Genomic DNA, 227,717 nt, shown 5'->3' with positions numbered 1-227,717 from the left:
TGGTCCAGCCCCAAGCCCAAGAGCAGAATGCTCAGTCCGGCAATGGTCTGCAAGAGTACGATACGGCCGATGTCTTCCGCAGGGAAGTACCATGAGATGAGCGGCAGGGAAAGCAGGCCGAAGGCGGCGCTTCCTACCGGGCCCAATGCGTAGCCGAGGATTTTTTTCGCGTTCATATTATTTGTTTTCAGACGGCCGGAAGTTCGAGCTGAGCGTTTTTCGTAAGAGATGCGTTGTTACCGTTGCCGGTTTCCCAAGGCCGTCTGAAAAACAAATGGCCTTGGGAAACCGGCCGCCGTCCCGGTCGGGGAAACCGGAGGCAGCCGGATGCGTCTGAAGCAAGATTATGCTTTGATGACTTTAGGATTTTTCACTGGGAATTTGCCGCGCGTATCGACAATCAGTTTGGCATGTTCGGTGATCATGTCATAGTCGAATTTGTCGTGATCGGTGGTCAGAACCACGCAGTCGTATTGGGCGACAGTTTCAGGGGTCAGCGCTTCACTCTTCAAGTCGAAGTAGTGGTGGCCTGGGATGTGTGGGAACTCTGGAACGTGCGGGTCGGAGTAGGAAACCACTGCGCCCAGTTTGTGCAGGCGGTCCATCACTTCCACAGACGGGCTTTCACGCATATCGTCCACGTTTTTCTTGTAGGCGATACCCAATACCAAGATTTTGCTGTCTTTGATAGAACGGTTGTGATCATTCAAAGCCAGGCCGACTTTTTCGATAACGTAGTCGGGCATGTGGGAGTTCACTTCACCTGCCAATTCGATGAAACGGGTGTTTACGCCGTATTCGCGTGCTTTCCAAGTCAGGTAGAACGGGTCGATAGGGATACAATGGCCGCCCAAGCCAGGGCCTGGGTAATAAGCAACGAAGCCGAACGGTTTGGTTGCAGCGGCATTGATGACTTCGTGAATGTCGATGCCCATTTTGTCGGCAACGATTTTCATCTCGTTCACCAAGCCGATGTTTACGGCGCGGTGGATGTTTTCCAAAAGTTTGGTCAGCTCTGCCGCTTTGGTGGAGCTTACTGGAACAACTTTATCGATGGCAGGTTGGTACAGCGCCAGGCCGACTTCCAAACAAGCAGGGGTATGGCCGCCGATGACTTTTGGAATGGTACGGGTTTCAAAGTTAGGGTTACCCGGGTCTTCACGCTCAGGAGAGTAAACCAAGAACACGTCTTGACCGACTTTCAAGCCGCCTTCTTCCATGCGCGGCAGCAATTCTTCTTCGGTAGTACCGGGGTAGGTAGTGGATTCCAAAGACAGCACTTGGCCGGCGCGCAGGTAAGGTTTTACCGCATCGGTAGTGTCGATCACAAAGCTCATGTCCGGCTCGCGGTATTTGTTCAGCGGAGTCGGTACGCACAAAATGACGGCTTCTACTTCGCCGATGCGGGAGAAGTCTGTCGTTGCTTCAAACAGGCTGTTGGAAGCAGCGGCAATTTTGTCGGAAGGGATATGCTCGATGTAGCTTTCGCCTTTGTTGAGCTTGTCGACTTTGTTGGTGTCAATGTCGAAACCCAAAACTTGGTAACCGATATCCACATAGCGCAACATCAGTGGTAAACCGACGTAGCCTAAGCCAACGATGCCGATTTTTGCGGTCTTATCGGCAAATTTTTGTATCGTAATGTTTTTCATGATGTCTTTCGTGTAATGAATGAGTAAATCGGGAGTGTTTGCCCGATGCCTGAGTTGTTTGCTGCAACCGCATAGCCATAGCCGGCTGCCGTATCGTGTGAAGCCTTAAAACCATACTTATAATTACATTAGACAAAATCATAAGCACTTATCTGATTCGTCTCAATCAAAAAAGTTTAACGGTCGTTCAGGCGGCCTCTATGGTATGGAAACGGTATTTTTGAATGCTTAATTTTTAGAAATTACATTCAACCACATGTTTTGATTTTAGATATTGTTTTGTCAAATGTATGATTCATGAAATGAAACTACCGTTTATGCCGTTTAAAACCCTTCTAGAATAAAAACTTTTAATAAATTTTCGTGGCTTAACTTATCTTAATAATCCATTATTTCGTGATGAAAAAAAGGAAAATTTGTCGACAATCGGCTTGAGGATAGTTAACTTAAGTCAAAGTTTTAAATTGGAATACGCTAAAGTCATTATAATATATTGACGAAAAAATTACATTTATTGCTATATAAATGATAGATATATTCTATTTACAATGGTTTAATTATTAAGTTGAGGCAATTAGACGGATTTTTTTTCGGAGAACCCATTTAATGTCCTGCCCGATGATTTCTACCGATTGACTTTGCCAAGGGCCGTCTGAAAGTAGGGCGGCCGGATTTTCAGGGAGGGAGAAAAGAGGTTTGCCTGCGCCTAACAGTTTCGGTGCTTGGTAGAGGACGATTTCATCCACCAAGTCATCCTTCAGGAAGGCTGAAGCAAGTGTTGAGCCGGCTTCTACCAGAACTTCGCCAAAGCCAAGTTCTGCCAGTTGCGGCATGAGTGAAAGAAGATTGATGCGGCCGTTGATGTGCTCAGACGGCCTGATGATGCGGATATGTTCAAATTTACCCAGCGCCTGCAAACGTTGTTCGTCTGAGGAAAGGGTAACGATAACGGTCGGGCTGTCGGTATCGGTCACGAGGTGGCAGTCCAAAGGGATTTGCAGTCGGCTGTCCAAGACGATACGCGCAGGTTGGCGCAGGGTGGGGAAGCTGCGAACGTTGAGTTTCGGGTTGTCGGCAAGTACGGTACCGATACCGGTCAAAACGGCGCAACTTTCGGCACGGAGAATTTGTACGTCTTCGCGTGCTGCTTCGCCGGTAATCCAAAAGCTGCGGCCGTCTGAAAGGGCGGTTTTGCCGTCCAAACTGGCGGCGCACTTGAGACGGACAAACGGTCTGCCGCGTTCGATACGCGACAGGAAACCGCGGTTGAGTTCGCGCGCCTGAGCTTCCAGCAAACCGCTTTCGGTACGGATTCCGGCGGCTTCCAGCATGGATAAGCCTTTGCCTGAGACCAACGGGTTAGGGTCGGTCATGGCGGCAACCACGCGCGTTACACCGGAATGAACCAGCGCTTCGGCGCATGGCGGTGTGCGGCCGTAATGGCTGCAAGGTTCCAGCGTGACATAGGCCGTTGCGCCTTTGGCCGCCGCTCCGGCCTGCCTCAACGCATGAACTTCAGCGTGCGGCTCGCCTGCTTTGACGTGGAAACCTTGTCCGACGATTTGTGCACCGTGTGCAATTACGCAACCGACGCGGGGATTGGGGGAAGTAGAAAACCGCCCAAGCTTGGCCAGCTCGAGGGCGGTTTGCATCATTTGGGTATCAAGTGCGGAAAACATGGTTTCAGACGGCCTTATTTGGCTTTACATTCGGCGATGACTTGGGTGAATTCGGAAACGTCTTTAAAGCTTTTATAGACGGACGCGAAGCGGACATAAGCAACTTGGTCGATTTTTGCCAGTTCCTCCATCGCCATTTCGCCGACGATGTGCGAAGCGACTTCTTTTTTGCCCAAACGGTAGAGGCGTTGCTCGATAAGGGCAACGGTTTCATCTATTTGTTCTTGTGTGACTGGGCGTTTGTGCAGCGCGCGCTCAAGGCTGGTCTGCAGTTTGTGCGCATTGAAGGGAACCCGTGTGCCGTTGGATTTGATGACTTGCGGCATCCGCATTTCAACGGTTTCAAAAGTGCTGAAGCGTTGTCCGCATTCCAAGCATTTGCGACGGCGGCGGATGCTGTTGGTGTCTTCCAGCCATCGCGAGTCGGTTACTTGGGTGTTGGGGTGTTGGCAAAACGGGCACTTCATCGGGTTTCCTTGTCATACGCTCGGCAAGGTCGCTAAGCAATTGAATTTATTGTTTGTGAACTATTATTGTAGCGGATTGCGTTATTTTCGTATAGTAAAGGCTTTTCGCTGGATTAAGTATAAAAAGGCCGTCTGAAAGGGCAACTTGAGCGAAGTTGAGCCTTTCAGACGGCCTTGTGTTTTTCAGTCGAGCAAACGTTAAACCGATACGCCGACGGCACGGGCGATTTCCAAACCTTCTTCTGCACTCATATAAACCGGATTTTCGGGGCGGTCACTGAGGACAATGTCGCCGTCTTGAAACATCACTAATTCATTGACTGCCAATTGCGACCAGGTTTCATCTCGTGTCAGGGGCAGGGTGGCGATGACGGAAACTTTATCGTTCGGGGTGGTCACTTCTGAAAAATCGACCATGACATCATCGTCCAGCAAACGCGCTTTGCCAAACGGGGCTTTGCGTACGATGTAGTGCAGCAAGGTGCTGGCGTGGGCAAACAGGCAGTCGCCGTTGGACATCACGAAATTAAACAAGCCATAGCGGCGGATTTCATGGGTCAGGCCGGCGATGGCATCAAACAAAACTTCAGGTTCGGGTTTGGTGGCAAAGCGGCTGCGCAGGCGGTTGAGAATAAAGCAGAACGCGCGTTCGGAATCGGTCGTGCCGACGGCATGGTAGTACTCGCCCTGCTCGGGGTAAAAATCAATCAAATGGCCGTTGTGGGCAAACAGCCAATATTCGCCCCACATCTCGCGCATGAAGGGATGAGTGTTCGCCAAGGAGGTCTGGCCTTGTGAGGCCTTGCGGATATGGGCGATAACGTTTTCAGATTTGATTTGGTAGGCGCGCACCAAGTCAGCAACGGGCGAGTTGGCGCTGGGTTTGTCGTCGTGAAACAAGCGCACGCCTTTGCCTTCGAAAAAGCCGATACCGAAGCCGTCGGCGTGATGGTCGGTAATGCCGCCGCGACGGCGGAAGCCTTCAAAAGAAAACATGATGTCTGTGGGCGTGTTGCAATTCATGCCGAGCAGTTGGCACATGGTGTTAACCTTTATTTTTGGGGTATTTATAGGGTTATTATGGTGTATCGGGCAGGTAGTTTCAATATGTAGAGTGTGATATGTTTATAACTGTCTCATACTTGGCGGGCCGTCTGAAAAATTGCTGTCAAAAATTCAGACAGCCTTAAAGTGTTCCCAGACAGGGCGGCATTGTTCGGGTAAGTCGGGGCAGGTGCCGAGTATGCCGCCGCTGAAGTCATTGGGGCGGTGGAAGTCGCTGCCTGCGCTGGCAAGAAAGTCGAAGCGGTCGGCAAGCAGGGCATAGTTGAGGCGGTCGTTTTTGCAGCAGTTGCCGCTATGTACTTCAATCCCTGCGCCGCCGAGATTTTTAAATTCTTGAAACAGGTTTCGTTTGGCGGTAGCGGATAATTCATAGCGCATCGGGTGGGCAATAATGGCCATGCCGCCTGCGTCTGTAATCGCGGCTACGCAGTCTTCCAGTGTGCCCCATTCATGTCTGACGGAACAGGATTTGCCGTCGCCTAAATATTTGGTAAATGCCTGCTGTTTGTTTTTAACATGACCTTCTCGGATGAGGAATTCGGCAATATGGGTGCGGCTGGCCATTTCTTTGTTGGCGGCCAATGCCAGCGCACCTTCATACGCGCCCGTTATGCCTTTTTTCTCCAGTTTGGCCGCGATGGCTTCCAATCGTTTCAGACGGCCTTTGCGGACTTCTGCAAGCAGGTTTTGCAGGGCTTCGTTGTGTTCGTCAAAGTCCAAACCGACAACGTGGATGGTGCGGCCGCGCCAAGTGACGGATATTTCTACGCCGTTGACGAAGGGGAGGCCGAGGGTATCGGCTTCGGCGCGAGCTTCGGCCAGTCCGCCGGTGTGGTCGTGGTCGGTCAGGGCGAGCAGGGTGCAACCGTTTTGATGAGCGAGTCGGACAACTTCTGTTGGGGACAGCATGCCGTCTGAAACGGTTGAATGGCAGTGTAAATCAATCATGGTTTTGCTTTGAATTTTCTCAAAAAAGGCCGTCTGAACGTTTCAGACGGCCTTGATTTGTTAGAACAGAGAGTCCAGTTGTTGTTTGTTATTGTTGCCGGTATTGCTTGGCAGAACTGGGGTTTCGTCTAATTCTTCACGGGCTGGCGCATTGCCGCTCTCGGTGCGGCGGCGGTTTTCATTCGGAACCGCGCGACGGGCAGGTTGAGCAGGGCGCGGTACAACGCCGCTGTTGTCCAAGGCCAGGTCGGAGCTGGTGGTCATGCGTTCGCGCATATACACTTCGCCGCCGTTCGAAACCACGCCCTCAGGGGCTTTCATCGGTTTGACGCTGGTGCCTTTCAGGGCAAAGCGCATGTATTCTACCCATACCGGTACGGCGATTGTACCACCGTAACCTGCACGACCCATGCTGCGCGGTTTGTCAAAGCCGATATAGACGGCAGTTACAACGCTAGGGTTGAAGCCGACAAACCATGCGTCTTTGTTGTCGTTGGTAGTACCGGTTTTACCGGCGATGTCGGCGCGGCCAAGTGCGGCTGCACCGCGTGCGGTACCAACACGGACAACGTCTTGCATGATTTTGTACATGATGTAGGCGTTGCGCGGGTCAATGGCCTGAGGTGCGTTTTCACCGGCTACCAAAGGTTGCATTTGCGCTCTCAGACGGCCTTGGCTATCGTAGATTTTGTCGATGACGTGGGCGGACACTTTGTAACCGCCGTTGGCAAAGACGCTGTAACCTTCTGCAATACGCAACGGCGTGGTTTCGCCTGTACCCAAAGCCATAGACAGGCTGGCAGGAATTTCAGATGGCTTGAAGCCGAAGCGTTGGATGTATTGTTGCGCGTAACCGATACCGATAGACATCAGGATGCGGATGGACACCATGTTTTTTGACGCGGTCAAAGCCTGGCGCAGCGTGATGTAACCGGAATAGCGGCCGTCTGAATTTTTCGGGTTCCACGCTTTACCGTTAGCACCTTTGCCCGGCAGGGAAATCGGCGCATCGTTAATCATGGTGGAAGCAGTCATGCCTTTTGCCAAAGCGGCGGAATAAACGAACGGTTTGAACGTCGAGCCGGGTTGGCGCATGGCTTGAGTTGCGCGGTTGAAGGTTTTGCTGTGGTAGTCATAGCCGCCGACCAATGCACGGACTGCACCGGTTTTCGCATCTAAAGACACCAATGCGCCTTGCAACAAAGGCTCTTGAACGACGGTAAAGGTATCGCCGCTGCCTTTAACGCGAATGACGGAGCCGCGACGGATGCGGTCATCACCCATTTTTTCGTTGTTGACGGCACGGGCGGCAAAGCCTAAAGCGTGGCTGTTCAGCGTGACTTTACGGCCGCTCGGCAATTGAATCTGTACACCTTTGCGGGAGGCTTCCAATACAACCGCCGGAATCATTTTATCGACGGTGTAAAGTGTAGAAAGGTATTGGCTGACGGTTTCTTCTACGTTGTCGCTTTTGCTCAGGTCGATGTAGTTTTCTGCACCGCGGTAGCTGCTGCCGCGGTCGAAATTGCGCAGGACTTTACGCAGGGCCTCGGTGGCCACGCGCTGGTGTGCGGTGTCGACGGTGGTATATACCTTGAAGCCTTGAGTGTAGGCATCTTCGCCGTATTTCTCAAACAGCTCTTGACGCACCATTTCGGCAACGTACAGGGCGCTTTGATCGATGTTTTGTACAAAACGCTCGTAATGCAACTCTTCTTTCAAAGCCTGATCGCGTTGCTGCAGGGTAATCATGCCTTCTTCCAGCATATTGTTCAGAATATAAGCCTGACGCAGTTTGGCGCGTTCAGGATTTACAATCGGATTGTAGGCGGAAGGGGCTTTGGGCAAGCCGGCCAACATGGCGGCTTCGGCCAATGTTAACTCGTTAACATTTTTGTTGAAATAAATTTGGGCTGCAGATGCAAAACCATAAGCGCGTTGACCCAAATAGATTTGGTTGAAGTACAGCTCCAAAATCTTGTCTTTGCTCAAAGACTGCTCGATTTTGTAGGCCAACAGGGCTTCGTTGAATTTACGGGTGAACGAACGCTCGCTGCTCAGGTAGAAGTTTTTAGCAACCTGTTGCGTAATCGTACTGGCACCGGATTGGACGCCGCCGGCCATGACGTTGCCGATCGCGGCGCGCGCCACACCCCAAACGTCCACGCCCCAGTGGTCGTAGAAGCGTTTGTCTTCGGCGGCAATCACGGCATTTTTCAAAACTTTGGGAAAGTCACCGATTTTGGTGAATTCACGCCGTTGCTCGCCGTAAACGCCAATCACTTGGCCGTCTGAAGAATAAATCGTCAGCGGCATTTTGGGTTTGTAGTGTTGTAAAGTGTCCAAAGACGGCAGTTTCGGATAGGTGACCAAAATTGCAATTGCAATCAGCCCCACGCCGAAAAGAGCCAGTCCCAATAAGAGACCCAGGCAGGTCGTTATAATCTTTTTAATCATGACTAAGTAATAATTTGCCATTAATGGCGATAAATAAAGTAAAATGGGAAACGATTTCTATCAGCCACAGTTAATACTGTGCAAAGAATAAGAAGTCCTTTACGGATAACGAAACAGTTACTCACTCCTAAATGATACAGGGAAGTCAAATCATGCGCTTATTTAAAAGCACGAAAGATACCAAAACAGGCAAGGCTTCTAGTGGATTGAACAACCGCTCTGCCATCGGTGTCGATATCAGCCAACATGCCATTAAGATGGTACAACTGACAGGCCGTAGTTTAAACCAAATTCAGCTGGAAAAATACGTTATTACCAAATTGCCTAAAAATATTGTCAAAGGCAACAAAATTCAAGACTACGATCAGCTTGCTACTTACATCCAACATACTTACACACAATTACGCAGTTCTTGCAAAAATATTGTTGCGGCCGTGCCACAAAATTTGGCGACAGTCGAGCAAATTATTTACAACCCGCGTGATACCGATTTGGACTTGGAAGAGTTTGTCGAAGCGGAAGTCGGCCAATTTGCGCCTATTGAAGAAATGAACTACGACTTTCAAGCCGAAGAAGTCGGTTCAGGCCAGCATGTTTTAGCTGTTGCCGCCAAAAAAGACGATGTCGAGCCACGCATTGAAATGTTTGAGAATGCGGGCTTGCCTTTGTCCGCTTTGGATTTAGACTTGCTGGCGCAACGCAATGCCTTTGTTCATTGGATGAATACGCATGCTCCCGAAATGGCAGATGAAAAAGTTGCCGTGTTTGGCATTCATGCGACGCAAATGTATGCCCTGATCCTGCAAAACGGCCGTATCCTCTACAAACAAGAAACGCCGGTCAGTACAGAGCAGCTCAATCAGCTGATTCAGCGTACTTATCAGGTAACTGAAGAAAAAGCCGCACAAATGATGGCTTCCCAAAACAAGCCTTCCGACTACCAGTCTCAGATTGCCGACCGTTTTAATGTGCAGGTTGCGCAGGAGGTTCAGCGTGTTTTGCAATTTTACTATACCACGCAGGCCACTGATTCTTTCTCCAATATCAAACACATCCTGCTGACCGGCTTTACCGCGCAGCAGGCAGGTTTGGCGGAAAGCATTTTCTCGCAAACCAATACGGCAACAGAATATCTGCATCCGATTTCATATGTGGAACGCAGTGCAAAAGTAGAATTGCCGCAGTTTCAAATTGATGCGCCGTCACTGACTTTGGCGTTCGGATTGGCATTAAGGGGGCTTTGAGAACATGATCGAATTAACCAGAATCAACCTTCTTCCGTATCGGGAAGAGATTAAACAGCGCAAGCAGCAGCAATTCAAAGTATTGATGCTTGGCGCTTTTGCAGTGGGTTTGGGCTTGGCGGCCGCTACCTATCTCGGTATTGACAGCGCCATCAGTAATCAAGAAGGGCGCAACAACTTCCTGCAAACCGAAATCGACAGACTTGATAGAGAATTGGGCGAAATCGATAAACTTCAGCAAGAAAAAGAAGCCTTCTTGGCCAAGAAACTGAAAGTGGAAGAGTTACAGGAAAAACGCTATCAAGCGGCCTATATCCTTGATTCTTTGAATGCGCTTACACCCGATAATACTTATTTGACTGCGTTGGAAGCGGAAAGCTCGACCAGCTATAAAATCAGCGGCCATGCCGTCAGCGACAATAAAATCGCCGTTATGATGCGCTCCCTGCCAAGTACAGGTATTTTCTTGCAGCCTGAATTGTTGAGCATTAAAAAAGTAGATAACTACCAAGAATTTACTTTGAAATCTTCAATCAACCAAGTGAATACGCCGGCTCCTGCACCGACTGCCCAAAGCAGCGGTGAAATGGCCGAACCTGTGGCAGAACCTGCTCCGGAGGCTCAATAATGGCATCTAAAAACCTGAAACAATTGGACGTACAAAACCTGTACCTGCTCAATATGCCTTCAAAACTTTTGCTGGCGGGTTTATTGATTGTCGGTGTGTTGGCTTTGGGCTATGTCGGCGTATTTAAAGATCAGATTGAGACCCTGAATACGCAGGAAGCTAAAGAGGAAGAGCTGAAGGAAACCTTTACGCGTAAAAGCATTCAGGCGGCAAGCTTGAATAATCTGAAGGCTGAATTGGCTTCGATCCGCTCTGCATTTGATGTTTTGTTGAAACAACTGCCGACCGACGCGGAAATTCCGAACCTGATTCAAGAGCTTCATCAGGCAGGTTCAACCAACGGGTTGCGTTTGGATAGCGTTGCACCGCTCCAACCTGAAAACGATGGTCCGATTCAAAAACTGCCGTATCAGATTTCCATCACAGGCAAATACTCACAGATCAGTCAATTTACCCGTGATGTAGGCGATTTGTCGCGCATTATTACTTTAGATTCTTTAAAACTCGTGAATGCAGGCGAGGACAAAGAAGGCAAAGGCAATAAAGGCGAGTTGACATTGAGCGCGATTGCGACGACTTATAAAGCACGTCCGGCCGAAGAGATTGCTGCCGAATTGGCTGCGCAACAGGCACAAGAAGAAGGCAAACCTGCCGAGAATGAGCAAAAATAAAAGAATAGGGAAATCATGAAAAAAATCATCTTACTCTTAAGTCTTCTTCCCTTGGCAGCCTGTACGCAAAGCTATGAAGATTTGACTCAATGGATGACGCAAACCCGTCAGGAAGCAAAATCCAAGATTATTCCGTTTGAAGAGCCGACGGTTACATTGCCTAAGCCGTATAACCCGCCGAACTTTAAAGGCATGAATGCGTTTGATTCACGCCGTTTGGACACTGCCCCTAAAGGCGGCAATGCGCCGGATGTGAACCGTCCGAAAGAAACATTGGAAGCCTTCAGTTTGGAAAATATGGCCTTTGTCGGAACGCTGCAAAGCGGCGGCAAAGTTTCCGGATTTATCAAGGTCAACGACCATGTTTATACCGTTTATCCCGGAAACTACATCGGTCAGAATTACGGCAGAATCCAAAGTATTACCGAAGATAAAATTATCTTGACCGAGCAAGTTGAAGACAGCTACGGCAACTGGGTGTACCGGAAGGCCGAATTGCCATTGAACAGTAAAGAGGCGGATTCTTCCAATAGCTCAGATAGTTCGAATTCAAATTAATTTAGGGGTCTCACTCGATTATGAAAACCAAGCACATGACAAAATTATTTGCCGGCTTCAGCGTTGCCCTCGCTGTTCAGACGGCCTTTGCAGGCAATATTACCGATATCAACGTTTCCACTTTGCCTGACAACCAAAAAATTATCAAAATCCGTTTCGACAAAGACGTCACTACACCTCATGGTTTTGTAACATCTACTCCGGCGCGTATCGCATTGGATTTTGCCAACACCAATATCCGTTTGCCTCAGCCTGTTTTGGAATATGCCGACCCATTGCTGAATCAAATTACTGCGGCACAAAACAATGACCGCGCACGCGTGGTTTTGGGTTTGAACAAAATCAGCCAATACAATACTGAGATTCGCGGCAACGAAGTTTGGGTGTTTGTAAACGAATCTACTGACCAAACCAATGCAGCCGTTGCAAATGAACGTGCGGCTACGCCGTCTACCGCGCGCGCTGCTCAGACTTATCAAGCCGTTTCAGCAGCCAATATTGATTTCCGCAAAGGCGCACGCAATTCCGGCATTATTGAATTGTCCGCCCCAGGTTTCAGCGGACAGCCGGACATTAAACAGCAGCGCGACCGCGTGGTTGTTACCTTGAAAAACCATACGCTGCCGACACAAGCGCAACGCAGTTTGGATGTGGCTGACTTCAATACGCCTGTACAAAACGTTACGCTCAAACGTATCGGCAATTCTACCCAGCTCATTATCCGCAACAGTAATGCGAATTGGGACATTAATACCAAAGCCTCTTCCGGCCGTTTTGTATTTGAAGTATCGCCTAAAGCCGCCAATACCGAATCCGGCGGCTTGAACCAAAATGCAAACAAATCGTTTAAAGGCCGTAAAATTTCCTTGGACTTCCAAGATGTAGAAGTCCGTACCATTTTGCAGATTTTGGCGAAAGAGTCCGGCGTGAATATTGTTGCCAGCGATACCGTCAAAGGCACCATGACCCTGTCCTTGAAAGATGTGCCTTGGGATCAGGCTTTAGACTTGGTCATGCAGGCGCGCAATTTGGATATGCGCCGTCAAGGCAACATCATCAATATCGCACCTCGCGATGAATTGTTGGCAAAAGACAAAGCCTTCTTGCAGGCGGAAAAAGAGATTGCCGAATTGGGCCCGCTGTATTCTCAAACCTTCCAGTTGAAATACAAAAACGTGGAAGAATTCCGCAAAATTCTGCGTTTGGAAGAATACGACAGCAATAATTCCAATACCCGCAACACTCTGTTGAGCAACCGAGGCAGCGCCTTAATCGATCCGGCCACCAATACGCTGATCGTGACCGACAACCGCGGCGTGATTGAGAAATTCCGCAAACTGATTGATGAATTGGACGTTCCAACCCGTCAAGTGATGGTGGAAGCGCGCATTGTGGAAGCAGAAGATACCTTCTTCCGCAACTTGGGCGTTAAATTCGGTTCCGGTGGTGCAAGTGGCCGTAACGCATGGGGTAGCAACTGGAGCAATGCACAAACCAACTACAATACCAATGCCTCATTTAACCGTGGCGACGTAGGCTACCGCACATGGACTTTGGATCCGAACGTCAGTCTGCCGACCGCAGCCGCAGTCAACAGCATTGCGCTGGTGCGTGCGTTCTCATCCGGTGCATTGGGTTTGGAAATCAGCGCGTCTGAAGAACAAGGTAAGAGCAAAACCATTTCCAATCCGCGCGTGCTGACACAAGACCGCAAAGAAGCCAAAATTGAATCCGGTACGGAAATTCCTTATCAAGAGGCTTCTTCCAGTGGTGCGACTTCGATTACCTTCAAGAAAGCCGTTTTGGGCTTGACCGTAACGCCGAATATTACGCCTGACGGTCAAATCATCATGACTGTGAAGATTAATCGAGATACCCCGATCGACTGTACCGTGGATTCTCTGACAACCAAGTGTATCAACACCAAACACTTGAATACCCAAGCCATGGTTGAAGATGGCGGTACGCTGATTGTCGGCGGTATTTATGAGGAAGAAAGCACCAATGCAGTGAACAAAGTCCCTGTTTTGGGCGATATTCCTGTTGTCGGCAATCTGTTCAAATCACGCGGCAAACGTGAAAACCGCCGTGAGCTGTTGATCTTCATCACGCCGCGCATTATGGATAATGTGGGTAACAATCTGCGTTATTGATTTTAGAATGACAAACAGGCATATCTGCAAAGGTATGCCTGTTTTCGTTTTCAGACGGCCTGAGATGAAAAGGCCGTCTGAAAAACGACGAACTTTTCCACGAAACCACCATATCGTATAAAATGACCCACATGGAAAAAATCAACGGCAATTTAATCTTAATCGGGCTGATGGGCGCGGGCAAAACCACTTTGGGCAAGCAGCTTGCCCAAATGTTTGAATGCCCGTTTTACGACAGCGACTACGAAATCTGCGCTTCTTCGGGCGTATCCATTCCGACCATTTTTGAGATGGAAGGGGAGGAAGGCTTCCGCAACCGTGAAACCAATATGCTGAAGAAGCTCGCTTCCCGGCGCAACATCGTTTTATCGACCGGTGGCGGCTCCGTATTACGCAGTGAAAACAGACAGATTTTGTGCCAAAACGGCACGGTTGTTTATTTGCATGCCAGCCCCGAAACCTTGCTGGAGCGTACCCGTTACGACAGCAACCGGCCGCTGTTGCAAGTTGCCAATCCTTTGGGCAAACTGCAAGAGCTGTATGACCAACGCGATATGCTGTACCGTCAAACCGCCCATCTCGTCATCGAATCCGACAGCTGTCACAAAACGCTCAAACGCCTGATACAGGCTTTAGGCGAATAAATACGCTTTGCAAAGGAATACTATGCGCACACTGACTGTCCAAACCCCGTCCCATCAATACCCCATCTTTATCGGGCATAAGCTGATTGAGCAGGCCGATATGCTGCTTCAGCCCTATCTAGGTAAAAAAGCAGCCATTATTACCAACGAAACCGTTGCGCCGCTTTATCTCAAACAGCTTCAGACGGCCTTAGACAGACTGGGCGTGCCGCATTTCAGCATTATCCTTCCCGACGGCGAAGAATATAAAAACTGGCAGACGCTCAACCTGATTTACGATGGCCTGATGCAAAACCGTGCCGAACGCAAAACCACTTTAATCGCTTTGGGCGGCGGCGTGATAGGCGATATGGTCGGTTTTGCCGCGGCGACTTATCAGCGTGGCGCACCTTTTATCCAAGTACCGACCACATTGCTCAGCCAGGTCGATTCCTCGGTCGGCGGTAAAACCGCCATCAACCATCCGCTCGGTAAAAACATGATTGGCGCGTTTTACCAGCCGCAAGCCGTTTTGGCCGATTTGACCGCCTTGCAAACGCTGCCGCAACGCGAACTTTCCGCAGGCATGGCCGAAGTCATCAAATACGGCGCATTGGGCGATGCCGAATTTTTTGCCTGGTTGGAAGAAAATATGGCCGACCTGATGGCGCAACATCAAGAAAAAATGGCGGAAGCCGTTTACCATTGCTGCAAAATGAAGGCCGATATTGTTGCCCAAGACGAAACCGAGCAGGGCATCCGCGCATGGCTTAATCTCGGCCACACTTTCGGCCATGCCATCGAAGCCGAAATGGGCTACGGCGTATGGCTGCACGGAGAAGCCGTTGCCGCCGGTTGCGTCCTCGCTTCCCGTTTGTCGCAAATCTTGGGCAAAACCCGACAGGCCGACACCGACCGCATTGCCGCTTTAATGGAAGCCGCTTCCCTCCCGTCTGCGCCGCCCGTTTTCTCCTTTGAAAAATGGATTGAACACATGAGCCACGACAAAAAAGTCAGCAGCGGCATCATGCGTTTTGTCGGTTTGGAATACTTGGGCAAAGCCAATATTACCGAAATTACCGATATGGAAATCCTCCGCCAAACCTTGCAACCGTATTTGTGAGGAATGAAGTAGGTTTGCTTCAAAATATAAAAAGGCCGTCTGAAAGTCATTTTCAGACGGCCTTTGGTTTTAAAACGTTTTCATTTATCGGATTAAAGCTAGATAAACCAATTTGGGCGGGTCAATTATTTAAAGCATCTTTTTATCCAACTCGGCAATAATCAACAAGCCGCTGTCAAAGCGTCGGCTGTCGGCCAGTTTCAGACGGCCTTGATGGCGTTTGACAATGGTGTCTGCGATGGACAGGCCAAGTCCGGTGCCTTGTTGTTCGGTGCCGAGAATACGGTAGAAAGGGTCGATAACGCGTTGGCGTTCGCTTGGGGGAATGCCGGGGCCGTTGTCTTCCACCCAGATGTTGAGGTATTCGGCGGTTTCGTCAAAGCCCAAATCGATGCGGCCGCCTTTGGGAGTATAGCGGATGGCGTTGTCGGTAAAGGTTTTGATGAGGGTGTAGATTTCGGTGTCATCGGCGTGGATTTGGCAGTCGTTTTCAACGGCGACGCCGATGTCTTGACCTTTGGCCAGCGCCAGCGGCATGAGTTCCTGCAAGACACGGCGGAACTGGTTTTGCAGGCTGATCAAGGTTTTAGGGCGTTGGGTTTCGGGCGCTTGGGCGCGTGCGAGGGAAAGGAGTTGCTCGAGCAGGTGGCGGTTGCGCTGTATGCTTTGTTGCAACAGGGCGGACTGCTCGCGCGCTTCGGCGGACAGCTGCATATTGTTGAGCCGCTCTGCCTGAAGGGAAAGGGCGGTCATGGGGCTGCGCAATTCGTGTGCGGCATCGGCGATAAAGCGTTGCTGTTGGCGGACGTTTTCGTCGGTACGTTGCAACAGGTTGTTGATGGCGACGACAAAGCCTTGGATTTCGCTGGGAATGTCTTGCGTGTCCATAGGCGAGAGGTCGTTGATTTTGCGCTGTTCCAAATCGTTGGACAGGGTTTTGACGGAACGCATGGCGCGGTGGGTAATCCAGACGGTGAGCAGGATAATCAGGGGTAGGGCGAGGAGCATGGGGAGGATGCTCTGTACGGCGGCCATTTCGGCCAGCTCTTCGCGGTAGTCGCTTTCCTGCATGACGGCGATGCGGCCTTGCTTGGTGTCGCGGGTATAAACGCGGTAGTAATCGTCATCGTCATCGGCCTGAATGGTGTGCAGGCCGTCTGAAATCTTTTCAGGCAGGCTGACAATGGGGTTGGGCGTATTGGGAAATTGAACGGAAATCTTGTTGTCGTTGTCGAGAGAGTGTTTCTCGTCATCGGCATCGCTCGGGTCGAGATAGTTCGCGACTTGGCGCAACAGATCGTCTTGAACCTCTTGGGTCTCGTGATAAGTATCGTAATATGAAAATATGCCTGCAAGAATGGAGAGGGGTAGGAGCATGCAGATCAGGGCGAGGCTGATCCGGACTTGCAGGGATTGTTTGATGGTGTGGATAAGGCGTTGCATGGTTTGTGTGTTGATATTGTTGTGGTTTTTCAGACGGCCTGGTTGTTTTGTGCAACCAGCCAGCCGACCCCGCGGACGTTTTGAATCGCTTCTTTGCCGAGTTTTTTGCGTAAGGCGTGAATTAGGAAGTCAACGGCGTTGCTTTCGACTTCTTCGCCCCAGCCGTAGATTTTGTCTTCTAAATCACTGCGCGACAGAATCATGCCCGGACGCAGCAGTAGGGCTTGGAGGACGGCAAATTCTTTGTTGCTGAGCATGATGGCCTGTTCCTGCCCGACCACTTCCGCCTGATGGGTGGAGGGGTTGAGTGTGATAATGCCGTTGCTCAGCAGCGTTTGCGCCTGTCCGCCGTGTCGGCGCAATACGGCGCGCATACGGGCTTGCAGCTCCGCCATGTCGAAGGGTTTGACGATGTAGTCGTCTGCGCCGCCGTCTAGGCCGTTGAGGCGGCTGTGCAAATCATCGCGCGCGGTCACGATTAAGACGGGAACGGTACAGCCGCCGTTGCGGATTTGCGCCAATACGTCCAAACCGTCTTTGCCGGGCAAACCCAAATCCAAAAGCAGCAAATCGTATGCCTGCGCCGCCACTGCTGCGGCAACTTCCGAACCGCGGCTGACCCAATCGACAGCGTAGCCGGTGTCTTTCAGGTTGGCACTGACGGCTTGGGCAATCATGGCATCGTCTTCAACCAATAATACGCGCATGGAAGTTCTCCGTGAGGATGGGTGGACAGTGATTATAACCGCACTCAATTAGTAAAAATTTAGGAGCTGTCTAAAAACTGATTTTTTGCAAAAGATGAGGCCGTCTGAAATTTCGTTTTTCAGACGGCCTGTATGCTTCAATCCCGATTATTTAGGGTTTTTCTCAATCAAGGCAACCAATTGGTCGATATAGCCTTGAACAAATCCGCGCGCGGATTCGATGAGCTGGCCGTTGTCGTCAAACAGGGTAGGCGAGTTGCCGAGAAACACTTCCGGTTGGCCGGTCAATGGCATATCGAAATACGAAAGGGCAAGGCGCAGATTTTTTTGCGCGCTATAACCGCCCATTTTACCGACAGAATGGCTGATGATGCCGGCCGGTGTTTTTTTCCAGGCAACATCGGCATTGGGTTTGGAGCCGATGTCGATGGCGTTTTTCAGGCAGGCGGGGACGGTACGGTTGTTTTCGGAAGTCACGAACAATACGCCGGCAGAGGCTTTGATGGTTTCACGGAACTCGGTATAGCTGGATGGAGTGGGGAAGTCGGTAACGGCAGGATCGTCGTAGTCGAAGTTGTATAAAGGCAAATGGCCGATTTCGACGATTTGCGCTTCGTAGCCTTCGGGGAACATGGGAATGACGTTTTGTGCGACTTTTCGTGCGAACGAGCCTTTACGCAGGCTGCCGACCAAGATGCTGACTTTCTTTGACATGTTTTTCTCCTGTTTAATAATGAAAATGAAAACAATTCTAAATTTTAGTGTTATCTGGGGAAGCGGTCAAGGTTTCAGACGGCCTGTCAAAATGGTTTATGCTAAAATAACGGTTTCGCTGATATTTCAAATTATTATGCACGCTTCTGATTCGCAAGAGGGTGAAACGGCACACGAATACTACGCCGACGATACCGACTTTCCTGCTAAAACCATTGTCGCCACCTTATTCATCGGCGCATTTTTCGGCTATCTCAACGACACGCTGTTGAATGTCGCGCTTACGCCGATTATGAAGGATTTTGGTGTCGATAAGACCACGGTTCAATGGCTGACAACGGGCTTTTTGCTGGTCATGGGGGCATTTACGCCGATTACGGCAGGCGTGATTCAATGGTTTGAAACGCGCAAAATGGTGCTGTTTACGCAGGCAACGTTTTTAGCAGGATCGCTGATTTGCGTGTTTGCACCGACGTTTGGCGTATTGGTGGTCGGTCGGATGGTGCAGGCAGTGTCTGCCGCGTTTTTTGTCCCGCTTCTGTTTAACGGTGTGTTGTCGATTTTCCCTCCCAACAGGCGCGGAACGGCGATGGGTGTGATTACCATGATGTTTACCGCCGCGCCTGCAATGGGGCCGACGCTGTCGGGCATCATCATCGACCATACGCATTGGCGCGTGCTGTTCGGTTTTACCGCGCCGTTTATGTTGGCGGCGATGGTGCTGGCGGGCAAATATTTAACGGTCAATTTGAGCAACATCAGCCGTCCGAAAATTGATATGTTGTCGGCTGTGCTGTCGATTGTGGGCTTCGGCGGGTTGGTTTATGCGAGCAGTAATTTTGCCCATATGCCGCTGCTGGAATTTATCCTGCTCTTTGCTGCTTCCGTTGTACTGGTGGGGTGGTTTGCGCGCCGGCAGTTCCGTTTGGCTACGCCGTTGTTGAACCTTCGTGCGTTTGAATACAAACAGTTCAGATATTGCGTTGTGATTTTGGCCGGTGCGATATTCCTGTTTTTGGGCTTGGAACTGATGGTGCCGATGTACACGCAGCAAGTGTTGATGCTGACCGGTACGGCAACTGGCCTGATCCTGATGCCTGCCAGTATTGCCCAAGCGGTTGCCGCGCCTTTGTTCGGCAAATTGTTGGACAAAAAGGGCGGACGCTTTGTCGTTTTGCCGGCAACAGTGATGCTGGTGGTGTCGTTGGCGGTATTGTGGCTGTTTTTGCGGATTGATACGCAAGTGGTGATGTTGACGGCGATGTTTACGCTGTTGGCGCTTTCCGTGTCTGCTTGTGTAACCGGCGAAACCCATGGTCTGAACGCGTTGCCGAAAATGCTCAATCCGCACGGTGCGGCGATTCTGACCACCATCAACCCGATTGCCGGTGCCATCGGCGCGGCGTTTTTTGTTGGTGCGACCAATATCGGCGAGAAACTTTCCAGCGCAGATATGCCGCAACAGGCAATGCTGGACGGTATCCATTTGGCGATGGGTTGCGCTTTGGTTGTCGGTGTTGTGGTCGTCATGTTTGCTTTACGTTTGAAAGCGCATCAGAAATAAAGAAAAAGGCCGTCTGAAACGTTCAGACGGCCTAAGCACCTCGTAAGAATTTATAAGATTTTGTAACACAATGAAGTTAAAATGTATTTTATCAATCGGCCTGATGATGGCGGTTTGTCCGTCATGGGCTTTGGATTTCGGGCGTATTCCTGAAAATGAGATTTCTGTTTATGTGCAGGAATTGGACAGCGGCAACGTGATTGCCGAACACCGTGCCAATGAATTGCGCAATCCTGCTTCGACCATGAAGCTGGTAACGGCGTTTACCGCGTTTCGTATGTTGGGCGGTGATTATCGTTGGAAAACTGAGTTTAAAACCAACGGCCCAATCAAAGGCGATACGTTGAAAGGCAATGTGTATTGGGTGGGGAGCGGCGATCCTGTGTTTGACCAGCATGATCTGGTGCAAATGCAGCAACAGATGCGCGATAAGGGCATACGCCATATTGACGGACATCTGATACTCGACCGCAGCCTGTGGGGCGATGTGAAGAATCCGGATGATTTTGCTTCCGATTCTGCCGAAAGCTTTATGACGCCGCCCGATCCTAATATGTTGGGGTATAAAACCGTTGAACTGCGTGCTGAAAAAGAAGAAGACGGAAGCTTGGTCATCCGTACCAATCCGCCGCTTCCGAATCTGAACATTCAAAACAAATTGACACTTGAGAATAAAGAAGGGAAGTGCAGTGTTTTAAAAAACCACATGAAGACTTCCTATAAAAACAATACGCTGACCGTATCGGGCAAGCTGCCGGAAAGCTGCTTGGGCAAAGAGCTGTATCTGAATATGTATAGCATGAAAGAATTTGTCGGCAAAAGTTTTGTCAACCAATGGCGCCAACAAGACGGCACGATTTCAGACGGCCTGACGACAGGTGCTGCGCCTCATGACGCGCATGTGTTGGCGAGTCATCAATCCAAACCGCTTGCCGATATCCTCACCGATATGAACAAGCATTCCAATAATCTGATTGCCCGTTCGGTTTTCCTTAAATTTGCCGGACATATATCTGATTACAAGCAGGCGCAGGCCAAGGCCGCGTCTATCGTAAAAAGTGAGCTGGCGGTTGCCGGTATCAATACGGAAGGGCTGGTGTTGGAAAACGGCTCAGGCCTGTCCCGCGTAGAACGGCTCAATGCGCGAATGATGGCGCAAATGTTGGAAAAAGCCTACTTCAGCCCGTTTAAAAACGAGTTTATCAGTACGCTGCCGATTGCCGGTAAAGACGGCACGCTTAAAACACGCTTGAAACAGCCCGGTGAAAACCTGCGCCTCAAAACCGGTACACTCAAAGATGTCCGCGCACTGGCTGGGTATTGGTTGGGCGAAAAGCCGTTGTTGGTTGTCGTCATTATCAACAGCCAAAAGTCAACCGATTATTTACGCGACTTGGATAAGCTGGTGTCTAAAATTGTTCAGCCCGGTGGCGAACATTGGATTGATGCTAAGGCTTCCTGCATGATTAGGTATCAGGCTTGATAAGCTAAAAAAGGCCGTCTGAAAATGTATTGACGTTTTCAGACGGCCTTTGTGTAAGAAGGACAAGTATTTATGTCTATTTTGAAGGATAATTTAGGGATTTAATGGATAAGCGTTTGGTGTAAATCCGCTTGAGATAGATGGTTTTATCTTCGGTATTTAAGACGTATGTTTTAAGTTTTATTCCCACCTTCTCTTGTCTAAATAATCGGACTTTTTACGAAAAGGCATAAGGTACAGACGAAAAAAATACCGGTAAAAACCGGTATTTTTTATTTTTAACTTGATGGCGCGGCGGACGGGGCTCGAACCCGCGACCCCCGGCGTGACAGGCCGGTACTCTAACCAACTGAGCTACCACCGCGCATCCATTGTCAGGGACAATGAAAAGTAAAGTGGTGGGTGATGACGGAGTCGAACCGCCGACATTCTGCTTGTAAGGCAGACGCTCTACCAACTGAGCTAATCACCCAAAAAAGGGAGATACTGAAGAATCAGTATTTTTAAATAATGGCGCGGCGGACGGGGCTCGAACCCGCGACCCCCGGCGTGACAGGCCGGTACTCTAACCAACTGAGCTACCACCGCGCATCCACTGTCAAAGACAATGAAAGGAAACTTGGTGGGTGATGACGGAGTCGAACCGCCGACATTCTGCTTGTAAGGCAGACGCTCTACCAACTGAGCTAATCACCCATGCGCAAAATTGCGAAGACGTTATTAAACCAAAAAATCCTGATGCGCGCAAGATTTATTTGCCGATAATTAGATGTCTCCCTGCAAGCACCAGTTTTCAAAGGAAATAATTTCTTCCTGTTTGCCTGCGACAACCAAAATGTCGCCGGTTTCCAGAACGAAATCAGGGTCAAGGTCTTGGATTTTTCCGGTATTGCGGCGGATAAACAATAGTTTCAGATGATGGGCGGTCAAGGGCAATTCACGGATGGTTTTACCGATGGCATGTGCCTCGCCTTGCAATGGGAAGGCATGGCGGCAGACGGCCTTGCTGTCTTCGTCGGAGAAGCTGTCATCATCACTGCCGACAAACAAGTCTTGCAAAGATGCATAGCGGCTGTGACGGATGTGGGTTATGGTTTGATAAACATGGTTGTAGGAAAGGCCGTGGCCCAACATGGCATAGCTTGCCAGCACCAGGCTGGTTTCTTTGGTATCGGAGACGGTTTCTTCAGCACCCATTTCGGTAAAGGTTTTAACGTAATCGTCATTGGTGGCGCGAACATAAACCGGCATGCTCGGATGCATGGACATGATGTTGCCGAGAACATGTTGGGTTTCATGCATATTGTTCAGCGTGATGACCACCATTTTGGCACGTCCCAAGCCGGCGGCTTCCAAGACTTCACGGCGTTTGGCATCGCCAAAGGAAACCGGTTCGCCTGCGTTGCGTGCCACTTGTACGCGGGCAATATCCAAGTCAAGGGCAAAGTAGGGGATGCCTTCTTGCGCCAATACACGGGCAACCGATTGACCGCCGCGTCCGAAACCGATAATTAGGACGTGTTCGGATTTGCTCATGGTTTCCACCAGCATGGAGTGCAAGTCCAAGGCTTTCATGTCCCAGTCGGATTTAACAAAGCGGCTGACGATGGCATCGCTGCTGCCCAAAATGAATGGTGCGGCAATCATGGAGAGCAAGACGGCTGCAGTGGCTGCTTGTTCCAATTCGGGCGAAACCATATTGATTTTGCTGGAAATAGCCAGCATCACGAAACCGAACTCGCCGCCTTGTGCCAAATAAAGCGCACTCTTGAGGCTGTCGCTCGTAGGGTTTTTCATGCGCAAAGCGATGATGAAGACGACCAGTGCTTTCAAGACCAACAGGATTGCCAACAAAATCAGGATTTGCTGCCAGTTGCCGATCAGCGCCTGAATATCCAGCTTCATACCGACGGTAATGAAGAAGAAGCCCAGCAGGATATCGCGGAATGGACGGATGTCGTCTTCCACCTGAATACGGTATTCGGTTTCGGAAAGCAGCATACCGGCAACGAATGCGCCCAATGCCATAGACAGGCCTTCAAGCTCCGTCAGATAGGCCACGCCCAAAGTAACCAGCAAAACGTTGATCATAAAGAGTTCGGACGATTTGCGTTTGGCAACCAGTCTGAACCAGCGCGACATCACACGGCTGCCGACAACAAACAAAATGCCCAAGGTCAGCAACATTTTCAAACCGGCCAAGCCCAGTTCTACCCACAAGTTGCCTTCGCTGCCGCCAGCAAGTGCCGGAATCAGAATCATCAGCGGTACCACGGCAATATCTTGCATCAGCAAAACACCCATGGCCATTTGTCCATGTGGCTGACCCAGCTCGGTTTTCTCCGACAGAATGCGGCTGACGATGGCGGTGGACGACATGGTCAGTGCGCCCGCAGTGGCAAACGCCCAGTTAAACGGCGTGCCCATTGCCATCAAAATGCCCATAATCGAGAGCATGGTAATGATGACTTGCAAACCGCCCAAGCCGAATACGAGACGGCGCATGGCTTTGAGTTTGGGCAGGGAGAATTCGAGACCGATGCTGAACATCAAGAATACAATGCCTATTTCGCCCAAATAGTCGGTGGCATGGCTTTGCGGAATCAGTTTGAACATACCCGGACCGGCAATAAAACCGACCAAAAGATAACCGAGCATGGAAGGAATGTTGAACTTGCGACAGCAGATAACTGTAATGACGGAAACCAACAAGACAATGACAATGGGTCCGAGGGAGAATTCGTGCATAGAGTGGGCGGCCTTTCGTTAAGAGTAGCTATTGTTATATAGGCCGTCTGAAACACGTCGAAAACCGACAGCAAACCCAAATAAAAACGCACAGAATGAACTTCATTTCTGCGATTTGATTTCCCGTATCATGCTTATTTGGACTTACTGTTTCGAGCGTTATCTAACGGATTATTAAGATTATATCAAGATAGAATGTAAAGTAGTGTTTTGATTGACAAAAAAGGCCGTCTGAAATATTCAGACGGCCTTTAAATAAATGGTTTAAGGCATCAACATGCCGCCGTTGACATGAAGTGTCTGACCGGTAATGTATTTTGCCTGATCAGAAGCCAAGAACAAGACTGCATCGGCAATATCTTGTGCTTCACCGAATTTGCCCAAAGAAGTTTGCGCTTCAAAGGTTTTGCGGGTTTCTTCCGGTAGGGCGCGGGTCATATCGGTGTCGATAAAGCCGGGGGCAACGCAGTTGACGGTAATGCCACGGCTGCCGACTTCACGCGCCATAGATTTGGAGAAGCCGATTAAGCCTGCTTTTGCGGCTGCATAGTTGGTTTGGCCGGCATTGCCCATCACGCCGACAACGGATGTGATGTTGATGATGCGGCCGGCACGCTGTTTCATCATGCCGCGCAATACGGCTTTAGAGGCGCGGAAGACAGATTTGAGGTTGACCTGCATGATGTCGTCCCACTCTTCCTCTTTCATGCGCATTAGGAGGTTGTCGCGGGTAATGCCGGCGTTGTTGACCAGAATATCCAGTTTGCCGAATTCTTTTTCGATGTCGGCAATTAGATTTTCGATGGTTTCAGGTTCGGCAGAATTTAATGCACGGCCTTCGCCACCCCATTGTGCCAAGCGTTCGCCGATTGCAACCGCGCCACTCTCACTAGTGGCAGTGCCGATAACTTTTGCACCGGCCGCAGCCAAAGTATCGGCAATTGCCGCACCAATACCGCGCGATGCGCCGGTTACCAAAGCGATTTTGCCGCTTAAATCTTGTGTACTCATGTTTTATTCCTTAATTGCGATTGGAAAAATGGTTTCAGACGGCCTTATTTACCTGGGGAGGGTGCTTGATACCGTCGTTTGTTGATTCTTCGTAATAAATATTCTCTGTAGTATGCCCATGCTTGCTTTTTTTGTCCTTGTTTCCAAAGCCGTTTGGCTGCTTGTCTAAATTTCCTTTTAGGATTTGGAAAGGGCAACCAAGTTGATAGAGGTTGTTCTAGATATCCGTTATTCCATGGGGAATTCTTAAAATATTGATCATATGCAGGGTGGAAGCCTAATTGATGCCACGGTTTGATATGACCAACAAAATGGACTAAGCGGATATTGTTGGGATTGTCGATTAATTCACTGTATTTTTGATGCCAATGTATCCAGTTAAAGTTTTCTGAAAGCCAGTGTACATGACCTATACAGGCTAAATTCAAAATATCTTGGTCTGGACAGGAGAGTTTAAAATTCTGTTTTTCTACGGCTTGCATTTTTTCAGACAAAATTTTATCTATTGCCATATCATTCCATTTGTCAATATTGAATAGAATGACCCCAGAGTTGAAATAAGGCTCAGTATCTGTAAAACCAAATTGATTGAGTTGTTTTATATATGCTCTGTATAAGATTGCATCAGGTACGGCAGCAATCAAAGAATTTGAAATGTCGATTTCAAATAAATCATCAATGTTGCCCAAGCACAGTACATCAGTATCTAAATAAAGCGCAGTATGAGCAATACCTTTTAATAAGCAAGGGATACTCATACGGTAATACATAGCGATAGTAAAATAATGGGTAGTCTGCAGGGTAGAAAAGTATTCTGTATTTAAATGGTAAACGCTTATTGCGTAGTTTTGATTTGATGTTTCAATTTGATCGAAAATATTAAAATCATAACCTTCTGAACCACTAACTAACAAATGAAAATGTATTGGATTGGTATTGTTTTGCAGCACAGAAAGTAACGCAGTGCCGATGTGTTTGATATAGTTTTGATCGGCTGCATAAACAATATGTCTCGGCTGTTCAACGAATTCTCGTTTGCGGATATGAGCAGTTTCTAATACTAATTTTTCTCTATCAAACATTTAAATTCTCCACAACGTCTCTATCGATTTCAGGCAATCCGATAGGGATATTCGGTTCAATATCAAATGCGCAGCTGATCCAGTTGCTGAAGCTGTATTTGTGCTTCAGGCCGGGGGCAAGCGGTACATACGGCAAGGTCAGGAAGGCTTTGAGTTCGTCAAGGTTGCTTCCATTCCAGTAGAACATATTGTTCGGGTGATAAAAATCGTAATGTACGATGGTCGGATTGGTCGTAATCAGTTTTTTGTCCAAACCAATCGCTTCGAAAATCCGCAAAGAGAGGCCGTAGTGCTTGCGGTTGAGGAAATCTACCAATACGGAGGATTTGGCCGCTTCTTCTAAGTTTTGACGATAGGAGAGGGCGTTTTCAAATGAGAAGAACTCGACCTCGGGAATGCCCAAAGCCGCTTTTTCTTCTTCAATTTTCTTACTGGCCAAGCGGAAATCTATTTCTAAACCGATTGAACGTGCAGCTTCGCAAAATGCACGGATGTCATTGTTGCGGTCGGCAGCGTACGAGCCGATAAACAAGATTTTGTTTTGCGGGTTTTCAGACGGCCTGAAGCTGTCAAAGTAGAAGCTGGTGGTTGGAAAGAGTTTTTCGGCGTATTCGGGGTGTTTGCCTTGGTCAAACGGATCGAAAAAGTAAAATTTGTCGAAAAATTCGATGTTGTCGAAGTCTTCTTTTAAGAAGGTCAGGGCTTCCCAGTTGTAGTACACCATCAATTTTGAATGCGCTCTGAGCTTGGCGATGAAGTCTTTCGGGTAGGCGCCTAGCCAAATCATGAAGCAATAATCCGCTTGTTCGGGATGTTCGCTTAACAGGGTATTGAGGCGTTCTTCTACGGCGCGGAACATGGTCCGTTTTTTGAAGTCTTTTTGTCCAAGAATATTTCGATACCAGATTTTTTTCAGCCGTTGAAATACATTTTTGTATTTGAACTCTTTTTCTTCATAGGTCAGGGACAGCACTTCAAATCCGCATTTCTCCAAGTTCTCAATAATGAGTTCGTGGATTTTGAAGAGTTCCGGCATGGCGAGAATGACTTTTTTCTTACTCATAATGTATTCGATGTAATATTTTGTCAGGCAGAAGTATCTGCCGTAGGCAATAGGGTTAATCAATGCCGAGCAGGCGGTTTAGCCATTGTGTAAACGAATAATAGGCTTTGATTTCAGGGTCAGGTTGCTGATACGGGCGCGCCAAGAATTCAGGCAATGCGTCTAAATTACCGCCGTCCCATACGAACACACGGTCCGGGTGGTATAGGTCGGTCTCCAAGATATGTTTGTTGGTGGTGATCAGTTTTTTATCGAAACGCAACGCATCGAAGATACGGAATGATAAGCCGTAATGTTCGAATTGTGCAAAATCGACAACCGCACCGCAACTTTGTACTTGGCTGAGGTTTTCTTCAAAGCTGAGGATGCTGCTGCGGTCAAGATAGCGGATGCCGTTGTGTCCGAAGGCTTTTTCAGCCCTATCGTCTTTACAGTAGATATGAAAATCCAAGGGTAGGTTGAGGCGTTCGGTTTCTTGGATAAAGCGTTTGGTTTGTTCTTCGCGTCTAAGTTCGTAGCCGCCTAAAAAGTAGAGTTTGTTGGTAGGTGCATATTCTGCCACGGGAAAGTCAAAGTAAAAATTGGTGGTGGCTTTGAAACGGCATTGTGGATATTTTTGAATATCGTCGGGATCGAAAACCCAGCATTGGTCAAAATAATCCAAATATTCAATAATATCTGGAAAACGACCTACGCCATCCCATTGATAATTCACACAAACATTGCTGTGTTCGCGGATGGTGGCGATGATTTCTTTGGGGTAAATATTGGCACGGATACAGAGCGCATAATCGGCTTTTTTACCATTTAACAAGGCCAGTTTTTGTTGAATGTCGTCGAGGTGGCGGCTGTATTTGAGGTATTTTTTATAGTTGCCGTCTTTGGTGATGTGTTTGTGGTAGAGATTTTTGAGTCTGCTGCCCAAGTTCGGATAATAGGAATCTCGGTCGTCATAGCACAGGTTAATGACATCAAAACCAAGAAAACGCAGATTTTTTTCGATACATTGATCCAGTCCGTACATGTAGGGAACGGCAAGAATAATGTTTTTTTTCATAATGTATTCGGATTGGAGTGAGCTGATTTTTCAGACGGCCTTGCCTGACAGGATAAGGCCGTCTGAAAACGTTTTAGTGGGCTTCGATAAATGCAGTCACTTGATCGGCATTGGTCAATGCGCTGCACGCGGCTTCTTTATTGATGCGTTTGGCGAGGCCTGCGAGGACTTTGCCGGGGCCGCATTCGGCGGATTCAGTGATGCCTTCGGAGACAAGTGCGTTGACGGTTTCTGTCCAGCGTACCGGGCTGTACAGTTGGCGTACCAAGGCATCTTTGATTTTGTCAGCATCATCATAAGAGGCAACATCGGCGTTATGAATGACGCGGATTTGCGGTTGTTTGATGGTGATGTCTTTCAGTGCTTCGGCAAGTTTTTCCGCTGCAGGCTTCATGAGGCTGCAATGTGAGGGAACGGAAACAGGCAGCGGCAGGGCGCGTTTGGCTCCGGCTTCTTTGGCGGCAGCCATGGCGCGTTCGACTGCGGCTGTATTGCCGGCAATCACGACTTGGCCTGGGGAGTTGAAGTTGACGGCTTCAACGACTTTGCCTTGTGCAGCTTCGGCACAAATGGCTTTTACTTGATCGTCTTCCAAACCCAAAATAGCGGCCATTGCGCCTACGCCTTGCGGTACGGCAGATTGCATAAGTTCGGCGCGCAGACGAACCAGTTTGACCGCGTCTGCGAAATCCAATGCGCCGGCAGCGACGAGGGCGGTGTATTCGCCGAGACTGTGGCCTGCAACGACGGAAGGGATTTTACCGCCGGCTTCCAAGTAGGCGCGGTAGGTGGCAACGCCGGCAGCCAGCATGATGGGCTGGGTGTTGACGGTTTGTCCGATTAATTCGGCATCTTCGCCGTTAATCATTGCCCACAGGTCTTGACCCAATACGGCGGAAGCTTCGTCAAATGTGGCTTTAACGATGGCTTGCTCGGCAAAGCCGTTCATCATGCCTAGGCTTTGTGAGCCTTGTCCGGGAAAGAAGAATGCGAAAGACATGGTAATTCCTTATTGGTTTGAATGTTTGAGGGTGTCCGCCAGCAGAAGGAGGGTGGCGACAGTATTGGTTGCGGCGGTCAGTCGGAAGGTGCGGACAAAACTGAGTTTGCTGGTTTTATGCCGGAATGCGAGGCTGCTGCAATAACCGCCCGGTCAGCCGCCAAGCAGATTGAGCAGGTGCAATTTTGCTTCGGGTATGCGTCTGCCGTGGTTGCGTGCGCGCTGTTTGTCTAGGTAGTAAAGCAGGAAAACGTATGCACTCAGTGCGAGATAGGCGATTGCCAGTTTGGGCAATATTATAGCCGTTATGCTTAAAAACAGGCTGCTGATGCAGAGTGCAAACGTTAGGGATTTCATGGGTTTTAGCAGAATAGGCTGTCTGAAAGGGATGTTCAGACGGCCCAACCGTTAGTATTTTACTAAGACCGCACCCCAGGCAAAACCGCCGCCGATGCCTTCGAGCAAGAGGTTTTGTCCGCGTTTGATTTGGCCGTTTTTAATACCGACATCCAGTGCCAGCGGAATAGAGGCAGCGGACGTGTTGCCGTGGTCTTCGACGGTCAGGATCACTTTGTCCATGCTCAAGCCCAAGTGTTTGGCGGTAGAGTCGATAATGCGCTTATTGGCTTGGTGCGGCACAAGCCAATCGATTTGATTGGTGGTATAACCGGCTTCTTCGATAACGTCATCTGCGATTTTGGACAGCATTTTGACGGCAAACTTGAATACGCCGGGGCCGTCCATGCTGATGTAGGGCGAACCGCAAATCTGGCCGTTGGCAATTTGTCCCGGGACGTTCAAAAGGTTGAGGTAGTTGCCGTCGGCTTTGAGTTTGCTATGGATAATGCCCGGTTCGTCAGATGCACTTAAGACAACCGCGCCCGCACCGTCACCAAAGAGGACGCAGGTGGTGCGGTCGTTCCAATCGACGATGCGGCTGAAGGTTTCAGCGCCGATAACCAAAGCGTTTTTCGCCATGCCACTTTTGATGTAGGCATTGGCAGTGGTCAGGGCATACATAAAACCGGCGCACACGGCTTGTACGTCAAAGGCAGGGCAGCCGTTGGCAATGCCCAATTTTTGCTGCACGATGGTTGCCGTAGAAGGGAACTGCATATCGGGGGTAGCTGTGGCGACGATAATCAGGTCGATATCGTCAGCCTGCAAACCGGCATCTGCCAAGGCGCGGCGCGCTGACTCGGCGGCCAAATCGCTGGTTTTTTCGCTGTCGTCTGCAATATGGCGAAATTTGATACCTGTACGCGTGGTAATCCACTCGTCGGAAGTGTCCACTTTTTTGGCAAGGTCGTCATTGCTGACGCGGTTGGCAGGAAGGTAGCTGCCTGTACCGGAAATTTTGGCATATTGCATGAGAACGGCCTTTTTAGAGAGTTGATTCAGATAGTCGGGTATTGTAAGCGAAAATGGGAAAATTCCCAATATTAAGAATGAAGTCGGTGATTAAAGATAAAAACAGGCCGTCTGAACTTTTTGGAGTTTCAGACGGCCTGTGTATATCAGCCTTAAGCTTCCGTTGCTGGAGTAGCGGTTTCTTCCAGTTCGGCTGCTGCTTTGGCGGCTTCCAAAGCAGCCAACTGGGTGGCTACGCCTTGTTCGATTTTAGCGAGGCCGGCGGATTTGGCTTCGTGGTAGGCTTCTTCCAAAGCATAACGGAAGCCGACTTCGTCGGTTCCACCGTGGCTCTTAATCACAATACCGCGTAACCCAAGCAGGATGGCGCCGTTAAATTTGCGCGGATCCAGTTTGCCTTTCAAACCTTTGAGTGCGGGCAGGGCGGCAATGGCGGCAAGTTTGTTGAACAGGGTGCTTTTGAATTCACGACGGATGGCGCCGCTCATGAATTTAACCGCGCCTTCGATGGTTTTGAGCATAACGTTGCCGACAAACCCGTCTGCGACAACGACATCGGCTTCGCCATACAAAACGCTGTTGCTTTCGATATTGCCGATAAAGTTGAGTTTGCTGCTGCTCAACAGTTTAAAGGTTTGTTTGACGGCATCCGTACCTTTGATGTCTTCTGTACCGACGTTCAAGAGGGCGACGCGCGGGCTACCTTTTTCGGGGTGTAGCGCGTGTACCAGCTCGCTGCCGATGATGGCAAATTGAACCAGTTGTTCGGGCGTACAGTCGACGTTAGCTCCCAAATCCAAAGCCAGAGTAACGTGTTCGCTGTCGGAAGGCAGGAATTTGGCGATAGCAGGGCGCTCAATGCCGGGAATGGTTTTGAGGACGAATCGGGCGGTCGCCATCAGTGCGCCGGTATTGCCTGCCGATACGGCAGCTTGCGCGTTGCCTTCTTTAACTTGGTTGATGGCGATGCGCATGGATGATTCTTTTTTATTTTTCAGCGCAGATTGCGGTGCTTCATCCATTTCGACGACTTGCGCTGCATGGCAGACAGTAATGCGGTCCATAGGTGCGCCTGCCGAGCTTAATGCTTGGCGGACTGCTGCTTCATCTCCGACCATAATCAGATGTACGTCGGATTGCTGTTTCAGGAAATCCACTGCACCGGGGACGGTAATCGCAAGGCCTGCATCTCCGCCCATGGCATCTACGGCCAGTGTAATCATGTTGTTCTCCGGTTTGTGTGTTTCAGACGGCATCAAACAATCGGAAAAGCACACTCATCCGATTTTCAGGAGATTAAATGGAAAATCAGATGAAAAGGCTTGTTGCGATGGTCGTACCAGATTTATTGGTTTTGCGCGGCCAATTTGTTGTGTTCGTCGATGTCCAGCGCGTCCCAAGGATAGTTGATCCACCAGTCTTCAACGGTGATGCCGCTGAAATAAGGGATGCCTTCGGGAATCTTGCCAACTTTGGCTTTGATTTTTTCATGCAATACTGCCACGCCGATAGTGCCGAAATCTTCTTTCAACAATTCGTTCAGGCAGAATTCCATGGTAACGCGGCTGTCGTCCACTTCGTCAACAACCAGTACGTTTTTGCCTTTCAGTACATCGGGAACGGGATCGAGCCATTGGACTTTTTTCACTTCCTCGGTCACTTGACCTTCGTGATCGTTGTCGTAGTAGGCTGTGGTGACGGCGTAAATCGGAATTTCCAAGAAGCAGCGCAACATGCGGGCAGGGATAAAACCGCCGCCGCCAATGGCAATCATGGCATCGTATTTGGTGCCGGAGTTTTGGATTTTTTCCGCCAATCCTTTGATTACGCGGTGGATGTCGTCGTAGGTGTACCAGATTTTACGTTTCATGGTGTGCTTCCGAAGAGGAAAATACAGGGTGCAATGCAAAAAAGCCAGTCATTGCATGGCAATATTCTGGCTTTTTCAGTCAGACGAACGGATTATTCGCCTTTAGCTTTTACCACTTTACGGCCACGGTACATACCGTTTGGAGAAATGTGGTGTGGACGATGCACTTCGCCGGTTGCGCTGTCAACAGACAGAGAAGGCGCAGTCAGAGCGTCGTGTGAACGGTGCATACCGCGTTTAGAAGGGGATTTTTTGTTTTGTTGAACGGCCATTTCAAGCTCCTAGATAAATAAACTGTGTCCTAATTAACTGCTTTTCAAACCTGCTAAAACAGCGAAGGGGTTTGGTTTGTCCCGATTGACTTCGTCCAGTGTTCCATTGTTGCCGCAGTCTTCGTGTCGAGGGGAGAAAGGGAGCGACATCAGGATTTGGTCTTCAACCAGAGTCCGCACGTCAAGCTCTTTTTCGAGCAGCATGCCTTCCAATTCTTCATCGGTAAGCATGGCTTCGTCCAAACTCTCTTCATCGGCAAACAGGACGATACGGCTGGTTTCATCGAGTAGAAACGGCATGGGCGTAATGCAACGCTGGCAAATCAGGGGCATGTCGGCTTTGACGTTTAAATCGAGAAACAGACGTTGCAGCCGGTCGCGACCGCCTTGCAGCGTAAACGACACGCGTGTCTGTTTGTCGGCCGGATAATCGTGCGAACTGACTCGTTCATCCAATTCTTCGAGCAGGAAGCTGCCTTGCAGATTCTGCCCTTCGGCGGCGAAAACTTCTGGGTCAATCAAATTAGGGTATGACATAAACGGAGTATGATATAATTTTGGCAGTCTAACGTCAATGTTTTTAAGTAAAAATATGGAAGTAAAACTGCCTTTGGTTTTAGGGTCGAGTTCGGTTTTCCGCTGCGGACAGCTTCGCCGTTTGGGTATCGATTTTCAGACGGCATCGCCTGATTTTGACGAAACGCCTATTGCGGGCGAACATGCAGGCGAAACGGCGCTGCGTTTGGCGGAAGGCAAAGCCCGTTCATTGGCGGCAGCTTTTCCTGCCGCGCTGATTATCGGTGCAGACCAAGTGGCATGGTGCGAAGGACGTCAATTGGGTAAGCCGATGAACGTCGCAAATGCACAACAGATGCTGGAAAACTTAAGCGGAAAACGGATTGAATTTTACAGCGCAATCGTGCTTTTGAATACTGCTACGGGCAAGGTTCAGCATCATGTCGATCATACGGTGGTTGCCATGCGCCAGTTGTCGCAGGAACAAATCAGCCGATATTTGGAACGCGAGCCGGATGCAGTTTATTGCGCCGGTGCGGCGAAAAGCGAGGGTTTGGGCGCCGCTTTGTTGGAGCGGATTGAAAGTACGGACCCGAATGCTTTGATCGGCCTTCCGATTTTCCGTCTGATTGATTTTTTGAAAAACGAAGGTGTGGAAGTTTTATAGTTTGAGGCCGTCTGAATGTGTTCAGACGGCCTGAGATTTTTTGGAGCTGCAAGAATGAAACCGATTTTGTATTTGATTCCTACCCCTTTGGGTGCGCCTGATACGCCATGCCTGTTGCCGCATGAGCAACAGGCGATTGTCGGGCTGACGGATTTTGTCGTGGAAGCGGAAAAAACAGCGCGCGCGCATTTGAAACATTTGGGCGTGACTACGCCTATCCGCGAGCTGAATCTGCAAACGCTGAATGAACACACGGATTTGAAGATTTTGCCGGAATTGCTGAAACCTTTGCAAGAAGGGCGCAGTATGGGTATTGTCAGCGAGGCGGGTTGTCCGGCTGTTGCCGATCCGGGAGCGAATTTGGTGGCGTTGGCGCATAAACACGGTTTTGAAGTACGGCCTTTGGTCGGCCCGTCCAGCTTGTTGCTGGCGCTGATGGCTTCGGGTGCGAATGGGCAAAACTTTGCATTTAAGGGTTATCTGCCGTCTGAAAAAAGTGAGCGCATTCAGAGTTTGAAGGCTTTGGAACAACGTTCGCGCCAGCAGAATGAAACGCAGCTGTTTATCGAAACGCCGTATCGTAACGATGCGTTGTTGGCTGATGCGGTGGAAAACCTGCATCCTGAAACGCGCTTGTGCGTGGCTACGGACTTGACCTTGCCGACACAGGAAATCATCAGTCAGACGATTGCGCAGTGGAGAAAAAGAAAAGAAATGCCGAATTTGAAAAAACGCCCGACGATTTTTGTGTTGCATGCTGCTTAAAACTGGATTGGATTCAATCTCAAACTGTATTTGTTTGGGGAAATAAAAAAAGGCCGTCTGAACAACAGACGGCCTTTGTGTTGCCTAAGCTTTTATCAAGAAACGACTTCGCCTTGAGCGCGTTGTTTTTCGATGCTGCGGTTGATGTGCCATTGTTGGGCGATGGTCAAGAGGTTGTTGACTACCCAGTACAGAACCAAACCGGCAGGGAAGAAGAAGAACATGATGGAGAAAACCAAAGGCATGATTTTCATCATTTTCGCCTGCATAGGGTCGGTTGACGGCGGATTCAGATAAGTCTGTGCAAACATGGTCGCCGCCATAATAAAAGGCAGGATGTAGAAAGGATCCGGACGGCTCAAGTCGGTAATCCAACCCAACCAAGGCGCTTGGCGCAATTCTACGGAGGCGAACAATGCCCAGTACAGACCGATGAAGACGGGGATTTGCAACAGCATAGGCAGACAGCCGCCCAGCGGATTGATTTTCTCGTCTTTGTAAAGCTGCATCATGGCTTGTTGTTGCGCCATGCGGTCATCGCCGTATTTCTCTTTGATGGCTTGCAATTTAGGTGCGGCGGCACGCATTTTTGCCATAGAGCGGTAAGAGGCGTTGGTCAATGGATACAGTACGGCTTTGACGATGATGGTCAAAACGATGATTGCCCAGCCCCAGTTGCCGATGATGTTGTGCAGTTGGTTCAAGAGCCAGAAGAGCGGGGAGGCGAACCAGTGTACTTTGCCATAGTCTTTGGCCAGTTGCAGTTTGTCGGCGATGTTGGCGATAACGGAAGTGGTTTGCGGACCGGCGTACAGGTTGATGGCGGTTTCTGCTTTTGCACCGGCTTGGATGGCGGCTAAAGGCACGCTGACGCTTGCGCTGTACAGGTTGTCGTTGCGACGTTTAATGTCGATACGGCAGTCGCCTGCAGAGCATACGCTTTGGCCGTCTTTAGGCTGCAAAATCCAAGTGGACATGAAGTGGTGTTCAATCATGCCGAGCCAGCCGGTCGGGGTTTTGCGGATGTATTCGGCTTCGGATTTGCCGGATTTGGCATCGTCGTCCAAATCGGAGAAGCTGACTTTTTGGAAGTCGCCTTCAGGGGTGTAAACCACCGGGCCGACATAAGAGCGGGTGAAGTAACCTTGGCCTTCAGGTTCGCTGTGGTCACGAACGATACGGTAGTCTGCGCTCAGGTTGACGGGTTGGCCTTTGCTGTTGGTAATGTCGAAACGGACGTTAACCAAGTAGCTGCCTTTGGTAAAAGTATAAACTTTGTCGATTTTCAGGCCGTTGGTTTCAGGTGCGCTCAGGCGGACTTCAACTTTGTCGCCTTCCAAACTGTATTGTTTTTGCGGAGCGGTAAAGCTGATGCCTTTTAGTACGTTGTTACCTTGTGCGTCCAAAAGCTCGGATTGGGCAACGTAGGTGTATTCCTTGCCGTCGTTAAACAGGACGAAAGGTTTGTGTTTGTCACCGGTTGCTTTGTATTGCAAGAGGGTCAGCTGGCGCAGATCGCCGCTTTTTTCATCGATGACGGCTTTGACCGTGTCTGTGGTAACGGTAATGGGGGTGGCTGGAGCAAGCGCGGCTTCGGCAGCGGCTTTTGCCGGAGCAGCGGCCGTTTGCTGTTGCGCGGCTTGTTGCGCCGGATTAGGTTTGGGGCTGGGGAAAAAATGTTCCCAGCCGGCAAAAATTGCCACTGAAATGGCAAAAAACGCCATTAGTCTTTTAAAATCCATAAGAGATTCCTGGAATTGACGGATAGGTAATCGAGATGAAAACTGCTTCAGACGGCATTATATAGAAACCGACGGGAAATTAAAGGAAATCGTGTTCTTTAAATGGTTGACAGCAGCATTATGGAACAGGGTCATGTCCGTGTCCGCCGAAAGGATGGCATCGTGCGATGCGTTTGATTGCCAGCCATCCGCCTTTGAATGCGCCGTATTTTTTGACGGCTTCGACTGCGTATTGTGAACAGGTCGGGGTATAGCGGCAGCGCGGCGGAATGAGGGGGCTGATGCAGTATTGGTAAAAGCGGATGAGTGCAAGGAGGAGCTTGGAAAGCAGGGTATTCATCGGCGTTTTTTCATCAGCTGGGCAAGTTGGTCTCGGGCTTCAGGGGCGGTTTCCCGATTAAACGCCTGACGCACGCGCACAACAAAATCATGCGGCGGCAGTTGGTGTTGATTCAGCCTGAACCAGTCGCGGATGACGCGCTTCATGTAATTGCGCTCATGGGCGCGTTTGGCGGTTTTTTTGCTGACGACCAAGCCAAGGCGCGGATGGCCGAGCGCGTTGTCTGCGGACTGTGAGACTTGCAGCAAATCGCGGCTGCGTCGGTTTTTCAACGCAAAAACGGATGAAAAATCATCCGTTTTTAATAAGCGATACTGCTTCGAGAAGCCGTAATTCAAAATTATACAGCCAGGCGTTTGCGGCCTTTGGCGCGACGGGCAGCCAATACTGCGCGACCACCGCGGGTTTTGGAGCGAACCAAGAAGCCGTGGGTGCGTTTGCGTTTGGTAACGGAAGGTTGATAAGTGCGTTTCATGATGTTTCCTAAAAATTGGTAGATAATTAAACCGTGAATTACACTCCAATTTGCCGCTTTTGTCAATCAATATAAAAACTTTTCGTTGGACAAAGTGTGACAACGGGTTTTATGCATTGATAGAATTTGTGGATAAAATTTTGCGGCGGTTGTGGATAAAAAAGAGCAGAATGGGTATAATCGCCCAACCTTGCTTTTCTCTGTGCGCAAGGCCGTCTGAAAGCAGCGGGAGTATCGTAAAAATTTGATTTTTATCGGATTGCCTGTCTGCTCTGCCTTCTTGTATTTCCCAAATCTTCCATTTTCCGAGCTTAATCTCATGACGTTAGCTGAATTTTGGCCGCTGTGCCTTTGCCGCCTTCACGAAATGTTGCCTGCCGGGCAGTTTGCGCAATGGATTGCGCCTTTGACCGTGGGCGAAGAAAACGGCGTATGGGTGGTGTATGGTAAAAACCAATTTGCCTGCAATATGCTCAAAAGCCAGTTTGCCGCCAAAATTGACGCCGTGCGTGCCGAATTGGTGCCTCAGCAGGCTGCTTTCGCGTTTAAGCCGGGCGTAGGTACGCATTATGAAATGGCGGCTCAGACTGTTGCGCCGGTGCAAGTGCAAGAAATCATTGAAGTTGAAGAATTTGTAGAGCCTGTTCAAATGCCTTTGCAAACTGTTGCGGTAGTGGAAGAAGACAGGCCGTCTGAAACGGTTTCCAAGCCTGCAGCTGCCATGACGGCTGCCGAGATTTTGGCGCAACGCATGAAAAACCTGCCGCATGAGCCTCAAGTGCAAACTGCCGCTCCGGCTGAGTCTAAAGCAGTTGCCAAAGCTAAAGCCGACGCGCAACACGATGCGGAAGAAGCGCGCTACGAACAGACCAATCTGTCGCGCGACTATACATTTGAAACCTTGGTGGAAGGTAAGGGCAACCGCCTTGCCGCCGCAGCCGCCCAGGCTATTGCTGAAAATCCGGGGCAGGGCTACAACCCGTTTTTCTTATACGGCAGTACCGGTTTGGGTAAAACCCACTTGGTGCAAGCCATTGGTAACGAATTGCTGAAAAACCGTCCTGATGCCAAAGTGCGCTATATGCACTCGGACGACTATATCCGCAGCTTTATGAAGGCTGTGCGCAACAACACTTATGATGTGTTCAAGCAACAATACAAACAATATGACCTGCTGATTATCGACGATATTCAGTTCATCAAAGGCAAAGACCGTACGATGGAAGAGTTCTTCTATCTGTACAACCATTTCCACAACGAGAAAAAACAACTGATCCTGACGTGCGACGTATTGCCTGCCAAAATCGAGGGTATGGACGACCGTCTCAAGTCCCGTTTCTCATGGGGCTTGACTTTGGAACTCGAACCGCCCGAATTGGAAATGCGCGTGGCGATTTTGCAGAAAAAGGCAGAAGCAGCCGGCATCAGTATCGAAGACGAAGCCGCTCTGTTTATCGCCAATCTGATCCGCTCCAATGTGCGTGAGCTGGAAGGCGCGTTCAACCGTGTCAGCGCCAGCAGCCGTTTTATGAACCGTCCTGTCATCGACATGGATTTGGCGCGTACGGCTTTGCAGGATATTATTGCCGAGAAACACAAAGTCATTACCGCTGACATCATCATCGATGCGACAGCCAAATACTATCGTATTAAAATCAGCGATATATTAGGCAAAAAACGCACGCGCAACATTGCCCGTCCGCGCCAAGTTGCCATGAGCCTGACCAAAGAGTTGACCACGCTCAGCCTGCCTTCTATCGGCGATGCCTTTGGCGGCCGCGACCACACGACTGTGATGCACGGCGTCAAAGCGGTGGCGAAACTGCGCGAAGAAGATCCCGAATTGGCGCAAGACTACGAAAAACTGCTGATTTTGATTCAGAACTGACTCAATGCAATTTCAGACGGCCTGATGTCAATATGAGGCCGTCTGAAAACAAAAAAATATTTTAAAATACCCAAATCAACCGATTTCAAATTCAAAGGAATGGAACATGCTGATTTTACAAGCCGATCGCGACAGTCTGCTCAAGCCGTTGCAAGCCGTTACCGGTATTGTCGAACGTCGCCATACTCTGCCGATTTTGTCCAATGTGTTGCTGGAAAGCAAAGACGGGCAAACCAAACTTTTGGCAACCGACTTGGAAATCCAAATCAATACCGCCGGCCCTGAGAGTCAGGCAGGCGATTTCCGCATTACGACCAATGCTAAAAAATTCCAAGACATCCTGCGCGCCCTGCCAGACAGTGCGTTGGTGTCCTTAGATTGGGCGGACAACCGTCTAACTCTGCGCGCGGGCAAATCCCGTTTTGCCCTGCAAACCCTGCCTGCTGAAGACTTTCCGTTGATGAACGTCGGCAGCGACGTCAGCGCGACTTTCTCGCTGACTCAAGAAACCTTCAAAACCATGCTTTCGCAAGTGCAATACAGCATGGCGGTTCAAGATATCCGCTATTACCTCAACGGCTTACTGATGCAGGTTGAGGGTAATCAACTGCGCCTTGTTGCAACCGACGGCCACCGCCTTGCTTATGCGGCCAGCCAAATTGAAGCAGAACTGCCGAAAACGGAAGTAATCCTGCCGCGCAAAACGGTATTGGAACTCTTTAAGCTGCTGAACAATCCGTCCGAGTCCATCACCGTTGAGCTTTTGGACAATCAAGTACGCTTCCAATGCAATGGTACAACCATCGTCAGCAAAGTCATCGACGGCAAGTTCCCTGACTTTAACCGCGTGATTCCTTTGGATAACGACAAGATTTTCCTCGTATCCCGTACCCAGCTTTTGGGTGCGCTCGAGCGTGCCGCCATTCTTGCCAATGAAAAATTCCGTGGCGCGCGACTGTTCCTGCAGCCTGGTTTGCTGAGTGTCGTATGTAGCAACAATGAGCAGGAAGAGGCGCGCGAAGAGCTGGAAATCGCTTATCAAGGCGGAGAACTCGAAGTCGGTTTCAACATCGGCTACCTGATGGATGTGTTGCGTAACATCCACTCCGACGATATGCAGCTTGCTTTTGGCGATGCCAACCGTTCAACGCTGTTTACCGTGCCGAACAATCCGAACTTCAAATACATCGTAATGCCGATGCGTATTTGATTTGGAAAACAAACAAAAAGAGCGTGTAGGGTACACGCTCTTTTTTATAGGCTCGAATCAAAAGGCCGTCTGAAAATTGTTTTTCAGACGGCCTTTCTATCAAACCGGAATGATTCGGTTAAATAGGAAAACTGGGATTAACGTGGACGTGGTTCGCAGTTTTTCACCAGGAATGAGCCGTTAGGGGCGTTTACGCCAACTACTTCAGAAGTAGTGTGGGTGTTTTTGTCGATGAAACCGGCAGACATTACATAGCCTTTACGGTTGGTGAAAGTAGTGCCAGTGCTGTCAGAACGTTTTTTGTCGACAACCAAAGAGGCTTTTTTGCCACCGGCGTTTACGTCGGCAGTAACTGCACGGCCGCTACGGTCAAAGCCGTACATCACGTTCAGTGATTTGCCACCGTCACAACGGTAAGAAACGAAGCCGGCAGGTGCAGCGGCAGCAGAGAAGGAAACAGTAGCCAATGCGGCTGCAGTGATAACAGAAAGTAATTTCATGATCTAAGCTCCATATGAGGGTTGTGTGTTATCTTGCAAAGTGAGAAAGGGTTTCCGTTTGCAGATGAAGCGTATTTTAGGCGTTTTGTCGGTAGTGGCAATTAGGTAAATTGCAAAACAGTGTTTACTTATGATTACCCGATTGTTTATTAATAGAAAGTTGTTTGTGATTTGGTGTTGCAAAGTAGTTATGTGGGTTGTTGCGGAATATATACATTAATGATTCTTTAAGAAATATAGCGAAAGAATACAAAAAAAGGCCGTCTGAATGTTCAGACGGCCTTTGATATGAAGCGGTTTACAAGAAGAAAATTGCAGCCACAGTCACGGCGATGATGCCGTAGATGGTCATTGGGATGACAGTTTTCTTGATGATCGCACCTTCGGCGTTGTTCACGTTCAACACGCTGCATACGGCGATGATGTTGTTGATGCAGACCATGTTACCCATTGCGCCGCCGACGGATTGCAGGGCGAGGATGAGGGTAACGGACAGGCCGGTATCAAGCGCGATTTGTTGTTGAATCGGACCAAAAGTCAGGTTGGATACAGTGTTGGAACCGGAGAAGAATGCACCGATTGCGCCAAGGTAAGGGGAGAAGTACACCCAGTGTTCGCCTGCCATCGCGGCAAACTCTTTACCGATGATTTTCACCATGGAGTCATCGCCGCCAACCATCATCAGCTGAACCATAATCAGCGCACCCATCAGGGCAAGCAGAGGTTTTTTGGTTTGGTTGAAGGTTGCCGCGTAGAAAGACCATGCATCTTTGAATTTGGTTTGGTACAGCAGGATGCAGATCCAAACGGTGAAGACAAACGGAATCCAAGCCGGAACGTAGAGGGTTTGGTAGGAAGCGTTCACGCCTTGGCCGAAGATGTTGCCGAAGGTAATGGTCAGGGAGTCGCTGACGGTAATTTTGGATAAGTCAAACGGCAGTTGGAAGCTGAACCATTCTTCTTTACTGGTCAGCAGGCCTTTGATGCCCAACTGTTTGATACGGGTTACCACCAGCATGCCGATCAGCATACCCAAAGGAGCCAGTGCTTTGGCAACTTGTGCGAAAGGTACTTTTTCTGCATTCGGGTCTTTGGCGTAATCTTTGCTCAAGCCCCAGCCGCGGTTTGCTGCGAATACGGACACCATCAGGCCGATTGCGCCGGCAACCAGAGATGGGAATTCTTCATTGACCATCGCCAATGCAACGTAAGGAAGGGTACAGGAGAATACGGCGATACCGATAAAGCCCAGGTTTTTACGGATTTCAGCCCAAGGTACGATGAAGCTCAAGCCGATGACGGGGATGATGAAACCAGCAAAGAAGTGCATGACGCCGGTTTGCATACCGATTTCCATAATGCTCTTTTGATCCAAGCCCAAAGGCGCAAAGCCGAACCAAGTCGGAGTACCTACTGCACCGAAGGAAACAGGTACGGAGTTCATCACCAAAGCGAAGATGGCTACTTTTAACGGGTTGAAGCCCAAGCTCATCAGGATTGGCGCGGCAATGGCGGCAGGCGTACCGAAACCGGACGCGCCTTCAATCATAAAGGCGAAAGACCAGCCGATGATCATCAATTGGGCAATCGGGTTCGGGCTGATGGTGGCCAGCCATTTGCGGATGACGTCGATACAGCCGGTGGTTTCCATCATGCGGTTGAACATAATGGCACCGAAAATCACGGTAATCGGGGTCAGGGTAGAGACGAGGCCGGACGCGGCTGTTGCGTTGAGCAACATGGCGTTGTCGCCGAAATAAAACAGTTTGATGGCATAAATCAGCGCGGCGGTAATCGGCAGCGCGACGTAGGACGGCATACTGTTTTTCTTAACCATCAGCCAGATCAGCAGCACGATGGGAAAAATACTGAGAAAGAGAGCCATGGGATTATCCTCGGGGCAACGGGCATCATAACCGTCAATCAATGGCGGTTTGATGCGATGTGTTGAGTAATAGATGTTTTTCGAATAAGGATTGCCACCTTTTTAGATGCAATCAGTTATCAGGTAAATTGGTTTTACCAATTTATGAAAACTGTTGCACACTTTACGTAATCTTATGTAATCGGTCAAGGGGTTTGTAATAAAAAAGGCCGTCTGAAATAGGGTTTTCAGACAGCCTGAGAGCATTGCCAGTAGTGCATTTGGTTGAATATGGAATGGTATTTACATTAAATATTTTGTAAAGGTTTTGTTTTTAATTGATTTCAAACGAATTATTCTATTCCTGCCCATTTATGCGTTTGTACGCTCAGTTGCCAATGGACGGGGGCGTCGGCTCGGCTGTTTAACACGCCGATTTGGCGGATGGTGTCGTAGATATTCATTGCGCCGTCTTGTTCGCAGGGGGAAAGATAGTAATGTCGGGCGCGGATTTTGCGTTCCATCTCTTGGCAAAACGAAATGACATCACCGTCGGCGACAATGCGCACTTCGTCTGCTTTCTCGATGCAACTTTTTTCGTATTTAGCGGCGTAACAGGCTTTGGGACTGGTGGCAACGTAGTCGATTTGCGGCGGCGCGGGGTTGAGGCCGTTGGTTTCGATACACAGAAAATAGCCTTCGGCTTTGAGTGCATTGAGCAGGGTATCCAAATGCGGTTGGATGGTAGGTTCGCCGCCGGTAATGATGATGTTGCGCGCCGTGTAGGTTTTCAGACGGCCTAAAATATCGGACAGGCTCATCATGCCGAATTTAAGGTAGTCGGTATCGCACCAGCTGCACGCGAGATTGCATTTGCCCAAACGGATGAAAACGGCGGGCATGCCTGTATTCCAGCCTTCGCCTTGCAGGCTTTCAAAGATTTCGACAATGCGGTATTGGGGATTGTTCGGCGTGATGTGAATGGTCATGAATGTCGGGTGTGTGGGATTGAATCGTTGTGGTGAAGCGTTTTGAGAAATCGGTTGAGGCAGCCATTCTTTCTGTCAGTTCAATAGGAAAGAATGGCTGGGTGTGCTTAAGCGGCAATGACGGCTGCTGCGGCCAAAAATGCCGGCAAGCCTTGTTTGAGCAAAATGCTTTTGTTGCCGGATGAAAACGCGCCCCATGCGGCGGCGATGAGGACGAAGCCGAGGAACAGGATGGTCGCGCCGTAAACCGCGTTGTCGGGTGCGGCAAAGCGCGCCCATACCAAGCCGATGGCGAGGAAGCCGTTGTACAGGCCTTGGTTGGAAAACAGGGTTTGTACGCGTTTTTGTTCCATAAATTCGTAAGGCATGTTGAACAGCTCTGACGCTTTTTCGCTTGGGATTTGCGTCATTTCGAGCCAGGCGATGTAGAAGTGTTCGACAGCGACGAAAAGGACGAGGAGGGTGGAGATGATTTTCATGAAGATTCCTTTTGATGTTTAGCGTATGGATATGTTGGGGGAACAGGCCGTCTGAAAAAATACAAAATGCCGGTTTATTCCCCTTCATATTCCGCATACGAGGTCGGCGTTTCCCATAGTTTCACGCTGCACACTTTGACACCGGCGTTTTTCAGACGGCCATACATTTCTACGCTCATGTTTTCGGCGGTGGTGCGGCAGGGCAGGCGCAGGGTTTTCATGTTCCAGCCTTCCAAAAGCGCGGCGATTTGGCTTTCGCGTTCGTTGTTGCCGTGATAGATGAAGGCATGGTCGAACGGGTCGTTGATGTGTTGTTTGACGATGGATTTCAGGTCGGTAAAGTCCATCACCATGCCGTCTTTTGCGCCGCCTTGGATAACGGGCGCGGAGACAGTGATTTCGAGTTTGTAGGTGTGGCCGTGCAGGTTTTGGCATTTGCCGTCATGCCCGTCGAGCATGTGCGAGGAATCGAAGGTAAAAATTTTGGTGATTTTCATGAGATGAGGGAAGCTGATGAGGCCGTCTGAACGGTGTAAAACCTGTTTCAGACGACCTTGGGATTATTGTTCGGAAGGGAGTTTGAGGAAATGCTCGCGATAATGGCGCATTTCTTCGATGCTTTCGAGGATGTCGTCCAATGCCTTGTGCGAACCGCGTTTGACCACGCTTTTGGCGACGGCCGGATTCCAGCGTTTGGCCAATTCTTTCAGCGTGGATACGTCCAAGTTGCGGTAGTGGAAATAGGCTTCTAAGCGCGGCATGTATTTAACCATGAAGCGGCGGTCTTGATGGATGGAGTTGCCACACATGGGCGTGGATTTTTCGGGTATCCATGCGGACATGAAGTCCAACAGGTTTTGCTCGACTTCGGCTTCGGTTAGACTGGATTCGCGCACGCGTTGGGTCAGGCCGGTACGGCCGTGGGTGGCGGTGTTCCACTCATCCATGCCGTCGAGCAACTCGTCGCTTTGATGGATAACGTAAACGTCCGATTGCGCCAGTACGTTCAAATCGGAATCGGTAATGATCATGGCGACTTCGATAATGCGGTCGTGTTCCGGGTTGAGGCCGGTCATTTCCATATCGAGCCAGCAGAGATTGTTTGCGTTTTGGGTCATTTCAGACGGCCTTGTGTTTTCAGTTGGCAGTATTATAAAGGATAAAGGTTCGGGCCGTCTGAAAGCATTTGTAACAAGTTGTGCAATCTCTTGATATAATCGTCCGTTACACAAAAAATCACCGCCAAAAATCATGAACCCAAGCCCTTTGCTCGACATTATCGATACGCCTCAGGATTTGCGCCGTCTGGAGAAAAAACAGCTGCCGCAAGTCGCCGCCGAATTGCGCGAATTTCTGTTGGATTCCGTCGGTAAGACGGGCGGCCATTTCGCCAGTAACTTGGGCGCGGTCGAGCTGACGGTGGCCCTGCATTATGTGTACGACACGCCCGAAGACCATTTGGTTTGGGATGTCGGTCATCAAAGCTATCCGCACAAAATCCTCACCGGCCGCAAAAATCAAATGCACACCATGCGCCAATACGGCGGTTTGGCCGGTTTTCCGAAACGCAGCGAGTCTGAATACGACGCCTTCGGCGTGGGGCATTCTTCCACATCCATCGGCGCGGCATTGGGTATGGCCGTTGCGGACAAACAGTTGGGCAACAACCGCCGCAGCGTTGCCATCATCGGCGACGGAGCCATGACGGCGGGTCAGGCGTTTGAAGCCTTGAACTGCGCAGGCGATATGGATGTCGATTTGCTGGTCATCCTCAACGACAACGAAATGTCGATTTCCCCCAATGTCGGCGCGTTGCCGAAATACCTCGCCAGCAACGTCGTGCGCGATATGCATGGACTGTTAAGTACCATCAAAGCCCAATCGAGCAAAGTGTTGGACAAATTGCCCGGCGCGATGGAGCTTGCCCAAAAAGTCGAAAATAAAATCAAAACCTTGGCAGGCGAAGCGGAACACGCCAAACAGTCGCTGTCTTTGTTTGAAAACTTCGGTTTCCGTTATACCGGCCCGGTGGACGGCCACAATGTTGAAAATTTGGTGGATGTATTGAAAGACTTGCGCGGCCGCAAAGGCCCTCAGTTGCTGCACGTCATCACCAAAAAAGGCAATGGCTACAAATTCGCCGAAAACGACCCTGTCAAATACCACGCTGTCGCCAAGCTGCCGAGCGAAGTGCCTGCCCCGGAAGTGAAACCTGCAGCGGCTAAACCGACTTATACGCAAGTGTTCGGCCAATGGCTGTGCGACCAAGCAGCGGCTGACGAGCGTTTGGTTGCCATCACGCCTGCCATGCGCGAGGGCAGTGGCTTGGTTGAGTTTGAACAGCAATTCCCCGACCGCTATTTCGACGTCGGCATCGCCGAGCAACACGCCGTTACCTTTGCCGGCGGTTTGGCATGCGAAGGCATCAAGCCCGTCGTGGCGATTTACTCCACTTTCCTGCAACGCGCTTACGACCAGTTGGTACATGACGTTGCTTTGCAAAACCTACCTGTTTTGTTCGCCATCGACCGTGCAGGTATTGTCGGTGCAGACGGCCCGACCCATGCCGGTTTGTACGACTTGAGCTTTTTGCGTTGCGTGCCGAATATGATTATTGCCGCACCAAGCGACGAAAACGAATGCCGCCTGCTGCTCTCAACCTGCTATCAGGCAAATTCGCCGTCTGCCGTCCGTTATCCGCGCGGTACAGGCACGGGCGCAACCGTTTCAGACGGCCTGGAAACCGTTGAAATCGGTAAAGGCATCATCCGTCGCGAAGGCGAGAAAATTGCCATTATCGCCTTTGGCAGCATGGTTGCCCCATCATTGACCGCCGCCGACAAGCTGAACGCGACCGTTGCCGACATGCGCTTTGTCAAACCGATAGATGAAGAACTGATCGTCCGTCTTGCCCGAAGCCATGACTACATCGTTACCGCTGAAGAGAATGCCGAACAAGGCGGCGCAGGCAGCGCGGTGTTGGAAGTGTTGGCGAAACACGGCATCTGCAAACCGGTGTTGCTGTTGGGTGTAGAAGACAAAGTTACCGAACACGGCGACCCGAAAAAACTGCTGGACGACTTGGGTTTGAGTGCCGAAGCGATTGAAAAACGCATTGCCGGCTGGATTAAGGCCGTCTGAAAAATGATTAAAACCTATCAATACATTGCATAATTTATGGGAAAAAAACTAATCAGCATCAGCATGGTGCGCAACGAAAACGACGTTATCGAATCGTTTGTCCGTCATAATCTCGAGCTGATGGATGAAATGCACATCATCGATCACGGCAGCAGCGATGGAACAAGGGAAATCCTGATTCAATTGAAAGAAGAAGGTTTGCCGATATTTATCTATCAATATCAAGCGCTCAAGTACAATCAAGAGCAATTGGTAAACCTGCTTATGAAGCAGCTTGTAGCAAAAGATGAAGCGATAGATTTCGTTTTTCCGCTGGATGCGGACGAATTTATTTCATGTCCTAGCCGTATCATGCTGGAACAACTTTTGGATGTCATCGGCGAAAACAGGATCGGCATGTACCTTTGGCGCGGCTATTTGCCGACATCGTTGCAATACAATCCCGATTTCACCACTCAATTTACCGAGCAACGCCTCGAAACGCTCTTTACCCCCAAAGTCATTATTCCTAGATGGGCTGCCGAATCTTGCAGCGTGATTATCGGCTGCCATTACATGTTGGATAAAGATGGCAACAAGGTTAAATCAACCCTGTTTCATTCGCCGGATTATCGAGGTTTACATTCCTGGTTTATCGAGCAGTTTTCCGCCCAATTTGCGGAGACCGATTTGTTGTGGCTGGGGCATTTCCCAATCCGCTCCTTGAACCAGCACATCAAAAAAATCCTCGAAAAGTCCATCTTGATTGCCATTAAAGACGGAAGCAACGATATTGCCTGGGAAAACCAGTTGCGCGAATTGCTGGACAACGGCATGAAGATGGACTTGAACGATTTACGGCTGTTGGCATACAGATACCGCGCCGGTTCTACAAGTTTGGAAGACCCGCATTGTAAAGTCAGCCATTACGAACCCTTGCGTAAAAAACCGCTGATGCTGAAATACACCTCGCCGGAAGCAGGTGATCCTTTGATGACTGTCGGACATTTGGTACTTGCATTGGCAAGCGGCGCACAAGATTCCTCTTTAGGCCTTAAGGCCGTCTGAAAAACACAGCCCGCACACACAATAATAGGAAAATTATGATCAGCATCTTTGATATTTTCAAAATCGGCATCGGCCCGTCCAGCTCGCACACCGTCGGCCCGATGAAGGCCGCGGCCGCTTTTGCTGATTTGCTGAATGCCGAAAACTTGGATACACAAGTGGCGCGCATTGTCATTGAAGTGTACGGTTCACTTGCTTTGACCGGTATCGGACACGGCACATTCGACGCATTATTGCTCGGTTTGGAAGGCAGCCTGCCGCACGATATCCCGCTTGCGGACATCCCTCAACGCTTGGAACGTATCCGCACGCAGCACGTTTTAAAACTCAACGGCCGTGAAATGGCCTTCAATCCTGAAAAAGATTTGGATATCCGCGGCGACAAAGTGTTGCCCAAACATCCGAACGGTTTGAACTTTATCGCCTACCATTCAGACGGCCTGAAGCTGAAAGAGCAGATCTATTATTCGGTCGGCGGCGGTTTTGTCGTTACAGACGAAGGGTTTGCACAAGAGGCGCAGGAAAATGCCGATGTGCCGTATCCATACAAAAACTGTGATGAGTTGCTGGCACAATGCCGTCTGAACCAGTTGAATATTTCCGAAGTCGTGTTGGCCAATGAAGCAGCGTTGGCAGGTTGCGATGAAGTGGAAGTGCGCCGCCGTGTGGCTGCCGTGGCCGATGTGATGGAAAACTGCATCAAGCGCGGCTTGGGTGCGGAAGGGCAATTGCCGGGCGGCTTGAATGTGCGCCGCCGCGCGCCGCAGTTGGCAGCTAAACTCAAAGTCCTACGCGAGAGCGAAATCGTCAATACCCAACTTTGGCCGATGGTGTACGCCATGGCGGTCAATGAAGAAAACGCCGCTGGCGGCCGCGTCGTAACCGCACCGACCAACGGCGCGGCAGGCATTATTCCTGCCGTCTTACACTATTTCCGCAAATTTAATCCGCACGCCAACCAATCGCGTGTAGAGGACTTCCTGCTGACTGCCGGCGCCATCGGTATTTTGTACAAAACCAATGCGTCGATTTCCGGTGCGGACGTTGGTTGCCAAGGCGAAGTCGGCGTGGCATGTTCTATGGCAGCAGGTGCATACGCCGAAGTTATCGGCGGTACCCCGAAACAAGTGGAAAACGCCGCCGAAATGGCGATGGAACACCACTTGGGCTTGACCTGCGACCCTGTCGGCGGCTTGGTGCAAATCCCCTGTATCGAGCGCAACGGCATCGCCGCCGAAAAAGCCCTCAAGCTCGCCACCCTCGCGCTTTTGGAAGATGGCATAGACAAAAAAGTCTCACTTGATGAAGTGATTCAAACCATGTTGCAAACCGGCCGCGATATGAAGGCAACCTATAAAGAAACCTCGCTCGCAGGCTTGGCCATTACCTTGCAGAAAAAAGCCATACCTGTATCCGTGCGCGTGGTGGAATGTTAGCAATAGGGTAGGGGATATGCCCGATAAAAAAAGGCCGTCTGAGAAACTTTCAGACGGCCTTTTTTTGTATGGATTGAATAACTAACCGTTTTTTTGATAAGGGTTTTCCAGCCCGGCCATTAAGTCGCGGAAGTATTCGCGCAACTGTTTTTCGGAGCAACCCATCAGCAGGGCGTCTTCAAAGGCGTCCTGCGCTATTTGGTACAGTTCGTTCAAGTTTTCGGTCATGACTTTGACTTTTTCGGTGCAGGAAACAATCTGACCGTCGTCGTCATACCATTTGGGCATTTGCGGCATCGCCATCGTGCACCTCAATTCAAGAAACGGGATGGGTCGTTTTTCTTCACGCGGCGGGCAAAGGCGTATTTTCCGTTCCAATATTTGTGGCCGAGGCTGGTAATTTCGATACGTTTGCCCGTTCTCGGCGCGTGAATGAAATTGTTGTTGCCGATGTAAAGGCCGACGTGGGAAATACGGCCGCGACCCATGGTGCGGAAAAAGACCATGTCGCCCGGCTGCAACTCGGAACGGTTCACGGCAACGCCCATTTGCGCCTGTTCGGCAGAGGTGCGCGGCAGGTTTACGCCCATGGCGCGTTTAAAGATGTGTTGCATGAAGCCGCTGCAGTCAAAGCCGGTAGAGGCTGATGTGCCGCCGTAGCGGTAGGCCACGCCGAGCAAGCCCATGGCGCTGCCGATTAACTCATCTGCATTGCCCGAAGGTGCGCGCGTATTGTTGCTTGCAGCAGGATAGGTATTGGTGGGATGGACAGGTGTTGCCTGACGCGTATTGCCGTAAACATTGGCATTGTCGTTGAACTGGTTTAAAACACGCTGACGGGTGGTAATCAGGTTTTCCAAATCATCAGCGTAAGAAAAATTGACGCTCGCGAGCATGGCGACCGAAGTCCAAACTGCTGCGAGCCGGAGTAAAAAATTCATTGTACAAACTTCCGTTTCAGAAGGCATTCCCTGCCGATTGCAGGCACATTGCCGGTTTCTGAGATGTTATCCCGTATCATTCTCTTGTTATCTGCTTGATTGTATTAAAAAACTGTCTTTTTGGCAAAAAAACTGCTGTTATTTTGCGTTAAACCCTTGTTTCCAAACGAACTAGAAAAACATCGGGCGCGGTTTCGCTTGATTTATCCGCCGCTGCAACCATATAAGCGGCATTCATTGATTTATTTTCAGAGACTGACATGACACAAAATCACAGCGATATCCGTACACGCTTTATCTTTGACGATATGCCCATCCGCGGTATGCACATCCGCCTTGAAAAGGTTTGGCAACACATCGTCAACCAAAAACATTATCCTGTCGCCATCCGCCGCGCTTTGGGCGAGTTGCTGGCCGCCGGATCTTTATTGTCTGCCAACCTTAAAAACGAAGGCACGCTGATTGTTCAGGTTCAAGGTCAGGGCCGTCTGAAAATGTTGGTGGTGGAAGCGACTTCTGAAAATACTGTCCGCGCTACTGCCCGTTGGGACGAAACCGCTGAAATCCGTGATGACGAAAGCCTGACTGCGCTGTTGGGCGAAAACAGCGTGTTCGTTTTAACCCATCAGCCTAAAGATGCCGACCCTTGGCAAGGTGTTGTCCCACTGGAAGGCGACAGCATTGCGCAAATGCTGGTCAACTATATGAAACGTTCCGAGCAGCTCGATACTTATATTACGCTTGCCGCCGATGACCACGCCGCAGGCGCATTATTGCTGCAACGTCTGCCGGAAGAAGAATTGGATGATGCCGCGTGGGAACATGTGACCACGCTTGCGCAAACGCTTACTCCGCAAGAATTGACCGGTTTGGACGCTCATCACGCCCTTTACCGCCTTTACCATGAAACCCCGCCCCGCGTTTTTGAACCGGAAGCCATTGAATTTGCCTGCACCTGTTCCCGCGGCAAAGTCAGCGATATGCTGTTGATGCTTGGCGGTCAGGAAGTCGGCGGCGTGGTGGCGGAGCAAGGCAGCATTCAAATTGACTGCGATTTCTGCCATAGCAAATATGTGTTTGATGAAACCGATGTCAACGCTTTGTTTGGTGCGGACGTGGTGAATGCCGTCCGTCAAGAGAATGAGCGTTTGCAGTAATCGCGCGATAAAAGTTGCTTAAAAAATTAGATTATTTAATAGGAGGGCAGGTGTAAAACCTGCCCTTTCTTTTTGGGAAAACTGAATATCATCAATATAAAATGCCGTCTGAAAAAAAGCGAGGGCTGATTTCAGACGGCATGATTGTTTTAAACGATGCGTTTAATGTTTAAAGATTATTTCCAAACCAATAAAGCGTGGTTGCGTTTGCCGCGGCGGACGATGGTGTATTTGCCGAAACGTTTGTGTTCGTCGGTCAGTATATAGGCATCGTCAGGTTTTTCAGCGGCATGGTTCGGATTGTTGGCTTCGGCAGGTTTGCCGTTGAGCAAAACCGCTTTGCTGTTGACAAAGCCGCGCGCTTCTTTGTTGGAAGACGCCAAACCGGTTTTCACCAAAGTTTCCACCACGTTGAGGCTCTCGGAAACTTCAAAAGTCGGCAGGCCGTCGAGTGCCAGCTGCTCGAAGTCGCTTTCGGTGAGATGGCTTTGGTCTTCGGCAAACAGGCTTTCAGAAATGCGTTGGGCGGCGGCAAGGGCTTCTTCGCCGTGAATCAAGCGGGTCATTTCCTCTGCAAGAATGCGTTGCGCTTCAGGTTTGGTGCCGCTGGCTTTGTCTTTGGCTTCGATGGCGTCGATTTCTTCGATAGACAGGAAGGTAAAGTATTTCAGGAATTTATACACATCGGCATCGGCCACTTTCAGCCAGAATTGGTAGAACTGATACGGAGAAGTTTTCTTCGCGTTCAACCATACTGCGCCACCTTCGGTTTTGCCGAATTTGGTGCCATCTGATTTGGTTACCAAAGGCAGGGTCAGGCCGAATACTTGTTTTTGGTGCAGACGGCGGGTCAAGTCGATACCGGCAGTGATGTTGCCCCATTGGTCGGAACCGCCGATTTCCAAAACCGCGCCGTGGCGTTTGTTCAATTCGGCAAAGTCGTAGCCTTGCAGCAGGGAATAGGCGAATTCGGTGAAGGAAATACCCACATCGTCGCGCTCGATACGCTGTTTGACAGATTCCTTGTTCAGCATGGCGTTGACGGAGAAATGCTTGCCGATGTCGCGCAGGAAGTCGAGGCAGTTCATGCTGCCGAACCAGTCGGCATTATTGGCCATAATGGCCGCATTGTCGCCATCAAAGCTTAAGAAAGGGGTCAGTTGGTTGCGGATGCTTTCAACCCAACCGGCAACGGTTTCGGCAGAATTCAAGCTGCGTTCGGCGGCTTTAAAGCTTGGGTCGCCAATCATGCCGGTCGCGCCGCCCACCAAAGCAATCGGCGTATGGCCGGCTTGTTGGAAACGGCGCAATGCCAATACAGGCAGCAAGTGGCCGATGTGCAGGCTGTCTGCTGTCGGGTCAAAACCGCAATAGAGGGAAATTTTTTGTTCGTTCAACAAAGCGTCTAAGGCTTCGATGTCGGTAGTTTGGGCGATTAAGCCACGCGATTGTAGGTCTTGGATAACTGATTTCATTGAAACTTCCGTTGATTAAAATAGGCTAGATATTGATTTAGCAATTTCATGAATTTAATTATTTCTAAATTTTTGATCTTTTGAACATTATTTATACGGTCAAGTTATGTTTTTTATATAATTTAGCTACGGTCCATTTGTGAAAAATTGTTTCTATGTAATGAAGCTCAGTTAATGCTTGGAATCTTAAAAATCTTATTTTTATTTTGTCAGCTATTTTAGCAGCTTCTTCTAAATGTTTCGGATAGTTAGCGGGAAAATGCTCTCCTGATGGATAAAAACTTTCAGCTTTCTTATTGAAATACCACGCTGATTTTCCATTATCGTCATTGTATCTAGGCTCCCATTCCGGAACTTGTATGTAGCTTCTTAGGTTGATATATTCATTTATAATTTCTTTTAGTTCGGTATCGAAATAGCATGAAATATGACTGGAAAAGCGTGTGCATTGTTTTTTCTCGCTAATATCATTACTTAAAATATCTATATCTACAAAAAATTCACTAGAAACACAACGATGGGAATAAATACTTGAATCTAAGTATAAAATCCTATTTTCTCCAATTCGTTCAATTATTTTCCTAGCATTTTGAATATCTTGTTGAAGTTTGCTTTCAAATACTGGGCGAAGAACCGCAAATAATCCTGCTGACGAACCAATAAAATAAAATATATTTTTTACAATATCTATAAGATTGATATTAGACATTTTCCCTAAACTTTGAAGGAAGGTAGGCTAAGAAAAGCTTAGCCTACCAAATTTGATTTGCATTCTTTATGCTTTCAGACGACCTTACTTACACGTTAAACAAGAAGTGCATCACATCGCCGTCTTGTACGACGTATTCTTTGCCTTCCACACGCATTTTGCCTGCTTCTTTGGCTTTGGCTTCGCCGCCTAAAGCGATGAAGTCTTCGTAGGAGATAACTTGGGCACGGATGAAGCCGCGTTCAAAGTCGGTGTGAATTACGCCGGCGGCTTGTGGCGCAGTGTCGCCTTTGTGGATGGTCCAAGCGCGGACTTCTTTTACGCCGGCGGTAAAGTAGGTTTGCAGGCCTAAGAGGTCGTAGCCGGCACGAATCAGACGGTTCAGGCCCGGTTCTTCCAAGCCCATTTCGGCGAGGAATTCGGCTTTTTCATCGTCTTCCAATTCGGCGATTTCGCTTTCCATCGCGGCACATACGGCCACAACCGGCGCGTTTTCTTTTGCAGCCAATTCTTTCAGGCGGTCGAGGTGCGGGTTGTTTTCAAAACCGTCTTCGGAAACGTTGCCGACATACATGGCAGGTTTGGCAGTCAGCAAGAACAGTGGTTTGAGCATGGCGAGTTCTTCTGCGTCTAAGCCGAAGGAGCGTACAGGCTTGCCTTCGTCCAGATGAGGTAGCAGTTTTTTGCACAGATCGACCAGTTTTTGCGCGTCTTTGTCGCCTGAGCGTGCACGTTTTTCTTCGCGGACGATGGTTTTTTCGACGCTGGCTAAGTCAGCCAGTGCCAACTCGGTGCCGATGGTTTCGATGTCGGCAATCGGATCGACTTTGCCTGCGACATGGACGATGTTGTCGTCGTCAAAGCAACGCACGACGTTAACAATCGCGTCAGTTTCACGGATGTTGGCGAGGAACTGGTTGCCTAAGCCTTCGCCTTTGCTCGCACCTGCAACCAAACCGGCGATGTCGACAAATTCGACGATGGCGGGCTGCATTTTTTGCGGATTGACGATTTTTGCCAATTCGGCCATACGCGGATCAGGGACTTCAACGATGCCGACGTTGGGTTCGATGGTACAGAAAGGATAGTTTGCCGCTTCGATACCCGATTGGGTCAGCGCGTTAAAGAGGGTGGATTTGCCGACGTTGGGCAAACCGACGATACCGCATTTCAAGCTCATGGTTTTTCCTGAAAAGATAAAAGTTTAACGGCGGATTATAGCATATTGTAGAGGTACTCAAAACAGCCGCAATGCTGGTGTATATTCATCATAAAAAGGCCGTCTGAAAATTGTTTCAGACGGCCTTTTTTCCGTACTGCCTTAACCGGTATTACGCAAACCTTGCGCTACGCCGTTGATGGTCAAGTGAACCATCAGAAGGGCGTGCGGATTATCGGGCTCTTTGCGCAGGCGTTTGAGCATGGCGACTTGCAGGCCGTTGAGGGCGTTCAAATATGGAATCCTCAAGGCAAGCGAACGGGCGAGGCTGCGGTTGTCGCGCAGGAGCTCTTCGGTTTGCAGCAAGTCGAGCAGTGCTTTGCGGCTGCGTTGGTATTCTTCCTTGATCATGCCGAAGATGACCTTTGCTTTATCGGGCGATTCGCTCAAGCCGGCATAGTTTTCCGCCAAAGTGATGTCGGTTTTCGCCATCACTTGCTCCATATTAGAGAGCATGGCTTGGAAGAACGGGTTGCTTTGGGCGTGTTCGCGCAGGGCGGCGAGGGTTTCGGGATTGCCTTCGCACAAGGTTTCCACTGCGCTGCCGAAACCGTACCAAGCCGGCAACATGAGGCGGTTTTGCATCCATGAAAATACCCACGGAATCGCGCGCAAGTCCTGAATCCGCGCCAAGGTTTTGCGGCTGGCGGGACGGCTGCCGAGGTTGAGGGTGGCGATTTCCTGAATCGGGCTGGTTTGCAGGAAGTAGTCGATGAAGTCGGGGTGGGTAATTAGTTCGCGGTAGTATTTGAACGATACGTCCGACAAATCCTGCATCAGTTTGGCATCAGGGTCTTTTTTATCCGGCAGGATGCTGGCTTCCAAAGTCGCGGCAACCAAGGTTTCCAAGTTGCGTTGGGCATTGCCCGGGTCGGCGTATTTTGCGGTAATGACTTCGCCTTGCTCGGTAATACGGATTTGTCCGGCAACGCTGCCCGCAGGTTGCGCCAAGATGGCTTGGTAAGAAGGGCCGCCGCCGCGACCTACACTGCCGCCGCGGCCGTGGAACAGGCGCATGCGGACATCGTATTTTTTGAAGAGTTCGACCAAGCCCAACTCTGCCTGATACAGACACCACGAGCTGGTAACGTAGCCGCCGTCTTTGTTGGAGTCGGAGTAGCCCAGCATGATTTCTTGGATATTGCCGCGGCTTTCGAGCAGGGCATCATACCAGTCGAGGCGGAACATGGTTTCCATGACAGGACAGGCGTTTTCGAGCGCTTCGATGGTTTCAAACAGAGGCACGATATTGATGCGGCTGTGCGGTTTGCCGTTTTCTACCACCAACAGGCCGCTTTCTTTCAGCAGCAATGCCAAGGCGAGCAGGTCGCTGGGTTGTTCGCAGTTGGAAATAATGCTTTGTGTAACGGCATCTTCGCCAAATTCGTCTTTGATTTTGCGCGCTTCGTTGAAAATTGCCAGTTCGTGGCGGGTATGGTCGCTGTATGTGATGAACGGGCTGTACAGCGGACGTTGATGGCTCAATTCGCGCAACAGGGCGGCTTGTTTTTGCTCTTCGTTCAGGCTGTTGTAGTCTTCCAAGCTTGCGTGTTGGAAAAGCTCGGCAACCACATCGGCGTGTTTGCCTGCGTGTTGGCGCAGGTCGAGCGGCATCATGTGGAAGCCAAACACGGATACGCTGCGGATAATGTCGGCCAGACGGCCTTCTGCCAGCAGTTGGCTGCCGTTTTCATGGAGCGAGCGTTGCAGTTTTTTCAGGTCGTTGAGGAACTCTTCGACCGTGGCATAAGGCTCGAGGAAGCCGAATTTGCAGCCCATGCCCAAACCTAGTGAGCGTGCTTTGCCCATGGCGCGTGCCATGATGTAGGCGATGGCGCGGCGGTAGGGTTCTTCGGTGCGGGCGATTTCTTCGTCAGGCGAGAGGGCGGCCAGTGCCATTACGTCGTCGTTGACTTTGACGCGGCGGATGGAGAGTGGCAATTCGCGGTAAAGTTTGTCGAGTTCGCCACGATAGAAACGGAACACTGCGTCGGCATGCCGTCTGAACGCAAAACGCAAGGTTTCGGCAGAAACGAACGGGTTGCCGTCGCGGTCGCCGCCGATCCAGCCGCCGATTTTAAGGATATTCGGAACGCGGACGCCGGGATAGGCCGTCTGAAAATCGCGTTCCATTGTGCGGTAGAGTTTGGGCAGGGCTTCAAAGAAGCTCATTGGGAAGATGGATACACCGTTGTTGATTTCGTCGTTGACGCTGAGTTTGTGGCGACGCGTTTCGCTGGTCTGCCACAAGCCCAAAAGGACTGTGTCGATTTCGCGGCGCAACTGAGCCAGCGCATCAGGATTAGTGCAGCGTTCGCGTTGCGGCAGCAGCGCGCGGATACGGCGGTTGAAGCTCAAGACGGTTTGGCGTTGCACCTCGGTCGGGTGCGCGGTCAAAACGGCGGTAACGACTGTGTTGTCCAGTTGTTGTTGCAACGCTTTGCCGTTGACTTTTCCGGCCTTGAGTTTACGCACGGTTTCCGTCAGGCTGCCTTCGGCACTGTTGTGTCCGGCCTCTTCGTGGATTTGGCGGCGGCGTTCGTGGTGCACGTCTTCGGCGATGTTCAAAATCTGTGCGAACAGGCCGCAGGCCAAGGTTAAATCGTGGGTTTGTTGTTCATCTAATTGCGGCAACACCTTTTCAATCAAGGCAGCGCTGTCGTCTGAAGTCGATAATAATTTAACGGTTTCGACCACCAAAGGCGACGCTTCCTCATGCAGCAGATTGAAAAGAGACTGTTTTAAAAATTCCGCATCCGCCGCCAGAGCGGCATCTTTTGGATTGTTTAAGATATGCAGTTGCATGATTTTTCTCTTATTTAAATGTTAATTTGGGTTTGTCCCGAATCCATTGTATAGCAAATTTTTGTAAACTGCCAATGCTGCCGTCCGATACATTTCAAACCGGAAAACAGCCGTCCGTATCCGCCGCGTGGCCGGTGTCTGTAAAATGCCGTAAAATATTGGCTGTCAAAACAGAGGCGAGAAAACCATGATTGAATTTCCCAACCAGCCCGATTTTCCTGAACAACACACCGCCGTCGCCGTCGGCACCGTTAACATGAGCCAGCAGGCGATACGGGTGTTGATAGAGAATGCCACCGAAAAGGCAAGTATCCTGACCATCGCCCGCGTTGCCGCCATTCAAAACATCAAACAAAGCGGCAACCTGATTCCGCTGCACCTGCCCGGCCGCATCATCGGCGTGCAGGTTGATTTCGATATTAACGTCGAGCTGGCCTGCCTGAAAGCCACATTGACCGTCCAAGCGCACAGCAACGGCAGCATTGCCACCGAAGCCCTGACCGGCCTCAATTTGGCGCTCTTGAGCGTTTACGACATGATGAAAGACGTTGACCGCAATATGATGCTCAGCGGCATCCGCCTTGAATCCGAAACCAGCAGCGAAGGCCGTCCTTTCCTGTTTGACAACGCCTACGAAAATATTAATTTCTAAACCACTCAGGCCGTCTGAACGTTGGGTTTCAGACGGCCTTATTGTTATGATGAACGATCAACAACTCCTGCGGTTCAGCCGCCATATCCTGCTTGACGAAATCGGTATCGAAGGCCAAGAAAAACTTTTAGCCGCCCATGTGCTCGTTGTCGGTTGCGGCGGGTTGGGTGCGGCGGCCTTGCCGTATCTTGCCGCCGCCGGTATCGGCCGCCTGACGATTGCCGATGCCGATACCATCGACGAGACCAACCTTCAACGCCAAATCACGTTTACCGAAGCCGACATCGGCAAAAACAAGGCTTTGGTCATGCAAGGCCGTCTGAAACAGATCAACAGCCAAACACACATTACAGCCATTGCCGAATTTCTCGATGAAGCCAGGCTTGTCGAATTGGCAAACGCCGCGGACATCATCCTCGATTGTTCCGACAATTATCCCACGCGCCAAGCGGTCAACCGCGCCGCCGTTGCCACGCGCACGCCTTTGGTTTCAGCTGCAGCCGTCGGCTTTGATGGACAAATTGCCGTGTACCGTCCCGATCTTCCCGATACGCCCTGCTATGCCTGCCTGTTTGACGGAGAACAAGCCAGCGACGGCACTTGTGCATTGTTTGGCGTTTTTTCGCCATTGGTCGGCATTATCGGAACGACCCAAGCCGCCGAAGCGCTCAAAGTGCTGACCGGTATCGGTACGCCGTCGCACGGCAAACTTTCTACCTATAACGCGTTGAGCGGAAAGTGGCAGCAATACGGGGTAAGACACAATCCCGAATGCCCGGTTTGCAGTGGCCGTTAAAGACAAAAAGCAGGGTAGGGGTTTCAACATTGCCTAAGCCAATCCGTTAGAGTAATCATGCTTATCTTTCATTAAACTTGAAGGAAGGCGTTTCTTCCCTTTTCAGACGGCCTGTGGCACGATATGATTCAATGATTAATAAATTTTTTGAGGCCGTCTGAAAAAGGATAAGGAGAAACCGGCTTAATGAATATTATTCGTGCCTTATTGGTGGTATTGGGTTGCTTGGCTTTGGGCGAGGCAACCGTTTGGATTTTGGGGTTGAAGCTGCCGGGCAGTATTGTCGGCATGGCTTTGCTGTTTGCCGCGCTTCAGGCAGGCTGGGTCAAATTGTCTTGGGTGGGGGAACTGGCGGACATTTTGATGGCAAACCTGACTTTGTTTTTGGTGCCGCCTTGCGTGGCCGTCATCAGCTATTTGGATGTGATTGCAAACGACTGGTTTTCGATTCTGACGGCCACAATCGGCAGTACGATCTGCGTATTGTTGGTGACCGGCAAAGTGCATGAGTGGGTCAGGAGGTGGATGTGATGAACATAGACGGGCTGTTGCGCATGCCCTCGGTCATGCTGTTCCTGACTTTGGCCGTATATGCTTTGGCAGTGCAGATTCGGGCGCGCACGGGGAATGTGCTGTGTAATCCGGTATTGATCAGTACGCTGGTGTTGATGGGGTATTTGAAGGTATTTGCCATCGATTACGAGCTGTATCACGACGCGGCGCAGTTTATCGATTTTTGGTTGAAACCGGCAGTCGTGTTGCTGGCCGTGCCGCTTTATCGAAATTGGGACCGTATCCGCAGCCAGTGGTTGCCGGTGGTGTTGTCGCAGTTGGCGGGCAGCGTGACGGGCATTGTTACAGGCGTGTATTTTGCCAAATGGCTGGGCGCTTCGCGCGAAGTGATTTTGTCGCTGGCTTCCAAATCCGTGACCAACCCGATTGCGATTGAAATCACGGCATCGGTCGGCGGTATTCCGGCGATTACGGCGGCAACGGTGATTATTGCCGGACTTTTTGGCCAGATGGCCGGATATAAAGTGTTGAAAGGGGCGTTGTATATGCCTTCTTCAGTGGGAATGTCTTTGGGTACGGCCTCGCATGCGATGGGTATTGCGGCGTCTTTGGAATACGGCCGCCGTATGGCCGCCTATGCCGGCTTGGGCTTGACGCTCAACGGCGTGTTGACGGCGGTATTGGTGCCTATCTTGATTCCCTTATTGGGCGTATAGCGTTTAGGCCGTCTGAAAATAGTGTAAACAGGAGAAAATGATATGGCTGTAAATTTGACTGAAAAACGTGCAGACGAATTGTTGGAAATCGACGGTATCCGTCTGTTTACAGGTCGTGCCGGCATCAAGCAACAAGACCGCGACGATTTGACGCTGATGGTGTTGGGCGGCGGACATACGGTGGGCGCGGTGTTTACGCAAAACCGGTTCTGCGCCGCACCGGTGCATATCGCCAAGTCGCATCTGTTTGACCAAGACGGCGTGTGTGCCTTAGTCATCAATACGGGCAATGCCAATGCGGGTACCGGCGCACAAGGCCGTCTGGACGCGATTAAAGTGTGCGCGGCGGTGGCAGAGCAGGTCGGCTGCCAATCCAATCAGATTATGCCGTTTTCGACCGGCGTGATTTTGGAGCCGCTGCCTGTGGATAAAATCGTGGCCGCTTTGCCGCAAGTGCGCCCTGCATTCTGGTCGGACGCGGCGCGTGCCATCATGACGACGGATACTGTGCCGAAAGCCGCTTCACGCACAGGCTTGGTCGGCGAAAAACACACAGTCCGCGCCACCGGCATCTCCAAAGGCTCGGGCATGATTCATCCGAATATGGCGACCATGTTGTCGTTTATCGCCACTGATGCCAAAGTGTCCCAACCGATTTTGCAGCTGATGACCCAAGAAATCGCAGACGAAAGTTTCAATACGATTACCGTGGACGGCGACACCAGCACCAACGACAGCTTCGTGATTATGGCGACAGGCCGTTGCGGTCAGAGCGAAATCGACAATACCGCCGATCCGCGCTATGCGCAGCTCAAAGCATTGCTCGGTTCGCTGGCTTTGGAATTGGCGCAGGCGATTGTCCGTGATGGCGAGGGCGCGACCAAGTTCATCACGGTTGAAGTACAAAACGCGAAAACCCGCGAAGAGGCGCGCAAAGTGGCTTATGCCGTCGCCCATTCGCCTTTGGTAAAAACTGCTTTCTTTGCCTCCGACCCGAATTTGGGCCGTCTGTTGGCAGCCGTCGGCTATGCCGGTATTGAAGACTTGGACGTCGATGCTTTGAAAATGTGGCTGGATGACGTGTTGGTGGCTGAAAACGGCGGCCGTGCGGAAAGCTATACCGAAGAAGCAGGACAAGCCGTGATGAATCGTCCGGAAATTACCGTCCGCATCGATTTGCAACGCGGCGATACGACGGCGGCCGTCTATACCTGCGATTTGTCGCACGAGTATGTGTCGATTAACGCGGATTACCGTTCTTAAAAACCTTTATCCTTGTTTTCAGACGGCCTTTGAGAAAAGTATCAAGGCCGTCTGAACACATTGACTGCGTGCCTATTATGAAATTTCCACAGACTTGGGCGGCGCGCCTCGCCCACAAAATCCGCCAAACCAAACGCCTGTCGAAAAAGAGCATTGCCTTTCTGTTTTTGCTGGCAGGATCGGCACTGGTTGCCCTGACGGCTTTGATGTTTGCGTACTTGGCGGATTTGGCTTTGGAATGGAACGCTTTGTTGGTGGGAAAATATCCATGGTTTGCGTGGGTGGCCTTGCCGCTGGGTTTGCCGCTTTTGGCGTGGTTTACGCGCAAATTTGCGCCGTACACTTCCGGCAGCGGTATTCCGCAAGTCATCGCTTCGTTGTCTTTGCCGTATGGCGCGCAGAAAACCCGTCTGATTCGTCTGGGCGAAACCTTTTTTAAAATTCCGCTGACGTTTTTGGGCATGATTTTGGGGGCATCGATCGGCAGGGAAGGGCCGTCTGTACAAGTGGGTGCGGCGGTCATGAACGCTTGGGGCGCCTGGTGTAAAAAGCACGGGCTGGCGTTTAGGGGCATGCAGGAAAACGATTTGATTGCCGCAGGTGCGGCCGGCGGTTTGGCAGCGGCGTTTAACGCACCTTTGGCCGGCGTGGTGTTTGCCATCGAAGAATTGGGGCGCGGCGTGATTTTGCGTTGGGAACGCCAAATCCTGATGGGCGTGTTGGCAGCCGGTTTCATTCAAGTGGCGATACAGGGCAACAACCCGTATTTTTCAGGGTTTCAAGGGCATGAGCTGCCAAACATGCTGATGTGGGCCGCGGTGTCGGGCATCGTCTGCGGCGTGGCTGGCGGATTGTTCGGCAGCTTTTTGTATCGCGGCGCGGCGGCATTCGCACCGGTACGCTGGCGCAGTTTCATCCGCCGTCATTTGTTGGTGGTCGCTTTTGTAATGGGTATCTTGTTGGCGTTGCTCGGTACGTTTTATCAAGGTAAAACCTATGGTACGGGTTATCACGAAGCCGCAGCCGCTCTTAAAGGCGCATATGAAGCGCCGTTCGGCTTGGCTGCCGCAAAATGGGCGGCGACCGTGTTCAGCTACTGGGCAGGCATTCCCGGCGGTATCTTCACGCCGTCTTTAACCATTGGTGCGATGATAGGCGAACACATGGCTTCTTTCGCGCAACTGGGCGACGCGTCCAATGTCGCGGTTTTGCTCTGCATGGCCGCGTTCCTTGCCGCCGCAACCCAATCGCCGTTGACCGCTGCCGTAGTGGTAATGGAAATGACGGGCGGACAGAATTTGTTGTTTTGGATGTTGCTGACTTGCATCTTCGCTTCGCAAGTCTCGCGCCAATTCTCGCCGCATCCGTTTTATCACGCCGCAGGTCTGCGCTTCAGACGGCATATCGAAGCCGAAAGCGGACATGTTCCGCATGAGAAAAAAGAATAGATAGGCATATAAAAGGCCGTCTGAAAACTAAATTTCAGACGGCCTTTTATATGCCGTTTAAAGCTGTATTACGGTTTACTTAAACAGCAAAATCAGTAGCAAAACAACCGCAATCACAGCCAACCACAGGCTTTGGCGTTGCTGTACTTTGACCAGATGCACATAGGCATCGCGCATTTCCTGTTGGCGGTTTTCATCAACCAACGCACTGATTTTGCGCGGCAGGGAAGGGATGATTTGCGCCCAGTCGGGAGCTTCGTTTTTGAGGTTGCGCCAAAGGGCTTTGGGGCCGACCTGTTCGTTCATCCAACGCACCAAAAACGGTTTGGCGGTTTTCCACAAGTCCAAATCGGGATCGAGTTGGCGGCCTAAGCCTTCGATGTTGAGCAGCGTTTTTTGCAGCAATACCAGCTGCGGTTGGATTTCGACATTGAAGCGACGGCTGACTTCAAACAGGCGCATCAGTACCAAGCCGAAGGAAATTTGCGAAATCGGTTTGTTGAACACCGGTTCGCACACGGCGCGGACAGCCGCTTCCAATTCTTCCGCGCGCGTGTCGGCAGGCACCCAGCCCGATTCGATGTGGGCGGTAGCGACGCGGTGGTAATCGCGGTTGAAGAATGCGAGGAAGTTGATGGCGAGATAGCGTTTGTCGTAGTCGGTCAGCGTGCCGACGATGCCGAAATCGAGGGCAATGTAGCGGTTGTCGGCGGCGACCAAAATATTGCCGGGGTGCATATCCGCATGGAAAAAGCCGTCGCGGAAAACTTGCGTGAAGAAGATTTCCACGCCGTAATCGGCAAGTTTGTGCAAATCAATGCCGTCGGCTTTGAGTTTGGCAATATCGGATACCGGAGTGCCGTCCATCCATTCGATGGTCAGCACGTCGCTGGTGCAGTAGTCGTAAAACACCTTCGGCACAATCAGCATATCGCTGTTTTGGAAATTGCGACCGAGCTGGCTGGCATTGGCGGCTTCGCGCATCAAGTCCAATTCGTCGTGCAGGTATTTGTCAAATTCGGCCACTACTTCGCGCGGCTTCAAACGCTTGCCGTCTGAAAACAAACGCTCCACCCAGCCTGCACCAAAGCGCATCAGCGACAAATCCTGTTCGATAACGGGCAAAAGGTTGGGGCGCAAGACTTTCACGGCGACCTGTTCGCCCGAATGCAGGTGGGCTTTGTGTACTTGGGCGATGGACGCGCTGGCGACAGGCTCTGTTTCAAATTCCGCGTATAAAGTGTCGATGGATTGTCCCAGTGATTTTTCGATTTGCGAGCGTGAAAGTTGCGCGTCAAACGGCGGCACTTTGTCTTGCAGCCTTGCCAGTTCGACCGCGTAATCGTGCGGAATCAAATCGGGACGCGTGGACAATACCTGCCCGAATTTGATGAAAATCGGCCCCAGGCTTTCCAACGCCAAACGCAGGCGCACGGCAGGCATTTCGTGTTTGAACTTGGACGACTGCGGCAGCATATTGAGGAAAGTCCGCGCCCAACCCGGACGGACCAGCGAGGCAATCAGCTCGGTAAGGCGGTAGCGGTAGAGCGTGCAGAGGATGGTTTTGATGCGTTTGAGGCGGTTCATGATGGACGCAGATAAATCGAAAAAACAGAATTATATAGGAAAAACGGGTAAGGGCTTCAGACGGCCTGAGACTTTTGCAAAAACATTTGCCGCATAGCTAACAATTTTATAAAGGCTCAAGTTTTGCCTCCCCAATAAAAAGACGGATATTCACATCATAAATATTCGTCGGCTACTTGCCCAAACTGCCGATTCAAGACATAATCGGGAAATGTGCAGGAGAGTGTTACACCCAACTACAATGTAACCACCGAAGGCGCAGACACCCTTAAATCGCTCAGGTATCAGGGACTGCACATTGAAACAAACAATCTGGAGAGCGGCGTTTGAATAACGTCCACCGAAGGGGAGAAGGCCGTCTGAACCACCATTCAGACAACCGCGCAAAGCAGTGAGCAGACTGGTTTGCCATCATGCGGATACGGCCGAAAATCTCAGGTTCAAGGACAGATAGGGTCATCCGCGCATAGGTGCGCGGGCGGCATCTGAACAAAAAATCCGGAGAAACTTGAGAATGACTGCTCTGAAAACCACCCCATTTCATCAAGCCCATCAAGATGCAGGCGCGAAGCTGGTAGATTTTGCCGGCTGGGAGCTGCCCATCCATTATGGTTCACAAATCGCCGAACACGAAGCCGTGCGCACCGACGCCGGTATGTTTGACGTATCCCATATGCTCGTTACCGACGTAGCAGGCGCAAATGCCAAAGCCTTTTTCCGCAAATTGATTGCCAACGATGTCGCCAAACTCGCTTTTGTCGGCAAAGCCCTTTATTCCGCTTTGCTCAACGACAACGGCGGCGTGATTGACGACTTGATCGTTTACCGCACCAACGAAGCCGAAACACAATACCGCATCGTGTCCAACGGCGCGACCCGTGAAAAAGACACGGCGCAATTCCACAAAGTCGGACAAGAGTTCGGCGTTGCCTTCAATCCTCGCTACGACCTCGGCATGCTCGCCGTACAAGGCCCGAAAGCCATCGAAAAACTCCTGACCGTCAAACCTGAATGGGCAGACGTTATTCACGGCCTCAAACCGTTCCAAGGTGCAGACTTGGGCAATGACTGGTTTGTCGCCCGCACCGGCTATACCGGCGAAGACGGCGTCGAAGTCATCCTGCCCGGCACTGAAGCCGTCGCATTCTTCAAAGCCCTGCAAGCAGCAGGCGTACAGCCTTGCGGCCTCGGCGCACGCGACACCCTGCGCATGGAAGCCGGTATGAACCTCTACGGCAACGATATGGACGACAATACCAGCCCGCTCGAAGCAGGCATGGGTTGGACCGTTGACTTAAAAGACGAAAGCCGCGACTTCGTCGGTAAAGCCGCCTTGCTGGCATTGAAAGAAAAAGGCGTTACCGTGAAACAGGTCGGCCTGTTGCTCGAAAAAGGCGGCATCCTGCGCGCGCATATGGAAGTGTTGACCGACAAAGGCAAAGGCGAAACCACCAGCGGCGTATTCTCGCCAAGCCTGAAGCAATCCATCGCCATCGCGCGCGTACCGAAAGACTTTGACGGCGATACTGCCAAAGTACTGATGCGCGGCAAAGAAGTGGATGTACGCGTATTGAAGCTGCCGTTTGTGCGTAATGGTCAAAAACAGTTTGATTAATATCGGTTCAGACGGCCTTATTTGTTAAGGGCCGTCTGAAAGCAGGTTTTAATTGTCGTCTAATACGGACGTTTGTAGAAAGCATTGAACAAGGCATCTGTGGATATTGATTCATGAAGATGCCGTCTGAAAATAACCCCCTATCAATGGAGTATCAAACCATGAGCAACATCCCAGCAGAACTGAAATACGTTGCCAGCCACGAATGGCTGCGCCTTGAAGAAGACGGTACCATCACTGTCGGCATTACCCATCACGCGCAAGAGCTGTTGGGCGACATCGTGTTTGTCGAGCTGCCTGAAGTCGGCGCAAACCTGGCTGCCGAAGAGCAAGCCGGTGTGGTTGAGTCTGTAAAAGCCGCGTCCGACGTGTACGCGCCGATTGCAGGCGAAGTCGTTGCCGTCAACGAAGATTTGCCAAGCGCTCCGGAAACTGCCAACAGCGATCCTTACGGCGCAGGCTGGTTCTTCAAAATCAAACCTGCCAACCCTGCCGATTACGACGGTCTGTTGACTGCCGAACAATACGCAGGCGAAGTAGCTTGATTTTTGCAAACATCCAAACAGGTTTTGTGCCTGTTTGATATTGCAGGTCTTAGGTCGTCTGAAAAATGCTTTCAGACGGCCTTTGTTTCAATTTTCCCTCAACAAACATGAATTACTGCGAATTTGTCGCCACTCTTCCCGACGATACGGACAACCCCAACCAACATTATCACGACACGCAATACGGTTTTCCGATTGAGGATGACAATGAATTGTTTGAGCGGCTGGTGTTGGAAATCAATCAGGCAGGATTGAGCTGGACGCTGATGCTGAAGAAGCAACGGGCATTTCAGACGGCATTTAAAGGTTTCGACATCGATACGGTCGCCGCATTTGACGAAGCCGAAATTGAGCGGCTGCTTGCCGATGCAGGCATCGTCCGCAACCGCCTGAAAATCAACGCAGCCATTTATAACGCGCGACAAATCAAGCAAATACGGCAAGAATACGGCTCATTCAAAAACTGGTTGGATACACACCATCCGCTCGACAAGGCTGAATGGGTGAAGCTGTTTAAAAAACATTTCAAATTTGTCGGCGGCGAAATCGTCGGCGAATTTCTGATGAGTACCGGCTACCTGCCCGGCGCGCATGTGGAAACCTGTCCGGTTTATAGGGAAATATTGGCATGTCGTCCAAAGTGGGCGGAGGCCGTCTGAAACAACATCTGCAAGAAAAAACAGTGTTGATATCGATAACACCGAAGGAGTAGAAATGAAACTATCTGAATTGTTCAACCCGAACGAATTTGCCGTGCGCCATTTGAGCTTTGGCGACGAGGCTGCGCTTTTGGAAGCGCTCGGCGAGAAGAGCATGGACGATTTTGTCGGCAATACCGTGCCGCAAAGCATCCGTATGCCGTCCGAACTCGATTTGCCCGAAGCTTTGACCGAGGCGGACGCGTTGGCGAAATTGAAAGGCATCGCGTCGAAAAACGTGATCAACAAATCCTATATCGGTTTGGGCTATTACCCGACCCGCGTGCCGAACGTGATTTTGCGCAACGTATTGGAAAATCCGGGTTGGTACACTGCCTACACCCCGTATCAAGCGGAAATTGCCCAAGGTCGTTTGGAAGCTTTGTTGAACTTCCAACAAGTGTGTATCGATTTGACCGGTTTCCCTGTGGCAGGCGCGTCTTTGCTGGACGAGGCAACTGCCGCTGCTGAAGCGATGGCGATGGCGCACCGCGTGGGCAAAGTGAAATCCGAGCGTTTCTTTGTGGATGCGCGCGTGTATCCGCAAACTTTGGACGTGATGAAAACCCGCGCCAAATATTTCGGTTTTGAACTGGTGGTTGGAGATTTTGCCCAAGCTGATGACGGCGAATACTTCGGCGCGCTGTTCCAATACGTCGGTAAAGACGGCGACGTACAAGATTTGCAGGATGTTATCGGTCGTCTGAAAGCAAAAGGCACAATCGTGGCCGTTGCCGCCGACATCATGAGCTTGGTTTTGCTGAAGTCTCCGGCTGAACTGGGCGCAGATATTGCTTTGGGCAACACCCAACGCTTCGGCGTGCCAATGGGCTTCGGTGGTCCGCACGCTGCTTATTTCGCGTTTAAAGACGAGTTCAAACGTTCCGCCCCAGGCCGCATCATCGGCGTATCCAAAGACGCATCAGGCAAACCCGCGCTGCGCATGGCGTTGTCCACCCGCGAGCAACATATCCGCCGCGAAAAAGCGACATCCAATATTTGTACCGCACAGGCATTGCTGGCGAACTTGGCCGGTATGTATGCCGTTTACCACGGCCCGGAAGGCGTGAAACGCATTGCCAACCGCATTCATGCGCTGGCTTCTGCCTTTGCCGATGCGCTGGTTTCAGACGGCCTGAATGTGGTTCACAAAGTCTTCTTCGATACCGTTACCGTTGATTTCGGCAGCAAAGAGAAAGCAGACCAAGTGTTTGCCGCTGCTTTGGAGTCGGGTTACAACCTGCGCCGCGTCAACGATACTCAAGTTGCGGCTGCATTCCATGAAACATCGGCATACGAAGATTTGGTTGATTTGTACCGCGCGTTTACCGGCAAGGATACGTTCGCATTTGCCGATGACGTCAAAGGCCGTCTGAATGCCGAATTGCTGCGTCAAGACGACATTCTGCAACATCCCGTATTCAACCGTTACCACACCGAACACGAAATGCTGCGCTATCTGAAGAAACTCGAAGACCGCGACTTGGCGATGAACCGCAGCATGATTTCGCTCGGTAGCTGCACCATGAAGCTCAATGCGACTGCGGAAATGTTGCCGATTACTTGGGCAGAGTTCACCGACATCCACCCCTATGCCCCCAAAGACCAAGCCACAGGCTACTACGCGCTTTTGACCGATATGGAAAACAGCCTGAAAGCCATCACCGGCTTTGACGCGATTTCCTTCCAGCCCAACTCCGGCGCGCAGGGCGAATACAGTGGCATGCTCTCCATCCGCCGCTATCAAGAAGCCAACGGCGAGGGACACCGCAACATCTGCCTGATTCCCAAATCCGCCCACGGCACCAACCCTGCGACTGCCGCTATGCTGGGTTTGAAAGTCGTCGTTGTCGATACCGACGAACACGGAAACGTCAACATCGACGATTTGAAAGCCAAAGCCGAGCAATACCGCGACGCTTTGTCCGCCATCATGATTACTTACCCGTCCACCCACGGCGTGTATGAAGAAGGCATCCGCGACATCTGCCGCATCATCCATGAAAACGGCGGACAGGTTTACATGGACGGCGCCAACCTCAACGCCCAAATCGGCATCATGCAGCCTGCCGAAGTCGGCGCGGACGTGTTGCACATGAACCTGCACAAAACCTTCTGTATCCCTCACGGCGGCGGCGGTCCGGGCGTCGGCCCTATCGGTTTGAAAGCCCACCTTGCCCCGTTTGCACCGGGACATGCTTTGACCGACATCCACAGCGCCAGTGCCGACCAAACCGCCGTTGCTGCTGCGGCCTTCGGTTCTGCGTCCATCCTGCCGATTACTTGGATGTACCTGACCATGATGGGCAAACAAGGCATGGAGCAGGCAACACGCTGGGCATTGCTCAACGCCAACTACGTTGCCAAACGTCTGAGCGAAGACTATCCGATTCTGTATACAGGCAAAAATGGCCGCGTCGCGCACGAATGTATCGTCGACTTGCGTCCGCTCAAAGCCGAAAGCGGCATCACCGAAACCGACATCGCCAAACGCCTGATGGACTACGGCTTCCACGCACCGACGGTTTCCTTCCCTGTTGCCGGTACGCTGATGATCGAGCCGACCGAGAGCGAAAGCAAAGCCGAACTCGACCGCTTCATCGCCGCCCTGAAACAAATCAAACAGGAAGTGCTGAAAGTCGAGCGCGGCGAATGGCCGAAAGAGGACAACCCGCTGGTCAACGCTCCGCATACCGCCGCAGATGTAACCGGCGAATGGGCGCATCCGTACTCCCGCGAAGAAGCCGTCTTCCCGCTGCCTTTCGTGCGCGAAAACAAATTCTGGCCGAGCGTCAAACGGGTAGATGAAGTGTATGGCGACCGCAATCTGGTTTGCTCCTGCTTGCCGATTGATGCATACGAAGATTAAGCCTGAATAGGTTTAAAATTGAACAGGCCGTCTGAAAATGAAAATAGTTTTCAGATGGCCTTTTGTTTGTTAAGATATTTCGCCCGAGAACATACATTTGTTTTTGGTAAAACAACAGATAAGGCATTCGGAAAAATAGACGGCGAATGCCTTTGTTTGCGGATAAAACCAAACTGCTCTCAACAACGATAAACACAAGGCCGTCTGAAAAACAGGAGGACACGATGGACGAACTTTTTATTCAAACGCTGACGATTGCCGGCTCAGATTCCGGAGGCGGCGCGGGCATACAGGCGGATTTGAAGACATTTCAGATGCGCGGCGTGTTCGGTACCAGTGTACTGACCGCGGTTACCGCACAAAATACTTTGGGCGTATCGGCAGTGCATTCGATACCGACCGACATGATTGCCGCGCAAATTGCTGCGATTCAGGAGGATTTCCAAATCCGCGCCTATAAAATCGGCATGCTGGGTACGGCGGAAATCATCGAATGCGTGGCGGAACAAACTGCCGAATGCGATTTCGGCAAACGCGTGTTGGATCCGGTTATGATTGCCAAAGGCGGTGCGCCGTTGTTGGAAAATTCAGCCGTCGAAGCCATGAAACGCCTGCTGCTGCCGCATACGGACGTATTGACCCCCAATCTGCCTGAAGCGCAGGCATTGACGGGTATTAATATTGAAAACCGTCAAGATGCGGAACGCGCCGCCAAAATTCTTCAGGATTGGGGTGTGAAAAATGTGGTGATTAAAGGCGGCCATCTTGCCGACAGCCAAAGCGAATATTGCACCGACTGGCTGTTTACGCCATACGAAACCATTGAGCTGAACAGCAAACGTTTCCCAACGCCGCATACGCATGGCACGGGCTGCACGTTTTCGGCCTGCATTACTGCCGAGTTGGCAAAAGGGTTTAGCGTGCCCGAGGCGGTTCAAACGGCAAAAAACTATATTGCCGCCGCCATTTCCCATCCTTTGGGCATCGGGGCAGGGCACGGGCCGGTCAATCATTGGGCGTATCGGGACGAATAATGCGTTTAGGCCAATTGTAATTGATTGTATTTTTCAGACGGCCTGACTAGGTTTATCACTTGAAATTGTTTACAATGTCAGATTAATGCTTTTACGGATAAAAAAGACACCATGCAAGTTACCTCAAAATGGATAGACGGAATGTGTTTCGTCGGTACAACGGCAAACGGACACAGCGTTGTGATGGAAGGCGCGGCGGCTGAAGGCGAAGTCAAACGCGGCCCCAGCCCGATGGAAATGCTGTTGTTGGGTGTAGCAGGCTGCTCCAGCATCGATGTCGTGATGATTGCCGAGAAACAACGTCAAAAAATTACCGACTGCCGTGCCGAAGTGACTGCCAAACGCGCCGACACCGCGCCGCGCGTGTTTACCGAAATCCATATCCACTTCAAAGTGTATGGTCGGGATTTGCAAGAAAGCGCGATTGAACGCGCCGTACAGATGTCTGCCGAAAAATATTGCTCCGCATCGATTATGCTGGGTAAAGCGGCAAAAATGAGCCACAGCTTCGAGATCGTCGAAACAGAATAGGGCGGTTTCAGGATGGGAGTGCCGGAGCGTGAACCGGCTACGCACAAAAAAAGCAGATATATTCACGCATTAACATGAATATATCTGCTTGCTTTTTATTCCTTTTTCTCTCTCTCTATCAGCCTTTATAACTTGGCTTGTTGATCTCATTGTGCAAGTTTCGTTTAACATTGTCAACAATTTTTAATTATATTTTAAACACCCCCGAAAGCTGCAGGTTTGTAAACGCTTGCGCCTTAATACGGATATTGGGGAAACATTATGGATTACGAAAATAATACCAACGTTGCGCCTGCAACTTCATCGCTTATTTTGGAAGAACGTCACGATTCGGAACTCTTCCGCGTGTACGCATTGATTTTGGACGGTATTACCGACCATCTGCTGCTGCCGGGCAAAAAACTGACCGAGTCCGAGCTTTGCCGACAAATGGTTTGCTCCCGCAATACCGTGCGTGGCGCATTATCGCTTTTGGCGCACGATAAAATCGTCGATTTGCAGCCCAACCGCGGCGCATTTGTCCATGTGCCGGACTTGAAAGAAATGAAAGACGTGTTCAACACGCGTATCGAAATGGAAAGCATGATTTTGAGCGTCCTTATCGATATGCCTGATTTGGAAACGCGTCTGCAACCGCTTTATGCCATGATTGAGCAAGAGGGCGCAGCCTCCGAAAGCGGCGACCGCGTGGGTTGGAACCGCCTGTCCAATGCCTTCCATGTCGAATTGGCGCGGCTGCTGGACAACGATGTCCTGTTTGAAATCATGAATACCTTGTGCGCGCGCTCTTCATTGATTGTGGCCGTTTCCGATCCGCTTCGCAAAGAAAAGCGCAACATCGATTCCAATTCGCACCATGAACACCGAGAAATCCTCGATTTATTGCTGGCAGGCAAGCGCAACCGTGTGACCAAAGTCATGCGCCGCCACTTAGGCGCGTGTATGGAACGCTTGGAACAGAAACTCGAGATGTAATCGGTTTGACAATGAAAAAGGCCGTCTGAAATATTCAGACGGCCATTGGTTTATCCCTACAAAACGAAACGCCATGAAACCCAAAATCCAAAGACACGAACATATCCTCACCCTTGTCCGCGAACATAACTTCATGACGGTGGAAGAGTTGGCGGCGAATTTGGATGTTACGCCGCAAACCATACGCCGCGATGTGCAGGAGTTAAGTGAGACCGGACAGCTCAAACGCTATCACGGCGGCGCATCTTTGGGCGATGTTTCAGTCGTAACGGCAGGGCAGGAGCGGCGCAACCATCAGCAGCAGGAAAAAAACGCCATTGCCCGTCTGATTGCTTCCACCATTCCCGACAATGCCTCGCTGTTTATCAGCATCGGTACCACCATGGAAGCCGTCGCCGCCGAGTTGGTCAGACAGCGTAAAAACCTGCGGATTATCACCAACAATATCTACGCCGCCTCCATCACTGCGGCGCGTACCGACTACACGGTTATCATCGCTTCCGGCGTGGTCCGCCCCTTGGATGGCGGTATTACCGGCGTGGCGACCGTCGATTTCATCAACCAATTCAAAGTCGACTATGCCATCATGAGTACCCACGGTATAGAAAACGACGGCTCGCTTTTGGATGACGATTACAAGGAAGTCAGCGTCATGCAGGCGATGGTGAACAATGCCCGCGTGCGCTATCTTGGTGTCGATCACAGCAAATTCAACAGCAATGCCTTGGTCAGACTGGGCGATATCGGCGCATTCGATAAGCTGTTTACCGACCGCACACCATCCGCCGCCATGCAGAAAACCCTAAACGAGCGCGGCGTGGCGTGGCAGGTTGCCGACCCTGTATCAAAGTAGCCAAGTCGGGTACAATTGAGCCATCATTCCATTCCTTTCAGACGGCCTGATTGAATGCTCAGGCCGTCTGAAAACAGAAAATCATTTTCCTATCAAAGAAATATTATGTTGAATAAAGACCAATTCGCGGACAACCACTTTATCCGCACCATCATCGATGAAGACCTCAAAAGCGGGAAACATACAGCCATCCAAACCCGCTTCCCGCCTGAGCCGAACGGTTACTTGCACATCGGCCACGCCAAATCCATCTGCTTGAACTTCGGTTTGGCTTATATTTACGACGGCTTGTGCAACCTGCGTTTCGACGACACCAACCCTGAAAAAGAAAACGACGAATACGTCAATGCCATCAAAGAAGACGTCGAATGGTTGGGCTTCCATTGGGCGGGCGAGCCACGTTTCGCTTCCAACTATTTCGACCAGCTTTACGACTACGCTGTCGGTTTAATCAAAGACGGCAAAGCGTATGTCGATGATTTGACGCCCGAAGAAATGCGCGAATACCGCGGTACGCTGACCGAAGCAGGCAAAAACAGCCCTTACCGCGACCGCAGTATTGAAGAAAACCTCGACCTGTTCACACGCATGAAAAACGGCGAGTTCCCCGACGGCAGCAAAACCTTGCGCCTGAAAATCGATATGGCGGCAGGCAATATCAATATGCGCGACCCCGTCATCTACCGTATCCGCCGCGCCCATCACCACAACACCGGCGACAAATGGTGCATCTATCCGATGTACGACTACACGCACTGCATTTCCGATGCTATCGAAGGCATCACGCATTCCTTGTGTACACTCGAATTTGAAGCACACCGTCCGCTGTACGACTGGGTGTTGGACAACATTCCTGCGCCGCACGCCACACGTCCGCGCCAATACGAGTTTTCCCGTTTGGAGCTTCTGTATTCCATCACGTCCAAACGCAAGCTGAACCAACTGGTTTCAGACGGCCACGTTTCCGGCTGGGACGACCCACGTATGCCGACCATTTCCGGTATGCGCCGCCGCGGTTACACGCCCGAAGGCCTGCGCCTGTTTGCCAAACGCGCCGGTATTTCCAAATCTGAAAACATCGTCGACATGAGCGTGTTGGAAGGCGCGATTCGTGAAGAGTTGGAGAACTCTGCGCCACGCCTGATGGCGGTTTTGAATCCGCTCAAAGTGACCCTGACCAACTTTGAAGCCGGCAAAACCCAAAGCCGCCGTGCCGCGTTCCATCCGAACCACGAAGAAATGGGCGATCGCGAAGTACCTATTTCACAAACCATCTACATCGAAGCCGACGACTTTGCCGAAAATCCGCCCAAAGGCTTCAAACGCCTGGTTCCCGGCGGAGAAGTGCGTTTGCGCCACGGCTATGTGATTAAGTGTGATGAAGTAGTAAAAGACGAGGCAGGCAATGTGGTTGAACTCAAATGCAGCATCGACCACGATACCTTGGGCAAAAATCCCGAAGGCCGCAAAGTTAAAGGCGTGATTCATTGGGTTTCTGCCGAACACGCCGTCGAAATTAAAGTCCGCCTGTACGACCGCCTCTTTACCGTCGAGCGTCCTGATGCCGTGCGCGGCGAAGACGGCAACTATCTGCCGTTTACCGATTTCCTCAATCCAGAATCCATCAAGGAAATCACTGCCTACGCCGAACCTGTCGCAAAAGATCTGCCGGCAGAAAGCCGTTGGCAGTTTGAACGCATCGGCTACTTCGTAACCGACCGCAAAGACCACAGCAAAGACATGCCGGTGTTTAACCGCACGGTGACGCTGAAAGATTCTTGGCAGCCTAAGTAATCTGTTTGCAGTCGCTATATTGAAGGCCGTCTGAAAACTTGAAATCCGGTTTTCAGACGGCCTTTGTCGATAAAGGGATAAGATGGAACGTTATTCTGTACATTTGAAACTGCTGGGAATGGCGGTGTTGTGGGGTGCGTCTTGGCCGATGGGGCGGATGTTGGGGCAGTCGCTGCCGCCGCTGACGGGCGGGGCGGTTCGGTTTGTCTTGGCTTCGGTTTTGTTGTTGGGCTGGTTGTTTGCGCGCAGCAGGTTCGCGACTTTGGCGGCTTTGTCGGCGCGGCAATGGCTGGGTTTGACGGCAGCCGCTTCTGTTGGCGTGTGCGGTTATGCGGTGTTTTTTATGCTGGGTTTGCAGACTATGCCGGCAGGCAAGGCGGCGGTAGTCGTGGCGGTGAATCCGGTATTGACACTGCTGTTGGCAACTTGGTTTTTCGGCGAGCGTTTAAATGTGAAGATTTTGGCGGGTATGCTGCTGGCGGTCGGCGGTGCCATTATGGTGGTAACGCAAGGGCAGCCGTTGACAGTGTTATCGGGCGGCATCAAGGCAGGAGAGTGGCTGATTTTCGGTTGCGTGGTTTGTTGGGCGGCTTATACTTTAATTGGTCGCGCGGTTTTGCGTGGGATAGATGTGCTGACGGTAACGACGGCAACGTCGTTCATTGGTGCGTTGATGTTGTCGGTGGTGGCGTTGTGGACGGACGGAATGCCGTTTGAGGCGATAGCGGCAATGGATGGGCGAGGCTGGACAGCCTTGGCGTGGCTGGTCATCGGCGCGACGGTATTGGCCTACGCGTGGTATTTCGAAGGCGTGAAGACTTTGGGTGCAGGCAGCGCGGCGGCGTATATTACGCTCGTGCCGATTTTCGGTGTGCTGTCTTCGGCGTGGTTTTTGGGCGAACCGCTGCATATTTCGCTGGTTGCGGGCTGTGCGGCAGCGGTCGGCGGCATGACGCTGATGCGGTACGGGCAAAAGGCCGTCTGAAGTTGGGTAAATACTCGGATTTTGGTCGATAGGGTTGCGATTGCCAAGCTGTTGCCGGCCATAATCTTATTGCATGGTAAGATTATAGTCTCGGCTCAGTGTTCGATTTAAAAATTTGACACCCTGCCTCCAACTGCCTAAAATTCAACTTTCTCAAAAATCTACCGTATCCTGCGGCACGATTTCATACTTTCAGACGGCCTTTGTGCCATCTCTCTGATACTATTCAAAATATATCAATACTATGCACGTTTCAGAACTCCAAACCCTCCACATTTCCAAACTCTTGGAAATGGCAGAAGAACATGGCATTGAAAACGCCAACCGTTTCCGCAAACAAGACCTCGTTTTTGCCATCGTCCGCCAGATGATGAAGCAAAATGTCAGCTTTACCTGTTCCGGCACACTCGAAATCCTGCCCGACGGCTTCGGTTTCCTGCGCAGCGCAGATACTTCTTACCTTGCCGGTCCTGACGATATTTATGTTTCGCCCACGCAAATCCGCCGCTTCAATCTGCACACCGGTGACACCATCGAAGGCAGCGTGCGCGTACCTAAAGACAACGAACGCTATTTCGCACTTGTCCGCCTCGATACCATCAACGGCGATCAGCCTGAAGTCTGCAAACACAAAATCCTCTTTGAAAACCTCACGCCTTTATTCCCAACCGAACAATTCAAACTTGAGCGCGACATCAAAGCCGAAGAGAATCTGACCGGCCGCGCTATCGACTTGGTTTCCCCAATCGGTAAAGGCCAACGTGCATTGTTGGTGGCGCCGCCTAAAACCGGTAAGACCGTGATGTTGCAAAACATTGCCCACGCTATTACCGCCAATTATCCCGATGTCGAGCTGATTGTCCTGTTGATTGACGAGCGTCCGGAAGAAGTGACCGAAATGAGCCGTTCTGTACGCGGCGAAGTCGTTTCCTCTACGTTTGATGAACCGGCGCAACGCCATGTACAAGTGGCCGAGATGGTGATTGAAAAAGCCAAACGTATGGTTGAACACAAAAAAGACGTGGTCATCCTGCTGGATTCGATTACCCGTTTGGCGCGCGCCTACAATACCGTTGTGCCGACTTCGGGCAAAATCTTGACCGGCGGTGTCGATGCCAACGCCTTGCACCGTCCGAAACGCTTCTTCGGCGCAGCGCGTAATGTGGAAGAGGGCGGTTCGCTTACCATTATTGCGACAGCGCTTGTTGAAACCGGTAGCCGCATGGACGACGTGATTTACGAAGAGTTCAAAGGCACGGGCAATATGGAATTGCACCTTGACCGCCGTATGGCCGAAAAACGCCTGTTCCCGGCCATTAGTATCAATAAATCCGGTACGCGCCGCGAAGAATTGCTGGTGCCGAACGATCAGTTGCAACGCATGTGGCTCTTGCGCAAATTCCTGCATCCTATGGACGAAATCGAAGCGACCGAGTTTTTGGTGGGCAAACTCAAAGACTCTAAAAATAACGACGATTTCTTTGAATTGATGCGCGGTAAATAAGCATAAGGCCGTCTGAATATGTTTCAGACGGCCTTTACTTTGCTTGAGGAACCTTTATGACCATCCGAATGAATTGGCAAAACTTATTATCCACCCAACGCTTCCGTACTAAAAACGGCGAAATCGTGCCGACCGTTACCCCTTCGACTCAAGAAGGTGCCGATGCCTTGCGTACGGATTTTCACATCGACTACGACCGGGTTGTTTTTTCCGGAGCCTTCCGCCGCCTTGGCCGTAAAACACAGGTGCATCCGCTGGCGCAACATGACTTGACGCACAACCGCCTGACGCACAGCGTTGAAGTTGCCAGCGTGGGCAGGAGCTTGGGCAACCGCGTGGGCGTGATGTTGCATAACGGCGGTTTTCTGCCGCAGGGCAATACGCCCAGCGATATTGGTGCCGTGGTGCAGGTTGCCTGTTTGGCTCATGATTTGGGCAATCCGCCGTTTGGCCATACCGGCGAAGATGCTTTGCGTGATTGGTTCAGACGGCCTGAACATCAAATTTATCTGAACACATTAAACGAAGCGGAACGCAACGATATTCAAACCTATGAAGGCAATGCGCATAGCCTGCGTATCGTCGCCAGCCTTGAAATGTATCCGGAGGCAGGCGGAATGCGCCTGACTGCGGCAGCCATCGGCGCATTGCTGAAGTATCCGTGGACAACGCAACATCCAAACGGCAGAAAGAAATTCAATATTTATCAAACCGAGTTGCCGTTTATCCGTCAAGTTGCCGACGAATTGGGGCTGGTTTCCGCGGGAGTAGACAGCTGGGCGCGCCATCCTTTGTCTTATTTGATGGAGGCTGCCGACGATATTTGCTATGCCTTGCTGGATTTGGAAGATGCCGTCGAATTGGATTTGCTCACGGATACGGAAGTAGAAAGTATTTTGTCCGAGCTGACCTTTGCCGAAAGCGCATGGCACGCCAGCTCCAGCCGTCAGCGTTGCGCCATGTTGCGCGGCATTGCGATCGGCAAGGCGATTGATGATGTCGCGCAAACCTTTATGCTGCATCAGTCCGACTTGTTGGACGGAACATTCAAAGGCAAAGACCTGCTTGCTCTGTGCAGCCCGCAAGTGCAAAACACTTTGGCAAAAGCGAAAGAATTGGCACAAACACGGATTTTCCGCCATCACACCAAGCTCTTGACCGAGATTGCCACGTTCCCATGCTTAGGCTCCATCTTAGATTTGCTCGTCCCTGCCGCCTATGCCCTGATTGCAGAAAAACAGTTAGCAACGCGTCAGTCTTTGGCGTTGGAATTATTGAAAAAGCACAATCCGATTCTTCCTGAAGACAGTCTGTATCAGGCCTATATGAAGATTTTGGATTTTGTCGGCGGCATGACCGATAACTCCGCCGCTAAAATGGCGCAGGATTTGTCAGGAGTAGGGATTTTACGTTAATTTTATATTGTTTAACTTCAATTGGTTAAATAAAAATATAAAAAGTTTCTGTGAAAAGAGTAGACAGGCTTTAGTAAAGCCTATATCATTCGGTCTTCTTGATTCACAACGCACTTGCGAAGTGATGAGGATGCACCCGTAGCTCAGTTGGATAGAGTATCTGGCTACGAACCAGAGGGTCGGGCGTTCGAATCGCTCCGGGTGCGCCACAAGATTTATCCGCGCCCATCGTCTAGCGGTTAGGACATCGCCCTTTCACGGCGGTAACCGGGGTTCGATTCCCCGTGGGCGTGCCAGTTTTCAAAAAAAACGCAATCTGTTTCAGATTGCGTTTTTTTATTGCATTTACTGTTTGTGTTCTAAGGCCGTCTGAAATGCTCAGCAACTCAAGAGACAGAAGTGTGTAAAATCAATTGCCCTGAATTTTGTCATCTCTATGCGCTTTTCAATCTCATTTTACCATTGTCAAAACCCGATTTATTGACAACAGTATTCATCTTAAGAGTTCCTAAACCTGAATTTACATGATTTCATATTTATAATTTCTTGATTTTAGAAAATAAAAATATTTATTTGAACTTTTCTTAAAAAATGCCGTCTGAGATAAAGACAAGACGGAATATCTCTGTTAATGTGTAAATGTCAGCCGGCGTTTGCCGGTTTTTTATTGAAACCATTTGGGAGTCAATTATGAATATGAATGTTAAATTAATCGTTCCTGCCGTTTTGGCGGCTGTTGCCCTGACTGCATGTAGCAGCGGTTCTAAAGCTAAACCTGAAGCTAAAGCTGCGCCTACTGCGCAACAACAAACTCAAGCTCAGGCTCAACAAGCTCAAGCTCCAGTACCTAATACTTTGAAAGTAGACTCTATCGACGGTACTAAAGAAGTTCACTACAAATGCGGTAAAGACGGCAAAGAGCCTCTGAGCGTAATGTATGGCTTCAAAGGCAACGAAGTTGTTGCTGCACAAGTAAAATACAAAGGCCAAGTAACTGAAAACCTGTTCCGTATTACTGACAGCAGCAAAGATGTAAACGCATTCTGGGGCGGCAATGTTGCTTGGATTGCTGAAGCAGCCACTGCAGCCAACGTGGACAAAGTTGATGGCAACATGCTGACTATCCGCGGTACTACCGAAGTAAATGGCAAACAAGAAGTGGTTGACCAAATCGCTACCCGTTTCTGCGCATTGGACAAAGGCGCGAAAGCTGCCGCTAAACCAGCTGCTAAAAAAGTGAAAAAATAATCTTTTACCGACAGCTTTAAACGCTGGGTAAAATAAAACAGGCCGTCTGAAAAGTTTTCAGACGGCCTGTTCTTTTGAGCAGTTTAACCCAAGAACCAGAATTTCAATGCCCACAACACGGCGACAATCCATACCATAGGCGGTACGTCTTGAGTGCGGTTGCACAAGAGTTTGATGAGTGCATAGCTGATAAAGCCAAACGCAATACCGTCGGCAATCGAGTAGGTAAACGGCATGAAGACGATGGTCAGGAATGCCGGTGCGGCTTCGGTCATGTCGTCCCAATCGATTTCACGCGCGCTGCGCAACATTTGCGCGCCAACATAGAGCAGGGCGGGTGCGGTAGCGAATGCAGGAATGCTTTGAACCAGCGGGGAGAAAATCAGACAGGCAAGCATCAGTACGCCGACGGTAACGGCAGTCAGGCCGGTACGGCCGCCGGCAGAAACGCCTGCCGCGCTTTCAACGTAAGGGGTGGTAGAAGAAGTACCCAAGGCGGCGCCTGCAACGATGGCGGTAGAGTCGGCAAGCAGGGCGCGTTTCAAACGCGGCAGTTTGCCGTCTTGCAACAGGCCTGCGCGGTGGGAAACGCCGACCAATGTGCCGGTAGAGTCAAACAGGTCAACCAGGAAGAATACAAAAATCACGCTGACCATGCTGACGGTGAATAAGCCTTTGAAGTCCATCTGCATGAATGTTGGTGCAATGCTCGGAACTTCGCCGACCACGCCTTTGAACTCGCTCAAGCCCAAGATGGTGGAGACGGCGGTCAGCGTTAGAATGGTAATGATGATAGAGCCTTTAACGCGGAAGTGGCCAAGTGCAACCACCATGACAAAGCCTGCCATCGCCAGCAGGGCGGTGGGCTGGTGGATGTCGCCCAAGCCGACCAATGTGGCAGGATTAGCCACAATCACGCCTGCGCCTTTGAGTGCAATCAATGCCAAGAAGAGGCCGATACCTGCGGCAATCGACATTTTCAAGCCCATAGGCAGGGCGTTGACCAGCATTTCGCGTACTTTAAAGAAGCTGAACAGGATGAAAATAATGCCTGAAATGAAAACGGCACCCAAAGCCACACGCCAGTCCACGCCCATGCCTTTGACGACGGCAAAGGTAAAGTAGGCGTTCAAACCCATGCCCGGAGCGAGGGCAATCGGGTAGTTGCCGACAAAGCCCATCACGAAACAGCCGATGGCGGAGGCGATACAGGTGGCCACAAATACTGCGCCCATATCCATGCCGGTTTCGCCCAAAATCAGGGGATTGACGATGATGATGTAGCACATGGCGAGGAAGGTTGTCACACCGGCCATAATTTCCGTGCGGACGTTGGTCTGATTGGCGTTGAGGTTGAATAATCTTTCCAAAACGCTTTGATTTGAAGAACTCATTTCGAGATATTCCTTTGGGGAAAGCCGTTTAAGGACGGTATCAGCGGGTTTAACTGCCGGAAGCTCGGATTTGCTCCTTAACTTCTCAACAGATAAGGGAATTTTCGGGCGGTATTATACTGAAAAGCCTTTTGTTCGGGTAATAAAAATACATGAATCAGATAATGCCGGGCCAAGCCAAGATAAAGGCCGTCTGAACAGTTTCAGACGGCCTTTGTTTGTGTGTGCTTATACCGGTTTGCCTTTCAGGGAGAAGGTGTAGGCTTCGGTGATTTCCAAATCGATCATTTGGTTGATCATGTCGGGTGTGCCGGTAAAGTTGACCACGCGGTTGTTGGCGGTACGGGCTTGCAGTTGGTCAGGGTCTTTTTTGGAGATACCTTCAACCAAGCAGCGTTGAACCGTGCCGATCATGGTTTGATTGATGCGCGCGGTTTCGGCTTCGATGACTTCGTTCAAAGCTTCGAGGCGGCGCACTTTTTCTTCGTGCGGCGTGTCGTCGTGCAGGTTGGCGGCAGGCGTACCTGGGCGCGGACTGTAAATAAAGACGAAGCTCAAGTCGAAGGCAATGTCTTTCACCAGTTTCAAGGTTTGCTCGAACTCGCGCTCGGTCTCGCCCGGGAAGCCGACGATAAAGTCGGAGCTGAGGCACAAATCAGGACGGATGGCGCGCAGTTTGCGGATGATGGATTTGTATTCCAAGGCGGTGTAGCCGCGTTTCATTGCGCTCAATACGCGGTCGGAACCGCTTTGAATCGGCAGGTGCAGGTGGGAAACCAGCTTCGGCAGGTCGCGGTAGCACTCGATAATCGCGTCGGTAAATTCGCGCGGATGGCTGGTGGTAAAGCGCAGGCGTTCGATGCCGGGGATTTCGTGGACGATGCGCAACAAAGTGGCAAAGTCGCAGATTTCGCCGTTTTCCATTTCGCCGCGATAGGCATTGACGTTTTGGCCTAAGAGGTTGATTTCTTTAACGCCTTGTTGCGCCAAACCGGCAATTTCGGTCAATACGTCGTTGAGCGGGCGGGAGAATTCTTCGCCGCGGGTATAAGGGACGACGCAGTAAGAGCAGTATTTGGAACAGCCTTCCATAATGGAAATGAATGCCGAACCGCCTTCTACGCGCGCAGGCGGCAGGTGGTCGAATTTCTCGATTTCGGGGAAGGAAATGTCGATTTGAGACAGACCGGTGGTTTCTTTATCGACGATGAGTTTGGGCAGGCGGTGCAGCGTTTGCGGGCCGAAAACCACGTCCACATACGGAGCGCGTTTGACGATGTTCTCACCTTCTTGAGAGGCAACGCAGCCGGCAACGCCGATGATGAGGTCGGGATTTTTTTCTTTGAGCGGACGTACGCGGCCTAAGTCGGAGAAGACTTTCTCTTGCGCTTTTTCACGCACGGAGCAGGTGTTGAACAAGATGATGTCGGCGTCGTCAGGTTGGGTAACCTGCTCGATGCCGCCGTGTTCTTCGGCGAGGACGGACAGCATTTTTTCGCTGTCGTACTCGTTCATTTGGCACCCGAAGGTGCGGATAAATACTTTTTTCATGGTTTGTTTTGATTGACTTGCTTGTTGTAAAAGGGTTCAGACGGCCTGTGCAATACTCTGGTCGTCTGAAAAATTATTCTTCCGCCTTTTTCTGCTTTTTGGCGTGTTCGATGAACCTGTCGGCCTCGGCGTCGGTCAAAATCCAGATTTCGCGGACGAGGCGGCTTTCTTCGTTGTATTTGAACGCAACGGCTTTGCCGGTTTGATTCAGCAGGCGGCCCATGGGGATGAAACGGTCGTTTTCATCGTGGATTTTGGTGAAGCGGGTGATTTGCAGTTTGGCTGCGTTGCCGTCCACAATGCCCAAGGTCAGCAGGCGCGTCCAAGAAAAACCGCCTTTGCTGACTTTCAGATAAGGCAGATCGACGGTTTTTAAAACGGCCACATCCATATCGTCAGGCAGGCTGCGTTGTGCATGGACGAGGGAGGACGCCAAAAGGGCGAGGCTGAGTATGAATCCGCGTAACATGATGCTTTTCTTTTATTGTTTCAATAGGTCGCGGATTATAGCACAAGCAGGAAAAATATGGATAGAGTGTTTGTTTTTAAAGAATAATTTTGATTTTGCGCCCGATTCTTATTTTGAAGCCTGGGCCGTCTGAAAAGGATTTGGTGTTAAAATGGCATCGATTTGATTTTCAGACGACCTCTTACGAAAGAATTGACCATGAACCGTAATGAAAGCTTGTTCAACCGCGCCAAAGCCATTATTCCCGGCGGCGTGAACTCTCCTGTGCGCGCATTCGGCAGCGTCGGCGGCGTACCGCGCTTTATCAAAAAGGCAGAAGGCGCGTATGTTTGGGACGAAAACGGCACGCGTTATACCGACTATGTCGGCTCTTGGGGCCCTGCGATTGTCGGCCATGCCCATCCCGAAGTCATTGAAGCCGTGCGCGAAGCAGCATTGGGCGGTTTGTCGTTTGGTGCGCCGACTGAAGGCGAAATTGTCATTGCCGAAGAAATCGCTAAAATCATGCCGTCCGTCGAGCAGCTGCGCCTTGTCAGCTCCGGCACGGAAGCAACGATGACCGCCATCCGTCTGGCACGCGGTTTTACCGGACGCGACAAAATCATCAAGTTTGAAGGCTGCTACCACGGCCATTCCGACAGCCTGTTGGTGAAAGCAGGCAGCGGTCTGCTGACGTTTGGCAACCCTTCTTCCGCCGGTGTGCCTGCCGACTTTACCAAACACACTTTGGTACTCGAATACAACAATATCGCCCAACTGGAAGAAGCCTTTGCCCAAAGCGGCAATGACATTGCCTGTGTGATTTTGGAGCCTTTTGTCGGCAATATGAATCTGGTTAGGCCGTCTGAAGCCTTTGTCAAAGCCTTGCGCGAATTGACTGAAAAACACGGTGCCGTGTTGATTTACGACGAAGTGATGACCGGTTTCCGCGTGGCGCTGGGCGGTGCGCAATCTTTGCACGGCATCAAGCCTGATTTGACCACCATGGGCAAAGTGATCGGCGGCGGTATGCCTTTGGCGGCGTTCGGTGGCCGTAAAGACATTATGGAATGTATTTCCCCGTTGGGCGGCGTGTATCAGGCAGGCACATTGTCCGGTAATCCGATTGCGGTTGCGGCCGGTTTGAAAACGCTGGAAATCATTCAGCGCGAAGGCTTCTATGAAAACCTGACTGCCCTGACCCAACGCCTCGCCAACGGTATTGCCGACGCGGCTAAAGCGCATGGCGTTGAATTTACGGCGGACAGCGTGGGCGGTATGTTTGGTTTGTATTTTGCCAGCCATACGCCGCAAAACTATGCCGACATGGCGCGTTCCAATATCGACGGTTTCAAACATTTCTTCCACGGTATGCTCGACCGCAATGTCGCATTCGGCCCGTCAGCTTACGAAGCCGGTTTTGTTTCCGCCGCGCATACGCCTGAGCTGATTGACGAAACCATTGCTGTGGCACACGAAGTGTTCAAAGAAATGGCAAAATAAAAGCTGAAGTTGTCATGTGAAAATGAAAAAAGGCCGTCTGAAAAATATTCAGACGGCCTTTCGCTATTTTAAATAAATGCTTGATTATGCTTCTTCAGCTTTGCTGCGGATAATCAGCAGAGGCAGGTGGCTTTGACGCATTACGGTCTCGGCGAAGCTGCCCATCAGCAGGTGCATCAGGCCGGTGCGGCCGTGTGTGCCGAGTACCAACAGGTCTGCGCCGTTGTTGTCGGCGTAGTCAACCAAGTCTTGCGCCATTTCGCGCGCGCCTTTGTTGGCAACCAACAGGTGTTTCACGATGTTTTCAACGCCGCTTTCACGCGCTGTTTTTTCTGCGAAATCCAAAACTTCGTTACCTTGAGCCACTGCGGCGGCTTCGTAGCTTTCGTGTTGCAGGAATTCAGGAGCCAAAGCCATGTATTCTGCAGGGTTGGCAACGTGAACCAAAGTCAGTTGGGCTTTGTTGAGGCTTGCCAGTTCGGCGGCATGTTTCAATGCATTGAGGGAGGTCTCGCTACCGTCAACGGCTACAACCAGATGTTTGTACATATTCATTCTCCTTTTGCGCCGAGTAGCGGCACTTTCGTTTAATATGAAATCAGAACTTGTCTGAATGTGAAACGATTATAAACTCTTTCGGGCAGGTACAACAGCCCATCTGCTTTCAAGTATAATGTCTGTCCGAATCGCCTGTCGCGTTTTTCATTAATTTATTGATATATCACAAGGTTGCTTATGCAGGACGCTGCTTTTCTTTCTTCGCGCCGCTTTGGCGGTATTGCCAGACTTTACGGAGACGAAGCGCTGGCGCGCTTTTCGCGTGCGCATGTGTGCGTGGTCGGCGTCGGCGGCGTCGGCTCGTGGGCGGTGGAGGCGTTGGCGAGGAGCGGCATCGGTCGTTTAACGCTGATTGATTTGGACAATGTTGCCGAATCCAATGTCAACCGCCAGTTGCACGCTTTGACCGATGATTTCGGTAAGGCAAAAGTTACCGCTTTGCGCGAACGCATTGCCCAAATCAATCCGCAATGCGAAGTGACGGAAATCGAAGATTTTGTTACCGAAGACAATCTGGACGAACTTTTCAGACGGCCTTTTGACTTCGTCATCGACGCCATCGACCAAATCCGTGTCAAAGCGGCGATGGCGGCGTATTTCGTGCAACATAAACAACCGTTTATTATCAGCGGCGGCGCGGGCGGACAGAAAAATCCGGCTTTAATCCAAACTGCCGATTTAAGCCGCGTCACCCACGACCCGTTGCTTTCCAATTTGCGCTATACCTTGCGCAAACGCTACGGCTTCAGCCGCAATACCAAAGAAAAAATGCGCGTGCCTTGCGTTTATTCAACCGAGAATATTACGCCGCCGCAATCCGGCGAAGCGTGTTCGACCGATGTCGCGCCGCAAGGTTTGTCCTGCGCGGGCTATGGGGCGAGTATGCTGGTAACGGCTTCGTTTGGGCTGTATTGTGCGCAGGCTGCGGTGGAGCATATCGCAGGGCGGAAGTGAGGGGTAGGAAATGGGTAAGAGCCGATTTTTTAAAGCCTACTTTATTGCCAGTCTGATTTATGCGGTATGGTTCGGCGTATTGATGTATGCCGTCGATCCGATGTTTCTCGATGTGATGGAATGCAATACGTTGCCCGGCGATTATTTGTGTGTGCAAAGCGGTTATACCCGTCCATTCACCACTTTTCTTTATCCGTGTCTGTCCGTCGTGATATTCAGCCTTTTGCACGCCGGTATCATGAAATGGCGCAAACGCCGTTCGGTTAAAATGATTTGGCTTTTGGTCGGCTGCGAAAGTTTGCTGTTGTTGGCTTTGATGGTGGCGATGCTTGCGAGGGATGGTTTTGTGTTGTCCCGAGATATCGGTTTGGTACTGACGGGTACGGTTTTCGCCAGCCTGCCGCTGTTGGGTATGGCCTTGGCTCAGACCTTTGCCGTCGCCATTGTTTCTTTGCAAATCAATCGTAAAAAACGCTGATTTTTATATTAAAAACGGCTTGTCCTCGTTTCAGACGGCCTTTTGTTGATGAAACTTCTTACTAAACTTAAAAAGAAAAAGACCCTTTAACCATGCCTTCAGAACACCTTATTTCTTCCACTGCCGCAACGCCGTCTGAACATACCGTTGCGTGGGTGTTCGGTCAGCCTGTTACCGATGTGCCGCAGGATTTGTTTATTCCGCCTGATGCGTTGAAGGTGGTATTAAGCAGCTTCCAAGGGCCGTTGGATTTGCTGCTGTACCTTATCCGCAAGCAGAATATCGATGTCCTCGATATTCCTATGGTGAAGATTACTGAGCAGTATCTGCACTATATTGCCCAAATGGAAGCGTATCAGTTTGATTTGGCGGCGGAATACCTGTTGATGGCAGCAATGCTGATTGAAATTAAATCGCGCCTGCTGTTGCCGCGTCCTGAAGAAGTTGAGGATGAAGAGGCGGATCCGCGTGCCGAGCTGGTGCGCCGTCTGTTGGCTTACGAACAGATGAAACTGGCGGCTCAGGGTTTGGATGCGTTGCCGCGCGCCGGACGTGATTTTGCTTGGGCGTATTTGCCGCTGGAAATTGCGGTCGAAGCAAAGTTGCCGGAAGTGTACGTTGCCGATTTGACGCAGGCTTGGTTGGGTATTTTATCGCGTGCCAAGCATACGCGCAGTCATGAAGTGGTGCGGGAAACCATTTCCGTGCGTGCGCAGATGACGGCGATTTTGCGTCGTTTGAACGAAAGCGGTATCAGCAAGTTCAGCGATTTGTTTAAGCCGGAGCAGGGCGCGACATATGTGGTGGTCAATTTTATTGCATTGCTGGAATTGGCTAAAGAGGGCTTGGTGCGTATCGTACAGCCGGAAAATTATGGCGAAATCGAAATCAGCCTGAAAGACGGTTTGGAAACAAATGAAGCCGAAATGTTTTCAGACGGCCTTGAAGCCGATGAAACCGATAACGAAAATTTGAATAAAGAGAACTAAAATGAATTCGACGACGAGTCATACCAAAGCTTCTTTATGGGCGGTGGGCTTAATGCTGTTTGCCCTGTTTTTTGGGGCAGGGAACTTGATTTTTCCAGCTTTTTTGGGACAGCAGGCCGGTGAAAACTGGCTTTCGGCGATGTTCGGTTTTCTGCTGACCGGGGCGGGTTTGCCATTGTTGGGCGTGATTGCCGTCGGCTATTCCGGCTCGCGCGATGTGGAAGCATTGGCCTCCCGTGTTGCGCCTTGGTACGGCGTGACTTTTGCCACTGCGCTTTATCTGGCAATCGGCCCTCTGTTTGCCATGCCGCGTACGGCAACGGTATCTTTTGAAACTGCAATTTCTCCTTTCATTGATGAGTCTTGGAAAAACATCGCATTGGCCGTATTCAGCCTGGTGTTTTTCGGTATTACTTATTGGCTGTCGATTTCTCCGGGTAAGCTGGTTGACCGTATCGGTAAAATCCTTACGCCCGTTTTGTTGCTAGCAATTGCAATATTGGTCGGCTATGCCGCTATTAACCCGATGGGTATGCCGCAGGCGGCGCAAGGCGATTTTGCTACTCATCCGTTGGTTAAAGGCATTTTGGAAGGCTACGGCACCATGGACGCGCTGGCTTCGCTGGTGTTTGCCATTATCGTCATCGATGCCGTTCGCGCCATGGGCGTGGACAATCGCGCGGACTTGCTGAAGACCACGACGATTTCGGGCGTGTTGGCAGCTTCTTGTTTGGCAGTGGTTTATCTGTTTATCGGCTATATGGGCGCGACAGGTGTGGCCGGTATCGGCTTACAGGAAAACGGCGCGTCGGTTTTGTCTAAAACCGCACAGCACTATTTCGGTACGGCCGGTATTGTGTTGCTTGGCGTCATGGTGCTGCTTGCCTGTCTGAGTACGGCGGTTGGCTTGATTACTTCATGCGCCGAATATTTCAACCGTCTTTGCCCGGGTATTTCTTATAAAATCTTTGTGATACTGAATACGGTGGTGTCTATCCTGTTGGCCAACAAAGGCCTGTCAGCGATTTTGCAGTTTTCCATCCCTATGTTGATGCTGTTGTATCCGCTGACCATCGTCATCATTTTGCTGGCCTTGACAGATAAACTGTTTGGCGGCGGCCGTATTGTCTATTTCTGCACCATGATGGCGGCCCTTATGGTCGGCTTGCTCGATGCCTATAAGGCCGCGTTTGGATTTGATGCCGATACCGCAGCTGCCATCGAGCGCGCATTGCCGTTTTACAATATCGGTCTAGGGTGGGTTGTTCCCTCTTTAGCCTGCTTTATACTCGGCTGTATTTTGAATGCGGCGTTGAAGAAAAAAGCATGATGATAAACAGGCCGTCTGAAAATGTTCAGACGGTCTGTTTATTTCGCCGACCACGCAAACGACAGATGATTTTTTTAAAGAAATCCGTTATAATTGAAAAGTTAAGGCTTTGCGAAATACCGTTTCGCAGATGCAACATATTGAGAAGATTTATTTCCACAAATCCCGTTTTTTCAGCAAACGACTTGAACTGAAGGCGGATTTCGTGGTATAAATCGCGTTTTACTATTTTAGAAGTTTGGAGACTAACCATGGCACGAGTTTGCAAAGTGACCGGTAAGCGCCCGATGTCTGGCAATAACGTATCACACGCCAACAACAAAACCAAACGTCGTTTTTTGCCTAACTTGCAATCACGTCGTTTCTGGGTAGAAAGTGAAAACCGCTGGGTTCGCCTGCGCGTTTCTAACGCTGCATTGCGCACCATCGATAAAGTAGGCATTGATGTCGTATTGGCTGATTTGCGTGCTCGCGGCGAAGCTTAATTTAAACACCATTAATTAAGGATTACTGCAATGCGCGATAAAATCAAACTGGAGTCCAGTGCTGGTACTGGTCACTTCTACACAACTACTAAAAACAAACGTACTATGCCTGGCAAACTGGAAATCAAAAAATTTGACCCAGTAGCCCGTAAACACGTTATTTACAAAGAAACTAAATTGAAATAATCCGGTTTCTTCCAAGAAAAAGCTCCTGTTTTGCAGGAGCTTTTCTTTTTATTTCATGATTAGTTTTGGAGGGCTTGTTTCAAATGTGTATGCAAGATATTTTTGGATTGCTTTGGAATAGACAAAATAAAAGAGCGTGTATCCATTGGGATTACGCTCTTTTATTTTTCAGACGGCCTGATAGGGGGTGAGCTGTCTTAAATCACTAATAAACATTTAACAACGACTTAATGATCGACCTTGATGCCTTGGTTGTCGGAATGTTGTTTTTTATCCAGCTCTTTTTGCAAGGTATCACATGGCGTGTCGCAATCGCACATTTTCTTCATGCCGAGAGAGGAAATGCCGCCGCAGCTGCCTTTGATGGTGCGTTTGGAGAAAATATAGCCGACTGCCATGCCGAGGATGACAATGATAAAAATGCCGAAAGTAAGGAGGAGGGTTTTCATGTGTGTATTCCTGAAGGTTAGTTTAATAATTTCTTGAATGCGCTGGACATTTTAGTATGGTAGCCGCCTTGCGGGGTTCGGATGATAAGGAAAACGGCGAGATTTTCTTGCTCGGCAAGTTTAAGCGCTTCGGTTTCTCCGAGGACGAACAATCCGGTTGAAAGGCCGTCTGCAAGTGTGGCGTTTTCTGCTACTACGCTGATGGAAGCAAGGTTGTGGCTGATGGGTTGTTTGGTTTTAGGGTTGATAATATGGGAAAGGCGGCGGCCTGATTTATCGACATGGAAAATACGGTAGTCGCCGGATGTGGCCAGTGATTTATTGTCCAATGGAATGGTAATTTGAGTGGTGCCGCCTTGAACGATATTGGGCTGCTCAATGCCGATACGCCAAGGGTTGCCTTGCGCATTGTGGCCTTTGCCATGCAACTCGCCTCCGATTTCTACTAAATAATTGCCGATATTGAGTTTTTCAAGTTCGGCGGCGGTTTTATCCACACCAAAGCCTTTGGCGATGGAGGATAGGTCTAAATAGACTTCGGGATGGGTTTTGGCAAGTGTAGGCTGCTGTCCGTCTTGGGAAAGTTTGAGTTTGTCCGTACCGACCATTTCTGAAGCATGTTGGATTTCTTGTGCAGTCGGTTCGTGCGTAATTTCTTTTTGCGGGCCGAATCCCCAGAGGTTGACCAAAGGGCCGACGGTTACGTCCAGCGCGCCGTGCGTCAGTTTGTTTAAACGCAAGGCTTCTCCGGTCACATAGGCAAAGTCTTGGGAAATGGGCATGGCCTGATTGACGGTGCGCAGCTGGTTGAATTGGCTGATTTCGGAATCGGTCTGGTAGGTAGACATTTGCCGATTGACTTCTTTAAGCGCGTCATCAATGCGTTTTTGTATTTCGGCAGGGGAGGGGAGTTTATCTTGGCCGTCTGAAAGATATTTGACGGTATAGGTCGTGCCCATGGTCTCGCCTTGCAGGGTGATGGTTTGTTGTTGTTTTTCGGGTTGGCAGGCAGAGAGCGTGAGTGCGGAAACGATGGCAACGGTGTAGCCGATTATCGGACGGTAAAACGAATTAGAAAGAAACAGCATAAGGGATTTGCGGATTATTTTTTGAAGCCTTTATTGTATCGTAAAAGAAAGGTTCAGGCCGTCTGAAAGTATGGTTTTCAGACGACCTGGCAATAAAAAAGGAAGAAACCGAAGTTTCTTCCTTTTTGTCTGTTAGCCGCCGAAATCGTCCAAAAGGATGTTTTCGTCTTCCACGCCCAAGTCTTTGAGCATTTTGATCACGGACTGGTTCATGATTGGAGGGCCGCACATGTAGAATTCGCAGTCTTCCGGTGCTTCGTGGTTTTTCAGGTGGTTTTCGTAAACCACGTTGTGAATGAAGCCTGTGTAACCGTCCCAGTTGTCTTCAGGCAATGGGTCGGACAGGGCGACGTGCCATGTGAAGTTCGGGAATTCTGCTGCGAGTTGGTCGAAGTCTTCAACATAGAACATCTCGCGTTTAGAACGTGCACCATACCAGAAGGTAATCTTACGTTTGGAGTTCAAACGTTTCAGCTGGTCGAAAATGTGGGAACGCATCGGAGCCATACCCGCACCACCGCCGATAAATACCATTTCGGCATCGGTGTCTTTGGCGAAGAATTCGCCAAACGGGCCGGAGATGGTTACTTTGTCGCCGGGTTTAAGCGACCAGATGTAGGACGACATTTGTCCCGGAGGCGCATCGGGTACGCGCGGAGGCGGCGTGGCGATACGCACGTTCAGCATGATGATGCCTTTTTCTTCTGGATATGAAGCCATGGAGTAAGCGCGCAAAATCGGCTCGTCCACTTTGGAAACATATTGCCACAGATTGTATTTGTCCCAGTCTTCGTGGTATTCCTTAGGAATGTCGAAGTCTTTGTAGGCGACAGTATGAGGAGGAGCTTCAATTTGGATGTAGCCGCCGGCGCGGAAAGGAACTTCTTCACCTTCAGGAATGGCAAGCTTGAGTTCTTTAATGAACGTTGCTTTGTTGTCATTGGAGATGACGGTGCATTCCCATTTTTTCACACCGAACACTTCTTCCGGTACTTCGATGTCCATGTCGGTTTTAACGTTGACCTGACAAGACAGGCGGCAGCCTTCGCGCGCTTCGCGTTTGCTGATGTGGGACAACTCAGTTGGCAGAATGTCGCCACCGCCGCTTTTCACGACAACGCGGCACTGACCGCATGAGCCGCCGCCACCGCAGGCGGAAGGAACGAAGATGCCTTGGCTGGCAAGCGCACCCAGCAGTTTGCCGCCGGCAGGCATCGTCAGCTCTTTTTCGTTATTGACTTTGATGGTGATGTCGCCTTCGCTCACCAACTTGGATTTGGCAAACAGAATCATCAGTGCCAACACCAAGACGATGAGGGTGAACATCACGATACCTAAAATAATCTCCATGCCGATTCCTTTCTTATAACTGGATGCCGGAGAACGACATAAACGCCATTGCCATCAGGCCAGCAGCGATAAAGGTAATGCCCAAGCCTTTGAGGCCTTTAGGGACATCCGAATATTTCATTTTTTCGGTAATGCCCGCCAAAGCGACAATAGCCAAAAGCCAGCCCAGACCTGCACCGAAACCATATACAACGGACTCGCCGAAGTTGTATTCGCGTTGCGCCATAAATGATACGGCACCGAAAATCGCGCAGTTTACGGTAATCAGAGGCAGGTAGATACCCAATGCGTTGTAGAGGGCAGGGACGAATTTATCCAAGAACATTTCCAAAATCTGCACCAAAGCAGCAATCACGCCGATGAAGGTGATGAATTTCAGGAAGGTCAGGTCTACGCCTTCAACCAGCGCACCGTCTTTCAACAGCGAGTAAACAAGTTGGTTGGCTGGGACGGACAGGCCGAGTACGAAAGTTACGGCAACGCCCAAACCGAATGCAGTGGATACTTTTTTAGATACCGCCAAAAACGTACACATCCCCAAGAAGAAGGAAAGTGCCATGTTTTCCAGAAAGACGGATTTTACAAAGAGGCTTAAGTAATGTTCCATGTGTTATTTCTCCGCCTGTTCAGGTTTCCAAGTGCGCAGACCCCATACCAAGAAGCCGATGATGAAGAACGCGCTAGGGGCGAGCAGGAACAAGCCGTTGGTTTGATACCAGCCGCCATCTTGTACGGTTTGGAAAATGGTGTAGCCAAAGAGCTTGCCAGAGCCGATCAGTTCGCGGATGGTTGCGATGATGATCAACATCATGCCGTAACCTGCGCCGTTGCCGATACCGTCAACCAAGCTTTCCAGCGGCGGCTCTTTCATTGCGAATGCTTCGGCACGGCCCATTACGATACAGTTGGTAATAATTAGGCCGACGAATACGGACAGCTGTTTGGACAGCTCATAAGCAAAGGCTTGGAGCAGTTGGTCAACCAGCGTTACCAAGGAAGCAACAATCGCCATTTGCACAATAATACGGATGCTGTTAGGGATATAGTTGCGTACCAAAGAAATGAAGAAGCTGGAAAAACCGGTTACCAAAGCTACGGAAATACCCATTACGATGGCCGTCTGAAGTTTGGTGGTAACCGCCAAAGCCGAACAAATACCCAAAACCTGCAAGGCAATCGGGTTGTTGTCGATAAAGGGTGAAAACATCAAATATTTCAAGCGTTTCATGTCAGCCATTATTGTGCTCCTGCTGATTTCAATTTGTTCAGGTAGGGGATATAGCCGTTTTCGCCGAACCAGTAGGCGAACGAACCTTGCACGCCTTTAGATGTCAGCGATGCGCCGGAGAGGGCATCTACGCCGTGTTCTTTGTCCGAACTTGCGCCTTTGCCAACATGCAGGGCGAGTTTGCCTTGTTCGTCAAACAGTTTTTTGCCGACGAATTTTTGTTGCCACAACGGATTGCCGATTTCGCCGCCCAAACCCGGAGTTTCACCTTGGTCGTAGTAGGTGATGCCGTTGATGGTATTGCCGTCGGGTTGAATGGCGACAAAACCGTACATGACAGACCACAAGCCGTTACCGTGCATAGGCAGGATGATTTGGCTGACTTTGCCGTCTTCGCCTTTTACCAAGTAAACCTCAGTGTATTTGGCACGGCTTTTGATGCCGGCCAAATCGTCTTCGGGTTTGATTTGGATGCTTTGGGCAGGGTCTTTGCCTGCGATGCGCGCGCTGAAGTCTTTCGGCGCGTCTTTCACGTATTCGCCTGTTGCCAAATCGACAACGCGTTGCTCGATACGTTCGGCAAAGGTTTTGCTGATGTCGGTGTTTTTATCCATCAAACCGGCTACGCTTAAGATATAGCCTTGTTTGTCTTGGAGCTTTTGTTTCTCTTGGATAGGTTTCAAGCCGACGACCGCACCAGCAACGATGATGGAACAAATCAGGCTGACAACCAATACCACAATCAGCGTGCCACTGAAGCTGTCTTTATCGAATTTCTTAGCCATTGCTGCGCGCCTTTCTGCGTTTGATGTTCGCTTGTGCGACGAAATAGTCGAAAATTGGGGCAAACAGGTTGGCAAACAGAATCGCCAACATCATGCCTTCGGGGTAAGCAGGGTTGACCACGCGGATCAACACGCACATCACACCGATAAGCGCGCCGTACCACCATTTGCCAACATTGGTAAAGGAAGCGGAAACAGGGTCGGTCGCCATAAACAGCATACCGATGGCGAAGCCGCCGACCACCAAGTGCCAATACCAAGGCATGGAGAACATGGCGTTGGTGTCCGAACCGATGAAGTTAAACAGAGAAGACATGGCAATCATACCGATCATCACGCCGGCGATAATGCGCCAAGAGGCAATACGGGTGAACACGATAAAAGCGCCGCCGATTAAAAGCGCCAAAGTGGATACTTCGCCGATTGAGCCGGGTACGTTACCGATAAACGCATCCATCCAAGAAATGGTTTGACCGGTTACAGCGTTTTTCAGGCCGTCTGCACCGTGTGCCGCCCATTGCGCCAAAGCAGTGGCACCTGAATAGCCGTCAACCGCAGTCCAAATGGTATCGCCGGTAATGTTGGCAGGGTAGGCGAAGAACAGGAACGCACGACCTGCAAGAGCAGGGTTCATGAAGTTTTTACCTGTACCGCCGAATACTTCTTTCGCAACCACAACGCCGAAAGAAATACCCAAAGCCGCTTGCCACAAAGGCAGGGTAGGGGGAACGATCAAAGCAAACAGAATCGAAGTCACGAAGAAACCTTCGTTGATTTCGTGTTTGCGCACGGTGGCGAACAAGACTTCCCAGAAGCCGCCCACAACAAATACAGTCGCGTAAATCGGCAGGAAGAAAATCGCGCCGAAGAGTATTTTGCCCAACACGCCCGCTTCAGACGACATATTGATGCCCAAAGCGTTGGCAAGGGCGTAATGCCAGTCGTTGGCAATGTTTTGTTGCAGCAAATCAGGCGTTAACGCACCGAATGCCTGTACGCCGACGTTGTACATACCGTAGAACATGGCAGGGAACAAAGCCAGCCATACCAAAATCATCATGCGCTTGGAGTCGAGCGCATCGCGGACGTGGGCCGCTTTGCGCGTTACCGCGCCGGATGTATAGAAAATCGTCGCCGCAGCTTCGTAGAGGGCATACCATTTTTCATGTTTGCCACCCGGCAGGAAGTGCGGTTCGATTTTTTCAAGAAAATGTTTCAAGCCCATAATCAGCCTTCCTTCTCAATGGTTTCCAGCACCTTACGCAACAGCGGGCCGTATTCGTATTTACCCGGGCAGACGAAGCTGCACAAAGCGAGGTCTTCTTCGTCCAATTCCAAGCAACCCAGTGCCTGAGCGCTGTCGGTATCGCCGACGATTAAATCGCGCAAGAGCAGGGTAGGCAGGATATCCAAGGGCATTACGCGCTCGTAAGTGCCGATCGGTACCATGGCGCGGTCGCCGCCGTTGACGGCTGTGTTGAACTTGAAGAGTTTGTTTTTCAGGAAATGGCCGAGGGTTGTGCGCGTGATGGAGTATTTGTCCGGTTGTGGCGCAACCCAGCCGAACAGCTCTTTGCTGCGGCCTTCTTCGATAACGGAAATCTGATTGTGGTAGCGGCCGAGGTAATCGTGCGCGCCTTGTGCAATCGCGCCGTTTAATACTGAGCCGGAAATCACGCGGTTGTCTGCGTCAACCAATTCGCCCGCAGTAATTTGCGATACTTTCGCACCCAAAACGGTACGCAAGAGGCGTGGTTTGTTGACTTGAGAACCACCCAAGGCAATCACGCGCTCGGTGTTCAGACGGCCTGTTGCAAACAAACGGCCAATGGCAATTACATCTTGATAATTGATGGTCCAAACGGTTTTGTTCGCACCGACTGGCTCGATGAAATGAATGTGCGTGCCACTCAAACCGGCAGGATGCGGGCCACCGAATTCATGTGTTTCGATATTGGCAGCATTTTCAGACGGCACGTCTGCACCGGCTGCTTTACATACATGGATTTTACGCTCGGTCAGACGGCTCAATACCAACAGGCCGCGTTTGAAGTCTTCGGCAGCTTCTTTGATGATGACCGTAGGATCGGCAGCCAGCGGATTGGTGTCCATTGCATTGACGAAGATGGCGAACGGCTCGGCATCGACGGCAGGGATTTTGCTGAACGGACGGGTGCGCAGCGCAGTCCACAAACCGGATTGGATCAGGTTGCGGCGCACTTCTTCGCTGCTCAATTTTGCCAGCGCTTCAGGTGCGTAGCGTTCGAACTCGATTTCGTCGTTGCCTTCAACGGCAATCACGACTGACTGAAGTACGCGCTTTTCGCCACGGTGAATAGCGGCGATTTTGCCTGAAGCCGGAGCAGTAAATACTACGCCCGGATTCTTTTTGTCTTCAAACAGCACTTGGCCTTTTTTGACGGCTTCGCCTTCCTTGACTTTCATCGAGGGGCGCATGCCGACATATTCTTCGCCAAGCAACGCGACTTCGGTAATGGCCGGGCCGTCATAAATGACTTGCTCCGGTCTGCCCGCGATAGGCAGGTCTAAGCCTTTTTTTATCTTAATCATAAGGATGCGTTACTTTTTGGTGGGTTGAGATTCGGATGTCGGATTGTTTTTTCAGACGGCATGTAATGCTTTGAAACAAAGAATGGGCTGTCTGAAAAAAGCAGAGGTTTGCTATAAAAACAACGAATAAACGCAAACAACAAAGCTTTAGATTTTATCAGGTATAGGCTGCTTTATGTCAGTTTTACGCTTATTTTTACGGGAAAAGTGGGAAAAAAGTAGGAATATGTAATCGAGTGTTAAGGGAAATAATTTTTAACTGATTGATATTTAAACGCTATGTTTGATGATATAGCTGAAAATAAAAGGCCGTCTGAAATTCAGACGGCCTCTAAGTTTAAAAGAGCTGCCAAACGAAGAAAATCATCGTATGCAGAGCAAACAGCGGTACCAATACAATCACCGACCATGCCATATAGCCGAAGAAGGAAGGCATCGGTACGCCGCGTTGTTCGGCAATGGCTTTGACCATGAAGTTCGGCGCATTACCGATATAAGTGAGCGCGCCCATAAATACGGAACCCATGGATACTGCCAGCAGTGAATGGAACAGGTGGCCTGTCATTAAGGCTTGGGCATCGCCACCGGCCATATTGAAGAACACCAAATAAGTCGGCGCGTTATCCAAGAATGCCGACAAAATGCCGCTCATCCAGAAATACATCACATTAATCGGATTGCCTGCCGAGTCGTGAACCAGAGAAACAACGGAAGCCAATGCACCTGTTTCGCCGGCTTTCAAAATTGCCAAGACGGGGGAAATGGTAATGAAAATACCCAAAAACAGTTTGCCCACTTCGGCAATCGGCTCGAAGTTGAACTCATTGCCTGCGCGTACCTGTTTGGGCGTGATAATCCAAGATACGGCGGTCAAAGCCAGCAAAATGCCATCGCGCATCAGGTTTTGCAAAGCGTAATGGCTGCCCAAGATTTCAAAGCCCGGATGATTTGGTTTCCACAAACCGGACAGCAAAACCGCACCGACTACGCCGGCCAGTAACAGGAAATTCCATTTGCCGTAAATTTTGATTTTTTCTTCTTTATCGGAAGGAGCGGGAGCAAGGTGCTCGCTTTGTTCACGGTTGAAGTGTTGGCTGTCGATGATGTAGAAAACGGCTAGCAAAATCACAGAACTGATTAATACAGGCATCAGCATGTGTTTGACCGTCCACATGAAATCTACGCCTTTCAGGAATCCTAAGAACAGCGGAGGATCACCTAAAGGAGTCAGACCGCCGCCGATATTTGCTACCAAGAAAATGAAGAAAATCACGATGTGAACGCGGTAGTGGCGTTTATGGTTGGCTTTCAAAAGCGGACGAATCATCAACATCGCCGCGCCTGTTGTCCCCATGATGGAAGACAAAGCCGTGCCGACTGCCAACAGGGTTGTATTCAATTTAGGTGAGCCGTGCAAATCGCCGCTGACAAAAATACCGCCTGAAATGGTATAGAGCGCTAAAAGCAGCAGGATAAAGGGGATATATTCTTCAACCAACGCATGGGCAACGGTATGTACGCCGGCTCCGAAACCAAAGGTGATGATAAACGGCGTTAAAAACAGCAGCGTCCAAAACGCTGTAATTTTGCCGAAGTGGTGGTGCCAAATATGGGAGAAAAACAGAGGTCCGAGTGCAATGGACAAGAGAATCAGTGCAAACGGCAGACCCCAAAGCAGGCTTGCGGATGAGCCGTCAAAATCGGATGCCGCAGCAGGAAAGGCGGCAAGAAGCAGTAAAAATGAGAGAGAGCGCATAGTATTTCCTTTTTATTCTGTTGCACCGTGAGGAACTTCGTTGAGAAAGCACGGCGGTGAAATATTCAGGCCGTCTGAAAATATCCAGACGAACTGCGCGGTTGTGTCAGGGGAAAGTATAACGCAAAGCAAGTGTTAAGGGACGGTTTAGAGTGTTGGAATCAAAAGAAATGTTGATACAAATAAAGGAATCAAAATGAGTAGAATAGTTGGAGGTAGTAAAAAAATGGTTTTGAAACAGGAGTTTGAAATATCGGAAATAATGCTATCGAAAAAATACTTTGAATTAATTTTAGCTAAAATTTACATTTAATTGAATAAATGGAGGCCGTCTGAAAAATGAGGGTCGAATAGGGTGTTTTGGTTCTTACTGATTGTTTTGATGGATAAATTGGGTATGAAAATAAAAAACAGGTAAGCGAAAATGCCCACCTGTTTTATTTTATGCCTCCGGCCGTAACCACATCCACACTGCCACGCAGCTACAGAAGATTGATGAAACGGCACCAATCCACCAGCGTTCTGGAAATTGCCAAAACATAAAAAGGCAAGAAATGGCCATCATGCCGATAGCGAAGAACTTTGCCTTGCGTGGCACAGCGCCGTTGTTTTCCCAGTTTTGTATGATCGGACCAAAGTGGCGGTGATGATACAGCCAATTGTGAAAGCGCGGAGAAGCTTTTGCCCAGCAGGCGGCGGTCAATAAAATGAAAGGCGTAGTCGGCAGTAATGGCAGGAAAATGCCGATAATGCCCAAGACGAGCGACAATGCGCCGCAAAAAATCAATAAATAGCGAACCATCTTCCCATCACCAATTATTTGTTTTCAGATGGCTTGTGATGTGGAAATGGACAACGTGGAATGTCTAACTTATCCCAGCCCTCATGCCCCATTTTTTCCAGCAGTGCGATATTGCGGTCGAAAATTGCCGAGGCATCGGGAAATGCTTCAGCCGCTTTGGCAATACTGTCTTCACGAATCAAGTGCAAAGTCGGATAGGGTGAGCGATTGGTGTAGTTGCTGATGTCGTCGGCTTCAGTGCCTTCAAATTGGAAATCGGGATGGAACGGTGCAATTTGGACAATGCCTTCCAATTCGTTTTCTACAACGGCATCGTCGGCAATTTCCAGCATTTGGTTGAAGGTTTCAAAATCAGGGAATAGCGTTGGATGAACCAGTAAAGTGGTTTCCAATTCTGAAGCGGGTGTATTGCCCAGAAGCTGCAATTCACGATCCAAGTCCTCAAGGAAACCGTCTAAATGACGGGCTTCGCTGACAACGATGCGAACCAGGTTTTTAACGTGCGGCGCTTTGGCAAACGGGCAGAGATTCAGCCCGATAACGGCTTTTTCCAGCCATTGTTTGGTATGTTCTGAAACAGTATCGATATCGAGATGGGTGGTGTTAGTCATAGTAAAAGCTTATGTGAATTATTCTTAAAAAGAATACAAGTGTATGGATGTGAAAGCAAACCATTGGAATTTAAAAGGCCGTCTGAACAACAGACGGCCTTTATCAGTTTCAAATCATCAATCCTGAACCAAATGAACCAAAGGCAGAGCGGTCGTGTTTTTAATTTCTTTCAACACAAAACTCGATTGCGCATCTTGCACGCCGTGGTGTGAAAGCAGCGTGTCCAAAACAAAATGGGAAAATGCGTTCATATCGGTAAAAAAGGCATGGAGCAGATAGTCGGTTTCACCCGTTAAAGCAAAGCAGCTCAATACTTCAGGCCAAGCGCGGACAGATTCGGAAAAATCCTCGCGCGCATCTTTTGCCTTGCTAATCGATACACGGATAAAAGCCTGCAAACCCAAGCCCAAAGATACGGGAGAAAGCTGGGCGGCGTATTTTTGAATGATGCCCGCATCTTCAAGCTGTTTGAGACGGCGCAGGCAGGGAGAAGGGGAGAGCGCCACTTTTTCAGAAAGCTCAACATTGCTCAACCGCCCATTTTCCTGCAAAACCTGCAGAATCTTTAAATCCGTTTTATCCAAGTTTAGATGAGGCATGATGGTTCTCCCAATGTAGACAATGTATGTTTTGAAAATGAAAAATGCTTAAAAATAAAGACTTGTATGGTTAAATTATATATTGAGTTCAGATGTGCGACAAATTGTCTTATAAGGAGTGTTGCGAATTTGTTTTATGTAGTTGTGAAAAGATGAAGGCCGTCTGAAACTAATCAAGATTAAAGTTTTATGTCATATTAGGATTAGATATAAAGAGGCCGTCTGAAAATGATTTCAGACGGCATTTATTTTCGTAATGTGATGATTCAGGCTCTTAATGACCTTGTTTTGGAGAGTTTTGTTCTTTTGCTTTGATTCGTTTTCCGCGTTTGTATTTGGCTTTGTTTGGGGTGTTTTCTTCGCAATGTATTTTTGTGTTTTTCTTAAGGTATATGCTTGGTCGTTATCCGTTTGAGTTGTCTCGGCACATGGCGGGAATCATCATCGGATCCAGTGTTCCGCCGCATTGCCAGTTAAACAACCAAGTCGAGTCATTGTTAATTCGATAAGGAGTCAGGGTCAGGACTTTGCCTTTGTTCTGCCCTTTATCGAAAGGAATGCTGATTTTGCCTGTATCTGCTTCTACAGTTACGCCACCGTTTTGGATGTATGTACCGCCGATGCGTTGAGCGGTAACGCCGATTGAGCCTTGTTTACTGACATCCTCTGCATTGGGCAGGCGATTATTTACCGCTGAGGCAATGCTGATTTCGGTTTTCAGGTCGTCGGCAAGGTATAGTGCTTCGGAGGCTTGCGCCCTACCGATATAGTTTTGGTAAGTGGGTATGGCGACAACAACCAGAATACCGAGGATGGCGATCACTATCATCAGCTCAATCAGGGTAAAACCTTTTTGGGCTTGAAATGGGGTATTCATTTGAGTGTATCGTTTTCAGGTTTTTTTATTTTTATAAAGCAAATCCCATAATTGCCTTATGGGATTTGCTTTTATTTAGACTGCAATACCAATATTAGCGGCAGTTAGCAGGAACGTGTTTAGGTTCGCCACCAGTAAATTTACAACTCCAACTCAAAGGAGCTTCTGAATCTGAGGTACCTGCTGTGGCACCATTTTGACTTGGGGTCAATGTGAATACTGGATTTTCTGTTGCACCAGTGGCTTGGGTGGTAACTGTAATTACCCCACCATTTGCAATGTCAATACTCTTAACATATTTAGTTGGTACAAATTTGTAGCCTGTATTACCCATTTTGGCTTTATCAGTTGTACCAGTAGTATAGGCTGTAACACTACTTAAGCCATCAAGAGCAGCAGCTGTTTCGGCTACAGCTAATTTAGCAGGTTCAGCTAATCCCAAGCCTTCAGATACTTTGGCGCGGATAGTGTAGTCTTGGTACGCAGGCAGAGCGATTACGGCCAAGATGCCCAAGATGGCGATAACGATCATCAATTCGATCAGGGTGAAACCTTTTTGGATTGCTTTCATTGATTAAAACTCCAGTTTGAAAGTGTGAATAATTATGTTTAAGTAAAAAGTCCGTAATGTGCTTGGCACTATGTATTATGAGTAAACCATAAAGTAAGAAGGAATATACAGCTTCCGTCGGGCTTGCTGCTTTGAGGCTTGGGCCTTATCGGACGTGTTGTTTCAAGCAGTCGGTGTGCCAAGTGCGCAAAACTGATTAAAAAAATTATTTTTTATTTTTTGTTTATTGTTTTTATTGGAATTATTTTTTGATTTTTAAGTTTTGTGTGGTTTTGTTTGAAAGTTTCAGAATTTTAGGGAAATTGGGTGGTTGACGTTTTTTGTCAGTTTTGTGTTTTTTGTGACAGGGAAGGGAGACAAGTTTGGGTGTGTGACGTTTTGTCAGAATTTAGTTTGATTTAATAATATGTTAATTGATTTAGATGGGCGGTATTTTTATGGATTAATCGGTAAGTTTAATATTTTGTGATTTTATTTTTTTGTTTTTTATAGGTTTTATTTTGTATGCGTATTTTGTTTGAATATGAATGGGGAAAAGATTTGGAAGGAAGGATTTTTAAAGAGGGTTTGGTGTAATAGGTGAATGAAATTTTGTTGTTGGAATTATATTCATATGGGTTATGATTTTAGAATGTAGTTTTATGTCATAGTAAAGGTCTGATTTTGAATTTTAAGGCTTTGGATTTCTTGAGTGTTTGAGAAGGGTATATTTAGGATGTTTATATATTTGGATGTGATTAGGGTGAGCAAAAAATGCTCACCCTATGTTTTTAAGATGTTCAGACGGCCTTTATGGGGTCAAGACTTCGATCAATGCTTGTTTTAGGGTGTTTTGGGTTTGCGGGTCTTGCAGGGATGGGCTGTAGGTAATGAAGCTGTCCTCAATGCGCTGATCCAAGGTGGTGATTTTGGCGTAGCGCAGGCTGATGTTGTGTGCGAAGAAGGTCTCGGCGATGTCGGCGAGGAGGTGGGGGCGGTTGACGGCGGTGATGTCTATGGTGTGCCAGCCGGGATAATCTTCTTCGGGGGTGATGATTACGGTAGGCGGAATGGGGATGTGGCGGATGCGGCGGCTGATGTGTGGGCGGCCGCTTTGTTTTTGGACGGTGGTATTGCCGTGGATGAAGCTGTTGAGTTCGGCTTCGAGTGCGCTTTGGCGGTCGGGATATTCTTCGGGCGGGAGATTGTCGGGAAGTTGCAGGATAAAGGTGTCGAGGATGTAGTCGTGTTCGGTAATGAAGGCGCGGGCGGCTTGGATGTCGAAGCGGTGGCTGCTGAAGATGCGGCAGAGGCGTGCGAAGAGGCGGTCGCCATTGGGCATGAACACCATGACTTGAAGGCTGTTGCTTTGGGGAAGGATGCGGCTGCGGACGGCAGGACTTTGGGTGTCGTAGGCGAGGTTTGCGGTGTGCCAGAGGATTTCCCGTGTCTGATGGCGGACGTAGTATGCGCTGCCGAGGATGCGGCGGAGTTTTTGTTGGTTTTTGAGGGGAACGGCTGCGCGCGTGAGCTGGTCGGTCGAGGCTTGTTCGCGTCGGTTGGGGAGGCGTTCGGGATCGTGGTTTTTGCTGTTTAAAACGGCAGCGGTGCTGTGGTAGAGAGTTTGGAGCAGGCTGGCGCGCCATGTGTTCCAAAGTTTGGGGTTGGTGCCGCGGATGTCGGCAATGGTAAGCAGGTAGAGTGCATCGAGGTATTCGCGTGTGGGAATACGGCGGCAGAAGGCTTGAAGGACATGGGGATCTTGGATGTCTTCTTTTTGGGCAACGGTGGACATGAGCAGGTGGTTTTCAACCAGCCATGCGAGTAGGTGGCTTTCTTCTTCGGTGTAGTAGTGGTTGGCGGCGAATTGTTGTGCGTCTTTGATGCCTTCTTTTGCGTGATCGCCGCCACGGCCTTTAGCGATGTCGTGCAGCAGGGCGGCGGTGTAGAGGACATATGGTCGTGGATAGGCCTGCATGATGGCGCTGGCTTCGGGCATTTCGTGGCTGTGGGTTTCGATGGCGAGACGGCGCATATTGCGGACGACGGTCAGGATGTGGTCGTCTACGGGGTAAATATGGAAGAGGTCGTGTTGGAGCAGGCCGGTGATTTTCTCCCATGCGGGGAGATAGCGGCCAAGTACGCCGTAGAGGTTGAGAAAACGGAGGGTTTGGGTGAGGCCGGTACCGTGTTTGAAGAATTGGATAAAGCGGCGGCGGTTTTCTGGATTTTGGGTGAAACGGGTGTTGATTTTTCGTGTGGCCGCCCACCATGCGCGCAGGGTTTGCGGCTCGATGGTGGTGATGCTTTGCTCCTGCATGGTTTGGATGATGGTGAAGATGTGTTCGGGGTTGTGTTCAAACAGGGCAAGGTCGTTGGCGGCGATTTGGTGGCCGATGCGTTTGTAGCGGCTGTCGATGGGGTGGATATGTTGGGGGCGGCTGGAGGTTTGATGGTTTTTGAGAACCGGAATGAGGATGCCGTTGAGTTGTTTGATGGCTTTGGTGGCGCGGTAGAAGGTGTGCATCAGAGCTTCGCTTCTGCCGCGGATGTCGGGTTGGGTATAGCCTAAGCTTTCGGCAACTTGGGACTGGTAGTCGAAAAGCAGCCTGTCTTCGGGGCGGTCGGCGGTAAGGTGGAGATGAATGCGGATGTTGGCGAGGCGGCGGTAGCCATGAGCCAGCATGCCGGCTTCGGTGCGTGTGAGGACACCGGCGGTAACGAGGGCGGTGGGGTTGCTGTCTATGCCTTGTGCTTTGGCTGTCCAGATAAGGGTGTGGATGTCGCGCAGGCCGCCGGGGCAAGTTTTGATGTTGGGTTCGAGTTGTGCGCCTGTGCCTTGGGATTTTGTATGGCGTTGCTCCATTTCGAGGAGTTTGGCTTCGATAAAGGCGGCTGTGTCGCGACGTGTGTTGAGTTTGTTTAGAAGTTGGGCGGTAAGTTTGGCATCGCCTTGTAGGTGGCGTGCTTCAAGAAAGGCGGTTTCGCCGGTAATGTCGTTTTGGGTACTTTGGAGGATTTCTTCTATGCTGCCGCTTTTGATGGCCGGATTGAGGCGTGCGTCCCAAAGGGTTTGGATAAATTGGGCGGTTTGTTGTTGCAGGCCGTCTGAAAATGGGGCCGAGGAAATAATCGCTAAGTCCCAGTCAGAATGGGGGTAGAGTTCACAACGTCCGAAGCCGCCGATGGCAATCAGACTGATGTCGTTGCTGTCGGGAAAGTGGATTTGCCAGAGGGTTTGCAGTAGGGTTTCAGCAGCGGCGATATGGTCGCGGAAGTAAGCGGTAGGGCGGTTGTTTTGGCGGTAGGCAGTTTCTGCTGCGGCTTTTTGCTGCTGGTAGATTTGGATGGCTTGTTGGGCGGCGGGCATGATGGTGTCTGGCTGTGAATTAGGCTTGGGTATCGGTAGGCTCGGTCATTTGGCGGAGCATTTCTTGCGGCGGAAGGAGGAGTTTGTAAGGGGCGATTTTAAGCGCGGATGCGATTTTTTCGATGTTGGAAAGGGCGATGTTCCAGCGTTTGCGTTCGACGGCGGAAACGTAGGTGCGGTCAAGTCCGCATTGGCGTGCCAGTTCTTCTTGCGACCAGCCGTGATTAACGCGGTAGAGGCGCATGTTGTAAGCGATAATGGCGCGGAGGTCTTGCGGATCGGGCAGGCTTGGAGGGGGAGTGAGTTTGTTGACCATGGTGTTTTGAGTTTGTGGTTTGAACGATAAGGGGATTTTATACTATTTTTGTGAGAGGAAAGGAAAGGCCGTCTGAAAGTTTTCAGACGGCCTGAAAGGGGGTAGGTATAAAAAAAAGGGGGTGGCTTTCGGCCACACCCAAACACACACACATCAAGAGGAAAGAAAAATCATTTAATAAGAGAGCTGGCTCTTATCGAGGAAACTGGAGGATTCGGGCTTGGCCCTGAATCATTGAAAGGCATTATAAATGAAAATAGGGTCAGGGTATTGATACAGGTCAATTCGGGCTTGATTTAGAAAATATATTTTTAGGATAGTGGAAATAAATTAAAAATAAGCTAAGGCAATCAGGCCGTCTGAATAATCGGTTTCAGACGGCCTGATTGGTTTGAAGGCTACTACTTATATATAAATAAAGTATTAAGCCAAACCTTTATCTTTGGCTTCTTGCAGGCGGGTTTCAAAGTTGCTGAGGTTGACGCCAGCCTGTTCGGCTGCGGCAACTACTTCGGCTACGGATGCGCCGTGTTGCACTTGATGATAACCCCAAAGCAGGGAGCAGCGAGTACCGGTGCGGCAGAAAGCAAGAATAGGAGCCGGAGATTGTTGCAACAGATTTTGGAAGGCTGCGACATCGGCTGCGTTGATTTGAGGCGCGACAACGGGCTGGGATGAGAATTGGTTGATGCCAGCCTCTTTAAACCAGTTTTGCACTTCGGCAAAAGCCGGTTGGTTTTCTTCTTCACCGTCCGGGCGGTTGCAGATGATGGTTTTGATGCCGAGACGTACGGCTTCTTGGACATCTGCTTCGGTCAGTTGGGGGGCGATATAGAGGGTGTCGGTCAGTTTACGGATGGGCATAGTTTTTCCTTTCTTTATATTAAATGGATATGTTGATTTCAGACGGCCTAGGAAGTGGCAGGCCGTTTGAAGTTTTATTTAATGATTGTACAACCAGTTTTCGAGTTTTTGGCGATCGGTAATGTGCAGCAGGGCAGTATTGGCTTCTGCCGCTTGAACTGTGATGCTGGTTTCACGCAATAGGCCTTGACGGAAGAAATGGATGGTGGTGCGCGTGCCGATAGGCAGTTTGCTCCACTGTGCCGCAAGGTCGTTGCAGGCATAGCCGCCTAGGGCGATGATTTTGTCTTGCGGGCAGAGTCCGGCATTTTCTGCACTGCCGCCATTAAATACATGAGTCAGGACGGCATGATCGCTGCTTTGTTTGAAACGTGCGCCCAAATCGTTGGCGGGGGCAACCGATTGGGGTTCGCTTGCAAATGCTCCGCCATGTTGGCGAGGTAGGGGAATAAAGTCGAGTTTGACACCTACGCTTTGTAGGCATTCTGCGAGCGGAAGGTCTTCGGTGCTGTATAAGGCCGTCTGAAAGAAGGTTTCTAAATCTAAACTGGTCATTTCTTGGCAACGGATTTGCCAGTGTTTTTCGGGTATGCCTTGATGGGTGTTGCACCAGTCGCGATAGTGTTGCTGCATCACACTGTCGATGGTGTATTTGCCTTGGCTTTTTTCACGGATGATAAGGTCGAGGCAAAGTGCGGCCAGTGCGCCTTTTTGATAGTAGCTGACGATGGCGTTTGGGCTGTTTTCGTCTTGTTTGTAGAACTTGTCCCACGCGCTGAAACTGGATTGGGCAAGTGTTTGTTTCAGGCGGCCTTGTGTCTGCTGTACACGTGTGATGCTTTGTGCAAGCAGGGTAAGGTAGGCTTCGGGGCTGATGGTTTTGCTTCGGGCTAGAAAGAGGTCGTCGTAGTAGGAAGTAATGCCTTCGAATGCCCAAAGTTGCTCGGTATAGTTTTCTTGGTCGAGGTTGTAAGGTGCGAATACGGCCGGTTTGATGGATTTGACGTTCCATGCGTGGAAGTATTCATGGGAGAAGAGGCCGAGCAGTTCGGTATAGGCTTTGTCGGCTTCACCCATATCGTAAGATGGCAGACTGTGGCGGTCGGCGAGTAGGGCGGTGCTGCTGATGTGTTCCAGTCCGCCATAAAGGTTGTCGCCCAGATGTAATAGGAAAAGGTATTCGGAAAACGGGGCAGGGGAGGGGAACATCGCTAACTCGGTTTCGCAGATTTTTTGAATATCGGCGAGGAAGCGGGTGCGGTCGAAATCAGGATAGATGCCGCTTAATGCAATACGGTGGGGGATGCCTTGTGCTTCAAAGTCGAGGAATTCGATGATGCCTGTTTCAACAGGATGATCAATAAGCTCGGCATATGAGGCCGTCTGAAAAGTGGTCGCCGAAATTTGGGGTAGGGTGGTGGCTATCTGCCATGTGTGTGGCAGGGTAGGAAATTCGACTTGGTGTGGTTGTTCCTCTTGTCCGTGCACTTTTAAGAATAGGCACGCGCCATCAAAAAAGCCGCGCTCGGTACTGAGGAATGAGCCGCGAACAGACAAGTCGAATGCGTAGACGGTGTAGTAAATTTCCCACGCTCCATTGAGGGCAGGGGTTTGCCAATAGTTTTTGCTGGTTTGTGTCAGTGGCTGGGCTTTGCCGTTGCAGCACGCGTTGATGTGTGTGATGTGGCGGGCAAAGTCACGGATGAGATAGCTGCCGGGAACCCAGTTTGGCAGGCTGATTTCTGTTTCAGAATCATCAGTTTGAGTGAATGATAAGGTGATGTGCCATTCATGAGACAGAAAGTTGGGGGTAATTTTGTAATTAATCATGGCTATTGGTTAATTTGCTAAAGTTTATTAAGAGGAAGGGGTTTTAAAGGGTAGGCTTAATCTATATCAATAAAACTGTACGAAAAAGGGGGCTTGAAAAAATGCTGTGTCCGATTTATTGAACATGTTTAAATAATTTATTGATTATAAAAGAAATGAGATTATGTCTCACTAAAGTTTTTATGCAATATGGAATGTAATTTTGCTTGGCATGTTGTGGTGTCTATGTTAAATTTAGAAAAATTTGAGCCTTGGCCGTATTGCGCTTTTCGTAAATGCAGGGGCTGGGGTGAGATAAAAATTTTTTATACCCATAATTTATGGAGACTTCCATGGACACACAAACTTATAACTACAAAGTGGTGCGCCAGTTCGCCATCATGACTGTAGTTTGGGGTATTGTGGGCATGTTGGTTGGCGTTATCGTCGCTGCCCAGCTTTTTGCTCCGGCCCTAGATTTATCCAATATCGGACCTTGGTTCCACTTTGGCCGCCTGCGTCCTCTGCACACCAATGCGGTTATTTTTGCATTCGGTGGTTGTGGTTTGATCGGTACATCATACTACGTTGTTCAACGTACATGTAATACCCGTCTGTTTGGCGGTTGGCTGCCTGCATTTACCTTCTGGGGTTGGCAGGCCGTTATCGTAGCTGCGGCCATCAGCTTGCCTATGGGTTACACCCAAGGTAAAGAATACGCCGAGTTGGAATGGCCTATCGACATTTTGATTACGCTGGTGTGGGTTGCCTACGCCATCGTATTCTTCGGTACGATTGCCAAACGTAAAATCAAACATATTTACGTTGCCAACTGGTTCTACGGCGGCTTTATTTTGGCCGTTGCGCTGTTGCACATCGTCAATAATATCAGCATCCCTGCCGGTTTGATGAAATCTTATCCGGTTTACGCAGGTGCGATTGATGCGATGGTTCAATGGTGGTATGGCCACAATGCGGTGGGCTTTTTCCTGACAGCCGGCTTCTTGGGTATGATGTACTATTTCGTACCTAAACAAGCAGGCCGTCCGATTTACTCTTACCGCTTGTCCGTCGTCCACTTCTGGGCTTTGATTTTTACTTATATGTGGGCTGGTTCACACCACTTGCACTACACCGCATTGCCTGACTGGACTCAATCTTTGGGTATGGTATTGTCTTTGATCCTGTTCGCACCTTCTTGGGGCGGTATGATCAACGGTATCATGACTCTGTCTGGCGCATGGGACAAACTGCGTACCGACCCGATTTTGAAATTCTTGATCGTTTCTCTGTCTTTCTACGGTATGTCTACCTTCGAAGGTCCGATGATGTCTATCAAAACCGTTAACGCTCTGAGCCACTACACCGACTGGACTGTTGCACACGTTCACGCCGGCGCATTGGGCTGGGTGGGCTTTGTAACCATCGGTTCCGTTTACTATATGATTCCCCGCTTGTTCGGTAAAAATGAAATGTACAGCACCAAATTGGTTGAGGCGCATTTCTGGATCGCGACCATCGGCGTGGTTCTGTATATCGCTGCAATGTGGATTGCCGGCGTAATGCAAGGTCTGATGTGGGGTTCTTTGAATGACGACGGCACGCTGACTTATTCCTTCGTTGAATCCGTAAAACGTACCATGCCTTACTACATGATTCGTTTCACCGGCGGTCTTCTGTACCTGAGCGGTATGTGCATCATGGCATATAACGTTTACCGTACTGCTATCAGTGGTAAAGCAGTTGATGCTGAGATTCCTGCGGTTTCTCAAACTCAACACCACTAATGACAAGAAAGATAGGCTACCAAAATGAAATTACAACAATTAGCTGAAGAAAAAGTCGGTGTACTGATTGTATTCACCCTGCTTGTAGTCAGCGTCGGCCTTCTGATTGAGGCTGTTCCGCTGTTCTTCACCAAGGCAGTTACCGAACCTGCACCCGGCGTGAAACCATATAACGCCCTGCAAGTGGCCGGTCGCGATATTTATGTACGCGAAGGCTGCTACAACTGCCACTCTCAAATGATTCGTCCATTCCGTGCAGAAACTGAACGTTACGGTCATTATTCTGTTGCCGGTGAGTCTGTTTATGACCATCCGTTCCAATGGGGTTCTAAACGTACCGGTCCGGATTTGGCTCGTGTTGGCGGCCGTTATTCCGATGAATGGCACCGCATCCACCTGCTGAACCCGCGCGACGTTGTGCCGGAGTCCAATATGCCTGCATTCCCATGGCTCGCACGCAATAAAGTCGATGCCGAGGCAACTGTGGCGCATATGAAAGCCCTGCGTAAAGTGGGTACACCTTACAGCGATGAAGAAATTGCCAAAGCACCTGAAATGCTGGCTAACAAATCAGAGCTGGACGCTGTTATCGCCTATCTGCAAGGCTTGGGCTTGGCATTGAAAAACGTAAGGTAACATCATGGACGCTAACTGGGCTCGCTCGCTCTTTACTGTTTGGGTATTTATCAGCTTTATTTTAGTTCTCTATATTGTGTTCAATAGACGCAATAAGAAAAACTATGACGATGCTGCCAGCAGTATTTTCGATAATGACGAACAAAGGCCGTCTGAAAAGGACGATCAAGCTCAGTCAGTCCGTGATCACGGAGCAAAATAATGAACACAACATCCCAATTTACCAGTAGTTTCTGGAGTATATATATTGCCGTTATCGTCGTGCTCAGTTTCATCGGCTTGGCTTGGCTTCTGCTTTCGCAAAATGTTGTGAAACGCCCTAAAAAAGGCGAAGAAGTAAAAACCACAGGTCATGAGTGGGACGGCATTTCGGAGTACAACAACCCTCTGCCACGTTGGTGGTTTTGGCTTTATGTCTGCACATGGCTGTTTGGCGTCGGCTACCTGATTATGTATCCCGGTATCGGCGATTACAAAGGCCTGTGGGGCTGGAGCAGCCATGGTCAATATGAAGAAGAAGTTGCCAAAGCCAATCAGCAATACGGTAAAGTGTATGCTAAATTTTCCAATATGCCGATTGAAAAAGTGGCTAAAGATCCTGAAGCCCGTGCTATTGCACAAAACCTTTTCAATACCTACTGTATCCAATGTCACGGATCAGATGCCAAAGGCTCCAAAGGCTTCCCGAATCTGACTGACGACGACTGGTTGTGGGGCGGTGAACCTGAAAAGATTCAGGAAACCATTGAAAAAGGCCGTACTGCCGCCATGCCTGCATGGGGTCCTGCTTTGGGTGAAGAAGGCGTGAAAAACGTAACACAGTATGTTATGTCTCTTTCTAAACCCAAAGGCCAATATGACGAAGAACGTGCAGAGCGCGGTAAAGCCCTGTTTAGCGGCCCACCTGCCAACTGTTTCACTTGTCACGGCGACAAAGGTCAAGGTATCCAAGGCCTCGGCCCGAATCTGACCGACGATGTATGGTTGTGGGGCGGTACTCAAAAAGCGATTACCGAAACCATTACCAACGGTCGCAGCAGCCAAATGCCTGCTTGGGGTCACTTCCTCGACAAAGACAAGCTGCACATCATGACCGCTTATGTTTGGGGTTTGTCTAACAAAGACGGTAAAAAAGCTCCTGCTAAAAAAGCCGAGCCTGCTCCGGTAGCTCAACCTGCCGATGCTTCTGCTCCGGCGGCCGCTTCGGCTCCTACTGCCGATAAAGCTGCTTCAGATGCTAAAGCTGCTCCGGCTGCTGAAGCCAAACCTGCTGAAAAAGCAGAAGCGGCTCCGGTTAAGGTAGATGGCAAAGCTGTTTTTGAAGCCAACTGTAAAACATGTCATGGCGGTATGATTCCGGGCGCACCTGTTGTCGGTAAAAAAGACGACTGGGCTCCTCGAATTAAGCAAGGTAAAGATACTTTGCACAAACACGCGCTTGAAGGTTTTAATTCAATGCCTGCCAAAGGCGGCAACAGCAGCTTGAGTGACGATGAGGTTAAAGCGGCTGTAGACTTTATGGCAAATGAGTCCGGTGCAAAATTCTAATTTTGAGTCGGATTGAAAAAAGCGTACCTAACAAGGTACGCTTTTTTATATTTGATAAAACCAATAAGAGAAGACATATCAAAGAGGTGAAATATATAAGGCCGTCTGAAACATTCAGACGGCCTTTGTTCTTGGTTCAACCAAAATTAATCAATCCAAAGTGGACGTGCTGCGTTTCAGGAACCATTCGCTGAAAGGCCACTCAACACTGTCGAGTAAGTTTTTGGTAATTAGCCCCAGTTCCGTATCGCCTTCGATTTGCAATTTACGGTTGAAAAATAAGGTATCGGGATCTTCCTCGCGCATCATCATGCGCATGAAGTCTATACCGTTGGCCGCCAGCCTCAGATCGGGGACGCCACTGAAGTTGTCGTCCAGGAATTTTTCCGTATTGGCACTAAACCGCACTTTGATACCGGCATCCAAAACTTCGATTTCGAATTTTCTTCCGGCAAAAAGTTCCATATCGGCAGGCAGTAAACCTTTTCTCAGCATGGTATTCAATACGGAGACCAAAACAAAGCGTGGAGGTTTGCCGGGAAGTTTGGTACCGATTTTTGTCATCCATTTGGGTAATATGATTTCAGGCAGCGCCATAATATGCCTCCTTCACGGTTTCAATACCGGGCTGACCGCGCCAATAGCCGTCAACCAGTGTTCCGGTAGTCAATCGTTCCAACTCAGGGTGGACATCTTCCCATGTGGCTTTTCCGTCCAATACATCGCGGTGAATTTGGATAATTTCAGCCATGCTGTGCATTTGTGGCGACAGTCTGAGCATATTCACGCCGATTTTATTCAAGTCTTCATGGTGGGGCAGTAGGTTTTGGCAGCCGTAAGACATGGTTTGGATGCCGTTGATGGTGAGAAACGGCTGGCCTTCTCGCGTATTCATGGCCATACCGTGCTCATGATCGAGGCAGCGGAACTCGCAACTGTCTTTATTCAGATTGTAATGGCGGGCGGTAAAGCAACGTGATGAATAGGCAAGCGGCATTTTACCCCAAGCGAAGAGTTCAGTTTCAATGCCGTCTGAAGCCTTGATGATTTCGGCAACCTTATCGCGGCTTAGCTCGGACGGTGCAATCCAGCGGAATGCCCCTAATTTTCGGAATACGTCCAAAGTAGTTTCGTTGTAGATATTCAGGCTTGCACCGGCAACAAAAGGAATGCCGTGTTCGCGTGCCAATTTGACCGCCCCCATGTCGTTGGCTTCAACTTTAAACTTTCCCTGCTCCGTGATTTTGCGCAAGCGTTTCAGATCGGATTCGCTTTCGAGCAGGACTTGTGAAGAAAGAATAATCTCCTTACCGCTTTCCGCCAAGTCTTCAGCCAGTCCGAACCAGTCGGCAAAGCGCATTTTCTGACGGCGTGAGCAGACTACCTCACCCAAATAGACCGTATCCAACGGCGTATCCAGCATGGAAACGTAAAATTCCAGCAGGGCTTCTTTTTGCCAGAAAAATAAAATAGGGCCCAGCGACAATTTCAATGAATTCATTTTTTTCCCCTTATTTCCATGGGCGGTTGTATGCGCCCAAAGTTGTCTGATGACCTTCCGAAACTTTGCTCAAGGCATTGTTCCAGGACGGATTGACTTTGAAACGCGATGGATCGGCTGCAGCTGCATCCAGTGCTTGGCGCAGGGATTTGGTTACTTGCGCCGTATACATCGGACTGCGTTGGCGTCCCTCGATTTTGATGGCGGACACACCGATTTTGATGAGTTCGGGCAACATTTCCAAAACATTCAGGCTGGTCGGTTCTTCCAAAGCATAGTAAGTTTCATCATTGACTTCAAAGCGGCCTTTGCACAAGGTTGGATAACCTGCCGGTTCATTGGGTTTGTATTGGTCTATCAATACCTGGTTTAGACGTACGTTCATGCGGTCGGGCAGTTGTTCCCAGCGGACGGATTTTGCCGGAGAGCAGACACCTTGCATATTGGGCGATTCGCCTGTTGCATAGCTCGACAAGATGCAACGGCCTTCCACCATCACACACAAACTGCCGAAACCAAAGACTTCAATTTCCACATCAGTATTGTCAATCACATGTTTGACCTGATCGATGGTCAGCACGCGCGGCAAAACGGCACGACGGATGCCGAACAGCTCTTTCATCATATTGATGGCTTCGTAATTGGTGGCCGAACCTTGTACCGACATATGCAGGCGTAAATTCGGATGTTTGTCTGCCGCATACGCCATGATGGCGGGGTCGGCAACAATAATCGCATCGGCACCCAAATCCGCCGCCGTATCCACAGCGGCGTGCCAACGCTCCACTTGGCCAGCTTGTGCGAATGTATTGATAGCCATCAGTACATTGCGCCCGCGCGCATGGGCGTAAGCAACGCCTTCCCGTGCCGATTTCATATCGAAATTCAGTCCCGGAAAGTTTCGTGCATTGGTCGCATCTTTCAAACCCATGTAAACCGTGTCCGCACCGTTGTCCACAGCGGTTTTCAGTGCAGGCAGGTTGCCGGCGGGGCAGACCAATTCTGGAATTTTCTGCATTTTGTGTTCCTCGTCTTGATGATAACCTCTATCGGGTTAATCAATATTTTGTAGAATTCTGAATATTTTATGGATTAATGACACAAGATATGCTGACTTAAATCAAATCGAAAAATTCAGGTTGACGTAGGCATGTTGTTTACAAAATCTTAACAGACGTTGTTTTTTATATATTTCATGTGCTTAAAAATTTTGATGACGGATTTTGTTTCAAAATTGGCTTATGTTTTTAACTATCGTATTTATTAATTTTTACAATAATGTCGATAGAAAAATGAAAAAAGGCCGTCTGAAAATCTGGTTTCAGACGGCCTTCTGCTTTAAAGGGATATATTTAAGAGAAACCCAAGCGTTTATCGGGTCGGGTAAATACAAAAATAAACAGGGAAGTTAACGCGCCCAAAGTATCGGCAAGCATGTCTTTTTGCGCGTCCCAAATATCGCCTTGAGAACCTAAGAATTCCAGTCCGGCCTCTCCGCCGTCGATGACGGCATATTGCCATTCAATGATTTCATAGGCGGCAGCAATGCTCATAATGAAGAACAGGGAGAAAAATAAGGCCAACGGCAGGTTGCACAGCTTGCGGCGCAGCAGCCATTCAGCCATTGGATAGGCGTAGAAGCCGATGATGTAATGGGCAATACGGTCGTAATGATTGCGGTTTTCGCCCAAAATCGGTTCGACAAAGCGGTTGATGGATTCAAATGGCACATCGGCAAAAGTGTAGTATGCACCGATGGAATGCATAATCAGCCAAAAACTCATGAATAAGTAGGCCAGGTTGCTGAAGCGGAAAATGCGGTAGGTGGCAACCAGAAGGAAGAATACGGATGCTACGGGGATAATTTCGGCGTACCAGACTGCGCGGTCATGAGGATTAATGCCTGACCAAACAATAAGGGCGAAGATAATTGCAGCAAGAAAAATAGGAAAGATTGGAGAGGGTTTATCCATGTTGTGTGTATGTAATAACAATGGTTACGTATTGTATAACGAATTGGTAGGACTGGAAGTTTCGATCATTAAAGGCCGTCTGAAAAACAGCTTTCAGACGGCCTGAAGTTTAGCCGTTCCAGAAATAACGGGTGATGTGGAAAAACACGGGTGCGGCAAAACAGATCGAATCCACACGGTCAAGCATACCGCCGTGGCCGCGTATCATATTGCCCCAGTCTTTGACACCGTAATCGCGTTTGATGGCAGACATAACCAGGCCGCCAAAGAAGCCCATCAGGCAGACGATAAAGCCGATAATGGCTGCTTGGCCGTGAGAGAACGGCGTAATCGGCGCCATCAGCGCGGCAATGGCAGTGGCCGATAAAATACCGCCGACAGTGCCGGAAATAGTTTTTGACGGAGAAAGCGAAGGCATGATTTTTGCACCGCCAATCAGTTTGCCCCAAACGTATTGCAACACATCCGATACTTGCACCACGCCAATCAGGAAGATCAGCAACAGGATATTGTTGCCGTTATCGAAGCCATCCAAGTCCAGAAACATCAGCGCCGGAACATGAGACAGACAGAAGATGCAAATCATCGCCATCCATTGTGTTTTGGCGGCGCGTTCCAAAAAGTGTGCCGTTTGGCCGCTGAGGCTGGCAATAATCGGCAGTATCAAAAAGCCGTAAACCGGAATAAAAATGCTGAACATGCCGTACCAGCCGTCATAGACGAAATAGTATTGCACCGGCAGAAGCAGGTAAAAGCAGACCACCATGCTGTAATAGTCGCTGCGGCGTCGATAGACGAGGGTCATAAATTCGCGCAGTGCGGCAAATGAAATCAGGAAAAACAGTACAACCGTCCCGATTTTGCCGAACCAAAATGCACCCAGCAACACCAACGTCATCAGCCACCATGCGTAAATACGGGCGTTGAGGTTGGCAATGGTGGCATTATCTGCGCCGTTTTTGCGCTTGAGCCATTGTCCGATGATGCTGGCAAAACACAATACGGCAAATACGCCGACAAAAATATAGCTGGCTTGCGGAGTCAGATGAGCGGCGGCTTGTTCGACAATGATTTGTTGGGAAGTCGTAGAAAGGCTCATGCTTGTTCTCCTTTGTTTTGCTGAACTTCAGATTCATTTTGGCAAAGCTCGCTGCGGTCGTTTTCAGACGGCCTGAGTGCCAGTAGCGCCTCACGGCTGCGTGTCAAAAAGCTGTCTTTGTCTTCGTTTTCCTGCAAAGTAAGCGGCTGTCCGATATGGACTTCACACAAAAGCGGGATAGGCAGGATTTTGCCTTTGGGCAGTACGCGGCTGATGTTGTCTATCCAAATCGGCACAAATTCGGTATTGGGTTTACTTTTCGCCAGATGATAAATGCCGGACTTGAACGGCAGCAGGATGGTGTTGTCGTCAGTATTACGCGTGCCTTCAGGGAAAATAATCAAAGAGTCGCCTGCGTTCAGCGCGTCTTTCATCTGTTCGGTAATTGCTTGCGGATTATCACTATGGCGCGGAATCAGCAAGGCATTGAAAACGTTTTGAATGATGAAGCGTTTGAGTTTGCTTGTCAGCCAGTAATCCGAACCGGCGACTGGGCGCGTGGACAAGCGCCAGCGGCGGGGCAGGGAAATCCACACCAATACAAAATCGCCATGGCTGCCGTGATTGGCGTAATAGACTTTTTGGTGCTGATTGAATGTCAGCTCGCGCGGACTTTTGGGGCGTACGCCCGTAAGAAAAGAGACCGACAGACATAAGGCTTGGTCAGTTAGCCAGGCAAGTTGTTTTTTGAGGAAGTTTTTCATTGTTTCTGCCTTTGGGAGTGAGATACCGCTCTAGATCTGGTTTGGGTAAATTAGCCAAAATAATCAAATGCTTTGGATAAGCAAAATTAAAAATTGTGCGGCGGTCAGGTATAAGCTTTTGCGCCATAAGGAAAGTGCGCCGTTTATCCGTTGGGTCAACGTACGGCTGCCTGAAATTTGGCGTAAACCGTTTTGCTGTAAGGTGTGGTCGAAGTCTTCAGGAGAGTAGCGGTTGTCGGCAAAGTCTTGGAACACGCGACGGTCGAAGTGAATGCGGATATGGCAGTACAGCAAAACTGCTGCCAAGACAAGTTGCACCGCAAACCATGCGCCGCCATATTTTGCCGACAAGTCGAGCAGCAAGGCATTGCAGGCGGCAACATAATGTGCGGTAGAGAGCAGGTGGGCAGTAATACGGCTGTCGGTTGCGTTGTCCATCATTATCCTTGTTTTAAACGGTTGGCCGCAGCTTCAACTGCTTGGGCGGTGGCCGGCGATAATACCATTTGCGGCCGAGCCTGTTTGAGTTCGGCCTTCGCTTGCGCCAAGTTTTTGCAGCCACCATAGACCAGCAGCCACGTCAGCACCACTGCGGCACTTCTTCCATAACCCAAAGCGCAACATACCAGCGCTTTGCCGTGTTTTTGGCGCAAGGTTTCCAATATCAAGGCCGTCTGAACCAAATCGTTTTCAGACGGCGTTACCATATCCAGTAAAGGCAGAGCGCGATATGCTCCCTGATAGCTACGGCAGGGATATTCGGCGCATACATCCAATACGACAGGCAAATGGTTTGAAATCCCTAAAACGCTGCCAATTAATACATCATTGCGGACTGGTGCCGTTTTCGCTTTACCGCGTAACCAATACGCCATGTTTAGCCGTACGCTCACCAGATAAGGCAATAGTAAAACCGTCGCTGCCACCGATAATTTACCGTTAGCCTGTTTTTGGAATATGTTTGCATTTCCAGTCAAATAGGCAAAGGATACCATCAGTAAAGACACGCTAATCCATATCAACCACAGCCACACACCACCCAGCAGCGCAGGCAAAGCCGTCAAACACGCGCCAAGTAAATACAGCAACGCAATCCTTCTTGAGCGTACATCACTCAAGCCCAGTCTTAACGGCGAAGTCATCTGACGCGGGAAAGCCCACAACACCAGCCAGCCAAGCAATGCTCCTGTCGGCACGTCAATAAAATGATGTTGATAAGTTGTCAGTACCGACAGGGCAATCAGGCTTTGCCATAAGAAAAGAGGCAGGCGGATTTTGGGAAAGCGCGTCCAATAAAATGCACCCACGATAATTGCCAACGCAATATGCAAAGATGGCGCTTGGTTGTACGGCAAATCAAATGCAGCCAATGAATCAAACAGCCAGCCTGACAGTCCATCGGCAGGCGGTTTAGGCCACCCGAAACGCAGCGGAAACAGCACAAAGCAAGCAGTCGCAATCAGTTGGGCGGCTACAAGGTGCGCTACATATCGGTTTTGTTCATGTGTATCACGGCAAAGAAAAAATGCCGCGGCATACATCAGGTTCAGCGACCAATAAGGCACAATCGTCCATGCCCAAAACGGAATATTGCTCTCCCATGCAAAAGCGATTTCAGGTACATAGTCCAGCGATGCCGCGTAATGGTTGGAGAGGCCGTAGCTGGTGTAGAACAGGATACCGACTGAAATCAGCTTGAGTAGGGAGGTTTTGAGGGTAGGTTTCATGGATAGGTACATGGTTTAAATAAGGCCGTCTGAAAGTTAAAAAATTGTTCAGACGGCCTTTATTTTTATTTCTTCACTGCCAAGCTCACGGTGAAAATACCGTCTTCGTCTATCCATTGATGGATTTTTTCAAAACCGGCTTTTTCAACCAACTGATCCATTTCCTGCTGACTGCGGCGGCGCATTACCCAGTTTGGGCTGCCTGCTTTGTGGCTGGTCAGGGCGCGGGCAATCATTTCCAGTTGCGGATGCCACGGCTGGCCGGTGTAAATCAGGTAGCCGCCGGTTTCAATGGCTTCTCCAAAGCCGTAGAGCGAGTTTAAAATCAAATCGTTGTCGGCAAACAATTCGTGCAAGCCGGAGACGATGCCTAGGGTAGGGCGCGGCTGTAAATCATGATAATTGGCGCGGTCGTAAGCATTGACTTCATTGAAGGTTACCGTGTTTTGCAAGCCGCGTTCTGCAATCAGTTTGCGGCCGGCTTCGACATTAATCGGGCTGTAATCGCGCAAGCGTACGGAATCAGGCAATGTGTCGGCAGTCAGGGCATCCAATACATAGCGGCCATGACCGGACGCGATATCCAAAACGTGTACAGGTTTGCCTGCTTCACGCAATTTAGCTGAGGCCGTCTGAATGGCTTTGCCGATATTGACTTTGCGTTGGCGAATGCCGCGCCAGCCGATGGCGTTGAGATAGTATTTGTCCACCCATACACCGAAAGCGTTGCTGCCTTGCGGTTGATTGCGGTAGACATAATCCAGCGTGCTACCCGAATCAAAACCTGTTTCTTGACCGATTCTCAAGCCTTCACTCCAGCGTGAACCCAGTTTGAGCGAGGCGCGATATGTTGCCCAAAATGCGCCGCGAGGCGTACAAACAGGCAAAGGCGTAGCCAGTTCGTCGGCTTCGCGACGGCTGTCTCCAAACAAGTGCGCTTGAGTCAGATCGACTTGTTGCAAAGGCTGATTGAAACGCTCGCGGATAAAACGGCGCATTTCGACAAATGCGATTTCACGGTCTTGCTCGCCTAACGTATCGTGGTAGAAACCGGGCAGGATATGGCGCTCTTTAATATGGCTGCCTAAGCGGTTGTAGAAATCGTGTTGCGGTTTGTGATGAACAACCCAATCGCTGCCTGAAATCAACAGTTGTATAGGCGTAGTAATCGCTTGTGCATCGGCAACGACGCGCTCGGCCGCCTCATATAAACCCAGCAGGATGCGCACAGAAATAGCGCGGGCAATCAGCGGATCATTGTCGTAGCTTTTTTGACGTTCGACATTGTGGGTCAGATAGTGGGCTTTGACGTAGCTGTTGACAAAGAAATTGCCACGCCATTTTTGCATAATTTTCAAACCGGTACGGGCAAACGGAACATAGAGTTTGACTTTGAACGCAGGCGAAGCCAATACGGCGCAACGGATTTTCGGCGCGTAATCGTGCAACCAAGTAGAAACCAATACCGCACCAACACTTTGTGCAATCACGCAGATGTTTTCAGGTTTGATGCCGTATTCGCTTTGAATGTGTCGGATAAAATCATCTACATCAGCAACCGAAGTACCGATACTCGGACTATCGCCGCGTTCACCAGGGCTGTAACCATGACCGCGCGCGTCCCAAGCAAAATAGGCAAAATCATCAAAACCTAGCTCATCTGCCACAAACATCATCCGGCCGGAGTGCTCATGCCCGCGATGGAACAGCACAATGGCTTTGTCGGAAGAACCATCAGCAGCAGGGCGATAGCGGTAGAAAAGCGAAGTACCGTCTTGGGTAGAAAAGAATTTTTGCTGTTCGGACATGAGAAACTCCTAATAGTCATATTTTTTGAACAGTATCATGACATATCGAATAAATGCAATGACTATCCGATAGACGGACGAATGCAATGATGGAGAGAAATGGTAAAAGATGGTTTCAAATTTCACTTAAAACTGATGACAGTGATTGTGAAAAGGGTTAGATAGGGGGTGGATAACCTTACAAACTACTACCGACATATCATCATAAACTCTTTGTTTTGCAATTAATTTACGAAACACAGTCAGACGGGACTTATCGTTATCATATTGTTGCCAAATTTTTTCTCTTATTTCTTCTGAAGGGGAATCGCTTAGGCCGTCTGAATAGTTTTCAGACGGCCTTTACTGCGTTTAACCAAGCACTAATTAACTGCTAATTTTGTCATGTTTTAATACATCCATCGAAACCCGAATACACATTTAAAAAGGAAATCAAACATGAAAAAATTTTTATTGACCGCCATCGTTGCTTTGTCTGCCGCTACTGCCGGTGCCAGTGATTATATCGAACACAAAATCTACAGCGACAAAAACTTCGAGCAAAATCGTGCTAAAGCCGTAAAAATTTTGGAACAACGCGGCTATCAAGTTCACGATGTTGAAGCCGATAGCCGTCGAGGTCAGCCTGTGTTGGATATCGAGGCTTTTAAAGATGGTCGTGAGTACGACATTGTTTTGTCTTATCCTGATTTGAAAATTATTAAAGAACGCATCGACTATTAATATTTTGATGCAAAGCGGGTTGTCGCAGGACTTTGGGGTTCTGCGGCAGTTTGCTATTTAGGTATTTAAAGAATGTAAGCTACATGTAAATTACCTAAAATAAATGAACTAAATATGCTTTTTATTTTCCATTTAATTCAAAGTGTTTGATGTTGGGAGTCATGATATGGATTTGAATGATTGGAAGGAAAATGGTCGGCCGAAGCAGATGGGCGACCAAGACAAATCTTTAAACGACGGCGTATCTGCCGATTCCCAACAGGACGTTGATTTTTGGGATCGCAATCGAAACAATACTGTTGAAAACGAAGTTGAGGTTGCGGCTGAAACGGTAGAAGTTCAGGAGGAGGTAGAAGGTCAGGAAGCAGTTGAACATCCTGAGATGCCGTCTGAAAAAAGTGAAAAGAAAGCCAAACGCAAAAAAGACAAGGCAAAAAAGAAAAAAAATAAAGCCGAAGATTTGAATGCGCCTGATTTGTTGGGTACGAATAAGGGCGTGGAAACCATGTTCCGCAACGCCGTACGCTCGGAGATGGAATTGTTGGCGCTGGCGGCAACCAAAGCGAATATTATGATTTCGCTGAATGGTTTTATCGTGTCTGCTCTGATGATTTCGGGCGCGTTTATTTTTTCATCGTCGCCCGAATTTTTGATTCCGGCCAGTACGTTTATGATTACTGCCGCCGCATCTATCGTGTTTGCGTTGCTTTCTGCTTCGCCGGAACGTATCGGCAAAATGCAGGCGGCGCGGACATGGTTTAAGGATTTTATCCGCGGCCGTTCTAAGCTGCGGGACTTGAAAACCCGCCTCAGTAGTACCGAAACGCGCTTTTTTGGCGGCAGCCAACCTAATATTTTGATTTATGAAGACCGTGTGAAACTGCAAAAAGATCAATATTGGGAAATGATGCAGGAGATTATGGGCGACCGTAAACAAATCTATGAAAAGATGAGCGACCATCTTTATTGGCTTGGTTTGTTGGCGGACAAACAGTTCAAATACATCAATTTGTCTTACGCGGTATTCCGCTGGGGCTTGCTGGCTTCACTGGTGGCGTTTATCGGCGTGAAAACATTGCCGTCATTGCTGATACCGCCGGCCAACAATGCGGCAGAGCTGCGTTCGCTGGGAATCAATATGTTTAACGGTGTGTACGAGCCTTCCGCCGTACAACAGCTTCCGGACGGTAATTTGCTGATTGCGGAAGACGAACCCAACCATGCATTCAGTATCATCAGCATTGATAAAACGGGCAGGTTTGTGGAAGACGAGGCATTGGATACGCGCGTGATTACCGGTTTCAAACGCCGTCTCAGCGACTTGGAGGCTTTGGCGCGCGATGATGAAGGCTTTATCTACGCGCTGACTTCACATTCGCGCACCCGTAAAGGCAACCGCTCACCCGACCGCGAACATCTGATGCGCTTTAAAATCCAAGACGGCAATGTGTTGGGGCTGACCAGTTACGACAATTTGACGCAGGTTTTGGAAACCGATCACAAGCTGCATGATTTGATTCGTGAGCGAACCAAGGCAGAAGTTTCTTTTGAAGAAATCAATATTGAGGGCATGGCGTTTGATCCGGTGAAAAAACGTCTTGTTTTGGGCTTCCGTGATCCTGAGTTCAACAATATGGCTTTGGTCGCATTTATCAGCAATCCGAAAGATGTGTTTGAGCGCAATGCCAAACCTGAATTTGATGAAGTGGCGGTGATTGATATTGATGGCGGCGGTATCCGTTCCCTCAACTATGATCCTGTGTTGAAAACCTACGTGATTGCCAATGAAGTGAAGGATGAGAATGGACAGAAATTTTCACAACTGTGGACTTGGAGCGGTAACCCGACCGATGAACAGCAAAAAATCTCTCTGCCTAATCTGCAACACATCACCAACGTTGAAGCTGTTGATTCGATTACCGTTAACGGCAAGCCTCAAATGATTCTAATGGGTGACGAAGGTAATGCTTCGCAGAAAATTACTGCCAAGTATATGTTGGTAGATTACAGTCAACTGGGTAAACAGTAAGTGATCTTCGCTGACGGATAAAAGGCCGTCTGAAACCGATAGTTTATGGTTTCAGACGGCCTTCAAGCCATTGATGACACGTTTGTAGCAGGTATAAACCAATGCCGCGCAGGCCAGCCACATAAGGATATAGAAAGTCGGATGGAAGCTGCCGGCGATTGCATACCATACTGCCAATGCACCGATAAAGAATGCACGGTCGCTTTTGCCGAATGGCCCGTCATAACGCCGGCTGTTGCCATGAACTTGTCCCAAAACGCCGCAAAACTCAGTCATTGCCGCCAGCCAAATAAACAGGGCAATTTGTACGCCGCCGAAGGGCGCGATGAAGGCAAAAGGCAGATACAAAGCAGCATCGGCGACAATATCGGTGATTTCATTCAAATAGCCACCCAATGCCGATTGTTGACCGAACTCCCGTGCCAGCATACCGTCCATCGCATTCAGTGCCATGCGGACAAACAACCAGATCGGCAAAAGCCAGAATAATGTGGATACACCTGCAAACAATGCTAAAAGCAAACCGAGCAAAATGGAAACGGCGCAGGCAAACAGGGTTACCTGATTGGCAGTAATGCCTTTTTGATACAGTCTCTTAACGATGGGGCGCAACAGGTTTTGGAATTTTGGTTTCAGGGCGTAGATACTCATCATTATGCAGAATAAAAGAAAACGAAGTGCCGTGATTATAGACGAAATCCGTTATAATCCGTCAATCTTCGAATCACGCGGTTCGCAAACCTCCCGCGTTAACAAAACTAGGAATTTACAATGGAAAAACAGCAAGCCCTCGTTATTTTTTCGGGCGGGCAGGATTCAACGACCTGCCTGATTCAGGCAATTCAAACCTATGGCCGTGAAAATGTGCAGGCCATCACTTTTCAATATGGGCAACGCCACGCCATCGAATTGGAGCGCGCGCGTTGGATTGCCCAAGATTTGGGCGTGAAGCAGACGGTACTCGATTTGAGCCTGATGCAACAGATTACGCATAACGCCTTGATGGATGATACGGTATCTATTGAAACAGCTTCAGACGGCCTGCCCAATACATTTGTAGATGGACGCAATGCTTTGTTTTTGCTGTATGCCGCCATTTACGCCAAAGGGCAGGGAATACGCCATATCATTGCCGGCGTGTGCGAAACCGATTTTTCAGGTTATCCCGACTGTCGCGATGTGTTCGTCAAGTCGATGAATGTCACATTGAATCTGGCCATGGATTACGCTTTTCAAATCCACACGCCCTTGATGTATTTAACCAAAGCGCAAACTTGGGCATTGGCGGATGAAATGGGTGTGTTGGATTATATTCGCGAGCATACGCATACCTGTTATAACGGCGTGGTCGGTGGTTGTCATGAATGTCCGAGCTGTATTTTGCGCGAGCGTGGTTTGTCGGAGTATTTGAAAAGTAAAAAGGCCGTCTGAATCAAGAGGGGCATATATTTCCAATAGCCAGTTGTACGAAAAGGCCGTCTGAAAAATTCATTTCAGACGGCCTTTGGCTATGTATTTTGTTCTGCTTAGAACAGCAAATCTGCCGGCTCGCTGCTTGCCGGAGCATCTTTCACAGGAGCAGAGGCTGGGGCAGTAGCCGGTTCGGAAGCGGCTTTAGTTGCAGAAGCAGGAGCGTCGGCCGGAGTGGTTGCCGGTTTGGCAGCAGGTTTTGCCGGTTTCACCGGAGTCGGACGAACGCTTTGTTTCGGTTCGGATGCTGCCTTGTTTGCATCGTCGGTAGCATCGACTTCGATTTCAGTACCTTGAGGCAATACCACATCTTTAGCAGGAGCCTGTTTCGGCATGACTTTAGGTTTGCTGTAAGCATCCGTGCCGCTGGTCCATGCCAAAGATTTCAAAGGCGATTTGAGTTTCACGCCTTTGGCGCAGGTCAGACAGTTTGCCGCTCCGGTGCGTCCTTTCAGGATTGCATCCACACGCGCGGCTGGAATGGTTTTACCGTGCGCTTTTGCCCAAGCGGCAATGCTTTTTTTCAGGGCAGCCGTATCAAGGTTTTTCTTGTCGTATGGGTCACGATAGGCAGCCAGCCACAAGTTTTGGTTGGCATCTTCGTTCAGGCTCGCCATTTGGTAGATAACGGAGGCAGGAGAACCTGTTGCGATGGTTTTGGCGAATTCTAATGCATCAGGCGATTTCATGCGCACGCAACCATGGCTGCGGACGCCGGGTACGCTGGCAGGGGCATTGGTGCCGTGAATGCCAAGGCTTAATTTAGGGTCGCCAAGGCGGACAAATACCGGGCCCAGCGGGTTATTTGGGCCGGCCGGTACGCTTTTAACGCCGTCATTGCGTTCTTTTTGGATAGATTTAGGGATGTGCCAAACCGGGTTGTAGGCTTTTGCACCGATTTTATGTTCGCCCAGATTGGTTTGGGTCATGGCTTTGCCGACGGCAACAGGATAAATTTTGCTCAGTTTACCGTTGTCGTAGAGGAACAAACGCTGTTGCGTAATATTGATAACGACGTGTTGTCCGGAAGAGGCGGGGGAGACGTCTGGAATAAGTGTGTTTGCAGCAGCGGCCGAGGTCAGAAGGGCGGCTGTCAGGCCAAGGAATAATTTTTTCATGTCGTCTTTTTTTGTAGGGATTGAAATGAAAGTTTTTGGCGCATGATACCTGAAACTCTGTGTTTTTGTGAGAAAATATGCGCTTTCGGTATTGGAAGACAGTCAGACGGCCGGTAAGCGGCTGTCTGACGGAAACGGTATGAGTGTGAAAGAACGGTATCAAGAGGCGGAAGTTTTTTCTTTGGATTATGAGGGCAGGGGTGTTGCCAGAGTCGATGGAAAGACTGTATTCATCGGCGGTGCGCTGCCCGGAGAGCGTGTAACGTTTGCCATTCATAAAGAAAAAAAGCAGTTTGCAGAAGCTCAGGTCGAAACGGTTTTAAAACCTTCTTCCGAACGCATTGAGCCAGCTTGTTGCTATTTTGATACATGTGGCGGCTGTTCGCTTCAACATGTTTCTTTCGGAGCGCAAGTTGCGTTAAAGCAACGGATTTTGGAAGAGCAGTTGGAACGGATAGGTAAGGTCAAGCCGGAAATAATTTTACCTCCTTTATATGGTTACTCCTGGTATTATCGCGATAGAGCGCGTTTAAGTGTTTCGGTGGATAAACAAGGCCGTCTGAACCTCGGTTTTCAGGCCAAAAAAAGCCATGATGTCGTCAATATCCGCCATTGCCATATTTTGCCTAAGCATGTGTCCGATAGATTGCCTGATGTCCGCAATTTGCTGCAAAAGCTGCATGATGACGGTGTAAAAGTGAAATTTGTTGAGTTTTATTGCGGGAAAAATGTGACAGCGCTCAACATTCGTTTCATAAATCAACCGTTTGGACAAATATTAAGCGAATTGCGTAATTGGTTTGATAATATATTGTCGGGTGCTGAAAAGGCATGGCAAATATGGTTGCAGGATCATGCCGAGTCCTTGCCGTTTTATCCCGAGAATGCTCCTGCTCTGAACTATAATTTTGCTCAATTTGATGTAGAAATGCCTTACAAACCCGGTGATTTTACGCAGATTAATGCGCAGCTGAACGAAGTGATGGTGGCAAGGGCGGTCAGACTTTTAAACCCTCAAAAAGGGGAGCGGATTGCCGATCTGTTTTGCGGTTTGGGCAATTTTAGTTTGCCGCTGGCGAAAAGTGGCGCATCGGTTGTCGGTATTGAAGGCGCTTATTATTTGGTAGATAGGGCAAGGGAAAATGCCCGCCTGAATCGTTGTGCCGAGAATATGACGTTTTCTGTTGCCGACTTGTTCGATACCGATGAAAAAACTGTTGAGTCATGGGGAAAATTTGACAAGATGCTACTGGATCCGCCGAGAAGTGGGGCTTATGCTGTTGTCAAATCGCTACATAAGCCATTTTTACCTCAGAAGATAGTGTATGTTTCGTGTAATCCATCAACATTTGCACGAGATGCCGGTGTCTTGGTTGATAAGGGTTATAAGTTTAAGGCAGCGGGAATCATGAATATGTTTGCACAAACCTCGCATGTTGAATCCATTGGTGTGTTTGAGTTGTAAATTGGTATCAAGTCCTTTATGTGAGTAGGGTTTTTAATGTAAAAATGAGTGCATTCATGTTATCATCATTCGTTTGGGGAATTAATAACGTTGAAGTTGCGTGTAAAGCAACAGATGTTAATAAATGCAGCTTGCAGCACAAGACCGGGAGGTGTTCTTGAACTATCAACTTTTAACTATTTTTTTGCTGGTGCTTTTTTTGCTGGTGTTGTTTTTTGTTCGTCATAAACAAAGTAACAATTCAGACAAACAAAGCGCACATGCATCAAAAAGCGGCCGTACATCTGCTGCTCATACAGCCTCCTCTGAGGATGGAAACGACTGGATTGAGAAAGTCAACCAGACAGTTTCCAATGCGGATAATCAAGACTGGGAATGGGGCGGAAGCGGCTCAAACGATGCAACGGCTTCTGTTTCCGCACAAGAAGTCGATCCGCTGACCGAATATCAGGTTTATAAACAGTTCGGCTATGAAAGTAAAGCAGCGGAGTCTTTGGCCGGTTATCTCAATACCTTGGAAGACGGCGCTCCAGAAAAACTGGTTCATGAATTGATTGGTTTGAATCTGCGAGTTGGCAATATCGACATGCTGGCGGATACGCTTGAGCGTCATAGTACTTCCCTTTCTGAAGACAGCGTAGCCGAATACCTGAAAGCCGGTCTGGCTTTGGATTCTACTAACCTGCGCCTGCGTGTTTTCGCCGAGCATCATCTTGGTTGGAATATGCAGGAAGTGGACCGTCAAATTGGCGAACAAAGCGGTTTGGAAGTTGCTTCCGACGAGCATATTGCCTTTGAGAACGACTCGATTGAACGCATTGTCGTTCCAGGTATGGGTAAACGTGCGCCTATCGTATTAGGCAAGAAAGATTTTGGTGAAATTAGCCCTGAAGAGATGGGTGCGGTTATTGGTTTTGCCAAACCGGAACGTAGTGCAAAAATCCTGAAAGATAAGATCAGCTACGAGACTGCTTTGCATCAATACAATAAAGCAATCCAAACTTCTGCGAAGCCTGCTGGTCTCATTATCGATGCCTTGCGTCTGGATTATCAGAATGAAGAAGTAGGGCAGTTTGCCAAGCATCTGTGGAAGCTTTACCACTCTTTGGGTCAATATGGCCGTCAAGTAAAAGAACGTATGCTTGGCTGGGGTTATAGCCTTGGTTATCACGAAATTTTTGATGATTTGGAAAAAGGGCCGTCTGAACAGCAAATTAAAGAGATTGGCTTAAAGCGCGGTTATATTCAGCCAAGTTCTTTGCAGATGAAAGCCAAATATCGTGAGTTGGTTCAAAAAGACTCTTCAGTTATCAGTGCCAGCTCTTCACCTGCTGATGAAGCTCTGAAAGAAGTGGAATCTTTGTTGGCCTACGGTCAGTTGGATTTGGCCATCGGTACTTTGGAACAGGCTGTTTTGCAGTATCCTCAAGAATCGCAGTTGTACATTATCTTGTTTGATTTGTACGAACGCGTTGAAGATTGGGGACGTTTGGAACAATTTCTGCGCTTGTTGCGTGAACGTGTTGTCAGCCTGCCTGAAGAGGTTGTCTTGGCAATGAGCCGTCTCTTGCAACGAATGAACCAATATTCAAAAAAATAAGATAATCGTAGAAAGTACGAGTGATGAATAATCATTTACCAAAAATTAAAACCATACGGGTTATGTTACAGGAGATGGGTGAGCAACAGCAGGCGGTATTCCGTATGGCATTTAAAATGCACAATACGACGAATTACGTCATCGTTTCCCCTGATTCTGATGAAAAACCGGATTTGGTATTGGTTGATACCGATACTCCGGCAGGTGTAGAAGCTTGGAAAGAGTCGAAGAAAACTTATCCGGAAGTGCCTGTGGCGATGTTTTCTTCCGAGTTGCCGACAGTAACGACTCCTTATTTGGCTAAGCCGGTCAAATTTGATACCTTGTTTCCTGTTTTGCGCAGCCTGGCTCAAGGCGGCAATGTTTTTGAGCCGTCTGAGCAACAAGCGGCCGAAGAGAATAAAAGACAATCAAATTCCGATGGCACAAGAAAAGCAACCATTCGCCGATTTAATCCAAATAAAGGCTTGTTGGGTGCGCTGAAATTTGCCAGTCAAGGACACCAAGATCTTGCCGTCCTGCATGAAGGTAAGCCGATATTAATCGTGTTTCCTAGTATCCAGCGAGTACTGTTGACAGTTAGTGCCAATGAGTTGGAGAAATTGTGTAAGAACGATAACTTGGCTGTCGTGTGTAAGGCTGTTCCTGATAATCCTCAATGGAAAGAAAAAGCCAAAGTCACCATTATGTCATGCTTGTGGCAAATGGCTATTTGGACTGCATCAGGCCGTCTGATTTATCCGATGACGCCGCAAACTGTCTTTACACTCAAGCGTTGGCCAAATTTAACCCGTTTGGCACATGTTCCGGAATCTATGCGTCTGTCGGCATTTCTGACGAAAACATCTGTTAATCTGAATGTTCTCTATAAAGTCATGCCTTTGGAGATGCCTGATATTTTGAATTATTTATCGGCAACATATATGACAGGCTTTTTGGCGACAGATACAGAGTTTGCAACTGATGCGCACAATGCGCCTTCGTTGAACGAACAGATTGATGTGAATAGCAAAGACGTACCTGAAACAGCAATGAGCAAAGAGGCTCAAAAAATTGCCGGTCCGTCTAAAGAACAACCTCGTGGCCTGTTGCAACGCCTGATGCGTAAGTTGCTGGGCAAATCGTAAAGGACACGTCATGAAAGAAAATAAAATTATCTTTACCGGTCCTGTCGGCGTAGGTAAAACCACTGCAATTTCAGCTTTATCTGATGAACCACCGGTTCAAACCGATGCATCTGCATCTGATATGACACTTGTCCGCAAGGGGTACACAACTGTAGCAATGGACTACGGTGTCATTCATTTGGATGAGGAAACTAAGGTTCACCTTTATGGTACGCCTGGTCAGGAGCGTTTTAATTTCATGTGGGAAATTCTGAGCCAAGGCAGTATGGGCTTAGTGCTTCTTTTGGATAATACAAGAAGCAATCCATTGAAAGACTTGCAATTCTTCTTGGATGCATTCCGGGAGTTGCTGAAAAAAGCACCTCTGGTTGTAGGGGTAACGAAGATGGATATCCGATCTTTACCAAGCGTGGATGTTTATCAAAAATATTTAGCACAGAATAATTTTAATGTACCGGTTTTTGAGATTGATGCGCGTCGAGAAGACGATGTAAAACAATTGGTTACTGCCATGTTGTTCTCAATTGACCCCGGATTAGAGGTATAAGATGGAAGCGACACTCTCTTTACAAGCAAATTTATATCCTAAGATTACACCGGCGGGTGCGTATTATGCTGTTTCAAGTGATACGCCCAGTGCCAGCAGAACTTTATTGTATGGTCTGTTGCGTGCAGAGCCGTCTGAAACCATCAGCAGCGAAAAAATCTTGGCGTGGGCGGATACCAGCGACATCAATACCGCTTTGAACCTGCTATACCGCCTCCAACGCTTAGAATTTTTGTATGGTGATGAAGAAATCAGCACAGACGATATCCATTTGACTGACGAGCAATTGCCTACATTATTGGAACAGTTGTCCAATTCTGGCAAAGCTTTATTGGCTGATGAAAACGGTTTGTATTTTGCCAATGCCAATTTCCATCACGAGGCTGCGGAAGAGTTGGGTCTTTTGGCGAGCGAAGTGGCCAAAATGGAAGACAATCACCGTCTTTTGATTCGCAATAACCTGCATATCAATAATAGCGCATGGGGTATTTGTGATCCTTCAGGCCAAAGTGAATTGACCTTTTTCCCGCTGTATATTGGCATGACCAAGCTGATTTTGGTAATTGGCGGAATGCCTGACTTAAATAAAGAGGCTTTTGTTACTTTGGTTAAAGTGCTGTACCACCGATACGGCAGCCGTTGATTTTTGCCTGACCGATATTTATTTTAGAATGGAGCGACTATGCAACAACTATTAATCTCTGTATTAAGCGATTTGAACAATACCTCTGCTGATATCACTGCTGCTGCAGTTATTTCTACGGACGGCCTGCCGATCGCAACCATGCTGCCTTCCCACTTGAATGCAGATCGTGTAGGTGCGATGTCGGCAACGCTTCTGGCATTGGGCAATCGTTCCGTACATGAGTTGGCTTGCGGTGAGTTGGATCAGGTAATGGTTAAAGGTAAAAATGGCTATATTCTGTTGAGTCAAGCAGGTGAAAATGCAGTGTTGGCATTGATGGCAAAAGAAAGCGGTAAATTGGGCTTGATTTTGTTGGATGCGAAACGTGCGGCCAAACAAATTGCTGAAATCTTATAAAAGTTTTATAAATTAAAAAGATATAAAAATATTTTTGTTTTTATATAGATTGTTGCTTGACAGGTTTCTGATATTTTCTATATAATTTCATCTTTAATTCCCCGATAGCTCAGTCGGTAGAGCGACGGACTGTTAATCCGCAGGTCCCTGGTTCGAGCCCAGGTCGGGGAGCCAGATTTGAAAACCACCATCTTGTATGGTGGTTTTTATTTTATCTATTGGTTAATATTTTAAGATATTTTGATGATAATTGATTAAATGATTACACTTAATTCATCAGCCTTTATAGGAACAAATTATTAAAGTGCCATCACAACCATCCATGTGAAAAGTGGAAAAGAGTTTTGGAAAGCTATAAATCGTAGCAATCCAAAAGATAAAACAATTTATGAAGTAAAATAATTTATGAAAGGTTAAAAATGATTTACTCAGCAAAGCTAAAAAAATGGATGAAACAATTGAGGAATTTGCATATTTTTCTATAGAAAATAACGATCTATATTGTTTCCTTAATTGTTGTCCAATGGCTATTGAAGTGAATAAAGTTTACAATGTGGAACTTGACTATTTCATTATTGATGAGTTTATATTGGAAGAGGTTAATACAGATGAATCTGTTATTATTCCTTTTGAAAGAATAGGTGATAGTACACAATATAAGATAACAGGTAGGCTAGATGGCAATACATTTACAGCTGGAAATATTTGCTTTGAAGATGATGCTCTTCAATTAGAATATTCTTATTTAGATGGCAGATTAATTACTTTAACTGTATGGAGATTAAGTATATCCGTAATTTCTGAAAGAATATAATCGTTATATTTTCTAAGAAAATTATTGTCTATATAAACCGTGCCGTCTGAAAAAATCCCAATTTTCAGACGGCTTGAGACCTTAGTAAAAAAACTAAGTTTTTACCCAGGCATTTAGGGAATTCCTTATAAGAATCTTCTTTCAGCAAACCGAACAAACTATGATCAACAAATACATCGACCGATTCCTTTTGTTAAAGCTGGAGAAAGTGATTGATTGGCAGCGGTAGGCTGTTTTTAAAAGAAAATATGCTGTCAGACTTTGCCTTTCTTTCGCCAAACTGATAAACTGTTTGCCATTATTTTTGGCCGGGGCATAAATTTTTCATGAAAGACGCAGAGCAGAGTAGTTGTTATACCGCTTCTTCCCTTTATCTATGCCCGAAATTTGGCAGTCTGTCCGTTTTAAGCGGAACGGCTGCCTTTTTGTATTTTAAAGGAACGCAATCATTATGGATTTCAGTTGGTTGGCCGAGCCGCATACTTGGATAGGCTTTGCCACGCTTCTGGTTTTGGAAGTTGTTTTAGGTATTGATAACCTTGTTTTCGTAGCAATTTTGGCAAACAAGGTCAAACCGTTGCAACGGGATAGGGCGCGGATAACGGGCTTGGGTTTGGCTGTCGTTATTCGGATTTTTATGCTGGGCTTCATGGCACACATCATGACACTGACACGCCCTTTGTTTGAGCTGGGTGGTCTGGAGATTTCCGGCAAAGACATGATTATGTTTGCCGGTGGTATTTTCCTGCTTTATAAAGCGACTACCGAGCTGCACGAACGCCTTGAAGGCCACAATCAATTTGCGGTTGCTGAAGGACAGAAGAAGCATTCTTCTTTTTGGGGTGTTGTGGCGCAAATTTTGATTTTGGATGCGGTTTTCTCTATCGATTCTGTTATTACAGCAGTGGCGATGGTGGATCATATTGTGGTGGCAATGGGTGCGGTTGTTGTGGCGATGACGGTGATGATTTCCGCCAGTAAACTGTTGACTGCCTTTGTGGACAAGCATCCGACCGTTGTGATGTTGTGTTTGGGTTTCTTGTTGATGATTGGTTTCAGCCTGATTGCGGAAGCCTTCCATTTCCATATTCCGAAAGGCTATTTGTATGCGGCGATCGGCTTCTCGATTTTGATCGAACTGTTTAATCAGGTTTCGCAAAAGAATGCCCGCAAAAATGACTACATCAGCACTTCTTGGCGTAAGCGCACCGCTGAAAATGTGTTGGGTATGATGGGTATCCGCGAAAGCATTTTGGCAAAAGCAGGCGATAATGGCGGCGATGACGAGCATTTTGAAGAAAACGAAAAATCCATGATTCGCAGCGTGCTGACTTTGGCGGAGCGTCCGATTATGGGCGTGATGATTCCGCGTCGGGAAATCGAGAAATTGGATATTTCCCAAAGTCGGGAAGAACAAAATGCGCAATTGAAAAATACACCGTATAGCCGTTTGTTGGTTGTCGGTAAAGCAGGTGTAGATGAGCCTTTGGGCTATATCAGTAAAAAAGATTTGCTGAACCAGCTGCTTGAATCCGGAGAAATCAATATTCAGACGGCCTTGCGCCAGCCATTAATTTTGCCGGACAGTACGACGGCGTTGAATGCGATTGAATTGTTCCGTCAAAGCAGCGCGGATTATGCGTTGGTGGTGGACGAGTTTGGCGCGGTGCTGGGTATGGTGACCATGAAAGATTTGTTGGAAACCATTGCCGGTGAATTCCCCGAAGAGTTTGAGCGTGAGGAAGAAGAAGCTGCTCCGGCCAGTCAGGATGAAACGCTGTCTGTGGATGGTGCATTGGAGTATGTGGAATTGGCTTCTCAGTTAAATCTGCCTGCTCAAGAGGAAGACGCCGATTTTCATACCGTTGCCGGCTTGATTATGGAAGAATTGCAAAGTATTCCTGATGTGGGCGACTTCATCGATTACCATGGCTGGCGTTTTGAAGTGGTTGAGAAGGACGGACAACGGATTGCCCGTGTAAAAATCAATCGTTTGCCGGAAGAAGAATAAGTAAAAGCTAATATAGTAAAGGCCGTCTGAAAATGTCCAGACGGCCTTTTTATTTATCCGACTTTAGTTACCGTAATGTCCCGAGCCTAAAATTCGGTGTGAATGTGCGCCGGTTGCATGGTAGGGATTGCTCGGAACTTGATTGCACCAACAGGCTGCAAGCCAGGCAAAAGCGGCAGCTTCGACCCATTGCGGGTCAAGATGGAGCTTGGCTGTGCTGTGCAATTTGGTGTCGGGAGAAAACAGGGTTTCCAAGTCTTGCATCAAAACCGGATTGCGGATGCCGCCGCCGCAGATGTAAAGATTATGAATCGCCGGAGCAGCTTGTTTGGTCGCGTCAAAAATGGTTTGTGCGGTATAAAAGACCAATGTGCGTATCACATCTTCCGGCTTTTCATTACCTTTCAGACGGCCTTGAAGCCAGCTTAGGGAAAACAACTCTCGGCCTGTACTTTTGGGATAAGGGCGGCTGAAATAAGGATGGTCGAGCAGGGAAGCGAGCAGGTCGGGGAGGATTTTGCCTTGTGCGGCTTTTTCCCCGTTTTTGTCGTAAGGCTGCTGCCAGATATGTTGCATCCATGCATCCATCAGCATATTGCCGGGGCCGGTATCGAAGCCGAAAGAAGGGCTGTCGGGCGGGAGGATGCTGATATTGGAAATGCCTCCAATGTTGAGTACGGCTCGGGTTTCATTCGCATCTCGAAACAGCGCTTCGTGAAAGGCTGGGACGAGGGGTGCACCTTGACCGTTGCAGGCAAGGTCGCGGCTGCGAAAGTCGCCGACAGTGAAAATGCCGGTCAGTTCAGCTAACAGGGAGAGGTTAACCAGTTGAATGCTGTAACCGTATTCAGGCGCATGGCGGATGGTTTGTCCGTGGCAGCCGATTGCGGCAATGTCTTTGGCCGACAGGTTTTGTTCTGCCAATAGTTGTTGGACGGTTTGGGTGTATAGGCGGCTGAGTGTTTGCGCCAGGATATTGCTTCTGTGCAATTCATTTTCGCCTATGTCTTGTAGTGCCAACAATTCTTGGCGCAGGCCGTCTGAATAGGGTAGAAAGCTGTGGGCAACGGCTCGTTGCCATTGCTTGCCCTGCATTTGAATCAGTACGGCATCGGCACCGTCCATGCTGGTTCCGGACATGATGCCGATATAGTATTGGGGTTGCATTTCGGTTACAGAAAGAGAAGGTAAAGCGACATTTTAACGCCTTTTGACGTTTTTACGGGAATTTCGGCATTTAATGTAAATAGTTGGTGCAAGAAAGATTACAAAGAGGTTAAAATAACGTGACTCAACATGTTTTCCAAAAGGAAACTTTCCATGGCTCAAACTCAGTCGAGTGCGAACTTGAAGCTGATTAATACGGTTTTTGCCGCTATGCTTGTGAGCATGGTCGGCTATTTTATTTATTGGGGCCTGGGTTATACCCACTACAACCACTCCGGCCTGTTTATCCTTGCTACCTTTTTCGGCGTCTTCATGGCGTTTAATGTGGGTGGTAACGATATTGCTAACTCTTTCGGTACAAGTGTCGGCTCCGGCACATTGACTATTCCGCAAGCTTTGCTGATTGCGGCAGTATTTGAAGTCAGCGGCGCAGTGATTGCCGGCGGCGAGGTAACAGATACCATCCGTAAGGGTATTGTCGATTTGAATGGCATGCATCTGGATCCGATGCAGTTTGTTTTTATTATGATGTCTGCGCTTTTGGCTGCGGCATTGTGGCTGCTTTTTGCATCGCGCAAAGGTCTGCCGGTTTCTACGACACACGCCATTATCGGCGGTATCGTCGGTAGTGCCTTGTGTATGGCGGCATTGAACGGTGTGGATTCCATTGCGCTGATTCAATGGGACAAGTTGGGCGAAATTGCCTTGTCTTGGATTTTGTCTCCGGTATTAGGTGGCATCGTTTCCTATCTATTGTTTTCACGAATTAAGAAAAACGTTTTGGACTACAACTCTTGGGCCGATAATACGCTCAAAGGCATCAAGTTGGAGAAGAAAGCCTATAAAGAAGAGCACCGCCTGTTTTTTGATGCCTTGAGTGAATCTGAAAAAGTCGAATACGCCACCAAAATGGCGCACGATGCCCAAATTTATGATGAGCCGGACTTTGATCCTGAAGAATTGCAGTCTGAGTATTATCGCGGTCTGCACCGCTTTGACAGCCGTAAGGGCGAAGTAGATTCTTACAAAGCACTGCATTCCTGGGTGCCGTTTATTGCTTCTGTCGGCGGCATGATGATTGCGGCCATGTTGATTTTTAAAGGTCTGAAAAATCTGCATTTGGGCATGAGCAACGTCAACAGCTTCCTGACCATTTTCATGATCGGCGCAGCTATTTGGATGGGTACGTTTGTATTCGCCAAAAGTTTGAAACGCAAAGATTTGGATAAATCGACTTTCCAAATGTTCTCATGGATGCAGGTATTTACTGCTTGCGGTTTCGCATTCAGCCATGGTGCAAACGATATTGCCAATGCGATTGGTCCGTTTGCCGCGATTATGGATGTGCTGCGTACCAACAGCATTACTTCTCAAAACGCCGTGCCGCCAATTGCCATGTTGACTTTCGGTATCGCTTTGATCGTCGGCTTATGGTTTGTCGGTAAAGAAGTGATTAAAACCGTAGGCACCAGCTTAGCAGAAATGCACCCCGCGTCAGGCTTCTCAGCAGAGCTTTCTGCCGCCGCCGTCGTGATGGCCGCATCATTTATGGGCTTGCCTGTTTCCAGTACCCATATCTTGGTAGGTGCAGTTTTGGGTATCGGCTTGGTTAACCGCAATGCCAACTGGAAATTGATGAAACCGATCGGCCTTGCTTGGGTTATTACCTTGCCTGCTGCTGCCGTTTTGTCTGTTGTCAGCTATTTGGTTTTGCAAGCCGTGTTTTAACTGACTGTTTGATTTAAAAAGGCCGTCTGAAAGATATTTCAGACGGCCTTTACTTATGTTCATAAGAGTAGATTTTAGATTGCTTTAATGTCGAACAAATAATGTTGTTCAATGTTTAAATTGATACAAGAATAATCAGCGTAATAAAGAAATACCTTATTGGGAATAGCTTAGAAAAGATTTTGGTTTCAAAACTTGGCTTGGTGGGGGTAAACAAGGCTATTTTTAATCAGCCACTATAAGGTTAAGGCAATAAAAAGCCCCAATTCATCGACGTTAAAGATGTCGTATTAAATTGGGGCTCTATTTATTTAGTGCAAGCCTTATCAGGCCGTCTGAACATTATTCAGAAGCTTCGTTGGTCTCGGCTTGAGTAGGAGCTACTTCTGCTTCTGTAGTAGCCTTAGCGGCTTGACGTTCGGCTTGTGCAGCCAATGCCTGTTGAACGGCTGGGTGCTGTTGGGCGATGGTTTGTTCTTCTGCGCTGACTTCGCCTTTGAAGCGGTTATTCAAGTCAAAACGTTTGCCGCCGCGAGCCAGGGCTTTCAGATAGCGCGGACGGCGGCAGTGGTTAGCCAGTACGCGTGCAATCAGTGCAGGGTCGTATTGGGGCAGGGCGGCAACCAAGTCTTGGTCGATACCGACGGCCAACGGTTTGAATCGTTTGAATACATCATATTTGCCGTAAATGTGGTCGGCAATCATGTCTGTCTGTTTTTTCTTGCTCATAGTTTGGACGGCAGATTTCAGCGCAGCGCCCAAAGCGGTTTCTTGTGCCATTGCGGTTGTATTCCTCTAATATAAATCCGTATTTTCGTCATACGGCAATAAGGTGCTATTGTAGTATAAAGACTGTGATTTGGCTAAATTTTTCTGAGAATATTCAGAAATAAACGGTTATTTTTCCAATTTGGCAATGTCTGGTGTATTAACCTGAACATCGGCATTTTGTGCACGATGGCGTAAGGCGTGGTCGATCAAGACCAATGCCAGCATGGCTTCTGCAATCGGAGCGGCGCGTAATCCGACGCAGGGGTCGTGGCGGCCGTGTGTGGCAAGTTCGACAGGGTTGCCCTCTATATCAATACTGCGGCGCGGTGTGGCGATGGAACTGGTCGGTTTAATGGCAATATTCACATGAATGTCTTGTCCGGTGCTGATGCCACCCAAGATGCCGCCTGAGTGGTTGGATAGAAAGCCTTGAGGCGTGAGCTCGTCGCCGTGCTCGCTGCCGCGTTGAGTTACGCTATCAAAACCTGCGCCGATTTCCATGCCTTTGACGGCATTGATGCCCATCATGGCATAGGCAATTTCTGCATCGAGGCGGTCAAAAACTGGTTCGCCTAAGCCGACGGGGACGTTAACCGCTTCGATATGAAGTTTTGCGCCGACAGAATCCAATGATTTGCGCACGCTGTCCATATAGTTTTCCAAGTCCTCAATTTGGCTTTGATTTGCGGCAAAAAAAGGATTTTGGGAAATATATTCGTAACCTTCAAACTGGATTTCTTTTTCGCCGACTTGGGTAACGTAGGCGGTGATTTCCGTGCCGAATTTTTCTTTCAGCCATTTTTTTGCAACTGCTCCGGCGGCAACACGTGCAGCAGTTTCGCGGGCGGAACTTCTACCGCCGCCGCGATAGTCGCGTGTGCCGTATTTGTGCCAGTAGGTGTAATCGGCATGTCCGGGGCGGAAACTGGTGGCGATATTGCCATAGTCTTTGCTGCGTTGGTCGGTATTACGGATCAGGAGGGCGATAGGAGTGCCGGTGGTTTTGCCTTCGAATACGCCGGAGAGGATTTCGACTTGGTCGGCTTCGCGGCGTTGGGTAACGTGGCGGCTGGTGCCGGGTTTGCGGCGGTCAAGGTCAAGCTGGATATCCGCTTCGCTCAATTCTAATCCGGGCGGGCAGCCATCAATGATGCAGCCCAAGCCTGCGCCGTGGCTTTCGCCGAAAGTGGTAATGGTAAAGATTTGTCCGAAGGTGTTGCCTGCCATAGGGATACTCTTTTGAAATTGGGTTTGGAAATTTTTTGCTTGTTTGGATAATTCTCAGGCCGTCTGAACGGTGAAACGAGAATCTTTGATTTCGTTGTCACATCTGTTCAGACGGCCTTTTGAGATGACTGCTTAGTTCAATTTACCGTGGCACTGTTTGTATTTCAGGCCGCTGCCGCAAGGGCAAGGATCGTTGCGGTGAACAATCAGGCCGTTTTGTGCAAGCGCTTCAGGGCTGAAGTCTGTGCCGTCAGGGTCGAACGCTTCGGTAACCAAATCGGTTTGCGATTGACCGAGCAATTCTTCCATATCAGGCGCATCGGAGTGGACAGTTTGAACATCGCTGACGCTTTGTACGGCAGTGTGGTCGTATTCGCTGTTGCGCTCGATTTGAACGGCAGTCAGCAAAGCGGCAATGTTTTGTTTGATACCGCGCCACAGATTTTCAAACATGGCGAAAGCTTCGCGTTTGTATTCCTGTTTTGGATTTTTCTGAGCATAGCTGCGCAGATGGATACCTTGGCGCAAGTAGTCCATAGCGGCGAGGTGCTCGCGCCATTGGTTGTCGATAACTTGCAGCATAACGTTGCGTTCGAAATCCGACATGGCTTGTTTGCCGACCAATTCGACTTTTTCAGCGTATTCGTCTTCGATGCGTTTGATGAGGCGTTCTTTAATGTCTTGGTTGTCCAAAGTGCTGTCTTCTTTCAGCCAGCCTTTAATATCGACATGCAGGCGGAAATCGGCGGCAAGTTGGTGCTCAAGTGCCGGAATGTCCCATTGCTCTTCCATGCTGTCAGGCGGAATGTGGTAATCAACCAAGTCGCTGATAACGTCGGCGCGGATTTCGCGAGTCAAATCGCTGACGTCTTTAGTCGTCAGGATTTCGTTACGTTGATGGTAAATCACTTTACGTTGGTCGTTGGCAACGTCATCATATTCTAAAACCTGTTTACGCATATCGAAGTTGCGGCCTTCGACTTTACGTTGCGCGCCTTCGATTTGACGGGTCAGCAGGCCGTGTTCGATGGCAACGCCGCGCTCGGGTGCCAGGCGGTTGAGGATGGCGGCGGCACGGTCGAGAGCAAAGAGGCGCAATAATGGGTCTTCAAACGACAGGTAGAAACGGCTGGAGCCTGGGTCACCCTGACGGCCTGCACGACCGCGCAATTGGTTGTCGATACGGCGGCTTTCATGGCGTTCCGTACCGATAATGTGCAAACCGCCTGCGGCCACAACTTGGTCGTGTTCGGTTTGCCAGCCGCTTTCAAGGGCGGAAATTTGCGCTTGTTTTTGCTGTTCGCTCAGAGTTTCATCGGCGTGGATGGCTTCGATTTGATGTTTGAGGTTGCCGCCCAAGACAATATCGGTACCGCGGCCCGCCATGTTGGTGGCAACGGTAATTGCGCCGACTTTACCGGCTTGGGCCACAATCAATGCCTCGCGCTCGTGTTCTTTGGCGTTGAGGACGTTATGCGGCAGACCGGCTTCGTGTAACAAACGGGAAACCAGTTCGGAGTTTTCGATGCTGGTGGTACCGACCAAAACCGGTTGGCCGTTTTTGTGACATTCGGCGATGTCTTTGACAACGGCTTCAAATTTTTCTTCGGCCGAGCGGAAGATTTGGTCGTTGAAGTCTTTACGTTGTACCGGACGGTTGGTCGGGATGATGACGGTTTCGAGGTTGTAAATGCTTTGGAACTCGAAGGCTTCGGTGTCGGCCGTACCGGTCATGCCGGACAGTTTGCTGTACAGGCGGAAGTAGTTTTGGAAGGTAATGGAGGCAAGCGTTTGGTTTTCGCGTTTGATTTCTACGCCTTCCTTGGCTTCAACGGCTTGGTGCAAGCCTTCGGACCAACGGCGGCCGGCCATCAGACGGCCTGTGAACTCGTCCACAATCACGATTTCGCCGTCTTGAATGACGTAGTGTTGGTCTTTGTGGAACAGGGTGTGCGCACGCAATGCCGCCATGAGGTGGTGCATCAGGGAAATATTGGCGGCAGAGTAGAGCGAGTCATTTTCCTGCAATAAGCCCATTTGGGTCAGGATTTGCTCGGCGTGTTCGTGACCGGCTTCGCTTAGAATAACTTGGTGTGCTTTTTCATCTACCCAGTAATCGCCTTCGCCTTCTTCGGTTTCTTGGCGGATAAGGTGGGCTGGAACAGCATCCATCACGCGGTAGAGCTGGATGTTGTCATCTGCCTGGCCGGAAATAATCAGCGGCGTACGAGCTTCGTCGATCAAAATGGAGTCCACTTCGTCGACAACGGCAAAGTTCAATTCGCGCTGAACTTTGTCGTATTGGTCGGTCACCATATTGTCGCGCAGGTAGTCGAAACCGAATTCGTTGTTGGTGCCGTAAGTAATGTCGGCACCGTAAGCGGTTTGGCGTTCGAAAGGTTGCAAATCGGCTACGATCACGCCGACGCTCAAGCCCAAGAAGTTGTACAACGGCTCCATAATGCCTGCGTCACGGGAGGCGAGGTAGTCGTTGACGGTAACGACGTGTACACCTTTTCCTGACAATGCATTCAGGTAAACGGCAAGGGTGGCCACCAATGTCTTACCTTCACCGGTACGCATTTCGGCGATTTTGCCATGGTGCAGGACCATACCGCCGATCAGTTGTACATCGAAGTGGCGCATGCCCAATACACGGCGGGATGCCTCGCGGCAGACGGCAAAGGCTTCAACCAAAATATCATCTAGCGTTTGTCCGTCAGCGAGGCGTTGTTTGAATTCGGCGGTTTTGGCCTGTAAATCTGCGTCGCTCAACGCTTTCATCTGTTCTTCGAGTGCATTGATTTTAGCAACGGATTTACGATATTGTTTCAGCAGGCGGTCGTTGCGGCTGCCGAAGATTTTCTTAGCAATGTTTGTCAGCATGAATAATTCCTGCGCCTTGATATAATAGTGGGCGAAATTGGGATTTTAACACAAGCGCTTGTATAACGCGGTAATGCTGTTTGAAATAAAGGCGGTTTTGCCGTATTTCAATTGTAATTGTTTGGTTAATTTACTGAAAGGCCGTCTGAAATATATGGATTTAGCACAATTGGGCAAGCGCGACCGCTTATTGGCGGGCTTGTTGCAACAATCGCAACAATGGCGGAAATTGGATGCAAAAATCAAAACGGTTTTGCCGGTCAACCTGCATCCGCATTTTCAGACGGCCTGTATCGAAGACGGAAGACTGGTTTTGCTGGCCGCCAACAATATGGCTGCTTCGCGTTTGAAAATGATCCTGCCCGCCATGTTGCCCAAGTTGCAAGCATTGCACGACGGAATACGGGAAGTGGCGGTCAGGGTGGTCCCCAAACCTCCGTCTCAGCCGAAAACCAACAGCTTGCGATTGAGCGAGGCCGCTTTGGACAGCTTCGATGCGGCTGCGGCCAAATTGGAAGGCAGGCATCCCGAATTAGCAGCGGCATTGGCAGAATTGGTACGCAAGCACAGCCGCTAAAATCATGCCGAATGAGATTATGGTTAATAAATGTTAAAACTTATTTCATTTGACCGATAGTATCTAATACTAAAGAAATACGACCTAAACAGTAACTGTTTTCTTTTAGGTAAACTGATGTAAACTTGGCCTGAAACTTTGATTTCGTGTGAAGTTTGTAGCAAAATAACGCCTGAATTTCTTATCGCTCTGCGTGAATAAGTTTAAGTCTGGTATTTGCCTTTGTTAATATATTCGCGCGGGTTCTATTAATAGAACTTAACAAGACTCTCATCATTAGGAGATACATCAATGAAAGCTTATCTGGCTCTGATTTCCGCTGCCGTTATCGGCTTGGCTGCATGCTCTCAAGAAGCTGCAAAACCTGCTGAAGCACCTGCTGCTTCCGCTGCTTCTGAAGCTGCTCCTGCAGAAACTACTGCACCTGCCGATGCTGCTCCTGCATCTGAAGCTGCTCCGGCCGATGCTGCCGCCGCTCCTGCTGCCGGCAACTGCGCGACTACTGTTGAAGCCAACGACGCTATGCAGTTCAACACTAAAGAAATCCAAGTAAGCAAAGCTTGTAAAGAATTCACCATTACTTTGAAACACACCGGTACCCAACCTAAAGAAAGCATGGGTCACAACATCGTCATCGGTAAAGCCGAAGACATGGACGGTATTTTCAAAGACGGTGCCGGTGCTGCTGCAACTGACTACGTTAAACCTGACGACGCACGCGTTGTTGCCCACACCAAACTGGTTGGCGGCGGCGAAGAATCTTCCCTGACTCTGGATCCTGCTAAATTGGCCGGCGGCGAATACAAATTCGCTTGTACCTTCCCAGGTCACGGTGCTTTGATGAACGGTAAAGTTACTTTGGTTGACTAATCCGCTTTAAGCTTAAAAACAGACAGCCTGCCTTGCGCAGGCTGTTTTGTTATAATCTGGAAACATTAATTTAAGAATAAAACCTCAAAACCATGAATCCGTTTGAAACCAAAAGCGTTACTTTTGCCGAACCCATTGAAATGTTGTACGCCTGTCATGGCAAAGTGCGCCGTTTCTGCAGCCAGGTTGCCATGTTGTCGGACTATATTGCCGAAAACGGCTGCAATCAAATCGTTTTGCAAACCATCCGCCAGATTGCCCAATATTTTAATGTTGCCGCGCCGTTGCACCATGAAGACGAAGAAGAAAATTTCTTCCCGCTTCTATTGCAATATGCGCCGCAAGCCCAAGAAAGCGTTGACGAGCTTTTGCGCCAACATATCAGCCTGCACAACAACTGGGCGGCAGTATCCGCCGAATTTACCAAACTCGAAGCAGACAACACCTATGTCCCCGATGCGGAAGCGTTCAAACGCTTTGTCGCAGGATATGATGTCCATCTGGCGATTGAAGAGCCGCTGTTTGATATGGGCAAAACCTTTATCCCCAAAGAAAAACTGACCGAAATCGGCGAAATTATGGCTGCACGCCGCCGCAAATAAGGCCGTCTGAAACAATCGTCTCAAGGATATATTATGCTGACCCCAAAAAGTTGCGATTTGTTCAATATTCCCTTTTTCCAATTTTCCCAGCTTAAAAAATACCAGCCTGAAAGTATTCCGCAAATCAAGGCAGACTATAAAGAAAACTGGCAGGTATGGCAGCAGCTGATCCAGCAGGTTGCCGCCGAATTGGGTGCACCGTTTGCGCCGCCGCATATCGAACGCTGGTGTAACGGCTGGCAGGTCCGCGCCCATTTCTTTGCCTATTTCAAATACGAACAATATAAAAATTCCGCAGCAATTTTGTCGATTTTGCTCAACCGCCGCCGTTTGAGCGTCAGCTTGGATTGGCACTGCTATAAAGCCGATGTTTCCCCCATTGCGCTGCCTGATTACAACCGCTGGCTGGATAATTTTGATACCGAAAAATACGCTTCATTCGATATGTGGCACGGTGCGGAAAGCGAATATGACGATTATCGTACCGTCGCCCAACAAAGCGACGGCGATAGAAAGCTTCGAGACGATAAAGATTTCTTCTGTATCGGCAAACACATCGAACGCGATGATTTGGGCAAGCAGGATGTCGCGAAATGGATAGTGGAAACAGTGGAAGACTTACTGCCGCTGTATGAAGCTTGTCATGGAAAATAAATCAGGATGCAGAAAGGGAAACTGCCCATTCAGTATCTTCAAATAAACTCAAGGCCGTCTGAAAATCATATTCAGAACGTTTCAGACGGCCTGTTTCTCAAAGTGAGCAAATATGACCGAAACCCAATCCCTAGAGCTTGCCAAAGCGCTGATTTCCCGCCCGTCCGTTACGCCGGATGACCAAAACTGCCAACAACTGCTGGCCGAACGCCTACAAAAAATCGGTTTTGCCGTAGAAGAGCTTCATTTCGGCGACACCAAAAACATTTGGTTGCGCCGCGGTACGCAGGCTCCGGTGTTCTGCTTTGCCGGACATACCGACGTTGTGCCGACAGGCCCTGTTGAAAAATGGGATTCGCCTCCGTTTGAACCGACCGAGCGTGAAGACCGTCTGTATGGCCGCGGCGCGGCGGACATGAAAACCAGCATTGCCTGCTTCGTTACCGCCTGTGAGCGTTTCGTTGCCGAATATCCCGATCATCAAGGCAGTATCGCGCTCCTGATTACTTCAGACGAAGAGGGCGATGCGCTGGATGGCACAACCAAAGTTGTCGATGTATTGAAAGCGCGTGGCGAATTGATTGATTACTGTATCGTCGGCGAACCGACTGCCGTGGATAAATTGGGCGATATGTTGAAAAACGGCCGACGCGGCTCGTTGTCGGGCAATCTGACCATCAAAGGCAAGCAAGGCCATATTGCCTATCCGCATTTGGCAATCAATCCCGTGCATACTTTTGCCCCGGCCTTGCTGGAGCTGACGCAGGAAGTCTGGGACGAGGGCAACGAATACTTCCCGCCGACCAGTTTCCAAATTTCCAATATTAACGGCGGCACAGGCGCGACCAATGTGATTCCGGGCGAGCTAAACGTCAAATTCAATTTCCGTTTCTCTACCGAGTCTACTGAAGAAGGGCTGAAACAACGCGTTCATACCATTTTGGATAAACACGGCGTGCAATACGATTTGCAGTGGTCTTGCTCAGGCCAACCTTTCCTGACACAGGCAGGAAAACTGACCGATGTGGCACGCGAAGCCATTGCCGAGATTTGTAGCGTTGAGGCTGAATTGTCCACCACCGGCGGCACTTCGGACGGACGCTTCATCAAAGCCATTGCGAAAGAGCTCATCGAATTAGGCCCGTCTAACGCGACCATCCACCAAATCAACGAAAACGTACGTTTGGAAGATATTCCGAAGTTGTCGGCGGTGTATGAAGGTATGTTGAAACGCCTGTTGAAGTGAAAAGGCCGTACCGTAGGCTTTGAAAAACGATAGGGCGATACGATTCTTTTGCTCTTTCGGTTTTCTCTTAAGTTATCGATAATTGAACAAGGCAAAATATGATTACTCTGCCTTCTTTAAACGAGCTTCCATCAAAGTGGAATGAAATCCGAGAGCAGTTGGAAACTGACTTTCCCGCTACTCTCGAAGCCTTACTGCACGAGCGTCTTACCGAACACGAAGCCAAGCAGTTTGAGCAGGATTTTATTGACTGTATCGGTTGTGCGCCTGAAGAATATGTCCGTATCCGCCGAGCTATCCGACTGTTGGAAACGCGTTATCCTGATAGTCCGAACGAACTGACTGCGGCCGCGGTTGCCACGCCGTTGGGCGAGATGTTGGCGGTGTTCGGCAGCAAGGGTTTGTGTCTGCTGGAATTTGTCGGGCAGAAACATATGGAACAGGAAATCATGGCTGTCCAAAAAGCTTTGAACGGACAGTTTATTTTCCAAGAAAATGAGCAAACGCAACTTTTGCGTCAAGAATTGGATTTATACTTCCAAGGCCGTCTAAAAGTTTTTGCGACGCCTTTGGAAACGATAGGTACAGCCTTTCAGCAGCAGGTGTGGAATGCGCTGCTGACTATTCCTTACGGCGAAACGCGCAGCTACAAGGAGCAGGCGCAACAGTTGGGCAATCCTAAAGCCATTCGCGCCGTTGCCGCTGCAAACGGGCAGAACAAGGTGTCTATCTTGATTCCCTGCCACCGCGTTATCGGTAGCGACGGTAAGCTGACCGGCTACGCAGGCGGTTTGAACCGCAAACAATCGTTGCTTGCCTTGGAGAGAGGCGAGGTTCAGACGGCCTTGTTTTGAGTTTTGATAGAGGATAAGGGGCCATGCTTCGGGCAGGCTTCGCACGTTAAAAAAATTGAGCAGCAGAAGGTCGGTGGAAGCCCGACGAAATCTGCATGGAGAAAAATGTTGGGCAACGCCCACGCTAGAAAAAAGAGAAATAAGACATGAGCCTGAAAAACCGCCATTTTTTAAAACTTTTGGATTTCACGCCGGAAGAAATTACTGCCTATCTCGATCTTGCCGCCGAATTGAAAGCCGCTAAAAAAGCAGGGCGCGAGGTGCAGCGGATGAAGGGGAAAAACATTGCCCTGATTTTCGAGAAAACATCGACCCGCACCCGTTGCGCGTTTGAAGTGGCCGCGCGCGATCAAGGGGCAGGGGTAACTTATCTGGAGCCTTCTGCCAGCCAAATTGGGCATAAGGAAAGTATTAAGGATACGGCGCGGGTTTTGGGGCGGATGTTTGACGGTATCGAATATCGCGGTTTTGGACAGGATGTGGTGGAAGAGCTGGCCAAGTATGCAGGCGTGCCTGTGTTCAATGGTTTGACCAACGAGTTTCACCCGACTCAAATGCTTGCTGATGCGCTGACGATGCGCGAGCATAGCAACAAGCCTTTGAACCAAATTGCGTTTGCCTACGTCGGTGATGCGCGTTACAACATGGCCAATTCGTTGCTGGTGTTGGCTGCGAAACTGGGCATGGACGTGCGTATCGGTGCACCGAAAAGTTTGTGGCCGTCTGAAAACATTATCGAGACAGTGCAGGCTGTTGCCAAAGAGACCGGTGGACGGATTCTGTTGACGGAGAATGTGAAAGAAGCCGTGAAAGGCGTGGATTTTATCCATACCGATGTGTGGGTCAGCATGGGTGAGCCTAAAGAGGCGTGGCAGGAACGTATCGATTTGCTGAAAGATTACCGAGTTACGCCCGAATTAATGGCCGCGGCTGAAAATCCGCAAGTCAAGTTTATGCATTGCCTGCCTGCTTTCCATAATCGTGAAACCAAAGTCGGTGAATGGATTTATGAGACATTCGGCCTGAATGGTGTGGAAGTAACGGAAGAAGTCTTTGAAAGCGAAGCCAGTATTGTGTTTGATCAGGCAGAAAACCGGATGCACACGATTAAAGCGGTGATGGTAGCGGCATTGGGCGATTGAGTTTTGCGCTCAACGCTGCTTACCGCTTCATTTAATAGAGATTAAATAAAGGCCGTCTGAAAGAAAGACTTTCAGACGGCCTTGTTGTTTGATTGGGTTTATTGCCAAATCAGGACTTTGGGTTCGGGCGTCACTTGATAGCCTTCTTGACGCAATAGTTCGATTAAGCCTTTTCCGCTGGGTAAATGGGCAATGCCGACAGCAAAGAGGGTGCTTTGTTTGGCCGATTGCTTGCGGATTTCAGGTAGCCATGCCAAGTTACGGCGGATCAGGAGGTCGTTTTTCAGCCAATCGGACATGGCTTTGGCGTGTTTAGCATCAACACGTTTGAGGGTGCACTGTTCGGTTTCTTCCAAAAGTGGGATGAGTTCTTCAAAGCGGCCTTCTGAATAGGCTTGATGGAGTTTTTTGATATCTTCGGTTTCTTCTTTATTGGTTTTAATGCTGGCTTTCAGAAAGTTGAGCATGGTTTCTTCAGGCTGTGCTTTGAAGATTGCGGAAACTTCGTCCAAGCTTTCTAATGAACTACGCGGTTTGTTGATATTGACTGCTGCGTTGGTCAGCAACATATCTGCACCGGTTTCTGCGCTATATCCTTGGGGAAATGCGCTGCCGGCAAAAACCAATGCTGCCCACGGGTGGAGTTTGTCGGCAATTCTGGTGATGGGTCGGCTTTCTTCATTTTTTGAATAGATTTCTTGTAAAAGACGGAAATCTGTTTTGCCAAGCTTGCGGCTAAGCGGTTCGGTACTCATGACTTCTTTGAAGTATTTTTGATACATTTTTTTCGTTTCCGGACTGCTGTCCGGCAGTGGGTCAATTTCTGTGGTCAGTTGGTTGGTGGATTGCAACAGTTTGACCGCATCGGAAGACAAAGTTTGATTGGTTCGTCCCATGTGGATGGTGCCGAGCAGGTAGGAATCGGGTTGGCCTTCTTTGCTGATTTTCCAAACATTGCTGGTCAGTTTAGGCTGCTGCCAGTTAAGTTCGGCAGGTTTGTTGTCGGGTGAGATCGCGGCGGGTTTGCAGGCGCCCAGGGCGAGGGCAGTCAATGGCACAAGCAGGCAGGCAAGCAGTTTTTTCATGTTTTTCCTTATTGTGGTGTGCGGTAGGCAAGGGCAATTTAGAAATCGAGCAGGTTTTGAACCGGATGTTCGCCCGTTTCGGTTTTTTCCATTTTGCGGTTGCGGATTTTGGCTTTCCTGAGGGATAGAAGGTGCATGACTTGATGCTTTTGGCTGTCGGTCATCTGGAGCCAGTACAAGCGCTCTTCCCGGCTGCGCAGGCAGCCTTTGCAATAGCCTTTGGCATTGGCTTCACAAACGCCGATGCAGGGACTGGGGATGGGGAAAAAATCAGGTTGTTCCATATTTTAAAAGCGTTTGAGACAAGAGACTGGACAAACCAAAATTGCAGACTGCATTCGTATTTGTCTACACACGATCGGTGTATCCAGCAGGGTTCCTAATATCCAATTGAGTTGATCATTTCAATAAGTTTATATCTGCCACCCTAGGCATAAAAAACCTAAGAGAAACCATAAATATATCGCAGAAGAAGTCAGTATCTTCCCTATTTTCAGATTTCTCCAATAAAACCCAAGTAAGAACATTATAAAAATTAAAGGAATTCCAATATAAATATAATATTTAAGCGATCCTAATTCACTGAACACGTTTATAACAGAATAGAGACCGATAAATCCACCTGACCAAAAAACAATTATTGCTGGCCCTAAAAAAATAGCCGTTATTAAATGAGGGAGCAGTATGATTTTTATCCATTCTTTATATTTGTTGTTCATTTTAATCCCAATTACTTCAATGGTATCGTATCGATTCAAATGGGGGAGCAAAGTGTACAGTAACGTCACCAAGAATAATTACGGTATGTTTGGCAGAATCATGTTTTAATACATATTTGGAGTTCCGCTATATTTTGATTTTCAGACGACCTATGTGTAGCCCCAACTATCTGCATTTTATGACTTAATCAGTTTGCGCAAAGACTGATTGTTGTATTTGATATCGGCAATCAGCTGGTCATATTGGTGCATTCTACGGAGCGAGCGGGTAATTAGATAGACCGAGAAAATAATCAAGCTGATGTTCATCAGACTGACCAGTACGAGCAAAGGCCAAACATCAACGGCCTCGTACCATTTCGATGTCGCAATCAGCGCACTGAAAATAGACAAAGGGAGTGCGAAAACGGCAATGCCCGTACGCATGATAGCAAGTGCCGTGCGTTTTTCTGCAAGGAGAAGCTGTACTTGATTGATGCTGAGGATATCGTTTTGCTGTTCGGTAACCATAGGATACGCGCCTATACAAATTAACTTTGAATTCTGATAAAGCGGAAAATATGGTTTTATGTTACCCGAAAGTATTGAAAATAAAAACAAAGGTCGTCTGAAAATTTTTAGACGACCTTTTCCATTCCTGTTTATACGGTTTGCGAGTATTTGGCTTTGGTTTCTTTATGGCGCAAATGGTAGTCGAACACCATGGCGATGTTGCGGATCAGGAAACGGCCCTTCGGTGTCACGGTCAGGCTGTGCGGTTTGAGACGGACCAGGCCGAGGGTTTCAAGTTGCTTCATATCTTCCAGTTCGGCTGCAAAATAGCGGCTAAACGGAATGCCGAACACGCTTTCGTAAATTTGATAATCAAGCGAGAAGCGGCACATTAAATCCTGAATAATGTTGCGGCGCAGGATATCGTCTTGATCAAGCTGGTAGCCGCGCATAATCGGCAGATGTCCGGCATCAAGAGCGGCGTAATAGGCATCGATGTCGCGCTCGTTTTGGGAGTAGGTGCTGCCGATTTTGCCGATAGAGGACACGCCGATCGCTACCAAATCGCAGTCGGCATAGGTTGAGTAGCCTTGGAAGTTGCGTTGCAGGAAGCCTTCTTTGAGGGCGATGGAGAGTTCGTCGTCAGGTTTGGCAAAGTGGTCCATGCCAATGAAAACGTAGCCGCGCTCAGTCAGGGTTTGGACGCAATATTGCAGCATATCGAGTTTTTCTTCGCTGCCGGGAACGACATTGGTGTCGATACGGCGTTGCGGTTTGAAGATATGCGGCAGGTGGGCGTAGTGGTAGAGGGCGAGGCGGTCAGGGTCAAGCGACAAGACCGTGTCGATGGTGGTTTTGATGCTTTCGGTGTTTTGGTGCGGCAGGCCGTAAATCAAATCGACACTGACGGATTTGAACCCTGCTTCGCGGGCGGCATCGATGACTTCTTTGGTTTCTTCGTAACTTTGGATACGGTTGACGGCTGCCTGCACTTTAGGATCGAAGTCTTGAATGCCGACACTCATGCGGTTGAAACCGAGTTTGCCCAGTTTGAGGACGGTTTTGCGGCTGACTTTGCGCGGGTCGATTTCGATGGAGTATTCGCCGTTGGGGATGAGCTGGAAGTATTTGCGGATCATTTCGAAGACGCGTTCGAGTTGGTCGTCGCTTAGGAATGTCGGCGTGCCGCCGCCGAAGTGGAGTTGCGCAAGCTGGTGTCGTCCGCCTAAATGCGGTGCCAGCAACTCCATTTCTTTTTCCAGATACTGGATATAGGCATCGGCACGGCTTTTGTCTTTGGTAATGATTTTGTTGCAGCCGCAGTAGTAGCAGATGGTATTGCAGAAGGGGATGTGGATGTAGAGTGAAAGGGGTTTGTTGAGCGCGCCCATGTTACGCAGGTTTAAAGCTTGGATATATTCGGCTTCTTTAAAGCCTTCATGGAAGCGGTCGGCGGTCGGATAGGATGTATAACGTGGACCGCTTGATGGCAAACTGGCAATCAATTCGCGGTCGAATTCCGGTAATTCATTGTTTGTGTTAGTGTTATTTGAGATAGGGATGATTTTCATGGTCGGGGCTTGTAGTATGAAGTAAGGAAATTAGGGAAAATTTTAGTCAAAATTTCGATAGTTTGGTAGAATGCCTCATAATGATATGCCAACTTTGACATGGGTCAATAGTTATTCGGCTTCATCAGGGATTGAGAGAACTAAGCAAATTAAAGGTGCGTTATGGCCACACACAATGCAACACATCAAATGAAAACCTTGTGTTCCACATGTTCTTTACGCGAGCTGTGTTTGCCTGTCGGACTGATGCCTAACGAATTTTCACAATTAGACGCGGTTATCCGTCAAAGCCGCCGTCTGAAAAAAGGTGAATACCTGTTCCGTGCCGGCGAGCCGTTTACCTCTTTATTTGCCATCCGTGCGGGCTTCTTTAAGACAACAGTTGCCAGCCAAGATGGACGAGATCAGGTAACCGGCTTTTTTATGTCGGGCGAGCTGATCGGTATGGATGGGATTTGTTCCCATATTCACAGCTGTGATGCTGTGGCTTTGGAAGACAGCGAGGTATGCGAGCTTCCGTTTACACATATTGAAGAACTTGGTCAGGATATTCCCAGCCTCCGTTCTCACTTTTTCCGCTTGATGAGCCGCGAAATTGTCCGAGATCAGGGCGTTATGCTGCTTTTGGGCAATATGCGCGCTGAAGAGCGATTGGCAGCATTCTTACTCAATCTGTCTCAGCGTCTCTATTCACGAGGTTTTGCCGCCAATGATTTTATCTTGCGGATGTCGCGTGAGGAAATCGGCAGCTATTTGGGGCTGAAACTGGAAACAGTCAGCCGCACCTTGTCTAAATTCCATCATGAAGGCTTGATTTCTGTTGAACACAAGCACATCAAAATCTTAGATGCGACAACCTTGAAGAAAATGGTTTCTGGTTGTTCGCACGCTATCTGAATCTTAGGCCGTCTGAAATATTTCAGACGGCCTTTTTAACAAGAATTAAAGAATAATTGTTAAGTTACGCAAGTTATAGTCAGATATTAAATTGAAAAATCTTCAACAACCGGCGTGTACAGAATGCGGTCGACTACTTCTCTGGTCAGTTTCGGTGCAAACATCTGGATAAAGTCATACGCGTAACCGCGCAGGTAGGTATCGGTGCGTAAGGCTATCCAAGTGGGTGATGGTTCAAATAAGTGTGCCGCATCAATCAGCTGTAAATCTTGATCGACCGCAGGATCGTACGCCATTTTCGCCATTAAACCAACGCCCAAGCCTAAGCGGACATACGTCTTCAATACATCTGTATCGGCAGCCGATAAGGCAACATCAGGTTGCTCAATATGCGCTTTATTAAATGTACGCGCAATGCTGCTGCCGGAATTAAAAGCAAATTCGTAAGTAACTAGCGGAAAAGAAGCTAAATCTTCAAGGCTTAAAGGATTGCGGCAGTCCAAAAGAGGGTGATCGTGCGGAACAATCACGGCATGGTTCCATTCGTAGCAGGGTAGTTTGCCCAACTCGGGGTGATCGTCAATGCGTTCGGTAATAATTGCCAAATCTGCTTCTCCGCTGCTGACCATTTGGGCAATGGCAGAAGGGCTGCCTTGTTTGATGGTCAAATTGACTTTAGGGTAGTTTTTGACAAATTCCGCAACGATTTTGGGCAAAGCATAGCGCGCCTGGGTATGCGTTGTCGCGATGGTTAGCGAGCCGCTGTCGTGATCGGTAAACTCGCTGCCGATATTTTTAATGTTTTGTACATCACGCAAAATCCGTTCCGAAATCTCTAATACGGCTTTGCCCGGTTGCGAAACGGAAACCACACGTTTGCCGCTGCGGATAAAAATTTGGATACCCAATTCTTCTTCAAGCAGGCGGATTTGTTTGGAAATGCCGGGCTGGGATGTAAAAAGCGCATCGGCAGCCTCGGAGACATTCAGATTGTGCCGGTAAACTTCAAGGGCGTAACGTAATTGTTGCAGTTTCATGGTAGTAGTACCGAATACGTTGTTATTGTGGATTTTGTGCGACAAACGGCATGTAATTTAACATATTTTGCCCAGTTTTGCCCCGAGTTTTGAAAATGGTTGTTTTTAATGAAAATATCTTTTAATGATATGAAAACAGGAAATTCAGGAAAGAAGAGGGAAAGGGGTTTTGTTGTTTTTGTACAACTTTAGGTAGGTGAATTGTCTGATTTTGCCCTAAATTAATGACACAAGATTGATTTTTCGGCATGATTAACTACTAGGAAGCAGGCACTTCATGATTGTTTGAAGGCATCGAGTATTGACAGTTTGCCTTGCGCTTCTTTATAGTGCAACCTGATATATCCGATTTGCCGCTGTTTTGATACTGCGGCCTGTATATTGGTACTTTGCAGCGGTTGCTTTCCTAGTCCGCCGCATAACAATTTGATGAGGGAATAAAATGACCAAACAGCTGAAATTAAGCGCATTGTTCGTTGCCTTGGTTGCCTCTGGCACCGCTATGGCCAGCGAAGCGCACACCAAACACGGTTACACCGTAAGCAGCCAATCTCAAGAAATCGTCCGTAACAACTACGGCGAATGCTGGAAAAACAGCTACTTCGACAAAGCTACCGAAGGCCGTGTTGAATGTGGTGACCGCGAAGCAGTTGCTCCTGTACAACAAGCTCCTGAGTATGTTGATGAAACTGTTTCCCTGTCTTCTAAAACTCTGTTCGGCTTCGACAAAGACAACCTGCGTCCTGAAGCTCAAGAGAACCTGAACGCTTTGGCTCAACGCCTGAGCAACGAAAGCGTACAAACTGTACGTGTTGAAGGTCACACTGACTTCATGGGTTCTGAGCAATACAACCAAGCTCTGTCTGAGCGTCGTGCCAACGTAGTTGCTAACTACTTGGTAGGTCGTGGCGTTGCTTCTAGCAAAATCTCTGCAGTAGGTCTGGGCGAATCTCAAGCTCAAATGACTGCTACTTGTGAAGCTGAAGTTGCTAAACTGGGCAAAAAAGTTTCTAAAGCTAAGAAACGTGCTGCTCTTATCGCTTGTATCGAGCCTGACCGCCGCGTTGATGTTAAAATCCGCAGCGTGGTTACTCGTCAAGTTGCTCCAGGTCAAACTATCGAAGGTCAAGGCGAATTGCCTGCTACTGATGAAGGTTGGATCCCAGCTCCTTACAATGGCGTTCACGGTTACGCTAAACCTTAATCGGTTTTTGAAAAATGCCCTGCATATTGCAGGGCATTTTTTTATGGTTTATATTTGAAGAGTCGGGGAATTCATGATTCAAAATAAAAGGCCGTCTGAAAGACTTATTTTCAGACGGCCTTTTATTAAGACAGATTAGTTTGACTTGGGCCATTTCCATACGCAAACAGCGGCGAGTATTGTACAAATCAAAAAGATGATACTGGATAAGCCGTGCCAAACGCCGAATGTTCCACCTACTAGGGACAGTAACCAGTTATCTAGTCCGTACTTGTGTGCCTCGATAACCGGCGTAACCAAAAGATGATTACAGGCTAAGAGTAGCCAAAGTACCAATATCCACCAAGAAAGTAAGGCCAGCTGCCGTCTGAAAAAGGCATAGGCTGCGCCAAAAATAACTAAGCCACAAAGTGCTGTAATAGCAAATAAAATGCCGGCAATTTCTCCTGCCAGCATTTTGGGCAGGATGCGGAATAGGATAGGGGCAGTAACATAGCCTGCTGTCAGCTGCATACCAAGCCACATGGCGGCAGCGGTTTGGATAATTTTGTATAGTAGATTCATTATGCTTCTCCTGTGAAGATTTTATTTTCTTTGATTATGGTGTTTTTAGGTACAGCAAAAGGCCGTCTGAAAATGTTTTCAGACGGCCTTTTGTTTATTTAAATATATTGCACGGCAATGATGTCATATTCACGCACGCCGCCGGGTGCTTGAACTTCTGCAACGTCGCCTTCTTCTTTGCCGATCAGGGCTCGGGCAATGGGGGAGCCAACGTAGATTTTGTGTTCTTTGATGTCTGCTTCATCTTCACCGACGATTTGGTAGGTAACTTGTTCTTCGGTTTCCAAATCTTCCAGTGTCACAGTTGTGCCGAACACAATTTTGCCTTCTGCATGGATTTCGGCAGGGTTGATGATGTGCGCCATAGAGAGTTTGTGTTCCAACTCGGCAATGCGGCCTTCGATAAAGCCTTGACGCTCTTTGGCGGCTTCGTATTCTGCGTTTTCAGACAAGTCGCCGTGTGAACGTGCTTCGGCGATGGCTTCAATGACTTCTGGGCGTGCTACGCTTTTGAGGTGTTGAAGTTCTTGTTTCAACAATTCTGCACCACGGACGGTCAAAGGGATTTTTTGCATTGAGTTCTCCATGAAAGCATGATGATGCTTTTAAAATTTTATCCGGCCACGCGCGGTAGCCGGATTGGAAATAAAAATACAAGCCGCCAAAGCTTGGCGGCTTGATGAATAAATAAGTAATGCCTGTATTCTACCAAATTCTGCCGAAACCGCAATAATTAAAACGGATTTTCAGTAAAGTGTTGTTTTCTGTCTATTTTGTTTTTCAGACGGCCTGAAAACTAAATATTGAAGTATTTCAAAGCTGCATCGGAAAAACGGTTTCTTAAATGAATGTTTTTGATTAAAATGCCTGATACTAATTCGTAATAATTAGTCTGCTTTGACTATATAAAGAGAATATATGGAAACAAAACCAACTTCCCAAAATGAACAACAGGCTAACCGCCGTTATTTGACTGTTTGGCGATGGCATTTTTATGCCGGACTTTTGGTTGCGCCGTTTTTAACCCTGCTGGCTGTTACAGGGTTGGGAATGCTGCTATTTGCCAATATTACCGGTAAAGAAGGCGAGCGCATACATGTTACGCCTCAGGCAGTGGTTCAGCCTTTGTCGGCTCAGGCTGAAGCTGCCAGACAGTTTGTGAATCCGGAAACTTCCTCTGTGGTGCAGTATATTGCGCCGCGCACAGATGATATGGTTGCCGTATTCCGCGTGAACAATGACGATAAAGCCACTATGGTTGCCGTTGATCCCTATACGGCAAAAGTCGTGAACACGATGCCGCGCGGTCAAGGCTGGTATCACACGATGGATGAAATCCACGGCGATATTATGATTGGGGCGACAGGGGACTACCTGTTGGAAACCGCTGCGTCGCTAACCATCATCATGATTGTGACCGGTATTTATTTGTGGTGGGTAAAACAGCGTAGTCTGAAGGCTGTTTTTTTACCTAAAGCAGGCAAAGGTCGTTCTTGGTGGCGCAACCTGCACGGTGCATTTGGCTCTTGGGTTTCTTTGATTTTATTGCTGTTCTGTCTGTCGGGCGTTGCTTGGGCAGGTATTTGGGGTGGTAAAGTGGTTCAAGCGTGGAGTCAATTTCCTACGGGTAAATGGGGCGTGGAGCCTAATCCTGTATCTTCCGTATCAACCCATGGTGATGTGCTGAACGACGGTAAATCCAAAGAAGTGCCGTGGATTTTGGAGCTGACGCCTATGCCGGTTTCCGGTACGACAATGGGCGAAAACGGCATTAATCCGAGTGAGCCGATGACGTTGGAGACGGTTGACCGCTTTGCGCGCGAAATTGGCTTTAAAGGTCGCTATCAGCTTAATTTGCCTAAGGGTGAGACCGGTGTATGGACGCTGTCGCAAGACTCAATGAGCTACGATATGATTAGTCCGACTGCGGATCGTACGGTACACATTGATCAATACAGTGGCAAAATCCTGGCTGATATTCATTTCGATGATTACAACTGGTTTGGTAAATTCATGGCGGCAAGCATTGCTTTGCATATGGGTACGCTGGGCTGGTGGAGCGTATTGGCAAATGTCTTGTTCTGCCTGGCGATTATCTTTATCTGTGTCAGCGGTTGTGTAATGTGGTGGAAACGCCGCCCTTCGGAAGCGCGAGGTTTAGTTCCTCCTGCACAGAAAATTAAATTTCCGGTATGGTGGGCAATGGCTGTGCCACTTCTGATTTTGGCTGTGATTTTTCCAACGGCCATTGCTGCAATCGCTGTTATTTGGATTTTGGATACACTGTTGTTGTCGCGTATCCCAGCATTGGCAAGATGGTTTAAATAACCGTCTGATGTGATTAAAGGCCGTCTGCATCTTTTGTTTCAGACGGCCTTTGTTATAAAGGTTAAAAGAAGCAGGGGGAGTTATAATTCTGTTTAAGTTTATGCGTGAGATGGGAATTGTGATTGGCTTACAGGATTGTGTAAGAAAGACAAGGCGTTCTTGTATAAAAACAAAAAACCCACTTCATTGAAGTGGGTTTTTGATGAAGGCTTTAACCTTTGCGAGCAGGCAATTTTTCTTTAATGCGAGCTGCTTTACCGGTCAGGCCGCGCAAGTAGTACAGTTTGGCGCGACGTACGTCACCACGGCGTTTAACTTCGATTTTTTCTACGGTAGGAGAGTACAGTTGGAAAGTACGTTCTACACCTTCGCCGCTAGAGATTTTGCGAACGATGAAGTTGCTGTTCAGGCCACGGTTGCGGCGAGCGATAACAACACCTTCGTATGCTTGCAGACGGCTGCGAGAACCCTCAACTACGCGTACAGATACGACAACGGTGTCGCCTGGAGCGAATTCAGGGATTTCTTTGTTCAAGCGAGCGATTTCTTCTTGCTCTAATTGTTGAATCAAGTTCATTTGTTTTTCCTAAGTTATGATTGGATTTCCTGTTGCTCTTGCAAGATTTCTTTTAAGAGGCGGGATTCCTTTGGGATTAAACTGCGCTTTTCCAATAAATCGGGTCGGCGCTCTAAAGTGCGTCGCAGTGATTGTTTCAATCGCCACTCGGCAATCAAGCCATGATTCCCTGAGCGTAAGACATCAGGAACTGTCATGCCTTGGAATTCTACGGGTTTGGTGTAATGAGGACAGTCTAAAAGGCCGTCTGAAAACGAGTCTTGTTCGGCTGACTGTATATCGCCCAATACGCCCGGAACCAATCTTAAGACAGCATCCATCAACATCATGGCGGGTAATTCGCCACCTGAGACGACAAAGTCGCCAATGCTGATTTCTTCGTCCACACTGCTTTGCAATAGTCTTTCATCTATGCCTTCATAGCGTCCGCATAGAAGAATAAGATGGGGCAGTTCGGCAAGATCTGCGGCCTTTTTATGTGTCAGCGACTGACCTTGCGGACTGAGATAAATTACTTTGGCAGGTTTTTGCGAGTTTGCTTTGGCTTCTTCAATTGCTGCTTGAAGCGGCGGCGCCATCATAATCATTCCCGGACCACCTCCGAAGGGGCGATCATCGATATAGCCAAGTTTGTTGTCGGCAAATTTTCGGGGATTAACGGCTTGAAATTGCCAAAGGTTTTGTTTTCTTGCCCTGCCTGTAACACCATATTCGACAATGCTGTCGAACATCTCTGGAAAAATGGTGATGGCTTGAATCAGCATCAGTAATCCAAACCCCAGTCGGCGATAATAGTTTTGCTGTCGGTATCGACAGATTCGATATAGTTGGAGACGAAGGGAATCAGGATTTGTCCGTGTTTGCCTTTAATCATCAAAACATCATTCGCGCCGGTTTCCATCAGGTTACTGACTTTGCCGAGGACAATGTTTTCTTTATTGATGACGGTCATGCCGACTAAATCTGCCCAGTAGTATTCGTCTTCTTCAGTAGGGGCGAATGACTCTCTGGGAATTTCGATGGTATAGCCGCGCAAGGCAAATGCTTGATCGCGATCGTCTATACCTTCAAATTTGACCTGAAGTTCGCCATTGACAATTTTACCTGCCTCAAGCACAACATTCAGGGTTTTGCCATCCTTGCACAACTGCCACTCTGGGTAGTCCAGCAGACTGTCGGTATATTCGGTATTGGCGGCAATTTTAAGCCAGCCTTTAATGCCGAACACACCTTTGATGTAGCCCATGGCTACCCGTGTTTGAGTGTCTGTCATGGTCGTTTCAGCTGATTAAGCAGCGATTTTTTGCTCTTTAATCAGTTTGGCAACTGCGTCGCTAACTTTCGCACCTTGAGCAACCCAGTGGTTGATGCGGTCTGCGTCGAAACGTACACGTTCTTGTTTTTCGTTGGCAACGGGGTTGTAGAAACCTACGCGCTCGATGAAGCGGCCGTCACGACGGTTGCGAGAGTCAGTTACGACTACGTTGAAGAAAGGGCGGTGTTTTGAGCCGCCGCGAGCCAAACGGATAACTACCATTTTGAGTCCTTTTGAAAAATGCGGATATATAGAAACCGCTAATTTTAGGATATTTTACACGGGTTATGCAAGTTTTTATTTGTTTTTGTTGCTGTTTTGCCATTCGTTCAAATCGAGGCTTGCTTGATACAGGCCGCGGTCGGTTTCCGATGGAGTGACGGTAAATCCTGATTTTTCAGCGAGTTTGAGCATCGGTGTGTTTTCTTTGAGGATTTCCGCATTCATGATTTGATAACCTTGCTGTGTGGCAGTTTGGATAATGAGGCTTATCATTTTGCCGGCCAAGCCGGTTTTGCGTGTTTCAGGTGCTAAAGTAATGCCGAACTCGCACTCATTACGATTGATGCGGCTGTAACGGCTAACTGCGACGATACGACCGTCTGAAGCGAAGGCTACCCACGCGCATTCGGCATGGAAATCGAGACGGGTCAGCCGTGCGAGTGTCGGCGGCGGCAACTCGTTGGTATGGGTCATGAAGCGCGTATAGCGGTCGGCCGCGGGTAATTGGCGGACAAATTTTTGTTTGGCTTCGGCATCTTCAGGTTCTAGTGCGCGGATGTGCAGTGTGTTGCCGTCGGGCAGGGTAAAGGTATCGGTTTGGCTCGGATAGGGTGCGAGTACGTTTTGTATCTCGGGAGTTTCGGTTTTAGGGTGCAGTAGTTCGGACGCGGCTTCGCCGGTGTTGCGTAGAAACTCGGCTGCGACCGGATTTTTTTGTTGGAGGTAGGCGGCGGCACTTTGCATTTTAGCGGCGGCCTGTTCTAAGGTTTGGACGGCTTTTTTGGGGATTTTGGTTGTCGGCGTGGCTGGTTTTTCCACAATTTTGGGAATGATGGTGCTGCTGTATTGGCTGCCGTTGTAGTTGAGGATGATGTCGCCGATATGCTGGTTGTTGTGGATAAGCGTGTTTAGGGAATGCAGGAATTGATTGAGAACGGAAGTGTTGTCAAGTTCTGCAAACTGGCTTAAACGCTGGATATCGAGTGTGGTAAAAGGAGGTAATGCGGCTTCGGTTTTGCCGTTGTAATGGGCGGTAAGGATATTGCCGTAAATGGCATGGCGGTTGAATCGGAATTGGACGGCATTGTGTTTTTGGGTTTGGCACGGAGGCAGGTATAGGGCTTCCGCCATCAGTTCGGTTTGGCCGGAAGCAATGGCTTTATCGATACTTTTGCTTTTAGGTGTTTTTAGACGACCTGTTTTGGCTGGCGCAGGGGTATTTTGTACTTGTTGCAAATAGGCTGTTTGATTGCGGAAATAAAGTGTCAGCAAGGCTTCTTCCGGCGTGTTAAACCGAGTCAGGCCGTCTGAAAAACGATAGCTGACGAGAATGGGCTTGCTGGTTTTTTGTGCCAAATTATCCAGAGTTTGATGAATACTGTATGCGTCTGGCGTATCTGGCGAAATAATGCCAAGCAGGGCTTGAGTATGCGGATTTTGTAATTGTTCGAGCGCCAGACGGTGGATGCGTGCAGGCGTAGGGTTGCTGCCGATGCAGCCTTGTCGGACGGATGGTACATCGGTTGGGAGGTCGAGGGTCAATTCGCAGGCATTGGCGGTAGTGCGCAGCCATTCTATCGGCGTATCGGACAATATGGTGGGGTTGGTAATGACGGGAATGCCGGAAAGGTGGGCTTTTAGGGCTGCTTCCAGTTCGGCGTTATTGAATACCGGTTGGAAATTGCAATGGCGGCTGAGGCTGCGCAGGATGGCTTTGTCTGTGTCGTCGGTGTAGTGTGTAGACAATAGGATAAGCGGAGTGTGGCGTGTAAAGTGGCGGATGGCACTGAACAGCTCGCGTTGGTTTTCGGCCGGATTGTAGTGGATCACGGCAACTTTAGTATGGCGGTTGTGGCCGAAGCGGTTGAGCCAGTCGGCCGATGTAGTAGGGCTTAGATCATAGTTGAGGCTGATGTGGCGCGATACGCCTTGATGCAGCGTGTTCAGCAGGTGGTTGATGTTGCGGCTGACGGTGCTGTGGCCGGTGAGTAATGCGATATGGCCGGCCGGATAGTCGGTTTGGGTGCTGATGTTGAGGTTGAGTGAGGGAAGTTGGATGCCTGCGCTGTTGCATACGGTGATGTTCAATTCATCGCCGTGATGTTTTTGAATGGTGGAACGGGCGTTTTTGCAGGATTCGGGCGGTAGGTTTTCCCAATCTTGAATCAGAATAATGTGGTGCAGGTCTTTTTTACGGCAGGCTTTGAACAGCGAGTCGTAATGGTCGGGCGGGATAACGGCAACAACCAAATCGGCTTGTCCCGGGATTTTGCTGAGGCTGGAGTAGGAGGGAATGCCTGCTACACTGCTGTGTCGAAGATTGACGGGGGTGATTTTGCCTTGATATGAGGAACCGAGCAGGTGGCTGAAAATGCGTTCGCCAAGGCTGTGCGGACGTTCGCTGGCGCCGACGAGGATGATGTGTTCAGGCATGAAGAAGTAGCCGGAGCCGGTTTGGACGGTTGCGCTCATGATGGTTCCTTATTTGTGTTTTTGGCCGTCTGAAAAGTTTCAGACGGCCTTATTTTTAGACTTCTTTTTTGTCTCCGGCTTTCTTTTTGGGAAGGATAAAACGCATCCTCAGGCCGTTGGGTTTGACATTTTCAGCAATGATTTTACCGCAGTGCTGTTCCATAATGTGCTGTGTCAATGCAAGCCCTAAACCTGTACCGGGCTTGTGCGCGCTGGAGTCGGCGCGATAAAAGGCAGTGAAGATATGCGGAAGCTGCATTTCATCGACACCCGGACCGTTGTCGGTCACATCGATAATCCAGTGTTTGCCGTCTTGTCCGATATGGGTTTGAATGGTGCTGCCTTCCGGACTGTAATTGATGGCATTACGGATAACGTTGTCAAAGGCGCGGTATAGATAGCCTTCGTTGGCGCTGACCACGGCATTTTCGGGGATTTTTGGGTCAATGCTCAGGGTAACGCTTTGGTTGTTTTGGTGGGCAATGCTTTGGTTGTCCTCAATCAAGTTGGTTAAGAACGGAACGAGTTTGAGGTTTTCTTTTTCCAAAGGAATATTGGAAGTTTCCAAGCGGGATAGGGTCAACAATTCGCCGACCAGAGTATCCATGCGCACCAATTCGCCTTCAAGGCGCTTGAGGTATTGCTCTTGCTTTTGCGGCTGAGATTGAATCAGGCCGACAATCGCCTGCATACGTGCCAGCGGCGAGCGCATTTCATGAGAAACGTGGTGGAGCAAATGACGCTCTTTGGCAACAAGTTTTTCCAGTTTCTCGGCCATTTTGTCGAACTGCACGGCAAGGTGGGACAATTCGTCGTCACGGTCGTCAACTTGCTGGGAAATGCGGGTTTCGAGTTCGCCGTTGGCTACCCTGTCCATACCGCCGCCAAGAATTTTAATGGGCTTGGTAATGTTGTTGGCAAGGATGTATGCCATCAAGAGGCCGACGATGATGATGAAAGACAGAATGATAAATTCGTGCCAAATCGGCGAGAGCGGCAGGCCGGGAATGAAGAGCGGGCTGGGCAGGCGTTGGGCTTGATGGTTGTCCCAGCCTTTAATGAAGAAGAGGTATTCTTCGCCGAAACGGTCGTATTCGATGTGGGCTAAATCGGATTCGGGATTGTTGATGGCAAAGATGCGGGCGCGTTCGATGGACAGGCTGTCGATGTTGCGGCCTAAAATATCTTTTTTATCGTCGCCGGTAATCACATAAACGGCATTGGAAACCGGATTGTTTTTCCATTCCGAAAGAATTTCACGCGCACCGCTGTCTCCGCGCGAGTTAAACGCGGAGATGATGCTGCTCATCAATGTGGTTTCGATGGTGCGGCGTTGGTTGAATTGGTTTTCGGCGAGGGTGTTTTGTACCAGCCAAAATGAAAAACTCGCCACAAAGATTGCGCAGACGATGACTGCGCAAAATGTGGCGAAGATGCGTTGAAACAGTTTCATTGATCTGTTTAATCTTTAGTTTTTAACAAACAGGTAGCCTAAGCCGCGTACAGTTTGAATCAGGGAGGCATCGCCCAATTTGTGGCGGATGCTGGAGATGTGTACGTCGATGCTGCGATCAAATTTAGCCAGTTTGCGGTCGAGTGCCTCGATAGACAGGGTCTCTTTGCTGACGACTTGTCCGGCGTGGCGCATCAAAACTTCGAGCAGGTTGAATTCGGTGCTGGTCAACTCAAGCGGAGTGTCTTTGATGCTGGCTTGGCGTTTGGCAGGGTAGAGGACAACGTCGCTGACAGAAATGCTGTTAGGCGCGTTGTTTTGTTCGTTGCTGTGTTGCGCACGGCGCAGGATGGCGTTGATGCGGGCCAAGAGTTCGCGCGGTGTGCATGGTTTCGGAACATAATCGTCCGCACCCATTTCCAGACCGATAATGCGGTCGATGTCGTCGCCTTTCGCGGTCAGCATAATGATGGGCACGGTGCTTTGGGTACGTACGTTTTTCAGTACGTCCAAACCGTTCATTTTAGGCATCATGGAGTCTAATACGACGACATCGTATTGTCCGGTCAGAATTTCTTGAACGCCGGCTTCGCCGTCGGGAACGCTATGAACGTTGAGGCCTTCGGCAGTCAGGTATTCGGTCAGCAATTCGGTCAAGAGGGCATCGTCATCTACGAGTAATACGCGACTCATGGAATTTCCTTTTCGTGATTGTATGCGCCGTGGCACTAAATAGGCGGTGCGGCGCTTAAAATAGAGTTGTATTCAATCTTAACATGCAATCTGCTTTTGTTGATAGCGTAATTTTCTGTGCTTTTGCGCTTTTTTGCATAGAAACTTGCTGCTCTTTACATTTTCAGACGGCCTGTAAGGACAAACTGACAATTAGGTGTGTTTTGTTCAGGGTTTGTCGCATGATTGGGCGGTTTGGTGTTTCGGTGCGTTGATGAAATCTTTGCAATCGGACAAAAGTTTGGGCAGTAAGGGGGCGAATGTCGGGTGGCTGCGTATTTTGTCGGCGTAGAAATACATCATATAAGGATAATAATATTGCATTGCCTGCATCCATTGCGCACCTTCTTCTTTTTTACCTTGTCGGTAGAGGTAAAGGCCAACTTGGTAGGCGCTGGAGTAGGGGCGGTAGGTCAGGGCTTTGAGTGCGGCCTCTTCTGCCCATGGGTGGATATAGGCATCGGTCGGATCTGCACGTTTGCTCAAGCTCAAATCGGCGTAATAGGCAAGCATGGGGCTTTCTTTGGAAAGTCGTTGCAAGCCGTCGATTTTGTTTTGAACCGTTTGCTGATCATCGGTTTTCCCTACACGGCTATATTGGGTCAGATTTTGATATTCCCAGCTGAGGTTTGCTATGCCGATTAAAATCGATAAAGCAGCTATACCGCTTGCCCATTGTCTGATTCGGGTGGATAAAGGGCCGTCTGAAACATCTTTCGGATAAGAGGGTGTCAACGACAGAATCAGGCTGAATACAGTGAGGAAGTAGATATACCAAAGAGGATATTCAAGCATGCTGTGGCAAAGGCTGACGGCGGCGGCAGTCAGTAAAAACAGCGAGGCCGGCGTTTGATTGCGGCCCAACAGTCGCCACACGGCTGCAAGCAGGGTTAAGGCTGCAAGTAAGGTGCCGGCAATGCCCATTTCGGACAATAACTGCATGACGATATTGTGCGAATGGGTAAACAGTACGCCGAGGATATTGTTGGGGAAATATTGTTGCTGGGCATTGATCAGAAAGGTTTGCTGGGCAAAGCTGTTCCAGCCGTGACCGAACCAAGGTGCGGATTGAAAGGCAATCCATGCTTTGCTCCATTCGATTTGGCGCATGGAACCTTCAAAACCGCTGGTGCCTGCGCGTTCGACAGCGGTTTCGTATTTGATGTTGCCAAACAAATCCAACAGGCTGCCCATGCCGAATTGGAAAGCAGCGGCCAGGATGGCGGTCAGAAGGAAAATGCACAGTGCGCGTTTGTGTTGGAAACGAATACGCCAAAACCATAACGGCGTAATCAGGAATAAGGCGGCAATGTAGCCTAAGATGGTGCGCGAGTTGACAAGGCCGAGGGTCGCAGTCAAAGCCAATACGAACAGAAAACCTGCTGCATTGGACATTTTGCGCGCCGTCCATAAATAGGATGCCGCCAAAATGCCCCACATTAAATAATGTCCCAAATGATTGCGCTGGCCGAGTTGACCGTTTACGGTACCGCTGCTTCGGGCAATGATGCCGTTCAACCACTCTACGTTGGACCAGCCTTTAAATTGCAGCCAGACGATGGCAGCCTGTATGGTTGCACCTATCAATAAAGACCAAGCAAAGATGCTGACGACGCGATCCTGTCCGTAAGCTGTTACCCAGCCGCGCACCGACCATGCACCCAGTGCCAAAATGACAAAGGTCCAGGCGGTGATGTCGCTCATGCCGGGGTAGGTGGAATGCATGAGGCGCGCTTGGAGCGACCAAAATACGGCCATGGCAAACAAGCCGATGCTGAGTGCGGGAAGGCGGATATTCAGCAGGCCTTTGTGTGCGCTAATCAATGTCAGTACCAATGAGCCGCTCAGTGAGATGGCTTCCAAATAAAAGCTGGGCAGTGGGCCGACTCGGTAGAGTGAGAGAAAAGGGACGGCGCAAATCCAAAGAAAACTGAGCCATAAAGGCCAAAAGGTTTTCACTGAAGATTCAGTCAGGCCGTCTGAAAGTGTGTGGTAGGTCATTTTGATGTGTGTTTTTGTTGTTTGATAAATGCAAGGCAGCCGAGGAAAAAGGCAATGCACAATAATACGGAAACGGCGGCGCAAATCCGGCTGGCGACGGCTGTGTCAGCCAGGCGCATACAGGCTTCGGCAAAGTAAATCAGAATCAGCATGGAGCTGTATTGATAAGTGTAGATGCGTTTTTTCAAAATGCCGGTCAACGGCAGGCACAGCGGCAGTGCTTTCAGTGCCAGCCATGAGCCGCCTTCGCGCAATGGCGCGATCCACAATTCCCATGACAAGGAAAGCAGAATCAGCAGGATAAGGCTTATGGACGTTGCAAGATAAGGCAATGGGGAGCGTGTATTGTTCACAATCAATATTGAGGGCGTAAAGCCGTACTGGAAAACTTAAAATTATACCGCTAAAAAGGCGAGGTAAGCCAAGAATATTGCTTAAAGATGCTGAAGAAAGGATTTATTGTTTTTTCTTCAAACGAATGAAACTTTATCTTGTTTTATAGTCTTATTTATATATATATTTAATAAAGATTGTGCTACTATTATAAATACTTTATCTCAGGAGGATAGAAAACCATGAATCGCGTTGCTGATGTTATCCGTGATGATATTAAAGTAATGACAGCCTATCAGGTTGCCGATTTGCCGGAAGGTTTTATTAAGTTGGACGCCATGGAGTGTCCGCATCATCCTTTCGCCGGGTATGAATCTTTATTGTCAGAATGGGCGGACTTGGCAAAGCAGGCCCCGATTCATTTGTATCCCCATACTGCCAAGAGCGGTATTTCTGAAGAATTGAGGGAAGTTTTCGGTATTCCCGATAAAGCGGAAATCGCATTGGGTAACGGCTCCGACGAGCTTATCCAGTTTTTGACTATGCTGGTTGCCAAACCAAATGCGCGTGTATTGGGTATTGAGCCAAGTTTCGTTATGTATCGTCATAATGCCGCACTTTATGGCATGGAATATGTCGGCGTCCCCTTAAATCCGGATTTCTCTTTAAATCTTCCTGCCGTTTTGTCTGCGATTGAGCAACATCAGCCGTCATTAATTTTTATTGCCTATCCCAATAACCCTACCGGCGTATGTTTTAAACGAGAAGAAGTAGAGGCGGTCATTCGTGCGGCAACCGGCATTGTGGTTGTCGATGAGGCATATGGTGCGTTTCATCATGACAGTTTCCTTCCGTGGGCGGGCAAAGTCGAAAACCTGGTCGTAATGCGCACCATCAGTAAAATCGGCTTTGCAGGCTTGCGGATGGGATATGCGGCGGCAAGCCCAAGCATTATGGGTGAACTGGCCAAAATCCTTCCGCCTTACAATATGAATCAATTAAGCTTGGCGGCGGCAAAATTCTCATTGAAACATCATCAAATCATTCAGCAAAACATTGATACATTAAAAAATGAGCGTTCGCGCGTGATGAATGAATTGTTGAAATTAAACCGTTTGGAAGTTTTTCCGAGCGAAGCCAACTTTATTACCGTTCGCGTACCTGATGCGAACGAGCTGTTTGAAACATTGAAGCAAAACCGCATACTGATTAAAAAACTGCATGGCAGCCATCCGCTTTTGGATCAGTGTGTCCGCATAACCATAGGCTCGGCAGCGCAAAATGATGCCGTCTTGGCGGTTATTAGAAACCTTTACCCCAATCTTTGATTTCAAGGAAACTACCATTATGAACAAAGCTCAACTGCATTTGACCAATTTTCTGTTACTGGTTGAAGAAGCCGGCTCATTGACCAAGCTTGCACGCGCGTGCGGTTATGAAAACTCCGCCTCTTTGTCTCAGCTCAAACGCCGTTTGGAACAACAAGCAGGCGATGAGTCTGCACGCGGCATTCGTCCGAGCCTGGCTGCGAAGTTGGAATCCGGCATGCACAAACGCAAAGGCTGGCTGAACCGTGATCACAGCAAAGACCAAGAAAAAGCAGCAGCGGTTGAAGTGGCGCGTTTGGAAAAACAAACTGTCGAAGCAGTCGAAGCTGGTGTTTCAACCGAAGACCGTTTTGTTACCGTTACCCGCAATACCTGCGAAACCCAAATCACCGTCAGCCTCAACCTTGACGGTACCGGTAAATACCGCTTGGATACCGGCGTTCCTTTCCTTGAACACATGCTTGCCCAAGTGGCGCGCCATGGTTTGATTGACTTGGATATTACCTGTAAAGGCGATTTGCACATTGACGACCATCACACGGTTGAAGACATCGGTATCGTGGTGGGTCAGGCCTTGAAACAGGCGCTTGGCAATAAAGCCGGCATTACCCGTTACGGTCATGCCTATGTTCCGCTGGATGAAGCGTTGAGCCGCGTGGTCATCGATCTTTCCGGCCGTCCTGGTTTGGTGTATAACATCGACTTTACCCGCGCCCTGATTGGCCGTTTTGATGTTGATTTGTTTGAAGAATTTTTCCACGGCCTTGTGAATCACAGTATGATGACCTTGCACATCGATAATTTGAGCGGCCGTAATGCACATCATCAAGCCGAGACCGTTTTTAAAGCCTTCGGCCGCGCCTTGCGCATGGCGGTCGAATACGATCCGCGCATGATGGGTCAAACACCTTCTACCAAAGGCACGCTGAGTGAAGAATCTGTTCAAGAAGAAGCGGAAGCCGCGTCTGAAGAATAAGGCATCGTGTGAATGAATAAAGGCCGTCTGAAACCGATTGGGATTTCAGACGGCCTTTTATTATTTGTCTTGTATAGTGGCAATATTTTGTTTTAAACCATCTTTTGCTACAATCATTCTTATTATTATATTAATCATTAAATGTTTTCAGACGGCCTGAGGAGAAACAATGAAAGTAGCGATTGTCGATTATGGAATGGGAAACCTGCACTCAGTATTGAAATCTGTTCAGGCGGCGCAGGCCTTGTCCAATCAAAATGCTGAAATTTATCTGACTTCGCGGCCTGAAGAGGTGATGGCGGCGGATAAGGTTATCTTTCCGGGGCAGGGCGCCATGCCGGATTGTATGTCGGCGCTGAAGGCAAGCGGTTTGGGCGAGGCGGTTTCAGACGGCCTGAAAAACAAGCCGTTTTTTGGAATTTGCGTAGGTGCGCAATTATTGTTCGAACACAGCGAAGAAGGCGATACAGATGGTTTGGGTTGGTTTGAAGGACAAGTAAAACGGTTTTTGCCCAATCAAACCGATGCACAGGGAGGCCGTCTGAAAGTGCCGCATATGGGTTGGAATACAGTGCGCCAAACCCGTCCGCATCCTTTATTTCAAGACATTGGGCAGAATGAGTATTTCTATTTTGTCCATAGCTATTATTTTGCACCGAAAAATGAAGAGATTATTTTAGGTGTCAGTGAATATCCGAATGAATTTGCCTGCATTGTCGGTAAGGACAATGTATTTGCCACACAATTCCACACGGAAAAAAGCCATCAGGCAGGATTGCTGCTGCTGCGTAATTTTTTAAATTGGCAGATTTGAGGCTTTAACATAAATCTGCTAAAAATCGCTAATTTGTGTAAAATATACTGAAATTGAATAGAGGAGAAGAAAATGCTGTTGGTACCTGCCATTGATTTGAAAGAAGGACGCTGTGTTCGCTTAAAACAAGGTTTGATGGAGCAGGCGACGGTGTTTTCCGACTCGCCGGCAGAGATGGCGTTGCATTGGCGCAATCAAGGCGCACGCCGTTTGCATTTGGTTGATTTGAACGGCGCATTCGCAGGCGTTCCTCAAAATTTTCCGGCGATTAAAGAAATTTTGGCCGCCGTGGTTAAAGATATTCCGGTACAGCTTGGCGGCGGTATCCGTGATTTGGGCACCATCGAAAAGTATTTGGATTTGGGTCTGACCGATGTGATTATCGGTACGGCCGCGGTAAAAAATCCTGAATTTGTGCGCGAAGCATGTAAGGCCTTTCCGGGTCAGATTATCGTCGGCTTGGATGCCAAAGACGGTATGGTGGCGATAGACGGTTGGGCAACGGTAACGGAACACCATGTCGTCGATTTGGCCAAGCGTTTTGAAGACGATGGCGTCAACAGCATTATTTATACCGATATCGGTCGCGACGGTATGATGAGCGGCGTGAATATCGAAGCCACCGTCAAATTGGCTCAATCAGTGAATATCCCGATTATCGCTTCCGGCGGCTTGACGAATTTGGACGATATCCACGCATTGTGTGCCGTCGAAAAAGAGGGTGTGAGCGGTGCGATTACCGGCCGCGCAATTTATGAGGGAAGTATTGATTTCGCACAGGCACAAAAAATGGCCGATTCTTTGGCTTGACCTAAGTGCGTTTAATTATGCAGATTGGGGCTTTGCAAGGTGTAACAGCGCAGGAGTTGGCGTATAGCTGAAAATGCCTTCAAAAGCGGCATTTTGCAAAGTCCTTAGACTTAAAATCTGTCTGAAATAATTATAAAAAAACAACTCACTCAATATCTTATTTTATTAAGGGATTGGTATGCTTGAAGCGTTTGTTTTGGGTTTTTGGATTATCTGGTCATCCGACCGCGAAGTGTATCCGCTAAGCGAAAGTTTGTGGTTTACACTGATTGCAGTGATATTGCGGCAGCTGACGGCGTTTGATTTGCCGATTATCGATACCTATTGGATGATTTTCAACGGGATAATCTGGGCATTTGCCGGTTTAATTTTTTCCATTGTCGGCCGCATTGACAGCAATTTCATTATTTCCTGTGTTTTGGCGATGATAGCCGGCATTGGTTATTTTCAGCTGTTGCAACATTTGCCGGATTGGTTGAGCAAATTTTTGGCCTGACGGTTTCAGACGGCCTGATAACGGATAATAGGTATTGAGTATGGCATTGGCAAAACGAATTATTCCTTGTCTGGATGTAAAAGACGGTCGCGTGGTAAAAGGTGTCAACTTTTTGGGTCTGCGCGATGCAGGCAATCCGGTTGACGTTGCCAAACGCTACAACGATGAAGGCGCGGATGAGTTGACCTTTTTGGACATCACTGCCTCCAGCGACAATCGCGACACTATTTTGCACGTTATTGAGGCAGTCGCTTCACAAGTTTTTATTCCATTAACCGTCGGCGGCGGTGTCCGTACGGTTGCCGATATCCGTCGTCTGCTTAATGCCGGTGCCGATAAGACCAGCATCAATACGGCCGCTGTAACCAATCCTGATTTGGTAAACGAAGCGGCCGGTTTTTTTGGTTCGCAAGCGATTGTTGTTGCCGTGGATGCCAAAGCGGTTAACCCTGAAAACACCCGTTGGGAAATCTTTACCCACGGAGGACGTAATCCGACCGGTTTGGATGCGGTGGAATGGGCTGTCGAAATGCAGCGGCGCGGTGCAGGCGAGATTTTGCTGACCAGTATGGACCGAGACGGCACCAAGCAAGGTTTCAACCTGCCTTTGACACGCGCGGTCAGCGAAGCGGTCGATATTCCGGTCATTGCTTCTGGCGGCGTCGGTTCTGTTCAACACTTGGTGGACGGCATTAAGGACGGGAAGGCCGATGCGGTATTGGCCGCCAGTATTTTCCACTTTGGCGAAGCGAGCATCCGCGAAGCAAAACTGGCCATGCGTGAAGCAGGAATTGAAGTGCGTTTGTGATTACTATCCAAAGGCCGTCTGAAAATATGGGAAAAAAATGCGAATGTCGAACATAAACGAAACGCTGCTGAATGCCGTAAAATTTGATGAAAAAGGTTTGGTTTGCGCGATTGCCCAAGATTGGCAGACACACCGTGTGCTGATGGTTGCCTGGATGAACGCCGAAGCCCTGCAAAAAACCGTAGAAACCGGGTTTGCCCACTATTACAGCCGTTCCCGCCAAAAACAATGGATGAAGGGCGAAGAGTCAGGGCATACGCAAAAAGTACATGAATTGCGCCTGGATTGCGATGGCGACGCAGTGGTCATGTTGATTGAACAAAACGGCGGCATTGCCTGTCATACTGGGCGCGAAAGCTGTTTTTACAAAGTTTGGCAAGACGGCGCATGGCAGACAGTCGATGCCGTGTTGAAAGACGAAGAGGCGATTTACGGACATAAACATCCTTAAGGCCGTCTGAAAGAAAATAAGAGAAACTGACCATGACCGATACTATCCTTACCCAAATTCAAAACGTCATCGATTCGCGCAAAGGCGGCGATCCCGATGCTTCTTACGTTGCCCAGCTGCTGCACAAAGGCGAAGACAAGATTCTGAAAAAAGTCATCGAGGAAGCGGGTGAAACCTTGATGGCCTCTAAAGATGGCGGTGGCGAACATTTGGTTTACGAAGTGGCGGATTTGTGGTTTCATACCATGGTTTTATTGGCGCATCACGGATTGCGTGCCGAAGATGTAGTAAACGAGCTTGCGCGCCGTCAAGGTTTGTCGGGATTAGTGGAAAAAGCTTCTCGCAAAGAATCTTGAATTTATATTACAATCCCGTATTTGACCTGTTTCAGAATCCGTCTCTTAGGGCAAAAACGATTTCCCTTTTTGGGGTGAAACTCGTTATACCCGTTTTCAGACGGCCATTGGAGCCATTATGGATAATTGTATTTTCTGCAAAATCGCAACCAAAGATATTCCGGCACAAACTGTTTACGAAGACGATGAGATGCTTTGTTTCAAAGACATCCGTCCTGCTGCGCCGGTGCATCTGCTGCTGATTCCGAAAGTACACTTCGATTCACTGGCACACGCAACCGCCGAACATCAAACCCTGTTGGGGAAAATGATGTTGAAAGTCCCTCAAATCGCCCAAGAGGCAGGTTTGACCGACGGTTTCAAAACCCTGATCAACACAGGCAAAGGCGGTGGACAAGAAGTATTCCACCTGCATATACATATCATGGGTACGCCTGCATAACTATCATCTATTTTTAATAAATTCAAGGATTTATCATGGGTAGCTTCTCTCTCTGGCACTGGATTATCGTACTGATTATCGTCGTTTTGGTATTCGGTACCAAAAAATTGCGCAATGTCGGCAAAGACCTCGGCGGTGCAGTGCATGACTTCAAACAAGGCCTGAATGAAGGTACAGACGGCAAAGATGCCAAAAAAGACGAAGTCATCGAACACAAAAAAGACGAAGACAAAGCATAATCCATGTTTGATTTCGGTTTGGGCGAATTGCTGCTGGTCGGCGTTGTCGCCCTAATAGTGCTGGGTCCAGAACGTCTGCCGCAAGCCGCGCGCACGGCCGGGCGTTTGGTCGGCAAATTGCAAGGCTTCGTCAACAACGTCAAGCAGGAGCTCAATACTCAGGCTGAGTTGGACGAATTGCGCAAGGTGAAGCAGGAATTTGAAGCCGCCGCTTCGGAGTTTCGCGACGGTATCAAAGACTTAGGCGATGATGCACAAAAAAATCTGAATGATATTTCAGATGGCCTCAAGCCTTGGGAGCGCCTGCCCGAACAAAAAACGCCAGCTGATTTTGGCGTGGACGAGTTCGGTAATCCTCTGCCTGATTTGGCTTCAAGCAGCACTGAAAATGAAAGTGCGGCCCAAGTTCCTGAAGAGGGTGGAGCAGCGCAAACTCAAGAGCCTGTCGGAGCTGAAAATGCCGAGTCCGAGCAAGACCGCGCTTGGCGTGAGTATTTGACCGCATCGGTTTCCCCCGCACCGGCGGTTGAAGTCAGCTATGTCGAAGCTCCTGCTGCCGATGTTCCTCCGCTGCATACGACTTCTTTGCGTAAGCAGGCGATGAGCCGCAAACGCGATATGCGCCCGAAATTCCACGCCAAGCCCAAACTGCGCGTCCGTAAGTAAAAAGTGAGTCAACCGGTGTCCGAACCTCAACACGAACAACCCGTCCAACCGCTTATCGAGCATCTTCTCGAGCTGCGCCGCCGAATGATGTGGATCGTCATCGGTATCGTTGTCTGCTTTTTGGGCATGATGCCGTTTGCCCAGCAGCTCTATACTTTTGTTGCCGAACCATTGATGGCCAATCTGCCTAAAGATACCAGCATGATTGCGACCGATGTGATCGCGCCGTTTTTTGTGCCGGTAAAGGTTACCTTGATGGCGGCGTTTCTGCTGTCGTTGCCGCACACGCTGTATCAAGTCTGGGCGTTTGTCGCCCCGGCTTTATACCAAAACGAAAAGCGTTTGATTACGCCGCTGGTGTTGTCCAGCGTGACGCTCTTCTTTGTTGGTATGGCGTTTGCCTATTTTCTGGTATTTCCCGTTATTTTCAAATTCTTGGCCGGTGTAACCCCTGTCGGTGTCAATATGGCGACCGATATCGATAAATACCTGTCCTTTATTTTGGGCATGTTTGTTGCATTCGGTACGACGTTTGAAGTTCCCGTCGTTGTGGTGTTGCTTGCCAAAATGGGCATTGTTTCGACTGCACAGCTTAAGAATGCGCGTCCGTATGTGATTGTCGGTGCGTTTATCGTGGCCGCAATCATCACGCCGCCTGACGTAATTTCCCAAACCCTGCTTGCCGTTCCGCTGATTCTGCTCTACGAAGCTGGTATTTGGTTCAGCCGTTTTGCCAAAGCGAAAACGCAGCAGGAAGATGAGGATACACCGCAACCACCGGCAGAAGTTTAAGAATCAAGGCCGTCTGAAGAATTTTTCAGACGGCCTTTGTATCATGGCACTTTCAGTTTTTAAGAAAAAGCATGATGAATGTTCGGGGAATCGTAAAACATTACTGTCCAGATTCTTTTGATTCGGCTAAAATTTTTGACCGAGGATTTTGCCGAAATCGAAGCAGTAATGCGTAACAGTCCCTCATGCCTCAATGGGCTGGATTTTAATACCAAACTGCCGGAATTACGTTTGGGAAATGGGGTGATTTTTACCAAGGCATAAGCCGAAAATACTTGATTTTAGGTAATTGAAAAAATATTCGTTTCTATTTTATCGAGAAGAATGATGTCAGGCCGTCTGAAAATTAACTACGTTTCAGACGGCCTTTTTGTCACCCTTGTTTTTCGTTGTAATCCTTATTTATCAAGCATCTTACAAAAAGGGTTTTGAAAAAGAGAAGTTTATATTTTGACTAAATCCAGCCGTATGAATCCATAGTGAAATGTGTTATCTTATCTACGTGTGTTAAGAAACATTAATAAGTTTGTATTTTTCTTACAGAGAAAGGCTTCAAAATGGATGGATGGACTCAAACGCTGAGTGCCGGTACTTTGCTCGGTATCGCCGCGGCAGCGATTTTGCTGATCTTGATTTTGATTGTAAAACTGCGCGTTCATGCCTTGCTGACGTTGGTATTGGTCAGCTTGCTGACTGCCATCGTAACAGGTCTGCCTATGGGCAGCATTGTTAATGATGTATTGGTCAAAAACTTCGGCGGTACACTTGGCAGCGTGGCGTTGTTGGTTGGTTTGGGTGCAATGCTTGGCCGTTTGGTGGAAACTTCCGGCGGTGCTCAGTCTTTGGCAGATGCGCTGATTCGGATTTTTGGTGAGAATCGTGCGCCGTTTGCCTTAGGCGTGGCTTCTTTGATTTTCGGTTTTCCGATTTTCTTTGATGCCGGTTTGGTGGTGATGTTGCCGATTGTGTTTGCAACGGCACGCCGCATGAAGCAAACTGTTTTGCCCTATGCGTTGGCATCTATTGGCGCATTTTCCGTCATGCACGTCTTCCTGCCGCCACATCCCGGCCCGATTGCAGCTTCTGAATTTTATGGCGCAAATATTGGTCAACTGCTGATTTTGGGTTTGCCTGTTACCTTGATTACTTGGTATTTCAGCGGCTATTTATTGGGTAAGATTTTGGGCCGCAGCATTCATGTGCCCGTTCCTGATTTGCTCAGCGGCGGTACGCAAGATAACGACCAACCGAAAGCGCCTGCAAAGGCATCTACGGTCATTGGCATTATGCTAATTCCTATGTTGTTGATTTTCTTGAATACTGGTTTGTCTACTCTGATCAGCGAGAAAATGGTCAGTGCGGATGAAGGCTGGGTGCAGTTTGCACGAATGCTCGGTTCGACACCAATTGCTTTGCTGATTTCTGTTTTGGTAGCCCTGTATGTATTGGGCAGTAAACGTGGTGAAAAAGCCAGCGCTTTGGAGAAAACCATTGATGGCGCATTGGGCCCGGTTTGCTCGGTTATTTTGATTACCGGTGCAGGCGGTATGTTCGGCGGCGTATTGCGTGCTTCCGGTATCGGTAAGGCTTTGGCCGACAGCATGGCTGACTTGGGTATTCCTGTTTTACTGGGCTGTTTCTTGGTAGCTTTGGCTTTGCGTATTGCGCAAGGTTCTGCGACTGTTGCCCTGACTACCGCTGCCGCGTTGATGGCACCGGCCGTTGCGGCGGCAGGTTTCAGCGATTGGCAGATTACTTGCGTGGTATTGGCGACGGCGGCAGGTTCCGTTGGTTGCAGCCACTTTAACGACTCAGGCTTCTGGCTTGTCGGCCGTCTGTTGGATATGGATGTGCCGACGACCTTGAAGACATGGACGGTCAACCAAACACTTATCGCACTCATCGGTTTTGCTTTATCGTCAGTGTTGTTTATCTTGGTTTAATCGAAAATGGCCGGCGGATAGTGTTTTTGAGATAACACAATCCGCCTGTTTTCAAATACCGTTAAAATCTAGATAAACAAGGAGTAGAAAAATGACGACACATTTTGTCATGATGGGCGTGTGCGGTTGCGGTAAAACCACTGCCGCATTGTCTTTGCAAAAACATCTCAACCAATGCCCATATGCCGAAGGCGATGATTTCCATACTCAAGCCAACCGCGACAAAATGGGTGCCGGTATTCCGTTGACGGACGAAGACCGCTATCCTTGGCTGGGCAATTTGCGTGACTGGATGACAGAGCAGGCAAAAAACGGGGAAAAATATTCCATTGTTACTTGTTCCGCACTCAAGCATCACTATCGCGATATTCTGCGTGGTGCAGAAGGGAAGGTGGCTTTTATTCATCTGACTCCGCCTCAAGCAATCAATCTTGAACGTATGCTGTCGCGTCAGGGGCATTATATGAAAGCCGGAATGCTGGATTCGCAGCTGGAGATTTTGGAAGAGCTGGGTGCGGATGAGTACGGCGTTAAAATTGACAATCCGGGTTCGCCTGAAGCCGTTGAGGCAGATATTGTGAACTGGGTGAAAGCGCAAGGCTTGATTTAGTAATGATCAGAAATGGAAAGGCCGTCTGAAATATTTCAGACGGCCTTTTTTGATGGGATTTAGAATGTTTTTTGCGAGTCAAGCAATAAGGTAACCGGCCCGTCATTGCAAAGGGAAACCTGCATATGGGTTTGGAATCTGCCGGTTTCGACAGTCAATCCATGTTTGCGCAAAAGTTGCGCGGTATATTGATAAAGCTTATCCGCTTGTTCGGCAGGGGCAGCATTGGAGAAAGATGGGCGGCGGCCGCTGCGCGCATCAGCGTAAAGGGTAAACTGGGAAACCAGTAATATCGAGCCACCGACATCTTTGAGCGATAAATTTAATTTGCCGTTTTCGTCTTCAAAGATACGCAGGTTGGCGGTTTTATCCGCAATGTATTTGGCGTCTGTTTCTGTATCGGTGTGGGTAACGCCGAGCAATATCATAAATCCGTTGTCGATTTTGCCGCAGGTTTCGCAGGAGTTTTCGGACAAAACGTCAACTTTGGCTTGGGTAACTTTTTGGATAACAGCGCGCATGATGTTTTTGAATAAAAGAAGTTTGTAAAAAAGGGCGTAAAAGACACGCCCTTTGGGTTGGAGTATGGTTTCAGACGGCCTGAAACCATTGAATCAATTTACGGATTAATGCCGTTTTCTTTTAAGATACGTTCGATCTGATTCTCGACTTTTTGTCGTTTAACAGCTTGGGCAATCTGATTGCGTACCAGTTCGAAAGGTTCGGCATTGGGATCGTGTTCTACTGCACTGAGTTTAAACAGATAAAAACGGTTTTCCATTTGAATCGGCTCATGCGTTACATCGCCTCGGTTCATGTCGGCAAAAGCGGTAGCCAGTTGAGGAGAGAGCTGCTGCGGAGAGATGAAGCCGTCGAACTCTTGTTCGGGGTTTGGATAGCGTTTCATCAGCTCTTCAAATGACAAGCCTTTTAGCAGCAGCTCTCGCGCGGCGCGTACTTCGTCGGCTGAAGCAAAGCTGACTTGTTGCAGCTTGATAATGCGTGTTTGATGGTCGTAGAAACGGCGCAACTCAGCATCGTCAACCGCGGTTTGACGTTCTAGATAAGCAGCGTATTGGTTGGCATAAAACTCAGCTTCAACGTTTTTAAGCTGATTCTGCACTTCTGCATCTTTGTCCAAACCAGCCTGGATGGCTTCATTTTTCAAAATTTCCAAAGTCTGCAAACGTGTAACCACATCTTTGCGGATTGCCTGACCATCGGGTTTGGCAGTCTGGTTGGGATGTTGATCGGCTTGTCTCAATACTTCGGCAACCATGCTGTCGATACGGGCGGGATCGATTTCAGGTGCTTTGGCAGTTGCCAAGCCGATGGTTGATAGGGCGAGGATAGCCAAAACGGCAGTTTTGGGCTTGATGTTCATGTGAGTTCCTTATTGCCCGCCGTTATCACGGCGGGCACGTTATATTATTTGTTGACTTTGATGCTGGCTTTTTTCAGCAATGATTGAATGGCCGCATCAACACGGGCTGCCTGTAAGTCGCTGCCAATCTCGTTTTTAGAGGCTTCGTAAGAAGGTACGGTAACGTTACGGCGGTCATTGACGTAGAAAACGGCGTACAAATTACCGTTTTGCAGCGGCGTTTTAGTGTGCGCACCTTTTTTCAGGTCTTTGACAGCTGCGTAAAGCGGAGGCGCTGATTCTTGCAAATCTTTAAGCGGAACATAAGCTTTAGGGATACCGCCGGCTTTTTTGGCCGCTTCGTCAATTGAGTATTGGTTCAATACCGAAACAAAGCTTTTTTTCGCATCCAAATCGGCAATGGCTTTTTGGGCATTGCTGCTGCTGTCAGTCACGATTTCGCCCATTTGGACTTCCTGAGTACCTTTATAGAAGTTGCTGAAGTCGTTGTAAGCGGCTTTGACATCTTTTTCTTGAACAGGATATTGACGGACGATATGCGCCGCGAAAGCTTGGCCTAACAAATCATTTTCGAAAACTGCCCATTCGGTTTTGAATGTGGCTTTTTTATCTGCACCTTGCTTGGCGGCATCGGCACGCGCTTGCTCCAATGCAGTTTTGAATTCAGCGCTTTGATCCAGTTTTAATTTTTTAGCTTCTTGGGTAACAACAGTGCTGATAACTTGGCGTTCAGTCAGCATTTGACGCAATTCAGGAGTGTCTTGAACGTTCGGGTTGCTGGCGCGTACGGAAGCAACTTGGTCATCGATAACGCTGCTGTCGATGGCTTGACCGTTGACGGTCACCAAAGTTTGGGCAAACAGGGTGCCGGTAGTCAGGGCAAGCATCAAGGCTGAAGCAAAGTAGGTTTTTTTCATCGTATTTCTCTTTTAAATAATGATTGGAAATAAATTAATGATTAGAAATCAAAGTTTAAGTAGTAATCTTAATGGAAGTATTCGTCCGGCGTGGCCGCTTTGATACTGAGTGCATGAATCAGGCCGTCTGAAAACAAGTCTTGCAAAAGCTGCTTAATCATACGTTGCCGCTGGAGGCGACCGATATTTTCAAATGCGTTGCTGACCACCAATATCGCATAATGCCCGCCGCCTTTATTGCCGGCATGGCCGGCGTGCAGATGGCTCTCATCTTCAAAATCGAAGAACTCAGGCTCAAGTGCCTGCAGGCGTTCCTCGATAATTTGACGCATATTGCTCATTTGAACACGGCTTTAAAGGGTTTAATCAATACTTCTGCGTATACGCCGGCATCGACGTAAGGGTCTTGTTCAGCCCATTCTTGTGCTGCGTCCAAAGATTCAAATTGAGCCACAATCAGGCTGCCGGAAACGCGTTCCGGATTGTCTGGTAGAGGATTGGGGCCGGCAGTCAGCAGACGGCCTTGCGCTTTCAATTCTTCCAAGCGTGCCAAATGAGCAGGGCGGGCTGCCATGCGTGCTTCGTGGACATCTTCGGCATCAGTGGCCAAAAGCATGAAATATTCCATTATTGATCCTCCTTAGGCTGGAAACGCATCAGATACATGCCCTGTGCGATAGAAAAAATGATTGTGAAACCCAATGTGCCGAACAATTTGTAATTGACCCATTGGTCTGGAAAATACGTAAAGACAAAGAGATTGGCAGCCCCCATAAAAATCAGGAAGCCAATCCATGCATAAGTCAGGCGCGTCCATACAAAATCAGGAAGCTGCATTTCTTTACCCATCACGGCTTTTAGCCCGTTTTTACCGGCAAGATGGCTAAACAGCATGACGATTGCGCCGATCCAAAACAGAACGGTCGGTTTCCACATGATAAAGCGGTTGTCTTTCAGCAGAATCGTTGCACCGCCAAAAAAGACAATCAAAATCAGACTGACCCATTGCATGGTGTCCAGTTTGCGGTGTTTCCAAAAGGTCAGCGCAGCTTGGGCAATACCGACTATAACCGCAACAGCCGTTGCGGCAATCATGTCTTTGGTGATGATGTATGTGATGAAAAATAAGAATACGGCGAATAAGTCGCTCAAAACCTTCATATATTAATGATGAAACTAATTGAGTAAATGCTAATCATACAGGGAGATGTGTTTTTTTGCACCTTTCCCCATGACTTTAATACCACATATATCCATATGAGATATTTGTTTTGGGTTGGCGAAATTTGTAAAAAAGAAACACAAGCATGCAAAAGTAATAGATTTACCAAGGAATTTCAGGCTGAATAGCCTGTATTGCTTGGCAGAAATGGGTTAAAAATATATCATGACGTAATATCTAGTAAATATATGGTTAAATGCGCGCACATTGGTTAGTACCATAATTTCCGAACAGGGGATCAGTTTTGAAAAAACATCACAATATTAAATTAATTACAGCTTCTATCGCTTTAATGACATCGCTCAGCGCTTCTGCAGGTTTGGGCGGTTTGAACGTTCAATCTCATTTGGGTGAGCCTTTTACAGGCAGTATCACTGTGACTGGCGAGGAAGCTCAGGCTCTGCTTAATGGCGGTAAGGCCACTATTTCAAATGGTAATTTGCGCGCGGCGGTACGCAAATCAGGCGATAAGGCAGTCGTTACCATTCGTTCCTCTAAAGCCATCAAAGATCCTGTTTTGGTTTTCCAAGTAGGTGTCGGCGCGCAATCGCGTGAATACACTGCTATCATCGATCCGGCCGGATACGACGCTAAAGATGCGGCATCCGTCCGCCCCCGTCAAACTGCCGAATCCCAATCCTTCGAGCCGACACGCAATGCCCAACAGCCTGCAACTAAAAACAATAAAGCAGTAGGTAATCAGGCAGCTCAAGCGCGTAAGGATGTGCAGCGTAAGGCTGAGAAAAAACAAGTTCAGACGGCCTCTGCTAAAAACGACACAGCTGCACGTTCAGGTAGACAGCATTTGGTGCGTACGGGTGAAACCCTGATTGCCATTGCGTCCAGCATCCGTCCGCAAGGTATGACCTTGGATCAAACCATTCAAGCATTGGTTAATGCCAATCCGGATGTGTTTATCGATAACAATGCCAACCGTATGTTGGCAGGTAAGGTGCTGAATATTCCAAACCGTAGCGAATTGCAACGTTTGGCTGCTTCTGCTCCTGCTAAAACTAATACGGCAACAGAAAAAGCCAATGAAACCGCTAATGCAACAGAGGCTAAAACAGAAAAACCTGTTGTTCAGCCTGAGGCTCAAACTGAAGCCCAGGTTAAAGATGCTGGCGTAAATACACAGCAACAGGAAGAAGTAAAACAAGCTTCAGCTGAACAAACAGAACAAGCAGCATCTGCAGCGGTTAATGAAAATGCCGCATCGACTGTTCCTGCATCCGATATTCAAGAAGCTATGGCTTCTTCTGATGCTCAAGAGAATGTAGTGGCTTCTGAGTCTGTTGCAACCACTGATTCTATCGCGGAGCAAACAGAGGGCGAATCAAATGGCAATTTATGGAAATGGTTATTGGCAGGCGGTGCAGCCCTTATTGCTGCTTGGTTGTTGTTAAAAGCTGCGGGTAAACGTAAAGACGAGCCTGAAGCAGCACCTGTAAGCCGTATGGATGAAGAGAAGGCTGTACAGAAAGATGTTGCTGCTTCAGCTGCTGCGGTTGCTGCAACTAAAGTAATGCCGTCTGAAAAAACTCAAGATGGCCTGCTTATCGAAGACGATTTTGAAGATGATGTGGTTATCAATGAAGTAGAAGAATCTTCCAATATCGATGATGTCAAACTTGATTTAGGTAAGATTGACAATAGTCAGGCAGGTATTCTTTCAGGTGCAGTAACGCATGATGTTGAGACAGAACAACGTCGCCATGCTGATTGGGACAATATCGAATCAACAGAAAGCGTGTACGAACCTGAACCAGAAAATCCATATCAGCCGGTATCCGTTGTTATGCCTGAACGTAAAGAAGAGCAGGCAAATACATTTGCTGAGTTTGATTTGGCGGCAGAGAAAAAAGTCTCCGAGTCAAGAAATGAAGAGCCACTCGAGTTTACGGTAGAAACCCCTGAAGCTTCAGACGGCCATGCGTTGCCATTCGAGATCAAGCAAGATCAAGACTTGCAAATTCAAGGAACCAAAGAAGAAGTAGAGAAAGAAGAAGCTGCTTCTGAGTTTGTGATTGAAGAAGGTGCATTGGAATGGGGAGCTGAAGATGTTTCAGTAGCCGCCGATAAAAGCAATAGTGAAAGAGGCTTTGTTTCAGAATCAGTTGGCATGACTGCACCGCTTGAAGCCAAATATGATTTGGCTAAGATGTATATCGAAATCGGTGATCCTGAAGCGGCTCGAGAAACATTGCAAGGGCTGATTGAGGAGGCTGAAGGCGATATTCTGCATAAAGCCCAAAAACTGATGAAAGAACTTGGCGCGTAAGTGCTAGTCAAATGAAGATGCCGTTTCAGACGGCATCTTTTTTATGGTAAATTAAAAAGCAAGATTTTATCTGAGTCTATTATTGGTTGGGTAAGATTTCAGCTTTATATGATGGTTGAAGATGAAGGCCGTCTGAAATACAAAATGGAGGCGTGTGTTAATCACGCCTTTTTAATATTTGTTACTTGAGCGTAGGCAACAATATCAATTTACAAGAAGTATAAGAAATGACTGAACAAGTAAATACAACAGGACATCTGGTGCAGCGCTGGGCTTTGACCCTCTCTTATGACGGTAGTCGTTTTTATGGTTGGCAAAAACAGGCTGGAGATTTGCCGACTGTTCAGACGGCCTTAGAGCAGGCATTAACTTCAATAGCAGGAGAGCAGATTAATACTATTGTTGCAGGAAGGACAGATACGGGTGTACATGCGACAGCTCAGGTCGTACACTTTGATACATCTGTAAGCCGTCCGGAGCAAGCGTGGGTGCGTGGAGTCAATGCGCATTTGCCTGACGGTGTGGCTGTATTGCTTGCGCAAAAAGTTGCACCTCATTTTAATGCTCGATTTGATGCTTATGGCCGGCATTACCGTTATTTGCTGGAGTCATCTCCGGTTTGTTCTCCGTTGTTGGTTGGCAGGGTGGGGTGGACACATTTGAAATTAGATTTAAATCTGATGAGGCAGGCTGCTGCTTTATTGGAGGGTGAACATGACTTCTCCAGCTTTCGTGCGGCTGAGTGCCAGGCAAAATCGCCTATAAAAACGCTATATAGGGCAAGTATTAGTGGGACTCCTCGTTATTTGTGCCTTGATTTGCATGGAAATGCATTCTTGCATCATATGGTGCGCAATATTATGGGCGCATTGGTATATGTGGGAAGTGGTAGGATTAGTGTGGATGAATTTCAGTCAATCTTTTATGCAAGAAGCAGATTGAAAGCGCCTCCGACCTTTATGTCTGACGGTCTATATTTGACAGGCGTTGATTATCCTGATGAGTTTGGGGTGGTAAGACTGCCTCTGCCTGAGTGGATGAATGTTTCGGGTAACGTTTTTCAGACGGCCTAATTGGCGGATTGTTGGTATAAAAGCAACAAAATAGCTGGATTGATGTGTAAATTAATAAAGTGTTGTAAAAATGCACAATTGGTTTTAAAAGAAATTTATCATTGATTTTAAATAATAAATTTCATTTTTTTAGGCTGTGTTTGCCTTTGCTGGGTTTCAAGGGTGGTGGGGGTGGATTGAATAAAGTTTGTTTTTTTAGAGAGGAGCAATTATAGTAACAGTCATGGAATCGCTGATTCCAGCGATAATGTAAGCCTAAGCGGATTGTCCGGTCTGCTTAAGTTATTTCTTCACAATAGAAAAGGAATACAGCAATGAAAAAATCTCTGATTGCTCTGACTTTGGCAGCTCTGCCTGTTGCAGCTATGGCTGATGTGACTCTGTACGGTCAAGTTAAAGCCGGCGTTGAAATTTCTAAAGTAAAAGTGGGTAAAGCTACTTCTAAAACTGCTACTGAGATTGCTGACTACGGTTCTCGCATCGGCTTCAAAGGCCACGAACACTTGGGTAGCAACTTGAATGCTATTTGGCAAGTTGAACAAAACACTTCTATCGCCGGTGGTGACTCTGGTTTTGCTAACCGTGAATCTTTCATTGGTTTGGAAGGTGGTTTCGGTAAAGTTCGTGCCGGTAACCTGAACACTGCTCTGAAAGACAGTAGCGACAGCTTCGACCCTTGGGAATCTGGTGCCGCTAACGCAGATGCTCTGCAACTGGGTAAAATTAAACGTGTAGATACTCGTAAAGTATCTGTACGTTACGACACTCCTGTATTTGGTGGTTTCAGTGCAAGCGTACAATACCAACCTCGCGACAATGCTAACCCTGGCGATAAATACACTCACACTGTGAAAAGCCGTGAATCTTACGATTTGGGCCTGAACTACGAAAACTCTGGCTTCTTCGGTCGCTATGCTGGTTCTTATGCTAAACGTGCTGACTTGGATGCTGGCTACTTGGATGCATTCAACGGCAACACTACTTTGGCTGCTGGTGCTTACAAAGATCACCAAGCACACCGTCTGACTGCTGGTTACGATGCTAACAACCTGATGGTTGCTGTTGTAGGTCAATACGAAGGCTTCAAAGCTGACGTAGCTGGTGCTAAGAAAAACGAACGTACTGAAGTTGGTGCAACTGCTGCTTACCGCTTCGGCAACGTAACTCCTCGTGTTTCTTACGCTCACGGCTTCAAAGCTAAAGAAGATGGCGTAAAACAAAAAAATAGCGCTTACAACCAAGTTATCGTTGGTGCTGACTACGACTTCTCTAAACGCACTTCTGCCCTGTTGTCTGCCGGCTGGTTGAAAGAAGGCAAAGGCGACTACAAATACGAGAAAACTGCTGGTACTGTTGGCCTGCGTCACAAATTCTAATCTGACTTAAGATTAGTCTGAAAAAAGAGCCTGTTTTATATAGGCTCTTTTTGTTTTTGTAAGAAATGTATTTTGTCATTGTAGGGGTAGGTTAAAGTATTTTCGATATTCGTTTTCAGGCGGCCTATGGAAATTTAAGTCAGGTTCTATTCTATTTAATATATGCTAAATGAAATTTCAGAAATTGTTTTGAGTATTATTATAAATAAGTTAATAATATGGGGATGATTCTTGGATTGAGTTGATTTTCCTATGTTTCATGCCTAATAATAAAAGGTTCATCTAATGTAGTTCTAAAGTATTATTAGTATGTAGAATCTGGTTTTAAGATTTGTAAACTTGATTTTAATCAAATTATTGCTGATAGATGATTCATATAATATAAGTGTTTAGAGTATCGATATATCGGGAATAGCCATGTCCTGTCTTGAAATGAAGTGCTTAAGTGGCATTTGGAAACGAATCCTTATGCTGTTTGCTGTATTTTTCGTGATGATGGTAAGCCTGCCTGCTTACGCGGAACGCTTGCCTGATTTCTTGGCAAAAGTTCAGCCGTCTGAAATTTTCCCAGGTGCTGACCGCTACGGTAAGCCTGAAGGTAAGCCCTTGGTTGCTCGCGTGTACAAGGGCGAAGAGCAGCTTGGCTTGGTTTATATCACGACTGACGTGGTCAATACGCGCGGTTATTCGAGCAAACCGATCGATACGATGGTTGCATTGGCCAATGATGGCACTATTGCCGGCGCAAAATTGGTTGAGCACCATGAGCCGATTATGCTGATCGGTATCCCGCAATCCCGTGTCGATAAATTCATTGACAAATATATCGGCTTAAATTTTATTAAAAACCCGCCTCAACCAGGTGTTGCACCAGGGGATATTATTAGTGGTGCGACTGTGACCCTGATGGTCATCAATGACAGTATTCAGCGCTCTGTTAAAGCAGTAATCCATCAATATCATTTGGGTACAGATAAAGCAGTTCAAGCCGGTACGGCAGCTGCTTCCGACGAACAGTCTGCCGAGCCTGCCGTTCAAACCCGTCCGCGTCGTGTTGCCAATCAAGACAAACAAGATATCCTGTCATGGAATGCGCTTTTGGAACAAAAAGCCGTCGGTCATCTGCATATTTCTATCGACGAAATCAATAAACTGTTTGAGAAAAGCGGTAAAGCAGGTGTGGCAGATCATGCGGAGCAGGGTGATGGTAACGATACATTTATTGATCTGTATGTTGCCTTGGTCAGCCAGCCTTCCATCGGTAAAAGCCTTTTAGGTGAAGCCGGTTGGAACAACCTGCAAAAACGTTTGAAACCTGGCCAAGAAGCCGTGATGGTGGCCGGCGAAGGTCGCTATTCTTGGAAAGGTTCGGGTTATGTTCGCGGTGGTATCTTTGACCGTATTGAAATGATTCAAGGCGATACCAGCTTCCGCTTTACCGATGCGCAACATGAACGTGTAGTTGCTTTATCCGCCGAAGGTGCGCCTGCATTTAAAGAAGTTTCTTGGTTCACTATCCCCGAAGGTGTGGAATTTGATGGTGCTGAACCATGGCGTTTACAACTGATGATTCAACGTGTGTTGAGTGTTAACGATAAGGCTTTCGTAACTGCAGATTTGGATTACGAATTGCCAAAAGGCTACTACGTTGACGATCCTAAAGCACCGCCGGTTGAAATTAGTGCACCGGTTGAGCCGGTGGCTGTGGCAGCCTCTGCTCCGGAAGAAAGTACAGGTATTGCAGAAGATGCAACGGCTGAGGAAGGCGTATCCAACCAACTTTGGAAACAGGTTTGGAAAGCCAAACAAGGTCAAATCGTGGTTGTCGGTATTGCTTTGACAATTCTTCTGTTGGTATTCCTGTTCCAAGATTGGATTGTCCGTTACGAAAAATGGTATGACCGATTCCGTCTCTGTTTCCTGACCTTTACGCTGTTTTATATCGGCTGGTATGCTCAGGCACAATTATCGGTAGTGAATACTTTGACGTTGTTCTCAGCTGTTTTGACTGAGTTCCACTGGGAATTTTTCCTGATGGATCCGCTGGTATTCATTCTGTGGCTCTTTACAGCGGCGACCATGCTGTTGTGGAACCGCGGTACATTCTGTGGATGGCTGTGCCCTTTCGGTGCATTGCAAGAGTTAACCAACCGTATCGCTAAAAAATTGGGTCTGAAACAAATTACAGTGCCACACTTGTTGCATACCCGTCTGAGTGCGATTAAATATGTAATTTTCTTCGCTTTGCTGGCAATTTCCCTGTACGATTTGGGTACGGCTGAAAAATTTGCTGAAATTGAGCCTTTCAAAACTGCAATTATTTTGAAATTCATGCGTGAATGGTGGTTTGTTCTGTTCGCCGCCGCTTTGCTGATTGCAGGCTTGTTCATCGAACGTTTCTTCTGCCGTTATCTGTGTCCTTTGGGTGCAGGTATTGCATTGCCGGGCCGCTTCCGTGTGTTTGATTGGCTGCGCCGTTATAAAATGTGCGGTAACCCATGCCAGATTTGTACACACGAATGTCCCGTACAGGCAATCGCACCTGAAGGCGACATTCATCCGAACGAATGTATCCAATGTCTGCATTGTCAGGTAATGTATCATCACGATACGCGTTGTCCCCAAGTAGTGGCAACGAATAAGAAAAAACAAAAACAAGCGGCGGCAAAAGCTGAACAGCATGATGCGGCAGTGACGCAAAATGCTCAAGAACAAGTCGTCCAGTTTGTTAAAAAAGAATCGGCAATCAGTGTCGACAAGTAGTAATTTATCAATAAAAAAAGAGGGCTGTATCGGCAGCCTGACTTAGAAAGTTTTTCATCGGCAGGCCGTCTGAAAAATCGGCCGCCGGATTTTATCCAAGGAGTGTCGTATGTCAGACGAAAAATTAGAACAAAACGGCTTAAGCCGTCGTTCATTCTTAGGTACTGCCGCTGCTTCCGGTGCGGGTATTGCTGGTGCCGGTTTGTTGGGCTTGGCCGGTTGCTCTAACGGCGAGGGTGATAAAGCTGCTGCTTCCGGTGCTGCACCTGCCGAAAAAGCCGCTGCTCATTCTGCCGAACCGGGCAAACAAACTTCCGAAGTTGGTCCAGGCGAACTTGACCAATACTACGGTTTCTTGTCAGGCGGTCAATCAGGTGAAATGCGCTTGATCGGCGTACCTTCTATGCGTGAGTTGATGCGTATCCCTGTGTTCAATATGGACAGCGCTACCGGTTGGGGTCGTACCAACGAGAGCCTGCGTATTTTGAATGAAAAAATTACGCCGGAAACCCGTAAATTCCTGCAAGACAGCGGTCTGCGTTGCTACCCTAACGGCGACTTGCACCACCCGCACTTGTCTTTCACCGACCAAACTTACGATGGCCGTTATGCTTACGCCAACGATAAAGCAAACACCCGTGTTTGCCGTATCCGCTTGGATGTGATGAAAACTGATAAAATCATCGATATTCCTAATGCTTCAGGTATCCACGGTCTGCGTCCTCAACGCTATCCGAAAACTGGCTACGTATTTGCCAACGGTGAGCATATCGTTCCTGTTGACGGCGTAGGCAAATGGGATGATCCTAAAACTTGGAATGCCGTTTATACTGCAGTTGATGGCGAAACCATGGACATCGCATGGCAAGTATTGGTAGACGGTAACTTGGATAATGGCGATGCCGACTACCAAGGTAAATACTCTTTCTCTACCTGCTATAACTCTGAGCGCGCTCTGACTGTACAAGGTGCATCTTCTAACGAACAAGACTGGTGTGTAGTATTTAACCTGGCCGCCATCGAAGAAGGCATCAAAAAAGGCGACTTCAAAGAAGTTAACGGCGTAAAAATGTTGGACGGTCGTGCGGAAGCCAACTCTCCATACACTCGTTACATCCCGGTTCCTAACTCTCCTCACGGTTGTAATGCAAGCCCTGATGGCAAATACATCATGCTCAACGGTAAACTGTCTCCAACCGTTACCGTATTGGATGTTAGCAAACTGGATGACTTGTTTGCAGGTAAAATCAAAGAGCGCGATGTTGTCGTAGCCGAGCCTCAACTGGGTCTTGGCCCATTACACACTGCATTTGACGGTCGCGGCAATGCCTATACTACATTGTTTATCGACAGTCAAATGGTGAAATGGAACATCGACGACGCGATTAAAGCCTATAAAGGCGAGAAAATCGATCCGATCAAACAAAAACTCGACGTTCACTATCAACCGGGTCACAACCACACTACCATGGGCGAAACCAAAGAAGCCGACGGTAAATGGTTGGTATCTTTGAACAAGTTCTCTAAAGACCGCTTCTTGAATGCCGGTCCTTTGAAACCTGAGTGTGACCAATTGATCGACATCTCCGGCGACGAAATGCGTCTGGTGCATGACAATCCGACTTTTGCCGAACCACACGACTTGTGCTTGGTTGCTGCGTCTAAAGTGAACCCAAGCAAAACTTGGGACCGCAAAGACCCATGGTTCTGGCAAGAAGCTTTGGAACAAGCTCAAAAAGACGGTGTTGAGCTGGAAAAAGCTGCCAAAGTCGTACGTGAAGGCAACAAAGTACGCGTGTACATGACTGCCGTTGCGCCTGCTTACAGCGTTCCTCAATTTGAAGTGAACCAAGGCGACGAAGTTACCGTATATGTAACCAACGTTGAGACCATTGAAGACTTGACTCACGGCTTTACTTTGGAAGGTTATGGCATTGCTATGGAGATTGGCCCGCAAGCTACATCTTCTGTAACCTTCAAAGCTGTCCGTCCAGGCGTACACTGGTACTACTGCCAATGGTTCTGCCACGCATTGCACATGGAAATGTCTGGCCAAATGATTGTTAAACCAAAATAATTTCGGTTTGATGATTTAATTCTTCAGGCCGTCTGAAAAAACATTCTTTCAGACGGCCTTTATAGCAAAGTTGTTTGTCGGCCGATATGGTCACAAAATGAAAGCCATCATCAGACAGCTTTGCTATAACACCAAAATACCTGTTTCCGCATCGGTTTATCATGCGGCAAGCAGGCCGTCTGAAACAGAGATATGATTATGACGCACACACAAATCCATCGTTCCAAATGGCAACGTGCCGCACTCGTATTGCTGCTTGGCAGCATGGTTCAGACGGCCTTTGCCGCAGTCATCAACGTATCCGCACAAGACAATCTCAATGATGCTTTGGCGCGCGCCCAAGCCGGCGATACGCTCAAGCTTGCCTCCGGTATATACAAAACCAAACTCTATATCGACAAACCCATTACCATCGAAGGTCCTGCCGACCGTTCCGCCAAGATTGTCGGCGACCGGAGTGGGAGGACGGTTGCCGTTCATGCGCCTGATGTAACTTTGCGCAATCTGACCGTTTCCCATTCCGGCATGAGTTTGCCGGCAATGGATGCCGGTATCTATTTAGAAGAGACGGCAACGCGCGCGCTGGTGGAGCATAACAACATCGTCGACAATTCCGTCGGCGTGTATATTCACGGTGCGGCAGAATCCATGGTGCGGGAAAATAAAATCATCGGCGATGCAACCCTGCGCGTCAACGAACGCGGCAACGGCGTAACCGTCTGGAATGCGCCCGGTGCGCAAGTGATTGATAACGATATTTCCAAAGGCCGTGACGGTATTTTTTCAAATACCAGTACCCATAATACCTACAAAGGCAACCGTTTTAGCGACTTACGCTTTGCCGTCCATTATATGTACACCAATGACAGCGAAGTCAGCAACAATATCTCCGTCGGCAACAATATGGGTTATGTGCTGATGTTTTCCGAACGCCTGAAAGTGTATGGCAACATTGCCGTTGGCAGCCGCGACCAAGGCATTATGCTCAACTACGTCAATTATTCCGAAATTCACGATAATGTGATCAACAAGGCAGGCAAATGCGTGTTTGCCTACAATGCCAACTACAATAAAATTTTCGACAACCATTTTGAAAACTGTCAAATCGGTATTCACTTTACCGCGGCCATTGAAGGCACAAGCCTGTTCAATAATTCGTTTATCAACAACGAAAGCCAAGTCAAATACGTCAGCACCCGTTTCCTTGATTGGGGCGAGGGTGGTCGCGGCAACTATTGGAGCGATAACAGCGCCTTTGACCTTGACGGCGACGGCTTCGGCGACAGTGCCTACCGTCCCAATGGGATTATCGACCAAATCATCTGGCGCGCACCCGTCGCCCGGTTATTGATGAACAGCCCTGCCATCAGCATTGTCAAATGGGCGCAATCTCAATTTCCCGCCATCCTGCCCGGCGGCGTAATTGACAGCAAGCCTTTGATGAACCCTGTCCGCAATAAAACGACAACCAAATACGAAGCCATGAAGGACGAATTGCTGCATGAAGCAAAAACGCACCAATCCGAATGGGGTAATGCCGAAAACGGTGCGTTGACAGGCGGAAATGCCAATATGTAACCTTTCAGACGGCCCAATATCAAAGGCCGTCTGAAACATTCACTAGAGGAATATCCATGAGCAGTACCAACCACGTTGAATTAAGAAACGTGACCAAGCAGTTTGGCAGCCAAAAGGCCGTCAACCAAGTCGATCTGGTTCTCAAGGCTGGCGAGAGCGTCGGCATGGCAGGACACAACGGTGCAGGCAAATCTACCATTATGAAGCTGATACTCGGCCTGATTACGCCGACCGAGGGCGAAGTGATGCTTTTGGGAGAGCCGACCGGCAGTAAAGCAGGGGCGCAGCGTCGCAGCCAAATCGGTTACCTGCCTGAAACGGTTGCATTGCACCCTTCATTGACCGGTATCGAAACCATGGATTTCTATGCCAAACTAAAAAAACAGCCCCTGAGTAAAAACCGCGAATTGCTCGAGCGTGTCGGCATTTCCCAGGCCGCACGCCGCCGTGTCGGCACTTACTCTAAAGGTATGCGTCAACGCCTCGCTTTGGCACAAGCCTTGTTGGGCGAGCCTAAAGTTTTATTGTTTGACGAGCCAACTACCGGCCTTGATCCGGCTTCACGTCAAATGTTTTACGAAGTTGTGCGCGAACTCAATGGGCGCGGCGCAACCGTATTGCTCAGCACCCATGCACTGGCCGAGCTTGACGGCCACGCCGACCGCATCATCGTTATGAAAAACGGCGTGAAAGTTGCTGACGGCAGCATGGATGAGTTGCATGTTCAAAGCGGTCTACCGCTGACCGTCAACGTCCGCTTGAAAGAAGCGCGCCCGTTGAGCGAGCGTTGGCATCCGCTTTCAGACGGCCTGTCGTATAAAGCGCAATGTAAAGCCGAAGAGCGTATGGGACTTTTGAGCGAATTGGGTGATTTGGGCAGTCTTGCCTACATCGATATCCACACGCCAACACTTGATGATATGTACGCGCAATTCTTGAAGAGGGAAGACGTATGAACCCCGTTTGGATTATTACCGGCAAAGAAGTCCGAGACAGCCTGCGCAACCGTTGGGTTCTTGCCGCCGCACTTTTGCTTGCCGCATTGGCACTGTCATTAGGCTTTCTCGGCAGCTCGCCTACCGGTTCGGTCAAGGTTGATCCCTTGACGGTAACTGTAGTCAGTCTGTCCAGCCTGTCTATCTTCTTGATCCCGCTGATTGCGATGTTGCTCTCTTATGATGCACTGATCGGCGAAATCGAGCGCGGTACAATGGCGTTGTTGCTAAGTTACCCCATCTCGCGCAACCAAATCCTTGCCGGTAAATTTATCGGCCACCTCATCATTCTTGCCCTTGCTACCACCGCAGGCTACGGATTGGCAGGTATTACCCTTCAGCTTGCCAACGGCGGTTTTGATATTGCCGCATGGCAACCTTTCGCCCTTTTGATTGCTGCCAGCGTGATTCTTGGCGCAGCCTTTTTGTCCATGGGCTATTTGATCAGCGCAAAAGTTAAAGAACGCGGTACAGCCGCCGGTATCGCCATCGGCGTATGGCTGTTTTTTGTCGTTATTTTCGATATGGCGCTTTTGGGTGTTTTGGTTGCCGATACCGAACAAGTCATTACCGCGCCTGTAGTGGAAACCGTTCTTCTGTTCAACCCCGCAGACATTTATCGCCTGCTGAACCTGACGGGTTACGAAAATACAGCCATGTATGCCGGCATGGCAGGTTTGAGCGATCAAATCAGCCTGAGTATGCCTATTTTGCTGACGGCGCAGGTATTATGGGTTATCATTCCTTTGGTCTTAGCCGCCTGGATTTTCGGAAAGCGACAAATATGAGAAAAATATTATTGACAACCTTCACACTCATCGCATTGGCAGCCTGCAGTAAGCAGGATAACAGCCCTCCGCCTGCGCCCCAACAAATCAGCGACAGCGCAGTCGGTCATTACTGCAGCATGAATTTGACCGAACACAACGGCCCTAAAGCGCAAATCTTCTTGAACGGCAAACCTGACAAACCAGTTTGGTTTTCCACCATTAAGCAGATGTTCGGTTATACAAAGCTGCCCGAAGAGCCTAAAGGCATTCATGTCATCTATGTTACCGATATGGGCAAAGTCAAAGATTGGGAAAAACCCAATGCTGACGCCGAATGGATAGATGCGAAAAAAGCCTATTACGTCATCGAAAGCAGCTTTATCGGCGGCATGGGTGCGGAAGACGCACTTCCGTTTGCCGACAAGGCTCAGGCTGAAAAATTCGCCAAAGAAAAAGGCGGCAGAGTAGTCGGTTTTGCAGAGATGCCCGACGAATACATTTTCAAATAAAACAATCAATAGAAGGCCGTCTGAAACAGTTTCAGACGGCCTTTGTATTGGAAGCTGCCGATTGATGATTTAATGAATGCGGCTTTCAATGTAAAGATAAAAAATCTAAGGAATACTTTATGTCCACCCCTTTAACGCGCCGCCGTTTCCTTGCCATAGCTGCCACCCTTGCCGCCGGTGTCGGCATTCCTTTTGCCATCAGCCGCAAAACCAATCAACCGACTCATCCGACCAGCCCAAATCAAGAAGAGCAGCCAGTTATTTGGAGAGGCATTGCATTGGGTTCGGGCGCGGAGTTGCGTTTGTTCGGCGTTGAGCGCAAGCAGGCAGAAATATTAGTCAACAAAGTATTGGCGGAAGTTTTACGGTTGGAAAAAATCTTCAGCCTGTATCGGGACGACAGCCTGATCAGCCGTTTAAACCGAGAAGGCCGTCTGAAAAATCCGCCATCTGATTTTTTACAGCTGCTCAGTATCAGCCGAGATATCCATCAGCTGACGCAGGGTGCATTTGATCCCAGCATTCAGCCATTGTGGAATCTGTATGCCGATCATTTCAGACGAAACCCTAAAACCGAAACGCCGCCATCTGAACGCAGTATCAAAGACACGCTCAAATTAGTGGATTTCAACAAAGTCGATTTTGATACCAAAGAAATCCGTTTTGCCCAAAGAGGCATGGGCCTGTCGCTCAACGGCATTGCGCAGGGCTATATCACCGACAAAGTAGCTGAATTGTTGAAGCAGCAAGGCGTTACCCAGGCATTGATTGATATGGGGGAGATTTACGGCTTTGATAATGCTAACCAGCGCGAGTGGAATGTCAGCATTCGCAATCCCGACCAAGAAGACCAAATCCTGACCACTATTGCCATGAAAAATCAAGCGTTTGCCACATCGGGCGGCTATGGCACGGTAATGGACGAGGCAGGCAAATTTACCCATCTGTTTGACCCGCGCACAGGCGGAAGCCAGCCGCGCTATAAAAGCATGAGCGTCATGGCGGAGAGTGCGGCGGTTGCCGATGCTTTTTCTACCGCATTTTCTATTATGGATGAAGCGGCCATCCGAGCAGCGGCCCAAGTTAAAAAGGCACAGGTTTGGCTGGTGATGCCGAATAATGAATTGAAGAAGATTTGAGATTGAGAAAAAGAATGGTTTTGCCAGTTGGTTTGAATATATGAATAAGGGAAAGTCTAAGATATTGAAATAATGAAATATAAAAAAAGAAGGGCTGCCCAAGGGGCAACCCTGAAACTCTTGCAGCTGGGAGTAATTAGCAAGAGATTACGACACTTAAAACAAAAATTCACTCATTTCAAAGCACGAAGCTTTAATATCTAAGCAAAACGGTATTTCGACCGCTCAAACCCCTTCGATACGGAGAAACACAACATATATGGGAAAATCCGACAAAGTGGTTTGAAGCAATTCAGATGAGCGGTCTGTAATGCAGATAACCGGATGTCTTTAGATGAACGGTATAATATCAGGATAAGCGGAACATTACTAGTGAATATTATAAAAAAGTAGAATAATTCATTTAGTGATTGATTCTATTGAATAAAAACATGATTTCTTATTGAACTTTTTTACAACATATTGATTTGGTTTTAAAAAGGGAATTACGTAAGTATTTGGCGTTAATCAAAAAACTTATTTTGAGCTTTGAGAAGAGATAATCAATAGAAAAAGGCCGTCTGAACGTTCAGACGGCCTTTTTTCAAAGAGCGATTTATTTGGTTGCAGAAGCAGTAGAGGCGGCTTCGGCTTGAGCACCTGCTGCTGCGTTTTCACCCCATGCCGCAGGGTATTTGTAACCGGCAAAGCGTTTTTGTGAGTAAGCTTTGAACTCGTCAGAGTTGTAGGCTTCGGTTACATCTTTCAGCCATTGGCTGTCTTTGTCGGCAGTGCGGACGGCAGACCAGTTAACGTAGGCGAAGCTTGGCTCTTGGAATAGGGCTTCGGTCAGTTTCATGCCGCTGCTCATGGCGTAGTTGCCGTTAACGATGGCAAAGTCAACGTCGGCACGGCTGCGTGGCAGTTGGGCGGCTTCAAGTTCTACGATTTGGATGTTTTTTGGATTTTCGGCAATATCGTTTTTAGAGGCAGTCAGCGGATCAACGTCGGCTTTCAGTTTAATCCAGCCCAATTCGTTCAACATAACCAATGCACGGGCAAAGTTAGATGGGTCGTTAGGTGCAGAAACGCTGACGCCGTCTTTCAATTCGTCCAAAGATTTCAGTTTGCCAGGATAGAGGCCCAAAGGTGCAGTCGGTACTTGGAAGGCTTCAATGATGTCCAGTTTGTGTTCTTTTTTGAAGTCGTCCAGATAAGGTTTGTGTTGGAAGATGTTGATGTCCAATTCGCCTTCAGCCAAAGCAAGGTTGGGGCGCACATAGTCGGTAAATTCGATCAGTTTGACTTTATAGCCTTTTTTCTCCAAAGCCGGTTGGATTTGGTCTTTAACCATATCGCCGAAGTCGCCGACGGTTGTACCGAAGACGATTTCTTTTTTCTCTGCGCCGTTGTCGGCAGAAGAAGCAGCAGAGGCAGCAGGCGCGCTGTCTTTTTGACCGCCGCAGGCAGCCAGTACGATGGCCAGCGCAGCAGCAGAAAGGGTTTTGAAGAATGTGTTGGTTTTCATATTTTGCTCCAGATGGATGATAAAACGGTTTCAGACGGCCTTAAGCTGCCGCCGTCAAAAAAAGAGGAATTGTAAATCTATTTTGGGAATATGAGGGTGTTTTTTGTAGATTTATTTGGTATATCCTAATATGTTCTAAATAGATAACAGGCCGTCTGAAAAATAGTAAGTCCATTTCAGACGGCCTGGTTTGTTTAACGTTTATCCAGTTTGCGCGCCAATCTGTTGCCGATACCTTGAATCAGGATAACGAGTAAAACCAGGATGGCAACGATGAAGATGATGACTTCCATTTGATAGCGGTAGTAGCCGTAACGGATAGCAAGGTCGCCCAAACCGCCGCCGCCAATCATACCTGCCGCCGCGCTGTACGACAAAAGGCCAATAGCCAGTACGGTAATGCTGGAAACCATACCTGCGCGCGCTTCATTCAAAAGCACTTTGCAGATGATGCTCATGGGTGAGGCACCCATTGCGGAGGCCGCTTCAATTACGCCTCTGGGTACTTCGCGCAGGTTTTGCTCAACCAGACGGGCGAAGTAGAATAGGCCGGATACGCTCAATACCAATGAGGCGGCAACCGGGCCGATGGTCGTGCCGATGATGGCGCGTGTAACAGGAATCATGGCAATCATCAGGATGACGAAAGGGAATGCGCGCATCAGGTTGACCAGGTTGTCCAAAAACAAATTCAGCTGTTTGTTGTAGTGCAACTGATGGCTTGACGTCACAAACAGCAATACGCCCAAAATCGTACCGAAGATAACGGCGAAAGTAGTCGATAGGCCGACCATAATAAAGGTTTCGCCCAAGGCTTGGATAATTTCGCCCTTCATGCTGACGATGGTCTCAACAGCACTTTCAAATGTTAAATCTGCCATATTAGTCCTCTCGAATCAGCTCTTGCCCGATTTTGGATTGGGCATGGATTTGGTTGCCGTGTACTTCAACGATTTCCAGCAGACGGCCTTTATCCAAGAGGGCGGCACGGTCGCACAGGCGGCGGATAACGCTCATTTCGTGGGTAACGATGACGATGGTTACGTTGAAACGTCGGTTGATGTCTTCCAAACATTTCAAAACGCTGCGCGTAGTGGCGGGGTCGAGGGCGGAAGTGGGTTCGTCGGCGAGGATGACTTGAGGTTGCGGCGCCAGCGCACGGGCAATGCCGACACGTTGTTTTTGACCGCCGGAAAGTTGGGACGGGTAATGGTTGGCACGGTCTTGCAAGTCGACAATTTCCAAACATTCTTCAACACGCGCTTGGATTTTTTTAGACGGCCATTTGGCAATTTCTAAAGGGAAGGCGACGTTTTCGGCAACGGTACGGTTGCTCAATAGGTTGAACTGTTGGAATACCATGCCGATGTTTTGTCGGGCGTGGCGCAGTTGCGTGGCGTTGAGTGCGGTCAGCTCTTGGCCGCACACGCTGACGGTACCTGTATCCGGACGTTCCAATAAGTTAATCAGGCGCAGCAGGGTGGATTTGCCTGCGCCGGAATAGCCCATCAAGCCAAAGATTTCACCCTGTTTGATTTCGAGGCTGGTCGGCTCGACGGCGACAAAGTCTTTGTTGTCGCGTGTTTGATAGTGTTTGGAGACGTGATCCAGAATAATCATGGTTTATCCGTGTTTTCTTTAATTCGTGTGGCCATCAGGGTGTGCAGACGGCGGTTGTCGGCGCGTGCGACGGTAAATTGCAGGCTGCCGATGATGACTTTTTCGCCGCGTACGGGCAGGTGTCCCAATTCTTGAATGACCAGGCCACCGATGGTATCGGCTTCTTCGCTGCTGTATTCCGTACCGAAGAAGGTGTTGATGTCTTTGATTTCGGTGGCAGCGTGGATGCGCCAGCGTTCGGAAGAAACGGCGTGGATATTGTCGGCGCTGTCGTCTTCATCAAATTCGTCTTCGATGTCGCCGACGATTTGCTCGATGATGTCTTCAAAGGTTACCAGGCCGGATGTACCGCCGTATTCGTCAATGACAATCGCCATGTGGTTGCGTTGTTCGCGGAATTCTTTTAAAAGGGAGGCCAGTGATTTGCCTTCGGGGACGAAAACGGCAGGGCGCAAGACGGATTTCAGGTGGAACTGCTCGGGGTTGAACATATATTTGAGCAGGTCTTTGGCGTGCAAAATGCCCAAAACTTCGTCTTTGTCTTCGCCGATGACGGGGAAACGCGAATGGGCGGTTTCGATGATGTAGGCCGTGATGCGCTCGATGCTGTCGTTTTCTTTCAATACGTTCATGCGGCTGCGCGTAATCATGGCATCGCGCACTTCCAGCTCGGCAAAGTCCAATACTTTTTCCAGCCGGGTCAGTGTGTCGGCATCAAAAACTTCCTGCTCGTGCGCTTGGCGCAGCAGGGTCAATACGTCTTCGGCGGAATCAGGCTCGCCGGCAAGTCGGGAGATTAGGCGTTCGAAAAACTTGGGTTTCGACTGCGTACCGTCCATTTTAATATTCGTCCTCTTGGTAGGGGTTGGGGAAGCCTGCCGCCAGCATCAGGCGGATTTCTTCGGCTTCCATTATTTCGGCTTCATTGTCTTCGATGTGGTCGTAGCCCATCAGGTGTAAAGTACCGTGTATGGTCAGGTGGGCAAAATGCTGCTCAGGTGTTTTGCCTTGTTCGGCGGCCTCTTTCAAAACCACTTGCGGACAAATTACCAAATCGCCATACAAGCCGTCTGAAAACTGGTCGGGCAGGATTTCGCCTTCGTTGAGCGCGAAACTCAATACATTGGTGGCGTAATCCTTGCCGCGGTAGTCGCGGTTGTAGGCGCGGGCTTCTTCTTCGTCCAGAAGAATCAGGCTGATGTCTGCGCGGCGGTATTCATTTTTCAAGGCCGACCACGCCCAGCGGTAGAAGTCGTTCTCTGACGGAAGGTTGGCGGCGGAAGAAGCGTTTTCAAAGCTCAGATGAAAACGTTGCCGCTGTAAGGATAAAAAAGGATATTTCTTGGCGCGTTTCATGTTGTCCGGAAAATTTGGTTTTTAGGCGTAAATATAACATATTCACCCCCATGCCGTCTGAAAAAACGCCCAAAATATGATAGACTTCATGCCGTTTTCCATCTTTCAGGCAACCATTATGAACCCGAAAAAACTCGTTATCGCCAGTCGCGAAAGCCTGCTTGCCATGTGGCAGGCAAAACACATCCAAGGCCGTCTGAAAGCCCTGTATCCCGATTGCGAAGTCGAGATTTTGGGCATGACCACGCGCGGCGACCAGATTTTGGACAGAACTTTGTCAAAAGTCGGCGGTAAAGGCTTGTTTGTCAAAGAGTTGGAGCAGGCTTTGTATGACGGCCGGGCCGACTTGGCCGTGCATTCGATTAAAGACGTGCCGATGGATTTACCTGAAGGTTTTACGCTTGCGGCCATCGGCGAACGCGCCAATCCGTTTGACGCATTTGTGTCCAACCAATACGCGCGTTTGGAAGAAATGCCCAAAGGCGCTGTCGTCGGCACATCCAGCCTGCGCCGCGAAGCCCAGTTGCGCGTGCGCTATCCGCATTTGGTTATCAAACCTTTGCGCGGCAATGTGCAAACCCGTTTGTCCAAACTCGATAACGGCGAATACGACGCGATTATTTTGGCTGCCGCCGGTTTGCAGCGTCTGGAATTGGACGAACGCATCCGCATGATTTTGTCGGAATCCGACAGTCTGCCTGCCGCCGGACAAGGCGCATTGGGTATTGAAATTGCAGCGCATCGCGAAGATTTGTACGAAGTCTTAAAGCCTTTGAACCACGATACCACACACGCCTGCGTTACGGCCGAACGTGCGTTGGCGCGCGCTTTGGGTGGAAGTTGCCAAGTGCCGCTGGCCGCATATTGCACTGAAGAAAACGGCTTGCTGACCTTGCGCGGCTTGGTCGGTCATCCTGACGGTTCGGTAATTTTGCAGGCGGATGCGCAAGCCCCTGCCGAATACGCCGATGCCTTGGGTCGTGCAGTCGCCAAAAAACTGGCAGATGATGGTGCGGAAGAATTGATTGCTGCCGTATTGCAAGAATAGGCTTAAAACAGCATAGATCATTTAAAAGGCCGTCTGAAACTTTCAGACGGCCTTTATTTTTTGATGCTTAAGGATTCATAATCCGCGCAACCAAAGCTTTTTCTTTGCCTTGCATATTCGGGATTTTGACCTGAATGCCGTTGCCTGGGGCAACATCGACAGGCTGGCCTTTGCGGGTCATTTGTTCCAATTTGATGGTTTGGTTGCCGCTCGGGTGGATGATTTCGAGTGAATCGCCGACAGCGAAGCGGTTTTTAACTTCGATTGTCGCCCAGCCGTTTTCATCAATTTCGGTAACGTGGCCGACGTATTGGCTTTGTTTGGCGGTGGAATGGCCGCTGAGGTAGTTTTGGTAGTCTTGAGTTTGGTGGCGTTCGAGGAAGCCGCTGGTGTAGCCACGGTTGGCGAGGCCTTCGAGTTCGCTCAACAGGCTGTAATCAAACGGACGGCCTGCAACGGCATCGTCAATCGCTTTGCGGTAGGACTGGGCCACGCGTGCAACATAATAGAGCGATTTGGTACGGCCTTCGACTTTGAGGCTGTCCACACCAATTTTTGCCAGTTTCTCAACCACTTCAATGCCGCGAAGGTCTTTGGAGTTCATGATGTAGGTGCCGTGTTCATCTTCCATAATCGGCATCATTTCGCCCGGGCGGTTGGACTCTTCAATCAGGAAAACTTTGTCGGCGTAGGGATGGCGTTTTTGACCATTGATGCCTTCAAAGTTTTGGTTGGCTTCTTCTTGAGCTTTTTCAAAGTTGAAACCTTGCAGAAGTTGGGCGTCGCCTGCATCGCTTTCAGTGGCGTTGTGAACCTTGTAGTCCCAACGGCAGGAGTTGGTGCAGGTGCCTTGGTTGGGGTCGCGATGGTTGAAATAGCCGGAGAGCAGGCAGCGGCCGGAGTAGGCGATACACAATGCGCCGTGAATGAAGACTTCGAGTTCGATGTCGGGGCATTCTTGGCGGATTTCGGCGATTTCTTCCATGCTCAATTCGCGCGACAGAATAATGCGCTCAACGCCGATGTTTTGCCAGAATTTCACGCCCCAGTAGTTGGTGGTGTTTGCCTGTACGGACAGGTGAATCGGCATTTCCGGCCATTTTTCGCGCACAGTCATAATCAAACCCGGATCCGCCATAATCAACGCGTCGGGTTTCATGGCAATCAAGGGCTCCATATCGGAAACAAAGGTTTTGAGTTTGGAGTTGTGCGGCAGCGTATTGACGGTCAGGAAGAATTTTTTGTTGCGCTCGTGCGCTTCTTTAATGCCTTGCTCGAGGACGTCGAGTTTGGCAAATTCGTTGTTGCGGGCGCGCAGGGAGTAACGCGGGCTGCCGGCGTAAACGGCATCTGCGCCGTAATCGTAGGCGGCGCGCATGCGTTCGAGGCCGCCTGCAGGCAATAAGAGTTCGGGTACTTTCATGTTTTATGCTTTTTAAAATGTTTTCAGACGGCCCTTAAGGAAAGAGGGAAGGCCGTCTGAAAGATGTTTGAAGAATGGGCGGATTATCCGCTGTTTTTGTGTTTCGGTCAATTTTGTGTCGGGTTTGCGCTTTGTTTTTTATACGGAAAATGTCCTATATGGGCAAAGGTGAAAAGGGGCTTTAATTTATTAGAAATGTAAAAAAAGCAGGGTTGGGCGGAATAATTTAACAAAAAACCGTTCAAGCAATGTATTTTCTTGTAAAATATCAAGCTTCATTTTAAAAAATATTCGGATTAGTTACCGATTTTGACCGACGGAAGGTTTATGGATTTTCGTTTTGACATTATTTATGAATACCGCTGGATGTTTTTATACGGCGTGTTGACAACGCTGGGACTGACGGTGGTTGCAACGGCAGGTGGCTCGGTTTTGGGTTTGCTGTTGGCATTGGCGCGTTTGATCAATCCGGAAAAAGCCGGTGTGCCGATGCGTGCCTTGGCTTGGGTGTTGCGTAAGATTTCTTTTTGGTATGTTACGCTGTTCCGCGGTACGCCATTGTTTGTACAAATTGTGATTTGGGCTTATGTTTGGTTCCCATTTTTCGTTCACCCGGCCGACGGTGTGCTGATTAGCGGCGAAGCAGCTGTTGATCTGCGCCGTTCTTATGGTGCGCTGATTGCCGGTTCTTTGGCTTTGGTTGCGAACTCGGGTGCGTATATTTGTGAAATTTTCCGTGCCGGTATTCAATCGATTGATAAAGGCCAAATGGAAGCTGCGCGTTCTTTGGGGCTGACCTATACTCAGGCGATGCGTTATGTGATTTTGCCGCAAGCTTTGCGCCGTATGTTGCCGCCATTGGCCAGTGAGTTTATTACGTTGTTGAAAGACAGCTCATTGCTTTCCGTCATTGGCGTGGCAGAGTTGGCTTATGTACAAAGCACGATTACCGGCCGCTATTCTGTCTATGAAGAGCCGCTTTATACAATTGCGCTGATTTATTTGGTGCTGACAAGCTTTTTGGGTTGGGTATTCCTGCGATTGGAAAACCGTTACAATCCGCAACACCGCTAATCGCTTTAAATCAAAAAAAGGAAGACTTTTTCAAGTCTTCCTTTTTTTATTTGCTGTCAATGTTTCAGACGGCCTTGAATCAGAATGCTTCACCGACTTTGACACCGCCAGCGATGTCTTTTGGCGTTGCCAGTTTGGCAGTTGCTTGTTGGGCGGCTTGGAATGCTTCGGTTGCCATGATGTCGGCGGCTTCTTGTACGGTCAATGTGTTGGCCATGTATTGCCAACGCGCTGCCAAGTCGGCGTTTGCCGGTGCGTGGAAACCGTCTCGCAATTCATCTACCAAATCGGGACGGTTGCACACCAGTACAATATCGCAGCCTGCTTCAAAAGAAAGGCGGGCGCGTTCTTTAATACCGCCGACACCGCATGCGCCTTCCATGGTCAGGTCGTCTGAAAAGATAACGCCGTTAAATCCGATTTCTTGGCGCAGGATTTGTTTCAGCCATTTTTCGGAGAAGCCGGCAGGTTGGCTGTCGGTTTGCGGGTATACGACGTGGGCAGGCATGACTGCGGCCATGCCTGCTTGGCTCAATGCTCGGAAGGGGATAAGGTCTGCGGCTTCTAGCTCTTCTCGGCTGCGTTCGTCGCAAGGCAGGACGTGATGGCTGTCGCCTTCGACAAAGCCGTGGCCGGGGAAGTGTTTGCCGCAAGATTTCATGCCGCCTTTGTTCAGACCTTTTTGCAGGGCAAGGGCAAGCTGGGTAACGATGTTGGCGTCGCGGTGGAAACTGCGGTTGCCGATGACGGCGCATTGACCCCAGTCCAAATCCAATACAGGCGTAAAGGATAGGTCGATACCGCAGGCGGAGAGTTCGGTTGCCAAAACCCAGCCGACTTGTTCTGCTTGGGTACAGGCGGCTTCTTGGCCTTCGTTATCCCAAATTTCGCCCAATACATTCATGGCAGGCAGGCGGGTGAAGCCGTCAATAAAACGTTGAACCCGTCCGCCTTCGTGGTCGACGGCGATGATAAGTTCAGGTGTACGGACGGCTTTGATTTCTTGAACCAAAGCTTTGAGCTGGGAAACGTTTTCAAAGTTGCGGCGGAACAAAATAACGCCACCGACGGCAGGGTCGAGCAGGCGTTGTTTTTCTTCTTCGGTCAGATGATAGGCAGCGACGTCGGCCATGACTGGGCCGCGTGGAAGATGAGGCGTATTCATTGTTTTGTCCTGAATAATGTATCTATTGGATAATCGTTATGTTCAGACGGCCTGAGAGTGTAAGAATATCTCAGGCCGTCTGAATATTGGTTTTGAATTAGGCAGTTGCTTTTTTCTTGTCTTTTAAGATGAAAACCAACACAACCATCACGATGCCGGTTACCACAAAACCTAAAGGCGCAGAGCCGGTCATGCCCAGTGCGAGGTAGCCTGTGGCAGCAGATGCGGCTACGGTCAGCGCATAAGGGAATTGCGAGGTAACGTGGTCGATGTGGTTACAGTGTGCGCCGGTAGAAGAGAGGATAGTGGTATCGGAAATTGGCGAGCAGTGGTCGCCAAATACGGCACCGGCCATTACGGCAGACATGCAAGGGATAATCAGCGAAGGTTCGACTTTGACGGCCATGGCGGCGGCAATCGGCAACATGATGCCGAATGTGCCCCAGCTTGTGCCGGTAGCGAAGGCCATCACGCCTGCGAGCATAAACAAAATCACGGGTAGGAAGCCTGCGTGGATATTGCCTGCCACCAAAGTGGAGAGGTATTCGCCGGTGTGCATCTCGCTGACAACGGTGCTGATGATCCATGCCAAAATTAAGATGGTAATGGCACCGCGCATAGAGATGATGCCCTGCCAAATGGCTTTAGGGTAATCGCCGGTTTTGATGGTGCCGATGGTGCAGAGGATGACGGCCAATACGCCGCAGGTGCCGCCGAATACGAGGGAAGTGTTTACATCGGTATTTTCAAATGCGCTGAGCAAAGAGAAGGTTTCAGAAGCTTGTGCGCCAGTGTAAATCATGGCGGAAACAGTGGCGACGATCAGTACCAAAACCGGCACAATCAGAGCGAATACGCGACCGTTGGGATGGCCTGTTTCAACGGTTTCATCATGAATTTCATTCAAAGCGGCGCGTTCCAAACGGGCCATGGAGCCGATGTCGAAGGAGAACCAGGCCACGACAAACACCATAATCAATGCGAAGACGGCGTAGTAATTCATCAGGCTCATGGCCACGAATGCGCCCATTGGTGTGTAGTCTGTGATGTTGTAAGTCACCAAAAGGCCTGCCAAAGTAGCAATAATCGATGCCCCCCAGCTGGATACAGGCATCAAAACGCACATCGGCGCGGCAGTGGAGTCAAGGATATAAGCCAGTTTGGCGCGGGAAACTTTGAATTTGTCGGTTACAGGGCGGGCAATCGCGCCGACGGCAAGGCTGTGGAAATAGTCGTCAATAAAGGTAACGAATACCAGGCAGGCAGTCAGCAGCTTCGCACCACGGCGGCCTTTGATGTGCTGTTTTGCCCAATCGGCAAATGCTTGGTTACTGCCTGAATGCGTCAGCAGGGAAGTGAAAATCCCCAAAAGCACTAAGAAGAGCAGGATTTTGGGTTTGCCCAAAGACCAATCGCCGTCCGCCCAAGTCAGGCTGACGGCCATGTCTTTCAAGTGAACCAAGGCATCAAGCGGATTACCGCCTACCAGCAGGAATGAGCCGACGATAATGCCGACACCCAAGGACAGCAATACACGACGCGTGGCAATGGCCAGGGCAAGCGCGATGGCTGCAGGAATAATGGATAAAATAGAATTCGAATAATTAATAAGTTGCATAATTATATTGTATATAAGCGGTGAAATATTTTCAGACGGCCTAAACTGGAAGACGGATAACAAAATACCCACCGCCTCTGACAGATGGGTATTTTATCATTTAACGCATCATCATGCCGTCTGAAAATCTTGCTATTGCAGATTTAGCGCGAGGAACAAAGTATTGCCTTCGCGTTGTACCAAAAGCGGTACGTTTTTGCCTGCGCTTTCCAATGCGCTACGGAAAGTGGATTCGTCATTGACGCTGATTTGGCTGACGGCAATAATTTCGTCGCCGCGTTTGAGGCCGGCACGTTCGGCCGCACCGCTAACGCGCAGAACGATTAAGCGTTGTTTGCCGTCTGCGTTTTCAACCTGCAAAGTTAGGCCTGCATTTTCAACGGTAAATCCGTCATGGCCGCCTTCGTGTTGCGGGTGTTCGGCTTCTTTTGCAGAAGTTTCCGTTTGTTCGGCTGCGCTGCCAAGTTTGACTTTGACATCGGTTTGTTTGCCGCCGCGCCAAATGCTCAAAGTCACTTCTTTGCCCGGCATCATCGAGCCGACCATGACCGGCAAGTCGCTGGAGGCACGGACTTCTTCTCCGTTTACGCTGCGGACAATATCGCCGACTTGCAACCCGGCTTGTTGCGCTGCGCTGTTCGGCATGATTTTGGCAATCAGCGCGCCGCTTGCTTTGTCCAAACCGAAAGATTTGGCCAAATCGTAAGAAACTTCTTGGATAACCACGCCTAATTGACCGCGTTGGACTTTGCCGTTGGCTTTTAATTGATCGGCCACATTCATGGCAACATCAATCGGAATGGCAAACGAAATGCCCATGAAACCGCCGCTTCGGCTGTAAATTTGCGAGTTGATGCCGACTACTTGGCCGCGGAGGTTGAATAACGGGCCGCCTGAGTTGCCGGGGTTGATGGCAACGTCGGTTTGGATGAACGGCGTGTAGTTTTCATTCGGCAGGCTGCGGCCTTTAGCGGAGACGATGCCTGAAGTTACGCTGTTGTCAAAGCCGAAAGGTGCGCCGATAGCGGCTACCCATTCGCCCGGTTTCAAATCTTTCGGATTGCCGATTTTGACAACCGGCAAGTCTTCTTGCGGCTCAATTTTTAAGAGGGCAACGTCGGATTGGGCGTCTGAGCCGACCAGTTTGGCCGTGTATTCGCGTTTGTCGTTGAGCAGGACTTTGATATTGCCCATGCCAGCAACCACGTGGGTATTGGTCAGGATATAGCCGTCTTTGCTGATGATGAAGCCGGAGCCGAAATTCAGATCGTCGCTTTCGGTATCTTCTTGCGGCATGTCTGGCATATTGGGAACAAGGCGTTTGAAGAACTCGTAAAACGGATCGTTGTCGGGAAATTGGCTCAGGTCCATGCTGTGGTCGTCATCCGGTGTCGCAGAGCGTTTTGCCGGTGTCGCTTGAATATTGACGACGGCCTGTCCTTCGTTTTGCACCAGTTGGGCGAAGTCGGGCAACAACATACCGACTTTTCCGTCATCGGTATTGGTTTCAATACGTTGAACGAGTTCTTTGTTTTCGTCTTTGTCGAAAAAGGTGCTGACTTTGTCGCAACCTGAAAGAAGGGAAGCTGAGAGGACAGCAAGGGCCAGATATGTGTTTGTTTTAATATGCACGAAAGTTCCTTTTGCCGGTGCCTATCGTATTGTCGGCATGCGTTTGAATCGGCAGGCAGTTTTATTGTTTGAATGCTGTTTAAATGTATAAGGTAGGATTTTTACACTTTAACGGTTTTTTTTCAAGCATTTCATTTTAAATGAAAAAATGATAATTGGGATTTTATTGTTTTAAGGCCGTCTGAAAACTTTTGAATATGACCTGTCGGTCGGTTCGCTTTTTTCAGACGGCCTTTAAATTGTGGTCAGTCGTGTTGATCCAAATGGTAGATCTGTGCCACGGCATCGATTAATTCGCTGTTGTCCGAGCCAGCTTTATTGAGCGTGCGTGTCGGAGAGTGGAGCAGTTTGTTGGTCAACTGAATGGAGAGGCGTTCGAGGACATCCTCGGCGGATACGCCTTTTGCCAGTTGCTTCATGGCATTTTCCAATACTTGGCGGCGTGCACGTTCACCTTCGTCGCGCAAGGCGCGGATAAGCGGAACGCTTTGGCGGTTTTTCTGTAGGCGGATAAATTCGCTGACTTTTTCTTCCACCATGCTTTCAGCCGCCGCCGCTGCTTTTTTGCGCGCATCTTTACCGCTTTGGACAATGTCCATCATGTCGTCTACGGTATAGAGATATGCGTCTTCCAATTCGCCGACTTCGGCTTCGATATCGCGCGGAACAGCCAAATCCAGCAGGAAAACAGGCATGTTGTGGCGTTTTTTCAATGCGCGTTCGACCATGCCTTTGCCGACGAGTGGGAGTTGGCTGGCAGTGGAAGAAACAACCACGTCGTAATCGTGAAGAATATCGGGCAATTCGTTCAGCAGGCAAGCTTCGGCGTTGACACCGAGTTTGTCGCACAATTCCTGCGCGCGCTGGTGTGTGCGGTTGGCAACGGTAATGAGCTTGGGATTTTTGGCGGCAAAATAAGTAGCCACCAGCTCAATCATTTCGCCTGCGCCGATAAAAAGGACGTTCAGATCAGAAATGGAAGGGAAGATTTGCTCTGCCATTTTGACCGATGCAGAAGCCATGGAGACGGAGTTTTCGCCGACAGCAGTGTCGGTACGCACTTCTTTGGCAACGGCAAAGGTTTTTTGAAACAGGGCGTTTAAGTGGGTGTTGATGCTTTCCTGTTCTTGCGCAACGCGGACGGCATCTTTGATTTGACCGAGAATTTGCGGTTCGCCCAAGACCATGGAATCTAAACCGCAGGCGACGCGGAAGGCGTGGCGGACGGTTTCATTATTATCTAAGGTATAGAGGTAAGGGCGGATTTCTTCGGCAGGCAGGTCGTGATATTGTGCCAACCAGTCGATGATTTTTTCGGTTTCGCCGACGCAGTAAAGCTCGGTGCGGTTGCAGGTAGAAAGAATGACTGCTTCTTCCGCCGCCTCACTACGCGCGAGGTTGGACACGGCATCCGGCAGATTTGCAGCTGCAAATGCCAGTTTTTCGCGTATGCTCAAGGGCGCGGTTTGGTGATTGAGTCCGACGACGGTAAGTTGCATGGTTATGGTATGACTGGGTAGTGTGTGTGGTGGGTATTATAGCTTAAGTGGGCTTTAAAATGAATGTGTTGGGGGAGAAGATGCAATGAGGTTTGCCATCGAAAAGGCCGTCTGAAAAGATTCAGACGGCCTTTTATCAAGAAAGGCTTAAACGGCTTCAGCTTCTTCTGCCAAGAAACCGCGCAGTTTTTGCATAGCTTTGGCTTCGATTTGGCGGATGCGTTCGGCAGATACGCCGTATTCGGCAGCCAATTCGTGCAGGGTCAAACCGCCATCGTCTTGCAACCAGCGGCTTTCAACGATACGGCGGCTGCGGTCGTCCAGTTGTGCCAAGGCGTTTTGCAGACCTTCGGTTTGCAGGGCGTAGTGGGCTTGTTTGGACAACTGGCGGCTAGGCTCTGCATCGTGATCGGCCAACCAGTCGATAGGGGCGAAGTTGTCTTCGTCATCGTTGTTTTCTGCCATGATGCCGATATCGTGACCGGTCATGCGTTGTTCCATTTCCAAGACTTCGGACAATTTGACGCCCAAATCGTCGGCGATTTCTTGCGCTTCTTTTGGAGACAAGGCATTCAGGTTTTTACGCATGCTGCGCAGATTGAAGAACAGTTTGCGTTGCGGTTTGGTTGTGGCAACGCGGACCAAACGCCAGTTGCGCAAAATGAATTCATGGATTTCGGCTTTAATCCAATGCACGGCAAACGAAAACAGGCGCGCGCCGCGGCTCGGTTCGTAGCGTTTGACGGCTTTCATCAGGCCGATATTACCTTCTTGAATCAGGTCGGCTTGGTTGAGGCCGTAGCCGTCGTAACCGCGTGCAATGGATACGACGACGCGAAGATGAGACAGAATAAGCTGTTTGGCGGCGTTGAGATCGCCTTTTTGTTGACGTTCGGCCAGTTGTGTTTCTTCTTCGGCAGTCAGCATGGGAATGCTGTTGACAGTATGAATGTATTGCTCGAGGCTACCGTTGCCGCTGTGGATAACGGGTAATGCAAAAGCTTTATTCATAAAGGATACTCTCCTTGATTGGGCCGTCTGAAAACGGCTTTTTGTTTATTGTGTGACAAGCAGTATAACACTGCCTGTGGTTTGTTTTGTTATGGGTTGGATTTTTTCTGTAAATTAACGATAGATCCAATAGTTTTTACTGCTTGAATCGCAAGGGTTGATTGTCTTAGAAAATTTGAGTGATTTGCTAGGTTTTGGCTAAGTATATTACAAACATTTCTGTATGTAAATAGTTTTGGTGATAAAAAAGACCTTGTATAACAAGGTCTTAAAAATTTTTTATTCTGGTTTTTTCCGGCCAATCAGGATAAGGAATACGCCGATAACGGCCAAAATGCTGATAAGCCATGTTGAGCCGCCTGCTTTCATATAAGGCGTTTCGCCGATATAGCCTTTAACGTGGCCTTCGAGGACGGTTTCTGTATCCGGTTGGGCTTCGGCAACAATCGTACCTTTAGGGGAAATAATGGCGGTCGCGCCGGTATTGGTGGCGCGAACCATGTAGCGGCCCAGTTCCATTGCACGCGCTTGGGACTGTTGAAGCTGCTGGTACATGGCATTGGACTTGCCATACCACGCCATATTGCTGATGTTGGCAAGCAAGGTGGAGCGTTTCGCCGTTGCAATGAGTTCGTCGCCGAAACCGTCTTCATAGCAGATATTGAAGGCGACTTTTTGATCTTTCATCACCAAAGGCGCTTGGTTGTCGCCGCCTTTTTGAAAGTCGGCCAAAGGCATATCCATCATTTTATAGAGGCGCTCGGTAATGGTGGGCAAGGGCTTGTATTCGCCAAATGGAACGAGGTGGTTCTTGGCGTAGTAGGGGATGGTATCGGAAGTGCTGTTGTGATAGTCGCTCAAATTGATGACTGCATTTTCGTAGCCGTTGCCGTCGGGCGTATATTGGCTGATACCGATGGCCAACGCGCTGCCGTTGCTTTGCGCTTGCTCGGCGAATTGTTCCAAGATGCCTTCGGGCAGGTCTTGGCGCATCAGTGGCAGGGCGGTCTCGGGCAGGATGACGATGTCAGCACTGGTTTTGCTGATTTGTTCGTAGTATTTCTGAATGGTTGGGATGATTTGCTCTTCTTTCCATTTCAGATTTTGCTCGATATTGCCTTGAATCAGGGCAACCGTGCTGGTGCTGCCGTCAGGGCGGGTGTATTCGGTTTGTTGGGAAATGTAGCCGACGGAGCAGAGTGCAACGATAAGGAATAAGGGCAGGAGGCGGTGTTTCAGACGGCCGTGGTTGTCAATCAGCAACACCAGCCATGCGCTGAGAAAAGCGGTTGCCAGCGTGACCATATGAATGCCGCCCAAAGGCGCGAAGCCTGCCAACGGGCTGTCTTTGATGATTTGGGAATAGCCGATTGCACCCCAGCCGAATCCAGTCAGGAAACGTTCGCGGGCAAATTCTGCCAGCGTCCACAAAATCGGCAGCAGGAGGCCGGTTTTGGCCCAGCGCGACAGGTTGCATTTTCTCCACACCCAAAAACAGATGGCCGGATAAAGCGCAAGAAATGCCGGCAGCAGGAAGGTGAGGGGGATGGCGTATGAATCCGGCAAACCCGAAACATCATGCAAGGCAGTGTGTATCCAATAAAACTGCGCCGTATAACCGATTAATCCGAACAGATAGGCAGTCATGACGGCAAAGCGTGGACGCAATTCAATCAGGCGTATCAGCGCGCCAAACAACAGCGGCATCAGCCAGAAATGATAATACGGGGCGAAAGTGAACGGTGTCGCGGCGGCAATCAAGATGACCAGCGGCCAGTAAAGCAGCGGATGTTGCCAATATTGTTCGAGTTTACGGAAAATATTCATGCTTTAAATGGTATTGAGGCCGTCTGAAAAGTTTTCAGACGGCAGGGAAACAAAATCAGTCTTTTTGAAACAATTTCATTGCAGGCAGGACGATTGCGCAAGCCAATGCACCGGCGGCTACTCCGACCACCAAGTTGGCGATATGTTCCATCATGCCGCTGTCCCAATGCTGTGCGTGGAGGAAATCGTGCAAAAAGCCAAGGTTGTGGGTGATCAGTCCGCCGCCAACCAAGAACATCGCCAGCGTGCCGACAATGCTCAAGCCACGCATAAACCAAGGCATAAATGAAATCAAACTGCGTCCGATACCTTGCACAGCAACGCTTTTTTGGCGCATCAACATCATGCCGAGGTCGTCAAGTTTGACGATAATGCCGACCAAACCATAGACCAATGCCGTCATGCCGACACCGATGGCGGCCATAACCAAAGAACGCGTCATCAGGTCATATTTTTCAACAACGCCCAGCGCGATAATAATAATTTCGGCGGAGAGGATGAAATCTGTGCGGACCGCGCCTTTCACTTTTGTTTTTTCGTCTGTGACTTCAGGCTCGGCATCGTGTCCGTCTTCGTGTTCATTGCGGTGCAAGAATTTGTGCAACAGTTTTTCCACGCCTTCAAAACACAAATAAACACCGCCGATCATCAACAAGGGCGTAATCAGCGCTGGCAGGAAAGCGGAAAGCAACAGTGCAAGCGGCACCAGAATCAGCTTATTGACCAGAGAGCCTTTTGCCACCGCCCAAATAATCGGCAATTCGCGCTCGGCGGATACGCCGGTTACCTGATTGGCGTTGAGCGCCAAATCGTCACCGACCACGCCGGCGGTTTTTTTTGCGGCGACTTTGGTCATCATCGCTACGTCGTCCAAAACGGCGGTAATGTCGTCCAAAAGCGTAAAGAGAGAGGCGAAGGCCATAATGTTGTCCGGATAAAATCAAATAAACGCGCGATTATATATGAAAATTCAGTTGCTTGAATGGTTTCAGACGGCCTTTGACGGAAATTAACCAAAGGCCGTCTGAAAATGCTATTTCGGCGTATAACGTCCAGCCATGGCTTTATACACCATATTTTCGTATTTCAAGGCTTCATAGCGTTGGTTCAGTAGGTTTTGCGCCGAGCTGTATTCCGAATTCAAAGCCTCCAGCCAGTCTTTCAGCTCGTTTTTACCGTGTTGGTAGCGTACTTGATAGTAATGGCTGTTTTTCTTGTCCAACTGATAACGCTGTTCTTGATTGGCAAGGCTGGCCTGCGCGTTTTTGTAGGCAAGGTAATTGGTGTTGACCTCGTTGAGCGCGGTAGTCAGGGCTTTTTCAAAATTCAGCTTGGCACTGTCCATCTCCGCTTGTACGGTTTTGTCTTTCCATTTCATGATCTGCCAATTAAGGAAAGGCAGATTGATGGTGGCCGATCCGCCTAACATAGGGATATTGAACGTGCTTTTCGCTTTATCGGAAGACGTACTCAAACTTGCGCCCAAAGTAATCGACGGATACCAACTGCGTTTTTGCGCGTTGACCGATTGCTGCGACGCCTGCAGGCGGTATTCGGCGGCGCGCAGGTCGGGGCGGTTGGCTAAAACGGTAATCGGTACGTCCAAGTTCACGCCTTTGACCGGCAGCAGGCGGAATTGTGCCGGATCGGCGGCCATGTTTTCAGACGGCCTTAAATTCAATAAATTACGCAAAACCTGTTTTTGCGTATCCAAATTGTTTTGCAAAGACAACAGGCTGTTTTCTGCGCTCAGCAATGACTGTTTGGCTTGGGTCGGCTGGCTTGAGTCGGCTCGGCCGTAGTGGAACTTGGCATTCGCAATGCGGTTGATTTCCTGGTATTGCTTCAGCGATTTTTTCGCCAACTCGATGGCTTCGTTCAGGTAGGAGATATTGAAATACGCATCGGCGACATTATTAATCAAAGTCAGGCGTGTATTGGCCATGTCTTCATGCGTGGCTTGGTATTCCCATACCTGCGCATCGGCAGTGGCACTGAGTTTGCGCCACAAATCCAATTCGTAGCTCAAACCAAGCTGGCTGCTGAAGGTATTGCCATGGCTGCCGGTTTTCAGGTTTTTAGAAGCGTTCGCGCCCAACGATCCGCTGAACGAAGGCACCAAATCCGCGCCCAAAATATTGGCTTGATACAAAGCTTTGTTGACGCTGATGGCGGCCTGTTTCAAATCGACATTGTTCGCCAGCGCCTGCTCCATCAGCGCATTGAGCTGCTGGCTTTGGTAGATTTCCCACCAGTTGCCGTTTACATCGTAGCGTTCGGCAGTTTCCGCCGCGCTCATGACTTGGCCGGTCGCTTCCAGCGTCAGGTTCGGATTGGCTTTAGGCGCGGCGCACGCACTTAGGGCAAGGGCAACAGCCAATGATAAGGCTGCTTGGGAAAAAGGTTTCGTCTTCATAAAAAATCTTTCGGGTAACAGCATTTCAGACGGCCCTAAAATAATAGGCCGTCTGAAACATAATCAATCCTGAGCCAGCGCATCAATCGGGTTGAGCTTGGAAGCCTTGTTGGCAGGCATAAAGCCGAACGCGACGCCGATGGCGGTGGAGCAGACGACTGCGCCGATGACGGAAGTCATGGAAATGCTCATTGGGAAGTCGGTAACAAAATAGTTGAACACCAGGCTGATGCTTGCGGACAGCAATACGCCGGACAGGCCGCCGATGATACAGATTAAGACGGCCTCAATCAGGAACTGTTGCAAAATATTGTTGCGGCGTGCGCCGATTGCCATGCGAACGCCGATTTCTTTGGTGCGCTCGGTAACGGAGACCAGCATGATGTTCATCACGCCGATACCGCCGACCACCAAAGAGATGACCGCGATGGAAGAAATCAGCAGCGTCATGGTGCCGGTTGTGCTTTCCACCATTTCTTTGATGCTGTCGCTGTTGTTCATAAAGAAGTCTTCTGTACCGTGGCGTGCTTTCAGCAGCTCGGTCAGGCTTTTTTCGGCAACCTGTGTGTTGGCATCGTCTTTGATTTTGACAACGATGGAGTTGGTATAGCTTTCGCCGGTAATTTGGTGCATGACCGTTGTATAAGGCGACCAAAGCATCAGCGAGTCGGAATTGCCAAATGAGTTGTCATCCTTTTTCATAATGCCGATGACGGTTAACGGGCGTTTTTTGAAAAGGATGGTTTTGCCTAAAGGATTGACACCTTCGCCGAAGAGTTTGGTTTTGGTGTTTTGGTCGATGACGACGACTTGGTCATCGGTTTTTACATCGTCATCATCAAACAGACGGCCTTCTTCCAATTTCAAACCGCGCACGTCGAAATATTGTTCGCCTACGCCGTAAAGCGAGGCGGTCAGGTCGGTGTTACGGTAGGTTAAGGTGCCGCTGGAGTTGGTTTGAGGGGTGGCGGAGGCGACGTAACTTTGTTGGCTGATGGCTTTTGCGTCATTAATCGTCAGTGTCTTGATCCGTCCGCTGCGGCGGTCGCCAAAACCACGGCCGGGGAAGATGCTGATGGTGTTTGTGCCCATCGAGTTGATGTCTTCCAAGATTTTTTGTTGCGAGCCATTACCCAATGCCACTACCGATACCACCGAAGCGATACCGATGATAATCCCCAGCATGGTCAGCAGCGAACGCATTTTGTGCGCCATAATTGCCTGCACAGACATTTTGAATGCTTCCATAAATTGATCGTAATAAAACGACCAAGAAGCTTTTTCTTTAATCCTCTCCACTTTGCTTGGCGGAATATCAGGATTTTTAGACGTATCCGAAATAATCTGACCGTCGCGGATTTCGATGACGCGGTTTGCGTTTGCCGCAATGCCCGGATCGTGGGTAACCATAATCACGGTATGCCCGTCTTCGTGCAGCTTGTGGATGATTTCCATCACGTTTTTACCGCTGGCGGTATCCAATGCGCCGGTCGGCTCGTCGGCAAAGATGATTTCGCCGCCGTTCATCAACGCGCGGGCAATCGAAACACGCTGTTGCTGACCGCCGGAAAGTTCGCTGGGTTTGTTGCCTTCTTTATTTTGCAAACCCAAATCGCCCAACAGTTTTTCCGCACGTTCCGCACGCTCTTTGCTGTCCATGCCCATATACACGGCAGGCAGGGCGACGTTGTCCCGGGCGGTCAGCGAGCTTAACAGGTTGTAACGCTGGAAAATAAAGCCGAAACGCTCACGGCGCAAAGCCGCCAGCTCATCCGGCTGCATTTGCGATGTTTCGATGCCGTCGATTTGATAAGAGCCGGAAGTGGCGGTATCCAGACAACCCAAAATATTCATCAGCGTCGATTTGCCTGAGCCGGACTGTCCGATAATCGCTACAAAGTCGCCTTTCTCAATAGAAAGGCTGACATCTTTCAATACGTGTACACGGTTTTCACCGCTACCGAAAAAACGGTTGATATTCTTACATTCGATTAAACTCATAATCTTTCCGGGCGAAAAATAGAAATACAGGAACTAAGGCCGTCTGAAACACAGCCAAACCTTTCAGACGACCTTAATCAATCAGCGAGGAGGGCCGCCACCCATCATCGCGCGTTCACTGCTCTTATTCTTTTCATCTGCGCTCATTTCAGAAACGATCACTTTTTCGCCTTCTTTCAAGCCGCTTTTGATTTCGGTATTCATGCTGTCTTTCAAACCGACGGTCACTTCGCGTTCTACCGCTTTATTGTCTGCGCCCAAAATGCTGACATAGGATTTGCCGTTATGCTTTTTTACAGTCAGCGTCGGTACCAGCAAAACATTCTTCACGCCGTTGATTTCAATCGTGTTTTGAGTGGTCATGCCGATGGAAAGTTTGCCGTCGGAATTTGGCACCAAGGCGCGGGCATAGTAGTAAATTGCATTGGAAGTCGTGTCCGTGCTGCTGGTGTAGCTGCCCAAAGACATGGTGGTCAGGCCGGGGTCGACGCTGTCCAATTTCGCTTTAATCGGCGTGTCCGGTTCGGACAAAATGGTGAACGAAATATCCTGACCGGCTTTGACTTTCGTAATATCGCCTTCGGCAATCTGCATTTTGTTTAACATGGTTTCCAGATTGGCCAGTTGGATAATGGTCGGCGTAGATTGCGCCGCATTGACGGATTGGCCTTCTTCAACAGGAATGGCGACTACGGTGCCGTCCATGGTGGCGGTAATCCGCGTGTGGCCCAGTTCGGATTCGGCTGTATTGATGGAGATTTTGGATTGTTTGATGGAGGCCTTCAGTTCGGCGACATTGGCTTTGGCTGCGGCTAAAGAGTCTTGTGCAGATTCCAAATCTTCTTTGGAAGTGGCCTGTTCTTTCCATAAGGCAAGTTCGCGCTTATATTTTTTCTCCGCGCTGGAAAGTGCGATTTCGGCAGAAACCAATTTTGCCTGATAAGTTTCTAGTTTGGATTTTTCGGTATTTAAGGTGTTGAGCTGATTGGTTGAGTCGATTTCTGCAATCAGATCGCCTTTTTTTACTTGTTGGCCCAGTTTCACATACAGTTTTTTAATCTGGCCTGAAGCTTCCGCGCCTACGGATACCAAATTGGAAGGCGAGATTTCGCCGGTTGCCGATACGGTTTGACGGATATCGCCGAGTTTGACCACTTCCGTAATAAAAGAAGACTGAGGCTCAGGCTTCATCAAAGACCAGCCGCCGAAAGCCGCAGCCACGATAACAGCCGTACCGGCCGCCCACTTGAAAACTTTAGACATATAAAAGGAACCAATTCAATAAAATAACGTCGCAGACAAGCAACCAATGTATTGATAGAAACAAAAAAACAACTGGATTTTACTGTAAAGACCAAGACCAACCAAGAGACGGTCAACTTAAATTGAAGTTTAACTTATTGAAATAAAAAATAAAAGGATGAAGATATTTTTCAGAACTTGTACCTCGTTTACATAAATTCCCAAACTCCCTCCGAATCTGAACATTTAAGCCGCAAGAAAACGACTATAATATTCATGTCTTATTCCAATTATTAACGACACAAATAAAATGAAACACCAACAAGGCTTCACGCTTATCGAGCTGCTGATAGTCGTTTTGATTGCAGCCATTCTCGCTACCATCGCCTATCCGTCTTATCAAAACTACATCCGCCAAACGCGTCTCGCATCCGTCCGCACACAGATGCTGCATAATGCCCAACAACTTGAACGCTACTATACTCAAAAAAGTACTTTTGTAGGGTTTCCTACCGAAAATTTGCAGCAGAATCAATATTTCAATATTAGTTTTTCCGAAGGTACGGATTCTATGCCTGATCCTTCCGATTCAGGTTATATTTTGAAGGCTGTACCCAATAGAGAAACCAATGCCGATGAAACTTGTACCGTTTATTACAACGACAGCGGTATCATCTGGGCAAACAGTGATAAACAAAACTGCCCCGGTTATGAAATACCAAAATCGGAATAAATCGAAATATAAAAGGCCGTCTGAATTTTAGACGGCCTTTTGGATGGTTTGGCTGTATAAGCACATTAGCTTATACAGGGCAAAGATTGGTAATCCCGGCCCGATGTGAAGCCCATCTTAGCCTTTGCGGCGCGGTTCGTCAGGGCGGATGCGTGAAGCCAGTTGGTCGAGGATGCCGTTGACGAATTTATGGCCGTCGGTGCCGCCGAAAGTTTTGGTGACTTCAATGGCTTCGTTGATGATGACAGGATAGGGGGTCTCAGGCATGGTGCTCAGCTCATGGCAGGCAACCAGCAAAACGGCGCGTTCGATAGGGCTGAGATCTTTCTCGTCGCGGTCGAGCAGGGGGCTGATTTTTTCCATGTATTCTTCGGCATGGGTTTGCGCGCCGAAAAACAGTTTGTTGAACAGCTCTTCATCCATATTGGGCGCTTGGGACAGTTCGCGGATGTTTTTGGCGATTTCGGGAGCGGCTGTTTTGTTGATGCCTGCTTGATAAATGGCTTGTACGGCAAGCTCGCGTGCGCGGCGGCGTGGGCTTTTCATGGGTATTCCTTGTGAAGAGGGTGCCGATGGTTGTCGGCTGAATATTGAATGATTCAGACGGCCTCAATGTCATGATTGGGAGGCCGTCTGAAAATATGCGGTATTCAATACGGGGAGAACTTATTCTTCGTCGTCTTCGTATTGTTCTGACAAAAGATGGTTGACCAAGTTGGCACATTCTACGGCAACTTTGGCGGCATCGGAGGCTTTTTCTTCGATGCGTGCGACGGCCTGTTCGTCGTTTTCGGTCGTCAGGATGGCGTTGGCGATCGGGATGTTGTAATCAAGGGCAACGCGGCTGACGCCTGCGCCGGATTCATTGGATACCAATTCAAAGTGGTAGGTTTCGCCGCGAATGACAACGCCGATGGCAATCAGGGCATCGAATTGTTCGGATGAAGCGAGGTTCATCAGCGCGATAGGCACTTCAAGCGCGCCGGGGACGGTGGCAAGCGTGATGTTGTCTTCGGCTACGCCCAATTCTTTTAAGGTGCGGCAGCAAACTTTGACCATTTCGCTGCCGATTTCGTTGGTGAAGCGGGCCTGAACGATGCCGATGCGCAAGTTGGTACCGTCGAGGCGGGGTTCGATAATGTTCATGATGATTCCTTCAATATTGGTGAAATAGGGATTCGGCTCGGTTTCAGACGGCCTGGTTATAGGGAAGGCCGTCTGAAACGAAATGGGGATGGATTATTCTTGCGGCTGCCAATCGGCAACGGCTTGGAACTCGCCGTCTTCGTTTAATTCCCACGCGCTGCCTTCTGCCTGAGTCAGCAGGGGCGCGATGTCGGGATTGTCTGCGGTAATGGCGGAGAGGCTGACAATGCTGAAGTTGTCGGGATTGTCGGTGTATTCGTCGGTTTCGTCGCCGCTGAAAATACGCCAGCCGCTGTCGTTTTCAAATACGGGGGCTTCGCGGTAGAGGAAGCCGACGGGTTTGCCTTGTTCGGCGACGGTGTTGGTAACAATGCAGCGGTCGAGCGCTGCGGCCAATGCTTGGGCAAATTTGTTCATGGAGTTGGCAAAGAGATGATTTGGCATGATTTTACACGATTCGCCGCTTTTCCGCACGGATGTGTGCAGGGTCGGTTTGATGGTACAATGTCGGCAAGTGCCGTCAGGTTTGAACATGACGGCTTTTGATTGTTTATCGGCTTGAGGGACGCAAGAAACAATGAGCCAAAATAAAAAAGTTGCCGGTGTAGCCTTTTTATTTTGTTTCACTGCGGATGAGGCGTGCTTTCCGGCTGTTTTTTTGAAAGTATGGAATGAAACCTGATTTGCTCAAACAGCAGGCGCATCGAGCGATTCAAAAGCGTCTGGGCTATGAGTTCCGCAATATGGAGCTGCTTCAGCAGGCTTTGACTCACCGCAGCTACAATGCCAAACACAATGAGCGTTTTGAATTTGTCGGCGATTCGATTTTGAACTATTCAGTGGCGCGGATGTTGTTTGACGCGTTTCCGAAATTGTCGGAAGGCGAGTTGTCGCGGATGCGCGCGGCTTTGGTGAATGAAGGCGTATTGGCTGAAATCGCGTTGGAAATGAATGTCGGCGACGGTTTGTATTTGGGTGCCGGCGAGTTGAAGAGCGGCGGTTTCAGACGGCCTTCGATTTTGGCTGACGCAATGGAGGCGATGTTTGCGGCGGTCAGCTTTGACGCTGATTTTTCTGCGGCGGAAAAAGTGGTTCGCCATTTGTTTGCGGAACGCGTGAAACGTGCGGATTTGAATATCGGCAAGAAAGACAGTAAAACCGCTTTGCAGGAAGCCTTGCAGGCACGTCGCTTTGCCCTGCCGAAATACCGAATCGAAGAGCAGGCGGAGCAGACGGCTGATGCGATGTTTGTGATTTCCTGTGATTTGGGCGAACTCGGTTTCATCTGCAATGCACGCGGCAGCAGTCGGAAAGTGGCCGAGCAAAAAGCGGCATGTGAAGCTTTAGAGTGGTTGGAACAGAAGTTCCCTTTGAAAAAAGCTAAAAAATGATACTTCAGACGGCCTTTGAAAAAATGCAAAGGCCGTCTGAAACAATCAAGAAAGTCATATATAAATGGATATCGAAACCTTTTTGCAAAACGAGTCGCAACACCCGACGGATTATCGTTGCGGCTTTGTGGCCATCGTGGGTCGTCCGAATGTCGGCAAATCCACGCTGATGAACCATTTAATTGGTCAGAAAATCAGTATTACCAGTAAAAAAGCACAAACCACGCGCAACCGTGTAACCGGTATTTACACCGACGACACGGCGCAATTTGTGTTTGTCGATACGCCTGGTTTTCAAACCAATCACCGCAATGCCTTGAATGACCGTCTTAATCAAAACGTAACCGAAGCGTTGAGCGGCGTGGACGTGGTGGTTTTTGTGGTGGAAGCCATGCGCTTTACCGATGCGGACCGCGTGGTGCTGAAGCAGTTGCCTAAGCATACGCCTGTGGTATTGGTGGTCAATAAAATCGATAAAGATAAAGCCAAAGACAAATTTGCGCTTGAGGCTTTTATCAATGAAGTGCGCCAAGAGTTTGAATTTGCCGCCAGCGAGGCAGTCAGCGCGAAACATGGTCTGCGTATTGCCAATTTGCTGGAATTGCTCAAGCCGTATCTGCCGGAAAGTATCCCGATGTATCCGGAAGATATGGTGACGGATAAATCCAGCCGATTTCTGGCGATGGAGATTGTGCGCGAAAAACTGTTCCGTTATTTGGGCGAAGAGTTGCCGTATGCGATGAATGTTGAAGTGGAGCAGTTTGAGGAAGAGGAAAGCGGACTGTTCCGCATTTATATCGCGGTGTTGGTCGATAAAGACAGCCAAAAGGCGATTTTGATTGGCAAGGGTGGGGAGAAATTGAAGAAAATTTCTACTGAAGCCCGCCTTGATATGGAAAAATTATTTGATACCAAAGTCTTTTTGAAGATTTGGGTGAAAGTGAAATCCGGTTGGGCAGACGATATTCGTTTCCTGCGCGAATTGGGATTGTGATTTAATGTGTTTGAACAAAGGCCGTCTGAAAAATTTTCAGACGGCCTTTTTTTATCAAGCCAACAACTCAGTCAGACGTTTGACGATTTCATCCGCTGCTTGGCGTTTGGATGTTTCCGGAAATGAGGTTTCGGCAAGGTCATCAATAATGGTGATTTGATTGGTTGGTTTGCCCATGGAAACGGAAACTTGGTTGGCTACCAGCATCGGTACGTTTTTGCGCAAACGTTTTGCCCGAGCAAATTCCAAAACCTGATGGCTTTCGGCAGCAAAGCCGACGCAGAATGGTCGAGAAGGTAGGGCGGCAACGGATGCGAGAATATCCGGATTTTCCGTCAGTTCGATAATTGGAGGCTGATTGCCGTTTTTCTTCAGTTTCTCGTTGCTGCTGTTTTTGACTTTATAGTCTGCAACGGCTGCAACGGAAATAAAGACATCTTGCTCATGGATATGGCGGTGAACTGCCTGATACATGGCTTCTGCGCTGACAGCTTGTTCGGAATGAGCCAAGCCTGCTGGCAAGGCCATCTGAATTTGACCGTAAATCAGCGTGACTTTCGCTCCGGCAGCACGGCACGCACGTGCTAAAGCCATGCCCATTTGTCCGCTGGAAATATTGGTAATGCCGCGGACAGGATCGATGGCTTCAAACGTTGCGCCGGCTGTAATCAGAACTTTTTTGCCGCTCAATAGCTTGGGTGTCCATAAATCCTCTAACAAATCTGCCAGATCGACCGCTTCGACCATTCTGCCGGTACCTGTTTCGCCGCAAGCCTGTTCGCCGCTGTTTGGGTAAAACACGGTAATGCCGTCTGAAACCAGCTGCTCAATATTGCGCAGGTTGGCAGGGTTGTTCCACATTTCGACATTCATTGCAGGCGCAACGGCCAAAGGACATTTTCTGGCTGCGGCCAAAGTAGTCAACAGGTTGTCAGCCAATCCGTTGGCAATTTTGGCGATCGTATTGGCAGTGGCTGGTGCAATAAGAAATGCGTCAGCTTCACGCGTCAGATTGATGTGCGCCATGCCATTATTGGAAGTGCCTGAATAGGTATCCGATAAAACAGGGTTGCCGGTTAAAGCTTGGAAAGTCAGTGGGGAGACAAATTCCGTCGCAGAATCTGTCATTACCACTGATACAGAATGTCCTTGCTTTTTCAGCAGTCTGACCAGTTCGCAAGATTTATACGCCGCAATACCGCCGGTAATGCCGAGGAGAATGTGTTTGCTCATAAATAATGGGTTCATTAAATGAGGTATATAGGAATCAAATCAAATTAGATTTGTTCGATGTTGATCCTGGCCAGTTTTGCTTTAATCGCATTGCCATATCTCTTCGGTAAGAATGCTGAAACCACCCCGTTTTTCACTTCAGTCACATAACTGCAGACTTTAAATTCAGGAACAACATTGAGCGAGTAGTCCGGATTGACCAAAGGCGAAGCACTGGAGTACAGCGTCCATCTTGCCAGACTGCCGTCTTCATAATCAGTCGTTGCATTAAAGCTGGTGACCCCTTCGCTGAAAGCGATTTGATAATTAGAGTAGAACTCGCCGGGAATTTCGTGTGCATTACAGAAATCAAATAATCTGTCATGTGCAAACAGATTCTGACGGATATAGGCCCACAATTCTTTTTCTAGAAAATCTTGGTCGGCAAAATGCCTGGAAGGATAGCCCTCGTCGACAAAGTTTTGAATCCTTTCCTGCATATCTGGGACTGCGCCCGCTTTAGCGCCCCACATACCCGCAAGAATTAGGGCAGTATGCGAGCCCGAGTCACGAATAGTGTGGAATAGTGTACCACTTTTTATCCATTCGGATACGGCCGCTGCATCACGATAACAAATAATAGAATCTGCATCACGGAAAATAACGTATTCAACCTCGGGATCATTGATGGCAAGAAAGCGCCACATCGTACCCGGCCAGTTGTCCAATGGAGCGCCAACCTTAATCACTTCTGCACCGTTATTTCTAAATCGTTGAATAGCTTCAGCCGATACAGAATCGTCAATATAAAAACGACATGTCCAACCGGGGAAAAGTACAGGAGCAAGCTGGGTGTTTAAGACGGCAGGCTCAATATATTTGGAATTATTGCCAAATAAAGAAAAGGAGATAATCCGTTTGCCGTTTTTTGGAGCTGATGTCGGAATTATTTCATGTTCTAGGTCTGGGATGGCTTTGTCTTTTAGAACCAAAGCCTGATGACCGTAAAACCCGGTTTTTTCCCAATTATCTAGGGCGCCGTAAGCATGGGCAAGTAAATCCAAAGCAGGAATATAGGTGCTATCCAGCTCTAACGTTTTCATTTCAGCCTCAATGGCTTTTTCCCATTTCAACTGCTTCAGATAGGCATAAGCAACTTTGTGATGAAATTCGACAGATTGTGGATTGAGAAGGCAAAGAATCTCGGCACGTTTTAGCGCTTCCTCGTAATTTTCCTCTTCGATAAAAGAGTGATATGCTTGTTCAAATTTTTGTTGAATCTTTTCGTTATTCATAATAGGGACTATTCTAAATTTATGATTGTTTTATTGGAGAAAGTAGAGATTGTAAGAGTAGATGGGACTAAAGCGCCAGTAGTATAGAGATATAGAGTGTTTGAATGTGGCAATTAAGAGTAAAACTGCAGGACTATTTATCTTTGGATATCTGTTTTATCTATCGAACGATAAAATCCAATAAATTTTAAATTATTTAAATACAGATAGTTGTGAAAAAATTTTAATTTTTTTGAAGTTGGGTGTTGACTGGTTTTGTAGGTAGGCGTATAGTTC

At 48.9% G+C, this 227,717-nt stretch carries 217 protein-coding genes, 7 tRNA genes and 2 riboswitches (1 of these 226 running past the window's edge); of the genes, 101 read left to right on the top strand and 123 right to left on the bottom strand.

Annotated elements, in window-relative coordinates; genetic code table 11:
• The 7 genes from HMPREF2952_RS07730 to HMPREF2952_RS07700 form a co-directional block, all read right to left on the bottom strand.
• On the bottom strand, positions 1-176 hold the start of the coding sequence (locus HMPREF2952_RS07730) for an oligosaccharide flippase family protein (protein WP_070695471.1). It extends 1,252 nt beyond the left edge of the window; 176 of the gene's 1,428 nt are visible here — the first part of the coding sequence; the start codon lies at positions 174-176; the stop codon falls past the left edge of the window.
• A 168-nt stretch (positions 177-344) separates the two neighbouring features.
• Positions 345-1,652 carry a nucleotide sugar dehydrogenase gene (locus HMPREF2952_RS07725; protein ID WP_004520865.1) on the bottom strand — a complete coding sequence of 436 codons (1,308 nt, stop codon included), beginning with the start codon at positions 1,650-1,652 and terminating at the stop codon, positions 345-347.
• A gap of 560 nt (positions 1,653-2,212) precedes the next feature.
• Complete coding sequence (gene ribD / locus HMPREF2952_RS07720; RefSeq protein WP_049344287.1) at positions 2,213-3,331, bottom strand: bifunctional diaminohydroxyphosphoribosylaminopyrimidine deaminase/5-amino-6-(5-phosphoribosylamino)uracil reductase RibD; 1,119 nt, start codon at positions 3,329-3,331, stop codon at positions 2,213-2,215.
• 14 nt (positions 3,332-3,345) lie between these two features.
• On the bottom strand, positions 3,346-3,798 hold the full coding sequence (nrdR, locus tag HMPREF2952_RS07715) for a transcriptional regulator NrdR (RefSeq protein WP_004520863.1): 453 nt from the start codon (positions 3,796-3,798) through the stop codon (positions 3,346-3,348).
• A 198-nt stretch (positions 3,799-3,996) separates the two neighbouring features.
• Positions 3,997-4,839, bottom strand: coding sequence for a class II glutamine amidotransferase (locus HMPREF2952_RS07710; RefSeq protein WP_049333539.1), 843 nt, complete (start codon positions 4,837-4,839; stop codon positions 3,997-3,999).
• Positions 4,840-4,974: 135 nt separating this feature from the next.
• Positions 4,975-5,811, bottom strand: a complete 837-nt coding sequence (locus tag HMPREF2952_RS07705; RefSeq protein ID WP_070695469.1) for a PHP domain-containing protein — start codon at positions 5,809-5,811, stop codon at positions 4,975-4,977.
• Between the two features lie 60 nt (positions 5,812-5,871).
• Complete coding sequence (locus HMPREF2952_RS07700) at positions 5,872-8,268, bottom strand: penicillin-binding protein 1A (protein ID WP_070695466.1); 2,397 nt, start codon at positions 8,266-8,268, stop codon at positions 5,872-5,874.
• 152 nt (positions 8,269-8,420) lie between these two features.
• Here HMPREF2952_RS07700 and pilM point away from each other — a divergent pair, with 152 nt between their 5' ends.
• The 7 genes from pilM to aroB all read left to right on the top strand — a co-directional run bounded on the left by pilM (position 8,421) and on the right by aroB (position 15,268).
• Positions 8,421-9,512: a type IV pilus assembly protein PilM gene (gene pilM / locus HMPREF2952_RS07695; protein ID WP_049336959.1), complete on the top strand. Its 1,092-nt coding sequence runs from the start codon at positions 8,421-8,423 to the stop codon at positions 9,510-9,512.
• A gap of 4 nt (positions 9,513-9,516) precedes the next feature.
• A complete protein-coding gene (locus tag HMPREF2952_RS07690; protein WP_049336960.1) occupies positions 9,517-10,140 on the top strand; it encodes a PilN domain-containing protein in 624 nt (207 codons plus the stop codon).
• On the top strand, positions 10,140-10,811 hold the full coding sequence (gene pilO, locus HMPREF2952_RS07685; protein WP_049336961.1) for a type IV pilus inner membrane component PilO: 672 nt from the start codon (positions 10,140-10,142) through the stop codon (positions 10,809-10,811). The genes HMPREF2952_RS07690 and pilO overlap by 1 nt, the downstream gene beginning before the upstream one ends.
• A gap of 15 nt (positions 10,812-10,826) precedes the next feature.
• Positions 10,827-11,369 (top strand): pilus assembly protein PilP, encoded by a 543-nt coding sequence (locus HMPREF2952_RS07680; RefSeq protein ID WP_049336962.1) that lies wholly within the window; start codon positions 10,827-10,829, stop codon positions 11,367-11,369.
• Positions 11,370-11,389: 20 nt separating this feature from the next.
• On the top strand, positions 11,390-13,522 hold the full coding sequence (gene pilQ, locus HMPREF2952_RS07675) for a type IV pilus secretin PilQ (protein WP_049336963.1): 2,133 nt from the start codon (positions 11,390-11,392) through the stop codon (positions 13,520-13,522).
• A 122-nt stretch (positions 13,523-13,644) separates the two neighbouring features.
• The gene (locus HMPREF2952_RS07670; RefSeq protein WP_083296575.1) at positions 13,645-14,166 is read left to right on the top strand and encodes a shikimate kinase; all 522 of its coding nucleotides are present in this window, start codon (positions 13,645-13,647) and stop codon (positions 14,164-14,166) included.
• 22 nt (positions 14,167-14,188) lie between these two features.
• Positions 14,189-15,268, top strand: a complete 1,080-nt coding sequence (aroB, locus tag HMPREF2952_RS07665; RefSeq protein ID WP_070503951.1) for a 3-dehydroquinate synthase — start codon at positions 14,189-14,191, stop codon at positions 15,266-15,268.
• A 129-nt stretch (positions 15,269-15,397) separates the two neighbouring features.
• On the opposite strand, the gene HMPREF2952_RS07660 is transcribed toward aroB, so the two are convergent.
• From HMPREF2952_RS07660 to HMPREF2952_RS07650, 3 genes are all read right to left on the bottom strand, one after another.
• Entirely contained in the window at positions 15,398-16,711 is a 1,314-nt protein-coding gene (locus HMPREF2952_RS07660) for a sensor histidine kinase (RefSeq protein WP_070695464.1), read from the bottom strand.
• A gap of 29 nt (positions 16,712-16,740) precedes the next feature.
• On the bottom strand, positions 16,741-17,418 hold the full coding sequence (locus HMPREF2952_RS07655) for a response regulator (protein ID WP_070460434.1): 678 nt from the start codon (positions 17,416-17,418) through the stop codon (positions 16,741-16,743).
• A 147-nt stretch (positions 17,419-17,565) separates the two neighbouring features.
• Positions 17,566-18,132 carry an NADPH-dependent FMN reductase gene (locus tag HMPREF2952_RS07650; protein ID WP_070587528.1) on the bottom strand — a complete coding sequence of 189 codons (567 nt, stop codon included), beginning with the start codon at positions 18,130-18,132 and terminating at the stop codon, positions 17,566-17,568.
• A 136-nt stretch (positions 18,133-18,268) separates the two neighbouring features.
• Between HMPREF2952_RS07650 and HMPREF2952_RS07645 the strand changes: the two genes are divergently transcribed.
• Positions 18,269-19,696 carry an MFS transporter gene (locus tag HMPREF2952_RS07645; RefSeq protein ID WP_049336971.1) on the top strand — a complete coding sequence of 476 codons (1,428 nt, stop codon included), beginning with the start codon at positions 18,269-18,271 and terminating at the stop codon, positions 19,694-19,696.
• 70 nt (positions 19,697-19,766) lie between these two features.
• A complete protein-coding gene (gene dacB, locus HMPREF2952_RS07640) occupies positions 19,767-21,179 on the top strand; it encodes a D-alanyl-D-alanine carboxypeptidase/D-alanyl-D-alanine endopeptidase (protein ID WP_049336968.1) in 1,413 nt (470 codons plus the stop codon).
• A gap of 287 nt (positions 21,180-21,466) precedes the next feature.
• Here dacB and HMPREF2952_RS07635 read toward each other — a convergent pair.
• The 16 genes from HMPREF2952_RS07635 to HMPREF2952_RS07560 all read right to left on the bottom strand — a co-directional run bounded on the left by HMPREF2952_RS07635 (position 21,467) and on the right by HMPREF2952_RS07560 (position 33,190).
• A tRNA-Asp gene (locus tag HMPREF2952_RS07635) sits at positions 21,467-21,543 on the bottom strand.
• 32 nt (positions 21,544-21,575) lie between these two features.
• Positions 21,576-21,651 (bottom strand) — tRNA-Val (locus HMPREF2952_RS07630).
• A 39-nt stretch (positions 21,652-21,690) separates the two neighbouring features.
• Positions 21,691-21,767 (bottom strand) — tRNA-Asp (locus tag HMPREF2952_RS07625).
• 32 nt (positions 21,768-21,799) lie between these two features.
• Positions 21,800-21,875, bottom strand: a tRNA-Val gene (locus HMPREF2952_RS07620).
• Positions 21,876-21,944: 69 nt separating this feature from the next.
• Positions 21,945-23,927, bottom strand: coding sequence for a monovalent cation:proton antiporter family protein (locus HMPREF2952_RS07615; protein ID WP_049336355.1), 1,983 nt, complete (start codon positions 23,925-23,927; stop codon positions 21,945-21,947).
• Positions 23,928-24,191: 264 nt separating this feature from the next.
• Positions 24,192-24,938 carry a 3-oxoacyl-ACP reductase FabG gene (fabG, locus tag HMPREF2952_RS07610; RefSeq protein WP_049336356.1) on the bottom strand — a complete coding sequence of 249 codons (747 nt, stop codon included), beginning with the start codon at positions 24,936-24,938 and terminating at the stop codon, positions 24,192-24,194.
• 44 nt (positions 24,939-24,982) lie between these two features.
• The gene (locus tag HMPREF2952_RS07605; protein WP_070695462.1) at positions 24,983-26,020 is read right to left on the bottom strand and encodes a glycosyltransferase family 8 protein; all 1,038 of its coding nucleotides are present in this window, start codon (positions 26,018-26,020) and stop codon (positions 24,983-24,985) included.
• Positions 26,013-27,083: a WaaS/CpsH family glycosyltransferase gene (locus HMPREF2952_RS07600; RefSeq protein WP_049336417.1), complete on the bottom strand. Its 1,071-nt coding sequence runs from the start codon at positions 27,081-27,083 to the stop codon at positions 26,013-26,015. The genes HMPREF2952_RS07605 and HMPREF2952_RS07600 overlap by 8 nt, the downstream gene beginning before the upstream one ends.
• 55 nt (positions 27,084-27,138) lie before the next feature.
• On the bottom strand, positions 27,139-28,140 hold the full coding sequence (locus tag HMPREF2952_RS07595) for a WaaS/CpsH family glycosyltransferase (protein ID WP_049336360.1): 1,002 nt from the start codon (positions 28,138-28,140) through the stop codon (positions 27,139-27,141).
• Between the two features lie 73 nt (positions 28,141-28,213).
• Complete coding sequence (fabD, locus tag HMPREF2952_RS07590; protein WP_070625182.1) at positions 28,214-29,140, bottom strand: ACP S-malonyltransferase; 927 nt, start codon at positions 29,138-29,140, stop codon at positions 28,214-28,216.
• Between the two features lie 153 nt (positions 29,141-29,293).
• Positions 29,294-29,497 (bottom strand): DUF1294 domain-containing protein, encoded by a 204-nt coding sequence (locus tag HMPREF2952_RS11535; RefSeq protein WP_224783389.1) that lies wholly within the window; start codon positions 29,495-29,497, stop codon positions 29,294-29,296.
• A gap of 51 nt (positions 29,498-29,548) precedes the next feature.
• Positions 29,549-30,511, bottom strand: coding sequence for a beta-ketoacyl-ACP synthase III (locus tag HMPREF2952_RS07580; protein WP_070695460.1), 963 nt, complete (start codon positions 30,509-30,511; stop codon positions 29,549-29,551).
• Between the two features lie 152 nt (positions 30,512-30,663).
• Positions 30,664-31,734: a phosphate acyltransferase PlsX gene (gene plsX / locus HMPREF2952_RS07575; RefSeq protein ID WP_049336419.1), complete on the bottom strand. Its 1,071-nt coding sequence runs from the start codon at positions 31,732-31,734 to the stop codon at positions 30,664-30,666.
• 122 nt (positions 31,735-31,856) lie between these two features.
• Complete coding sequence (locus HMPREF2952_RS07570) at positions 31,857-32,381, bottom strand: phosphoribosyltransferase (RefSeq protein ID WP_049332638.1); 525 nt, start codon at positions 32,379-32,381, stop codon at positions 31,857-31,859.
• 92 nt (positions 32,382-32,473) lie between these two features.
• The gene (gene rpmF / locus HMPREF2952_RS07565; RefSeq protein WP_002240035.1) at positions 32,474-32,653 is read right to left on the bottom strand and encodes a 50S ribosomal protein L32; all 180 of its coding nucleotides are present in this window, start codon (positions 32,651-32,653) and stop codon (positions 32,474-32,476) included.
• A gap of 33 nt (positions 32,654-32,686) precedes the next feature.
• Positions 32,687-33,190 carry a YceD family protein gene (locus HMPREF2952_RS07560; protein ID WP_049336368.1) on the bottom strand — a complete coding sequence of 168 codons (504 nt, stop codon included), beginning with the start codon at positions 33,188-33,190 and terminating at the stop codon, positions 32,687-32,689.
• A gap of 55 nt (positions 33,191-33,245) precedes the next feature.
• Here HMPREF2952_RS07560 and HMPREF2952_RS07555 point away from each other — a divergent pair, with 55 nt between their 5' ends.
• Positions 33,246-33,836 carry a Maf family protein gene (locus HMPREF2952_RS07555; RefSeq protein ID WP_049336421.1) on the top strand — a complete coding sequence of 197 codons (591 nt, stop codon included), beginning with the start codon at positions 33,246-33,248 and terminating at the stop codon, positions 33,834-33,836.
• A 54-nt stretch (positions 33,837-33,890) separates the two neighbouring features.
• The gene (locus HMPREF2952_RS07550; RefSeq protein ID WP_070695457.1) at positions 33,891-34,601 is read left to right on the top strand and encodes an SAM-dependent methyltransferase; all 711 of its coding nucleotides are present in this window, start codon (positions 33,891-33,893) and stop codon (positions 34,599-34,601) included.
• A gap of 95 nt (positions 34,602-34,696) precedes the next feature.
• Here HMPREF2952_RS07550 and yidC read toward each other — a convergent pair whose 3' ends face one another.
• From yidC to rpmH, 4 genes are all read right to left on the bottom strand, one after another.
• Positions 34,697-36,343, bottom strand: coding sequence for a membrane protein insertase YidC (gene yidC, locus HMPREF2952_RS07545; protein WP_070695455.1), 1,647 nt, complete (start codon positions 36,341-36,343; stop codon positions 34,697-34,699).
• Between the two features lie 118 nt (positions 36,344-36,461).
• A complete protein-coding gene (yidD, locus tag HMPREF2952_RS07540; protein ID WP_003682178.1) occupies positions 36,462-36,683 on the bottom strand; it encodes a membrane protein insertion efficiency factor YidD in 222 nt (73 codons plus the stop codon).
• Positions 36,680-37,021 (bottom strand): ribonuclease P protein component, encoded by a 342-nt coding sequence (gene rnpA / locus HMPREF2952_RS07535; RefSeq protein WP_070695453.1) that lies wholly within the window; start codon positions 37,019-37,021, stop codon positions 36,680-36,682. The genes yidD and rnpA overlap by 4 nt, the downstream gene beginning before the upstream one ends.
• A 2-nt stretch (positions 37,022-37,023) precedes the next feature.
• Positions 37,024-37,158 carry a 50S ribosomal protein L34 gene (rpmH, locus tag HMPREF2952_RS07530; RefSeq protein ID WP_002214728.1) on the bottom strand — a complete coding sequence of 45 codons (135 nt, stop codon included), beginning with the start codon at positions 37,156-37,158 and terminating at the stop codon, positions 37,024-37,026.
• Positions 37,159-37,477: 319 nt separating this feature from the next.
• Between rpmH and dnaA the strand changes: the two genes are divergently transcribed.
• The gene (gene dnaA / locus HMPREF2952_RS07525; protein ID WP_070695451.1) at positions 37,478-39,046 is read left to right on the top strand and encodes a chromosomal replication initiator protein DnaA; all 1,569 of its coding nucleotides are present in this window, start codon (positions 37,478-37,480) and stop codon (positions 39,044-39,046) included.
• 106 nt (positions 39,047-39,152) lie between these two features.
• Positions 39,153-40,256, top strand: a complete 1,104-nt coding sequence (gene dnaN / locus HMPREF2952_RS07520; RefSeq protein WP_004520410.1) for a DNA polymerase III subunit beta — start codon at positions 39,153-39,155, stop codon at positions 40,254-40,256.
• Between the two features lie 137 nt (positions 40,257-40,393).
• On the opposite strand, the gene HMPREF2952_RS07515 is transcribed toward dnaN, so the two are convergent.
• The 6 genes from HMPREF2952_RS07515 to orn form a co-directional block, all read right to left on the bottom strand.
• On the bottom strand, positions 40,394-40,756 hold the full coding sequence (locus HMPREF2952_RS07515) for an ACP-like domain-containing protein (protein WP_004520408.1): 363 nt from the start codon (positions 40,754-40,756) through the stop codon (positions 40,394-40,396).
• Positions 40,757-41,054: 298 nt separating this feature from the next.
• On the bottom strand, positions 41,055-42,641 hold the full coding sequence (locus HMPREF2952_RS07510) for an L-lactate permease (protein ID WP_049343536.1): 1,587 nt from the start codon (positions 42,639-42,641) through the stop codon (positions 41,055-41,057).
• A gap of 332 nt (positions 42,642-42,973) precedes the next feature.
• Positions 42,974-43,609 (bottom strand): 7-carboxy-7-deazaguanine synthase QueE, encoded by a 636-nt coding sequence (locus tag HMPREF2952_RS07505; RefSeq protein WP_049343538.1) that lies wholly within the window; start codon positions 43,607-43,609, stop codon positions 42,974-42,976.
• 107 nt (positions 43,610-43,716) lie between these two features.
• On the bottom strand, positions 43,717-44,088 hold the full coding sequence (locus tag HMPREF2952_RS07500) for a DUF1304 domain-containing protein (protein ID WP_004520404.1): 372 nt from the start codon (positions 44,086-44,088) through the stop codon (positions 43,717-43,719).
• A gap of 74 nt (positions 44,089-44,162) precedes the next feature.
• On the bottom strand, positions 44,163-44,585 hold the full coding sequence (gene queD / locus HMPREF2952_RS07495; RefSeq protein ID WP_004520403.1) for a 6-carboxytetrahydropterin synthase QueD: 423 nt from the start codon (positions 44,583-44,585) through the stop codon (positions 44,163-44,165).
• Between the two features lie 63 nt (positions 44,586-44,648).
• The gene (gene orn / locus HMPREF2952_RS07490; RefSeq protein ID WP_070629759.1) at positions 44,649-45,206 is read right to left on the bottom strand and encodes an oligoribonuclease; all 558 of its coding nucleotides are present in this window, start codon (positions 45,204-45,206) and stop codon (positions 44,649-44,651) included.
• Between the two features lie 133 nt (positions 45,207-45,339).
• On the opposite strand from orn, the gene dxs reads away from it, so the two are divergent.
• From dxs to HMPREF2952_RS07475, 3 genes are read left to right on the top strand one after another with little or no spacing between them, the layout of a single operon-like run.
• The gene (dxs, locus tag HMPREF2952_RS07485; RefSeq protein WP_049343543.1) at positions 45,340-47,229 is read left to right on the top strand and encodes a 1-deoxy-D-xylulose-5-phosphate synthase; all 1,890 of its coding nucleotides are present in this window, start codon (positions 45,340-45,342) and stop codon (positions 47,227-47,229) included.
• Positions 47,230-47,265: 36 nt separating this feature from the next.
• Complete coding sequence (locus HMPREF2952_RS07480) at positions 47,266-48,276, top strand: glycosyltransferase family 2 protein (protein WP_004520400.1); 1,011 nt, start codon at positions 47,266-47,268, stop codon at positions 48,274-48,276.
• Between the two features lie 35 nt (positions 48,277-48,311).
• Positions 48,312-49,712 carry an L-serine ammonia-lyase gene (locus HMPREF2952_RS07475; RefSeq protein WP_004520399.1) on the top strand — a complete coding sequence of 467 codons (1,401 nt, stop codon included), beginning with the start codon at positions 48,312-48,314 and terminating at the stop codon, positions 49,710-49,712.
• An 81-nt stretch (positions 49,713-49,793) separates the two neighbouring features.
• Here HMPREF2952_RS07475 and HMPREF2952_RS07470 read toward each other — a convergent pair whose 3' ends face one another.
• Positions 49,794-50,015, bottom strand: a complete 222-nt coding sequence (locus HMPREF2952_RS07470) for a hypothetical protein (RefSeq protein WP_004519529.1) — start codon at positions 50,013-50,015, stop codon at positions 49,794-49,796.
• 8 nt (positions 50,016-50,023) lie between these two features.
• Positions 50,024-50,653: a C40 family peptidase gene (locus HMPREF2952_RS07465; protein WP_039862067.1), complete on the bottom strand. Its 630-nt coding sequence runs from the start codon at positions 50,651-50,653 to the stop codon at positions 50,024-50,026.
• 260 nt (positions 50,654-50,913) lie between these two features.
• On the opposite strand from HMPREF2952_RS07465, the gene hslO reads away from it, so the two are divergent.
• A complete protein-coding gene (hslO, locus tag HMPREF2952_RS07460) occupies positions 50,914-51,810 on the top strand; it encodes an Hsp33 family molecular chaperone HslO (RefSeq protein WP_049336392.1) in 897 nt (298 codons plus the stop codon).
• Positions 51,811-51,986: 176 nt separating this feature from the next.
• On the opposite strand, the gene tyrS is transcribed toward hslO, so the two are convergent.
• The 4 genes from tyrS to ppc form a co-directional block, all read right to left on the bottom strand.
• Positions 51,987-53,285, bottom strand: a complete 1,299-nt coding sequence (tyrS, locus tag HMPREF2952_RS07455; RefSeq protein WP_049336393.1) for a tyrosine--tRNA ligase — start codon at positions 53,283-53,285, stop codon at positions 51,987-51,989.
• A gap of 91 nt (positions 53,286-53,376) precedes the next feature.
• Positions 53,377-53,994: a hypothetical protein gene (locus HMPREF2952_RS07450; protein ID WP_004519533.1), complete on the bottom strand. Its 618-nt coding sequence runs from the start codon at positions 53,992-53,994 to the stop codon at positions 53,377-53,379.
• Positions 53,995-54,082: 88 nt separating this feature from the next.
• Complete coding sequence (gene ychF / locus HMPREF2952_RS07445) at positions 54,083-55,174, bottom strand: redox-regulated ATPase YchF (RefSeq protein ID WP_004519534.1); 1,092 nt, start codon at positions 55,172-55,174, stop codon at positions 54,083-54,085.
• Positions 55,175-55,315: 141 nt separating this feature from the next.
• Complete coding sequence (gene ppc / locus HMPREF2952_RS07440) at positions 55,316-58,018, bottom strand: phosphoenolpyruvate carboxylase (RefSeq protein WP_070695449.1); 2,703 nt, start codon at positions 58,016-58,018, stop codon at positions 55,316-55,318.
• Between the two features lie 187 nt (positions 58,019-58,205).
• Between ppc and HMPREF2952_RS07435 the strand changes: the two genes are divergently transcribed.
• The 6 genes from HMPREF2952_RS07435 to HMPREF2952_RS07410 all read left to right on the top strand — a co-directional run bounded on the left by HMPREF2952_RS07435 (position 58,206) and on the right by HMPREF2952_RS07410 (position 63,406).
• On the top strand, positions 58,206-58,670 hold the full coding sequence (locus HMPREF2952_RS07435) for a cyclic pyranopterin monophosphate synthase MoaC (protein ID WP_070625157.1): 465 nt from the start codon (positions 58,206-58,208) through the stop codon (positions 58,668-58,670).
• Positions 58,671-58,719: 49 nt separating this feature from the next.
• Positions 58,720-59,466, top strand: coding sequence for a HesA/MoeB/ThiF family protein (locus HMPREF2952_RS07430; RefSeq protein ID WP_199900440.1), 747 nt, complete (start codon positions 58,720-58,722; stop codon positions 59,464-59,466).
• Between the two features lie 186 nt (positions 59,467-59,652).
• Positions 59,653-59,997 (top strand): CidA/LrgA family protein, encoded by a 345-nt coding sequence (locus tag HMPREF2952_RS07425; RefSeq protein WP_049343552.1) that lies wholly within the window; start codon positions 59,653-59,655, stop codon positions 59,995-59,997.
• A 5-nt stretch (positions 59,998-60,002) separates the two neighbouring features.
• Entirely contained in the window at positions 60,003-60,695 is a 693-nt protein-coding gene (locus HMPREF2952_RS07420; RefSeq protein ID WP_094192848.1) for an LrgB family protein, read from the top strand.
• Positions 60,696-60,737: 42 nt separating this feature from the next.
• Positions 60,738-61,958 carry a bifunctional glutamate N-acetyltransferase/amino-acid acetyltransferase ArgJ gene (gene argJ / locus HMPREF2952_RS07415; protein WP_004519540.1) on the top strand — a complete coding sequence of 407 codons (1,221 nt, stop codon included), beginning with the start codon at positions 60,738-60,740 and terminating at the stop codon, positions 61,956-61,958.
• A gap of 77 nt (positions 61,959-62,035) precedes the next feature.
• Positions 62,036-63,406: a chloride channel protein gene (locus HMPREF2952_RS07410; RefSeq protein WP_004519541.1), complete on the top strand. Its 1,371-nt coding sequence runs from the start codon at positions 62,036-62,038 to the stop codon at positions 63,404-63,406.
• Positions 63,407-63,481: 75 nt separating this feature from the next.
• Here HMPREF2952_RS07410 and ubiB read toward each other — a convergent pair whose 3' ends face one another.
• Complete coding sequence (gene ubiB, locus HMPREF2952_RS07405; protein ID WP_049336409.1) at positions 63,482-64,993, bottom strand: ubiquinone biosynthesis regulatory protein kinase UbiB; 1,512 nt, start codon at positions 64,991-64,993, stop codon at positions 63,482-63,484.
• A 206-nt stretch (positions 64,994-65,199) separates the two neighbouring features.
• A riboswitch (glycine riboswitch) is annotated at positions 65,200-65,297 on the top strand.
• Positions 65,298-65,507: 210 nt separating this feature from the next.
• Between ubiB and gcvT the strand changes: the two genes are divergently transcribed.
• The 15 genes from gcvT to HMPREF2952_RS07330 all read left to right on the top strand — a co-directional run bounded on the left by gcvT (position 65,508) and on the right by HMPREF2952_RS07330 (position 81,059).
• The gene (gene gcvT, locus HMPREF2952_RS07400) at positions 65,508-66,608 is read left to right on the top strand and encodes a glycine cleavage system aminomethyltransferase GcvT (RefSeq protein ID WP_004519543.1); all 1,101 of its coding nucleotides are present in this window, start codon (positions 65,508-65,510) and stop codon (positions 66,606-66,608) included.
• 146 nt (positions 66,609-66,754) lie between these two features.
• Entirely contained in the window at positions 66,755-67,153 is a 399-nt protein-coding gene (gene gcvH, locus HMPREF2952_RS07395) for a glycine cleavage system protein GcvH (RefSeq protein WP_036492952.1), read from the top strand.
• 107 nt (positions 67,154-67,260) lie between these two features.
• Positions 67,261-67,812, top strand: coding sequence for a DNA-3-methyladenine glycosylase I (locus HMPREF2952_RS07390; RefSeq protein WP_049336411.1), 552 nt, complete (start codon positions 67,261-67,263; stop codon positions 67,810-67,812).
• A gap of 55 nt (positions 67,813-67,867) precedes the next feature.
• Positions 67,868-70,720 carry an aminomethyl-transferring glycine dehydrogenase gene (gene gcvP / locus HMPREF2952_RS07385; RefSeq protein ID WP_004519547.1) on the top strand — a complete coding sequence of 951 codons (2,853 nt, stop codon included), beginning with the start codon at positions 67,868-67,870 and terminating at the stop codon, positions 70,718-70,720.
• Between the two features lie 224 nt (positions 70,721-70,944).
• Complete coding sequence (thiD, locus tag HMPREF2952_RS07380; protein WP_039862072.1) at positions 70,945-71,754, top strand: bifunctional hydroxymethylpyrimidine kinase/phosphomethylpyrimidine kinase; 810 nt, start codon at positions 70,945-70,947, stop codon at positions 71,752-71,754.
• Positions 71,755-71,865: 111 nt separating this feature from the next.
• On the top strand, positions 71,866-72,285 hold the full coding sequence (locus HMPREF2952_RS07375) for an OsmC family protein (protein WP_003679886.1): 420 nt from the start codon (positions 71,866-71,868) through the stop codon (positions 72,283-72,285).
• 261 nt (positions 72,286-72,546) lie between these two features.
• Positions 72,547-73,260 (top strand): GntR family transcriptional regulator, encoded by a 714-nt coding sequence (locus HMPREF2952_RS07370; protein WP_004519550.1) that lies wholly within the window; start codon positions 72,547-72,549, stop codon positions 73,258-73,260.
• Between the two features lie 73 nt (positions 73,261-73,333).
• Positions 73,334-74,113, top strand: coding sequence for a DeoR/GlpR family DNA-binding transcription regulator (locus HMPREF2952_RS07365; protein ID WP_004519551.1), 780 nt, complete (start codon positions 73,334-73,336; stop codon positions 74,111-74,113).
• A 105-nt stretch (positions 74,114-74,218) separates the two neighbouring features.
• Positions 74,219-75,907 (top strand): glutamine--tRNA ligase/YqeY domain fusion protein, encoded by a 1,689-nt coding sequence (locus tag HMPREF2952_RS07360; protein WP_004519552.1) that lies wholly within the window; start codon positions 74,219-74,221, stop codon positions 75,905-75,907.
• Positions 75,908-75,989: 82 nt separating this feature from the next.
• Positions 75,990-76,892: a DMT family transporter gene (locus HMPREF2952_RS07355; RefSeq protein WP_004519553.1), complete on the top strand. Its 903-nt coding sequence runs from the start codon at positions 75,990-75,992 to the stop codon at positions 76,890-76,892.
• A 244-nt stretch (positions 76,893-77,136) separates the two neighbouring features.
• A complete protein-coding gene (rho, locus tag HMPREF2952_RS07350) occupies positions 77,137-78,396 on the top strand; it encodes a transcription termination factor Rho (RefSeq protein ID WP_003680905.1) in 1,260 nt (419 codons plus the stop codon).
• A 56-nt stretch (positions 78,397-78,452) separates the two neighbouring features.
• Entirely contained in the window at positions 78,453-79,811 is a 1,359-nt protein-coding gene (locus HMPREF2952_RS07345) for a deoxyguanosinetriphosphate triphosphohydrolase (RefSeq protein WP_049336415.1), read from the top strand.
• A gap of 132 nt (positions 79,812-79,943) precedes the next feature.
• Positions 79,944-80,020: transfer RNA gene (locus HMPREF2952_RS07340), tRNA-Arg, on the top strand.
• Between the two features lie 12 nt (positions 80,021-80,032).
• Positions 80,033-80,107, top strand: a tRNA-Glu gene (locus tag HMPREF2952_RS07335).
• A gap of 394 nt (positions 80,108-80,501) precedes the next feature.
• Positions 80,502-81,059, top strand: coding sequence for a hypothetical protein (locus HMPREF2952_RS07330; RefSeq protein WP_039862107.1), 558 nt, complete (start codon positions 80,502-80,504; stop codon positions 81,057-81,059).
• An 83-nt stretch (positions 81,060-81,142) separates the two neighbouring features.
• Here the strand turns inward: HMPREF2952_RS07330 and HMPREF2952_RS07325 are convergent, their stop codons facing one another.
• The 3 genes from HMPREF2952_RS07325 to HMPREF2952_RS07315 form a co-directional block, all read right to left on the bottom strand.
• Positions 81,143-82,453 (bottom strand): NCS2 family permease, encoded by a 1,311-nt coding sequence (locus tag HMPREF2952_RS07325; protein WP_004519556.1) that lies wholly within the window; start codon positions 82,451-82,453, stop codon positions 81,143-81,145.
• 228 nt (positions 82,454-82,681) lie between these two features.
• Positions 82,682-84,004 (bottom strand): tRNA (N6-isopentenyl adenosine(37)-C2)-methylthiotransferase MiaB, encoded by a 1,323-nt coding sequence (gene miaB, locus HMPREF2952_RS07320; RefSeq protein ID WP_003684389.1) that lies wholly within the window; start codon positions 84,002-84,004, stop codon positions 82,682-82,684.
• A 73-nt stretch (positions 84,005-84,077) separates the two neighbouring features.
• Positions 84,078-84,473, bottom strand: a complete 396-nt coding sequence (locus tag HMPREF2952_RS07315) for a hypothetical protein (protein ID WP_049333912.1) — start codon at positions 84,471-84,473, stop codon at positions 84,078-84,080.
• A 198-nt stretch (positions 84,474-84,671) separates the two neighbouring features.
• On the opposite strand from HMPREF2952_RS07315, the gene hemL reads away from it, so the two are divergent.
• A complete protein-coding gene (hemL, locus tag HMPREF2952_RS07310) occupies positions 84,672-85,955 on the top strand; it encodes a glutamate-1-semialdehyde 2,1-aminomutase (RefSeq protein WP_049336068.1) in 1,284 nt (427 codons plus the stop codon).
• Between the two features lie 84 nt (positions 85,956-86,039).
• On the opposite strand, the gene HMPREF2952_RS07305 is transcribed toward hemL, so the two are convergent.
• Positions 86,040-86,504 carry a universal stress protein gene (locus HMPREF2952_RS07305; RefSeq protein ID WP_003680896.1) on the bottom strand — a complete coding sequence of 155 codons (465 nt, stop codon included), beginning with the start codon at positions 86,502-86,504 and terminating at the stop codon, positions 86,040-86,042.
• A gap of 186 nt (positions 86,505-86,690) precedes the next feature.
• On the opposite strand from HMPREF2952_RS07305, the gene HMPREF2952_RS07300 reads away from it, so the two are divergent.
• The 6 genes from HMPREF2952_RS07300 (at position 86,691) to rpmG (ending at position 90,935) form a co-directional block, all read left to right on the top strand.
• Positions 86,691-87,467 carry a tRNA threonylcarbamoyladenosine dehydratase gene (locus HMPREF2952_RS07300; RefSeq protein WP_049336067.1) on the top strand — a complete coding sequence of 259 codons (777 nt, stop codon included), beginning with the start codon at positions 86,691-86,693 and terminating at the stop codon, positions 87,465-87,467.
• Between the two features lie 10 nt (positions 87,468-87,477).
• Entirely contained in the window at positions 87,478-87,945 is a 468-nt protein-coding gene (locus tag HMPREF2952_RS07295) for a hypothetical protein (protein WP_049336064.1), read from the top strand.
• A gap of 92 nt (positions 87,946-88,037) precedes the next feature.
• A complete protein-coding gene (locus HMPREF2952_RS07290) occupies positions 88,038-88,934 on the top strand; it encodes a segregation and condensation protein A (protein WP_049336062.1) in 897 nt (298 codons plus the stop codon).
• Position 88,935: 1 nt separating this feature from the next.
• Positions 88,936-90,264 carry a branched-chain amino acid transport system II carrier protein gene (brnQ, locus tag HMPREF2952_RS07285; protein WP_070695447.1) on the top strand — a complete coding sequence of 443 codons (1,329 nt, stop codon included), beginning with the start codon at positions 88,936-88,938 and terminating at the stop codon, positions 90,262-90,264.
• Between the two features lie 251 nt (positions 90,265-90,515).
• A complete protein-coding gene (gene rpmB, locus HMPREF2952_RS07280) occupies positions 90,516-90,749 on the top strand; it encodes a 50S ribosomal protein L28 (RefSeq protein WP_002216391.1) in 234 nt (77 codons plus the stop codon).
• A gap of 30 nt (positions 90,750-90,779) precedes the next feature.
• The gene (gene rpmG, locus HMPREF2952_RS07275) at positions 90,780-90,935 is read left to right on the top strand and encodes a 50S ribosomal protein L33 (protein ID WP_003684373.1); all 156 of its coding nucleotides are present in this window, start codon (positions 90,780-90,782) and stop codon (positions 90,933-90,935) included.
• Positions 90,936-91,162: 227 nt separating this feature from the next.
• Here the strand turns inward: rpmG and nqrM are convergent, their stop codons facing one another.
• The 18 genes from nqrM to HMPREF2952_RS07185 form a co-directional block, all read right to left on the bottom strand.
• Positions 91,163-91,384, bottom strand: a complete 222-nt coding sequence (nqrM, locus tag HMPREF2952_RS07270; RefSeq protein WP_003680888.1) for a (Na+)-NQR maturation NqrM — start codon at positions 91,382-91,384, stop codon at positions 91,163-91,165.
• A 17-nt stretch (positions 91,385-91,401) separates the two neighbouring features.
• Positions 91,402-92,472 (bottom strand): FAD:protein FMN transferase, encoded by a 1,071-nt coding sequence (locus HMPREF2952_RS07265; protein ID WP_083314051.1) that lies wholly within the window; start codon positions 92,470-92,472, stop codon positions 91,402-91,404.
• 132 nt (positions 92,473-92,604) lie between these two features.
• Positions 92,605-93,822, bottom strand: a complete 1,218-nt coding sequence (gene nqrF / locus HMPREF2952_RS07260) for an NADH:ubiquinone reductase (Na(+)-transporting) subunit F (RefSeq protein ID WP_004519569.1) — start codon at positions 93,820-93,822, stop codon at positions 92,605-92,607.
• Between the two features lie 13 nt (positions 93,823-93,835).
• Positions 93,836-94,429 (bottom strand): NADH:ubiquinone reductase (Na(+)-transporting) subunit E, encoded by a 594-nt coding sequence (gene nqrE, locus HMPREF2952_RS07255; RefSeq protein WP_003684365.1) that lies wholly within the window; start codon positions 94,427-94,429, stop codon positions 93,836-93,838.
• Between the two features lie 3 nt (positions 94,430-94,432).
• A complete protein-coding gene (locus tag HMPREF2952_RS07250; RefSeq protein WP_003684313.1) occupies positions 94,433-95,059 on the bottom strand; it encodes an NADH:ubiquinone reductase (Na(+)-transporting) subunit D in 627 nt (208 codons plus the stop codon).
• Positions 95,059-95,835, bottom strand: a complete 777-nt coding sequence (locus HMPREF2952_RS07245) for a Na(+)-translocating NADH-quinone reductase subunit C (RefSeq protein WP_004519571.1) — start codon at positions 95,833-95,835, stop codon at positions 95,059-95,061. Before HMPREF2952_RS07245 ends, HMPREF2952_RS07250 begins: the two co-directional genes overlap by 1 nt.
• Complete coding sequence (locus tag HMPREF2952_RS07240; protein ID WP_070695445.1) at positions 95,828-97,060, bottom strand: NADH:ubiquinone reductase (Na(+)-transporting) subunit B; 1,233 nt, start codon at positions 97,058-97,060, stop codon at positions 95,828-95,830. Before HMPREF2952_RS07240 ends, HMPREF2952_RS07245 begins: the two co-directional genes overlap by 8 nt.
• Before the next feature lie 2 nt (positions 97,061-97,062).
• Positions 97,063-98,406 (bottom strand): Na(+)-translocating NADH-quinone reductase subunit A, encoded by a 1,344-nt coding sequence (locus HMPREF2952_RS07235; protein WP_070695443.1) that lies wholly within the window; start codon positions 98,404-98,406, stop codon positions 97,063-97,065.
• Between the two features lie 337 nt (positions 98,407-98,743).
• The gene (locus HMPREF2952_RS07230; protein ID WP_070625144.1) at positions 98,744-100,162 is read right to left on the bottom strand and encodes a sodium:proton antiporter; all 1,419 of its coding nucleotides are present in this window, start codon (positions 100,160-100,162) and stop codon (positions 98,744-98,746) included.
• 442 nt (positions 100,163-100,604) lie between these two features.
• On the bottom strand, positions 100,605-100,964 hold the full coding sequence (locus HMPREF2952_RS07225; protein ID WP_049336046.1) for a YbaN family protein: 360 nt from the start codon (positions 100,962-100,964) through the stop codon (positions 100,605-100,607).
• 14 nt (positions 100,965-100,978) lie between these two features.
• Positions 100,979-101,575, bottom strand: a complete 597-nt coding sequence (locus tag HMPREF2952_RS07220) for a DUF1415 domain-containing protein (protein ID WP_070503738.1) — start codon at positions 101,573-101,575, stop codon at positions 100,979-100,981.
• 117 nt (positions 101,576-101,692) lie between these two features.
• A complete protein-coding gene (locus HMPREF2952_RS07215; protein ID WP_003684427.1) occupies positions 101,693-102,175 on the bottom strand; it encodes an Lrp/AsnC family transcriptional regulator in 483 nt (160 codons plus the stop codon).
• Positions 102,176-102,578: 403 nt separating this feature from the next.
• Positions 102,579-103,052 carry a pilin gene (locus HMPREF2952_RS07210; RefSeq protein ID WP_070695441.1) on the bottom strand — a complete coding sequence of 158 codons (474 nt, stop codon included), beginning with the start codon at positions 103,050-103,052 and terminating at the stop codon, positions 102,579-102,581.
• 94 nt (positions 103,053-103,146) lie between these two features.
• Positions 103,147-103,623: a pilin gene (locus tag HMPREF2952_RS07205; RefSeq protein WP_070695439.1), complete on the bottom strand. Its 477-nt coding sequence runs from the start codon at positions 103,621-103,623 to the stop codon at positions 103,147-103,149.
• Positions 103,624-104,413: 790 nt separating this feature from the next.
• Positions 104,414-106,972 (bottom strand): [protein-PII] uridylyltransferase, encoded by a 2,559-nt coding sequence (gene glnD / locus HMPREF2952_RS07200; RefSeq protein ID WP_070695437.1) that lies wholly within the window; start codon positions 106,970-106,972, stop codon positions 104,414-104,416.
• 19 nt (positions 106,973-106,991) lie between these two features.
• Positions 106,992-107,288: a helix-turn-helix domain-containing protein gene (locus HMPREF2952_RS07195; protein WP_004519584.1), complete on the bottom strand. Its 297-nt coding sequence runs from the start codon at positions 107,286-107,288 to the stop codon at positions 106,992-106,994.
• Positions 107,289-107,711: 423 nt separating this feature from the next.
• The gene (locus tag HMPREF2952_RS07190; protein ID WP_049336036.1) at positions 107,712-108,152 is read right to left on the bottom strand and encodes a TIGR01244 family sulfur transferase; all 441 of its coding nucleotides are present in this window, start codon (positions 108,150-108,152) and stop codon (positions 107,712-107,714) included.
• A 78-nt stretch (positions 108,153-108,230) separates the two neighbouring features.
• Positions 108,231-109,982 (bottom strand): M61 family metallopeptidase, encoded by a 1,752-nt coding sequence (locus HMPREF2952_RS07185; RefSeq protein WP_049336034.1) that lies wholly within the window; start codon positions 109,980-109,982, stop codon positions 108,231-108,233.
• Between the two features lie 332 nt (positions 109,983-110,314).
• Here HMPREF2952_RS07185 and ccoN point away from each other — a divergent pair, with 332 nt between their 5' ends.
• Genes ccoN through ccoP form a run of 4 tightly spaced genes read left to right on the top strand, consistent with a single transcriptional unit; the run spans position 110,315 to position 113,932 of the window.
• Complete coding sequence (gene ccoN / locus HMPREF2952_RS07180) at positions 110,315-111,748, top strand: cytochrome-c oxidase, cbb3-type subunit I (protein WP_003748780.1); 1,434 nt, start codon at positions 110,315-110,317, stop codon at positions 111,746-111,748.
• 24 nt (positions 111,749-111,772) lie between these two features.
• Entirely contained in the window at positions 111,773-112,384 is a 612-nt protein-coding gene (ccoO, locus tag HMPREF2952_RS07175) for a cytochrome-c oxidase, cbb3-type subunit II (protein WP_003748778.1), read from the top strand.
• A 4-nt stretch (positions 112,385-112,388) separates the two neighbouring features.
• Positions 112,389-112,586 carry a cbb3-type cytochrome oxidase subunit 3 gene (locus HMPREF2952_RS07170; RefSeq protein ID WP_003748776.1) on the top strand — a complete coding sequence of 66 codons (198 nt, stop codon included), beginning with the start codon at positions 112,389-112,391 and terminating at the stop codon, positions 112,584-112,586.
• Positions 112,586-113,932, top strand: coding sequence for a cytochrome-c oxidase, cbb3-type subunit III (ccoP, locus tag HMPREF2952_RS07165; protein ID WP_083314050.1), 1,347 nt, complete (start codon positions 112,586-112,588; stop codon positions 113,930-113,932). The genes HMPREF2952_RS07170 and ccoP overlap by 1 nt, the downstream gene beginning before the upstream one ends.
• A gap of 150 nt (positions 113,933-114,082) precedes the next feature.
• Here the strand turns inward: ccoP and HMPREF2952_RS07160 are convergent, their stop codons facing one another.
• From HMPREF2952_RS07160 to HMPREF2952_RS07120, 9 genes are all read right to left on the bottom strand, one after another.
• Positions 114,083-114,529 carry a ubiquinone anaerobic biosynthesis accessory factor UbiT gene (locus HMPREF2952_RS07160; RefSeq protein WP_004519590.1) on the bottom strand — a complete coding sequence of 149 codons (447 nt, stop codon included), beginning with the start codon at positions 114,527-114,529 and terminating at the stop codon, positions 114,083-114,085.
• Positions 114,516-115,433 (bottom strand): U32 family peptidase, encoded by a 918-nt coding sequence (locus tag HMPREF2952_RS07155; protein WP_004519591.1) that lies wholly within the window; start codon positions 115,431-115,433, stop codon positions 114,516-114,518. The genes HMPREF2952_RS07160 and HMPREF2952_RS07155 overlap by 14 nt, the downstream gene beginning before the upstream one ends.
• Before the next feature lie 10 nt (positions 115,434-115,443).
• A complete protein-coding gene (locus HMPREF2952_RS07150; RefSeq protein WP_004519592.1) occupies positions 115,444-116,451 on the bottom strand; it encodes a ubiquinone anaerobic biosynthesis protein UbiU in 1,008 nt (335 codons plus the stop codon).
• Positions 116,452-116,785: 334 nt separating this feature from the next.
• On the bottom strand, positions 116,786-117,406 hold the full coding sequence (locus HMPREF2952_RS07145) for a DUF2238 domain-containing protein (RefSeq protein WP_004519593.1): 621 nt from the start codon (positions 117,404-117,406) through the stop codon (positions 116,786-116,788).
• Positions 117,407-117,515: 109 nt separating this feature from the next.
• Positions 117,516-118,505, bottom strand: a complete 990-nt coding sequence (locus tag HMPREF2952_RS07140) for a phosphatidate cytidylyltransferase (RefSeq protein ID WP_004519594.1) — start codon at positions 118,503-118,505, stop codon at positions 117,516-117,518.
• Positions 118,502-119,209: a lysophospholipid acyltransferase family protein gene (locus HMPREF2952_RS07135; RefSeq protein ID WP_039862078.1), complete on the bottom strand. Its 708-nt coding sequence runs from the start codon at positions 119,207-119,209 to the stop codon at positions 118,502-118,504. The genes HMPREF2952_RS07140 and HMPREF2952_RS07135 overlap by 4 nt, the downstream gene beginning before the upstream one ends.
• Positions 119,210-119,272: 63 nt before the next feature.
• A complete protein-coding gene (locus tag HMPREF2952_RS07130; RefSeq protein ID WP_070695435.1) occupies positions 119,273-119,647 on the bottom strand; it encodes a hypothetical protein in 375 nt (124 codons plus the stop codon).
• 2 nt (positions 119,648-119,649) lie between these two features.
• Positions 119,650-120,936 (bottom strand): dual specificity protein phosphatase family protein, encoded by a 1,287-nt coding sequence (locus HMPREF2952_RS07125; RefSeq protein WP_224783390.1) that lies wholly within the window; start codon positions 120,934-120,936, stop codon positions 119,650-119,652.
• 65 nt (positions 120,937-121,001) lie between these two features.
• Entirely contained in the window at positions 121,002-122,744 is a 1,743-nt protein-coding gene (locus HMPREF2952_RS07120; protein WP_039862081.1) for a bifunctional alpha/beta hydrolase/class I SAM-dependent methyltransferase, read from the bottom strand.
• Positions 122,745-123,182: 438 nt separating this feature from the next.
• Between HMPREF2952_RS07120 and HMPREF2952_RS07115 the strand changes: the two genes are divergently transcribed.
• Together HMPREF2952_RS07115 and HMPREF2952_RS07110 are read left to right on the top strand one after the other, a co-directional pair.
• Positions 123,183-123,467, top strand: a complete 285-nt coding sequence (locus HMPREF2952_RS07115) for a PepSY domain-containing protein (RefSeq protein WP_004519602.1) — start codon at positions 123,183-123,185, stop codon at positions 123,465-123,467.
• Between the two features lie 382 nt (positions 123,468-123,849).
• The gene (locus HMPREF2952_RS07110; RefSeq protein ID WP_224783392.1) at positions 123,850-125,496 is read left to right on the top strand and encodes a Pycsar system effector family protein; all 1,647 of its coding nucleotides are present in this window, start codon (positions 123,850-123,852) and stop codon (positions 125,494-125,496) included.
• A gap of 51 nt (positions 125,497-125,547) precedes the next feature.
• On the opposite strand, the gene HMPREF2952_RS07105 is transcribed toward HMPREF2952_RS07110, so the two are convergent.
• Positions 125,548-126,147 (bottom strand): CDP-alcohol phosphatidyltransferase family protein, encoded by a 600-nt coding sequence (locus HMPREF2952_RS07105; protein WP_039862085.1) that lies wholly within the window; start codon positions 126,145-126,147, stop codon positions 125,548-125,550.
• 71 nt (positions 126,148-126,218) lie between these two features.
• Positions 126,219-126,264, top strand: a riboswitch (PreQ1 riboswitch).
• 3 nt (positions 126,265-126,267) lie between these two features.
• Between HMPREF2952_RS07105 and queC the strand changes: the two genes are divergently transcribed.
• Entirely contained in the window at positions 126,268-126,927 is a 660-nt protein-coding gene (queC, locus tag HMPREF2952_RS07100) for a 7-cyano-7-deazaguanine synthase QueC (RefSeq protein WP_004519606.1), read from the top strand.
• A gap of 95 nt (positions 126,928-127,022) precedes the next feature.
• On the opposite strand, the gene HMPREF2952_RS07095 is transcribed toward queC, so the two are convergent.
• Positions 127,023-128,084 (bottom strand): L,D-transpeptidase, encoded by a 1,062-nt coding sequence (locus HMPREF2952_RS07095; RefSeq protein WP_039862112.1) that lies wholly within the window; start codon positions 128,082-128,084, stop codon positions 127,023-127,025.
• A 139-nt stretch (positions 128,085-128,223) separates the two neighbouring features.
• On the opposite strand from HMPREF2952_RS07095, the gene rlmD reads away from it, so the two are divergent.
• From rlmD to HMPREF2952_RS07050, 9 genes are all read left to right on the top strand, one after another.
• A complete protein-coding gene (gene rlmD, locus HMPREF2952_RS07090; RefSeq protein ID WP_039862086.1) occupies positions 128,224-129,549 on the top strand; it encodes a 23S rRNA (uracil(1939)-C(5))-methyltransferase RlmD in 1,326 nt (441 codons plus the stop codon).
• Positions 129,550-129,673: 124 nt separating this feature from the next.
• Complete coding sequence (locus HMPREF2952_RS07085) at positions 129,674-131,149, top strand: hypothetical protein (protein WP_049336025.1); 1,476 nt, start codon at positions 129,674-129,676, stop codon at positions 131,147-131,149.
• A gap of 23 nt (positions 131,150-131,172) precedes the next feature.
• Positions 131,173-132,276 (top strand): response regulator, encoded by a 1,104-nt coding sequence (locus tag HMPREF2952_RS07080; RefSeq protein WP_004519610.1) that lies wholly within the window; start codon positions 131,173-131,175, stop codon positions 132,274-132,276.
• 10 nt (positions 132,277-132,286) lie between these two features.
• Positions 132,287-132,823 carry a GTP-binding protein gene (locus tag HMPREF2952_RS07075; protein ID WP_003748733.1) on the top strand — a complete coding sequence of 179 codons (537 nt, stop codon included), beginning with the start codon at positions 132,287-132,289 and terminating at the stop codon, positions 132,821-132,823.
• Between the two features lies 1 nt (position 132,824).
• Positions 132,825-133,466 carry a hypothetical protein gene (locus HMPREF2952_RS07070; protein WP_003679679.1) on the top strand — a complete coding sequence of 214 codons (642 nt, stop codon included), beginning with the start codon at positions 132,825-132,827 and terminating at the stop codon, positions 133,464-133,466.
• 39 nt (positions 133,467-133,505) lie between these two features.
• Positions 133,506-133,865 (top strand): roadblock/LC7 domain-containing protein, encoded by a 360-nt coding sequence (locus HMPREF2952_RS07065; RefSeq protein WP_070695433.1) that lies wholly within the window; start codon positions 133,506-133,508, stop codon positions 133,863-133,865.
• A gap of 98 nt (positions 133,866-133,963) precedes the next feature.
• Positions 133,964-134,039: transfer RNA gene (locus HMPREF2952_RS07060), tRNA-Asn, on the top strand.
• 271 nt (positions 134,040-134,310) lie between these two features.
• The gene (locus HMPREF2952_RS07055; protein WP_004519611.1) at positions 134,311-134,679 is read left to right on the top strand and encodes a hypothetical protein; all 369 of its coding nucleotides are present in this window, start codon (positions 134,311-134,313) and stop codon (positions 134,677-134,679) included.
• 451 nt (positions 134,680-135,130) lie between these two features.
• Entirely contained in the window at positions 135,131-136,690 is a 1,560-nt protein-coding gene (locus tag HMPREF2952_RS07050) for a TerC family protein (RefSeq protein WP_004519613.1), read from the top strand.
• A 63-nt stretch (positions 136,691-136,753) separates the two neighbouring features.
• Here the strand turns inward: HMPREF2952_RS07050 and HMPREF2952_RS07045 are convergent, their stop codons facing one another.
• Positions 136,754-137,857: an anhydro-N-acetylmuramic acid kinase gene (locus HMPREF2952_RS07045; protein ID WP_004519614.1), complete on the bottom strand. Its 1,104-nt coding sequence runs from the start codon at positions 137,855-137,857 to the stop codon at positions 136,754-136,756.
• 153 nt (positions 137,858-138,010) lie between these two features.
• Between HMPREF2952_RS07045 and HMPREF2952_RS07040 the strand changes: the two genes are divergently transcribed.
• Complete coding sequence (locus tag HMPREF2952_RS07040) at positions 138,011-139,585, top strand: inorganic phosphate transporter (protein ID WP_039862088.1); 1,575 nt, start codon at positions 138,011-138,013, stop codon at positions 139,583-139,585.
• Positions 139,586-139,927: 342 nt separating this feature from the next.
• Here the strand turns inward: HMPREF2952_RS07040 and HMPREF2952_RS07035 are convergent, their stop codons facing one another.
• The 3 genes from HMPREF2952_RS07035 to secA form a co-directional block, all read right to left on the bottom strand.
• A complete protein-coding gene (locus HMPREF2952_RS07035) occupies positions 139,928-140,365 on the bottom strand; it encodes a ProQ/FINO family protein (RefSeq protein WP_004519616.1) in 438 nt (145 codons plus the stop codon).
• A gap of 117 nt (positions 140,366-140,482) precedes the next feature.
• Positions 140,483-141,583 carry a chorismate synthase gene (gene aroC / locus HMPREF2952_RS07030; protein ID WP_070695431.1) on the bottom strand — a complete coding sequence of 367 codons (1,101 nt, stop codon included), beginning with the start codon at positions 141,581-141,583 and terminating at the stop codon, positions 140,483-140,485.
• A 132-nt stretch (positions 141,584-141,715) separates the two neighbouring features.
• The gene (gene secA, locus HMPREF2952_RS07025) at positions 141,716-144,469 is read right to left on the bottom strand and encodes a preprotein translocase subunit SecA (protein ID WP_070695429.1); all 2,754 of its coding nucleotides are present in this window, start codon (positions 144,467-144,469) and stop codon (positions 141,716-141,718) included.
• Positions 144,470-144,623: 154 nt separating this feature from the next.
• Between secA and HMPREF2952_RS07020 the strand changes: the two genes are divergently transcribed.
• The 7 genes from HMPREF2952_RS07020 (at position 144,624) to argF (ending at position 150,414) form a co-directional block, all read left to right on the top strand.
• Positions 144,624-145,046 carry a DciA family protein gene (locus tag HMPREF2952_RS07020; protein WP_036493295.1) on the top strand — a complete coding sequence of 141 codons (423 nt, stop codon included), beginning with the start codon at positions 144,624-144,626 and terminating at the stop codon, positions 145,044-145,046.
• A 291-nt stretch (positions 145,047-145,337) separates the two neighbouring features.
• Complete coding sequence (gene azu / locus HMPREF2952_RS07015) at positions 145,338-145,916, top strand: azurin (RefSeq protein WP_036493110.1); 579 nt, start codon at positions 145,338-145,340, stop codon at positions 145,914-145,916.
• 92 nt (positions 145,917-146,008) lie between these two features.
• A complete protein-coding gene (locus HMPREF2952_RS07010; RefSeq protein ID WP_070695428.1) occupies positions 146,009-146,518 on the top strand; it encodes a hemerythrin domain-containing protein in 510 nt (169 codons plus the stop codon).
• 33 nt (positions 146,519-146,551) lie between these two features.
• Complete coding sequence (locus tag HMPREF2952_RS07005; protein WP_004519621.1) at positions 146,552-147,172, top strand: glucose-6-phosphate 1-dehydrogenase family protein; 621 nt, start codon at positions 146,552-146,554, stop codon at positions 147,170-147,172.
• 112 nt (positions 147,173-147,284) lie between these two features.
• Positions 147,285-148,418, top strand: a complete 1,134-nt coding sequence (gene dapE / locus HMPREF2952_RS07000; RefSeq protein ID WP_070695425.1) for a succinyl-diaminopimelate desuccinylase — start codon at positions 147,285-147,287, stop codon at positions 148,416-148,418.
• A 98-nt stretch (positions 148,419-148,516) separates the two neighbouring features.
• Positions 148,517-149,272 (top strand): methylated-DNA--[protein]-cysteine S-methyltransferase, encoded by a 756-nt coding sequence (locus HMPREF2952_RS06995; protein ID WP_004519623.1) that lies wholly within the window; start codon positions 148,517-148,519, stop codon positions 149,270-149,272.
• A 146-nt stretch (positions 149,273-149,418) separates the two neighbouring features.
• Positions 149,419-150,414, top strand: coding sequence for an ornithine carbamoyltransferase (gene argF, locus HMPREF2952_RS06990; RefSeq protein ID WP_004519625.1), 996 nt, complete (start codon positions 149,419-149,421; stop codon positions 150,412-150,414).
• 98 nt (positions 150,415-150,512) lie between these two features.
• On the opposite strand, the gene HMPREF2952_RS06985 is transcribed toward argF, so the two are convergent.
• From HMPREF2952_RS06985 to hemN, 4 genes are all read right to left on the bottom strand, one after another.
• Positions 150,513-151,499: a TraB/GumN family protein gene (locus HMPREF2952_RS06985; protein ID WP_004519626.1), complete on the bottom strand. Its 987-nt coding sequence runs from the start codon at positions 151,497-151,499 to the stop codon at positions 150,513-150,515.
• A 38-nt stretch (positions 151,500-151,537) separates the two neighbouring features.
• The gene (locus HMPREF2952_RS06980) at positions 151,538-151,783 is read right to left on the bottom strand and encodes a DUF1289 domain-containing protein (RefSeq protein WP_004519627.1); all 246 of its coding nucleotides are present in this window, start codon (positions 151,781-151,783) and stop codon (positions 151,538-151,540) included.
• A gap of 612 nt (positions 151,784-152,395) precedes the next feature.
• A complete protein-coding gene (locus HMPREF2952_RS06970) occupies positions 152,396-152,728 on the bottom strand; it encodes a hypothetical protein (RefSeq protein WP_004519629.1) in 333 nt (110 codons plus the stop codon).
• 131 nt (positions 152,729-152,859) lie between these two features.
• The gene (gene hemN, locus HMPREF2952_RS06965) at positions 152,860-154,281 is read right to left on the bottom strand and encodes an oxygen-independent coproporphyrinogen III oxidase (protein WP_004519630.1); all 1,422 of its coding nucleotides are present in this window, start codon (positions 154,279-154,281) and stop codon (positions 152,860-152,862) included.
• Positions 154,282-154,443: 162 nt separating this feature from the next.
• Here hemN and fnr point away from each other — a divergent pair, with 162 nt between their 5' ends.
• A complete protein-coding gene (fnr, locus tag HMPREF2952_RS06960) occupies positions 154,444-155,178 on the top strand; it encodes a fumarate/nitrate reduction transcriptional regulator Fnr (protein WP_039862092.1) in 735 nt (244 codons plus the stop codon).
• Positions 155,179-155,264: 86 nt separating this feature from the next.
• Here fnr and HMPREF2952_RS06955 read toward each other — a convergent pair whose 3' ends face one another.
• Positions 155,265-156,215 carry a CysB family HTH-type transcriptional regulator gene (locus tag HMPREF2952_RS06955; RefSeq protein WP_049344882.1) on the bottom strand — a complete coding sequence of 317 codons (951 nt, stop codon included), beginning with the start codon at positions 156,213-156,215 and terminating at the stop codon, positions 155,265-155,267.
• Positions 156,216-156,657: 442 nt separating this feature from the next.
• Here HMPREF2952_RS06955 and HMPREF2952_RS06950 point away from each other — a divergent pair, with 442 nt between their 5' ends.
• On the top strand, positions 156,658-157,419 hold the full coding sequence (locus tag HMPREF2952_RS06950; protein WP_070587458.1) for an OmpA family protein: 762 nt from the start codon (positions 156,658-156,660) through the stop codon (positions 157,417-157,419).
• Between the two features lie 135 nt (positions 157,420-157,554).
• Here the strand turns inward: HMPREF2952_RS06950 and HMPREF2952_RS06945 are convergent, their stop codons facing one another.
• Both HMPREF2952_RS06945 and greA read right to left on the bottom strand, forming a co-directional pair.
• Positions 157,555-157,983, bottom strand: coding sequence for a DUF4149 domain-containing protein (locus tag HMPREF2952_RS06945; RefSeq protein WP_004519635.1), 429 nt, complete (start codon positions 157,981-157,983; stop codon positions 157,555-157,557).
• 98 nt (positions 157,984-158,081) lie between these two features.
• Positions 158,082-158,558, bottom strand: coding sequence for a transcription elongation factor GreA (gene greA, locus HMPREF2952_RS06940; protein WP_039862094.1), 477 nt, complete (start codon positions 158,556-158,558; stop codon positions 158,082-158,084).
• 343 nt (positions 158,559-158,901) lie between these two features.
• On the opposite strand from greA, the gene HMPREF2952_RS06935 reads away from it, so the two are divergent.
• Positions 158,902-160,311, top strand: coding sequence for a PepSY-associated TM helix domain-containing protein (locus HMPREF2952_RS06935; protein ID WP_049336743.1), 1,410 nt, complete (start codon positions 158,902-158,904; stop codon positions 160,309-160,311).
• A 211-nt stretch (positions 160,312-160,522) separates the two neighbouring features.
• Here HMPREF2952_RS06935 and rplS read toward each other — a convergent pair whose 3' ends face one another.
• From rplS to HMPREF2952_RS06890, 9 genes are all read right to left on the bottom strand, one after another.
• Positions 160,523-160,888 (bottom strand): 50S ribosomal protein L19, encoded by a 366-nt coding sequence (rplS, locus tag HMPREF2952_RS06930; RefSeq protein ID WP_003679470.1) that lies wholly within the window; start codon positions 160,886-160,888, stop codon positions 160,523-160,525.
• Between the two features lie 14 nt (positions 160,889-160,902).
• Positions 160,903-161,652: a tRNA (guanosine(37)-N1)-methyltransferase TrmD gene (gene trmD, locus HMPREF2952_RS06925; RefSeq protein ID WP_004519639.1), complete on the bottom strand. Its 750-nt coding sequence runs from the start codon at positions 161,650-161,652 to the stop codon at positions 160,903-160,905.
• Complete coding sequence (gene rimM, locus HMPREF2952_RS06920) at positions 161,652-162,161, bottom strand: ribosome maturation factor RimM (protein ID WP_004519640.1); 510 nt, start codon at positions 162,159-162,161, stop codon at positions 161,652-161,654. The genes trmD and rimM overlap by 1 nt, the downstream gene beginning before the upstream one ends.
• Positions 162,162-162,176: 15 nt before the next feature.
• Positions 162,177-162,425: a 30S ribosomal protein S16 gene (rpsP, locus tag HMPREF2952_RS06915; RefSeq protein ID WP_003684452.1), complete on the bottom strand. Its 249-nt coding sequence runs from the start codon at positions 162,423-162,425 to the stop codon at positions 162,177-162,179.
• A gap of 75 nt (positions 162,426-162,500) precedes the next feature.
• On the bottom strand, positions 162,501-164,897 hold the full coding sequence (locus HMPREF2952_RS06910; RefSeq protein ID WP_004519641.1) for a bifunctional acetate--CoA ligase family protein/GNAT family N-acetyltransferase: 2,397 nt from the start codon (positions 164,895-164,897) through the stop codon (positions 162,501-162,503).
• Positions 164,898-164,952: 55 nt separating this feature from the next.
• A complete protein-coding gene (locus HMPREF2952_RS06905) occupies positions 164,953-166,350 on the bottom strand; it encodes a HAMP domain-containing sensor histidine kinase (protein ID WP_004519642.1) in 1,398 nt (465 codons plus the stop codon).
• A 15-nt stretch (positions 166,351-166,365) separates the two neighbouring features.
• The gene (gene misR, locus HMPREF2952_RS06900; RefSeq protein ID WP_003748666.1) at positions 166,366-167,043 is read right to left on the bottom strand and encodes a two-component system response regulator MisR; all 678 of its coding nucleotides are present in this window, start codon (positions 167,041-167,043) and stop codon (positions 166,366-166,368) included.
• 207 nt (positions 167,044-167,250) lie between these two features.
• On the bottom strand, positions 167,251-169,083 hold the full coding sequence (locus HMPREF2952_RS06895; RefSeq protein WP_070695424.1) for a PglL family O-oligosaccharyltransferase: 1,833 nt from the start codon (positions 169,081-169,083) through the stop codon (positions 167,251-167,253).
• A complete protein-coding gene (locus HMPREF2952_RS06890; protein WP_049336736.1) occupies positions 169,080-169,436 on the bottom strand; it encodes a DUF2069 domain-containing protein in 357 nt (118 codons plus the stop codon). Before HMPREF2952_RS06890 ends, HMPREF2952_RS06895 begins: the two co-directional genes overlap by 4 nt.
• 222 nt (positions 169,437-169,658) lie before the next feature.
• On the opposite strand from HMPREF2952_RS06890, the gene hisC reads away from it, so the two are divergent.
• The 14 genes from hisC to HMPREF2952_RS06820 all read left to right on the top strand — a co-directional run bounded on the left by hisC (position 169,659) and on the right by HMPREF2952_RS06820 (position 180,147).
• Complete coding sequence (hisC, locus tag HMPREF2952_RS06885; protein ID WP_063069194.1) at positions 169,659-170,744, top strand: histidinol-phosphate transaminase; 1,086 nt, start codon at positions 169,659-169,661, stop codon at positions 170,742-170,744.
• A 19-nt stretch (positions 170,745-170,763) separates the two neighbouring features.
• Positions 170,764-171,720, top strand: coding sequence for an imidazoleglycerol-phosphate dehydratase HisB (hisB, locus tag HMPREF2952_RS06880; protein WP_070587450.1), 957 nt, complete (start codon positions 170,764-170,766; stop codon positions 171,718-171,720).
• A 169-nt stretch (positions 171,721-171,889) separates the two neighbouring features.
• The gene (gene hisH / locus HMPREF2952_RS06875) at positions 171,890-172,534 is read left to right on the top strand and encodes an imidazole glycerol phosphate synthase subunit HisH (protein WP_049336732.1); all 645 of its coding nucleotides are present in this window, start codon (positions 171,890-171,892) and stop codon (positions 172,532-172,534) included.
• 72 nt (positions 172,535-172,606) lie between these two features.
• Positions 172,607-173,344: a 1-(5-phosphoribosyl)-5-[(5-phosphoribosylamino)methylideneamino]imidazole-4-carboxamide isomerase gene (gene hisA, locus HMPREF2952_RS06870; RefSeq protein WP_049336731.1), complete on the top strand. Its 738-nt coding sequence runs from the start codon at positions 172,607-172,609 to the stop codon at positions 173,342-173,344.
• A gap of 178 nt (positions 173,345-173,522) precedes the next feature.
• Complete coding sequence (locus HMPREF2952_RS06865; RefSeq protein WP_004519651.1) at positions 173,523-173,840, top strand: hypothetical protein; 318 nt, start codon at positions 173,523-173,525, stop codon at positions 173,838-173,840.
• A 40-nt stretch (positions 173,841-173,880) separates the two neighbouring features.
• Entirely contained in the window at positions 173,881-174,648 is a 768-nt protein-coding gene (gene hisF, locus HMPREF2952_RS06860; protein ID WP_049336730.1) for an imidazole glycerol phosphate synthase subunit HisF, read from the top strand.
• Positions 174,649-174,700: 52 nt separating this feature from the next.
• On the top strand, positions 174,701-175,099 hold the full coding sequence (hisI, locus tag HMPREF2952_RS06855) for a phosphoribosyl-AMP cyclohydrolase (protein ID WP_100066640.1): 399 nt from the start codon (positions 174,701-174,703) through the stop codon (positions 175,097-175,099).
• Positions 175,100-175,131: 32 nt separating this feature from the next.
• The gene (locus tag HMPREF2952_RS06850; protein ID WP_003679440.1) at positions 175,132-175,455 is read left to right on the top strand and encodes a phosphoribosyl-ATP diphosphatase; all 324 of its coding nucleotides are present in this window, start codon (positions 175,132-175,134) and stop codon (positions 175,453-175,455) included.
• A 118-nt stretch (positions 175,456-175,573) separates the two neighbouring features.
• Entirely contained in the window at positions 175,574-175,897 is a 324-nt protein-coding gene (locus HMPREF2952_RS06845; RefSeq protein ID WP_004519654.1) for a histidine triad nucleotide-binding protein, read from the top strand.
• 35 nt (positions 175,898-175,932) lie between these two features.
• A complete protein-coding gene (tatA, locus tag HMPREF2952_RS06840; RefSeq protein WP_003679438.1) occupies positions 175,933-176,136 on the top strand; it encodes a Sec-independent protein translocase subunit TatA in 204 nt (67 codons plus the stop codon).
• A 3-nt stretch (positions 176,137-176,139) separates the two neighbouring features.
• Positions 176,140-176,802 (top strand): Sec-independent protein translocase protein TatB, encoded by a 663-nt coding sequence (gene tatB, locus HMPREF2952_RS06835; RefSeq protein ID WP_004519655.1) that lies wholly within the window; start codon positions 176,140-176,142, stop codon positions 176,800-176,802.
• A gap of 15 nt (positions 176,803-176,817) precedes the next feature.
• Positions 176,818-177,594, top strand: coding sequence for a twin-arginine translocase subunit TatC (gene tatC, locus HMPREF2952_RS06830; protein ID WP_039862097.1), 777 nt, complete (start codon positions 176,818-176,820; stop codon positions 177,592-177,594).
• Between the two features lie 557 nt (positions 177,595-178,151).
• A complete protein-coding gene (locus HMPREF2952_RS06825) occupies positions 178,152-179,537 on the top strand; it encodes a GntP family permease (protein ID WP_004519658.1) in 1,386 nt (461 codons plus the stop codon).
• Positions 179,538-179,628: 91 nt separating this feature from the next.
• The gene (locus HMPREF2952_RS06820) at positions 179,629-180,147 is read left to right on the top strand and encodes a gluconokinase, GntK/IdnK-type (RefSeq protein WP_049336727.1); all 519 of its coding nucleotides are present in this window, start codon (positions 179,629-179,631) and stop codon (positions 180,145-180,147) included.
• Between the two features lie 59 nt (positions 180,148-180,206).
• Here HMPREF2952_RS06820 and dtd read toward each other — a convergent pair whose 3' ends face one another.
• The 6 genes from dtd to HMPREF2952_RS06790 form a co-directional block, all read right to left on the bottom strand.
• Positions 180,207-180,668 (bottom strand): D-aminoacyl-tRNA deacylase, encoded by a 462-nt coding sequence (gene dtd / locus HMPREF2952_RS06815; protein WP_049336726.1) that lies wholly within the window; start codon positions 180,666-180,668, stop codon positions 180,207-180,209.
• A 98-nt stretch (positions 180,669-180,766) separates the two neighbouring features.
• Complete coding sequence (locus HMPREF2952_RS06810) at positions 180,767-181,531, bottom strand: peptidylprolyl isomerase (RefSeq protein ID WP_049336724.1); 765 nt, start codon at positions 181,529-181,531, stop codon at positions 180,767-180,769.
• Between the two features lie 44 nt (positions 181,532-181,575).
• Positions 181,576-182,448, bottom strand: coding sequence for a peptidylprolyl isomerase (locus tag HMPREF2952_RS06805; protein ID WP_049336722.1), 873 nt, complete (start codon positions 182,446-182,448; stop codon positions 181,576-181,578).
• A 68-nt stretch (positions 182,449-182,516) separates the two neighbouring features.
• Positions 182,517-182,789 (bottom strand): BolA family protein, encoded by a 273-nt coding sequence (locus tag HMPREF2952_RS06800; RefSeq protein ID WP_049322785.1) that lies wholly within the window; start codon positions 182,787-182,789, stop codon positions 182,517-182,519.
• Positions 182,786-183,076, bottom strand: coding sequence for a YciI family protein (locus HMPREF2952_RS06795; RefSeq protein ID WP_004519663.1), 291 nt, complete (start codon positions 183,074-183,076; stop codon positions 182,786-182,788). Before HMPREF2952_RS06795 ends, HMPREF2952_RS06800 begins: the two co-directional genes overlap by 4 nt.
• Positions 183,076-183,609: a septation protein A gene (locus HMPREF2952_RS06790; RefSeq protein ID WP_049336720.1), complete on the bottom strand. Its 534-nt coding sequence runs from the start codon at positions 183,607-183,609 to the stop codon at positions 183,076-183,078. Before HMPREF2952_RS06790 ends, HMPREF2952_RS06795 begins: the two co-directional genes overlap by 1 nt.
• Before the next feature lie 353 nt (positions 183,610-183,962).
• On the opposite strand from HMPREF2952_RS06790, the gene HMPREF2952_RS06785 reads away from it, so the two are divergent.
• The 10 genes from HMPREF2952_RS06785 (at position 183,963) to HMPREF2952_RS06740 (ending at position 198,231) form a co-directional block, all read left to right on the top strand.
• Positions 183,963-185,951, top strand: a complete 1,989-nt coding sequence (locus HMPREF2952_RS06785) for a FimV/HubP family polar landmark protein (RefSeq protein ID WP_004519665.1) — start codon at positions 183,963-183,965, stop codon at positions 185,949-185,951.
• Between the two features lie 227 nt (positions 185,952-186,178).
• Positions 186,179-187,024, top strand: coding sequence for a tRNA pseudouridine(38-40) synthase TruA (gene truA, locus HMPREF2952_RS06780; protein ID WP_004519666.1), 846 nt, complete (start codon positions 186,179-186,181; stop codon positions 187,022-187,024).
• A 314-nt stretch (positions 187,025-187,338) separates the two neighbouring features.
• Positions 187,339-188,400 carry a trimeric porin PorB gene (gene porB / locus HMPREF2952_RS06775; protein ID WP_070503692.1) on the top strand — a complete coding sequence of 354 codons (1,062 nt, stop codon included), beginning with the start codon at positions 187,339-187,341 and terminating at the stop codon, positions 188,398-188,400.
• 468 nt (positions 188,401-188,868) lie between these two features.
• Entirely contained in the window at positions 188,869-191,163 is a 2,295-nt protein-coding gene (locus HMPREF2952_RS06770; protein ID WP_191620597.1) for a NosR/NirI family protein, read from the top strand.
• Between the two features lie 109 nt (positions 191,164-191,272).
• The gene (nosZ, locus tag HMPREF2952_RS06765; RefSeq protein ID WP_004519669.1) at positions 191,273-193,240 is read left to right on the top strand and encodes a TAT-dependent nitrous-oxide reductase; all 1,968 of its coding nucleotides are present in this window, start codon (positions 191,273-191,275) and stop codon (positions 193,238-193,240) included.
• Positions 193,241-193,438: 198 nt separating this feature from the next.
• A complete protein-coding gene (locus tag HMPREF2952_RS06760; RefSeq protein WP_100066638.1) occupies positions 193,439-194,818 on the top strand; it encodes a nitrous oxide reductase family maturation protein NosD in 1,380 nt (459 codons plus the stop codon).
• Positions 194,819-194,874: 56 nt separating this feature from the next.
• Positions 194,875-195,774 carry an ABC transporter ATP-binding protein gene (locus HMPREF2952_RS06755; protein WP_004519672.1) on the top strand — a complete coding sequence of 300 codons (900 nt, stop codon included), beginning with the start codon at positions 194,875-194,877 and terminating at the stop codon, positions 195,772-195,774.
• Complete coding sequence (locus HMPREF2952_RS06750; protein WP_070695422.1) at positions 195,771-196,601, top strand: ABC transporter permease; 831 nt, start codon at positions 195,771-195,773, stop codon at positions 196,599-196,601. Before HMPREF2952_RS06755 ends, HMPREF2952_RS06750 begins: the two co-directional genes overlap by 4 nt.
• Positions 196,598-197,092, top strand: coding sequence for a nitrous oxide reductase accessory protein NosL (locus HMPREF2952_RS06745; protein WP_070695420.1), 495 nt, complete (start codon positions 196,598-196,600; stop codon positions 197,090-197,092). Before HMPREF2952_RS06750 ends, HMPREF2952_RS06745 begins: the two co-directional genes overlap by 4 nt.
• A gap of 119 nt (positions 197,093-197,211) precedes the next feature.
• Positions 197,212-198,231 (top strand): FAD:protein FMN transferase, encoded by a 1,020-nt coding sequence (locus HMPREF2952_RS06740; protein WP_070695418.1) that lies wholly within the window; start codon positions 197,212-197,214, stop codon positions 198,229-198,231.
• 595 nt (positions 198,232-198,826) lie between these two features.
• On the opposite strand, the gene HMPREF2952_RS06735 is transcribed toward HMPREF2952_RS06740, so the two are convergent.
• From HMPREF2952_RS06735 to ybeY, 5 genes are all read right to left on the bottom strand, one after another.
• Positions 198,827-199,738, bottom strand: a complete 912-nt coding sequence (locus tag HMPREF2952_RS06735) for a MetQ/NlpA family ABC transporter substrate-binding protein (RefSeq protein WP_070695416.1) — start codon at positions 199,736-199,738, stop codon at positions 198,827-198,829.
• Between the two features lie 194 nt (positions 199,739-199,932).
• Positions 199,933-200,619 carry a methionine ABC transporter permease gene (locus HMPREF2952_RS06730; RefSeq protein WP_070587440.1) on the bottom strand — a complete coding sequence of 229 codons (687 nt, stop codon included), beginning with the start codon at positions 200,617-200,619 and terminating at the stop codon, positions 199,933-199,935.
• A gap of 1 nt (position 200,620) precedes the next feature.
• On the bottom strand, positions 200,621-201,358 hold the full coding sequence (locus HMPREF2952_RS06725) for a methionine ABC transporter ATP-binding protein (RefSeq protein WP_049322796.1): 738 nt from the start codon (positions 201,356-201,358) through the stop codon (positions 200,621-200,623).
• Complete coding sequence (locus tag HMPREF2952_RS06720; RefSeq protein WP_049344871.1) at positions 201,355-202,197, bottom strand: HlyC/CorC family transporter; 843 nt, start codon at positions 202,195-202,197, stop codon at positions 201,355-201,357. Before HMPREF2952_RS06720 ends, HMPREF2952_RS06725 begins: the two co-directional genes overlap by 4 nt.
• Before the next feature lies 1 nt (position 202,198).
• Positions 202,199-202,714, bottom strand: coding sequence for an rRNA maturation RNase YbeY (gene ybeY / locus HMPREF2952_RS06715; RefSeq protein ID WP_049344870.1), 516 nt, complete (start codon positions 202,712-202,714; stop codon positions 202,199-202,201).
• 118 nt (positions 202,715-202,832) lie between these two features.
• Between ybeY and hemC the strand changes: the two genes are divergently transcribed.
• A complete protein-coding gene (hemC, locus tag HMPREF2952_RS06710) occupies positions 202,833-203,762 on the top strand; it encodes a hydroxymethylbilane synthase (RefSeq protein ID WP_107848928.1) in 930 nt (309 codons plus the stop codon).
• 67 nt (positions 203,763-203,829) lie between these two features.
• Here hemC and yegQ read toward each other — a convergent pair whose 3' ends face one another.
• A complete protein-coding gene (gene yegQ, locus HMPREF2952_RS06705; protein ID WP_004519683.1) occupies positions 203,830-205,185 on the bottom strand; it encodes a prephenate-dependent tRNA uridine(34) hydroxylase TrhP in 1,356 nt (451 codons plus the stop codon).
• A 327-nt stretch (positions 205,186-205,512) separates the two neighbouring features.
• Here yegQ and HMPREF2952_RS06700 point away from each other — a divergent pair, with 327 nt between their 5' ends.
• On the top strand, positions 205,513-206,259 hold the full coding sequence (locus tag HMPREF2952_RS06700) for an amino acid ABC transporter permease (RefSeq protein WP_049344868.1): 747 nt from the start codon (positions 205,513-205,515) through the stop codon (positions 206,257-206,259).
• 79 nt (positions 206,260-206,338) lie between these two features.
• Here the strand turns inward: HMPREF2952_RS06700 and nagZ are convergent, their stop codons facing one another.
• The 10 genes from nagZ to HMPREF2952_RS06650 form a co-directional block, all read right to left on the bottom strand.
• A complete protein-coding gene (gene nagZ, locus HMPREF2952_RS06695; RefSeq protein WP_039862102.1) occupies positions 206,339-207,424 on the bottom strand; it encodes a beta-N-acetylhexosaminidase in 1,086 nt (361 codons plus the stop codon).
• 97 nt (positions 207,425-207,521) lie between these two features.
• Positions 207,522-209,042 (bottom strand): Na+/H+ antiporter NhaC family protein, encoded by a 1,521-nt coding sequence (locus HMPREF2952_RS06690; RefSeq protein WP_004519687.1) that lies wholly within the window; start codon positions 209,040-209,042, stop codon positions 207,522-207,524.
• Positions 209,043-209,174: 132 nt separating this feature from the next.
• Positions 209,175-210,674 carry a DegQ family serine endoprotease gene (locus HMPREF2952_RS06685; RefSeq protein WP_004519688.1) on the bottom strand — a complete coding sequence of 500 codons (1,500 nt, stop codon included), beginning with the start codon at positions 210,672-210,674 and terminating at the stop codon, positions 209,175-209,177.
• 245 nt (positions 210,675-210,919) lie between these two features.
• Entirely contained in the window at positions 210,920-212,173 is a 1,254-nt protein-coding gene (gene hemA, locus HMPREF2952_RS06680) for a glutamyl-tRNA reductase (protein WP_003684306.1), read from the bottom strand.
• Positions 212,174-212,320: 147 nt separating this feature from the next.
• Entirely contained in the window at positions 212,321-213,184 is an 864-nt protein-coding gene (rpoH, locus tag HMPREF2952_RS06675) for an RNA polymerase sigma factor RpoH (RefSeq protein ID WP_004519690.1), read from the bottom strand.
• Positions 213,185-213,463: 279 nt separating this feature from the next.
• Positions 213,464-215,011: an apolipoprotein N-acyltransferase gene (gene lnt / locus HMPREF2952_RS06670; protein WP_004519692.1), complete on the bottom strand. Its 1,548-nt coding sequence runs from the start codon at positions 215,009-215,011 to the stop codon at positions 213,464-213,466.
• A 55-nt stretch (positions 215,012-215,066) separates the two neighbouring features.
• Positions 215,067-215,933, bottom strand: a complete 867-nt coding sequence (locus tag HMPREF2952_RS06665; RefSeq protein WP_049344865.1) for a DUF808 domain-containing protein — start codon at positions 215,931-215,933, stop codon at positions 215,067-215,069.
• A 111-nt stretch (positions 215,934-216,044) separates the two neighbouring features.
• A complete protein-coding gene (locus HMPREF2952_RS06660; RefSeq protein ID WP_039862103.1) occupies positions 216,045-217,427 on the bottom strand; it encodes a TolC family protein in 1,383 nt (460 codons plus the stop codon).
• A 63-nt stretch (positions 217,428-217,490) separates the two neighbouring features.
• Positions 217,491-219,428: a MacB family efflux pump subunit gene (locus HMPREF2952_RS06655; protein WP_070695414.1), complete on the bottom strand. Its 1,938-nt coding sequence runs from the start codon at positions 219,426-219,428 to the stop codon at positions 217,491-217,493.
• 81 nt (positions 219,429-219,509) lie between these two features.
• A complete protein-coding gene (locus tag HMPREF2952_RS06650; protein WP_004519696.1) occupies positions 219,510-220,691 on the bottom strand; it encodes an efflux RND transporter periplasmic adaptor subunit in 1,182 nt (393 codons plus the stop codon).
• Between the two features lie 289 nt (positions 220,692-220,980).
• On the opposite strand from HMPREF2952_RS06650, the gene HMPREF2952_RS06645 reads away from it, so the two are divergent.
• On the top strand, positions 220,981-221,403 hold the full coding sequence (locus HMPREF2952_RS06645) for a type IV pilin protein (protein WP_004519697.1): 423 nt from the start codon (positions 220,981-220,983) through the stop codon (positions 221,401-221,403).
• A gap of 117 nt (positions 221,404-221,520) precedes the next feature.
• Here the strand turns inward: HMPREF2952_RS06645 and nusB are convergent, their stop codons facing one another.
• From nusB to HMPREF2952_RS06630, 3 genes are all read right to left on the bottom strand, one after another.
• Positions 221,521-221,949, bottom strand: coding sequence for a transcription antitermination factor NusB (gene nusB, locus HMPREF2952_RS06640; RefSeq protein ID WP_004519698.1), 429 nt, complete (start codon positions 221,947-221,949; stop codon positions 221,521-221,523).
• A gap of 120 nt (positions 221,950-222,069) precedes the next feature.
• Entirely contained in the window at positions 222,070-222,549 is a 480-nt protein-coding gene (gene ribH, locus HMPREF2952_RS06635; RefSeq protein ID WP_003748562.1) for a 6,7-dimethyl-8-ribityllumazine synthase, read from the bottom strand.
• A 93-nt stretch (positions 222,550-222,642) separates the two neighbouring features.
• The gene (locus tag HMPREF2952_RS06630; RefSeq protein ID WP_039862122.1) at positions 222,643-222,966 is read right to left on the bottom strand and encodes a DUF2185 domain-containing protein; all 324 of its coding nucleotides are present in this window, start codon (positions 222,964-222,966) and stop codon (positions 222,643-222,645) included.
• Positions 222,967-223,220: 254 nt separating this feature from the next.
• Here HMPREF2952_RS06630 and rnc point away from each other — a divergent pair, with 254 nt between their 5' ends.
• Entirely contained in the window at positions 223,221-223,940 is a 720-nt protein-coding gene (rnc, locus tag HMPREF2952_RS06625; RefSeq protein WP_003683027.1) for a ribonuclease III, read from the top strand.
• 64 nt (positions 223,941-224,004) lie between these two features.
• The gene (gene era / locus HMPREF2952_RS06620) at positions 224,005-224,934 is read left to right on the top strand and encodes a GTPase Era (protein ID WP_036493257.1); all 930 of its coding nucleotides are present in this window, start codon (positions 224,005-224,007) and stop codon (positions 224,932-224,934) included.
• A 54-nt stretch (positions 224,935-224,988) separates the two neighbouring features.
• Here era and coaBC read toward each other — a convergent pair whose 3' ends face one another.
• Positions 224,989-226,167: a bifunctional phosphopantothenoylcysteine decarboxylase/phosphopantothenate--cysteine ligase CoaBC gene (gene coaBC, locus HMPREF2952_RS06615; protein WP_039862104.1), complete on the bottom strand. Its 1,179-nt coding sequence runs from the start codon at positions 226,165-226,167 to the stop codon at positions 224,989-224,991.
• 44 nt (positions 226,168-226,211) lie between these two features.
• On the bottom strand, positions 226,212-227,441 hold the full coding sequence (locus HMPREF2952_RS06610; protein WP_004519703.1) for a tetratricopeptide repeat protein: 1,230 nt from the start codon (positions 227,439-227,441) through the stop codon (positions 226,212-226,214).
• Between the last annotated feature and the right edge of the window lie 276 nt (positions 227,442-227,717).

Source organism: Neisseria sp. HMSC068C12 (genome assembly GCF_001814095.1).
GTDB classification, from domain to species: domain Bacteria; phylum Pseudomonadota; class Gammaproteobacteria; order Burkholderiales; family Neisseriaceae; genus Neisseria; species Neisseria perflava.
This window is presented reverse-complemented; position numbering and strand designations above follow the sequence as displayed.

What these genes read in the sequence shown, in the direction of transcription:
- HMPREF2952_RS07725 (WP_004520865.1), bottom strand. Translation starts at nt 1,652, where the DNA reads ATGAAAAACATTACGATACAAAAATTTGCCGATAAGACCGCAAAAATC.
- ribD (WP_049344287.1), bottom strand. Translation starts at nt 3,331, where the DNA reads ATGTTTTCCGCACTTGATACCCAAATGATGCAAACCGCCCTCGAGCTG.
- nrdR (WP_004520863.1), bottom strand. Translation starts at nt 3,798, where the DNA reads ATGAAGTGCCCGTTTTGCCAACACCCCAACACCCAAGTAACCGACTCG.
- HMPREF2952_RS07710 (WP_049333539.1), bottom strand. Translation starts at nt 4,839, where the DNA reads ATGTGCCAACTGCTCGGCATGAATTGCAACACGCCCACAGACATCATG.
- HMPREF2952_RS07705 (WP_070695469.1), bottom strand. Translation starts at nt 5,811, where the DNA reads ATGATTGATTTACACTGCCATTCAACCGTTTCAGACGGCATGCTGTCC.
- HMPREF2952_RS07700 (WP_070695466.1), bottom strand. Translation starts at nt 8,268, where the DNA reads ATGATTAAAAAGATTATAACGACCTGCCTGGGTCTCTTATTGGGACTG.
- pilM (WP_049336959.1), top strand. Translation starts at nt 8,421, where the DNA reads ATGCGCTTATTTAAAAGCACGAAAGATACCAAAACAGGCAAGGCTTCT.
- HMPREF2952_RS07690 (WP_049336960.1), top strand. Translation starts at nt 9,517, where the DNA reads ATGATCGAATTAACCAGAATCAACCTTCTTCCGTATCGGGAAGAGATT.
- pilO (WP_049336961.1), top strand. Translation starts at nt 10,140, where the DNA reads ATGGCATCTAAAAACCTGAAACAATTGGACGTACAAAACCTGTACCTG.
- HMPREF2952_RS07680 (WP_049336962.1), top strand. Translation starts at nt 10,827, where the DNA reads ATGAAAAAAATCATCTTACTCTTAAGTCTTCTTCCCTTGGCAGCCTGT.
- pilQ (WP_049336963.1), top strand. Translation starts at nt 11,390, where the DNA reads ATGAAAACCAAGCACATGACAAAATTATTTGCCGGCTTCAGCGTTGCC.
- HMPREF2952_RS07670 (WP_083296575.1), top strand. Translation starts at nt 13,645, where the DNA reads ATGACCCACATGGAAAAAATCAACGGCAATTTAATCTTAATCGGGCTG.
- aroB (WP_070503951.1), top strand. Translation starts at nt 14,189, where the DNA reads ATGCGCACACTGACTGTCCAAACCCCGTCCCATCAATACCCCATCTTT.
- HMPREF2952_RS07660 (WP_070695464.1), bottom strand. Translation starts at nt 16,711, where the DNA reads ATGCAACGCCTTATCCACACCATCAAACAATCCCTGCAAGTCCGGATC.
- HMPREF2952_RS07655 (WP_070460434.1), bottom strand. Translation starts at nt 17,418, where the DNA reads ATGCGCGTATTATTGGTTGAAGACGATGCCATGATTGCCCAAGCCGTC.
- HMPREF2952_RS07650 (WP_070587528.1), bottom strand. Translation starts at nt 18,132, where the DNA reads ATGTCAAAGAAAGTCAGCATCTTGGTCGGCAGCCTGCGTAAAGGCTCG.
- HMPREF2952_RS07645 (WP_049336971.1), top strand. Translation starts at nt 18,269, where the DNA reads ATGCACGCTTCTGATTCGCAAGAGGGTGAAACGGCACACGAATACTAC.
- dacB (WP_049336968.1), top strand. Translation starts at nt 19,767, where the DNA reads ATGAAGTTAAAATGTATTTTATCAATCGGCCTGATGATGGCGGTTTGT.
- HMPREF2952_RS07615 (WP_049336355.1), bottom strand. Translation starts at nt 23,927, where the DNA reads ATGCACGAATTCTCCCTCGGACCCATTGTCATTGTCTTGTTGGTTTCC.
- fabG (WP_049336356.1), bottom strand. Translation starts at nt 24,938, where the DNA reads ATGAGTACACAAGATTTAAGCGGCAAAATCGCTTTGGTAACCGGCGCA.
- HMPREF2952_RS07605 (WP_070695462.1), bottom strand. Translation starts at nt 26,020, where the DNA reads ATGTTTGATAGAGAAAAATTAGTATTAGAAACTGCTCATATCCGCAAA.
- HMPREF2952_RS07600 (WP_049336417.1), bottom strand. Translation starts at nt 27,083, where the DNA reads ATGAGTAAGAAAAAAGTCATTCTCGCCATGCCGGAACTCTTCAAAATC.
- HMPREF2952_RS07595 (WP_049336360.1), bottom strand. Translation starts at nt 28,140, where the DNA reads ATGAAAAAAAACATTATTCTTGCCGTTCCCTACATGTACGGACTGGAT.
- fabD (WP_070625182.1), bottom strand. Translation starts at nt 29,140, where the DNA reads ATGTCTTTCGCATTCTTCTTTCCCGGACAAGGCTCACAAAGCCTAGGC.
- HMPREF2952_RS11535 (WP_224783389.1), bottom strand. Translation starts at nt 29,497, where the DNA reads ATGAAATCCCTAACGTTTGCACTCTGCATCAGCAGCCTGTTTTTAAGC.
- HMPREF2952_RS07580 (WP_070695460.1), bottom strand. Translation starts at nt 30,511, where the DNA reads ATGCAATATGCCAAAATTTCCGGTACAGGCAGCTACCTTCCTGCCAAC.
- plsX (WP_049336419.1), bottom strand. Translation starts at nt 31,734, where the DNA reads ATGATTACACTGGCCGTAGATGCCATGGGCGGAGATGCAGGCCTTGCG.
- HMPREF2952_RS07570 (WP_049332638.1), bottom strand. Translation starts at nt 32,381, where the DNA reads ATGAAACGTAAAATCTGGTACACCTACGACGACATCCACCGCGTAATC.
- rpmF (WP_002240035.1), bottom strand. Translation starts at nt 32,653, where the DNA reads ATGGCCGTTCAACAAAACAAAAAATCCCCTTCTAAACGCGGTATGCAC.
- HMPREF2952_RS07560 (WP_049336368.1), bottom strand. Translation starts at nt 33,190, where the DNA reads ATGTCATACCCTAATTTGATTGACCCAGAAGTTTTCGCCGCCGAAGGG.
- HMPREF2952_RS07555 (WP_049336421.1), top strand. Translation starts at nt 33,246, where the DNA reads ATGGAAGTAAAACTGCCTTTGGTTTTAGGGTCGAGTTCGGTTTTCCGC.
- HMPREF2952_RS07550 (WP_070695457.1), top strand. Translation starts at nt 33,891, where the DNA reads ATGAAACCGATTTTGTATTTGATTCCTACCCCTTTGGGTGCGCCTGAT.
- yidC (WP_070695455.1), bottom strand. Translation starts at nt 36,343, where the DNA reads ATGGATTTTAAAAGACTAATGGCGTTTTTTGCCATTTCAGTGGCAATT.
- yidD (WP_003682178.1), bottom strand. Translation starts at nt 36,683, where the DNA reads ATGAATACCCTGCTTTCCAAGCTCCTCCTTGCACTCATCCGCTTTTAC.
- rpmH (WP_002214728.1), bottom strand. Translation starts at nt 37,158, where the DNA reads ATGAAACGCACTTATCAACCTTCCGTTACCAAACGCAAACGCACCCAC.
- dnaA (WP_070695451.1), top strand. Translation starts at nt 37,478, where the DNA reads ATGACGTTAGCTGAATTTTGGCCGCTGTGCCTTTGCCGCCTTCACGAA.
- dnaN (WP_004520410.1), top strand. Translation starts at nt 39,153, where the DNA reads ATGCTGATTTTACAAGCCGATCGCGACAGTCTGCTCAAGCCGTTGCAA.
- HMPREF2952_RS07515 (WP_004520408.1), bottom strand. Translation starts at nt 40,756, where the DNA reads ATGAAATTACTTTCTGTTATCACTGCAGCCGCATTGGCTACTGTTTCC.
- HMPREF2952_RS07510 (WP_049343536.1), bottom strand. Translation starts at nt 42,641, where the DNA reads ATGGCTCTCTTTCTCAGTATTTTTCCCATCGTGCTGCTGATCTGGCTG.
- HMPREF2952_RS07505 (WP_049343538.1), bottom strand. Translation starts at nt 43,609, where the DNA reads ATGACCATTCACATCACGCCGAACAATCCCCAATACCGCATTGTCGAA.
- HMPREF2952_RS07500 (WP_004520404.1), bottom strand. Translation starts at nt 44,088, where the DNA reads ATGAAAATCATCTCCACCCTCCTCGTCCTTTTCGTCGCTGTCGAACAC.
- queD (WP_004520403.1), bottom strand. Translation starts at nt 44,585, where the DNA reads ATGAAAATCACCAAAATTTTTACCTTCGATTCCTCGCACATGCTCGAC.
- orn (WP_070629759.1), bottom strand. Translation starts at nt 45,206, where the DNA reads ATGACCCAAAACGCAAACAATCTCTGCTGGCTCGATATGGAAATGACC.
- dxs (WP_049343543.1), top strand. Translation starts at nt 45,340, where the DNA reads ATGAACCCAAGCCCTTTGCTCGACATTATCGATACGCCTCAGGATTTG.
- HMPREF2952_RS07480 (WP_004520400.1), top strand. Translation starts at nt 47,266, where the DNA reads ATGGGAAAAAAACTAATCAGCATCAGCATGGTGCGCAACGAAAACGAC.
- HMPREF2952_RS07475 (WP_004520399.1), top strand. Translation starts at nt 48,312, where the DNA reads ATGATCAGCATCTTTGATATTTTCAAAATCGGCATCGGCCCGTCCAGC.
- HMPREF2952_RS07470 (WP_004519529.1), bottom strand. Translation starts at nt 50,015, where the DNA reads ATGGCGATGCCGCAAATGCCCAAATGGTATGACGACGACGGTCAGATT.
- HMPREF2952_RS07465 (WP_039862067.1), bottom strand. Translation starts at nt 50,653, where the DNA reads ATGAATTTTTTACTCCGGCTCGCAGCAGTTTGGACTTCGGTCGCCATG.
- hslO (WP_049336392.1), top strand. Translation starts at nt 50,914, where the DNA reads ATGACACAAAATCACAGCGATATCCGTACACGCTTTATCTTTGACGAT.
- tyrS (WP_049336393.1), bottom strand. Translation starts at nt 53,285, where the DNA reads ATGAAATCAGTTATCCAAGACCTACAATCGCGTGGCTTAATCGCCCAA.
- HMPREF2952_RS07450 (WP_004519533.1), bottom strand. Translation starts at nt 53,994, where the DNA reads ATGTCTAATATCAATCTTATAGATATTGTAAAAAATATATTTTATTTT.
- ychF (WP_004519534.1), bottom strand. Translation starts at nt 55,174, where the DNA reads ATGAGCTTGAAATGCGGTATCGTCGGTTTGCCCAACGTCGGCAAATCC.
- ppc (WP_070695449.1), bottom strand. Translation starts at nt 58,018, where the DNA reads ATGCAACTGCATATCTTAAACAATCCAAAAGATGCCGCTCTGGCGGCG.
- HMPREF2952_RS07435 (WP_070625157.1), top strand. Translation starts at nt 58,206, where the DNA reads ATGATTGAATTTCCCAACCAGCCCGATTTTCCTGAACAACACACCGCC.
- HMPREF2952_RS07430 (WP_199900440.1), top strand. Translation starts at nt 58,720, where the DNA reads ATGAACGATCAACAACTCCTGCGGTTCAGCCGCCATATCCTGCTTGAC.
- HMPREF2952_RS07425 (WP_049343552.1), top strand. Translation starts at nt 59,653, where the DNA reads ATGAATATTATTCGTGCCTTATTGGTGGTATTGGGTTGCTTGGCTTTG.
- argJ (WP_004519540.1), top strand. Translation starts at nt 60,738, where the DNA reads ATGGCTGTAAATTTGACTGAAAAACGTGCAGACGAATTGTTGGAAATC.
- HMPREF2952_RS07410 (WP_004519541.1), top strand. Translation starts at nt 62,036, where the DNA reads ATGAAATTTCCACAGACTTGGGCGGCGCGCCTCGCCCACAAAATCCGC.
- ubiB (WP_049336409.1), bottom strand. Translation starts at nt 64,993, where the DNA reads ATGAACCGCCTCAAACGCATCAAAACCATCCTCTGCACGCTCTACCGC.
- gcvT (WP_004519543.1), top strand. Translation starts at nt 65,508, where the DNA reads ATGACTGCTCTGAAAACCACCCCATTTCATCAAGCCCATCAAGATGCA.
- gcvH (WP_036492952.1), top strand. Translation starts at nt 66,755, where the DNA reads ATGGAGTATCAAACCATGAGCAACATCCCAGCAGAACTGAAATACGTT.
- HMPREF2952_RS07390 (WP_049336411.1), top strand. Translation starts at nt 67,261, where the DNA reads ATGAATTACTGCGAATTTGTCGCCACTCTTCCCGACGATACGGACAAC.
- gcvP (WP_004519547.1), top strand. Translation starts at nt 67,868, where the DNA reads ATGAAACTATCTGAATTGTTCAACCCGAACGAATTTGCCGTGCGCCAT.
- thiD (WP_039862072.1), top strand. Translation starts at nt 70,945, where the DNA reads ATGGACGAACTTTTTATTCAAACGCTGACGATTGCCGGCTCAGATTCC.
- HMPREF2952_RS07375 (WP_003679886.1), top strand. Translation starts at nt 71,866, where the DNA reads ATGCAAGTTACCTCAAAATGGATAGACGGAATGTGTTTCGTCGGTACA.
- HMPREF2952_RS07370 (WP_004519550.1), top strand. Translation starts at nt 72,547, where the DNA reads ATGGATTACGAAAATAATACCAACGTTGCGCCTGCAACTTCATCGCTT.
- HMPREF2952_RS07365 (WP_004519551.1), top strand. Translation starts at nt 73,334, where the DNA reads ATGAAACCCAAAATCCAAAGACACGAACATATCCTCACCCTTGTCCGC.
- HMPREF2952_RS07360 (WP_004519552.1), top strand. Translation starts at nt 74,219, where the DNA reads ATGTTGAATAAAGACCAATTCGCGGACAACCACTTTATCCGCACCATC.
- HMPREF2952_RS07355 (WP_004519553.1), top strand. Translation starts at nt 75,990, where the DNA reads ATGGAACGTTATTCTGTACATTTGAAACTGCTGGGAATGGCGGTGTTG.
- rho (WP_003680905.1), top strand. Translation starts at nt 77,137, where the DNA reads ATGCACGTTTCAGAACTCCAAACCCTCCACATTTCCAAACTCTTGGAA.
- HMPREF2952_RS07345 (WP_049336415.1), top strand. Translation starts at nt 78,453, where the DNA reads ATGACCATCCGAATGAATTGGCAAAACTTATTATCCACCCAACGCTTC.
- HMPREF2952_RS07330 (WP_039862107.1), top strand. Translation starts at nt 80,502, where the DNA reads ATGAATATGAATGTTAAATTAATCGTTCCTGCCGTTTTGGCGGCTGTT.
- HMPREF2952_RS07325 (WP_004519556.1), bottom strand. Translation starts at nt 82,453, where the DNA reads ATGAGTTCTTCAAATCAAAGCGTTTTGGAAAGATTATTCAACCTCAAC.
- miaB (WP_003684389.1), bottom strand. Translation starts at nt 84,004, where the DNA reads ATGAAAAAAGTATTTATCCGCACCTTCGGGTGCCAAATGAACGAGTAC.
- HMPREF2952_RS07315 (WP_049333912.1), bottom strand. Translation starts at nt 84,473, where the DNA reads ATGTTACGCGGATTCATACTCAGCCTCGCCCTTTTGGCGTCCTCCCTC.
- hemL (WP_049336068.1), top strand. Translation starts at nt 84,672, where the DNA reads ATGAACCGTAATGAAAGCTTGTTCAACCGCGCCAAAGCCATTATTCCC.
- HMPREF2952_RS07305 (WP_003680896.1), bottom strand. Translation starts at nt 86,504, where the DNA reads ATGTACAAACATCTGGTTGTAGCCGTTGACGGTAGCGAGACCTCCCTC.
- HMPREF2952_RS07300 (WP_049336067.1), top strand. Translation starts at nt 86,691, where the DNA reads ATGCAGGACGCTGCTTTTCTTTCTTCGCGCCGCTTTGGCGGTATTGCC.
- HMPREF2952_RS07295 (WP_049336064.1), top strand. Translation starts at nt 87,478, where the DNA reads ATGGGTAAGAGCCGATTTTTTAAAGCCTACTTTATTGCCAGTCTGATT.
- HMPREF2952_RS07290 (WP_049336062.1), top strand. Translation starts at nt 88,038, where the DNA reads ATGCCTTCAGAACACCTTATTTCTTCCACTGCCGCAACGCCGTCTGAA.
- brnQ (WP_070695447.1), top strand. Translation starts at nt 88,936, where the DNA reads ATGAATTCGACGACGAGTCATACCAAAGCTTCTTTATGGGCGGTGGGC.
- rpmB (WP_002216391.1), top strand. Translation starts at nt 90,516, where the DNA reads ATGGCACGAGTTTGCAAAGTGACCGGTAAGCGCCCGATGTCTGGCAAT.
- rpmG (WP_003684373.1), top strand. Translation starts at nt 90,780, where the DNA reads ATGCGCGATAAAATCAAACTGGAGTCCAGTGCTGGTACTGGTCACTTC.
- nqrM (WP_003680888.1), bottom strand. Translation starts at nt 91,384, where the DNA reads ATGAAAACCCTCCTCCTTACTTTCGGCATTTTTATCATTGTCATCCTC.
- HMPREF2952_RS07265 (WP_083314051.1), bottom strand. Translation starts at nt 92,472, where the DNA reads ATGCTGTTTCTTTCTAATTCGTTTTACCGTCCGATAATCGGCTACACC.
- nqrF (WP_004519569.1), bottom strand. Translation starts at nt 93,822, where the DNA reads ATGGAGATTATTTTAGGTATCGTGATGTTCACCCTCATCGTCTTGGTG.
- nqrE (WP_003684365.1), bottom strand. Translation starts at nt 94,429, where the DNA reads ATGGAACATTACTTAAGCCTCTTTGTAAAATCCGTCTTTCTGGAAAAC.
- HMPREF2952_RS07250 (WP_003684313.1), bottom strand. Translation starts at nt 95,059, where the DNA reads ATGGCTGACATGAAACGCTTGAAATATTTGATGTTTTCACCCTTTATC.
- HMPREF2952_RS07245 (WP_004519571.1), bottom strand. Translation starts at nt 95,835, where the DNA reads ATGGCTAAGAAATTCGATAAAGACAGCTTCAGTGGCACGCTGATTGTG.
- HMPREF2952_RS07240 (WP_070695445.1), bottom strand. Translation starts at nt 97,060, where the DNA reads ATGGGCTTGAAACATTTTCTTGAAAAAATCGAACCGCACTTCCTGCCG.
- HMPREF2952_RS07235 (WP_070695443.1), bottom strand. Translation starts at nt 98,406, where the DNA reads ATGATTAAGATAAAAAAAGGCTTAGACCTGCCTATCGCGGGCAGACCG.
- HMPREF2952_RS07230 (WP_070625144.1), bottom strand. Translation starts at nt 100,162, where the DNA reads ATGCGCTCTCTCTCATTTTTACTGCTTCTTGCCGCCTTTCCTGCTGCG.
- HMPREF2952_RS07225 (WP_049336046.1), bottom strand. Translation starts at nt 100,964, where the DNA reads ATGGTTCGCTATTTATTGATTTTTTGCGGCGCATTGTCGCTCGTCTTG.
- HMPREF2952_RS07220 (WP_070503738.1), bottom strand. Translation starts at nt 101,575, where the DNA reads ATGACTAACACCACCCATCTCGATATCGATACTGTTTCAGAACATACC.
- HMPREF2952_RS07215 (WP_003684427.1), bottom strand. Translation starts at nt 102,175, where the DNA reads ATGCCTCATCTAAACTTGGATAAAACGGATTTAAAGATTCTGCAGGTT.
- HMPREF2952_RS07210 (WP_070695441.1), bottom strand. Translation starts at nt 103,052, where the DNA reads ATGAATACCCCATTTCAAGCCCAAAAAGGTTTTACCCTGATTGAGCTG.
- HMPREF2952_RS07205 (WP_070695439.1), bottom strand. Translation starts at nt 103,623, where the DNA reads ATGAAAGCAATCCAAAAAGGTTTCACCCTGATCGAATTGATGATCGTT.
- glnD (WP_070695437.1), bottom strand. Translation starts at nt 106,972, where the DNA reads ATGCCCGCCGCCCAACAAGCCATCCAAATCTACCAGCAGCAAAAAGCC.
- HMPREF2952_RS07195 (WP_004519584.1), bottom strand. Translation starts at nt 107,288, where the DNA reads ATGGTCAACAAACTCACTCCCCCTCCAAGCCTGCCCGATCCGCAAGAC.
- HMPREF2952_RS07190 (WP_049336036.1), bottom strand. Translation starts at nt 108,152, where the DNA reads ATGCCCATCCGTAAACTGACCGACACCCTCTATATCGCCCCCCAACTG.
- HMPREF2952_RS07185 (WP_049336034.1), bottom strand. Translation starts at nt 109,982, where the DNA reads ATGATTAATTACAAAATTACCCCCAACTTTCTGTCTCATGAATGGCAC.
- ccoN (WP_003748780.1), top strand. Translation starts at nt 110,315, where the DNA reads ATGGACACACAAACTTATAACTACAAAGTGGTGCGCCAGTTCGCCATC.
- ccoO (WP_003748778.1), top strand. Translation starts at nt 111,773, where the DNA reads ATGAAATTACAACAATTAGCTGAAGAAAAAGTCGGTGTACTGATTGTA.
- HMPREF2952_RS07170 (WP_003748776.1), top strand. Translation starts at nt 112,389, where the DNA reads ATGGACGCTAACTGGGCTCGCTCGCTCTTTACTGTTTGGGTATTTATC.
- ccoP (WP_083314050.1), top strand. Translation starts at nt 112,586, where the DNA reads ATGAACACAACATCCCAATTTACCAGTAGTTTCTGGAGTATATATATT.
- HMPREF2952_RS07160 (WP_004519590.1), bottom strand. Translation starts at nt 114,529, where the DNA reads ATGGCGCTGCCTGAAATCATATTACCCAAATGGATGACAAAAATCGGT.
- HMPREF2952_RS07155 (WP_004519591.1), bottom strand. Translation starts at nt 115,433, where the DNA reads ATGAATTCATTGAAATTGTCGCTGGGCCCTATTTTATTTTTCTGGCAA.
- HMPREF2952_RS07150 (WP_004519592.1), bottom strand. Translation starts at nt 116,451, where the DNA reads ATGCAGAAAATTCCAGAATTGGTCTGCCCCGCCGGCAACCTGCCTGCA.
- HMPREF2952_RS07145 (WP_004519593.1), bottom strand. Translation starts at nt 117,406, where the DNA reads ATGGATAAACCCTCTCCAATCTTTCCTATTTTTCTTGCTGCAATTATC.
- HMPREF2952_RS07140 (WP_004519594.1), bottom strand. Translation starts at nt 118,505, where the DNA reads ATGAGCCTTTCTACGACTTCCCAACAAATCATTGTCGAACAAGCCGCC.
- HMPREF2952_RS07135 (WP_039862078.1), bottom strand. Translation starts at nt 119,209, where the DNA reads ATGAAAAACTTCCTCAAAAAACAACTTGCCTGGCTAACTGACCAAGCC.
- HMPREF2952_RS07130 (WP_070695435.1), bottom strand. Translation starts at nt 119,647, where the DNA reads ATGGACAACGCAACCGACAGCCGTATTACTGCCCACCTGCTCTCTACC.
- HMPREF2952_RS07125 (WP_224783390.1), bottom strand. Translation starts at nt 120,936, where the DNA reads ATGAAACCTACCCTCAAAACCTCCCTACTCAAGCTGATTTCAGTCGGT.
- HMPREF2952_RS07120 (WP_039862081.1), bottom strand. Translation starts at nt 122,744, where the DNA reads ATGTCCGAACAGCAAAAATTCTTTTCTACCCAAGACGGTACTTCGCTT.
- HMPREF2952_RS07115 (WP_004519602.1), top strand. Translation starts at nt 123,183, where the DNA reads ATGAAAAAATTTTTATTGACCGCCATCGTTGCTTTGTCTGCCGCTACT.
- HMPREF2952_RS07110 (WP_224783392.1), top strand. Translation starts at nt 123,850, where the DNA reads ATGCCGTCTGAAAAAAGTGAAAAGAAAGCCAAACGCAAAAAAGACAAG.
- HMPREF2952_RS07105 (WP_039862085.1), bottom strand. Translation starts at nt 126,147, where the DNA reads ATGAGTATCTACGCCCTGAAACCAAAATTCCAAAACCTGTTGCGCCCC.
- queC (WP_004519606.1), top strand. Translation starts at nt 126,268, where the DNA reads ATGGAAAAACAGCAAGCCCTCGTTATTTTTTCGGGCGGGCAGGATTCA.
- HMPREF2952_RS07095 (WP_039862112.1), bottom strand. Translation starts at nt 128,084, where the DNA reads ATGAAAAAATTATTCCTTGGCCTGACAGCCGCCCTTCTGACCTCGGCC.
- rlmD (WP_039862086.1), top strand. Translation starts at nt 128,224, where the DNA reads ATGAGTGTGAAAGAACGGTATCAAGAGGCGGAAGTTTTTTCTTTGGAT.
- HMPREF2952_RS07085 (WP_049336025.1), top strand. Translation starts at nt 129,674, where the DNA reads ATGCAGCTTGCAGCACAAGACCGGGAGGTGTTCTTGAACTATCAACTT.
- HMPREF2952_RS07080 (WP_004519610.1), top strand. Translation starts at nt 131,173, where the DNA reads ATGAATAATCATTTACCAAAAATTAAAACCATACGGGTTATGTTACAG.
- HMPREF2952_RS07075 (WP_003748733.1), top strand. Translation starts at nt 132,287, where the DNA reads ATGAAAGAAAATAAAATTATCTTTACCGGTCCTGTCGGCGTAGGTAAA.
- HMPREF2952_RS07070 (WP_003679679.1), top strand. Translation starts at nt 132,825, where the DNA reads ATGGAAGCGACACTCTCTTTACAAGCAAATTTATATCCTAAGATTACA.
- HMPREF2952_RS07065 (WP_070695433.1), top strand. Translation starts at nt 133,506, where the DNA reads ATGCAACAACTATTAATCTCTGTATTAAGCGATTTGAACAATACCTCT.
- HMPREF2952_RS07055 (WP_004519611.1), top strand. Translation starts at nt 134,311, where the DNA reads ATGGATGAAACAATTGAGGAATTTGCATATTTTTCTATAGAAAATAAC.
- HMPREF2952_RS07050 (WP_004519613.1), top strand. Translation starts at nt 135,131, where the DNA reads ATGGATTTCAGTTGGTTGGCCGAGCCGCATACTTGGATAGGCTTTGCC.
- HMPREF2952_RS07045 (WP_004519614.1), bottom strand. Translation starts at nt 137,857, where the DNA reads ATGCAACCCCAATACTATATCGGCATCATGTCCGGAACCAGCATGGAC.
- HMPREF2952_RS07040 (WP_039862088.1), top strand. Translation starts at nt 138,011, where the DNA reads ATGGCTCAAACTCAGTCGAGTGCGAACTTGAAGCTGATTAATACGGTT.
- HMPREF2952_RS07035 (WP_004519616.1), bottom strand. Translation starts at nt 140,365, where the DNA reads ATGGCACAAGAAACCGCTTTGGGCGCTGCGCTGAAATCTGCCGTCCAA.
- aroC (WP_070695431.1), bottom strand. Translation starts at nt 141,583, where the DNA reads ATGGCAGGCAACACCTTCGGACAAATCTTTACCATTACCACTTTCGGC.
- secA (WP_070695429.1), bottom strand. Translation starts at nt 144,469, where the DNA reads ATGCTGACAAACATTGCTAAGAAAATCTTCGGCAGCCGCAACGACCGC.
- HMPREF2952_RS07020 (WP_036493295.1), top strand. Translation starts at nt 144,624, where the DNA reads ATGGATTTAGCACAATTGGGCAAGCGCGACCGCTTATTGGCGGGCTTG.
- azu (WP_036493110.1), top strand. Translation starts at nt 145,338, where the DNA reads ATGAAAGCTTATCTGGCTCTGATTTCCGCTGCCGTTATCGGCTTGGCT.
- HMPREF2952_RS07010 (WP_070695428.1), top strand. Translation starts at nt 146,009, where the DNA reads ATGAATCCGTTTGAAACCAAAAGCGTTACTTTTGCCGAACCCATTGAA.
- HMPREF2952_RS07005 (WP_004519621.1), top strand. Translation starts at nt 146,552, where the DNA reads ATGCTGACCCCAAAAAGTTGCGATTTGTTCAATATTCCCTTTTTCCAA.
- dapE (WP_070695425.1), top strand. Translation starts at nt 147,285, where the DNA reads ATGACCGAAACCCAATCCCTAGAGCTTGCCAAAGCGCTGATTTCCCGC.
- HMPREF2952_RS06995 (WP_004519623.1), top strand. Translation starts at nt 148,517, where the DNA reads ATGATTACTCTGCCTTCTTTAAACGAGCTTCCATCAAAGTGGAATGAA.
- argF (WP_004519625.1), top strand. Translation starts at nt 149,419, where the DNA reads ATGAGCCTGAAAAACCGCCATTTTTTAAAACTTTTGGATTTCACGCCG.
- HMPREF2952_RS06985 (WP_004519626.1), bottom strand. Translation starts at nt 151,499, where the DNA reads ATGAAAAAACTGCTTGCCTGCCTGCTTGTGCCATTGACTGCCCTCGCC.
- HMPREF2952_RS06980 (WP_004519627.1), bottom strand. Translation starts at nt 151,783, where the DNA reads ATGGAACAACCTGATTTTTTCCCCATCCCCAGTCCCTGCATCGGCGTT.
- HMPREF2952_RS06970 (WP_004519629.1), bottom strand. Translation starts at nt 152,728, where the DNA reads ATGGTTACCGAACAGCAAAACGATATCCTCAGCATCAATCAAGTACAG.
- hemN (WP_004519630.1), bottom strand. Translation starts at nt 154,281, where the DNA reads ATGAAAATCATCCCTATCTCAAATAACACTAACACAAACAATGAATTA.
- fnr (WP_039862092.1), top strand. Translation starts at nt 154,444, where the DNA reads ATGGCCACACACAATGCAACACATCAAATGAAAACCTTGTGTTCCACA.
- HMPREF2952_RS06955 (WP_049344882.1), bottom strand. Translation starts at nt 156,215, where the DNA reads ATGAAACTGCAACAATTACGTTACGCCCTTGAAGTTTACCGGCACAAT.
- HMPREF2952_RS06950 (WP_070587458.1), top strand. Translation starts at nt 156,658, where the DNA reads ATGACCAAACAGCTGAAATTAAGCGCATTGTTCGTTGCCTTGGTTGCC.
- HMPREF2952_RS06945 (WP_004519635.1), bottom strand. Translation starts at nt 157,983, where the DNA reads ATGAATCTACTATACAAAATTATCCAAACCGCTGCCGCCATGTGGCTT.
- greA (WP_039862094.1), bottom strand. Translation starts at nt 158,558, where the DNA reads ATGCAAAAAATCCCTTTGACCGTCCGTGGTGCAGAATTGTTGAAACAA.
- HMPREF2952_RS06935 (WP_049336743.1), top strand. Translation starts at nt 158,902, where the DNA reads ATGGAAACAAAACCAACTTCCCAAAATGAACAACAGGCTAACCGCCGT.
- rplS (WP_003679470.1), bottom strand. Translation starts at nt 160,888, where the DNA reads ATGAACTTGATTCAACAATTAGAGCAAGAAGAAATCGCTCGCTTGAAC.
- trmD (WP_004519639.1), bottom strand. Translation starts at nt 161,652, where the DNA reads ATGCTGATTCAAGCCATCACCATTTTTCCAGAGATGTTCGACAGCATT.
- rimM (WP_004519640.1), bottom strand. Translation starts at nt 162,161, where the DNA reads ATGACAGACACTCAAACACGGGTAGCCATGGGCTACATCAAAGGTGTG.
- rpsP (WP_003684452.1), bottom strand. Translation starts at nt 162,425, where the DNA reads ATGGTAGTTATCCGTTTGGCTCGCGGCGGCTCAAAACACCGCCCTTTC.
- HMPREF2952_RS06910 (WP_004519641.1), bottom strand. Translation starts at nt 164,897, where the DNA reads ATGAGCGCAACCGTCCAAACCGGCTCCGGCTACTTCTTCATGCCTGAA.
- HMPREF2952_RS06905 (WP_004519642.1), bottom strand. Translation starts at nt 166,350, where the DNA reads ATGAAACTGTTTCAACGCATCTTCGCCACATTTTGCGCAGTCATCGTC.
- misR (WP_003748666.1), bottom strand. Translation starts at nt 167,043, where the DNA reads ATGAGTCGCGTATTACTCGTAGATGACGATGCCCTCTTGACCGAATTG.
- HMPREF2952_RS06895 (WP_070695424.1), bottom strand. Translation starts at nt 169,083, where the DNA reads ATGACCTACCACACACTTTCAGACGGCCTGACTGAATCTTCAGTGAAA.
- hisC (WP_063069194.1), top strand. Translation starts at nt 169,659, where the DNA reads ATGAATCGCGTTGCTGATGTTATCCGTGATGATATTAAAGTAATGACA.
- hisB (WP_070587450.1), top strand. Translation starts at nt 170,764, where the DNA reads ATGAACAAAGCTCAACTGCATTTGACCAATTTTCTGTTACTGGTTGAA.
- hisH (WP_049336732.1), top strand. Translation starts at nt 171,890, where the DNA reads ATGAAAGTAGCGATTGTCGATTATGGAATGGGAAACCTGCACTCAGTA.
- hisA (WP_049336731.1), top strand. Translation starts at nt 172,607, where the DNA reads ATGCTGTTGGTACCTGCCATTGATTTGAAAGAAGGACGCTGTGTTCGC.
- HMPREF2952_RS06865 (WP_004519651.1), top strand. Translation starts at nt 173,523, where the DNA reads ATGCTTGAAGCGTTTGTTTTGGGTTTTTGGATTATCTGGTCATCCGAC.
- hisF (WP_049336730.1), top strand. Translation starts at nt 173,881, where the DNA reads ATGGCATTGGCAAAACGAATTATTCCTTGTCTGGATGTAAAAGACGGT.
- HMPREF2952_RS06850 (WP_003679440.1), top strand. Translation starts at nt 175,132, where the DNA reads ATGACCGATACTATCCTTACCCAAATTCAAAACGTCATCGATTCGCGC.
- HMPREF2952_RS06845 (WP_004519654.1), top strand. Translation starts at nt 175,574, where the DNA reads ATGGATAATTGTATTTTCTGCAAAATCGCAACCAAAGATATTCCGGCA.
- tatA (WP_003679438.1), top strand. Translation starts at nt 175,933, where the DNA reads ATGGGTAGCTTCTCTCTCTGGCACTGGATTATCGTACTGATTATCGTC.
- tatB (WP_004519655.1), top strand. Translation starts at nt 176,140, where the DNA reads ATGTTTGATTTCGGTTTGGGCGAATTGCTGCTGGTCGGCGTTGTCGCC.
- HMPREF2952_RS06825 (WP_004519658.1), top strand. Translation starts at nt 178,152, where the DNA reads ATGGATGGATGGACTCAAACGCTGAGTGCCGGTACTTTGCTCGGTATC.
- HMPREF2952_RS06820 (WP_049336727.1), top strand. Translation starts at nt 179,629, where the DNA reads ATGACGACACATTTTGTCATGATGGGCGTGTGCGGTTGCGGTAAAACC.
- dtd (WP_049336726.1), bottom strand. Translation starts at nt 180,668, where the DNA reads ATGCGCGCTGTTATCCAAAAAGTTACCCAAGCCAAAGTTGACGTTTTG.
- HMPREF2952_RS06810 (WP_049336724.1), bottom strand. Translation starts at nt 181,531, where the DNA reads ATGAACATCAAGCCCAAAACTGCCGTTTTGGCTATCCTCGCCCTATCA.
- HMPREF2952_RS06805 (WP_049336722.1), bottom strand. Translation starts at nt 182,448, where the DNA reads ATGAAAAAAACCTACTTTGCTTCAGCCTTGATGCTTGCCCTGACTACC.
- HMPREF2952_RS06800 (WP_049322785.1), bottom strand. Translation starts at nt 182,789, where the DNA reads ATGAGCAATATGCGTCAAATTATCGAGGAACGCCTGCAGGCACTTGAG.
- HMPREF2952_RS06795 (WP_004519663.1), bottom strand. Translation starts at nt 183,076, where the DNA reads ATGGAATATTTCATGCTTTTGGCCACTGATGCCGAAGATGTCCACGAA.
- HMPREF2952_RS06790 (WP_049336720.1), bottom strand. Translation starts at nt 183,609, where the DNA reads ATGAAGGTTTTGAGCGACTTATTCGCCGTATTCTTATTTTTCATCACA.
- HMPREF2952_RS06785 (WP_004519665.1), top strand. Translation starts at nt 183,963, where the DNA reads ATGACATCGCTCAGCGCTTCTGCAGGTTTGGGCGGTTTGAACGTTCAA.
- truA (WP_004519666.1), top strand. Translation starts at nt 186,179, where the DNA reads ATGACTGAACAAGTAAATACAACAGGACATCTGGTGCAGCGCTGGGCT.
- porB (WP_070503692.1), top strand. Translation starts at nt 187,339, where the DNA reads ATGAAAAAATCTCTGATTGCTCTGACTTTGGCAGCTCTGCCTGTTGCA.
- HMPREF2952_RS06770 (WP_191620597.1), top strand. Translation starts at nt 188,869, where the DNA reads ATGCTGTTTGCTGTATTTTTCGTGATGATGGTAAGCCTGCCTGCTTAC.
- nosZ (WP_004519669.1), top strand. Translation starts at nt 191,273, where the DNA reads ATGTCAGACGAAAAATTAGAACAAAACGGCTTAAGCCGTCGTTCATTC.
- HMPREF2952_RS06760 (WP_100066638.1), top strand. Translation starts at nt 193,439, where the DNA reads ATGACGCACACACAAATCCATCGTTCCAAATGGCAACGTGCCGCACTC.
- HMPREF2952_RS06755 (WP_004519672.1), top strand. Translation starts at nt 194,875, where the DNA reads ATGAGCAGTACCAACCACGTTGAATTAAGAAACGTGACCAAGCAGTTT.
- HMPREF2952_RS06750 (WP_070695422.1), top strand. Translation starts at nt 195,771, where the DNA reads ATGAACCCCGTTTGGATTATTACCGGCAAAGAAGTCCGAGACAGCCTG.
- HMPREF2952_RS06745 (WP_070695420.1), top strand. Translation starts at nt 196,598, where the DNA reads ATGAGAAAAATATTATTGACAACCTTCACACTCATCGCATTGGCAGCC.
- HMPREF2952_RS06740 (WP_070695418.1), top strand. Translation starts at nt 197,212, where the DNA reads ATGTCCACCCCTTTAACGCGCCGCCGTTTCCTTGCCATAGCTGCCACC.
- HMPREF2952_RS06735 (WP_070695416.1), bottom strand. Translation starts at nt 199,738, where the DNA reads ATGAAAACCAACACATTCTTCAAAACCCTTTCTGCTGCTGCGCTGGCC.
- HMPREF2952_RS06730 (WP_070587440.1), bottom strand. Translation starts at nt 200,619, where the DNA reads ATGGCAGATTTAACATTTGAAAGTGCTGTTGAGACCATCGTCAGCATG.
- HMPREF2952_RS06725 (WP_049322796.1), bottom strand. Translation starts at nt 201,358, where the DNA reads ATGATTATTCTGGATCACGTCTCCAAACACTATCAAACACGCGACAAC.
- HMPREF2952_RS06720 (WP_049344871.1), bottom strand. Translation starts at nt 202,197, where the DNA reads ATGGACGGTACGCAGTCGAAACCCAAGTTTTTCGAACGCCTAATCTCC.
- ybeY (WP_049344870.1), bottom strand. Translation starts at nt 202,714, where the DNA reads ATGAAACGCGCCAAGAAATATCCTTTTTTATCCTTACAGCGGCAACGT.
- hemC (WP_107848928.1), top strand. Translation starts at nt 202,833, where the DNA reads ATGAACCCGAAAAAACTCGTTATCGCCAGTCGCGAAAGCCTGCTTGCC.
- yegQ (WP_004519683.1), bottom strand. Translation starts at nt 205,185, where the DNA reads ATGAAAGTACCCGAACTCTTATTGCCTGCAGGCGGCCTCGAACGCATG.
- HMPREF2952_RS06700 (WP_049344868.1), top strand. Translation starts at nt 205,513, where the DNA reads ATGGATTTTCGTTTTGACATTATTTATGAATACCGCTGGATGTTTTTA.
- nagZ (WP_039862102.1), bottom strand. Translation starts at nt 207,424, where the DNA reads ATGAATACGCCTCATCTTCCACGCGGCCCAGTCATGGCCGACGTCGCT.
- HMPREF2952_RS06690 (WP_004519687.1), bottom strand. Translation starts at nt 209,042, where the DNA reads ATGCAACTTATTAATTATTCGAATTCTATTTTATCCATTATTCCTGCA.
- hemA (WP_003684306.1), bottom strand. Translation starts at nt 212,173, where the DNA reads ATGCAACTTACCGTCGTCGGACTCAATCACCAAACCGCGCCCTTGAGC.
- rpoH (WP_004519690.1), bottom strand. Translation starts at nt 213,184, where the DNA reads ATGAATAAAGCTTTTGCATTACCCGTTATCCACAGCGGCAACGGTAGC.
- lnt (WP_004519692.1), bottom strand. Translation starts at nt 215,011, where the DNA reads ATGAATATTTTCCGTAAACTCGAACAATATTGGCAACATCCGCTGCTT.
- HMPREF2952_RS06665 (WP_049344865.1), bottom strand. Translation starts at nt 215,933, where the DNA reads ATGGCCTTCGCCTCTCTCTTTACGCTTTTGGACGACATTACCGCCGTT.
- HMPREF2952_RS06660 (WP_039862103.1), bottom strand. Translation starts at nt 217,427, where the DNA reads ATGAAGACGAAACCTTTTTCCCAAGCAGCCTTATCATTGGCTGTTGCC.
- HMPREF2952_RS06655 (WP_070695414.1), bottom strand. Translation starts at nt 219,428, where the DNA reads ATGAGTTTAATCGAATGTAAGAATATCAACCGTTTTTTCGGTAGCGGT.
- HMPREF2952_RS06650 (WP_004519696.1), bottom strand. Translation starts at nt 220,691, where the DNA reads ATGTCTAAAGTTTTCAAGTGGGCGGCCGGTACGGCTGTTATCGTGGCT.
- HMPREF2952_RS06645 (WP_004519697.1), top strand. Translation starts at nt 220,981, where the DNA reads ATGAAACACCAACAAGGCTTCACGCTTATCGAGCTGCTGATAGTCGTT.
- nusB (WP_004519698.1), bottom strand. Translation starts at nt 221,949, where the DNA reads ATGAAAAGCCCACGCCGCCGCGCACGCGAGCTTGCCGTACAAGCCATT.
- ribH (WP_003748562.1), bottom strand. Translation starts at nt 222,549, where the DNA reads ATGAACATTATCGAACCCCGCCTCGACGGTACCAACTTGCGCATCGGC.
- HMPREF2952_RS06630 (WP_039862122.1), bottom strand. Translation starts at nt 222,966, where the DNA reads ATGAACAAATTTGCCCAAGCATTGGCCGCAGCGCTCGACCGCTGCATT.
- rnc (WP_003683027.1), top strand. Translation starts at nt 223,221, where the DNA reads ATGAAACCTGATTTGCTCAAACAGCAGGCGCATCGAGCGATTCAAAAG.
- era (WP_036493257.1), top strand. Translation starts at nt 224,005, where the DNA reads ATGGATATCGAAACCTTTTTGCAAAACGAGTCGCAACACCCGACGGAT.
- coaBC (WP_039862104.1), bottom strand. Translation starts at nt 226,167, where the DNA reads ATGAGCAAACACATTCTCCTCGGCATTACCGGCGGTATTGCGGCGTAT.
- HMPREF2952_RS06610 (WP_004519703.1), bottom strand. Translation starts at nt 227,441, where the DNA reads ATGAATAACGAAAAGATTCAACAAAAATTTGAACAAGCATATCACTCT.